At 54.9% G+C, this 230686-nt stretch carries 210 protein-coding genes, 1 tRNA gene, 1 other RNA gene, 1 pseudogene and 1 other annotated feature (2 of these 214 only partly in view); of the genes and pseudogenes, 85 read left to right on the forward strand and 128 right to left on the reverse strand.

Going from position 1 to position 230686, the window contains the following annotated elements:
• On the forward strand, positions 1-262 hold the end of the coding sequence (locus AB3N39_RS11035; RefSeq protein ID WP_136194929.1) for an NAD-dependent malic enzyme. 1424 nt of this gene lie to the left of the window's left edge; only the last 262 of its 1686 coding nucleotides appear in the window; its start codon lies off the left edge, out of view; its stop codon occupies positions 260-262.
• Between the two features lie 46 nt (positions 263-308).
• Here AB3N39_RS11035 and AB3N39_RS11040 read toward each other — a convergent pair whose 3' ends face one another.
• The 11 genes and pseudogenes from AB3N39_RS11040 to AB3N39_RS11090 all read right to left on the reverse strand — a co-directional run bounded on the left by AB3N39_RS11040 (position 309) and on the right by AB3N39_RS11090 (position 10580).
• Positions 309-1310 carry a Kdo(2)-lipid IV(A) acyltransferase gene (locus AB3N39_RS11040; protein WP_133294509.1) on the reverse strand — a complete coding sequence of 334 codons (1002 nt, stop codon included), beginning with the start codon at positions 1308-1310 and terminating at the stop codon, positions 309-311.
• Positions 1311-1494: 184 nt separating this feature from the next.
• On the reverse strand, positions 1495-1725 hold the full coding sequence (gene pptA / locus AB3N39_RS11045; RefSeq protein ID WP_008501760.1) for a tautomerase PptA: 231 nt from the start codon (positions 1723-1725) through the stop codon (positions 1495-1497).
• A gap of 37 nt (positions 1726-1762) precedes the next feature.
• Positions 1763-2380, reverse strand: coding sequence for a glutathione S-transferase family protein (locus AB3N39_RS11050; RefSeq protein WP_248174315.1), 618 nt, complete (start codon positions 2378-2380; stop codon positions 1763-1765).
• A 41-nt stretch (positions 2381-2421) separates the two neighbouring features.
• Positions 2422-3309 carry a transporter substrate-binding domain-containing protein gene (locus AB3N39_RS11055; protein ID WP_248174317.1) on the reverse strand — a complete coding sequence of 296 codons (888 nt, stop codon included), beginning with the start codon at positions 3307-3309 and terminating at the stop codon, positions 2422-2424.
• A gap of 9 nt (positions 3310-3318) precedes the next feature.
• Positions 3319-4092, reverse strand: coding sequence for an amino acid ABC transporter ATP-binding protein (locus AB3N39_RS11060; RefSeq protein WP_023311967.1), 774 nt, complete (start codon positions 4090-4092; stop codon positions 3319-3321).
• A complete protein-coding gene (locus AB3N39_RS11065; RefSeq protein WP_136194935.1) occupies positions 4076-5002 on the reverse strand; it encodes an amino acid ABC transporter permease in 927 nt (308 codons plus the stop codon). The genes AB3N39_RS11060 and AB3N39_RS11065 overlap by 17 nt, the downstream gene beginning before the upstream one ends.
• Before the next feature lie 9 nt (positions 5003-5011).
• Positions 5012-5521, reverse strand: a complete 510-nt coding sequence (locus AB3N39_RS11070) for a GNAT family N-acetyltransferase (protein ID WP_111963655.1) — start codon at positions 5519-5521, stop codon at positions 5012-5014.
• A 9-nt stretch (positions 5522-5530) separates the two neighbouring features.
• Positions 5531-7794: pseudogene (locus AB3N39_RS11075) on the reverse strand (NtaA/DmoA family FMN-dependent monooxygenase).
• A gap of 16 nt (positions 7795-7810) precedes the next feature.
• Complete coding sequence (locus AB3N39_RS11080; RefSeq protein ID WP_136194937.1) at positions 7811-8932, reverse strand: amidohydrolase; 1122 nt, start codon at positions 8930-8932, stop codon at positions 7811-7813.
• Positions 8929-9930, reverse strand: a complete 1002-nt coding sequence (locus tag AB3N39_RS11085; protein ID WP_248174319.1) for an LLM class flavin-dependent oxidoreductase — start codon at positions 9928-9930, stop codon at positions 8929-8931. The genes AB3N39_RS11080 and AB3N39_RS11085 overlap by 4 nt, the downstream gene beginning before the upstream one ends.
• A gap of 110 nt (positions 9931-10040) precedes the next feature.
• A complete protein-coding gene (locus tag AB3N39_RS11090; protein ID WP_367896720.1) occupies positions 10041-10580 on the reverse strand; it encodes an AAA family ATPase in 540 nt (179 codons plus the stop codon).
• A gap of 345 nt (positions 10581-10925) precedes the next feature.
• Here AB3N39_RS11090 and AB3N39_RS11095 point away from each other — a divergent pair, with 345 nt between their 5' ends.
• Together AB3N39_RS11095 and ansP are read left to right on the forward strand one after the other, a co-directional pair.
• Complete coding sequence (locus AB3N39_RS11095) at positions 10926-12461, forward strand: methyl-accepting chemotaxis protein (protein WP_143345178.1); 1536 nt, start codon at positions 10926-10928, stop codon at positions 12459-12461.
• 435 nt (positions 12462-12896) lie between these two features.
• Entirely contained in the window at positions 12897-14393 is a 1497-nt protein-coding gene (gene ansP, locus AB3N39_RS11100) for an L-asparagine permease (RefSeq protein ID WP_111963662.1), read from the forward strand.
• 51 nt (positions 14394-14444) lie between these two features.
• Here the strand turns inward: ansP and AB3N39_RS11105 are convergent, their stop codons facing one another.
• A complete protein-coding gene (locus AB3N39_RS11105) occupies positions 14445-15506 on the reverse strand; it encodes a YncE family protein (RefSeq protein ID WP_367896721.1) in 1062 nt (353 codons plus the stop codon).
• Positions 15507-15748: 242 nt separating this feature from the next.
• On the opposite strand from AB3N39_RS11105, the gene pqqU reads away from it, so the two are divergent.
• Positions 15749-17863, forward strand: a complete 2115-nt coding sequence (gene pqqU / locus AB3N39_RS11110) for a TonB-dependent receptor PqqU (RefSeq protein WP_367896722.1) — start codon at positions 15749-15751, stop codon at positions 17861-17863.
• Positions 17864-17982: 119 nt separating this feature from the next.
• Here the strand turns inward: pqqU and AB3N39_RS11115 are convergent, their stop codons facing one another.
• The 3 genes from AB3N39_RS11115 to AB3N39_RS11125 all read right to left on the reverse strand — a co-directional run bounded on the left by AB3N39_RS11115 (position 17983) and on the right by AB3N39_RS11125 (position 20587).
• Positions 17983-18651 (reverse strand): GntR family transcriptional regulator, encoded by a 669-nt coding sequence (locus tag AB3N39_RS11115; RefSeq protein WP_367896723.1) that lies wholly within the window; start codon positions 18649-18651, stop codon positions 17983-17985.
• A 254-nt stretch (positions 18652-18905) separates the two neighbouring features.
• Complete coding sequence (locus AB3N39_RS11120; protein WP_133294520.1) at positions 18906-19946, reverse strand: NADP-dependent oxidoreductase; 1041 nt, start codon at positions 19944-19946, stop codon at positions 18906-18908.
• A 65-nt stretch (positions 19947-20011) separates the two neighbouring features.
• On the reverse strand, positions 20012-20587 hold the full coding sequence (locus AB3N39_RS11125; RefSeq protein WP_008501301.1) for a helix-turn-helix domain-containing protein: 576 nt from the start codon (positions 20585-20587) through the stop codon (positions 20012-20014).
• Between the two features lie 148 nt (positions 20588-20735).
• Between AB3N39_RS11125 and AB3N39_RS11130 the strand changes: the two genes are divergently transcribed.
• Positions 20736-21254: a GNAT family N-acetyltransferase gene (locus AB3N39_RS11130; RefSeq protein ID WP_115875262.1), complete on the forward strand. Its 519-nt coding sequence runs from the start codon at positions 20736-20738 to the stop codon at positions 21252-21254.
• Positions 21251-21700, forward strand: coding sequence for a DMT family transporter (locus tag AB3N39_RS11135; RefSeq protein WP_367896724.1), 450 nt, complete (start codon positions 21251-21253; stop codon positions 21698-21700). Before AB3N39_RS11130 ends, AB3N39_RS11135 begins: the two co-directional genes overlap by 4 nt.
• A 3-nt stretch (positions 21701-21703) precedes the next feature.
• Here the strand turns inward: AB3N39_RS11135 and AB3N39_RS11140 are convergent, their stop codons facing one another.
• Together AB3N39_RS11140 and AB3N39_RS11145 are read right to left on the reverse strand one after the other, a co-directional pair.
• Positions 21704-21937 carry a YdcY family protein gene (locus AB3N39_RS11140; RefSeq protein ID WP_248174327.1) on the reverse strand — a complete coding sequence of 78 codons (234 nt, stop codon included), beginning with the start codon at positions 21935-21937 and terminating at the stop codon, positions 21704-21706.
• Between the two features lie 50 nt (positions 21938-21987).
• On the reverse strand, positions 21988-23586 hold the full coding sequence (locus tag AB3N39_RS11145; protein WP_115875270.1) for an ABC transporter substrate-binding protein: 1599 nt from the start codon (positions 23584-23586) through the stop codon (positions 21988-21990).
• A 283-nt stretch (positions 23587-23869) separates the two neighbouring features.
• On the opposite strand from AB3N39_RS11145, the gene AB3N39_RS11150 reads away from it, so the two are divergent.
• The 3 genes from AB3N39_RS11150 to AB3N39_RS11160 are packed head-to-tail and all read left to right on the forward strand — an operon-like array spanning position 23870 to position 30376.
• A complete protein-coding gene (locus AB3N39_RS11150) occupies positions 23870-25216 on the forward strand; it encodes an SrfA family protein (RefSeq protein WP_367896725.1) in 1347 nt (448 codons plus the stop codon).
• Positions 25217-25220: 4 nt separating this feature from the next.
• Positions 25221-28202 (forward strand): virulence factor SrfB, encoded by a 2982-nt coding sequence (locus AB3N39_RS11155; protein ID WP_367896726.1) that lies wholly within the window; start codon positions 25221-25223, stop codon positions 28200-28202.
• Complete coding sequence (locus AB3N39_RS11160; protein ID WP_367896727.1) at positions 28199-30376, forward strand: virulence factor SrfC family protein; 2178 nt, start codon at positions 28199-28201, stop codon at positions 30374-30376. Before AB3N39_RS11155 ends, AB3N39_RS11160 begins: the two co-directional genes overlap by 4 nt.
• 71 nt (positions 30377-30447) lie before the next feature.
• Here the strand turns inward: AB3N39_RS11160 and AB3N39_RS11165 are convergent, their stop codons facing one another.
• The 9 genes from AB3N39_RS11165 to AB3N39_RS11205 form a co-directional block, all read right to left on the reverse strand.
• The gene (locus tag AB3N39_RS11165) at positions 30448-31203 is read right to left on the reverse strand and encodes an alpha/beta fold hydrolase (protein ID WP_367896728.1); all 756 of its coding nucleotides are present in this window, start codon (positions 31201-31203) and stop codon (positions 30448-30450) included.
• A gap of 87 nt (positions 31204-31290) precedes the next feature.
• Entirely contained in the window at positions 31291-31464 is a 174-nt protein-coding gene (locus AB3N39_RS11170) for a GhoT/OrtT family toxin (protein ID WP_013096478.1), read from the reverse strand.
• Between the two features lie 182 nt (positions 31465-31646).
• Positions 31647-33071, reverse strand: a complete 1425-nt coding sequence (patD, locus tag AB3N39_RS11175) for an aminobutyraldehyde dehydrogenase (protein ID WP_367896729.1) — start codon at positions 33069-33071, stop codon at positions 31647-31649.
• 24 nt (positions 33072-33095) lie between these two features.
• Positions 33096-33902, reverse strand: coding sequence for an ABC transporter permease (locus tag AB3N39_RS11180; protein ID WP_133294527.1), 807 nt, complete (start codon positions 33900-33902; stop codon positions 33096-33098).
• A complete protein-coding gene (locus tag AB3N39_RS11185; protein ID WP_367896730.1) occupies positions 33892-34836 on the reverse strand; it encodes an ABC transporter permease in 945 nt (314 codons plus the stop codon). The genes AB3N39_RS11180 and AB3N39_RS11185 overlap by 11 nt, the downstream gene beginning before the upstream one ends.
• A gap of 1 nt (position 34837) precedes the next feature.
• On the reverse strand, positions 34838-35851 hold the full coding sequence (locus AB3N39_RS11190; protein ID WP_252093053.1) for an ABC transporter ATP-binding protein: 1014 nt from the start codon (positions 35849-35851) through the stop codon (positions 34838-34840).
• 17 nt (positions 35852-35868) lie between these two features.
• Positions 35869-37014 carry a putative ABC transporter substrate-binding protein YdcS gene (gene ydcS / locus AB3N39_RS11195; RefSeq protein WP_023344246.1) on the reverse strand — a complete coding sequence of 382 codons (1146 nt, stop codon included), beginning with the start codon at positions 37012-37014 and terminating at the stop codon, positions 35869-35871.
• A gap of 271 nt (positions 37015-37285) precedes the next feature.
• A complete protein-coding gene (locus AB3N39_RS11200; protein ID WP_127731091.1) occupies positions 37286-38695 on the reverse strand; it encodes a PLP-dependent aminotransferase family protein in 1410 nt (469 codons plus the stop codon).
• An 82-nt stretch (positions 38696-38777) separates the two neighbouring features.
• A complete protein-coding gene (locus tag AB3N39_RS11205) occupies positions 38778-38966 on the reverse strand; it encodes a hypothetical protein (protein WP_028013309.1) in 189 nt (62 codons plus the stop codon).
• A gap of 423 nt (positions 38967-39389) precedes the next feature.
• Between AB3N39_RS11205 and AB3N39_RS11210 the strand changes: the two genes are divergently transcribed.
• The 7 genes from AB3N39_RS11210 (at position 39390) to hslJ (ending at position 43937) form a co-directional block, all read left to right on the forward strand.
• Positions 39390-39881, forward strand: coding sequence for an Hcp family type VI secretion system effector (locus AB3N39_RS11210; protein WP_252093054.1), 492 nt, complete (start codon positions 39390-39392; stop codon positions 39879-39881).
• Positions 39878-40294 (forward strand): polymorphic toxin type 44 domain-containing protein, encoded by a 417-nt coding sequence (locus tag AB3N39_RS11215; RefSeq protein WP_115875293.1) that lies wholly within the window; start codon positions 39878-39880, stop codon positions 40292-40294. Before AB3N39_RS11210 ends, AB3N39_RS11215 begins: the two co-directional genes overlap by 4 nt.
• Positions 40272-40673, forward strand: coding sequence for a hypothetical protein (locus tag AB3N39_RS11220; protein WP_133294531.1), 402 nt, complete (start codon positions 40272-40274; stop codon positions 40671-40673). Before AB3N39_RS11215 ends, AB3N39_RS11220 begins: the two co-directional genes overlap by 23 nt.
• A 163-nt stretch (positions 40674-40836) precedes the next feature.
• Complete coding sequence (locus AB3N39_RS11225) at positions 40837-42237, forward strand: cytochrome ubiquinol oxidase subunit I (protein ID WP_367896731.1); 1401 nt, start codon at positions 40837-40839, stop codon at positions 42235-42237.
• Positions 42237-43247: a cytochrome d ubiquinol oxidase subunit II gene (gene cydB, locus AB3N39_RS11230; protein WP_133294533.1), complete on the forward strand. Its 1011-nt coding sequence runs from the start codon at positions 42237-42239 to the stop codon at positions 43245-43247. Before AB3N39_RS11225 ends, cydB begins: the two co-directional genes overlap by 1 nt.
• The gene (locus AB3N39_RS11235) at positions 43247-43375 is read left to right on the forward strand and encodes a DUF2474 domain-containing protein (RefSeq protein WP_008501283.1); all 129 of its coding nucleotides are present in this window, start codon (positions 43247-43249) and stop codon (positions 43373-43375) included. The genes cydB and AB3N39_RS11235 overlap by 1 nt, the downstream gene beginning before the upstream one ends.
• A gap of 124 nt (positions 43376-43499) precedes the next feature.
• Positions 43500-43937, forward strand: a complete 438-nt coding sequence (gene hslJ / locus AB3N39_RS11240) for a heat shock protein HslJ (protein WP_133294534.1) — start codon at positions 43500-43502, stop codon at positions 43935-43937.
• Here hslJ and AB3N39_RS11245 read toward each other — a convergent pair whose 3' ends face one another.
• The gene (locus AB3N39_RS11245; protein ID WP_143345189.1) at positions 43938-44204 is read right to left on the reverse strand and encodes a DUF333 domain-containing protein; all 267 of its coding nucleotides are present in this window, start codon (positions 44202-44204) and stop codon (positions 43938-43940) included.
• Positions 44205-44475: 271 nt separating this feature from the next.
• Between AB3N39_RS11245 and nifJ the strand changes: the two genes are divergently transcribed.
• Together nifJ and ompC are read left to right on the forward strand one after the other, a co-directional pair.
• Complete coding sequence (nifJ, locus tag AB3N39_RS11250; RefSeq protein ID WP_367896732.1) at positions 44476-48000, forward strand: pyruvate:ferredoxin (flavodoxin) oxidoreductase; 3525 nt, start codon at positions 44476-44478, stop codon at positions 47998-48000.
• A gap of 387 nt (positions 48001-48387) precedes the next feature.
• Positions 48388-49497, forward strand: coding sequence for a porin OmpC (gene ompC, locus AB3N39_RS11255; protein WP_133294536.1), 1110 nt, complete (start codon positions 48388-48390; stop codon positions 49495-49497).
• A gap of 335 nt (positions 49498-49832) precedes the next feature.
• On the opposite strand, the gene AB3N39_RS11260 is transcribed toward ompC, so the two are convergent.
• The 7 genes from AB3N39_RS11260 to AB3N39_RS11290 all read right to left on the reverse strand — a co-directional run bounded on the left by AB3N39_RS11260 (position 49833) and on the right by AB3N39_RS11290 (position 54879).
• Positions 49833-49910 (reverse strand): hypothetical protein, encoded by a 78-nt coding sequence (locus AB3N39_RS11260; RefSeq protein ID WP_223239581.1) that lies wholly within the window; start codon positions 49908-49910, stop codon positions 49833-49835.
• Positions 49911-49978: 68 nt separating this feature from the next.
• Positions 49979-50401 (reverse strand): GFA family protein, encoded by a 423-nt coding sequence (locus AB3N39_RS11265; protein ID WP_133294537.1) that lies wholly within the window; start codon positions 50399-50401, stop codon positions 49979-49981.
• A 3-nt stretch (positions 50402-50404) separates the two neighbouring features.
• The gene (locus AB3N39_RS11270) at positions 50405-50602 is read right to left on the reverse strand and encodes a hypothetical protein (RefSeq protein WP_023312007.1); all 198 of its coding nucleotides are present in this window, start codon (positions 50600-50602) and stop codon (positions 50405-50407) included.
• Positions 50603-50692: 90 nt separating this feature from the next.
• Positions 50693-51724 carry a methyltransferase gene (locus AB3N39_RS11275; protein WP_367896733.1) on the reverse strand — a complete coding sequence of 344 codons (1032 nt, stop codon included), beginning with the start codon at positions 51722-51724 and terminating at the stop codon, positions 50693-50695.
• Positions 51725-51982: 258 nt separating this feature from the next.
• Entirely contained in the window at positions 51983-52432 is a 450-nt protein-coding gene (locus AB3N39_RS11280; protein ID WP_115875309.1) for a hypothetical protein, read from the reverse strand.
• Between the two features lie 100 nt (positions 52433-52532).
• Complete coding sequence (locus AB3N39_RS11285) at positions 52533-52880, reverse strand: DUF1294 domain-containing protein (protein WP_127731102.1); 348 nt, start codon at positions 52878-52880, stop codon at positions 52533-52535.
• A 475-nt stretch (positions 52881-53355) separates the two neighbouring features.
• Positions 53356-54879 carry a cyclic diguanylate phosphodiesterase gene (locus AB3N39_RS11290; RefSeq protein ID WP_133294539.1) on the reverse strand — a complete coding sequence of 508 codons (1524 nt, stop codon included), beginning with the start codon at positions 54877-54879 and terminating at the stop codon, positions 53356-53358.
• 680 nt (positions 54880-55559) lie between these two features.
• Between AB3N39_RS11290 and AB3N39_RS11295 the strand changes: the two genes are divergently transcribed.
• Both AB3N39_RS11295 and ttcA read left to right on the forward strand, forming a co-directional pair.
• A complete protein-coding gene (locus tag AB3N39_RS11295) occupies positions 55560-55970 on the forward strand; it encodes an ASCH domain-containing protein (RefSeq protein ID WP_252093059.1) in 411 nt (136 codons plus the stop codon).
• A gap of 273 nt (positions 55971-56243) precedes the next feature.
• Positions 56244-57179, forward strand: coding sequence for a tRNA 2-thiocytidine(32) synthetase TtcA (gene ttcA, locus AB3N39_RS11300; RefSeq protein WP_127731200.1), 936 nt, complete (start codon positions 56244-56246; stop codon positions 57177-57179).
• Between the two features lie 42 nt (positions 57180-57221).
• On the opposite strand, the gene dbpA is transcribed toward ttcA, so the two are convergent.
• From dbpA to AB3N39_RS11320, 4 genes are all read right to left on the reverse strand, one after another.
• Positions 57222-58595: an ATP-dependent RNA helicase DbpA gene (dbpA, locus tag AB3N39_RS11305; protein WP_367896734.1), complete on the reverse strand. Its 1374-nt coding sequence runs from the start codon at positions 58593-58595 to the stop codon at positions 57222-57224.
• A gap of 27 nt (positions 58596-58622) precedes the next feature.
• The gene (locus tag AB3N39_RS11310) at positions 58623-58787 is read right to left on the reverse strand and encodes a hypothetical protein (RefSeq protein WP_320718313.1); all 165 of its coding nucleotides are present in this window, start codon (positions 58785-58787) and stop codon (positions 58623-58625) included.
• 291 nt (positions 58788-59078) lie between these two features.
• Positions 59079-60062 carry a zinc transporter ZntB gene (zntB, locus tag AB3N39_RS11315; RefSeq protein WP_111965070.1) on the reverse strand — a complete coding sequence of 328 codons (984 nt, stop codon included), beginning with the start codon at positions 60060-60062 and terminating at the stop codon, positions 59079-59081.
• Positions 60063-60216: 154 nt separating this feature from the next.
• The gene (locus AB3N39_RS11320; protein WP_115875321.1) at positions 60217-61359 is read right to left on the reverse strand and encodes a methyl-accepting chemotaxis protein; all 1143 of its coding nucleotides are present in this window, start codon (positions 61357-61359) and stop codon (positions 60217-60219) included.
• Between the two features lie 457 nt (positions 61360-61816).
• Here AB3N39_RS11320 and AB3N39_RS11325 point away from each other — a divergent pair, with 457 nt between their 5' ends.
• From AB3N39_RS11325 to AB3N39_RS11340, 4 genes are all read left to right on the forward strand, one after another.
• Positions 61817-63946 (forward strand): bifunctional diguanylate cyclase/phosphodiesterase, encoded by a 2130-nt coding sequence (locus tag AB3N39_RS11325; RefSeq protein ID WP_325813535.1) that lies wholly within the window; start codon positions 61817-61819, stop codon positions 63944-63946.
• Between the two features lie 92 nt (positions 63947-64038).
• Positions 64039-65271, forward strand: coding sequence for a sensor domain-containing diguanylate cyclase (locus AB3N39_RS11330; protein WP_136194955.1), 1233 nt, complete (start codon positions 64039-64041; stop codon positions 65269-65271).
• Between the two features lie 74 nt (positions 65272-65345).
• Positions 65346-65486 (forward strand): Ecr family regulatory small membrane protein, encoded by a 141-nt coding sequence (locus AB3N39_RS11335; protein ID WP_143345725.1) that lies wholly within the window; start codon positions 65346-65348, stop codon positions 65484-65486.
• Positions 65487-65703: 217 nt separating this feature from the next.
• Positions 65704-66267 (forward strand): DJ-1/PfpI family protein, encoded by a 564-nt coding sequence (locus AB3N39_RS11340; protein ID WP_127732791.1) that lies wholly within the window; start codon positions 65704-65706, stop codon positions 66265-66267.
• 98 nt (positions 66268-66365) lie between these two features.
• Here AB3N39_RS11340 and AB3N39_RS11345 read toward each other — a convergent pair whose 3' ends face one another.
• Together AB3N39_RS11345 and AB3N39_RS11350 are read right to left on the reverse strand one after the other, a co-directional pair.
• Positions 66366-67121, reverse strand: coding sequence for a hypothetical protein (locus tag AB3N39_RS11345; protein ID WP_133294543.1), 756 nt, complete (start codon positions 67119-67121; stop codon positions 66366-66368).
• A 120-nt stretch (positions 67122-67241) separates the two neighbouring features.
• Positions 67242-68858, reverse strand: coding sequence for an ABC transporter substrate-binding protein (locus AB3N39_RS11350; protein WP_133294544.1), 1617 nt, complete (start codon positions 68856-68858; stop codon positions 67242-67244).
• 185 nt (positions 68859-69043) lie between these two features.
• On the opposite strand from AB3N39_RS11350, the gene mpaA reads away from it, so the two are divergent.
• The gene (gene mpaA, locus AB3N39_RS11355; protein WP_111965078.1) at positions 69044-69757 is read left to right on the forward strand and encodes a murein tripeptide amidase MpaA; all 714 of its coding nucleotides are present in this window, start codon (positions 69044-69046) and stop codon (positions 69755-69757) included.
• On the opposite strand, the gene ycjG is transcribed toward mpaA, so the two are convergent.
• Complete coding sequence (gene ycjG, locus AB3N39_RS11360) at positions 69748-70713, reverse strand: L-Ala-D/L-Glu epimerase (RefSeq protein WP_143345192.1); 966 nt, start codon at positions 70711-70713, stop codon at positions 69748-69750. The two genes, mpaA and ycjG, sit on opposite strands and share 10 nt — an antisense overlap.
• Positions 70714-70820: 107 nt before the next feature.
• On the opposite strand from ycjG, the gene tpx reads away from it, so the two are divergent.
• Both tpx and AB3N39_RS11370 read left to right on the forward strand, forming a co-directional pair.
• Positions 70821-71327, forward strand: coding sequence for a thiol peroxidase (gene tpx, locus AB3N39_RS11365; protein WP_023335907.1), 507 nt, complete (start codon positions 70821-70823; stop codon positions 71325-71327).
• Between the two features lie 275 nt (positions 71328-71602).
• Complete coding sequence (locus AB3N39_RS11370; RefSeq protein ID WP_367896735.1) at positions 71603-72811, forward strand: aldose 1-epimerase family protein; 1209 nt, start codon at positions 71603-71605, stop codon at positions 72809-72811.
• Between the two features lie 37 nt (positions 72812-72848).
• Here the strand turns inward: AB3N39_RS11370 and tyrR are convergent, their stop codons facing one another.
• The 3 genes from tyrR to AB3N39_RS11385 all read right to left on the reverse strand — a co-directional run bounded on the left by tyrR (position 72849) and on the right by AB3N39_RS11385 (position 76949).
• Positions 72849-74390, reverse strand: a complete 1542-nt coding sequence (gene tyrR / locus AB3N39_RS11375) for a transcriptional regulator TyrR (protein WP_367896736.1) — start codon at positions 74388-74390, stop codon at positions 72849-72851.
• Between the two features lie 112 nt (positions 74391-74502).
• Entirely contained in the window at positions 74503-75555 is a 1053-nt protein-coding gene (locus tag AB3N39_RS11380) for a YcjF family protein (protein ID WP_136194958.1), read from the reverse strand.
• A complete protein-coding gene (locus AB3N39_RS11385; RefSeq protein ID WP_367896737.1) occupies positions 75552-76949 on the reverse strand; it encodes a YcjX family protein in 1398 nt (465 codons plus the stop codon). Before AB3N39_RS11385 ends, AB3N39_RS11380 begins: the two co-directional genes overlap by 4 nt.
• Positions 76950-77104: 155 nt before the next feature.
• Here AB3N39_RS11385 and AB3N39_RS11390 point away from each other — a divergent pair, with 155 nt between their 5' ends.
• Positions 77105-78115, forward strand: coding sequence for a LacI family DNA-binding transcriptional regulator (locus AB3N39_RS11390; protein WP_367896738.1), 1011 nt, complete (start codon positions 77105-77107; stop codon positions 78113-78115).
• Positions 78116-78149: 34 nt separating this feature from the next.
• Here AB3N39_RS11390 and AB3N39_RS11395 read toward each other — a convergent pair whose 3' ends face one another.
• The 15 genes from AB3N39_RS11395 to pspA all read right to left on the reverse strand — a co-directional run bounded on the left by AB3N39_RS11395 (position 78150) and on the right by pspA (position 92585).
• Positions 78150-79064 (reverse strand): OmpG family monomeric porin, encoded by a 915-nt coding sequence (locus AB3N39_RS11395; protein ID WP_143345197.1) that lies wholly within the window; start codon positions 79062-79064, stop codon positions 78150-78152.
• A 66-nt stretch (positions 79065-79130) separates the two neighbouring features.
• Positions 79131-80213, reverse strand: a complete 1083-nt coding sequence (locus tag AB3N39_RS11400; RefSeq protein WP_115875346.1) for an ABC transporter ATP-binding protein — start codon at positions 80211-80213, stop codon at positions 79131-79133.
• A gap of 13 nt (positions 80214-80226) precedes the next feature.
• Positions 80227-80892 carry a beta-phosphoglucomutase gene (gene pgmB / locus AB3N39_RS11405; RefSeq protein WP_127731228.1) on the reverse strand — a complete coding sequence of 222 codons (666 nt, stop codon included), beginning with the start codon at positions 80890-80892 and terminating at the stop codon, positions 80227-80229.
• Complete coding sequence (locus tag AB3N39_RS11410; protein ID WP_367896739.1) at positions 80882-83161, reverse strand: glycoside hydrolase family 65 protein; 2280 nt, start codon at positions 83159-83161, stop codon at positions 80882-80884. The genes pgmB and AB3N39_RS11410 overlap by 11 nt, the downstream gene beginning before the upstream one ends.
• Entirely contained in the window at positions 83155-84213 is a 1059-nt protein-coding gene (locus AB3N39_RS11415) for a Gfo/Idh/MocA family protein (protein ID WP_252093072.1), read from the reverse strand. Before AB3N39_RS11415 ends, AB3N39_RS11410 begins: the two co-directional genes overlap by 7 nt.
• 11 nt (positions 84214-84224) lie before the next feature.
• The gene (locus AB3N39_RS11420) at positions 84225-85013 is read right to left on the reverse strand and encodes a sugar phosphate isomerase/epimerase (protein WP_252093073.1); all 789 of its coding nucleotides are present in this window, start codon (positions 85011-85013) and stop codon (positions 84225-84227) included.
• A 17-nt stretch (positions 85014-85030) separates the two neighbouring features.
• Positions 85031-86083, reverse strand: coding sequence for a zinc-binding alcohol dehydrogenase (locus AB3N39_RS11425; RefSeq protein ID WP_115875353.1), 1053 nt, complete (start codon positions 86081-86083; stop codon positions 85031-85033).
• Between the two features lie 28 nt (positions 86084-86111).
• Positions 86112-86954 (reverse strand): carbohydrate ABC transporter permease, encoded by an 843-nt coding sequence (locus tag AB3N39_RS11430; protein WP_136194966.1) that lies wholly within the window; start codon positions 86952-86954, stop codon positions 86112-86114.
• The gene (locus tag AB3N39_RS11435) at positions 86941-87822 is read right to left on the reverse strand and encodes a carbohydrate ABC transporter permease (RefSeq protein ID WP_248174390.1); all 882 of its coding nucleotides are present in this window, start codon (positions 87820-87822) and stop codon (positions 86941-86943) included. The genes AB3N39_RS11430 and AB3N39_RS11435 overlap by 14 nt, the downstream gene beginning before the upstream one ends.
• A 22-nt stretch (positions 87823-87844) precedes the next feature.
• Positions 87845-89137 carry an ABC transporter substrate-binding protein gene (locus tag AB3N39_RS11440; RefSeq protein ID WP_367896740.1) on the reverse strand — a complete coding sequence of 431 codons (1293 nt, stop codon included), beginning with the start codon at positions 89135-89137 and terminating at the stop codon, positions 87845-87847.
• A 14-nt stretch (positions 89138-89151) separates the two neighbouring features.
• Complete coding sequence (locus AB3N39_RS11445) at positions 89152-90849, reverse strand: sugar phosphorylase (RefSeq protein ID WP_367896741.1); 1698 nt, start codon at positions 90847-90849, stop codon at positions 89152-89154.
• A gap of 197 nt (positions 90850-91046) precedes the next feature.
• Positions 91047-91271: a phage shock protein PspD gene (pspD, locus tag AB3N39_RS11450; RefSeq protein ID WP_023312043.1), complete on the reverse strand. Its 225-nt coding sequence runs from the start codon at positions 91269-91271 to the stop codon at positions 91047-91049.
• 12 nt (positions 91272-91283) lie between these two features.
• Complete coding sequence (pspC, locus tag AB3N39_RS11455) at positions 91284-91643, reverse strand: envelope stress response membrane protein PspC (protein WP_252093075.1); 360 nt, start codon at positions 91641-91643, stop codon at positions 91284-91286.
• On the reverse strand, positions 91643-91867 hold the full coding sequence (gene pspB, locus AB3N39_RS11460; RefSeq protein ID WP_023312045.1) for an envelope stress response membrane protein PspB: 225 nt from the start codon (positions 91865-91867) through the stop codon (positions 91643-91645). The genes pspC and pspB overlap by 1 nt, the downstream gene beginning before the upstream one ends.
• 49 nt (positions 91868-91916) lie before the next feature.
• Entirely contained in the window at positions 91917-92585 is a 669-nt protein-coding gene (gene pspA, locus AB3N39_RS11465) for a phage shock protein PspA (RefSeq protein WP_029740507.1), read from the reverse strand.
• Positions 92586-92736: 151 nt separating this feature from the next.
• On the opposite strand from pspA, the gene pspF reads away from it, so the two are divergent.
• From pspF to AB3N39_RS11500, 7 genes are all read left to right on the forward strand, one after another.
• A complete protein-coding gene (gene pspF / locus AB3N39_RS11470; RefSeq protein ID WP_187695479.1) occupies positions 92737-93729 on the forward strand; it encodes a phage shock protein operon transcriptional activator in 993 nt (330 codons plus the stop codon).
• 87 nt (positions 93730-93816) lie between these two features.
• Entirely contained in the window at positions 93817-95457 is a 1641-nt protein-coding gene (sapA, locus tag AB3N39_RS11475; RefSeq protein WP_133294562.1) for an ABC transporter substrate-binding protein SapA, read from the forward strand.
• A complete protein-coding gene (sapB, locus tag AB3N39_RS11480) occupies positions 95454-96419 on the forward strand; it encodes a putrescine export ABC transporter permease SapB (protein ID WP_069719064.1) in 966 nt (321 codons plus the stop codon). The genes sapA and sapB overlap by 4 nt, the downstream gene beginning before the upstream one ends.
• Positions 96406-97296: a putrescine export ABC transporter permease SapC gene (gene sapC, locus AB3N39_RS11485; RefSeq protein ID WP_045415694.1), complete on the forward strand. Its 891-nt coding sequence runs from the start codon at positions 96406-96408 to the stop codon at positions 97294-97296. The genes sapB and sapC overlap by 14 nt, the downstream gene beginning before the upstream one ends.
• Positions 97296-98288, forward strand: a complete 993-nt coding sequence (sapD, locus tag AB3N39_RS11490) for a putrescine export ABC transporter ATP-binding protein SapD (protein WP_008501228.1) — start codon at positions 97296-97298, stop codon at positions 98286-98288. Before sapC ends, sapD begins: the two co-directional genes overlap by 1 nt.
• A gap of 1 nt (position 98289) precedes the next feature.
• Positions 98290-99096: a putrescine export ABC transporter ATP-binding protein SapF gene (gene sapF / locus AB3N39_RS11495; protein ID WP_115875370.1), complete on the forward strand. Its 807-nt coding sequence runs from the start codon at positions 98290-98292 to the stop codon at positions 99094-99096.
• 161 nt (positions 99097-99257) lie between these two features.
• Positions 99258-100199, forward strand: coding sequence for an ATP-grasp fold amidoligase family protein (locus AB3N39_RS11500; RefSeq protein WP_143345204.1), 942 nt, complete (start codon positions 99258-99260; stop codon positions 100197-100199).
• On the opposite strand, the gene AB3N39_RS11505 is transcribed toward AB3N39_RS11500, so the two are convergent.
• Both AB3N39_RS11505 and AB3N39_RS11510 read right to left on the reverse strand, forming a co-directional pair.
• Positions 100180-101244, reverse strand: coding sequence for an ATP-binding protein (locus tag AB3N39_RS11505; protein ID WP_149367023.1), 1065 nt, complete (start codon positions 101242-101244; stop codon positions 100180-100182). The genes AB3N39_RS11500 and AB3N39_RS11505 overlap by 20 nt on opposite strands.
• Complete coding sequence (locus AB3N39_RS11510) at positions 101241-101945, reverse strand: response regulator (RefSeq protein ID WP_111965101.1); 705 nt, start codon at positions 101943-101945, stop codon at positions 101241-101243. The genes AB3N39_RS11505 and AB3N39_RS11510 overlap by 4 nt, the downstream gene beginning before the upstream one ends.
• A gap of 271 nt (positions 101946-102216) precedes the next feature.
• On the opposite strand from AB3N39_RS11510, the gene AB3N39_RS11515 reads away from it, so the two are divergent.
• The 7 genes from AB3N39_RS11515 (at position 102217) to pdeR (ending at position 113274) form a co-directional block, all read left to right on the forward strand.
• A complete protein-coding gene (locus tag AB3N39_RS11515) occupies positions 102217-102603 on the forward strand; it encodes a transporter (RefSeq protein WP_164850628.1) in 387 nt (128 codons plus the stop codon).
• 125 nt (positions 102604-102728) lie between these two features.
• Entirely contained in the window at positions 102729-103640 is a 912-nt protein-coding gene (locus AB3N39_RS11520) for an ABC transporter six-transmembrane domain-containing protein (protein ID WP_367896742.1), read from the forward strand.
• 4 nt (positions 103641-103644) lie between these two features.
• Positions 103645-106740, forward strand: a complete 3096-nt coding sequence (locus AB3N39_RS11525; protein WP_367896743.1) for a multidrug efflux RND transporter permease subunit — start codon at positions 103645-103647, stop codon at positions 106738-106740.
• Positions 106741-107010: 270 nt separating this feature from the next.
• Complete coding sequence (gene fabI / locus AB3N39_RS11530; protein WP_003856831.1) at positions 107011-107799, forward strand: enoyl-ACP reductase FabI; 789 nt, start codon at positions 107011-107013, stop codon at positions 107797-107799.
• Positions 107800-107950: 151 nt separating this feature from the next.
• Positions 107951-108937 carry a CMD domain-containing protein gene (locus AB3N39_RS11535; RefSeq protein ID WP_133294568.1) on the forward strand — a complete coding sequence of 329 codons (987 nt, stop codon included), beginning with the start codon at positions 107951-107953 and terminating at the stop codon, positions 108935-108937.
• An 88-nt stretch (positions 108938-109025) separates the two neighbouring features.
• Entirely contained in the window at positions 109026-110960 is a 1935-nt protein-coding gene (locus AB3N39_RS11540; protein ID WP_252093079.1) for an exoribonuclease II, read from the forward strand.
• A 322-nt stretch (positions 110961-111282) separates the two neighbouring features.
• Complete coding sequence (pdeR, locus tag AB3N39_RS11545) at positions 111283-113274, forward strand: cyclic di-GMP phosphodiesterase (RefSeq protein WP_115875422.1); 1992 nt, start codon at positions 111283-111285, stop codon at positions 113272-113274.
• On the opposite strand, the gene AB3N39_RS11550 is transcribed toward pdeR, so the two are convergent.
• A complete protein-coding gene (locus tag AB3N39_RS11550) occupies positions 113271-114140 on the reverse strand; it encodes a crotonase/enoyl-CoA hydratase family protein (protein ID WP_115875424.1) in 870 nt (289 codons plus the stop codon). The two genes, pdeR and AB3N39_RS11550, sit on opposite strands and share 4 nt — an antisense overlap.
• Before the next feature lie 193 nt (positions 114141-114333).
• On the opposite strand from AB3N39_RS11550, the gene AB3N39_RS11555 reads away from it, so the two are divergent.
• From AB3N39_RS11555 to osmB, 3 genes are all read left to right on the forward strand, one after another.
• Positions 114334-114516: a hypothetical protein gene (locus tag AB3N39_RS11555; protein ID WP_111965955.1), complete on the forward strand. Its 183-nt coding sequence runs from the start codon at positions 114334-114336 to the stop codon at positions 114514-114516.
• Between the two features lie 43 nt (positions 114517-114559).
• Complete coding sequence (locus tag AB3N39_RS11560) at positions 114560-115312, forward strand: DNA-binding transcriptional regulator YciT (protein ID WP_115875425.1); 753 nt, start codon at positions 114560-114562, stop codon at positions 115310-115312.
• Positions 115313-115575: 263 nt separating this feature from the next.
• Positions 115576-115794, forward strand: a complete 219-nt coding sequence (gene osmB / locus AB3N39_RS11565) for an osmotically-inducible lipoprotein OsmB (protein ID WP_008501216.1) — start codon at positions 115576-115578, stop codon at positions 115792-115794.
• Between the two features lie 105 nt (positions 115795-115899).
• On the opposite strand, the gene yciH is transcribed toward osmB, so the two are convergent.
• From yciH to pgpB, 5 genes are all read right to left on the reverse strand, one after another.
• Positions 115900-116226: a stress response translation initiation inhibitor YciH gene (gene yciH / locus AB3N39_RS11570; protein WP_115875427.1), complete on the reverse strand. Its 327-nt coding sequence runs from the start codon at positions 116224-116226 to the stop codon at positions 115900-115902.
• Positions 116226-116963, reverse strand: coding sequence for an orotidine-5'-phosphate decarboxylase (gene pyrF, locus AB3N39_RS11575; RefSeq protein ID WP_023335943.1), 738 nt, complete (start codon positions 116961-116963; stop codon positions 116226-116228). The genes yciH and pyrF overlap by 1 nt, the downstream gene beginning before the upstream one ends.
• A gap of 185 nt (positions 116964-117148) precedes the next feature.
• Positions 117149-118318 (reverse strand): lipopolysaccharide assembly protein LapB, encoded by a 1170-nt coding sequence (gene lapB / locus AB3N39_RS11580; RefSeq protein ID WP_115875429.1) that lies wholly within the window; start codon positions 118316-118318, stop codon positions 117149-117151.
• Positions 118319-118324: 6 nt separating this feature from the next.
• Positions 118325-118633 carry a LapA family protein gene (locus AB3N39_RS11585; RefSeq protein WP_023312067.1) on the reverse strand — a complete coding sequence of 103 codons (309 nt, stop codon included), beginning with the start codon at positions 118631-118633 and terminating at the stop codon, positions 118325-118327.
• Between the two features lie 148 nt (positions 118634-118781).
• Entirely contained in the window at positions 118782-119549 is a 768-nt protein-coding gene (gene pgpB / locus AB3N39_RS11590) for a phosphatidylglycerophosphatase B (protein ID WP_133294571.1), read from the reverse strand.
• A 197-nt stretch (positions 119550-119746) separates the two neighbouring features.
• On the opposite strand from pgpB, the gene ribA reads away from it, so the two are divergent.
• Positions 119747-120337 (forward strand): GTP cyclohydrolase II, encoded by a 591-nt coding sequence (ribA, locus tag AB3N39_RS11595; protein WP_008501210.1) that lies wholly within the window; start codon positions 119747-119749, stop codon positions 120335-120337.
• 37 nt (positions 120338-120374) lie between these two features.
• Here ribA and acnA read toward each other — a convergent pair whose 3' ends face one another.
• The 6 genes from acnA to topA form a co-directional block, all read right to left on the reverse strand.
• Positions 120375-123050 carry an aconitate hydratase AcnA gene (gene acnA / locus AB3N39_RS11600; protein WP_367896744.1) on the reverse strand — a complete coding sequence of 892 codons (2676 nt, stop codon included), beginning with the start codon at positions 123048-123050 and terminating at the stop codon, positions 120375-120377.
• A 161-nt stretch (positions 123051-123211) separates the two neighbouring features.
• Positions 123212-123310 (reverse strand): small membrane protein YmiC, encoded by a 99-nt coding sequence (ymiC, locus tag AB3N39_RS11605; RefSeq protein WP_032623144.1) that lies wholly within the window; start codon positions 123308-123310, stop codon positions 123212-123214.
• A gap of 138 nt (positions 123311-123448) precedes the next feature.
• Positions 123449-123619: a hypothetical protein gene (locus AB3N39_RS11610; RefSeq protein ID WP_032656727.1), complete on the reverse strand. Its 171-nt coding sequence runs from the start codon at positions 123617-123619 to the stop codon at positions 123449-123451.
• A gap of 2 nt (positions 123620-123621) precedes the next feature.
• Complete coding sequence (locus tag AB3N39_RS11615) at positions 123622-123762, reverse strand: YmiA family putative membrane protein (protein WP_213327741.1); 141 nt, start codon at positions 123760-123762, stop codon at positions 123622-123624.
• Between the two features lie 338 nt (positions 123763-124100).
• Positions 124101-125075 (reverse strand): HTH-type transcriptional regulator CysB, encoded by a 975-nt coding sequence (gene cysB / locus AB3N39_RS11620; RefSeq protein WP_008502814.1) that lies wholly within the window; start codon positions 125073-125075, stop codon positions 124101-124103.
• A 187-nt stretch (positions 125076-125262) separates the two neighbouring features.
• Positions 125263-127860 carry a type I DNA topoisomerase gene (gene topA / locus AB3N39_RS11625; RefSeq protein WP_133294573.1) on the reverse strand — a complete coding sequence of 866 codons (2598 nt, stop codon included), beginning with the start codon at positions 127858-127860 and terminating at the stop codon, positions 125263-125265.
• Positions 127861-128259: 399 nt separating this feature from the next.
• Between topA and AB3N39_RS11630 the strand changes: the two genes are divergently transcribed.
• Positions 128260-128511, forward strand: coding sequence for a YciN family protein (locus AB3N39_RS11630; protein WP_003856804.1), 252 nt, complete (start codon positions 128260-128262; stop codon positions 128509-128511).
• Between the two features lie 34 nt (positions 128512-128545).
• Here the strand turns inward: AB3N39_RS11630 and sohB are convergent, their stop codons facing one another.
• On the reverse strand, positions 128546-129592 hold the full coding sequence (gene sohB, locus AB3N39_RS11635; RefSeq protein WP_133294574.1) for a protease SohB: 1047 nt from the start codon (positions 129590-129592) through the stop codon (positions 128546-128548).
• Between the two features lie 251 nt (positions 129593-129843).
• On the opposite strand from sohB, the gene AB3N39_RS11640 reads away from it, so the two are divergent.
• Positions 129844-130605: a YciK family oxidoreductase gene (locus tag AB3N39_RS11640; protein ID WP_367896745.1), complete on the forward strand. Its 762-nt coding sequence runs from the start codon at positions 129844-129846 to the stop codon at positions 130603-130605.
• The gene (cobO, locus tag AB3N39_RS11645) at positions 130602-131192 is read left to right on the forward strand and encodes a cob(I)yrinic acid a,c-diamide adenosyltransferase (protein ID WP_045908891.1); all 591 of its coding nucleotides are present in this window, start codon (positions 130602-130604) and stop codon (positions 131190-131192) included. Before AB3N39_RS11640 ends, cobO begins: the two co-directional genes overlap by 4 nt.
• Positions 131193-131227: 35 nt before the next feature.
• Here the strand turns inward: cobO and rluB are convergent, their stop codons facing one another.
• On the reverse strand, positions 131228-132103 hold the full coding sequence (gene rluB / locus AB3N39_RS11650) for a 23S rRNA pseudouridine(2605) synthase RluB (RefSeq protein ID WP_023312076.1): 876 nt from the start codon (positions 132101-132103) through the stop codon (positions 131228-131230).
• A gap of 383 nt (positions 132104-132486) precedes the next feature.
• Here rluB and AB3N39_RS11655 point away from each other — a divergent pair, with 383 nt between their 5' ends.
• Positions 132487-133638 (forward strand): PAAR domain-containing protein, encoded by a 1152-nt coding sequence (locus tag AB3N39_RS11655; RefSeq protein ID WP_367896746.1) that lies wholly within the window; start codon positions 132487-132489, stop codon positions 133636-133638.
• 323 nt (positions 133639-133961) lie between these two features.
• Here AB3N39_RS11655 and AB3N39_RS11660 read toward each other — a convergent pair whose 3' ends face one another.
• Together AB3N39_RS11660 and rnm are read right to left on the reverse strand one after the other, a co-directional pair.
• Positions 133962-134582 carry an L-threonylcarbamoyladenylate synthase gene (locus AB3N39_RS11660; protein WP_143345211.1) on the reverse strand — a complete coding sequence of 207 codons (621 nt, stop codon included), beginning with the start codon at positions 134580-134582 and terminating at the stop codon, positions 133962-133964.
• Entirely contained in the window at positions 134579-135460 is an 882-nt protein-coding gene (gene rnm / locus AB3N39_RS11665) for an RNase AM (protein ID WP_133294581.1), read from the reverse strand. Before rnm ends, AB3N39_RS11660 begins: the two co-directional genes overlap by 4 nt.
• Before the next feature lie 139 nt (positions 135461-135599).
• Between rnm and trpL the strand changes: the two genes are divergently transcribed.
• The 8 genes from trpL to yedF all read left to right on the forward strand — a co-directional run bounded on the left by trpL (position 135600) and on the right by yedF (position 143894).
• Entirely contained in the window at positions 135600-135644 is a 45-nt protein-coding gene (trpL, locus tag AB3N39_RS11670; RefSeq protein WP_106993556.1) for a trp operon leader peptide, read from the forward strand.
• Positions 135621-135715, forward strand: a sequence feature (Trp leader region). Its footprint overlaps the gene before it by 24 nt.
• A 23-nt stretch (positions 135716-135738) precedes the next feature.
• Positions 135739-137301: an anthranilate synthase component 1 gene (locus AB3N39_RS11675; RefSeq protein ID WP_136194979.1), complete on the forward strand. Its 1563-nt coding sequence runs from the start codon at positions 135739-135741 to the stop codon at positions 137299-137301.
• Positions 137301-138896 (forward strand): bifunctional anthranilate synthase glutamate amidotransferase component TrpG/anthranilate phosphoribosyltransferase TrpD, encoded by a 1596-nt coding sequence (trpD, locus tag AB3N39_RS11680; protein ID WP_111965943.1) that lies wholly within the window; start codon positions 137301-137303, stop codon positions 138894-138896. Before AB3N39_RS11675 ends, trpD begins: the two co-directional genes overlap by 1 nt.
• A gap of 3 nt (positions 138897-138899) precedes the next feature.
• The gene (gene trpCF, locus AB3N39_RS11685) at positions 138900-140258 is read left to right on the forward strand and encodes a bifunctional indole-3-glycerol-phosphate synthase TrpC/phosphoribosylanthranilate isomerase TrpF (protein WP_136194980.1); all 1359 of its coding nucleotides are present in this window, start codon (positions 138900-138902) and stop codon (positions 140256-140258) included.
• Positions 140259-140268: 10 nt separating this feature from the next.
• Complete coding sequence (trpB, locus tag AB3N39_RS11690) at positions 140269-141462, forward strand: tryptophan synthase subunit beta (RefSeq protein WP_024907111.1); 1194 nt, start codon at positions 140269-140271, stop codon at positions 141460-141462.
• Complete coding sequence (trpA, locus tag AB3N39_RS11695; protein ID WP_045334893.1) at positions 141462-142271, forward strand: tryptophan synthase subunit alpha; 810 nt, start codon at positions 141462-141464, stop codon at positions 142269-142271. The genes trpB and trpA overlap by 1 nt, the downstream gene beginning before the upstream one ends.
• A gap of 181 nt (positions 142272-142452) precedes the next feature.
• The gene (yedE, locus tag AB3N39_RS11700; RefSeq protein WP_143345215.1) at positions 142453-143664 is read left to right on the forward strand and encodes a selenium metabolism membrane protein YedE/FdhT; all 1212 of its coding nucleotides are present in this window, start codon (positions 142453-142455) and stop codon (positions 143662-143664) included.
• Positions 143661-143894, forward strand: a complete 234-nt coding sequence (gene yedF / locus AB3N39_RS11705) for a sulfurtransferase-like selenium metabolism protein YedF (RefSeq protein ID WP_003856774.1) — start codon at positions 143661-143663, stop codon at positions 143892-143894. The genes yedE and yedF overlap by 4 nt, the downstream gene beginning before the upstream one ends.
• A 156-nt stretch (positions 143895-144050) precedes the next feature.
• Here the strand turns inward: yedF and AB3N39_RS11710 are convergent, their stop codons facing one another.
• The 3 genes from AB3N39_RS11710 to AB3N39_RS11720 all read right to left on the reverse strand — a co-directional run bounded on the left by AB3N39_RS11710 (position 144051) and on the right by AB3N39_RS11720 (position 145428).
• On the reverse strand, positions 144051-144260 hold the full coding sequence (locus AB3N39_RS11710; RefSeq protein WP_168708007.1) for a hypothetical protein: 210 nt from the start codon (positions 144258-144260) through the stop codon (positions 144051-144053).
• A gap of 145 nt (positions 144261-144405) precedes the next feature.
• A complete protein-coding gene (ompW, locus tag AB3N39_RS11715; RefSeq protein ID WP_136194982.1) occupies positions 144406-145038 on the reverse strand; it encodes an outer membrane protein OmpW in 633 nt (210 codons plus the stop codon).
• A 114-nt stretch (positions 145039-145152) separates the two neighbouring features.
• Positions 145153-145428 (reverse strand): hypothetical protein, encoded by a 276-nt coding sequence (locus AB3N39_RS11720; protein WP_168707998.1) that lies wholly within the window; start codon positions 145426-145428, stop codon positions 145153-145155.
• On the opposite strand from AB3N39_RS11720, the gene AB3N39_RS11725 reads away from it, so the two are divergent.
• From AB3N39_RS11725 to yciA, 4 genes are all read left to right on the forward strand, one after another.
• The gene (locus tag AB3N39_RS11725; protein ID WP_021240310.1) at positions 145321-145725 is read left to right on the forward strand and encodes a YkgJ family cysteine cluster protein; all 405 of its coding nucleotides are present in this window, start codon (positions 145321-145323) and stop codon (positions 145723-145725) included. The two genes, AB3N39_RS11720 and AB3N39_RS11725, sit on opposite strands and share 108 nt — an antisense overlap.
• A 25-nt stretch (positions 145726-145750) precedes the next feature.
• Positions 145751-146494 (forward strand): YciC family protein, encoded by a 744-nt coding sequence (locus tag AB3N39_RS11730; protein WP_136194983.1) that lies wholly within the window; start codon positions 145751-145753, stop codon positions 146492-146494.
• A 56-nt stretch (positions 146495-146550) separates the two neighbouring features.
• Positions 146551-147090: a septation protein A gene (locus AB3N39_RS11735; protein WP_025756566.1), complete on the forward strand. Its 540-nt coding sequence runs from the start codon at positions 146551-146553 to the stop codon at positions 147088-147090.
• 104 nt (positions 147091-147194) lie between these two features.
• Complete coding sequence (gene yciA, locus AB3N39_RS11740; RefSeq protein ID WP_133294585.1) at positions 147195-147590, forward strand: acyl-CoA thioester hydrolase YciA; 396 nt, start codon at positions 147195-147197, stop codon at positions 147588-147590.
• A gap of 38 nt (positions 147591-147628) precedes the next feature.
• Here yciA and tonB read toward each other — a convergent pair whose 3' ends face one another.
• Positions 147629-148351, reverse strand: coding sequence for a TonB system transport protein TonB (gene tonB / locus AB3N39_RS11745; RefSeq protein WP_143345727.1), 723 nt, complete (start codon positions 148349-148351; stop codon positions 147629-147631).
• Between the two features lie 220 nt (positions 148352-148571).
• On the opposite strand from tonB, the gene AB3N39_RS11750 reads away from it, so the two are divergent.
• Positions 148572-148868, forward strand: coding sequence for a YciI family protein (locus tag AB3N39_RS11750; protein ID WP_023327637.1), 297 nt, complete (start codon positions 148572-148574; stop codon positions 148866-148868).
• A gap of 108 nt (positions 148869-148976) precedes the next feature.
• Positions 148977-151193, forward strand: a complete 2217-nt coding sequence (locus tag AB3N39_RS11755; protein WP_367896747.1) for a phosphoglycerol transferase I — start codon at positions 148977-148979, stop codon at positions 151191-151193.
• Positions 151194-151238: 45 nt separating this feature from the next.
• Here the strand turns inward: AB3N39_RS11755 and leuE are convergent, their stop codons facing one another.
• Both leuE and AB3N39_RS11765 read right to left on the reverse strand, forming a co-directional pair.
• Positions 151239-151874 carry a leucine efflux protein LeuE gene (gene leuE / locus AB3N39_RS11760; protein ID WP_045404924.1) on the reverse strand — a complete coding sequence of 212 codons (636 nt, stop codon included), beginning with the start codon at positions 151872-151874 and terminating at the stop codon, positions 151239-151241.
• A gap of 110 nt (positions 151875-151984) precedes the next feature.
• Positions 151985-152158, reverse strand: a complete 174-nt coding sequence (locus AB3N39_RS11765) for a YciY family protein (protein ID WP_086379783.1) — start codon at positions 152156-152158, stop codon at positions 151985-151987.
• Positions 152159-152302: 144 nt separating this feature from the next.
• Between AB3N39_RS11765 and cls the strand changes: the two genes are divergently transcribed.
• Both cls and AB3N39_RS11775 read left to right on the forward strand, forming a co-directional pair.
• Entirely contained in the window at positions 152303-153763 is a 1461-nt protein-coding gene (gene cls / locus AB3N39_RS11770; protein ID WP_367896748.1) for a cardiolipin synthase, read from the forward strand.
• A gap of 33 nt (positions 153764-153796) precedes the next feature.
• Entirely contained in the window at positions 153797-154126 is a 330-nt protein-coding gene (locus AB3N39_RS11775; protein WP_006810881.1) for an HI1450 family dsDNA-mimic protein, read from the forward strand.
• Positions 154127-154157: 31 nt separating this feature from the next.
• Here AB3N39_RS11775 and AB3N39_RS11780 read toward each other — a convergent pair whose 3' ends face one another.
• The 7 genes from AB3N39_RS11780 to AB3N39_RS11810 all read right to left on the reverse strand — a co-directional run bounded on the left by AB3N39_RS11780 (position 154158) and on the right by AB3N39_RS11810 (position 162043).
• On the reverse strand, positions 154158-155027 hold the full coding sequence (locus AB3N39_RS11780) for an ion transporter (protein WP_181899754.1): 870 nt from the start codon (positions 155025-155027) through the stop codon (positions 154158-154160).
• A 14-nt stretch (positions 155028-155041) separates the two neighbouring features.
• Positions 155042-156046: a murein tripeptide/oligopeptide ABC transporter ATP-binding protein OppF gene (gene oppF, locus AB3N39_RS11785; protein ID WP_045404928.1), complete on the reverse strand. Its 1005-nt coding sequence runs from the start codon at positions 156044-156046 to the stop codon at positions 155042-155044.
• Positions 156043-157056: an ABC transporter ATP-binding protein gene (locus AB3N39_RS11790; RefSeq protein WP_045404931.1), complete on the reverse strand. Its 1014-nt coding sequence runs from the start codon at positions 157054-157056 to the stop codon at positions 156043-156045. Before AB3N39_RS11790 ends, oppF begins: the two co-directional genes overlap by 4 nt.
• Before the next feature lie 11 nt (positions 157057-157067).
• On the reverse strand, positions 157068-157976 hold the full coding sequence (oppC, locus tag AB3N39_RS11795; protein ID WP_367896749.1) for an oligopeptide ABC transporter permease OppC: 909 nt from the start codon (positions 157974-157976) through the stop codon (positions 157068-157070).
• Positions 157977-157988: 12 nt separating this feature from the next.
• Entirely contained in the window at positions 157989-158909 is a 921-nt protein-coding gene (gene oppB, locus AB3N39_RS11800; protein ID WP_008502786.1) for an oligopeptide ABC transporter permease OppB, read from the reverse strand.
• Positions 158910-158993: 84 nt separating this feature from the next.
• Positions 158994-160625, reverse strand: coding sequence for an oligopeptide ABC transporter substrate-binding protein OppA (gene oppA, locus AB3N39_RS11805; protein WP_095449162.1), 1632 nt, complete (start codon positions 160623-160625; stop codon positions 158994-158996).
• Positions 160626-161395: 770 nt separating this feature from the next.
• On the reverse strand, positions 161396-162043 hold the full coding sequence (locus tag AB3N39_RS11810; protein WP_008502784.1) for a YchE family NAAT transporter: 648 nt from the start codon (positions 162041-162043) through the stop codon (positions 161396-161398).
• A gap of 478 nt (positions 162044-162521) precedes the next feature.
• Between AB3N39_RS11810 and adhE the strand changes: the two genes are divergently transcribed.
• Complete coding sequence (gene adhE / locus AB3N39_RS11815) at positions 162522-165200, forward strand: bifunctional acetaldehyde-CoA/alcohol dehydrogenase (RefSeq protein ID WP_059446810.1); 2679 nt, start codon at positions 162522-162524, stop codon at positions 165198-165200.
• A 68-nt stretch (positions 165201-165268) separates the two neighbouring features.
• On the opposite strand, the gene tdk is transcribed toward adhE, so the two are convergent.
• Positions 165269-165883: a thymidine kinase gene (tdk, locus tag AB3N39_RS11820; protein ID WP_111965933.1), complete on the reverse strand. Its 615-nt coding sequence runs from the start codon at positions 165881-165883 to the stop codon at positions 165269-165271.
• A gap of 549 nt (positions 165884-166432) precedes the next feature.
• On the opposite strand from tdk, the gene hns reads away from it, so the two are divergent.
• Complete coding sequence (hns, locus tag AB3N39_RS11825) at positions 166433-166846, forward strand: histone-like nucleoid-structuring protein H-NS (RefSeq protein ID WP_008502781.1); 414 nt, start codon at positions 166433-166435, stop codon at positions 166844-166846.
• Positions 166847-167048: 202 nt separating this feature from the next.
• On the opposite strand, the gene galU is transcribed toward hns, so the two are convergent.
• From galU to rssA, 3 genes are all read right to left on the reverse strand, one after another.
• Complete coding sequence (gene galU / locus AB3N39_RS11830; protein ID WP_008502780.1) at positions 167049-167957, reverse strand: UTP--glucose-1-phosphate uridylyltransferase GalU; 909 nt, start codon at positions 167955-167957, stop codon at positions 167049-167051.
• A gap of 200 nt (positions 167958-168157) precedes the next feature.
• Positions 168158-169171, reverse strand: coding sequence for a two-component system response regulator RssB (gene rssB, locus AB3N39_RS11835; protein WP_127731313.1), 1014 nt, complete (start codon positions 169169-169171; stop codon positions 168158-168160).
• A 91-nt stretch (positions 169172-169262) separates the two neighbouring features.
• A complete protein-coding gene (gene rssA, locus AB3N39_RS11840) occupies positions 169263-170165 on the reverse strand; it encodes a patatin-like phospholipase RssA (RefSeq protein WP_133294612.1) in 903 nt (300 codons plus the stop codon).
• A 114-nt stretch (positions 170166-170279) separates the two neighbouring features.
• Here rssA and AB3N39_RS11845 point away from each other — a divergent pair, with 114 nt between their 5' ends.
• From AB3N39_RS11845 to AB3N39_RS11860, 4 genes are all read left to right on the forward strand, one after another.
• Positions 170280-170738 carry a YchJ family protein gene (locus AB3N39_RS11845; protein ID WP_111965930.1) on the forward strand — a complete coding sequence of 153 codons (459 nt, stop codon included), beginning with the start codon at positions 170280-170282 and terminating at the stop codon, positions 170736-170738.
• 46 nt (positions 170739-170784) lie between these two features.
• The gene (gene purU, locus AB3N39_RS11850; protein ID WP_023312104.1) at positions 170785-171627 is read left to right on the forward strand and encodes a formyltetrahydrofolate deformylase; all 843 of its coding nucleotides are present in this window, start codon (positions 170785-170787) and stop codon (positions 171625-171627) included.
• A gap of 158 nt (positions 171628-171785) precedes the next feature.
• Positions 171786-171870: transfer RNA gene (locus tag AB3N39_RS11855), tRNA-Tyr, on the forward strand.
• Between the two features lie 44 nt (positions 171871-171914).
• Positions 171915-172045, forward strand: a non-coding RNA gene (locus AB3N39_RS11860) — RtT sRNA.
• A 100-nt stretch (positions 172046-172145) separates the two neighbouring features.
• Here AB3N39_RS11860 and AB3N39_RS11865 read toward each other — a convergent pair.
• Complete coding sequence (locus tag AB3N39_RS11865; RefSeq protein WP_115876078.1) at positions 172146-172589, reverse strand: Lrp/AsnC family transcriptional regulator; 444 nt, start codon at positions 172587-172589, stop codon at positions 172146-172148.
• A gap of 107 nt (positions 172590-172696) precedes the next feature.
• Between AB3N39_RS11865 and AB3N39_RS11870 the strand changes: the two genes are divergently transcribed.
• On the forward strand, positions 172697-173593 hold the full coding sequence (locus AB3N39_RS11870; RefSeq protein ID WP_143345728.1) for a DMT family transporter: 897 nt from the start codon (positions 172697-172699) through the stop codon (positions 173591-173593).
• Here AB3N39_RS11870 and narI read toward each other — a convergent pair.
• From narI to AB3N39_RS11895, 5 genes are all read right to left on the reverse strand, one after another.
• Positions 173590-174267, reverse strand: a complete 678-nt coding sequence (gene narI, locus AB3N39_RS11875) for a respiratory nitrate reductase subunit gamma (RefSeq protein WP_367896750.1) — start codon at positions 174265-174267, stop codon at positions 173590-173592. The genes AB3N39_RS11870 and narI overlap by 4 nt on opposite strands.
• Positions 174267-174977, reverse strand: coding sequence for a nitrate reductase molybdenum cofactor assembly chaperone (gene narJ / locus AB3N39_RS11880; protein WP_047741766.1), 711 nt, complete (start codon positions 174975-174977; stop codon positions 174267-174269). Before narJ ends, narI begins: the two co-directional genes overlap by 1 nt.
• Positions 174974-176509 (reverse strand): nitrate reductase subunit beta, encoded by a 1536-nt coding sequence (gene narH / locus AB3N39_RS11885; protein ID WP_115875464.1) that lies wholly within the window; start codon positions 176507-176509, stop codon positions 174974-174976. The genes narJ and narH overlap by 4 nt, the downstream gene beginning before the upstream one ends.
• A complete protein-coding gene (locus tag AB3N39_RS11890) occupies positions 176506-180249 on the reverse strand; it encodes a nitrate reductase subunit alpha (RefSeq protein ID WP_367896751.1) in 3744 nt (1247 codons plus the stop codon). Before AB3N39_RS11890 ends, narH begins: the two co-directional genes overlap by 4 nt.
• 380 nt (positions 180250-180629) lie before the next feature.
• Positions 180630-182027, reverse strand: coding sequence for a NarK family nitrate/nitrite MFS transporter (locus AB3N39_RS11895; protein WP_367896752.1), 1398 nt, complete (start codon positions 182025-182027; stop codon positions 180630-180632).
• Between the two features lie 309 nt (positions 182028-182336).
• Here AB3N39_RS11895 and narX point away from each other — a divergent pair, with 309 nt between their 5' ends.
• Entirely contained in the window at positions 182337-184133 is a 1797-nt protein-coding gene (gene narX / locus AB3N39_RS11900) for a nitrate/nitrite two-component system sensor histidine kinase NarX (protein ID WP_143345221.1), read from the forward strand.
• Positions 184126-184776 carry a two-component system response regulator NarL gene (narL, locus tag AB3N39_RS11905; protein WP_008499531.1) on the forward strand — a complete coding sequence of 217 codons (651 nt, stop codon included), beginning with the start codon at positions 184126-184128 and terminating at the stop codon, positions 184774-184776. Before narX ends, narL begins: the two co-directional genes overlap by 8 nt.
• A 3-nt stretch (positions 184777-184779) precedes the next feature.
• On the opposite strand, the gene AB3N39_RS11910 is transcribed toward narL, so the two are convergent.
• From AB3N39_RS11910 to nasR, 7 genes are all read right to left on the reverse strand, one after another.
• On the reverse strand, positions 184780-186186 hold the full coding sequence (locus AB3N39_RS11910; RefSeq protein WP_143345222.1) for a YchO/YchP family invasin: 1407 nt from the start codon (positions 186184-186186) through the stop codon (positions 184780-184782).
• 47 nt (positions 186187-186233) lie between these two features.
• Positions 186234-188759, reverse strand: coding sequence for a molybdopterin-dependent oxidoreductase (locus AB3N39_RS11915; RefSeq protein WP_367896753.1), 2526 nt, complete (start codon positions 188757-188759; stop codon positions 186234-186236).
• Entirely contained in the window at positions 188756-192742 is a 3987-nt protein-coding gene (gene nirB, locus AB3N39_RS11920) for a nitrite reductase large subunit NirB (RefSeq protein ID WP_136194990.1), read from the reverse strand. The genes AB3N39_RS11915 and nirB overlap by 4 nt, the downstream gene beginning before the upstream one ends.
• A 13-nt stretch (positions 192743-192755) precedes the next feature.
• Positions 192756-193544 carry an ABC transporter ATP-binding protein gene (locus AB3N39_RS11925; RefSeq protein WP_033145769.1) on the reverse strand — a complete coding sequence of 263 codons (789 nt, stop codon included), beginning with the start codon at positions 193542-193544 and terminating at the stop codon, positions 192756-192758.
• 9 nt (positions 193545-193553) lie between these two features.
• On the reverse strand, positions 193554-194432 hold the full coding sequence (gene ntrB, locus AB3N39_RS11930) for a nitrate ABC transporter permease (protein WP_271368184.1): 879 nt from the start codon (positions 194430-194432) through the stop codon (positions 193554-193556).
• 2 nt (positions 194433-194434) lie between these two features.
• Positions 194435-195682 carry a CmpA/NrtA family ABC transporter substrate-binding protein gene (locus AB3N39_RS11935; RefSeq protein ID WP_133294619.1) on the reverse strand — a complete coding sequence of 416 codons (1248 nt, stop codon included), beginning with the start codon at positions 195680-195682 and terminating at the stop codon, positions 194435-194437.
• Between the two features lie 227 nt (positions 195683-195909).
• The gene (nasR, locus tag AB3N39_RS11940; protein ID WP_133294620.1) at positions 195910-197094 is read right to left on the reverse strand and encodes a nitrate regulatory protein NasR; all 1185 of its coding nucleotides are present in this window, start codon (positions 197092-197094) and stop codon (positions 195910-195912) included.
• Between the two features lie 72 nt (positions 197095-197166).
• On the opposite strand from nasR, the gene AB3N39_RS11945 reads away from it, so the two are divergent.
• From AB3N39_RS11945 to AB3N39_RS11955, 3 genes are all read left to right on the forward strand, one after another.
• On the forward strand, positions 197167-197520 hold the full coding sequence (locus AB3N39_RS11945; RefSeq protein WP_367896754.1) for a DsrE/DsrF/TusD sulfur relay family protein: 354 nt from the start codon (positions 197167-197169) through the stop codon (positions 197518-197520).
• 106 nt (positions 197521-197626) lie between these two features.
• On the forward strand, positions 197627-199411 hold the full coding sequence (locus AB3N39_RS11950) for a methyl-accepting chemotaxis protein (RefSeq protein WP_133294622.1): 1785 nt from the start codon (positions 197627-197629) through the stop codon (positions 199409-199411).
• Positions 199412-199622: 211 nt separating this feature from the next.
• On the forward strand, positions 199623-199862 hold the full coding sequence (locus AB3N39_RS11955; protein ID WP_111965917.1) for a DUF1883 domain-containing protein: 240 nt from the start codon (positions 199623-199625) through the stop codon (positions 199860-199862).
• A 30-nt stretch (positions 199863-199892) separates the two neighbouring features.
• On the opposite strand, the gene AB3N39_RS11960 is transcribed toward AB3N39_RS11955, so the two are convergent.
• Positions 199893-200588, reverse strand: coding sequence for a gamma-glutamylcyclotransferase (locus AB3N39_RS11960; protein WP_061097960.1), 696 nt, complete (start codon positions 200586-200588; stop codon positions 199893-199895).
• 177 nt (positions 200589-200765) lie between these two features.
• Positions 200766-200996 carry a putative cation transport regulator ChaB gene (chaB, locus tag AB3N39_RS11965; protein WP_045908986.1) on the reverse strand — a complete coding sequence of 77 codons (231 nt, stop codon included), beginning with the start codon at positions 200994-200996 and terminating at the stop codon, positions 200766-200768.
• A gap of 270 nt (positions 200997-201266) precedes the next feature.
• Between chaB and chaA the strand changes: the two genes are divergently transcribed.
• Positions 201267-202367, forward strand: a complete 1101-nt coding sequence (gene chaA / locus AB3N39_RS11970; RefSeq protein ID WP_039024239.1) for a sodium-potassium/proton antiporter ChaA — start codon at positions 201267-201269, stop codon at positions 202365-202367.
• A gap of 91 nt (positions 202368-202458) precedes the next feature.
• Here chaA and kdsA read toward each other — a convergent pair whose 3' ends face one another.
• The 6 genes from kdsA to hemA are packed head-to-tail and all read right to left on the reverse strand — an operon-like array spanning position 202459 to position 207762.
• Positions 202459-203313, reverse strand: a complete 855-nt coding sequence (kdsA, locus tag AB3N39_RS11975; RefSeq protein ID WP_104950756.1) for a 3-deoxy-8-phosphooctulonate synthase — start codon at positions 203311-203313, stop codon at positions 202459-202461.
• Positions 203314-203349: 36 nt separating this feature from the next.
• Positions 203350-204159 carry an invasion regulator SirB1 gene (sirB1, locus tag AB3N39_RS11980; protein WP_024907069.1) on the reverse strand — a complete coding sequence of 270 codons (810 nt, stop codon included), beginning with the start codon at positions 204157-204159 and terminating at the stop codon, positions 203350-203352.
• A 3-nt stretch (positions 204160-204162) separates the two neighbouring features.
• On the reverse strand, positions 204163-204555 hold the full coding sequence (gene sirB2, locus AB3N39_RS11985; protein WP_111965916.1) for an invasion regulator SirB2: 393 nt from the start codon (positions 204553-204555) through the stop codon (positions 204163-204165).
• Positions 204552-205382 (reverse strand): peptide chain release factor N(5)-glutamine methyltransferase, encoded by an 831-nt coding sequence (gene prmC, locus AB3N39_RS11990; protein WP_143345229.1) that lies wholly within the window; start codon positions 205380-205382, stop codon positions 204552-204554. Before prmC ends, sirB2 begins: the two co-directional genes overlap by 4 nt.
• Entirely contained in the window at positions 205382-206464 is a 1083-nt protein-coding gene (gene prfA / locus AB3N39_RS11995; protein ID WP_021240360.1) for a peptide chain release factor 1, read from the reverse strand. Before prfA ends, prmC begins: the two co-directional genes overlap by 1 nt.
• 41 nt (positions 206465-206505) lie before the next feature.
• Positions 206506-207762, reverse strand: a complete 1257-nt coding sequence (gene hemA / locus AB3N39_RS12000) for a glutamyl-tRNA reductase (RefSeq protein WP_024907067.1) — start codon at positions 207760-207762, stop codon at positions 206506-206508.
• Positions 207763-207963: 201 nt separating this feature from the next.
• On the opposite strand from hemA, the gene lolB reads away from it, so the two are divergent.
• The 4 genes from lolB (at position 207964) to dauA (ending at position 212318) form a co-directional block, all read left to right on the forward strand.
• The gene (gene lolB / locus AB3N39_RS12005) at positions 207964-208575 is read left to right on the forward strand and encodes a lipoprotein insertase outer membrane protein LolB (RefSeq protein ID WP_047651182.1); all 612 of its coding nucleotides are present in this window, start codon (positions 207964-207966) and stop codon (positions 208573-208575) included.
• Positions 208572-209441 (forward strand): 4-(cytidine 5'-diphospho)-2-C-methyl-D-erythritol kinase, encoded by an 870-nt coding sequence (gene ispE, locus AB3N39_RS12010; protein WP_133294624.1) that lies wholly within the window; start codon positions 208572-208574, stop codon positions 209439-209441. Before lolB ends, ispE begins: the two co-directional genes overlap by 4 nt.
• A 125-nt stretch (positions 209442-209566) precedes the next feature.
• A complete protein-coding gene (gene prs, locus AB3N39_RS12015; protein WP_003856663.1) occupies positions 209567-210514 on the forward strand; it encodes a ribose-phosphate diphosphokinase in 948 nt (315 codons plus the stop codon).
• Between the two features lie 124 nt (positions 210515-210638).
• On the forward strand, positions 210639-212318 hold the full coding sequence (dauA, locus tag AB3N39_RS12020) for a C4-dicarboxylic acid transporter DauA (protein ID WP_133294625.1): 1680 nt from the start codon (positions 210639-210641) through the stop codon (positions 212316-212318).
• Here dauA and AB3N39_RS12025 read toward each other — a convergent pair.
• Both AB3N39_RS12025 and ychH read right to left on the reverse strand, forming a co-directional pair.
• The gene (locus AB3N39_RS12025) at positions 212304-213362 is read right to left on the reverse strand and encodes a MerR family transcriptional regulator (protein WP_136194999.1); all 1059 of its coding nucleotides are present in this window, start codon (positions 213360-213362) and stop codon (positions 212304-212306) included. The genes dauA and AB3N39_RS12025 overlap by 15 nt on opposite strands.
• A 124-nt stretch (positions 213363-213486) precedes the next feature.
• A complete protein-coding gene (gene ychH / locus AB3N39_RS12030) occupies positions 213487-213762 on the reverse strand; it encodes a stress-induced protein YchH (RefSeq protein WP_111965910.1) in 276 nt (91 codons plus the stop codon).
• Positions 213763-214036: 274 nt separating this feature from the next.
• Here ychH and pth point away from each other — a divergent pair, with 274 nt between their 5' ends.
• Together pth and ychF are read left to right on the forward strand one after the other, a co-directional pair.
• Positions 214037-214621 carry an aminoacyl-tRNA hydrolase gene (gene pth / locus AB3N39_RS12035; RefSeq protein ID WP_133294627.1) on the forward strand — a complete coding sequence of 195 codons (585 nt, stop codon included), beginning with the start codon at positions 214037-214039 and terminating at the stop codon, positions 214619-214621.
• A 126-nt stretch (positions 214622-214747) separates the two neighbouring features.
• Positions 214748-215842 (forward strand): redox-regulated ATPase YchF, encoded by a 1095-nt coding sequence (ychF, locus tag AB3N39_RS12040; RefSeq protein WP_003856650.1) that lies wholly within the window; start codon positions 214748-214750, stop codon positions 215840-215842.
• 61 nt (positions 215843-215903) lie between these two features.
• Here ychF and AB3N39_RS12045 read toward each other — a convergent pair whose 3' ends face one another.
• The 11 genes from AB3N39_RS12045 to tssG all read right to left on the reverse strand — a co-directional run.
• Positions 215904-216329, reverse strand: a complete 426-nt coding sequence (locus AB3N39_RS12045) for a tetratricopeptide repeat protein (RefSeq protein WP_045405000.1) — start codon at positions 216327-216329, stop codon at positions 215904-215906.
• A gap of 113 nt (positions 216330-216442) precedes the next feature.
• A complete protein-coding gene (locus tag AB3N39_RS12050; protein ID WP_115875499.1) occupies positions 216443-217006 on the reverse strand; it encodes a hypothetical protein in 564 nt (187 codons plus the stop codon).
• Positions 217007-217014: 8 nt separating this feature from the next.
• Positions 217015-221439 (reverse strand): RHS repeat-associated core domain-containing protein, encoded by a 4425-nt coding sequence (locus AB3N39_RS12055; RefSeq protein WP_367896755.1) that lies wholly within the window; start codon positions 221437-221439, stop codon positions 217015-217017.
• 3 nt (positions 221440-221442) lie between these two features.
• Positions 221443-221883, reverse strand: coding sequence for a DcrB-related protein (locus tag AB3N39_RS12060; protein WP_111964743.1), 441 nt, complete (start codon positions 221881-221883; stop codon positions 221443-221445).
• 75 nt (positions 221884-221958) lie between these two features.
• On the reverse strand, positions 221959-222852 hold the full coding sequence (locus AB3N39_RS12065) for a hypothetical protein (RefSeq protein ID WP_136195742.1): 894 nt from the start codon (positions 222850-222852) through the stop codon (positions 221959-221961).
• A gap of 3 nt (positions 222853-222855) precedes the next feature.
• Positions 222856-223410 carry a hypothetical protein gene (locus tag AB3N39_RS12070; RefSeq protein ID WP_232057347.1) on the reverse strand — a complete coding sequence of 185 codons (555 nt, stop codon included), beginning with the start codon at positions 223408-223410 and terminating at the stop codon, positions 222856-222858.
• Between the two features lie 75 nt (positions 223411-223485).
• Entirely contained in the window at positions 223486-223983 is a 498-nt protein-coding gene (locus AB3N39_RS12075) for a hypothetical protein (protein WP_252093101.1), read from the reverse strand.
• Positions 223976-225898: a type VI secretion system Vgr family protein gene (locus AB3N39_RS12080; protein WP_367896756.1), complete on the reverse strand. Its 1923-nt coding sequence runs from the start codon at positions 225896-225898 to the stop codon at positions 223976-223978. The genes AB3N39_RS12075 and AB3N39_RS12080 overlap by 8 nt, the downstream gene beginning before the upstream one ends.
• A 65-nt stretch (positions 225899-225963) precedes the next feature.
• The gene (locus AB3N39_RS12085; protein ID WP_133294646.1) at positions 225964-227382 is read right to left on the reverse strand and encodes a serine/threonine-protein kinase; all 1419 of its coding nucleotides are present in this window, start codon (positions 227380-227382) and stop codon (positions 225964-225966) included.
• Positions 227383-227406: 24 nt separating this feature from the next.
• Positions 227407-230022 (reverse strand): type VI secretion system ATPase TssH, encoded by a 2616-nt coding sequence (gene tssH / locus AB3N39_RS12090; protein ID WP_133294647.1) that lies wholly within the window; start codon positions 230020-230022, stop codon positions 227407-227409.
• A 38-nt stretch (positions 230023-230060) separates the two neighbouring features.
• Positions 230061-230686, reverse strand: partial view of a type VI secretion system baseplate subunit TssG gene (gene tssG, locus AB3N39_RS12095; protein WP_133294648.1) — the 3' portion only. Its footprint extends 418 nt past the window's final position; the window shows 626 of its 1044 coding nt (coding positions 419-1044); its start codon lies beyond the right edge, outside the window; the stop codon is at positions 230061-230063.

Consider the following 230686-nt stretch of genomic DNA (forward strand, 5'->3'; position numbering starts at 1 on the left):
GCGCCGGGTGACGGAAGAGATGCTGATGGCAGCAAGCCGCAGCCTGGCCGCACAGTCTCCACTGGTGACCACGGAAAGAGGCGGACTGCTGCCGCCGGTAGATCAGATTGAAACGGTTTCACGCCAGATTGCCGTCGCCGTCGCCCGGGCCGCCATTGAACAAGGCGTGGCGCCGTCTTTAGATGATGAAACCCTGATGGCGCGCATTGAGAAGACCTGGTGGCAGGCAGACTATGCGCCGTACCGCCGTTCTGCGCTGTAGCGCTGGTCATGCCCTCACCGCACAGGGTGAGGGCATTGCTGAGGGTTTAGTGCTGTACGCCTGAGCGGTCAGAAAATTCGCTGGCGGAGAGAATATCACCCCGTGTAGCCGCCTGTTTCTGGCGAGCATAACGGTCAGGTACACCTTCAGGTCGCGTTTTGAAGCGACGGTGCAGCCACATATATTGTTCAGGCGCCATGCGTACGGCCTGCTCAATTGCCTTGTTCATCTGCGTCGCCACGGCTTCTTTATCGCCGCCCTGCAACGCCTCACTGATATCTTCCAGAATAATCAGCTCGTAGCCGGTGCCATTCGCCCTGCGCCGCGGCACAAAGGGTATGACGGCAGGGTTAGCGCTTTTGACCAGCATATAGCTGCCCGCCGTCGTCGCGGCATCCGGCACCGCGAAGAACGGCACAAACACGCTGTTGGTTTTGCCATAGTCGTGGTCCGGGGCGTACCACAAAATTTCATTCTGCTTCAGCGAACGGATCATTCCCTTTAAATCATGGCGATCGAGCATGGTTTTGTTGGAGCGCAGGCGCCCGCGCGTCTGAAGCCAGTCCAGCAGGGCATTATTATTAGGACGATAAACCCCGATACCGGGGTTAAGCATGCCAAATATCCGCGCGCCCAGCTCAAGCGTCAGAAAATGCATTCCCACCAGCACCACGCCCTTTCCTTGCGCTCTGGCTTTCTCCATGTGCTCATAACCCGTTACGGTAAAGCATTTCCGCACTCGCCATGCAGGCCAGAACCACGCCATCCCGGTTTCGATTACCCCCATTCCTACCGATTCAAAATTACGCTGCAGCAATGACTCTCTCTCCACCTTTTTCATCTCCGGGAAACAGAGCTCCAGGTTGCGGCGTGCAATCTCGACGCGGCGCGGAAGCAGGCGCATCGCCAGTCTACCCAGGCCATAACCGATTCTGAACAGAAGCGGATAAGGGAGCAGCATGATGAGCCACAGAGCCGCAATGCCGGCCCAGCTTAGCCAGTAACGGGGATGAAGAAAGGCGAATGAAAAACGGGGTAATTTTGTCATCAGAAAATTATCCTTTAACGTGTCTGTCCTTAATTGATTCTGTTGAAGATCTTTCCTAAGGATGAATAATATGCCAGTCAGAAACGTTAATTGTAGCGGATAAGACAAAACGCATTTTTATCGATTTTTGCGAAAAACGGGAAATCGAGCCGGGGAGGATTTATTCGCCCCCCGGCAGAAGATCTTACATCGAATACCCGGGCTTCTTAATAAGCTCCTCCAGCTTCGGTCCAATTTCGGTATCCCAGACCTGCGCCTTCCAGTCTTCAGGCGCGATCTGCTTCAACGCCACCGACACGGAACTGTCTTTGCTGTTGAAATGGCGAATAATCACGTCGGCAATATCTGCCGCCAGTGCAGCTTTTTGTTCGTCGTTCAAATCACGGGGAAAACATTTGATATCTACGTGTGGCATGTGCAGGCTTCCGGTTGTGAATGAGAGTTCCACGTTATCAGATAATTTTGTTTGCCTTTAACACCTTGTGCAGTTCCGGCAGCTGACATACGGCGTCCGCAATCGCCGTGAATTTAGGGGCATTTTCGGCAAACCAGGCGTGACGGGGCCCCCAGGTGCGCGCCACCGCAATATACACATCGAGCAGCGTCAGCCGTTCCCCCAGCGCAAACGGGGTAGCCTTAAACTGGCTTTCGAACCACAAATAGAGGGACTTCCGGTATTCGATGCAGTTTTTCTGCAGCTGTTCTGGCGCATCCGGCACCCAGCGTTCGGGATAGTCTGCATAGGTAAACGTGGGATAGACGTTGGCTACGAACCAGATGAGCAAACGCTGAAACTGCTGACGTTCAGCCTGCCCCACGGGCGGGGCGAGATCGGGACACCGGTCGAGCACCATCAGGGCAATCGCCGCCGTTTCGGTCATGATGGCACCATTTTCCAGCTCCAGCGTCGGCACCTGGCACAGCGGATTGAGCTTGTGCAGTAATTCACGCTGCGGACCGGGTTGGTCAAACCCGTCCACGTTGATAAATTGATAAGGGATATCAGCCAGGGTCAGCATCACTTCACCGATCGCCGAGCCCCAGCCGGGTACGCCATAGAGTTTAATCATGTTGCCCCCTCGGGAATGAAAACCCTAAGTGTAGAGCACCCTTAGTAGGTTATCCCAGGCGGGTTGACATCCGATTGCGCCACCGCTTCGCCCTGCTCGCCCCAGCGAGCCAGCACCTTCTGGTACTCTCCGCGCTTAATCGCGCCGTCCAGCGCGGCCTGCAGCGCGTAAACCAGCTCATTGCCCTTTTTAGTGGTCGTGGCAACAAACGCCTTCTTCGGCCCTAACCCCACGACGCGGGTTTTGCCGGTGAGCGCGGCTTTCCAGGATGAAACCGACTGAGGGCCAAAGAACACATCTGCCCTGCCGGACTGGATATAGAGATTGCCCGAGGCATCGTCGTGGAGATAGACCGGCAGCGCTGGCGCCCGCCCCGCCTTTTTGTTCTCTTCGTTCCAGCCCAGCAGGATGCGCTCCTGATTGGTGCCAGAGCCAACAATCACCCTTTTTCCGGCCAGATCTGCCGCGCTTTTGATTGACTGAATCTCGCTGGTCGATTTCACCGAAAACGCCAGCGAATCGACGCGGTAGGTCGCAAAATCAAACTTCTCTTTACGCTGTTCGGTCACCGCAATGTTCACCAGCGCCACGTCGTAGCGCCCGGAAGCGATCCCCAGCGGCCAGTCTTCCCACGCCGTCGGCACCAGCTTCAGCTTCAGCCCCAGGCTGCCCGCCAGCAGGCGGGCGATATCCGGGTCGCTGCCAATCCGCGTGCGGTTATCGCTGGCCAGCAGCGCCAGCGGCGGGGAGTTCAGCATCGAGACGGCGACCGTCAGCGTACCCGGCTCAACGAATTTATAACCGGCGGGGATCTTCGCCACGGCCTGCCGATCCACCGTCACCGGCAGCGGCTGCTCGTTGGCTTTCAGATCGATGCTGGCGTGGCTCGCCGTCGTAAAAAGCAGTCCTGCCAGAAGTCCATATTTCATCTGCGCTCCTTACAGCACTTTTGACAGGAACTGGCGCGTTCGCGCGTGTGACGGACGGTTTAACACCTCGTCACTGCTGCCCTGCTCGACAATTTTTCCGTCGACCATAAACACCACCTGATCCGCCACTTCCCGGGCAAAGCCGATCTCGTGAGTGACTACCACCAGCGTAGTGCCGGAGCGCGCCAGTTTTTTGATCACGTCCAGCACTTCCCCCACCAGCTCCGGATCCAGCGCCGAGGTGGGTTCATCAAACAGCATCACGCGTGGACGTAACGCCAGCGCGCGGGCAATGGCAATACGCTGCTGTTGCCCGCCGGAAAGATGCCGGGACCAGGCATCGGCTTTATCCCGCAGCCCGACCACGTCCAGCAGGCTGTACGCTCTTTCCACCGCCTCTTTTTTGCTGAGCTTTTTATGCGCGATGGGCGCCTCAATCAGGTTTTCCAACACCGTGAGGTGCGGAAAGAGGTTGAAGTTCTGAAAAACGTAGCCCACGTTGACGCGCTGTTTGAGGATCTCTTTCTCCTTCAGCTCGTAGAGCTTGTCGCCCTGACGACGGTAGCCAATGTAGTCCCCGTCAATCTGAATAAAGCCTTCGTCGACGCGCTCCAGGTGGTTAATGGTGCGCAGCAGCGTCGATTTGCCCGACCCGGACGGCCCGAGAATGACCGTCACGGAACCGGGCGGGATCTCAAGCGAAACGTTGTCGAGCGCCTTATGGCGACCGAAATACTTGCTGACGCCGGTAATCGAAATATGTCCTTCAGGAGAGGCTTGCATGGACGGGCTCCTGTGCTGGGGTAGTGGTGACAGAACGAGTGCGACGGACGGTACGGTTCTGGTTAACGGCAGAGCGGCGTTCGCTGCGGGCAAGCGCACGTTCAACACCGTACTGGATAGCGGACAGGACGGTGGTGATCGCCAGATACCACGCGGCACCGACCATCAGCAGCGGGATCACCTCCTGCGTGCGGTTGTAGATCATCTGAATGGTATAGAACAGTTCCGGCATCGCCAGGACGTACACCATCGCCGTGCCCTTGGCGAGGCTGATGATTTCATTGAACCCCGACGGCAGGATGGTGCGCAGCGCCTGAGGCAAAATGATGCGCACCGTGCGTCGCCAGGCCGGCAGGCCGAGCGCGGCGGCGGCCTCATACTGTCCGTGATCGACCCCGAGGAATCCGCCGCGAACGATCTCGGCGGTATAGGCGCTCTGCACCAGGGTGAGCCCCACCACGGCGGTAGAGAACTGCCCCAGCACGTTGATGGTTTCAAAACTGCCCCAGGTGATGCCGGTGAACGGCACGCCGAGCGAGAGCGTGTCGTAGAGATAGGAAAAGTTGTACAGGATGATCAGCACGACGATCAGCGGCAGCGAGCGAAACAGCCAGATGTAGGCCCACGCCAGGCTGCTCAGCAGCCAGGAAGAAGAGAGTCTCGCCAGGGCCAGCATGCCGCCAAACACCACGCTCAGCGCGGTACCGATCAGCGTCAGCAACAGGGTCTGCCCGACGCCTTCGAGGATCACCGGGTCGAAGAACCAGCGGGCGAACACCGCCCACGCCCAGCGCGGGTTAAAGGCGACTGACTGAATCACGACCGCCAGGACAAACAGCGCCACCGCGGCGCCGACGGCCCGCAGCGGATAACGCGCCGGGACCACCTTAATGGTTTCAACGTTGCTCATCGTCGTTCCTCATGCGGTTTTACTGAACGCTTCGCGTACCAGCGTTTTAGTGAATCGCAGCCGACCGTCAAACGGCGGCTGGCTGTACTCTTCCGGATCGCGGTTTAGATCGAACTGCGCCTGATAGCCCTGGCTGAGATAGAGCCTGACCGCTTCCGGCTGGCGAAAGCCGGTTGTCAGGTAGATCTGACTGTACCCTGCCAGCACCGCCCTGCGCTCAAGCTCCTGCACCACGCGCCCGGCAAGCCCCTGCTGACGCAGGGTTTTGTCCGTCCAGATGCGTTTGATTTCTGCGGTGCGTTCGTCGAACGGTTTGTACGCGCCGGTGGCAATAATCTTCCCGTCGCGCTCCAGCACGATAAACAGCCCCTGCGGCGCTAAATACCACTCGGTGAGCTCAATTTCCGCATCTTTGGAGAAGTAGTCCCCGTAGCGGGCCGCATATTCCCCGAACAGCCCCTCGATAATGGGCTGAAGCTCGGCATCTTCCGGTGAAACATCACGAAATCGTTCGCTCATCACGCCTCCTTAATCACCCAGGCCCGCCGGGTTCACTTCTGACTGAGGAATGCGCTCAACCCCTTCACCCCAGCGGTTCAGCACTTTGTCGTAATCGCCGTTTTTGATGACGCCGTTCAGCGCGGTTTGCACCGGCTCAACCAGCCCGCTGCCTTTCTTCAGCGTGACCGCGATGTGCGCAGCCTTCGGCCAGCCGCCGTCGACGCTGCCCACCAGTTTGGTTTTCCCGTTCAGCGCCGCTTTCCATGCGCCAATCACGTTCGGACCAAAGTAGGCATCCGCGCGCCCGGACTGCAGCGCCAGGGTTTGGGCCGCATCGTCTTTGGTGTAGATCGGGGTAAAGGGCTTCAATCCTTTCTTCAGATTTTCAGCATTCCATGCCAGCAGGATGGCCTCCTGATTGGTGCCGGAGCCGACGATAATCCGCAGCCCGGCTATGTCTTCCGCCTTCTGCAGCGACGTAATCGGGCTGGTGGATTTCACATAAAAGCCGAGGGAGTCCTTCCGGTAGGTGGCGAAATCAAACTTCTCTTTACGCTCTTTGGTAACGGTGATGTTGCTGATGGCCGCATCGTATTTCCCGGACGCCACGCCCAGGGGCCAGTCTTCCCAGGAGGTTGGCACTACGTTCAGCTCCAGCCCGAGGCTGTCGGCGACCAGACGGGCGACGTCAACCTCGCTTCCCAGCAGCGTTTTGTTGTCGTCGGAGAAAACCGTCAGCGGCGGTTGATTGAGGCCCGCCACCGCCACGGTAAATTTCCCCGGCACGGCAAAGCGATAGTCTTTCGGCAGCTGTGCCACCGCATCATTGTTTTTGGCGGTATTAATCGGCGTTTTATTGGCCTCAATGCTCACGCCGGTGCCGTTAATATTGACGTTCTCTGCCCAGACGGCAGGGGTAAAGGCCAGCGCGAGCGCCAGAATAAGCGATGATTTCTGCATAGCGGGGTTCTCTTTTATTGTTGTGTGTACTGGTTTTTCGGTTGGTCTAAGCCAAGGCTTTCGCGCAGCGTGGTGCCCGGGTAGTCGGAACGGAACAGGCCGCGGGCCTGCAGAACAGGTACCACCTGGTCAACAAAGCGCGGGAAGGTGTCCGGCGTGCCGCCCTGAATGATGAAGCCGTCTGCGGCATAGCCTTCGAACCAGGCCTGCAGACCATCGGCTACCTCTTCCGGCGTACCGGAAAAACGCGGACGCGGCGAAGCGGCTTCAAGGGCCACCTGACGCAGGGTTAAGTTGCGCTCTCGGGCATTACGCTTAATTTCATCGGTGGTGCTGCGGAAGCTGTTTTTGCCTAAGTCGCCGATATCCGGGAACGGCTCGTCGAGCGGATACTGGCTGAAATCGTGATGTTCAAAATAGCGTCCGAGGTAATTGAGGGCGTCGTTAATCGACACCAGCGCCGCCGTGGTCTGGTACTGATTTTCCACGTCATCGGCGTCTTTACCCACAATCACGCTGACGCCCTGGAAAATATGGAGATCCGAGGCGCGGCGGCCGTTTGTTTCCAGCTGCTGTTTTACGTCCTGATAAAAGGCTTTTGCCTCGTCGAAGGTCTCGTGGTGGGTGAAAATGGCGTCGGCATGTTTCGCCGCCAGTTTTTTCCCGTCGTCCGACGCCCCGGCCTGAAATACAATCGGGCGACCCTGCGGCGTGCGGCCAATATTCAGCGGACCGGCGACCTGGAAGAAGTCACCGTGGTGATCGAGCGTATGCAGTTTGGCCGGGTCAAAAAATTGACCGCTCTCTTTGTTGCGGATAAACGCGTCGCCTTCCCAGGAATCCCACAGCCCTTTCACCACGTCGAGATACTCATCGGCAATGCGATAGCGCAGCGCGTGTTCGGGGTGTTTTTCGCGGGAAAAGTTCTTCGCCGACCCTTCCAGCGGCGAGGTCACCACGTTCCAGCCCGCGCGGCCGTTACTGAGGTGATCGAGGCTGGCAAACTGGCGCGCCGTGGTGAAGGGCTCGCTGTAGGAGGTGGATAAGGTTCCCACCAGTCCCAGGCGCGAGGTGATGCTGGCCAGTGCGGAAAGCACGGTTAACGGTTCAAAACGATTCAGAAAATGAGGGATCGATTTCTCGTTAATATAGAGACCATCGGCCACAAAGAGAAAATCGAGCTTCCCTTCCTCGGCCTTTAACGCCGTCGCTTTCACGAAGTCGAAATTAATACTGGCGTCGGCGATCGCCGCAGGATGGCGCCACGCGGACATATTTCCGGATGCACCATGCAGAATGGTGCCCAGCCGCAGTTGTCGGGTTGCAGACATATTTACCTCTCCTGAATTAAACGTGTTGCAGGGCTTTTTCCGCAAGCTGTGCAAAATAGCGGGCAGCGGGCTCAATCAGTGCTTCATCAGGGTTGAAGGCCGGGTGATGTAAACCAAACGGGCTGTTGCTGCCAATGCTGACAAACGCGCCGGGAACTGACTGCAAATAGACCGCAAAATCTTCCCCGCCCATATGCAGTTCCGCGTGCCGGGTTTCATATCCGGCGTCACGCGCGACCGAGGTGGCAAAATCAGCCCAGCGCTCATCGTTCACCAGTGCGGTAGGCCCGGCATACCAGGTGATATCAATCTGCGCGCTGAAGGCGCTGGCAAACCCGGCGGCGATTTCACCCACGCGGGCTTTCACATTCTGCTGCACTTCCGTGCGATGGGTGCGCAGCGTGCCTTCCAGCTCGACGCTTTCCGGCAGCACGTTCCAGGTGTTGCCGCCCGCGATGCGGGTCACGCTCAGCACCACCGAATCCAGCGTGTTGACGTTGCGGCTGGCGACGCTTTGCAGCGCCGTCACCAGCTGGCTTGCCAGCACAATGGCGTCGTTGCCTTCGTGAGGACGCGCGGCGTGCGCGCCTTTACCGGTAATGCGGATCACAAAGCGGTCGACGTTGGCATAGAACGGCCCGCCGCGCGTGGCGAACTCACCGACCGGCAGGCCGGGCTCGTTGTGCATGCCGAAGATTGCGCTGACATCGCGCAGGGCACCGGCGCGCACCATGCTCTTCGCACCGCCAAAATTCTCTTCGGCAGGCTGAAACAGGATCCGCACCCGGCCGTTTAGCGAGGCTTCTCGCTCTTTCAGCTTTAACGCGGCGCCGAGGATCACGCTGGTGTGGATATCGTGTCCGCAGGCGTGCATTACGCCTGCACGCTGCGAGCTGAACGGCACGCCGCTGCGCTCTTCAATCGGCAGGGCATCAATATCCGCCCGTAGCGCAATCAGTTTGCTGCCCGAGCCGATTTCCGCCACCAGCCCGGTCGACAGGTCGTAAGGCTGCAGGGTAATCCCGGCATTCGTCAGCCACTGGCGCAGGCGCGTTGTGGTCTCCACTTCCTGGCCGGACAGCTCCGGGTTCTGGTGCAGTTCGCGACGCCAGGCAATCAGCTGTTCGCCAAAGCTCATACGGTGACCTCCTTGTTAAGATGCGCCTCGGCAAGCAGGCGCAGCGACGCGACGCGCGTTGCTCCCTCCGCTACCGGCGTGTCGATGATAAATTCGTCAATGCCCCACTGCTGATGCAGCGCGTTGAGCTGTTCCAGAACCGAATCAGCGGTGCCCGCCAGCAGCGACTGCGCGCGCCGTGCAATGCGCACCGGCTCGCTGCCCGCCTGGCGCGCAAACGCGTAGGCCTGCTCTTCGCTGGCCACGGTGACACGCTGTCCGTTTGCCAGCTCAACGCCCCACACTTCGACCTTCTGCGCCAGCGCGTCTGCTTCGGCCTGCGTCGGCGCGACGATCGCCTGTACCGCCACTATCACGTCCCGCGCGCTGTTCTTACGCCAGGTCGATACCACCTCGCGCAGCAGATCCGGATCGCCGTTCAGGTGCGCGGCAAACACAAAGTTCCAGTCGAGCCCGGCGGCCAGCAGCGCGCTATCGATACTCGCGCCCAGCAGGAAACCCTCAGCAGGCAACGGCGGCAGCGGCGTGGCGCGGACGGCCTCTTCATTTGACTGATGCTCAGGACGGATCCAGCGATCGAGCTGAGCCAGCTGTTCTGCAAAGCTGCCCTTTTCCTGTTGATTCAGGCCCTGCTGCAGCGCGCGGGTTGAGAGCGGTAATCCGCCGGGGGCTTTCCCGACGCCGAGATCGACGCGGCCAGGCGCCAGCGCGGCCAGCACGTTGAAATTCTCAGCGACTTTATAAGGGCTGTAGTGCTGGAGCATCACGCCGCCAGAGCCAACGCGAATGCGCGTGGTTTGCCCGAGGATCCAGGCAATCAGCAGCTCCGGCGAAGGGCTGGCAAGCTGTGGGGTGTTGTGGTGTTCGGCAATCCAGAAGCGGTGATAGCCCAGATTTTCTGCCTGCTGCGCCAGCGCCAGGGTACGCGCCAGCGCATCGGCAGCCGTTTCGTTTTCAGCGATGGGGCTTTTATCCAGAATGCTGATTCGCCATGACATGTTGCGTTCTCGTTTGACTTAACATGCCGACATTATTAAAGGCGCATTTCACCACTGAGAAACAATTAATTTACATTTAGTTTGCCGGAAATCAGATATATAAAACCATGCTAAGAATAAGACTTTAAGGAGGCGATCAGCGTTTCCACCTGCTCACGACGGGTAATGCGGACGAAGCGAATATGGCTGTACTGCGGGTTTTGCAGATCGGCTTCATAGCGCGTGCGGTTATTACGCCAGGTTTTGATCGTCCAGATGATAATGGATTCTCTGCTGAAGAACGCGCGCCGGAAACTCTCTTTGTTTCCCGTTCCCGGCCAAAGCTCGTGTTTACGCCAGGCCCGCTTTATTGCTCGGGTGACGGCCTGCCAGAGGGTGCGGGTAAACCCGTAATCCACCCACACCACCACATCGACATCGCGCCATTTCACAGGCCGCGTGCGGTTGTAGTTACCGTCCAGTACCCAGTCAGGCGAAGCCTGTAGCGCCTGCGCCAGCTTTGCCTGAAACTCGTCGTCCGGCGTGCCCTGCCAGTCAGAGCGCCAGTAGAGTCTGTCCATCTCGATACAGGGAATAGACAGCGCGGTCGCAATCTGCTTCGCCAGCGTGCTTTTTCCGCTCCCGCTGGTACCGATGACGTTAATTTTCACCTCAGCCTCCCTGTATTTACGAAAATGTGACCAAATGATAGCGTTTTCATCCTGTTAACGAAACGCTATTTCAGCATGACAATTTTTCCAGAGAGACGATCTCCCTCTTGCAGTTTGGCTTATGTCATTTATTTAAGCCGATTCAAAATAACACTCACTAAAATATTTTCAATTTTATTACATCCGACAAAATTAACAGATTAAAAATAATGAACGGTGGGTATTTCAGGCTGTCAGAATTTCAGAGAGAATAAGAACAAGACAGTTATAAAAAATAATCACCCTCATCTTGCCGGAGCATTTTCCGGATGTTTTTTATTCTTGCACATCACCATGGAGTTACTCATGAGGCGTAACACTCCCGTTACACAAAACGAGTATTTACTTAACGATGGTTCGACGTTAATGTCGACCACCGATACAAAAAGTCATATTACCTACGCTAATTCCGCTTTTATTGAAGCCAGCGGATATAAAGAAGAGCATCTTTTGGGCGAGCCGCATAACCTCATCCGCCATCCCGACATGCCTGCCGAAGCGTTTGGCGACATGTGGTTTACCCTGCAGCAAGGTGAGACCTGGACCGGGCTGGTGAAGAATCGTCGTCATAATGGCGATCACTACTGGGTGCGAGCAAACGTGACGCCGGTCTGGCAGGGCGGCTCCCTGACGGGCTATATTTCCGTGCGAAATAAACCCACACGCGAGGAGATTGCGGCCAGTGAAAAACTCTATACAAAAGTGCGTAATAACGAATTAAAACATTACCGTTTTTATAAAGGATTGCTGGTTCGACGCGGTTTATTTTCATTTATCTCGCTCTTTAAATGTCTCAGTACCCGTAAACGAATCCATCTTGGTATTGCGACGACGGCGTTACTCTCCTGTCTGGCCGTGTATTTATTTCCTGATAAATTTGTGCAATCGGCAAGTCTGGTGCTGCTGTTTACTTCCCTGGGTTATTATCTTCATGCGCAGATCGCCAGTCCGTTAAAATCCATTGTGCAACAGATGCAGCGCGTAGTTTCAGGACGTAAAACGGACTATTACCATTTTGACAGGATCGATGACATCGGGCTGATGATGCGCCTGGTGAATCAATCAGGTTTGAACCTGAATTCGCTGGTTGACGATGTCGGGGCGCAAATCAGCGGAATTAGCACCATCAGCCAGCAGGTTGCCAAAGAAGGTGCGGCGCTACAGACGCGCTCTGAAGAAACAGCAGACTTTCTGCAGCAAACCGCGTCGGCAGTAGAAGAGATTGCCAGCGCGGTGAAGCAGACGGCTGAAACCGCGAACGAGGCGATCCAGATGGCCGATCGCACCAGCGACAGCGCACACCGCGGTGAAGCGATGATGAAAGAGACCATCGGTATGATGCAGTCCGTGTCGCAGGATAACAGCCAGATCGTTGATATTATCAGCGTTATCGATCGCATTGCCTTCCAGACCAACATTCTTGCGCTGAACGCTGCCGTTGAAGCGGCGCGTGCGGGTGAAGCCGGGCGCGGTTTTGCCGTGGTGGCGGCTGAGGTGCGTAATCTTGCGCAGCACTCCGCGACGGCGGCGAAAGAGATCAAAGCGCTGATCGAGAAAAACGTCGCCAGCGTCAACGCTGGCGTGGAGAAAGTGGAACAGACCGAAACGCAGCTGACGGTTATGATCGACAACGTGCTGCGGGTCTCCTCCCTGATTAAGGAGATCGGCCACGCCACGCAGGAGCAAACCCAGGCGCTGACGCTCATCAACGCATCCATCTCCCGTATCGGCGCAATGACCCACAACAATACGGGGATGGTGGATAACGTCACTCACGCCGCGAATCACCTGACGGAGCGCACGACGCGCCTTAAGCAGGCGATTGCCGTTTTTGGCGGTTAGCCGTTCGGGGTCTGTGAAGCCTGAGATTATTTTTGTGCGTTATCGCAGATCCGTCACCCGCCTGTTACCGTTTCATGTTAACGGCGGGTGCTCTGAGGTAACCCCAATTTATACCATCTGGTAATAATTAAGATATTCTGATGATTAAATAATCAACCTCGCGATTGTTTTGACTAAAAACTCATCACGATTCAGCGTGTTGTGATCCCCGTCTGCTCTGACCACACGATTTCCTTCGACGTGCATCACTTTCGGCACGGTTATATTTTGCGTCGCTTATGAATTGCAGGTAGGATGCCTCGCCATGTTTCGCCTTATCCATACGCAGAATGACTGGGAAGGCGACATGTGTTTGCGCAGAAGCAATCGTTTGTATTGCTCTCTGCCAGGCAGGACTATCACGATAATGGTTCAGACAGGCAAACAGGTAACTCAATGAAAACAAGCAATAAAAGCGCAGCCGATCATCACGCTGCTAAACGTCGCTGGTTGAACTCCCACGAAGAGGGCTACCACAAAGCGATGGGCAACCGTCAGGTTCAAATGATCGCCATCGGCGGCGCTATCGGAACGGGTCTGTTTTTAGGTGCTGGTGCACGCCTGCAGATGGCTGGCCCGGCTCTCGCCCTGGTCTATCTGGTGTGCGGGATCTTCTCTTTCTTCATTCTACGCGCGCTGGGCGAACTGGTACTGCATCGCCCTTCCAGCGGCAGCTTCGTCTCTTATGCCCGTGAATTCCTCGGTGAAAAAGCCGCTTACGTTGCGGGCTGGATGTACTTCGTCAACTGGGCAATGACCGGTATCGTCGATATCACCGCCGTAGCGCTGTATATGCACTACTGGGGCGCGTTTGGCGATGTGCCGCAGTGGGTCTTTGCGCTTGGCGCGCTGGCGATTGTCGGCACCATGAACATGATCGGCGTGAAGTGGTTCGCGGAGATGGAGTTCTGGTTTGCGCTGGTAAAAGTACTGGCCATCGTGGTGTTCCTGGTCGTGGGTACCGTCTTCCTCGGCAGCGGCAAGCCGCTGGACGGCAATGCCACCGGCTTCCACCTGATAACCGATAACGGTGGATTCTTCCCGCACGGTCTGCTGCCTGCGCTGGTGCTGGTTCAGGGCGTCGTGTTCGCCTTCGCCTCCATCGAGCTGGTGGGCACCGCAGCAGGGGAATGTAAAGACCCGCAGACCATGGTGCCAAAAGCCATTAATAGCGTGATCTGGCGTATCGGTCTGTTCTACGTCGGCTCCGTGGTGCTGCTGGTTCTGCTGCTCCCGTGGACTGCCTATCAGGCGGGTCAGAGTCCGTTCGTGACCTTCTTCTCTAAGCTGGGCGTGCCTTACGTTGGCAGCATCATGAACATCGTGGTCCTGACCGCAGCGCTCTCCAGCCTGAACTCCGGTCTTTACTCTACCGGCCGTATCCTGCGCTCCATGTCCATGGGCGGTTCTGCGCCGAAATTCATGTCGAAGATGAGCAAGCAGCACGTGCCGTACGCCGGTATTCTGGCGACGCTGGTAGTGTACGTATTCGGCGTATTCCTGAACTATCTGGTACCGTCTCAGGTATTCGAAATCGTTCTGAACGTGGCGGCACTCGGGATTATCGCGTCCTGGGGCTTTATCGTGGTCTGCCAGATGCGTCTGCGTAAAGCGATTAAAGAAGGCAAAGCCGCTGACGTCAGCTTTAAGCTGCCTGGCGCGCCGGTGACCTCCTGGCTCACCCTGCTCTTCCTGTTCAGCGTGCTGGTGCTGATGGCGTTCGACTACCCGAACGGCACCTACACCATCGCGACCATTCCGCTGCTGGCCGTGCTGCTTATTGCGGGCTGGTTCGGCGTGCGTAAACGCGTTCATGAAATTCACAGCACCGCGCCGGTTCATCCTGATGATGAAAAACACGACGCGCCGCTGGTGGAAGAAACCTCCCGTTAAGCATCCGGTAAGCATTAAAAAGGGAAGGCAAATGCCTTCCCTTTTTTTATCTTACAGCGCGATACGAATGACATCGTCAGGCTGGGTGGCTTCCTGCTGGCGGGTGGATTTTTGCTTCACCGTCACGTACAGGGTTTTGCCATCCGCAGAGAGCGCCAGGCTGTTCGGGTAGACCGGCGTGTCGAACGTTTTAGTCACCTTATACGTTTTCGCATCTATCACGCTCACCTTGCCGGCTTCACGGTGCGTCACATAGGCTTCATTGCGGGCCGGGTTAAACAGGACCGCCAGGGATTCCGGCGCGGCGATTTTCGCGATCACGCTGCCGTCTTTCAGGCTCACCACCAGCACTTCCGGCTGTTTTGAATCGGTCAGGAACGCGCGCTGACCGGCGGCATCGAGGCTCAGATTCAGGTAGAAGTGCTCTTTCCCGTCATCCTGCACCTTTTTACGGCTGATAATTTTGTTGCTGGCCGTATCAATCGTCACCAGCTCGCCGTCCGCATTCGTGGTATAGAGACGTTTCGCCTGCACGTCCAGCGCCAGGCCAGTGCCGTACGTACCGGTGTTGGCAATGGTCTCTTTAAGCTTCAGCGTTGCGCCATCCACGACCCAAACCACACTCTCTTTCCCCACGCCCGTGATGTAAACGGTGTGGGTGCGGTCGTCTGCCACCAGCTGGCGCGGCTGCAGCGGTTTAACGGTGTCACTACGCTGACGTCCGTCCAGAACCACACGCCCTTTTACGTCGCCCGTTTTGGCGTCAATGGCCGTTACCGCGCCGTTGAGGGTGTTGCCGAACCACAGCGTCTGGCTCGCGCCGTCAAGGGTGGCGCCAAAGGGCTTGAGATCGCTATGAATGGCCTGCGTGACGTCCAGCGTGACCGGATCGAGACGATAGACAACGCCGCCCTTGTCGGTTTTACGGCTTTGCGCCGTTGCCACCCACAGCGCGTTCTCCTGCTGGCTCACCGCCATTTCATACGCCCCTTTGCCCACCGCTTTGCGCAGCACCTCTTCGGCGGCATGCGCCTGGAACGTTCCGGCAAACAGTAAAGCGGCAGACAGCAGCGACACGCTCAGACGCGGCGAGCACAGTTGACGTAAAGACATAACAATTCCTTTTCTGAAAAGAGGGTTTTCTGCTGACATCACTTCCGGCAGGCAACGTCGTGGCATTGCCTTTTGATAATGAGAATAGTAATCATTAATCAAACGAATGTGGAGTTTTTCTTTCCCGCTTCGCCTTCCATTAACGCAATGTGCGGTTATAGTTTTCAAAACTTTTACAAAACCTTTAACATATATGGACATGTTCCATTTGGTTCGTTTACATACCACAACCGGTTTTATTCATGAAAATCATTTCTGCCCGTAAGGCTTCTCTCCCGCTGCTGCTGGTTCCCGTTATTTTGGCGCCGCTTAGCGCAATGAGCGCGGAAGAACAAATCATGATCGTCAGCGCCACGCCGCAAACCGTATCGGAACTCGATACCCCGGCGGCGGTCAGCGTCGTTAATGGCGACGATATGCGCCAGGCCACGCCTCGTATCAACCTGTCTGAGTCCCTCGGCAGCGTCCCGGGGCTGCAAATTCAGAACCGCCAGAACTATGCCCAGGATCTCCAGCTTTCGATGCGCGGGTTTGGCGCCCGCTCAACCTTCGGCGTGCGCGGTATCCGTATGTACGTCGACGGTATTCCTGCCACCATGCCGGACGGACAGGGCCAGACCTCCAACATCGATCTCTCCAGCGTGGAGAGCGTTGAAGTGCTGCGCGGCCCCTTCTCTGCCCTGTACGGCAACGCCTCTGGCGGCGTGATTAACATCAATACCCAGACCGGGCAGCAGCCGCCGACCATTGAAGCCAGCAGCTATTACGGCAGCTACGGGACCTGGCGCTACGGCATGAAAGCCACCGGCGCGATGGGTGATGGCACCCACGCGGGCGATGTGGATTACACCGTTTCCACCACCCGCTTCACCACCAAAGGGTTTCGCGACCACAGCGGCGCGCGGAAGAACCTTGCCAACGCTAAGCTGGGCGTGCGGATTGATGACGTCAGCAAGCTGACGCTTATCTTCAACAGCGTGGACATGAAGGCCAACGATCCGGGCGGGCTGAACTACCAGGAGTGGCGGGACAATCCGCGCCAGTCCCCCCGCGGCGATCAGTACAACACGCGTAAGACCATTAAGCAGACGCAGGCCGGCCTGCGCTACGACCGCCAGCTCAGCGCGCAGGACGACCTCAGCGTGATGATGTACGCCGGCGAGCGTGAAATGACGCAGTATCAGTCGATTCCCTATCAGCCGCAGCTCAAACCTTCCCACTCCGGCGGGGTGATTGATATGCAGCGCCACTATCAGGGCATCGATACCCGCTGGACGCACCGTGGCGAGCTGCTGGTGCCGGTCACCTTTACCACCGGCCTGAACTACGAAAACCTGAGCGAAGATCGTCGCGGGTACGAGAACTTCGTGATGAACAACGGCGCGCCGGACTACGGCTTGAAGGGTGACAAGCGTCGTAACGAACGTAACCTGATGTGGAACGTCGATCCTTATCTGCAAACGAGCTGGCAGCTGACGCAGAAGCTGTCAGTGGATGCCGGGGTGCGCTACAGCTCGGTCTGGTTTGATTCCAACGATCATTACGTTACGCCGGGCAACGGTGATGACAGCGGTGACGCGAGCTATCACAAATGGCTTCCGGCCGGTTCCGTGAAGTATGCGGTGACGGACGCATGGAACCTCTACGCTGCCGCAGGGCGTGGATTCGAAACGCCAACTATCAACGAACTCTCCTATCGCGCCGATAACCAGGGAGGCCTCAACATTGGGCTGCAGCCGTCCACCAACAATACGTATGAAGTGGGCAGCAAAACCCGAATCGGCAACGGCCTGCTGACGGCGGCGCTGTTCCGCACCGATACGGATGACGAGATCGTGGTGGACTCCAGTTCAGGCGGCCGCACAACCTATAAAAATGCCGGGAAAACCCGTCGTCAGGGTGTGGAAGTTTCCCTCGATCAGCAGTTTGCTGAGAACTGGAAGCTGAAGATGGCGTGGACGTATCTGGATGCCACCTACCGGACTAACGTCTGCAGCGACGCAGACTGTAACGGTAACCGGATGCCGGGTATTGCCCGCAATATGGGTTTCGCTTCGTTTGGCTGGCAGCCGGAGGAAGGCTGGTACGCGGGCACGGACGTGCGTTACATGAGCGATATCATGGCCGACGACGAGAATACGGCGAAAGCGCCGTCGTATACGGTGGTCGGGCTGAACACAGGGTACAAATTCAACTACGGCAGCTGGGGCATGGACGTCTTTGGCCGCGTCGATAACCTGTTCGATAAAGAGTACGCGGGCTCGGTTATTGTCAACGAGTCTAACGGTCGTTATTACGAGCCTGCACCTGGCCGTAACTACGGGGTCGGGCTGTCGGTCTCTTATCGCTTCGAGTAAGCTAAAAGAAAAGTTTATTTGATTAATGAAATAACGCTCCTGATGGCAATAAACCATCAGGAGTTATTCACCGGATAAATAATTAGGTGCGAAATATAGTCGCCCTGCTAAATAATCTCTTAGTTAAAATATTGTCGCTGTAAAAGCAAATTCGCTTCATCAATCACCTTATCAATCGCCTTCTGGCAGGCAACAACATCTCTTCGCTCAAGGGCGGAAAGCAGTTCGTCATAGTGATATGTCGAGGCTTTGATGTCGTTAAGCTCCTGATGCAGATAGTTCATACAGGGCCCGATGCGCACCCAGAGCTGCTCAATTAAGGCATTAAGCGTTGGCATTTCTGCATACTGATAAAGCGTAAACCGGAAGACGCGATTCGCATGCAATGCCTGCTGGACGTTCCCGTTGCGCATGGCCTCATGAAAGGCATCCGACAATTTGCGCAACGCCTCCAGTTTGCTATCAGACATATTCCGACAGGCTGCGGCGACCGCCATTGGCTCAAGCTGTTTTCTTATGGCGTTAATCTCGTTATAGCGCTCCAGCGTAACCTCCGGAACCAGAAATGCCTGCGCGGGCGTAGCGTGTAATGCCCCTGATGACACCAGGCGCAAAAGCGCCTCGCGAACAGGGGTAATACTGGTTCCTAATTTATCGGCAATTTCTTTCGTAATCAGTCGTGCCCCAGGTTTGAGTGAGCCTGTAATTAACGCTCCTTTCAAACTGAGTTCAACTTGCATAGTAAGACTGACCCTTTGGGCTTTTTCTAAGTGATCCAAATCAAGCATGTGGAATTCCTGTAGCTAAAACTTAATGCTATTTTTAAACGCCAGTTTTAATAAAACGGCGCTGGTCCGATATATCCTGTATCGTCATGCCTGGTGGTGGGAAGTACGTAAAAACAGCAAAAAAAGCAAATTTTGTTTTTTATCGTTTTCGGGCTCATCCGGGATGATGGCGCGAAAAGCTATGTCCAGTAATTAAAGACAATATATCGTATCTTCACAAATAAATATGGCGGGAAACCCCGCCATATTGCTGTTTATTTATTGTCACTCGCGACGCGAATCACGACTTTGCCGAAGTTTCGTCCTTCCAGCAGGCCAATCAGCGCCTCGGGGGCGTTCTCCAGCCCGTCCGTTACCTGTTCGCGATAGTGGATTTTCCCCTCCTGCACCCAGCGCCCCATCTCTTCCTGGAACTCCTTAATGCGGTGCCCGTAATCCTGTCCGATGATAAAGCCCTGCATACGAATGCGTTTCTTCAGGATGGTCGCCATCAGGAGCGGCAGGCGATCCGGCCCCTCGGGCAATCCCGTCGCATTGTAGCCGCTTACCAGACCGCATACCGGCACGCGCGCGGAGGTATTGAGTAACGGCAGCACGGCGTCAAATACTTTTCCGCCAACGTTTTCATAATAGACATCAATTCCTTTCGGGCAGGCGTGCTTCAGTTGGTCGGCAAAATCGGCCGCGTGATGATCCAGACACAGGTCAAACCCGAGAACCTCAACGGCATGGCGGCATTTCTCTGCGCCACCGGCCACACCAACCACCCGACAACCCTTGATTTTGCCGATCTGCCCGACGGTCGCGCCAACCGGACCGGTTGCCGCAGCCACCACCAGCGTTTCACCGGCTTTCGGTTGCCCGATATCCAGCAGCCCCATATAGGCGGTAAAGCCCGGCATACCCAGTATCCCCAGCGACCAGGAAGGATGAGACGGATTTTCGCCCAGCTTCACAAGGCCGCTGCCGTCCGAGAGGTCATACTCCTGCCAGCCGCTGTAGCCCAGCACCCATTCACCCGGTTTGAAATCGGGATGATTTGACTGCTCAACCCGGCTGACCGTTCCCCCCACCATCACCGCACCCAGCTCAACCGGCGGTGAATAGGATGGCGCATCGCTCATGCGCCCCCGCATGTACGGGTCCAGCGACAGCCAGACGGTACGAAGCAAAAGCTGCCCCTCAACAGGGGCTGGAACAGGCTGCGTTTCCAGACGAAAATTTTCCGCCACCGGCGCGCCCTGAGGACGAGAGGCCAGCACCCAGCGGCGATTTTGCGAAACAGATTGATTCATCAGGATCTCCTTCTGGTACAAATGTTATTACAGCCTGGCTCACGATCGGCGTTATCGCATTAGCATTACGAGCCGGACTGGTTAAGCCGTACAACCAGATAGATGCAGGTTTCATTCGTTTCGTTGATGAACCGGCAGTCATTTGGCGGCCCCAGTTCGAGACAGTCGCCGGCGTGCATTTCGTGGCGAGTGTCGCCCTCCTGAAACACCAGCTCACCGGACTGCAGCCAGATAAGCTGACGCGCCAGCGCGTAAGAAGAGGCAGGCATCGGAACATCGCTGCCCGCAGGCAGTTCAACCTGAACAAGGTCGATGGGCAGATCGGTGCGGGGAGAAACATGACGGCGCAGGTAGTGCGTCTGCGGATCGCGCCAGACGGGCTGGTTTGCAAGGCGCAGCAGCTTGCCTTCCTGCATCTCGGCCCGGGCAATCAGCGTGGACATGCTGATGCCAAACGCGCCTGACAGGCGGGCAAGCAAGGTGGCCGTCGGGCTACTGTCCCCGCGTTCAATCTTGTGGATCATGGCGCGGGAGACGCCTGCCCGGTCGGCCAGCTCGCTCAGGGACCATCCGCGAGACTCACGCTCCAGGCGAATTCTTGCGCTAATCCGTTGATTCATCGTGTCTGTTATGGTGTTCATGACGTCATACTATAGTGAATGAAGAGCATTTCAATGGGCTTTTGATAACAAAAAAATATGGCTTATGCCGTAGCGTTCGAGCTATACGATTGTGTAATATCGTAGCCACAACGTAATACTATAGTGAACAACACACAGAGGTTTAATCATGATCGTTCGTCATGCCTGCAAAGAAGACTGCGCTGCGATAGGAGAGATTTACAACCACGCGGTGCTGCATACTGCCGCGATCTGGAACGATAAAACCGTCGATACTGATAACCGAATCGCCTGGTTTGAGGCACGCACTCTCGCGGGTTACCCGGTTCTGGTAAGCGAAGAAGACGGCGTGATTACCGGCTACGCCTCTTTCGGCGACTGGCGCGCCTTCGACGGTTTTCGTCATACGGTTGAGCACTCGGTCTACGTCCACCCGGAACATCAGGGAAAAGGCATTGGCCGCACGCTGATGATCGCGCTGATAAACGAGGCCCGCGCCATCGGTAAACACGTTATGGTGGCCGGGATTGAAGCGCAAAACCATGCCTCGATTCACCTCCACGAAACGCTCGGCTTTGTCATCACGGGGCAGATGCCGCAGGTGGGAACCAAGTTTGGCCGCTGGCTGGACTTAACCTTTATGCAGCTGCAGCTGGACGAGCGCAGCGAACCGGACGCAATCCCATGAATCAGACGCTGACGCTGGCGTTTCTGGTGGCGGCGGGAATTGGTCTGGTGGTGCAAAACACCTTGATGGTGCGTATCACCCAGTCCTCCTCCACCATTCTCATCGCGATGCTGCTGAACTCCCTGGTCGGCATTGTGCTGTTTGTCAGCATTCTGCTGCTGAAACAGGGCGTCGCCGGGTTCAGCGAGCTGGCCGCAACGGTTCGCTGGTGGACGCTTATCCCGGGGCTGCTGGGGTCGTTTTTCGTGTTTGCCAGCATCAGCGGATATCAGAACGTTGGCGCGGCGACGACCATCGCCGTGCTGGTAGCAAGCCAGCTGATTGGCGGGCTGGTAATGGACGTGCTGAGGAGCCATGGCATTCCGCTGCGCGCCCTGATTGGCCCGGTGTGCGGTGCGGTGATGCTGGTGGTCGGAGCCTGGCTGGTGGCGCGACGCCAGTTTTAAACGTTACAGTATGGTGCCGCCTTTCGTCAGCTGTTCCTCACGTGCGTCTATCTCCTCTTTATGCTGCTTACCGTGGTGCGAAATCGCGGTGCGCAGACGCTGCTGCTGGGTATAGCGATCTTCACGACTGAGCTCAGCATCATCGCTTAATTCAATCAGCAGCTCGTTCATGTGGGTAATCACACTCTCTTCGATGGCGGCATCGACGCGGGCGATAACTTCATTTAAATGTGACATTGTCACTCCTTGTTATGTGCCCGGTAAGCGCAGCGCCACCGGGCAAACGATCAGTTCAGCTTTGCCTTAGAGAAATCGCTGCCCATCAGGCTCACGCTGTATCCGGTCACGTTGCTGCGGGTCGCGTAGAACGTTTTCCCGTTGGCCAGCGCGATCCAAGGCGCCTGCTGGTAGAAAATCTCCTGCGCCTGGCCGTAAAGTTTCGCGCGCTCGGCCGGGCTGCTGGTCAGCTTCGCTTTTTGCACCAGATCATCATAACCCTTATCGCACCAGCGCGCGGCGTTGGATCCGGTTTTAATGCTGTTGCAGCCCAGCAGCACGTCGGCAAAGTTGTCCGGGTCGCCGTTATCGGACATCCAGCCAAACAGCGCGGAGTCATGTTCGCCTTTACGCATTCCGGAGAGATATTCGCCCCACTCGTAGGAGACAATTTTGGCTTTAACGCCGACTTTCGCCCAGTCGCTCTGGATCATCTCCGCGATACGACGCGAGTTCGGGTTATAAGGACGCTGAACCGGCATTGACCACAGCGTGACTTCCGCGCCCTTCTCCAGACCCGCCTGCTTCAGCAGTGCTTTCGCTTTTTCAGGATCGTAGCTGTAGTCCTTCAGGTCTTTATTGAAGCCCAGCATATTTGGCGGGATCGGCGATTTTGCCACCGTGCCCGATCCCATAAAGACCGCATTAACGATGGCCTTCTTGTCGGTCGCGTAGTTAAGCGCCTGACGCACCAGCACGTTATCGAACGGTTTTTTCTCTGTGTTGAACGCCAGATAGCCGACGTTCAGCGCATCGACCGAGTGCAGCGTCAGGTCTTTGTTGTTCTTAATGGCATCAAACTGAACCGGGGATGGCGCAGGAATAATCTGGCACTCGTTGGTCTGCAGCTTCGCCAGGCGGGTTTCCACGTTTGGCGTAATGGAGAAGATGAGATGCTTCGTCGGCACTTCGCCTTCCCAGTAGTTCGGGTTCGCGACGTAGCGGATCAGCGAATCTACCTTATACTGCTGCAGGACGTACGGCCCGGTACCAATCGGCCAGGTGTCTACGTTTTCAGGCGTGCCTTTTTTCAGCATCGCGTCGGCGTATTCGGCGGAGAGAATGGAGGCGAAATCCATCCCCCAGTCGGCCAGAAACGCGGCGTTGGGTTCGCTGAGGGTGAACTGAACGTGATAATCGTCGACCTTTTTAACGTCCTGGATCAGCTTATCGAGACCCACATCGTTAAAGTATTCGTAGTTGCCCTGCGACACGTTGTGATATGGGTGTTTAGGGTCTTTCTGACGCATGACCGAGAAAATAACGTCATCGGCGTTAAAGTCGCGCGTCGGTTTGAAATATTTATTGCTGTTGAACTTCACCCCTTTGCGCAGGGCAAAGGTATAAGTCTTTCCGTCCGGCGAGATTGTCCAGGACTCTGCCAGCGACGGCACAGGGGTGTTTTTCACCGGGTCGAAATTGATCAGGCGGTTGTACAGTACCTGAGAACTGGCCACAAAAGACGGGCCAGAGCTGGCGATTTGCGGGTTGAAGGACTCGGGGGACGCTTCAGAACAGTAAATAAGGGTGTCGTTGTTTGCCGCCCATGCGGCACCGGCTGGTAACAGCGCGCTCAGCGCAAGAGCGAGCAGTGTTTTCCCTGTAGACATGGTTATAACCCTGACAGTTTTATTATATAGGACAGTAATAACAGCACAGGCGTTTTGACCTGGCAAATAACGAAACACTATCAGGTTATTCTAAAGCCGCGTTTTTTGCTGTTTTAACCGCCAGCGCCCAAAAAGATGATTTGCCTTAAGTTCCATTATTCGTCAAGCACAACCGTCACTTTCTATGCCGCAAGAAATCGGCCCTTTTAGCGTCTCTTCCCCCGTTTGGTTGCTTCCTCATTTCGTTAAAGTAACGGTGTGAAGAAGTATATGGGATCAAATCGTGGCAAAAACTCTTTTACGCAGCGGTAACCTGGATGACTTTCAGGCCGTTGGCGGCGGCGGACAAGCCGTTTTTGAATCAGCGTTACAAATCCGGGAAGCGCTCCGGTTGCGCAAACAACAGGCCATCGTCGACTGTCTGGCGATCCCTCAGGTCAACGACAGCGGTGACCGCGTGGACTGGTATTCCCCCGTTGAAGGGAGCGTAACCAGCTGGAAAGCGGCAGATGAAGATGACCGCTATCGCGCCCTGCGCTATCTGGAAAACATGCTCGCCAGCGTTGAGTCGTTAAGCAAGAAATGCCTCCAGTCCCCCAAAACCGCGCAGCAGCTTTTTGGCTCTCTGCTGTCAAAGGCGTTTCAGTTCCCGGGTGAAAACTTCCTCTTCCTGGTGGACGGAAAGCCGGTCATCAGCTTCTGGGGCTTTGTAAACCTGAACGAAAATGCGCGCGACGATGTTCTCGACTGCCTGCGAGAATCGCTGGTCCCTGAGCCTGCCCCCGTTGTGATTGAAGATCCTGAGCCCGAGCCTGAGCCAGAACCGGTTGTAGCCTTTGAACACGCCGACGAGCCGCTGATCGCCCCTTCCACGGTGGTGCGCATCACGCCGGAAGAGCTGTATGAGCCAAAGCCAGCCCCGGCGGTTGCGCAACCCGCTCAGGAACCAGCTGTGCCGATCGTCGCGAAAAAACGTCGTGTTCCCCTGTGGACGCTGCCGGTTGCTGCCGTGATCGTTGCCGCCATTGCCGCACCGCTGCTGTGGCCAAAACAGTCGCCTTCCGCTGAGCCCGCACCGGCGCCCGCACCAGAACCCGTCGAGATTGCGCCAAAGCCGATCAAAGCGGTTGAGCCGCTGGCGATGAAACTGCCGCTGCATCAGGCAGAGGTGCTGGCGAACAAAGAAAAAGAGCCTGCTCCGGCGCCTGCGCCACAGCCTGCCCCGGTGGTGATTGTCGCCATCCCGAAAGATGCCATGGTGATGGAAGCGAATCAGGTGAAAGCGGGATCGACGCGTTTCCTGAACGGTACCTGGCGTGCGGTTCTCGACGTGAAAGATCCGGTCACCGGCAAACCGCCGTCAATGCGCTATCAGATCCAGAACAATAAAGGCTTCGCCCGGGTTGTCCATGGCGACAACGTCGTCTGCCGCGCGGAGGTCTTCTCCGGGCTGCACAGCAACGGCGAGCTGATGATTAAAAGTCGCGGTACTGCCCGCTGCACCGACGGTTCCCGCTACCCGATGCCGGAAGTTGCCTGTAAAGCAGGCGCCAGCGATATCGCAGAATGTCGCGCCCGTTATGATGCCAATACCGTCGTTCCACTGACGTTCAAGAAAGCAGGTGCCTGATTCTATGCTGGTAAATCTTTGCGACTATAAACAAAGCGTCACGCTTATTGCCAACAGCGGCGTGCAGTTCCTTGATTTCGGTCTGACGCCGCAGGACACCGCCAGCAACGGGCGCTTCGTACGTAAAACCGCGAACGGCCCGCTTTTGCGACTCGATTTCGACCTTGTTAACGGGCGCTATACCCTGCCGGGAACGAACGGCGGGCAGCCTGAAGTGGTTAAGCCGGAAACCACCATCCCGCTGCATCAGTCCCTGGCGGTGCTGGACGGCGTCTGGCTTCCGGTTCCGTTCCTGCGCTTCAACCCGCCGCGAACCTTCGTTGAGGGGCCGGATAACTGGGCGCGCGTTCAGGTGCGCAGGCTGGATACACCCGACACGGCAGGCAATACGCACCGCGTCACTCTCGCCCTTGACAGCCAGATTGCTGAACACGCCACCTCCGCCCTTTCCCCGGTTGAAAACGATATTCTGAACGGGACCCGTTTCGCGCTGGCCTGGCGAGATAAGGAGGTTGAAAGCTTCCTCGACCAGACGTGGATTGACGGCTGGCTGCGCGAGGCATTTACCCAGTATGCCGACGGCGTTGAAAACCGCTCAGAACGCGATCTCCAGCAGGCGATGCGCGGTTTTGAATATCAGGCCCACTGGCTCAACCTGATGACCATGCTCGGTGAACAGCTCATCGTGCCGGAAGTGAAATTTGTTACCCATACGCTCAGCACGCCTGCCATTCCGGTCGATCTGATCCTCGACGTGGGCAATACCCACACCTGTGGCGTCATTATTGAAGACCACGGCGATGCCAACGATGGCCTGCGCCAGACCGCCGAGCTGCAGGTTCGCTCGCTAAGCGAGCCGCAGTTCCTGAATGCGCCGCTGTTCACCAGCCGTCTCGAGTTTTCGGAAGCGCGTTTTGGCAAGCAGCACTTCTCGGTCGAAAGCGGTCGCGAAGATGCCTTTGTCTGGCCGTCCATTGTTCGCGTGGGTGATGAAGCCCGCAAGCTGGCGATGCAGCGTCTGGGGACCGAAGGCAACAGCGGCATCTCGAGCCCGCGTCGCTACCTGTGGGATGAAACGCCGGTCGTGCAGGACTGGCGCTTTAGCCAGATGAACAGCAAGACCCAGCGTGAACCGCTTGCCACCGCGTTTCCGCTGATGAACCTGATGAACGATGACGGCGAGCCGCTCTTCACGCTGCCGCAGGACGAACGGCTGCCGGTCTTCTCTCCGCAGTACAGCCGCAGCACCCTGATGACCCACATGCTGTGCGAGCTGCTGGCTCAGGCGCTGGGGCAGATCAACAGCGTCGCCACGCGCTTACGTCTGGGATTCCCGGCGTCGCCGCGCCAGCTGCGCACGCTGATCCTGACGCTGCCCTCCGCCATGCCAAAGCAGGAGCGCGAGATCTTCCGTCGCCGCATGTTTGAAGCCATCGCCATCGTCTGGAAAGCGATGGGATGGCACCCGCAGGATGAGGATTTTGTCACCCGCAAACAGCAGGAAAAAAGCGTGGTGCCGGTACCTGAAATCCAGATGGAGTGGGATGAAGCCAGCTGCGGTCAGCTGGTCTGGCTGTATAACGAAGCCATCTCCCGCTTTGGCGGCCAGACCGAAGCCTTCTTCGCCTCTCTTGCTCGTCCGGACCGCGAACCTGAGCCGGGTAGCCAGCCGGGCCGCACGCTGCGCGTAGCGTCCATCGACATCGGCGGCGGCACAACGGATATGGCGATCACCCATTATCAGCTGGACGACGGTTCCGGCAATAACGTCAAAATCACCCCTCAGCTGCTGTTCCGTGAAGGATTTAAGGTCGCGGGCGACGATACGCTTCTGGACGTGATTCAGCGCTACGTGTTGCCCGCGCTGCAAACGCAGCTGCAGAAATCCGGTATTGCTGATGCCTCGCTGCTGATGGCCTCGCTGTTCGGCGACTCCGGGCGTATTGATACCCAGGCCGTACTCCGCCAGCAGACGGCGCTGCAGCTCTTTATGCCGATTGGCCATGCCATTCTTGCCGCGTGGGAATCGAGCGACGTTGACGATCCGCTGGCCGGTCTGCATGCCACCTTTGGCGATCTCCTGCCGCAGAAGCCGACGCGCAACGTGATGAACTATCTGCAGCAGGCGATCGATCATGCCCTGCCTGCGGGCTCTGACGCTTTCGACCTGTTCGCCGTGCCGCTGCACGTCAGCTTCCGCGAAATGCAGGATGCGATGCTGGCCGGGCAGTTTACGCTGGCCTCCCCGCTGCACGCGGTGTGTGAGGCGATTTCACATTACAGCTGCGATATTCTGCTGATCACCGGACGCCCCGGCTGCCTGCCCGGCGTGCAGGCGCTCATTCGACATCTGCAGCCGGTGCCGGTCAACCGTATCGTCTGGCTGGATAAATACCAGGTACATGAGTGGTATCCGTTCAGCCAGCAGGGGCGCATTGGCAACCCGAAATCGACAGCCGCCGTCGGGGCCATGCTCTGCAGCCTGGCGCTTGACCTGCGCCTGCCGCGCTTCAACTTTAAAGCTGCGGACATTGGCGCGTATTCCACCGTGCGCTATCTGGGCGTGCTGGATAACACCGTCAATACCCTGCCCGAGGAAAACGTCTGGTACCAGGATATCGACCTGGATAAACCCGGCGCGAAGCTTGACGCGCGTCTGCACTTCCCGCTGCGCGGTAACGTGACTCTCGGCTTCCGCCAATTGGCGAACGCGCGCTGGCCCGCCACGCCGCTCTACACGCTCAGCATCAACTCGGCTGAACTGGCGAAAGCCATTGCCGGTGACGGCGTGCTGAACGTGCGGCTCAGGCTCTGCGGCGGCAGCAAGCAGCAGGGGCCGGAGGCCTTCGAGCTGAGCGATGCCTGGCTGCAGGACGGCACGCCTGTTGCGCCTGACGCATTAACCTTCAAACTGAACACTTTGGCCGATCGCCGACACAGCGGTAGCCACTACTGGATCGACAGCGGGAGCGTATACCTGAAATGACAGAGACGACGACCACCACTCAGGCCTTAATTGGGTGGATTAATGAGACGCGCCTGAACGCCCCTGTGCTGGATAACGATGCCGACGCCCTGCTTGCCCGCATCAACGCGGCGCAGGCGCGGGAGCAGGCCATTGAACGCGCCATGACCCGCCAGAGCAGCGTTGGGCTTTACGGCCATTCGCAGAGCGCGAAAGCGCACCTGCTGTTGTCTCTTTGCGGCAGCGGTAATGGACGCCTGAACGTGACGCCGGGCCAGCGCACCTTTGACTATTTTTCGCATATCAATCCGGGACATGCCCTGACCAACATGGCCGTCCGCTTTACCCGTGAAAACACGGAGGTGGCGGATGAGGCGTTCCCGCTGCGTCTGAGTCTTGTCACCGAGGCCGAGCTAGTACAGCTTTTTATTGCCCGTACGACCCTCCATCCACAGATGCGCGCGGTGGATAAAGCGGTCATTGAGACACGTCTGGAGAAGTGGCGCGGGCTGCGCCAGCCGCAGAGCGTGCCCGGCATCACGGCTCAGGAAGTGGGGACGATTGCCCGCTTCTGGCAAAGCACGGTTCCCGCCGCTAAGCAGCAAATTGATGATGCCCTGTGGCATGAGTTTGCCCAACTGGTACCTTCTCTCGATCTCAGCACGCGAGCCAGCGTCTGGTCGCTGCTCTGGGGCGAGCAGCAGGAGTTGACCCAGCAGTGGTTAAAACTGGCCCATGTGCTGCACCAGACCAGCCATGCCGGCGATCTTGCTGCCCCGCTTAGCCTGCTGGTGGACAGCTTTGGGCTGCCGGGTGAAGGGTTCCTGACGCACGACGGCGCGTTAGACCTTCAGGACGCGCAGGAGACGCTGCTTCATCCGCTGAATAGCGGTGAAATGCTTAACGCCATCAGCATCCCGGTCGACGTGCTGGCATTCCTGACCCGCGAGCTGGTGCTGCCGGTTGAGAACGGGGCTCTGGATAACGTCGATATTATTGATATTCCGGTTTTTGAAGATAACCGTGCCGATCCGCTACGCCAGGCAAAATCCCAGTGGCTTCTTGAACATTACCGTCAACAGCTTCAGCCGGATGTGCTGGTGATTTGCAACGCGACGGCACAGCACGAACAGACGGCCAAAAAAGCAAAAGTGTTAATGAACTGGGTGAAGGAGACGCAGCCTGCTGAAGAATCTGCCCTGCCGGGGCTGGTGTGGGCGATCACCCCGCATGACGCCCGCTTTACTACCCGGCAGAATCTCGATGAAGCCGTACAGCATCTGCTCGGAAAGCCGGGTTTACGCTGGGGCACGCTGCAGGCGCTGGACAGCCACAGCATGCAGCGCGTCATCGAATGGCTGTCTCAGGCCACGTTACCCGCGCAGCGACAGAAGCGTCTCGGCACGCTGAAAAACGCGCTGCGTCAGGAGCTGTCGGCGCTGATGCAAAGCTATCTGGCACCGCTGGTTGAAGAACCGGGGATAAGACGCGCTCAGGCGGAAAACATGGTGCGCATGCTGCAAAGCAGCGCCGCCCGCCACGGCGAACTGCTTGAAGGCATGCTGCCGCCTCTGAATGCCTTTGAAACGCTGCTCGCCGTTCAGCAGCCTCGCGAGGAGCAGGTTAACGGGCTATTTACGGATACCATTGACCTGTTTGCCGAGAACGCCCAGGAAAGCACTGGCCTGTTCCAGACAAAAGACAAAGCGCGTCTCGCGCACCGAGTCTGGATAAATCATCTGCGCCAGTGGAGCCGCAACGAGGCGACCGCCGCCCGTCTTGGGCTGGATCCTGAGGTGTTACAGCAAATCGCGGATGTGCTGGTCGTCACCAGCTACCGGCTGGATCTGCCTCAACAGCTTCAGCGCATTGTCGAAGCGGATAAAAGTAGCGCGGCACAGCTGCATGCCGTGATGGGCAATTTCGTTGGCTGGCTGGGTTACGACCAGACGCCCGTGGCGACGCGTCCGGCAAGCCGCATCCGCAAGGGCCAGGCCATCTTCGTCACGCCGGTGGTCAGCAGCGCCGAGCCTCGTTTGACGCGCCTGGGAGAACAGCCTGTACATGCGGCCACCGCGTACGTGTACGACTGGCTGGTCGCACTCTATAGCCGCGCGATAGAGAACATTGATTACCAGCACCCGCATGATGTTCAGCCTGACGCACGTCAGGCACTGCGGGCTTTAATAAAGTAGCCGCCCTTCTTGCCGGGTGGCGCTGCGCTTACCCGGCCTACATTTCGCAACGATGATAAATCGCACAATAATCACATCGTCATACATTCGGCTAAGGCCCGCGCCAGCGCAGAGCGGTTTTCCCACGACATCGAGTGCCCCGCCGCAGGGATAATTTTTACCTCAACGCCCTTTTGCTTCAGATTATCCGCATCGTCATCCGGCAGAGAGAGCTCGCCAAAAATCAACGTTACCGGGCAAGGGAGTGACAGGAACTGCGCTTCCCACTCGGGCTCAACGCCCGCCACCAGGCTCGATGCGCCCCGCCAGACGGCATACGGCGCATTACTCTGCAGGCACCCGGCCCACGCCGTTTTTTCTGCGCTAAGCATGGCGTCATAACCCTGCTCCAGAAACTGTTGCTCGGTTTGCGCTGCAATGGACCGGCTGAACATGCCCCCACCCGCGTGGAAATTGGGCTCTGACACCATCAGTCCCTTCACGCGCGACCCCAGCAGCCCCGCCGTTTCGATAGCGATACTGCCGCCCATGCTGTGGCCGTATAACCAGAAGGAATCCAGCTCAAGATGGTCAATCAGTTCCGCGACAACGTGCGCCTGGTCAGTGGTTTTATAGCTGTAGTGCTCAGGCTTATCGCTGTAGCCGCTGCCGGGCAAGTCGATGAGAATCGCTCTGCGCGCGCCAAACAGCGGGTCATGTACGACGCGGGGATATTCGTAGGAAGAGGCGCAGCCCAGCCCGTGAATAAACACCACGGGATCGCCGGTGCCGGGCAGGTCATGCCAGCGCACGGTGCAACCGGCCTGCTGCGAGTAAAAACTGTTCATAAGCACTCCTTTTTATGATGCACTGTGTATTTATACAGTTACCACATCAGGAATGCTATGTTCATCTTTTAAAACTGGAAGCGTGCTTCAGAAAAGCGAGACCAGCAGCGCAACGGGAAAGCTCATTGGCCAGGTTGACCCCACCAGAAAAGCGCTGAGCAGGCGGATACGTTTGCGGTCTTTAGAGAGGAACCAGGTGATTAATGCGCAGATGGAAGCCATGATTGCGTAAAAAACCAACATCTTTTGATACAACGTCATTCTGTATACCAGAGCCGAAAAAATAACCGCACGCAATATGCGTCATATGTTGACACAGATCAAGTTTTTTCGTTACAGAATAACCACTTAAAAATTACGGCTAATAACAATTGAGTATCTTTCGTAACACGTGTGGCGGGCAAGGAGAACGCCTGGCCGCGCATGCGGCCAGGCTGGGAGGATTAGTGTTTTATCATGACATGCCGCACGACCGTATAATCCTCAAGCCCGTAGACCGACATATCCTTCCCGTAGCCCGATAGTTTCATGCCGCCGTGCGGCATTTCGCTCACCAGCATAAAATGGGTATTCACCCAGGTGCAGCCATACTGCAGGCGCGCGCTCAGGCGATGGGCGCGGCCCACGTCTTTGGTCCAGACCGAAGACGCCAGGCCGTATTGCGAGTCGTTCGCCCAGGCCAACACCTGCGCCTCATCATCAAATTCGGTGACGCTCACCACCGGGCCAAACACCTCGCGCTGCACAATGGCATCTTCCTGTTTGGCCCCCGCCAGCAGGGTTGGCTGGAAGTAGTAGCCCGCCCCCTCTTTTTTGCTGCCCCCGGTCACGACGGTGATGTGGCTCAGGGCTTTGGCTTCATCCACCGCTTTGCACACGCGGGATAAATGCGCCGCCGAACTCAGCGGCCCCAGCTCGGTTGATTCGTCCTCGGGTGCGCCCATTTTCAGGCTCGCAACCGCGGCACCCAGTTTTTCCACCAGCGCGGCGTAAATGCCCTTTTGCGCGTAGATACGACAGGCGGCGGTACAGTCCTGCCCGGCGTTGTAGAAGCCAAACGTCCTCACCCCTTCGATGACCGCATCCAGGTCGGCATCATCAAACACGATCACCGGCGCTTTACCGCCCAGCTCCATGTGGGTGCGTTTAATGGAGGACGCCGTATGGCCGATGATATGTTCCCCGGTAGCAATTGAACCGGTCAGCGAGACCATACGGACTTTTTCATGTCCGGTAAGCGGATCGCCGACCGTTTTGCCCCGACCAAACAGCACGTTAAGAACGCCCGCCGGGAAGATATCTTTTGCCAGCTCTGCCAGCTTAAGCGCGGTCAGGGGCGTAATCTCAGAGGGCTTAATCACCACGCAGTTCCCTGCCGCCAGCGCGGGTGCCAGTTTCCAGGCTGCCATCATCAGCGGGTAGTTCCACGGTGCAATAGAGGCAACCACGCCCACCGGGTCGCGGCGGATCATCGACGTATGGCCGTCAAGGTACTCTCCGGCGGCCAGCCCGTTAAGGCAGCGGGCGGCCCCGGCAAAGAAACGGAAAACGTCAACCACCGCCGGAATTTCATCACCCAGCGCGCAGTGCAGCGGCTTACCGCAGTTGAGGGATTCGAGCCGGGCAAATTCCTCGCCGTGGGCTTCAATCGCATCCGCCAGCTTCAGCAGGCTCTCGGCGCGGGTTTTCGGCGTCGTTTGTCCCCACGCCACAAAAGCACGGTCGGCCGCCTGAACCGCCGCGTCGACCTGGGCCGCTGACGCCTCAGCAATCTCCAGCAGCACCTCTCCGGTGGCCGGGTTATAAACCGGCTGTTTCTCACCCTCTCCGGCAACCAGTTCACCGTTTATCAGCAGATGTTTTTGCATAGCATTTTCCTGTTGAATTCACTGTTATTTCCCGCTGCCGGCAATGTTTTCGCCGTCGCGGGTTAGCCACCAGGCTCCCAGAATGGGGATAGTTGTCACCAGCATCACCAGCAGAGCCACGACGTTGGTGACCGGCACGTCGCGCGGACGCCCGAGCTGGTTGAGCAACCACAGCGGTAACGTGCGCTCGTGTCCCGCCGTAAATGTTGTGACGATTATCTCGTCAAACGACAGGGCAAACGCCAGCATACCCCCGGCCAGCAGCGCTGAACCCAGATTGGGCAGCACCACATAGCGGAAGGTTTGCCATCCGTCGGCCCCGAGATCCATCGACGCTTCGACCAGACTCCAGGAGGTGCGCCTGAACCGGGCAATTACGTTGTTAAACACCACCACCACGCAAAAGGTGGCGTGTCCCACCACGATGGTGAAAAAGCCCGGCTCAAGGTCGATCGTTTTGAAGGCCGTCAGCAGCGCCAGGCCGGTGATGATCCCCGGTAACGCAATCGGCAACAGCAGCAACAGCGAGATCGCATTCTTTCCAAAAAACTCGCTTCGCCACAGCGCCGCTGCAGCAAGCGTGCCAAGCACAAGGGCAATCGCGGTGGAGATCGCGGCAATCTGAAGTGACAACGTCACGGATTCAATAATATCGCCGCGCCCCGCCGCCACGCTAAACCACTTCAGCGTCAGCCCCTGCGGCGGAAAGCTGAAGGCAGCGTCTTCGGTGTTAAAGGCATAGGTCGCGATAATCAGCAGCGGGAAGTGCAGGAAGATGACGCCTCCCCACGCTGCCACTTTGAGGAACAGCGGTGCGCGTTCAGAGTGCATCGAATGCTCCCAGACGTTTCACGAACGCCAGATAAAGAGAAATAAGCACGATGGGTACCAGCGTGAACGCGGCGGCCATGGGCATATTGCCAATGGCACCCTGCTGCGAGTAGACCATGTTACCGATGAAGTAGCCCGGCGGCCCCACCAGCTGCGGAACGATGAAATCCCCCAGCGTCAGGGAGAAGGTGAAAATGGACCCCGCCGCAATGCCCGGAATGGCCAGCGGCAGAACGACGTAGCGAAAGGTCTGGCGCGGGCGCGCGCCGAGGTCGGCCGAGGCCTGCAGCAGCGAGGCCGGCAGGCGTTCCAGCGCCACCTGGACAGGCAGGATCATAAACGGCAGCCAGATGTAAACGAAGACCAGAAACCGTCCCAGCCCGGAGGTGGATAAGGTGTTGCCGCCAATCGCCGGGAGCGTAAGGAGTGAAGTCAGGATCGGTTCCAGCCCCATATGGTTGAGAAACCATTGCGCCACGCCGTCCTTCGCCAGCAGCAGCGTCCAGGCGTAGGCTTTGACGATATAGCTCGCCCACATTGGCAGCATCACGGCGATATAGAAGAAAGCCTTCCACTTGCCGCGGGTGTATCGCGCCATGTACCAGGCCATCGGGAATGCGAGAATGGCGCTGGCAATCGTCACCGCAATCGCCATCGTTAAGGTTCGCAGGATGATGTCGTAGTTAGCCGGGTTGAAAAGCGCCTGAATGTTCGCCAGCGTCAGATCCGGCGTGACCGCCATGGTGAAATCGTCAAAGGTGTAGAAACCTTGCCACAGCAGCGTCAGCAACGATCCTAAATAGACGATGCCAAACCACATGAGCGGCGCGAGCAGAAGCAGGAACAGGCCGAGCGACGGTTTTCGCCAGAACAGCGCCGTCATGCGGCTGAAGCGGCCGTGCGAGGCGGGAGGATGCGCGACACTCATAGACATTTCACCTCTCCTCGTGCAGGCGAATCATCGCCTCGCGTGACCATGACGCCATCACCGCCTGCCCCGGCGCAATGCCGCTCAGCGGCGAGGTTTCACTGAGATTGGCCTGGCTCACCAACAGTTTGGCGCCATCTGCGAGCTTCAGCTCCAGCCGCGTGGCCGCCCCCTGATACTGAACGGCCTGCACGATGCCCTGAACCTGAACGTCTCCGCCCTCGTTAAGACGAATATGTTCCGGACGCAGGGAATAGCTGCCTTCCATACCGCAAATTTTCTGCGCTAGTCCGGCATCAAAGACGTTGGAAGTGCCCACAAAACTCGCGACAAACGGTGTGCGCGGACGCATGTAGAGATCGCGCGGGGTGTCCACCTGCTCGATGCGCCCGTTATTAAACACCGCCACCCGGTCTGACATTGAAAGGGCCTCGCCCTGATCGTGGGTGACAAAAATGAAGGTGATGCCGAGTTCCTGCTGAAGCTTCTTCAGCTCGAACTGCATCTGTTCACGCAGTTTGAGATCGAGCGCGCCCAGGGGCTCGTCCAGCAGCAGGACGCGCGGCTCATTGACCAGCGCGCGGGCGATGGCGACACGCTGCCGCTGGCCGCCGGAAAGTTGCGAAGGTTTGCGGGCAACGGCAAAGCTCAGGCCCACTTTTTCCAGGGCATCACGGGCCTGCGCATGGCGTTTTTTCTTGTCGATGCCTTTGACCATCAGCCCGTAGGCGACATTGTCGAGGATCGACATATGCGGGAACAGCGCGTAATCCTGAAAGACGGTGTTCACATCCCGCTCCCAGGGAGGCAGTTCGCTCGCCTCTTTGCCGAAGATAGAAATCGTGCCGCCTGACAGCTGTTCAAAACCGGCTATCAGGCGCAGGCAGGTGGTTTTGCCGGAGCCCGAAGGCCCCAGCATGGAGAAAAACTCTCCGTCACGAATCGCAATGGTGACCCCATCCACCGCCCGTACGTCGCCGTACAGACGGGAAACATTGTTAAACTCTACCGCGTACGTCATGTTCTGCTCCCGGGCAATTAACGACCGCCCATGATGGCGATGTAATCCTGCGTCCAGCGGCTGTAAGGCACAAATTTGCCGCCTTCGGCGATGGGGGTTTTCCAGAACATGATTTTGTCGAACTCGTTATAACCGTTTGTTTCACAGCCTTTATCGCCCAGCAGCGTGCTGGCTTTACACCCTTCCGGCACCACGGGCAGGGAGCCAAACCATGCTGCCAGATCGCCCTGCACTTTCGGCGTCAGCGACCAGTTCATCCACTTGTAGGCGCACATCGGGTGTTTTGCCTGCGCGTGCAGCATGGTGGTATCCGCCCAGCCGGTCACCCCCTCTTTCGGGAAGACGGTTGCAATAGGCTGGTTCTCGGCCTTCAGGGCATTCGCCTGATACGGCCAGGCACTGGAGGCCACGACGCCCTCGTTTTTGAAATCGCTCATCTGGACGGTGGTGTCGTGCCAGTAGCGGTGAATCAGAGCATGCTGGTCGCGAAGCACCTTAAGCACGGCAGCATACTGTGCTTCGGTAAGCTGGTACGGGTCTTTGATACCCAGCTGCGGCTGCGTGGCTTTGACGAACAGCGCGGCATCCGCGATGTAAATCGGGCCGTCATACGCCTGCACGCGTCCCTGATTGGTTTTCCCGTCCGGCAGATCCTGTTTGGTAAAGACCACGCTCCAGCTGTCCGGCGGCGTCGGGAAGGTTTTGGTGTTGTACATCAGCAGGTTTGGCCCCCACTGGTACGGCGTGCCGTAGACTTTCCCGCCGACGTTAAACCATTCCCCTTTCACAATCCGTTCGTCGAGGGTTTTCCAGTTGGGGATAAGATCGGGGTTAATCGGCTGGACGCGTTTGCCCATGATCAGGCGCAGGGAAGCGTCACCTGAGGCGGTGACCAGGTCATATCCCCCTTTCGCCATCAGGCTGACCATTTCATCCGACGTGGCCGCCGTTTTGACGTTGACCGCACACCCGGTCTCTTTTTCAAACTGGGTGACCCAGTCGTAGTTTTTATCCGTCTGTCCGCGTTCGATGTACCCCGGCCAGGCGATAATATCCAGTCGACCTTCCCCGTCGCCGATGGCCTTTGGAGGTTCTGCGGCTTGCGCTGTCATGATAGTCATGCCGAGCGCGCACAGGCTGCTGCGGGCAAATTTTTTGCTCATAAGGGTTACTCCTGTCGCAATGAAATTTAGCGGCAGCCGTGCCGTAAAAATATCTCCCTCATTAAACGTAGACCGCGCAAATGCGCCGCACCGTACGGCTTCAGGAAATTTCATCAAGGTGTGACCGAGGGCGCATTCCCCGTTAACTGGATTATAGACAAGGAGTTAGGCGCGAGAGACGGTATGCAGATTTCCTATGACAGGGCACCGCGAAATATTCACAGTGCCGTCATCAGGATAAGAAATGAATATTTAAAAAACGAAAAAAGGATTATTCAAGCATCGTGCTAATTAATTTGCCTAACTGAATGACCGCCTGCTCTTCTCGCTCTCCCCAGGCCCACGACGTATTAAAACGGAAGAACGGCGTCCATGCGTCAGAAGTGGAAAACATCTTTCCGGGGGCAATGCTGATGTGGTGCGTTAAGGCTTTTTCGCTCAGCAGCCCCGCGTCCAGATGCGCCGGAAGCTCCAGCCATAAAAAGTAACCGCTGTCATTATGATGGATTTTGACGCCGGCAGGCATATGGCGCAAAAGGGACTGCCAGGCCTGCTGCTTTCGCTCGGCGAGCGTACGCCGCAGGCGGCGCAGATGGGCGTCGTAGCGTTTCGTCGCCAGGTAATCAACCAGCGCCAGCTGCACAGGTGAGCTTGTGGAGAGCGTGCTCATCAGCTGCAGCTGCTGAATACGTCGCGCGTGTTTTCCTGCCGCAACCCAGCCGATGCGAAAACCGGCCACCAGACATTTTGAAAAGGACGAGCAGTGCAGCGTCATATCCTGACGATCCCATGCTTTCGCCGGAAGCGGTTTTTCGCGCCCAAAATAGAGCTCGCTGTAGACGTCGTCTTCAATCAGAGGAACGTTGTGCTGCGTTAACAGGGCGACAAGCTGCGCTTTTTTTTCCGCGCTCAGCGTGAAGCCAAGCGGGTTTTGACTGTTGGTCATTATCCAGCAGGCTTTAACCGGATACTCCTTCAGCGCCTGCTCAAGGGCATTCAGGTCAATCCCTTCACGGACGTCCGTCGCAATCGACAACGCTTTAAGCTTCAGGCGTTCGAGCGCCTGCAGTGCGCCGTAGAAACAGGGGTTTTCGACAATCACCCAGTCGCCCGGCTCGGTCACCGCCTGCAGGCTGAGATTGAGCGCTTCAAGGGCGCCTGCGGTGATCACAATCTCTTCCGGGGAGATGTTCATCCCCTGCTGCGCGTAGCGGCGGGCAATGGCGTGGCGGAGATCGACGTTACCCGGCGGCAGGTTCTCAATCACGCTCATCGCCGTCGCGGTTTTGCTGACGTTCGCCAGCGAGCGGTTGAGCTGCTGCAGCGGGAAAAGCCGTGGGTCGGGAAAGGCGGAGGCAAAAGGGACAACGGACGGGTCGCGGCTGGCCTGTAAGACGTCGAAGATGTAGGTGTTAATATCCACGACTTCGTCACGCATCACCTGGGCAGGTGGAGCAGGCTGATGTGCGGTCGGGCGCGAGGCAACGTAATAGCCCGACTGCGGTCTGGCGACAATGCGCCCCTGACTTTCCAGCATCTGATACGCGTGGCCAACGGTCATAAAACTCATGCCGCTGCTCGCCACCTGCTCTCGCAGAGAAGGCAGCTTATCGCCCGGCAGCCATACGCCGAGCTCTATCTGCGAGATAATTTGTTGCGCCAGACGCTGGTATTTTTTCATCAGATTCTCCTTGTGGCTGACAGTGTATATCAGCAGGAGAAAAAGAGAAGATTTAGCTAACTGTTATAGTTCGGGAAATGAATTACTTACGGTACTCGGTAACGTGGCTTTGCGCCTGACGCGCAGCGGCCAGGTGATCGAGCGTTATCATCGACGATTTGCAAAAGATGCATTTCGCGCCGAGTGGGTTTTTCTCAGACACATCAAAGACTGAGGTACGGTACTGCGAGCCATGACAGCATGGGCAGCGGAAATGAATATAAGAAGTCATAAGATTCTCCTGTAAACGTAAAAACGTAAATTACTAATGGGCCGATTGGGCATAATGGTTTTAAACAAAACGAATCGGAATGTAGATAAAGACCCAAGAGAGGCTGCGGAGAGGCACAACGTGATGAGAACTGCTTTATAAAACTACGTCAGATATTTATTTGGACTCAAAACCAGAAGACCATTAACGCACGGCGTTGACGACAAAGCAAGCTGTTTTATGTGTAAAATGCATAAAAATACAGTTTTGAACTGTGATGCTCACATTACAGTGGGATATTGATTAAGCCTATAGCTACAACCAAGTACATAACCCCATGAAATATAAATAATTTAAATGCCATTTTTTGCCTAATTGGCTTTCCCGTTCTGGAGTATTAAATTACTCACAAATACCATTGACCTAATGAGAAAGGAGCTTTACATGGCAATCCCAGCATATTTATGGATAAAAGACGATGGCGGAGCGGATATTAAGGGTGCGGTTGATATACAGAATCGGGAAGGAAGCATAGAAGTTAATGGTTTTTCCCACAATCTCAGTCTGCCTACAGATGGTCTTACGGGAAAAATCACCGGTACCCGCAAACATTCATCCATAATCATACAAAAAGACTTTGATTCATCGTCACCGTATCTTTATAAGGCAGTTGCAACCGGTCAAACTCTTAAATCGGCTGAGTTTAGATGGTACAAGATTAATGATGCGGGGCAAGAAGAAGAATACTTCAACATGTTTCTTGAAGGCGTGAAAATCGTCGGTGTCTCACCAATGATGCATGACACAAAAGATCCCACAAAGGAAAAACATAATCACCTCGAGTGCGTAGAATTTCGATATGAAAAAATCACCTGGAAACACTGTGACGGTAACATTATGTTTACCGACAACTGGAATGAGAGACCGCAAGCATGAGGTACCCAACTTTAGCGGTATCTCCTCATCCACCTTATGATATTTCATCTTTCTCTCCGCCAGGCGTTAATATTATAAATAATATGATGCTGGCAAGATTTCATCGAGGCCCATCAGCACTAACATATGAGTGGTTTTACCAACAGGTCAGGTTACATGGCCCATGGGATTATAAAACAAGAATAGGCCGCCAATACGAGAATTTTGGTAATTTTCACTATGGTGCAGTTGGTACTGCGGCTGGAATATCTGCCTCCATTCTTTTACGTGCTGCAGGCTGGGCGCAGTCAAAGTCAGGGAATGGCAACTCAAATGATGGACACTGGTATGGTTCCCCTCCTTTTGGGGATGACCCGAATGATCAACTCTGGATAAAATGCGGAATAGACTATGCAGCAAGAACGGGGTTTTAAAAAACGCTATATACTCGCACCTGTATTTTTCGCACTCGCCTACGCAGGATGGGTTTTATTTTTCACCAACTTCCCTGTCGAACAAGAATTACATTCAAAAGTGAACGTTAATAAGTGGGCTGTTTTGTACGTCACACAAGCTAATGGAGGAGCCATGACATCCTTTACCTATCATTACTATTTATTAGATGCAAAAAGAAGCGAAGAAGATTTTTTAACGCATATCGATCAGGCCACGCCATTCATGGTGACTAACGATCCTGCGGTGAAAATCGATGTTAAAGACGATGGTGTATATCTGCGTGTTCGAGGTGACGTATACTCTTTCCATAATACGTCTAAACTTGCCAATATCCTTCTGAATGCATCACCATATTGATGGCTATGGCAGCTCATTTATTATTCGTCACATCAGTAAAGGTGCTTACTGGATGTTCAAAAGCGCGAAAACTGTTATAGCAAAATAAGCTTGGTCTGTTTCTGCCCCCTCCCCCAGACGCGGCTTAGAATGGCATCGACATAATTACATCGCGGAGTTTTGCATGTTTGGTTTGGATGCGTTTCACCTTGCGCGGATACAGTTTGCCTTTACCGTATCCTTTCACATTATTTTCCCGGCCATTACCATTGGTCTCGCAAGCTACCTTGCCGTGCTCGAAGGGCTGTGGCTGAAAACAAATAATCCGGTCTGGCGCTCGCTGTACCATTTCTGGTCGAAGATTTTTGCCGTCAACTTTGGCATGGGCGTGGTCTCCGGGCTGGTGATGGCCTACCAGTTTGGCACCAACTGGAGCGGCTTTTCACAGTTTGCGGGCAGTATTACCGGCCCGCTTCTGACCTACGAAGTGCTTACCGCCTTCTTCCTCGAAGCCGGGTTCCTCGGCGTAATGCTGTTCGGCTGGAACAAGGTCGGACCGGGTCTGCACTTCTTCTCCACCTGCATGGTGGCGCTGGGGACCATTATCTCTACCTTCTGGATCCTCTCTTCAAACAGCTGGATGCAGACCCCGCAGGGCTATGAGATCGTCAACGGTCAGGTGGTGCCGGTGGACTGGTTCGCGGTGGTGTTTAACCCCTCCTTCCCTTACCGCCTGCTGCATATGTCGATAGCCGCGTTCCTGAGCAGCGCCCTGTTTGTGGGCGCATCCGCGGCATGGCATCTGCTGCGCGGGAATAATACCCCCGCCATCCGGGCGATGTTTTCGATGGCGCTGTGGATGACGCTGATTGTCGCCCCCATCCAGGCCATGGTTGGCGATATGCACGGGTTGAACACCTTAAAGCACCAGCCCGCCAAGATAGCCGCGATTGAAGGACACTGGGAAAATCCGCCGGGTGAGCCTACCCCGCTGCTGCTGTTTGGCTGGCCGGATATGGAGCAGGAGCGCACCCGCTTTGGGCTGGAGATCCCGGCGCTGGGGAGTCTCATCCTGACGCACAGCCTGGATAAACAGGTTCCGGCGCTGAAAGAGTTTCCAAAGGAAGACCGCCCGAATTCCACTATCGTCTTCTGGTCGTTCCGCATTATGGCGGGCCTGGGCATGCTGATGTTGCTGCTTGGGGTAACGGCTCTCTGGCTGCGATATAAAAAGCGCGTTTATTCATCGCGCCCTTTCCTGTGGTTTGCGCTGCTGATGGGGCCATCCGGGCTAATTGCCATTCTGGCCGGGTGGATCACCACCGAAGTGGGCCGCCAGCCTTGGGTGGTCTATGGGCTTCAGCGAACGAAGGATGCGGTTTCTGCCCATGGTGATTTGCATATGAGCGTGAGCCTGCTGGCCTTCTTCGTCGTCTATACCTCGGTATTCGGCGTGGGTTACAGCTATATGGTGCGCCTCATCCGAAAAGGCCCGCAGCCGCATGAATCTTTCGCCACCGAGTCCGACGGACGTCCGGTGCGCCCGCTTTCTGCCGTCACAACTGAACATAAGGAGCAGCCATAATGGGTATCGATCTTTCCATTATCTGGTTTGTGATCATCGTTTTCGCCACGCTGATGTATATCGTCATGGACGGTTTTGATCTGGGGATTGGCATTCTGTTCCCGGCAACGCAGAACGCCGACGATCGCGACGTAATGGTCAACAGCGTCGCGCCGGTCTGGGACGGAAATGAAACTTGGCTGGTGCTTGGCGGCGCTGCGCTGTTCGGCGCATTCCCACTTGCCTACGCGGTGATCGTGGATGCCCTCACCATTCCACTGACGTTAATGCTGATCGGACTTATTTTCCGCGGGGTGGCATTTGAATTTCGTTTTAAGGCCACCCCGGCGCACCGTCCTTTCTGGGATAAGGCGTTTATAGGTGGTTCCATTCTGGCGACGTTTACCCAGGGCGTGACGGTAGGCGCCGTCATTAACGGCTTTACCGTCACCGGCCGGGCCTATACCGGCGGCCCCTTTGACTGGTTTACCGCGTTCAACCTGTTTTGCGGCTCCGGGCTGGTGGTGGCCTATGCGCTGTTAGGCTCGACCTGGCTGGTGATGAAAAGCGAAAACGCGCTGCAGCAGCGGATGCGCGAGGTATCGAAAACGCTGTTAATCGTGCTGCTGGCGTTTATTGCCGCCATTAGCCTCTGGACGCCGCTAGCGCAACCGGCCATCGCCGCGCGCTGGTTTACGCTGCCGAATCTGTTTTATCTGCTGCCGGTTCCTGCTCTGGTGGTGATTTTCAGCCTGTACCAGTGGCGCTGCCTGAATAATCCCGCCAGCCATAGCCGTCCGTTTATTCTGACATTGGGGCTGGTATTCCTCGGCTTTAGCGGGCTTGGGATCAGCATCTGGCCGCATATTATTCCACCGTCGATCACCCTTTGGCAGGCCGCCGCACCGACGCAAAGCCAGGGCTTTATGCTGGTCGGCGCGCTGTTGATCATTCCCGTTATTCTGGTCTACACCTTCTGGAGTTACTACGTATTTCGCGGAAAAGTTCAGCATGGGGAGGGTTATCACTGATGCAACAACCGGTCTGGAAAAGATTACTGTGGCTGGCCATTATCTGGGGCGGCAGCGTACTGGCACTGGCTGCTGTCAGCATGCTCTTCCGTATGCTGATGACGGCTGCAGGGTTTAAATCGCATTAACATCATTCCGGGCAACCGCTGCGTTGCCCTGTTCCCCCGCACTTTCAGATAAACCCCATTAACGCATGGCAGCGTATCGTTACACTGGAAAAAGATTCACAGTGTTTATAGTTTGAGAAGAAAAATGAAAAAGCTCATCGCGTTAAGTGTTATCAGTCTTGTTCTTACCGGCTGCGTTAATCCGGGTAAAGCCTCCGTTCAGCCGGAGCAACTTCAGAATCACCGCTTCGTGCTGGAAAACGTGAACGGTAAGGCCGTGAAGACCGCGACAACGCAACCTGAGCTCAGTTTTAGCGCGCTGCCTGATATCAGCCTGGTGAATAACATCAGCGTTTCCGGCCAGATGTGTAACCGTTTCAACGGACAGGGGAAATTGTCCGAAGGCGAGCTTAAGGTTAAAACGCTGGCCATGACGCGCAAGCTTTGTACTGAACCGCAGCTGAATGAGCTGGATCAGGCCATCGGCGACATGCTGCGCAAAGGGGCGCAGGTCGACCTGACTGAGGACCAGTTAACGCTGGCGACAGCCGATAAAACGCTGATGTTTAAGCGTGTAGAATAATCAGTAGTTACCGCAGCTTCCAACGGCAAGCGACTGTTCGCTACAGCGTTTGCCGTTTGGCAAGGCGCACATCCCAATAGCAGAACCATCAAGCTGGCGAGCGACAGACAGCGAACCGCCAACCATTGCGCAGTTAGCCTGACCAGCGCTGGACATCGCCGCTTTCATTCCCGGCGCCACGTGGGCTGCCGTTGCCTGCTGAACGGGTTCACTGCTACATGCCGACAACAATAATGCGGCACACCCTACCAAAAACGCTGAGCGCATGCTTTCTCCCCCATAAATGATGCGAAACCTATGCATAATAGGCATCACAGCCCATGTCGTCGAGAGCGAAAGTGCGTATTTATGCGCTCCGGAAACAATTTCTCGCAATTTTTTCGCCAAAAGTTTGATCTACTCATTGATGGCGAGAATACCAAGGACACAAAAGCGAAAATCGTAAAATCCCCCGTTTGCTAGAATACACAGATAATATTCAGGGTTTGTTGCCGTAATACAGACCCCTATTTTTTGCGCAATGTAAGGGTGTTGTCCTATGCAAACTATTGACGGTAATGGTGCAGTTGCCTCAGTCGCGTTTCGCACCAGTGAAGTTATCGCCATCTACCCGATTACGCCAAGTTCTACCATGGCCGAGCAGGCGGATGCCTGGGCTGGTAACGGGTTAAAAAACGTCTGGGGCGATGTCCCGAGAGTGGTAGAAATGCAGTCTGAAGCCGGTGCGATTGCCACGGTGCACGGCGCGCTGCAAACCGGCGCGCTTTCCACGTCGTTTACCTCATCTCAGGGATTGCTGTTAATGATCCCTACTCTTTACAAACTCGCCGGTCAACTGACCCCCTTCGTTCTGCACGTTGCGGCGCGTACCGTTGCCACTCACGCGCTCTCTATCTTTGGCGATCACTCTGACGTGATGGCGGTACGTCAGACCGGCTGCGCGATGCTGTGCGCCAGCAGCGTTCAGGAAGCCCAGGACTTTGCCTTGATTTCGCATATCGCCACGCTCAAAAGCCGCGTGCCGTTTATTCACTTCTTTGATGGTTTCCGAACCTCTCACGAAATTAACAAAATCGTCCCGCTGGCTGACGAGACAATCCTGAATCTGCTCCAGCAGGCGGACATTGACGCGCACCGTGCCCGGGCCCTTAATCCGGAACACCCGGTTATTCGTGGCACATCGGCAAACCCGGATACCTATTTCCAGTCCCGTGAGGCCACGAACCCGTGGTACAACGCGGTTTACGACCATGTTGAACAGGCTATGAATGACTTTGCCGCCGCGACCGGTCGGGAATATAAACCTTTTGAGTACTACGGCCATCCGCAGGCGGAACGGGTCATTGTGCTGATGGGGTCGGCCATTGGCACCTGCGAGGAAGTTGTTGATGAACTGCTGACGCGCGGCGAAAAAGTTGGCGTGCTTAAGGTGCGGCTCTATCGCCCGTTCTCGGCCAAACATCTGCTTTCGGCTCTGCCTGAAAGCGCGCGCGCTGTGGCGGTGCTCGATCGCACTAAAGAGCCGGGCGCGCAGGCGGAACCGCTGTATCTGGATGTGATGACGGCCCTGGCAGAAGCCTTTAATCAGGGCGAACGTGAAACGCTGCCGCGCGTGATCGGAGGTCGCTATGGGTTATCGTCCAAGGAATTTGGGCCGGACTGCGTGCTGGCGGTATTCAACGAACTTAGCGAAGCGAAGCCCAAGCCGCGCTTTACCGTCGGTATTTATGATGATGTGACGAATCTGTCCCTGTCGCTGCCGGAAAACACCCTGCCCTCGACCGCCAAACTTGAGGCGCTGTTCTATGGTCTGGGCAGCGACGGCAGCGTCTCCGCGACCAAAAACAACATCAAAATCATCGGTAACTCCACGCCGTGGTATGCCCAGGGGTACTTCGTTTACGACTCCAAAAAGGCAGGCGGCCTGACCGTTTCCCACCTGCGCGTGAGCGAACAGCCCATCCGCTCTGCGTATCTTATTTCTCAGGCTGATTTTGTTGGCTGTCACCAGCTGCAGTTTATCGATAAATACCAGATGGCCGAGCGCCTGAAGCCTGGCGGTATTTTCCTCCTGAATACGCCATACAGCGTGGATGAAGTCTGGTCTCGCCTGCCGCGGGAAGTGCAGGCGGTGCTGAACCAGAAAAAAGCCCGTTTCTTTGTGGTGAACGCGGCGAAAATTGCCCGCGAATGTGGCCTGGCCGCGCGCATCAATACCGTTATGCAGATGGCCTTCTTCCATCTGACGAACATCCTGCCGGGCGACAGCGCGCTGGCGGAACTGCAGGGCGCGATTGCCAAAAGCTACAGCAGCAAAGGACAGGAATTAGTCGAGCGTAACTGGCAGGCGCTGGCGCTGGCGCGCGAGTCGCTGTATGAGGTAGCGCTGCAGCCGGTCAATGCCGCAAGCCCGAACCGCCCTCCGGTGGTGTCCGATGCGGCGCCTGATTTCGTTAAGACCGTGACGGCGGCGATGCTGGCCGGTCTGGGTGATGCCCTGCCCGTCTCTGCGCTGCCGCCGGATGGCACCTGGCCGATGGGCACCACGCGCTGGGAAAAACGTAACATCGCCGAAGCGATCCCTATCTGGAAAGAAGAGCTGTGTACCCAGTGCAACCACTGCGTTGCGGCCTGCCCGCACTCTGCCATTCGTGCCAAAGTGGTTTCACCGGAAGAGATGGAATCCGCGCCTGCGAGCCTGCATTCACTGGATGTGAAATCCCGCGATATGCGCGGACAGAAATACGTTCTGCAGGTCGCGCCGGAAGATTGCACCGGCTGTAACCTGTGCGTCGAGGTCTGTCCGGCGAAAGACAGGCAGGATCCGGAGATCAAAGCCATCAATATGATGTCGCGTCTGGAGCATGTTGAAGAGGAGAAGGTCAATTATGACTACTTCCTGAACCTGCCGGAAATCGATCGCAGCAAACTGGAACGCATTGATATTCGCACTTCGCAGCTGATCACGCCGCTGTTTGAATACTCCGGCGCCTGTTCAGGCTGCGGTGAAACGCCGTATATCAAGCTGCTTACCCAGCTGTACGGTGACAGGATGCTGATTGCCAACGCAACCGGCTGTTCGTCTATTTATGGCGGTAACCTGCCCTCCACGCCCTACACCACCGATGCCAACGGTCGCGGTCCGGCATGGGCAAACTCGCTGTTCGAGGACAACGCCGAATTTGGTCTGGGCTTCCGCCTGACCGTTGATCAGCACCGCGCACGCGTGATGCGCCTGCTGGAGCAGTTTGCCGGGCAGCTCCCTGCCGGGCTCAATGACGCGCTTCATGCGGATGCAACGCCAGAAGAACGTCGTGAGCAAGTCGCCGAGCTGCGTCAGGCGCTTCAGGGCGTGGCGGGAGCTGAGCAGCTGCTGACCGACGCGGACGCGCTGGTCGAAAAATCGATCTGGCTGATTGGCGGTGACGGCTGGGCTTACGACATCGGCTTTGGCGGGCTGGATCACGTGCTGAGCCTGACCGAAAACGTCAATATCCTGGTTCTGGATACGCAGTGTTATTCCAACACCGGCGGTCAGGCATCGAAAGCGACACCGTTAGGCGCTGTGACGAAATTCGGCGAACACGGTAAACGCAAGGCGCGCAAAGATCTCGGTGTAAGCATGATGATGTACGGTCACGTTTACGTCGCGCAAATTTCGCTGGGTGCCCAGCTTAACCAGACGGTAAAAGCGATTCAGGAAGCGGAAGCGTATCCTGGCCCATCGCTGATCGTTGCATACAGCCCTTGCGAAGAGCATGGCTACGATCTGGCGCTCAGCCACGACCAGATGCGTCAGCTGACCGCGACGGGCTTCTGGCCGCTGTACCGGTTCGACCCGCGTCGTGCTGATGAGGGTAAATTACCGCTGGCGCTGGATTCGCGTCCGCCGTCAGATGCCCTGGCCGAGACCTTAATGCAGGAACAGCGCTTCCGTCGCCTTAACGCGCAGCAGCCGGAAGTGGCCGAACAGCTCTGGAAAGATGCCGCGGCCGATCTGCAAAAACGTTATGACTTCCTGGCGCAAATGGCGGGTAAAGCCGAAAAACCGACCAGCGACTAGTACCTCTGCCCGGCTTGTCCGGGCATATTTTTGCCATAAAAAAGCCCGGCGCATTCACACCGGGCGAATCCAGATAATCAATGAATATCTATTTTGTTTACTTAATAGTATTCATGTTAATTATGGATGAATGATCTTAAAGGCATATAACGCATCAAGGTTACCTTAATTAACGCCCGATTAATAATTTCAATTTAATATGCTTAACTTTAAATCATTCATCAAGTCAATGACCGTTTCAGTTGATTTATTCGGTTTAGATTTTACTTAGTTCGTAACAATTATATTTTATTACTCTCGCAGCGGAGTGATTTAGCATGAGACAACTTTCTCATTCTGAAAGTTCAACAGTTAATTAAATAAAAACAACCACAATGGAATATCAAAATGCAAAGAAAAGTACTGGCCCTGATGATTCCGGCTCTGTTAATGGCTGGCGCAACTCATGCAGCAGAGATTTATAATAAAGACGGCAACAAATTAGATCTGTACGGAAAAGTAGATGGTCTGCACTATTTCTCCGACGATAAAGGCGCTGACGGGGATCAAACCTACATGCGTCTGGGCTTCAAAGGCGAAACCCAGATCAACGACATGATGACCGGCTACGCGCAGTGGGAATACAACATTCAGGCAAATAACACCGAAGGGTCTGATAATCAGTCCTGGACGCGTCTGGCCTTCGCGGGCGTCAAAGTGGGTGACTACGGCTCCTTCGATTACGGTCGTAACTACGGCGTGCTGTACGATGTGGAAGGCTGGACCGATATGCTGCCTGAGTTCGGCGGCGACTCCTACTCTATAGCCGACAACTTTATGACCAGCCGCGCCAACGGTGTGGCAACCTACCGTAACACCGACTTCTATGGTCTGGTGCAGGGCCTGAACTTTGCGCTGCAGTATCAGGGCAAGAATGAAGACGCCAGCAACAACCAGGAAGGCACCAACAACGGTCGCGACACGCGTCACGAGAACGGCGACGGCTTCGGTATCTCTACCACCTATGACTTCGGCATGGGCATTACTGCAGGTGCGGCGTACACCTCTTCAGACCGTACCAACGAACAGGTCATGAATACCACAGCGGGCGGTGACAAAGCGGATGCGTGGACTGCGGGTCTGAAATATGACGCCAATAACATCTATCTGGCGGCAATGTACTCTGAAACCCGCAATATGACCCCGTATGGTGATAAAACCGATTCCGTTGCGAATAAAACCCAGAACTTTGAAGTGACCGCCCAGTACCAGTTCGACTTTGGCCTGCGTCCGTCCCTTTCCTACCTGCAGTCGAAAGGTAAGGACCTGGGCAACGGTCAGGGCGATCGGGATCTGGTTAAATACGCTGACGTAGGCGCGACCTATTACTTCAATAAAAACATGTCCACCTACGTTGATTACAAAATTAACCTGTTGGATGAAGATGACAGCTTCTACAAAAACAACGGCATCGGCACGGATGACGTCGTAGCGTTAGGTCTGGTTTACCAGTTCTGATTGTCAGAGCCCGCATCATGGTGCGGGCTCGCTTGTTTTTGAAGTAAGTCACAAGAGATAGTGTCAGAAAGGGATTGGTTGAGGGAAAGTTGAAAGAAAGCTGGTTAGACTACGGAGATAGCCCTTTTTCCATTAAGGATAACAGCGTTGTTCGGTCGTGTATCTCTTGCCGTTCTTACCCTTTTAGCATTGGTGTGGATGGCGTTAATTTTTGATTTTGGTGATATTGTCGGGCATCTCGGCGCGCTGTTAAACCATCTGGATGGCAGTTGACCGTTTCCCTGGAAACAAAAAGCCACCAGCAGTGCCGGTGGCGGATATACGCATAGGTCGCGTTATTTTTTCACAGGTTGAGGCTTTTTATCGCCTGATTCAGGGGCCTCACGCGGATCGTCTTTTTCAACACAAAGCATAGTTTCTCCTGTATCAGATAACCATTCTCCACTATAGCCAGGCTGATTAAAGAGTGGCCAGGCGGCAATCATGCCTGCTGTTCACCTTTCTCGCGAAAAGTGAGATAGCCAAATACGCCACTTTCTCCATCCATGGGATGGTTAACCCCGTCCATCACCTTCACCTCTGGAAAATCAAATGGTGAAACGTCTTCAAAACAGGCGACATTCACACCATATTCGTTTGGGTTAGAACGCCGCTGATGGAACGTGTAAATCCCGCACACCGAGCAGAAGAAATGCCGTGCCGTTCCCGTGTTAAAGCGGTACTCGGTGAGCTTATCCTCACCTTTGGTCACCGTAATCCCAGACAGCGGCGCAGAAACGACGACAGCGCCTCGCATTCGACAAAAGGAACAGCTGCAGCGCCGCGCGGTGTTGAGGCCATCAGTAAGTTCAACGGTGAATGCCACCGCGCCGCAGTGGCACTTCGCATTTCGTCTTTCAGCCATGGGCTATACCCCTTTTCTCACGAGCTCGGCCGCTTTAACGAAAACCTCGTCTTCTACACCATCGCCTTTTTGCCTGCCGAGTCTGACCAGTTCATCCACTATACTGTTGCGATGGATCGGTTTTTGCGCTGAAACCAGCCCAATAACGGCGGCCCCAATCGCCAGCCCCACTAATCCGGTTTGTTCATCTTTGTTTTTCATATTCATGCTCCTGGTACAACAAACAAGGGTAGCAGGAATATGGTAAAACGGAATGCCAGACACATGATCTGTGAATAATATTTAAACAGTTCAAACAGGTACGACTTCTAAAATCGACAGATACGAACGGGTGTCTATTATTTTGTTTAGCTTCATACGAGTCTTTTCAAACAAGGTCTGATACTCAGACTCAGTTCTTGCACGTCCTCCATCAAAGCTTGTTAACAAAAGAAGGTCAATTTCAAATCGTCCCTGTTCATTATTTTCTTTTTTAATAAGTGGCTCAAAAATTAATAGCCTGGAGTTTTCTTTCATAGCATTTCTGCAGCATTGAAGTATCTGAATGGCCTTTTCATCAGGCCAGTCCATCAAAATATACTTAAGCAGGTAAATGTCCGCTACAGGACAGGCTTCAAAAAAGCTCCCATTAACGGTCTCCCATCGACGATTATCATTTAACAGCTGCAGTCGATTCCGCTCAAGCACGTCTGTTTGATCGAAAAGGATCCCCGTCAGGGTCGGGTTTCGACGTAAAACAGCCAGCAATAAGTTACCCAGCCCACCGGCGATATCGGCAACCACGGCGTTTTGCGGGAACGAATAGCTATCTGCGATGGCTTCATTTTCCACGGATGACATAGAGGCCATACCCGCATGAAAGATGTTGCTGTCAGCCCCACTATCGTCATGCTGCCAGTATTCGTAAAAAGGCTTGCCAAACAATTCATTAAAGACAGGTTTGCCTTGCAATATCTCATCCATTTTTGCCGCTGGCTGCCAGAATGTTGGGTCTGTTAGCATGAGCACCGCCGCACGCAAGGAAAATTTATGCTCAGAACAGAGGAATTGTGCTGATTGGCTAAGGCTGTATTCGGCGTCAGATAATTCGTTGAAAACCCCACGAGAGGACAATAAGCGCATGACTCGATGAAGATAGTCAACGTCGACATTCAACTCCTTCGCCAGTTGATTCACGGATTTTTTTCCATCAACCAGACGATCTGCGACCCCTAATACCGCGACAGCCCGAAGTGCTGCCTGCCAGACAAAACCCATGCTTTGCTCTAACAAACACATTCCTTCTTTACGGCTTAGTAAATCCAGACTATTACGTTGTAACATTTTCTGCTCCTTACCAATAAAGATGTGTTGAACAACTAAAAAGTTGCTAACAAGCGTAAGTCTGGCAGTGAGCTTTATCCATAATTTCAGCAAGGTTTACTTATGCTGTTTCGTATTGGTTTGCATACAGTACATTTAAACACGTAAAAAAACAGGGCCACTTACTCTTCATTTTGATTAGTAATGCGCAGAAACTATTACTTTATAAATGATTGTCTTACATCCAAAAAATCCTGTGACAACGCAGGCATTCTCTATTTAGAATCTCGGCGTCAGCCCATACTTTGGCGTTTTGATATTTGCAGCCCAAACCTTGATATTGTTTTGCAAAAGAATAGTGAAATCTGATTTTAAATGCGTCACCATTCCATTGACGCTGTCCGCATCAACCACAGAAAAATGTTCAATTCTATTTTGCCCTACCTCAACACAATAATATTTTGCGGGCAGCTCCTTACCATTAACATTTAGCGACTGGTTGTTTTCACCACAACGGCCTTCAGTAATAAATGACACCAGCAAGTTAGCGGATTTCCTCCCTGGCTGAGAAACACTCACCATGACCGGGAAACCTTCCGAGGTCTGTGTCATATCATAAAGGACGGCATTTTTCATATACCAGGTATTATATTCCCGCTCCTGAAAAGCAGACCAGGAAGGCGCAGAAAAGACCACCAGCACTGCCAGTATAAGAGATTCTATTTTCATGGGATGTTGTCGTCCGTGTTGTTGCACGTATTATTCAGATTGTGCAAAAAACAGCAACCCCTTAAGAAAAGCCCTACTACTATTGGCAGTAACGGAGGGATTAATACAAAGAAGAATAAGAAGATAAATGGTAAACCACCGCCATCATGGCGATGCTGACCACGACGCTGATGAAAAAGTACGTTTTGAAAGGCTGCTTTTGGGTTTTATGGCGAAAGAGCTGTTGCCCCACAATGGCGCCAGGCCAGCCACCTGTTACGCCAAATACCAGCAAAGTAGCTTCCGGCACCCTGCGCATCCCCTTCCGCGCCGCCATTTTATCGGCGCCATACATGACTATTGTCAGCAGATTGATCAGCAGAAACCAGATTACCAACGGATTCGGAGTCAACAGGCTAGCAATAGCAGCGAAAATCAGTAGTACATAGCAAAAGCGATTGAGAGTCATTGTTCTGGTCACAGGCTGTTAAACGGTTTTCGACGGCATATGATACCCAAAACAGGTAAAGTTTACTTCTTTAAAACAGGGTGAATGCCTGGCGCTTTACTGATTAACATTTAAACTGCATTAATCAGTAAAGCATCCTTTCATTATAATCGTGCAGTTTACATATTTTTCTTAAAAAAATATTCTGAAACGGCTCACTGCAAAAACACATTGTGCGTGCATCCCTTTAACAAAATAAAAACGAATGCAGTGGCTGTGTAAACAGACGGGTAAGAAATATTGATGGAGATCAATTTATAAAACAAGCAGATAATTTTTAGCCGCGTCGTGTCATGCCCAGCGTTTAGCATTACAGTTGAACACAATTAATTTGACCAGATGGTCAATGAATAACAAAATATCACCGTAGTTAAAAAATAATATCTGCATTCCTTTAGGGGGGTGATGTCCCCCCATTTTTCCGATGTGATAAACCTCATTCCACCATTATCTTCACTTTTGGTTTCGACAGAAGGACTTTTACCAGTTCCTTAAACGGCGTGGGTTTGTAGAAGAAGAAACCTTGTAAGAACTTGATGTGGTTATGGGTGAGATAATCAAGTTGCTCTTGTGTTTCAACACCTTCCGCCACAATACTGATTGATAATTTTTTTGCCAGTTCCAGTACCGAATCCAGTATAACGGTTGAGTCCTCACTGGCATTAACCCTGGCAACAAAGCTTTGGTCGATTTTAATGTAATCGATATGCAGATCCTGCAGGTAGGACAGACCAGAATACCCCGTACCAAAATCATCAAGAGCAATGGCAAATCCAATCTCATGTAGCGCATTGAGGGTCTTAACGAGATGGTCATCGATATCGAGAGGTTCACGCTCGGTCACCTCAATGACCAGGTTAAGATCCTGTCGAGTAAAGCTTTGCTTGTAATGGAGACACTCTTCAACGAAGGTGGACGCAACGATATGGGACGCGCTGAAGTTAATACCGACGTGGAACCCTTCTGGCAGCAACGTAGAGATCGAATTCATATGCGATGCAACCTGACGCATTAAGCTCTGAGTTAAGGGAATGATTAAGCCTGATTTCTCCGCGAGAGGAATAAATGAAGCCGGAGAAATAAACCCTGACTGTGGATGCTTCCATCTGGCCAGCACTTCCACACCTCGTAGCGCCCCCTCTTTGCCGCTGACTACGGGCTGGTAATACGGAATAATTTCATTTCTGTATATGGCGGTACGCAGTGACTCTTCCGGTGAAACATCCTTAGAAAGATATCGCTGAAGAATATAAGCAGAAAGAGACGATATTATCAGCAGGAATAACACTACGCCTCCGGCTCGATTGAGTAATCTCTTAATACTAAAAAGAGGTGGAGAATTAAATTGTACCGAGAAAGGAAAAGCTGAGGCCTTGACCGTTAATACCTCTTTCTTCGTATGGTCTACCGTAGTCACATCGCCTGTCAGGCCTAAAAGGGTATTGCCTACTCTTAGAGAATATTCAACGCCGTTTAATGGCATATCCAGCGCATCCCGGATATGGCTATCACTTATACTAACGATGATTCGGCTTCCGGCGTGGGTTGTCTGGTATAAGAGAACCGGAAGACCGTTGACGGTACTCCCCGAAGGAACCAGGAGCAATGATGACTCAGGCAGCACTGAGCTATTGACCAACAATACGCGGTTTCCCGGTAATGAGGAGCACCAGACCGCGTTATTTTTCAGAATAATGATCGTTCTCAGGTGAGGCTGTAATGCTGCCTCGGTACCCAGCCGATATTGCCCTTCTGCATCACACTCATTCTCGGCAAGTTGCATTGCCATCTGAGTCGCATGACGGGCTTCTTTAAGAATAACGTTCATGTTCCGTACGACGTAGCGCGCCTCTGCCAGGCTGTCAGCACGTGCAGAATACCAAACCTGTAAATTGATGATAAAAACGCCGAGCAAAAACATTGTCGTGGCTGCAGCTAAGGGAATAGATGCATGGCGCATTTAGGGTTCTCGATTTGAGTAAAGTTGCCGCTTCAGCGATCCTGAAGTGATTGAATTATCTTCGTCTTAAGCATGGTTGATAAAGAAATAAATACCATATCAGGCGTCAGAAATTTTCTCGCAAGCCAGATGGAGTGGAAACAAAGGGCCGCCGAACGGCAGCCCTGGTGGATAAGTGTTTATTAGTACCGCTTTATTGTATTGATCGGGGTTCTTTCTGACCAGTCAGGTCGCTCGCCAGCCATGATGGCACGCTGTTGCGTTGGCGTCACAGACTGCGTAATTTCTGGCATTGACTTGTATTCGGGTTGCGTAGGTGGATTGAGAACAAGATCGGAGCTACAGCCTGATAACAGCAAAACCGCCAATAGTGATGAATTAAATTTGAACACGTGCCCCCTTCCAATGGGATAAAGTTATAAGATAAAGCATGGTGATGATTGCATCCTGGTGACACGTTAATGATATACAAAGCCACGCGCCTGGCTGAAGACAGCAGATTCACCACACAGATAACCCCATAAGGTTATATTTAGTCGGGCAATACGCGCAACGCTTTGTTTTCGTACCCACCAGAGCAAAAAGGTGGAAGGGAAGCCGAATACGCTTCTAATATCGAGGGGGGTTATGCTAAAAACGCTACTTCGTTTCTTTTAGTCAAATGTTAAGAAGGATTTTGAATGGTTAAGGTTGAGGAATTAAAAACGAAGTACCCAGGCGCAGCGGCCTGGCAAATGGGTGACAGCCCGGAACTGGCGAGCAAGCTTGCGGACCTGATTAAAAAAGGAATCAAAACGGCCACCTGCGGATCTTTTGCCTCGTACTCGCAGGATGTGTCTGCACCGCGGGTGGGTAGCTACAACATAATCCTTGATGGACAAAACGTCCCGGTCTGTGTGATCAGGCTGGTTTCACAGCGGCTGGTGCGTTTTTGCGATGTTACTGAAGAATTCGCTCGCAAAGAGGGTGAAGGTGATTTAAGCCATGAATACTGGCAGAAAGAGCATCAGCGATTTTTCGTCTGCGAAGGTCATTTTTCTGAAGATATGGAACTGATCGCAGAAGAATTTGAATTGGTTGATGTGCTGTAAGCGGAGATTAAGTGGCCAGGATGGTACCTTCGCTGAATTCGTTCCGGTAAAAGACAACGTAAGTTCTCCTCGCGCTGGTCCTCATGGGAGCATCAAAACCTGCGATTTGTTTTTATGCCCAGAATGCGCAGGGGCACACAGAAAGCCTGCTACGCTTTTCGCGTATCGGCTCCGGATTTAATGAGCTGTAAAACGTGCTGGTATTCGTCGCCGGAATCCGTACCATACGCGGCATACAATGTTTGCCCCTGCTGGCTCCGAAGGTAGTACTCAATGCAAGAGAATCAAGAGATTAACAAAAAAGAGCAATACAACCTCAACAAACTGCAAAAGCGACTGCGCCGTAACGTGGGCGAAGCCATTGCAGACTTCAACATGATTGAAGAAGGCGACCGCATCATGGTTTGCCTGTCAGGGGGTAAAGACAGCTATACCATGCTGGAGATCCTGCGTAATCTTCAGCAAAGTGCGCCGGTGAATTTTTCCCTGGTGGCGGTCAACCTTGACCAGAAACAGCCGGGTTTCCCAGAGCACATTCTGCCGGAATACCTCGAAAAGCTGGGCGTTGAGTACAAAATCGTCGAAGAGAATACCTACGGCATTGTGAAAGAGAAAATCCCGGAGGGGAAAACCACCTGCTCACTCTGCTCTCGCCTGCGCCGCGGCATTCTGTATCGTACCGCGACGGAGCTGGGCGCGACCAAAATTGCGCTGGGCCATCACCGCGACGATATCCTGCAAACGCTGTTCCTCAATATGTTCTACGGCGGCAAGATGAAAGGCATGCCGCCTAAACTGATGAGCGATGACGGCAAGCACATTGTGATCCGCCCTCTCGCCTACTGCCGCGAAAAAGACATTGAGCGTTTTTCTCAGGCGAAAGCGTTCCCGATCATTCCATGTAACCTGTGCGGCTCTCAGCCGAACCTGCAGCGTCAGGTAATTGGTGACATGCTGCGCGACTGGGATAAGCGTTATCCGGGTCGTATCGAAACCATGTTCAGCGCGATGCAGAATGTCGTCCCTTCCCATCTCGCGGATGTGGAGCTGTTCGACTTTAAAGGCATCAACCACGAGTCAGAAGTTGTGAATGGCGGGGACCTGGCGTTCGATCGGGAAGATATTCCCATGCAGCCAGCGGGCTGGCAGCCGGAAGAAGATGACAGTCAGTTTGAAGAGCTGCGTCTGAACGTGCTTGAAGTGAAGTAAACGATTAGCGTCTCAGAAAAACCGTCTGAGACGCTTCATTCTTTATTTCAGCAGACGTACGCGACAGCTTTTACCCTTAATTTTCCCGTTTTGCAGCTGCTTCCATGCCTTATGGGCAACCTTCTGGCGAACCGCGACATAGACATGCGCCGGATGGACCGCAATCTTACCGATATCCGCCCCGTCCAGCCCCACATCTCCGGTCAGCGCGCCTAATACGTCACCTGGACGCATCTTAGCTTTTTTACCGCCATCAATGCACAGCGTCGCCATTTCAGCCTCCAGCGGCACAAGGCTAACGCCGGCCGGTGCATTCACCCAGTTCAGCTTAATCTGCAGCATCTCAGAAAGAATATTGGCGCGCTGCGCCTCTTCAGGTGCGCAGAAGCTGATGGCCAGTCCGCTGTTTCCCGCGCGCGCGGTACGGCCAATACGGTGCACGTGTACTTCAGGATCCCATGCCAGCTCAAAGTTCACCACCAGCTCAAGCGATTTGATATCCAGACCGCGTGCAGCGACGTCGGTTGCGACAAGAACTCGGGCGCTGCCGTTAGCGAAACGAACCAGCGTCTGATCGCGATCGCGCTGTTCCAGATCGCCATGCAGCGACAATGCGCTCTGACCGGCGGCATTCAGAGCATCACAGACCGCCTGACAGTCTTTTTTGGTATTACAGAACACCACGCAGGACCCAGGCTGATGCTGGCTCAGCAATTTCTGCAGGAGCGGGATTTTACCCTGCTGAGAGGTTTCAAAGAACTGCTGCTCGATGGCGGGCAGCGCATCAACGCTGTCGATTTCAATGGTGAGTGGATTTTTCTGCACGCGACCACTGATGGCGGCGATGGCTTCGGGCCAGGTCGCAGAGAACAGCAGCGTCTGACGATCGGACGGTGCGAAACGGATCACCTCGTCAATCGCATCGCTGAAGCCCATATCCAGCATCCGATCGGCCTCATCCATGACCAGCGTTTGTAACGCATCCAGCGAGACGGTGCCTTTTTGCAGGTGATCCAGCAGGCGTCCGGGCGTGGCGACAATAATGTGCGGCGCATGCTGGAGTGAATCACGCTGGGCGCCGAACGGCTGTCCGCCACAGAGGGTTAAAATCTTGGTGTTGGGCAGGAAACGCGCCAGGCGACGCAGTTCACCCGCGACCTGGTCTGCCAGTTCGCGGGTCGGGCACAGTACCAGAGACTGGGTCTGAAAAAGCGCCGCATCGATATGCTGCAACAGGCCAAGGCCAAATGCCGCCGTTTTCCCGCTGCCCGTTTTCGCCTGTACGCGTACGTCACGGCCCTCGAGGATGGCGGGCAACGCGGCCGCCTGAACAGGCGTCATCGTGAGATATCCCAACTCGTTGAGGTTAGCGAGTTGGGCGTCGGGCAGGACATTCAGGGTAGAAAAAGCGGTCACAATTGTCTCTCGTGGTGATCTTAGCGGTCAGATGGCGCGTATCCTCGCAGATCTCGCGGTCCGATGCGACAATTTAATCGGTTCTTCATCGGGCGGCGGGTCGGGCATTGGCTGCGGACGCGGTATGGGATCGGGCATGGGCACCGGATCGGTGGGGATGGGATCGGATTGACGTGAATGTTGCAGTAGCAGAGCGTAAAGGATGCTCATCATTCCCTCCAGAATTGGCTGTCATCCCTTTTAGGGTAGACGCTGAGAATCAGGAGGCAAAAAAAAGCCGACTATGAAGTCGGCGTCGTACGAATCAATTGTGCTATGCAGTAATTCAAAAAAGGAAGTAAGACAATATGGAGCGCAACGCCCATCGCTTGACGTTGCATTCACCTGCGGGAGTAATATTGCACCTTACGGGGTAGATGTTTATTGACTTCGCTCAATTAAAAGAGCGTTTTAATCCCGGAAAAAGAGGAAAAAAGCGTAAATTTACAGCCATTTACTACGATGCAACCACCATGCAACACCCCCAATCAAAACAACTAACATCACGCAAAAGGCCGTAAAGCCGTAGCGATAAGCGCCCCCCGGAATACCGCCCAGGTTGACGCCAAACAACCCGGTCAGAAACGTGCTCGGTAAAAACACCATCGCCATCAGGGACATCGTATAGGTTCTTCTCGCCAGAGATTCCTGCATTACCTGCGCGATTTCGTCCGCCATCACCGCCGTTCTGGCAATACAGGAATCTATTTCATCCAGCCCGCGGCCCAGCCTGTCGGCAATATCCTGCATTCTGCGTCGCTGATCGTCATTCATCCAGGCGAGCCTTTCGCTGGCAAGACGCGCATAAACGTCGCGCTGCGGCGTCATATAGCGGCGCATCACAATCAGCTGCTTACGAAGCAAGGCCAGAAAACCGCGCGGCGGGATCTGCTGATCGAGAAGGTTATCTTCCAGGTCGATGATTTTGTCGTGCAGCTCTTCGATGAACTCACTCGCGTGATCGGTAAGCGCGTCGCACACGTCCACCAGCCAGCTGCCGCAGTCGGTTGGCCCGGTGCCCTCTTTCAGATCGTTGACGATGTCATCCAGCGCCAGAACTTTTCGCTGCCGGGTAGACACAATCAGCCCATCGTCCATGTAGACACGCATCGCAACCAGCTGATCCGGGCGTTCATCCGTGCTGCCGTTAATGCAGCGTAGGGTGATCAGCGTCCCGTCACCCATTCGGCTCACGCGGGGCCGCAGGCTTTCCCCCGCCAGCGCATCGCGCACGTTATTAGGCAAGAGCGGAGTCGAGGCCAGCCAGTCAGCGCTGTCCGTGTGGGTGTAGTTCAAATGTAACCAGCAGGGATGCGCGCTATCGATCGCATCATTATCTTCCAGCGGTCGCGCACCGCCGCGACCATCCAGCACCCACGCAAAAACTGCGTCAGGAACGTTAAGTTCAGATCCTTTAATGCTTTCCACAGCGCCTCCGCCTTTTTAGCTCTTTCGGTGTCAGTCTAGCCTCCATCAGGGCTTAATCAACAACTATGTTTTCCATCGCGCTGAAATCGCTCAGGAAATGAACATGCTGGCAAGAGGCAAAAAAAAGCCTGGCACGCCAGGCTTTGAGGTTTAATCAGAGAGAGTGTTCTGGCCGGTGGAGGAAGGATGGCGAGCCGCCAGGTAATGAGGAAGAAGGGTTCTGGTCAAGTCTGAAATTGCGCGTTCTGGCCTGCAGCTCAATCACCTGATTACGCAGTACATCAGAGGAGCCGTTGAGTTCCTCTGCCATTGCCACATTACTTTGCGTGACCCGCTCCAGCTCAGATAGCGCCAGCGTGATCTGAGAAATACCTTTCTCCTGCTCAGACGTCGACGCGGAAATTTCGTCCATTAAGCGGCTGACATTCCCTGAACCCGTTACGATTTCATGCATATTTTTCTCTGCCTGTGACACAACGCTGGCTCCCTGCGTGACGTTACTGCTGGTGACTTCAATCAGCGTTTTGATATTCTTCGCGGCCTCTGCGCTGCGGTGTGCCAGGTTTCTTACCTCTTCCGCAACCACAGAAAAACCCTTGCCATGATCGCCCGCCCTTGCCGCCTCAACGGCCGCGTTGAGCGCAAGAATATTCGTCTGGAACGCAATACCGTCAATGAGCGAAATAATCTCCGTCATCTGCTGCGCACATTCGGTAATGGACTGCATATTGCTGGCGACCTGTCCCATCAGCTCACCGCCTTTGCGCGCCTGCAGCGTCGCCACATTTGCCTGCTCGCTCGCCAGACGCGTGTTATCGGCATTGTTTTTGGTGCTCGCGGCCATTTGCTCCATGCTGGCTGCGGTTTGCACTAATGATGCAGACTGCTGCTCGGTTTTCACCGAAAGCTGAGCGCTACGTTGCGAGAGTTGATCCGATAGGGTCATGGCGGTTTGCGATGACGCCCTGATCTCACGTACAAGCGTCGCAATATTACCGGAAAGGCTATTGATCCCGGGGATGAGTCGGCCCGCACAGTTATTGCCAAATTCAGGGATAGATACACCAAGGTTGCCTGCTGTCACCTCTTCAATACTTTTCTTCACCGTATTGATCGGCGTCACAAGATACTTCGTCATGTAGACCCAGAGCAAAAATAGTGCAACGAAATTGATGGCATTAAGCGAAATAAAGAGAGAGGGATTGCTGGAAAATAGAACAACGACACCTGCACTTACCAAAAAAAGAGATAAAAGGAACCCGATAATAAAGGTCCTGACACTAATATTTTTTAGCATGATAATACCCACGTTTTATATTTAAGTCGGCACTTAGACTTATAGCATTGGCCCAGAAGTTTTGCATCGCAAACAACGCTTGTTTTTTGTTTCGCCGTTAGCATCCCGAGATTTACCTTAAGTCAGATTAAAAGAGCGTATTAGTAAAAATGTTCTACTCAGCATGCTGCAATACTGGTTTCCAGCCATCTTAAGCGATAGTATCGCCCGCGGTGAGACGATACGATCGCACTCATATTTAAGGAGCTTTGCTACTGTTATTCGTTCTTGTTTAGCAATGCTTAATACATTAACAAAAAGAATATATTTTATATTCTTGATGAGTTTTAGAGTATTAATATGACTGGTCATTATTCACGATAAATAACTAATATGGTTTGAATGCGCATGTTCGTTGCCCGATAAAGATGTACCCGGCAGGCGAAATCGGTAACCCTCTCAGGCGTGGGATTGCATAATGCTCAATATATCGTGGGACCCTGTGTTAATCGCTATCTCTTATCTGGTGGCGTTTATTGCCTCATTTGTGGCGCTGGACAGCGCCGGAAAGATCCCTCTCTCCAGCCGAAAGGCTGCACTCTTCTGGCGGATTGCCGGTGGGGTCACGCTGGGTATTGGCATCTGGTCGATGCACTTTATCGGCATGCTGTCGATGCAAATGCCCATGATGATGAGCTACGACCTCTGGTTAACCCTTGCGTCACTGGGCGTCGCGGTGATTGCGTCGACAACGGCGCTTAATATTGCCGTCACGGGTAAAAAACTTTCCCCTTTTCGACTGATCTTTGCCACGACGCTCCTGAGCGCTGGCGTGGTGTCTATGCACTATATCGGTATGGCAGCCCTGATGCTGGATGGCAGCATCATCTGGGATCGACGCATTGTGGGGTTATCCGTGGTCATTGCCGTTGTTGCCTCAGGTACGGCGCTGTGGCTGGCTTTCCGACTGCGCGATAAACATAAAGGCGTCTTTATCGATCGAATTATCGCGGCCTTCGTTATGGCTGCCGCGATTTGTGCGATGCATTATACCGGCATGAGCGCCGCGCAATTTCAGGAAATGGCGCATGCCGTCCCCGGAGGGATCGGCGAGCTGGGTTTATCCATCTGGGTTTCAGTCACCACGCTCTGCCTGCTCGGCGTGATGTTAATCATTTCACTTATCGATTCTCACCGGCGCACCAGCCGGCTGACGGATAATCTGCAGCAGCTCAACCGTCAGCTAGAGCTGCAGGCGCGTTTTGACGCACTCACCGGGCTCGCAAACCGCCACCAGATGGATCTCCGCATGCAGGATTGTCTGCGCAGCGCGCTGCTGAGCAAGAAGCCATTTGCGGTTATTTTCCTGAACGTCGATCACTTCAAACGCGTTAACGATACGTGGGGTCACAGCGTCGGTGATGAGTTATTGATCGCTGTCGCCCAGCGCATCACGGCAAGGCTCACGCGTGAGATGACCCTGGCAAGACTGGGAGGAGACGCCTTTATCCTGCTGGTGCCTGAATGTGATGACGACAAGCTCAGCGCCCTGCTCACCGCGCTGCTCGAAGATGTACGACGCCCTCTGTCGATATGCGGGCATACGTTAAGCACGACGATCAGCGCGGGCGTCAGTCTCTATCCTCAGGATGGCGAAACGCTGCATGAGCTGAAACTCAAGGCGGATGCAGCTTTACACCGCGTCAAGGAAGATGGCCGTAACGGCTGGGCGATTTACCGGGCCGAGATGTCAACAGCGATCCCGGCGAAACCCGGCTTTCTGCAGGAACTCTCGCAGGCGCTTGAACGGGATCAGTTTGAACTCTGGTATCAGCCAACCTGGCATGCGGGAGAGAAAACGATTCATGGTTTTGAAGCCCTTCTGCGCTGGCGACATCCAGAGCAAGGCGTTGTATTGCCCAATCTGTTTATCCCCTCGCTGGAACAAACAGGCTTAATTATTCCGGTAGGTAACTGGGCCATTGAAGCGGCATGCCGACAGCTTCATTTCTGGACTGAACAAGGGTTCAGCCAGTGGACGTTGTCGCTCAACCTATCCCCCGTTCAGTTCGAACAGCCGGACATTTTCCTGATCATCTCGTCGATGCTGGAAAAATATAACCTGCCTCCGTCCCGACTGATCCTGGAGGTAACGGAAAGCACCGCGCTTAAAAATCTCGACCGCAGCATTGAGTTGCTTAACGCGTTTAATCATGCGGGGATCGTCGTCTCGATTGATGATTTTGGTACGGGCTATTCCAACCTGCTGATGCTTAGCGTGCTTCCCGCAAAAGAACTCAAGATCGACAGAAGCTTTGTCACATCGATGCTGGGGAATGAAAAAAGCTACAAGCTGGTCGAGACCATAATCAGTATCGCCCGGACCATGGAGATGAATGTGGTGGCAGAAGGGATCGAGACGGAAGAACAGGAGGCGGTTCTCACCCGTCTCGGCTGCGATTACCTGCAGGGGTATCTTTTCTCCCGGCCCTTACCTGCCGAACAGGTACCGTGGCTACTGCTGCAGATAAACTCAGACAAACAGATTATCCCCATTAATAAAATTCAAACGGACCCCGCATTTATTTCACAAAAAAATCATGCCTGACGGGGTTAAGTGGAGTATGTTTCAAAGGAGTACACGCGAGTCAATTCTGACATGATTGTCAGGCACATGTTGTCGATGAACAGGAAACGCCTATGTCGCAACCTTGTTTTGATGCGTTGAATGTAATTAAAACACCCGTGTGGCTCGTTTCACCCGTGTCGGAAAAGATCATTTTTGCGAATGTGGCAGCAAGGCAGCTCATGGGGGATAAAACCCTCGAGGACCTGCGCAAAGGGATCTATTCAGCCAGGGCGCAAACCCTCCTGACGATGTATGTACCTGAACTGAAAACAGAGCAGGAGATCGTCGAAATCTGGACGGCTAGCCGGGATGGACAGGACACGCCGTTAAGCTGTCGGCTCTCGCTCGCCCACTACGCTCCCTGGGGAGATGTGATTGTTTTCGAAGGCATCTCCCAACAAATGTTCTCAGGATTGAAGGCAAGCCGTTCCGCCACCTATCGACGGAAAAAACAGGGTTTCTATGCGCGCTTTTTTCTGACCAACAGCGCCCCGATGCTGTTAATCGATCCGGCCCGCGACGGGCAAATCGTCGATGCAAATCTGGCCGCACTCAATTTTTATGGTTACTCACATGATGACATGTGCAGTAAGCATACCTGGGAAATCAATACGCTGGGGCGAGATGTGATGCCCATTATGACTGCGATTGCAGCGCTGCCCGGTGGTCATAAGCCGCTCAATTTTATTCACCGCCTTGCCGATGGAACCACCCGCCACGTTCAGACGTATGCCGGGCCCATTGAGATTTACGGCGACAAGCTGATGCTGTGCATCATCCACGATATCACCGAGCAAAAAAGGCTGGAGCAGGAGCTGGAACATGCCGCGTTACGTGACTCCATGACGGGACTACTCAACCGGCGCCAGTTCTACGCAATTACCGATCAAAGCAACCGGAATAAACTTCCTGCGCAGCAGCAATTTAGCCTGCTGCTGGTGGATACCGACCATTTCAAAAACATTAATGACCTGTTCGGTCATCTGAAAGGCGATGAGGTTCTAATCGCCCTTTCCCGAACGCTGGAAGCCTGTAGTCGGGAGGGCGACATGGTGTTCCGCTGGGGTGGCGAAGAGTTCGTTATCCTGCTGCCGCGTACCTCTCTCGATACCGCCCTGCAGATTGCCGAGTTAATCCGTGCAGCCGTTGCACGCATCACGATTCCGGGCTTGCCGCGGTTTACCGTCAGCATTGGGGTGGCGCGGCACAATCAGGGAGAGAGTATTGACGAGCTGTTTAAGCGTGTGGACGATGCCCTGTATCGCGCTAAAAATGACGGACGCAATAAAGTCCTTGCTGCATGAAACTGGAGTATCCGGAAAAGCCCCGCTACAATGCCCACCTCGAATCAATTAGCTTCAGGTGGGTAAAAGCAGCAATGGGAAAAACTGAAATAATACTCACCTTTATTATTTTGCTCCTTATTATATTTGGCTTCTGGTTTATTTTTAGCGGTGAGATCTGGTATCTCGTAGAATTCCTTGAAAATAGCCTTTACCCGACCTTCGACGCACTGTAACGCACGTTTAATCGCTTGTTTCACCTACCGAATATGTCAGGTATCTGCTTGTCTTACTGCCGCGTAAAATATACGGCGTTATCATCCAACAACGTTGATAACGAATCATTTATTCATTTGCTTATGTTGCCCGTGCTCTGACGGGCTTTTTTATTTCCGGCAATTCAGCCATGCCAGGCTATATCTTAATCATCTTTATTGAAAAAGGTGAGGAATGATGAGCAAGAAGATCCTGATGCTGGTTGGCGATTACGCCGAAGATTACGAAACCATGGTGCCTTTTCAGGCTTTGCAGATGATTGGCCATCAGGTTGATGCGGTCTGCCCCGACAAACCGAAAGGCGACTACATCATGACGGCAATCCATGATTTTGACGGTGCCCAGACCTACAGCGAAAAACCCGGTCACCGCTTTACCCTCAACGCCGATTTTTCAACCGTAAAGGAGCAGGATTACGACGCGCTGCTCATCCCCGGCGGGAGAGCCCCCGAGTATCTGCGGCTAAATGAGGACGTGTTAAAGCTGGTACAAGCATTTGACGCCGCGCGTAAGCCGATTGCTGCGGTGTGCCACGGCCCGCAGCTGCTTGCTGCCGCGGGCATTCTGAAAGGACGAACCTGTAGCGCCTACCCGGCCTGCGCACCTGAGGTACGTCTCGCGGGTGGACACTACGCCACTATCGGCATCGATCAGGCCCATGTAGACGGTAACCTGGTGACGGCTCCCGCCTGGCCTGCGCATCCGCAGTGGCTGGCGAAGTTTAGTGAGTTGTTAGAATAGCCCACCTCTGCTCCCGCCAGCTCCGCATGGGCGGGAGCGATATCTCAGACGAAGCCAAAAAAAAAGTATGTATGGAGCACTGGTTAGCAGGGAATTATTTATTCATTCTGGCGACGCCATTGCGCTTCTCTCTCTCGCTCCTTTCTTCGAGCTTCTTCTTTTTTACGATACAGCGGTGGATAATAAATATTTCCCCAGTCCCATTTGCCGAACCAGACATTCATCAGGGCGCTAAATACAATGATAAGGACGATATAAAATATAACAAAACCCTCATCACCACCCAGATTAAAAAGATCGCTGGCTAAGGAATGCTGAGCGTGACTGAACCAGTGCGGATGGTAATCAAGTATCATGAAAAACAGGATACCAAAAAGTAAATCGCCAACTTTGAATCTTTCAGTGAATTTACTGCGCCAGGCTGAATCATGTTTTTCATAGTAATTAAGTAAAAACTGATTATTCTCTTCCAGTGCTAAATCAAGGACTTCTCTTGAGGGTACCTTACCCGGGTATCTCTCGTAATCGCTCTGCGGGCGAAGAATATCCGGAAAGATGCTGCTGTATATGATCTCATTCAGCACTTGCCTGAAGAGACTGGCGACAAAGGGCATGAGGGTTGTGGCTATCAGCCCCAGAGCCGCCAGCGCGACGCAGAAGAAACCAAGGTGTTCGGTCCAGCTAATGGCCTGTATGGGCCAGGTCAAAATCCCCTGTCCGCTGTAAGCCAGCAGCGCCAGATCGGCGAAAAGGACAATATAGATGAAGCGTATAATCCACTGCCATTCCCAGATTTTATCCATAATGCCTAAGCCTGCCGGAAAAGAGGGTTTATCTTTCTTTTCTTCCGTCATAATTTATCCCTGCGATTATATGTAAAACAGACATCTTTTCTGGAATAAAGAAACTGGCGCTAAATGCGCCAGTTCTTAATGTACTCTCATTAACGACAGTTACCACATAATCCGGGCTCGTCAGTGCTTCTCAATATACATGGTCCGGCTATACGCCACGTCTTCCGGGTTATTAATCGGATATCCTTTAACCCAGGGCTTAATCAGGCGACCGTTGGTGTACTGATAAATTGGCGCGATAGGTGCTTTCTCCATAAGGATTTTCTCCGCCATGTTGTAGTCCGTATTACGCGCTTTCGCCGTGGTTTCCAGCGTCGCCTGGTGAATAATTTTATCGTAGGCCGGATCGTTATAACGCGAGATATTGCCGCTGTGGGTTGAGGTCAGCAGGGACAGGAAGGTCGAAGGCTCGTTGTAATCACCCACCCATGACGCGCGGATCACATCAAAATTGCCGGTGTTGCGGCTGTCGATATAGGTTTTCCACTCCTGGTTTTGCAGTTTGACATCCACACCAAGATTTTTCTTCCACATGGACGCCACCGCAATGGCGATCTTCTGGTGGTTTTCCGACGTGTTGTACAGCAGGTTCAGCTTCAGCGGACGCTGAGGACCGTAGCCTGCGGCCTGGAGCAAGGTTTTCGCCTGAGCGTTCAGCTCCTGCTGCGACATCTGCTCGAACGGTGAAGGGTCAGGGGTGAAACCCGCCGTCACGTCAGGGGTGAAATGCCAGGCCGGCTTCTCGCCGGTACCTAACACCTTCTCTGCCATAATGCGGCGATCGATAGTCATACTCAGCGCAAGACGCACCCGGGCATCGGCCGTCGGGCCCTTTTGCGTGTTAAACGCATAGTAATAGGTCCCGAGCTGGGGCGGCGTATAAACCTGTCCCGGAATGTCCTTCAGGAGCTTCTGATACATGTTTTTCGGGAACGATTCGGTGATATCGATATCCCCTGCCAGATAGCGCTTAGTGGCGGACGATTCCTGATTAATCGGAATAAAGGTCACTTTTTGCAGGACGGTTTTCGCGTTGTCCCAGTAGTCCGTATTCGGAACGACAACCAGTTTTTCATTCACCACGCGGTCGTTCAGGACGTAGGCGCCGTTACCTACCAGAGCGCCCGGACGCGTCCACTCCTTACCGCTTTCAACGTTCGCTTTTTGCACCGGATAGAAGGCGAAGTTCGCCGTCAGGTTGCTAAACCACGGGAGCGGTTTGTCCAGCTGGACGCGTAAGGTTCTGGCATCCACCGCCGTCACTCCCAGGGTAGCTGGCGCCGCTTTGCCATCAATAATGGCCTGCGCGTTGTTGATGCCTGCCAGCGCCGCAAACCAGGCAAACGGAGACGTGGTTTTCGGGTCAACCAGACGCTGCCAGCTGTAGACAAAATCCTGCGCGGTGACGGGCGTACCGTCAGACCATTTCGCGTTATCGCGCAGGGTGAACGTCCAGATACGGTTATCGTTGCTCTGCCAGCGCGTCGCTACCCCTGGGGTCAGTTCCCCTTTCTCGTTCTGATTCACCAGCCCTTCGAAAAGATCGCGAATTACCTGAATCTCGGGTAATCCCACCGCTTTTGCCGGATCGAGCGAAGCGGGTTCGTCTTTAATATGCCTGACCAGCTCCTGTTTTTGCGCCAGTACCGTGCCCTGTGGCACATCAGCAGCGTACGAGAGTGTAGAGAGTCCGCACAGGTACAGTGCAGCACAGAGACGCGAAACAGGATGCTTCATAAGATCCCCTTTAATGAATTCAGGTAACAAGCAGATGCGTAATTATTTGTTTCGAAACAGAGAAATGCAAATACCTTCGTCCGGAATAGTGATTTGAGGCAATTCTCAGCCGTCACGGAAACTATTTGATTAACAGCGGGTTTTGCACAACACTGCCTGTAGAGACTTCTTTATCAGGATTTCGTATGGCAACCACCCGACCGCGAGCGGAGCGCGGCGCCTTTCCGCCGGGCGCCGAGCAATATGGCCGCTCATTTTTAGGCGCATCGCTGATCTGGTTCCCGGCGCCCGATGCCGATCGCAACAGCGGTTTGATCATTGCCGGCACGCACGGAGACGAGAACTCTTCCATCGTCACGCTTTCCTGCGCGCTGAGGACGCTGACGCCTTCGTTGCGACGTCACCATGTGATTCTTGCCGTCAATCCGGACGGCTGTCAGCTGGGATTGCGGGCGAATGCGAGAGGAATCGACCTGAACCGTAATTTCCCGGCGGCAAACTGGCGCGCAGGGGAAACGGTATATCGCTGGAACAGCTCCGCCGAGGAGCGGGACGTGGTGCTGCTAACGGGAGATAAGCCCGGATCGGAGCCGGAAACGCAGGCGCTGTGCCAGCTTATCCATAAAATCCACCCAGCATGGGTTGTCTCCTTCCACGATCCGCTGGCCTGTATTGAAGATCCGCGCCACTCTGAACTGGGCGAGTGGCTGGCGCAGGCTTTCGCCCTGCCGCTCGTCACCAGCGTGGGCTATGAAACCCCTGGTTCCTTTGGTAGCTGGTGCGCTGATTTGAGCCTGCCCTGCATCACCGCTGAATTCCCGCCGATTTCCTCCGACGAAGCCAGCGAAAAATACTTAAAAGCGATGGTGGAGCTTCTGCGCTGGCAGCCTCAGAGATGAAGCACGCCGCTGGTAAAATGAAGCGCCGGTGAAACGTCAACCGCCAGCCAAGTCGGACCATCCAGATCGGCGAAACGGACCTGATTGACCAGCGGCAGCGCCGCGCCGATCGCCCGGGAGGTGCAAAGCATGCACCCCAGCATAAGGGCAAACCCCTGCGCCCTGGCGTCCGCCGCCAGTGCCAGGGCTTCTGTCAGCCCGCCTGCCTTGTCGAGCTTGATATTTACCATGTCATAGCGGCCCTTAAGCTCGCTCAAATTTTCGCGGGTATGGCAGCTTTCATCCGCGCAGACGGGCAACGGATGGATAAAATTCTTCAGCGCCGCATCATCTTTTGCTGGCAGAGGCTGTTCCAGCATCGCCACGCCCAGATCGGCCAACAGCTGGCATCGCGCTGCCAGCCCTTCAGGATGCCACGACTCGTTGGCGTCAACAATCAGCGTGGCCGAGGGAACCGCCGAGCGAATGGCAACCATCCGCTCGCTGATCAGGCGATCGTCGAGCTTCACTTTTAACAGCGTGGCCCCGGCGTCATAGAGCGCTTTTGCGCTGGCGGCCATCTGCTCCGGCTCACCAATCACGACCGTTTGCGCCGTCACGATGGACTCCGGCAGCGATTCACCCAGCAAGGACGTCAGCGATTTTTGCTGCTGAGCGGCTTCAAGGCTCCAGAGCGCACAGTCGATAGCGTTACGCGCCGCCCCGGCGGGCAAACGCTGCTGTAACGACTCACGCGTGAGACCTTTTTGCAGGTCAGGCACAAGGGTCATGATCTGCGCCATCACCGACGCAAGGCTTTCTCCGTAGCGCGGGTAAGGCGTACATTCCCCGACGCCTTTAAACCCCTCTTCTTCGACTTCAACCACGACCACGCTGGCTTCACTTCGGCTGCCGCGGGAGATCACAAAGTGGGTATGCAATGGCCAGGCTTCTTCATAGACTTTAACGCTTCTCATCACTGACTCCTTGCGGCCCGGAAAGGCGAAAAATTTGGTTTGCCGTGTTATCCGCTGATGGCATACACTAGCCCCGACGTTAACTATATGTAAACAGGAAGATATCTATGTCACAACTCGTTCATTTCCAGGGCAACCCGGTTGCTGTTGCAGGTTCCATTCCGCAGGCTGGCAGCAAAGCGCAGGCTTTTACTCTGGTGGCTAAAGATCTGTCTGACGTCACACTGGCTCAGTTTGCGGGTAAACGCAAAGTACTGAACATTTTCCCAAGCATTGATACCGGTGTTTGTGCCGCATCCGTGCGTAAATTCAACCAGCTGGCGACTGAAATGGACAACACCGTTGTGCTGTGCATTTCCGCTGACCTGCCGTTTGCCCAGTCCCGTTTCTGCGGTGCCGAAGGCCTGAGCAACGTTATCACCCTCTCCACCCTGCGCAGCGCAGATTTCCTCGAGAAATACGGCGTCAGCATTGCGGAAGGCCCACTGAAAGGTCTGGCAGCACGTGCTGTACTGGTTCTGGACGAAAACGACACCGTTGTCTTCAGCGAACTGGTTAACGAAATCACCACCGAGCCGGATTACACTGCCGCGCTGGACGTGCTGAAAGCATAATAAGTACTTAGCATTCTATACAACTTATTCTCAACCTCGCCGCGGCGGGGTTTTTTATTGCGCTAAAGCTGAATCGTTAAAGCATAAATGCACAAAAATCACATTAATCATGCAATAACTTAGAGAACATGTAACATAAGCGTGATCAACAACGCATAATAATCGTTAAAATTCCCTATTTTTGGCTGCAGTGAAGCACATCACATTTCCCTTTTTGTCTAAACATTAGATTTGCTTACGAAAGAAAATAATCGTTTCAGCAAAAAGGATTAAATATGAAGATTAAATTCGCTTTTACGCTCCTGGCGGTACTGATTTCTGGCCATGCAGCGGCCAAAACCTGGGTGCTGACAAGCGCTGAAAGCAGCGTAGAAAAAGGAAACTGGAAGATTTCCAGTGATGAGCTGAAAGTTGAAGATCAGACGTTCAGCATTGAGCAAAAAATCTTACACGGCGGCAAGCAGGAAGGCAGTAAAGTCATCATTATTAGCAGTAAAGATGGCCTGACGATTACCCTGAGCCCTACCCGTGGCATGAACCTTCTGCACGTGGAAGGGTTTGGCACCCGACTGGGTTGGAATTCTCCTGTTAAAGAGGTCGTGAACCCGGCTTACATCAATCTTGAAAGCCGCAACGGTCTCGGCTGGCTGGATGGTTTCAACGAGATGATGGTGCGCTGTGGCTACGAGTGGACAGGTCATCCGGTCACCGCAGATGGGCAAATTTACACCCTTCACGGCAGGGCCGGAAATACACCGGTATCGCAGGTGGAAGTTGAGGTGGCGGATACCGCTCCGCATGAGATCCGCGTTCGGGGTTTGATCAAAGAGAGCACGTTTAAAAAATCGGATCTGCAAACCATGACCGAGCTGCGCTACGTTCCCGGAACCAACCGGTTCAGCCTGCACGATGTTCTGACAAACCATGCCGATTACCCTCATGATTATCAAATCATCTATCACAGCAACTTCGGCACGCCGATCCTAGAGGAAGGCGCCCGTTTCCTTGCGCCGGCGGCGAGCGTGAGCCCATTCAATGACTACGCCAAAGCGGGCGTAAACGACTGGCAAACCTACGCCGGGCCGACAAAAGGCTTTGATGAGATGGTCTTTAATATTAAACCGCTGGCAGACAATAACCACGAAACGCTCGCGGCGGTGGTCAATAAAGCCGGTGATAAAGGCGCGTCAATCCAGTTTGATACCCGCCAGCTGCCCGTGCTGACCTTGTGGAAAAACACCGACACGCTGAAGCAGGGCTACGTCACGGGCATCGAACCGGGCACTAGTTACGCCTACCCCGTCACGATTGAACGTGAGCAGAAGCGGGTTAAGCAGCTGCAGCCTGGCGCCAGCGCGCAGTTTGACCTGACCTATACCCTGCTCCACAGCCCGCAGCAGGTGAAAGAGGTCGAAAACAGGATTGCGTCGATTCAGGGCGAGACAAAAACAGAAATCGTTAACACGCCGATGGCGAAGGAATAAACGTAAAGTAAAAAGCCTCTTTGCAGAGGCTTTTTTGTTATTCGTCACCTTTCTTATGATTCAAACCATATTCACGTAGCTTATTTGCGATCGCGGTGTGCGACACGCCAAGGCGTTTTGCCAGCTTGCGGGTGCTGGGATAGCTGCGGTACAGCTGCGTCAGCACAGAGCGCTCGAAACGGCTGGTGATATCATCCAGCGACCCTTCCATCGCCTCTTCGCCTACGGATACCGTCCCGGCGTCGTAATCCGGCAACAGGATATCCTGCGGACGCAGCTCATACCCTTCGAGCTGGGTCAGCGCGCGATAAACGGCGTTTTTAAGCTGACGAATGTTGCCCGGCCAGCCGTAGCGCATCAGCACCGTGCCCAGATCGGCAGACAGCTTCGGACGCGGCACACCCTGCTCGTCGGCAAAGCGGGCGACGAACAGCTCCGTTAGCGGCATGATGTCCTGCGGACAATCGCGCAGCGGCGGAATGTTGAGCGTCAGGACGTTGAGGCGGTAATAGAGATCCTCGCGGAAGATCCCTTTTTGCACCAGTTCAACCAGGTTTTTCTGGGTGGCGCATATAACGCGCACGTCCACATGCACTTCGTGATCCTCACCGACGCGGCGGAATGTTCCGTCGTTCAGGAAACGCAGCAGCTTAGCCTGCATACGTGGCGACATTTCGCCGATCTCGTCCAGCAGCACGGAGCCACCGTTAGCCTGCTCGAAGAACCCTTTCTTACCTTCCGGCGCGTGACCAAACAGCTCGCTTTCAACGGCATCTTCCGGAATAGAGGCGCAGTTAAGTGCCAGATAAGGCTTAGCCGCACGCGGACTCGCCAGATGCACCGCATGAGCCAGAAGGTCTTTCCCTGTGCCGGTGTCCCCGGTTATCAGCAGCGGCGCGGTCAGGCTTGCGAGCTTACGCGCCTGATCAACCACATGGCGCATTTTCGGGCTGACGGCAATAATCTGGCTGAACGCGCCAACGTCCTGACTGGAGAGGTTTTGCAGCTGGCGACCCATGCGTAGCGTCGAGCGCAGCATGATCACCGCCCCGGTGAGCATGCGAGTGTTCCCTTCCCCTTTCAGATAGACCGGCGTGATCTCCATCAGGAAATTCTGCCCGTTAATCACCACATGCTCGCTAAGCGTGTCCTGCGGATTGCTGTCCAGCCAGCGCTGGAAGTTAAAGCCGGGGATCAGCTGCGCGGCGTTATGATTGCTGAGCTTCTCCTGGCTCTGCGCGAAAAGCTGGCAGCTCGCGTGGTTAACGCGCTCAACTTTGCTTTTCAAATCCAGGGAGAGGAACGGTTCAGGCATGGCCTCCAGCAGCGCGCTCAGCGCCAGGTGCTCACGTTCAGAAGGCATCCAGGGAATGGTGCGTACATCCGTAACGCCAGCGATACGGCGGATTTCCGCCATCAGGCTGCTGAATGTATTAAATTCAATTTCGGCAAAATTGAGGTAAATTCGCCCGACAGGATCGATCTCAATGCCACGTAAATCAATGCTACGTAAAACAAGAAGATCGAGTAATTCGCGGGTCAGACCGAGACGGTCTTCACAGAAGACTTCAAGACGCATGGGAAATTCACCGTTTTAAGCCAGTAACAGTAAAATGATATGTCAGAACACGGTGATCGGGAAGATGGCTGTCAACAAATATTGACAGCCAGCACGATTAGTGAACAAAACCTCATGGAGCCGGTTTTTTATTGAGCGTCTCTTTGAGCTGGCCGATCAGCTCGCGCCTGAAATCCCCCAGTCGCGGCTTATCGCCGTCAATCCAGGGTAGCGGACGGCAGACCTCCATCGCTTTAATCCCCAAACGCGCCGTCAATAATCCTGCGCCAATCCCCTGGGCGGCACGAGCAGAAAGACGCGCCGCCAGATCCTGCGACATCCAGTCCATTCCCACTTCGCGCACCAGCTCACTCGCCCCGGCAAACGCGATATTGAGCAGGACCAGCTTAAACAGCCTGAGCCGACTGTAGTAACCCAGCTCTATGCCGTAAAGGTTCGCGATACGGTTGATCAGGCGCAGATTACGCCAGGCGATGAAGGCCATATCAACCAGCGCCAGCGGGCTGACGGCAATCATCAGGGTGGATTCTGCCGCAGAACGGCTAATCTCGCGCCGCGCCTGGGCATCCAGCACCGGCTGAACCATGTGGGAGTAGAGCGTCACCACTTCCCGATCGTTCTGGGTCTCATGGATGGCGGCGTACCAGCGCTGAAGCGCCGGGTGCGACTGATCGATTCCGGCCTGGCTGGCCAGCTTTTCACAGAAGGCACGGCCTTTGCCGGTGCCGTGACTGTGGAGCAGATCCCGCGCTTCATCACGCTCGTGCGCGCGCTGGCGCAAACGCCAGAGCCGACGCCACTCGGTGGTAACCGACCCGATGCCCGCCCCCACAATCAGCGCGCCTGCGGCACATCCGCCGAGCGCGACCCAGTCCTGAGTTTGCCAGGCATTCATCGTCCACTGCACGCCCTGCCCAACCACGCTTACGCCAAACAGCGCCAGACCGGCGGTGACCATCCTGCGCCACAGGCTTCGTTTTGGACGCAGAGCGGCTTCCACAACCGCCTCTGCCGGACCTTCCTCAACGGCGGGCTCCTCTGTCAGGGCCGGGGAAAAGTTATCGGCCTGCGTGCCGCTGAACGTCTGCGCGGTTTTGAACGCCTCCTGAGGGTCGTGCTCAAGCGTTCCGGTAAAGTCTATGCGCGGTTTTAACGGTTCCGTCATCGCAATTTATCTCCAATCAAAAACTCCAGCGCCGCATCCAGACGGATGTGTGGTAAAGGCCTGTCGACACTCATTGCCTGCGGGCGGAAGGCTTCAAACTGGAAGCCCTGGTTCTGCCAGAAGGCCTGACCCGGCAGCCGCGCAGGCACTTCGCCCGGATAGACGGTAAGCGGTTCACCGTCGCTGAGCCGGTTCCCGCGTAATGCCGGTATTTTCTCGCCGTTAAGATCAATCAGCCCGCTTTGTGTCGCCTGCACGGACGCGAGCCCAAGGCAATCCATGCCGATCCCTTCGAAGGCGGCGTTTTGCCAGGCGTCCTGCACCAGCTGCTGCAGCAGCGATACCATATTGGCATGCTGGTCGACCGTGACGTGATCGGCCTTCGTGGCCGCAAAGAGCAGTTTGTCGATCACCGGTGAGAAAAGACGACGGAACAGCGTCCGCTGCCCGTAGTGAAAACTTTGCATCAGCTGCGTCAGCGCCAGGCGCATATCGTTGAAGGCCTGCGGCCCGCTGTTGAGAGGCTGCAGGCAATCCACCAGCACAATCTGACGATCAAATCGCAAGAAGTGGTTTTTATAGAATCCCTTGACCACTTTTTCACAGTAGTAATTGTAACGCTCGCGGAGCATCCCGGCGTTCGTGTGCTTATCAGCCTGCGCCAGCTTCGACTCACCCACCCCATCCACATCCGGCCAGGGGAAGAACTGAAGCGCAGGTGCGCCCGCTAAATCACCCGGCAGAACAAAGCGACCCGGCTGAATGAAGTGCAATCCTTCCTGTTTACACTGGTGCAAATACGCCGTCCAGGCGTCGGCAATGGCCGCAAGACGGTTTTCATCTGCTGGCGCAAGCGGGTCCAGTCCTTCGCAAAGCTGTCGCCATTTGGCCGACCACCCTGCGCGTTGCCCCTGCAACAAGCCCGTCATCTGGCGGGACCAGCTGATGTAATCCTGCGCCAGCATCGGCAGGTCGAGCAGCCATTCGCCGGGATAATCGACGATTTCAAGGTACAACGTGGAGGTATCCTTGAAGTGGCGCATCAGGGATTCATTCGAGCGAAAACGCAGCGCAAGACGAATTTCACTGACCCCTCGCGTCGGGGTCGGCCACGCGGGCGGATCGCCATACAGCTGCGCCAGCCCTTCGTCATAAGTAAAACGAGGAATACCAAAATCGCGCTGAGGGACGCGCTTCACGCCCAGCAGACGTTCTTCCCGCACCGCGCTGAGCAGCGGCAGACGCGCGCCGGCGTGCAGGTTCAGGAGCTGGTTTACCATCGCGGTGATAAACGCCGTCTTACCGCTGCGGCTAAGCCCCGTCACGGCCAGACGCACATGGCGGTCAACGCCACGGTTCACCAGTGAATTGATTTCGTTTTTAAGTCGCTTCATCGCCGTCCTTCGTTGCCTGGAAGCCTTGAATGCATGGCTTCAGAATACAATAAATGGGGGCAGATCGTTGATTATCAATTCTTATTTATTGCTATTGCCGTTTTCTCTCCAGTAAGATGAACGGCATTGCTGTCAGTCCGGAGTGAGTAAGGTGTATGTCACCCACCATCTATGATATCGCACGGGTTGCGGGCGTATCGAAATCAACCGTTTCCCGCGTTCTGAATAAACAAACGAATATTTCTCCCGAAGCGCGTGAAAAAGTGCTGAAGGCGATTGACGAATTAAATTATCAGCCCAACAAACTGGCCCGCGCCCTGACCTCTTCAGGCTTCGATGCCATTATGGTTATTTCGACCCGTTCAACCAAAACCACTGCCGGAAATCCTTTTTTCTCAGATGTCCTGCATGCCATTACGGCAAAAGCGGAAGAAGAAGGATTTGACGTTATTTTACAAACGTCAAAAAGCAGCGAAGACGATCTGCTGAAATGCGTGAATAAAATAAAACAGAAGATGATCAAAGGGATCATTATGCTGAGCTCACCGGCAAATGAATCCTTTTTCACCACGCTGGATGCGTATGGCGTACCGGTAGTAGTTATCGGCAAAGTCGAAGGTGAGTTTCAGAATATTTATTCCGTCGACACGGATAATTTCCATGACAGCGCCACGCTGACCGAAACCTTTATTAAAAACGGACGCCGTAAAATTGCCTGTCTGCATGCCCCGCTTGATTATCATGTTTCGATCGATCGTCTTGCGGGCTATAAAGCCAGTCTGGAAAAGCACCATATTGCCCTCAACCCGGACTGGATCAGGGATGGCGGTTATACCCATGAGAGTGCGCTTACTGCGGCTCTGGAGCTGTTGTCTTCATCCACGCCGCCCGATGCGGTATTCGCTACCGACAGCATGAAGTTACTCAGCCTCTATCGTGCGGCGGATGAGTTGAATCTGATGATTCCAGAGCAGGTGGTGATAGCCGGATACAGTGACCCGATGCTGTCTCTCATTTTAACGCCCGCACCTGGCGGGTTTGATATCCCCACCCGAAAGCTGGGGGAAGAGAGCTGCGATCTTCTTTTCAGACGTATAGCAGGTCATCCCGCCCCGCAAAAAGTGCTGGTTGATACCCATTTTATACTGGCGGCCTCGCTGCGCTAAAACCAGGGGCAGTTAGCCCCTGGAATACACACGATCAGAAAGCGTAATTTACGCCAACGCCCGCATAGTGGAAGCGGTCGTTTTTACCCTCGTCATGATTTTCCCATTCATAGGCGTATTCAAGCGTCATGGATAAACCGTTATTGAAGTCATAGGCGTACTGCATACCCAGGCGGTTGAAATTATGTCCTTCACGCTCGGGATCGTCCCGCCAGTCCCAGTTCGACCAGCGATCGAGCCCCAGTCGTGTGTAAGGCGTTAAGGTGGTCTGGCCTAACGAAATAGGCAGATAGGCACGAATTTCCTGGGTGGAGAATTCTCCGTTATTACGGGAACCGTCCATGTTGAACCCGCGTTCTAAATAGTAATTCACTTTAGCAGCAAAGGTGTCGTTAATGGTCCAGGTAAAGCCCGTTTCGGTTTCGACGCGGCTGTCTGAATAGCCGGTTTTTTCCAGATCGTTAGCAAACTGATACATGGCAAACCAGCCGCCAAAACGCCAGTCGTCGGTTAATTTTATATCCCAGTCAGGCTGAATTTTGTAGCGCTGCATATTAGCGCTGCCGTCTCTGGCGCCGTGTTCATCCTTAAAGTGATAGCCGTAATTACGGAAGCCTCCGGTCAGACCGAACGTAAAATCATCTGTTCCGATAAAGCGATAGCGTAATTCAAATTCAGGACGATCGAAATAGGTGCCACGGGTCATGCTGCTATAATCAACCGGCCCTTCCTGATACATCGCCAGCGAAATAGTCCAGGCATCCCAGGTCGCATTAAACCACACGGAAGGTTCATATAACCCGTCTTTATCCTCCCCCTGGCCTTCGACGTTTTCTATTTCATACATCGCGCCAATATTAAATTCCCACTTTTTAGCGCTTTCTGTTGCGTGTGCGCAGCTAACCCCTGCGCACAGCACGAGCGCAGCACTTTTTAGTAGAGTACTCATCAAATATTCCCTTTATAAGTAACAAACAAAAAAACCGGAAATGGGTATTTCCGGCGAACACCTTTCTTATCTAATAGCCGCTTCGGTTTCAGCGTCGAAGAAATGGCACTTATTCATATCGAACTGGATGCCGATATTATCCCCAGCGGCATAATCATTCGCAGCGCCAGCACGAACAACCAGCTCATGACCGCCAACGGTGGCGTAGAGCATGAACTCCGCGCCGGTCAGTTCGGCTACGCTGACTTTCGCCTCGATATTTTTACCGCTGCTCTGCAGAGTGAGAATATCTTCCGGGCGGATCCCAAAGACCACGGCTTTGCGCTGATACCCTGCGGCATTCAGTGAAGCGAGCTTGTCTTCCGGGATCGCCAGACGCAGCGTTTCCGTAACGAAATAGCGGTCGTCGATAGCACCGCGAATGAAGTTCATGGCTGGCGATCCAATAAACCCTGCGACAAACATGTTTGCCGGTTCGTTGTAAACCTGCTTAGGTGCACCGACCTGCTGAATAATGCCGTCTTTTAAGATCACGATGCGGGTCGCCATCGTCATGGCTTCCGTCTGATCGTGGGTCACGTAAATCATGGTGGTGTTAAGCTTCTGATGCAGCTTGCTAATTTCAGCCCGCATCTGCACGCGAAGCTTGGCATCGAGGTTTGAGAGCGGTTCATCCATCAGGAACACGCCCGCCTCACGTACGATCGCCCTGCCTAACGCCACGCGCTGGCGCTGGCCGCCGGACAGCGCGCCGGGTTTACGCTTTAGGTATTCACGTAATCCGAGGATCTGTGCCGCCCAGTTAACGCGCTCTTCGATAACCGCAGGCGCAATTTTTTGCATCTTCAGGCCGAACGCCATGTTGTCGTAGACCGTCATATGCGGATAAAGCGCATAGTTCTGGAATACCATGGCGATATCGCGTGACTTGGCGGGCACATCGTTCATACAAACGCCGTCAATCACCAGTTCGCCAGCGGAGATCTCCTCCAGACCGGCGATCATGCGCAGCGTCGTGGATTTACCGCAGCCTGAAGGCCCGACGAAGACGATGAACTCCTTGTCTTCGATTTCGAGATTGAAATCCTTAACCACGTGGACCTGGTTATCATAGATTTTCTGAATGTTTTTCAGAGACAGTTGAGCCATTGTTAATTCCTTATCAATACGTCCGGGATGCCCAAAACTCGGTAAGGCATTTCCAGGTCAGTTCCCGCGTTGAATGAAGCTGTAGTCCCGCATGGTTCAGGCCAGAACCCACCCCAACCGACAGCATGCCCGCCGCGTTGATCGCCGCTACGCCTGCAGGTGCATCTTCGATGCCCATGGCCTCTTCAGGACGCACATTCAGGCCAGCACAGGCTGCAAGGAAGATCTCCGGATCTGGCTTTGAGCGGCGAATACGGGAAGCATCGGCGCAATAATCGAAGGCCTGATAAATGCCCAGCGCGTGCAGGATCCCTGGGGCATTCAGGGAAACGGAGGCGAGTCCAGTTTTGACGTTCGCTTTACGTATATCCGTCAGCACGTCACGAATACCCGGAAGCAGTGAATCTTCCGTCAGCGACGCCAGAGACTGGACATAAAGCGCGTTTTTTTTCGTCGCCAGCGCGAGGCACTGCTCATCGCTAAACATCCCCTCTTTCCCGCCATGCTTCAGGATGCGCTGAAGGGAATCCATGCGGCTAATTCCCTTCAGCTGTTCATTAAACACTTCGTCGAAGGTGATGCCGATTTCGTCAGCCACTGCACGCCAGGCCAGAAAATGGAGGTGTGCGGTATCGGTGATAACACCGTCCAGATCGAATACAACAGCCTTAAGCGTCATGGCGCCCCTCCGTGGTAGCGGTCCCATTTACAGGTGCAAGAAAATCCTTATAAGCGCATACCTTGCGCACCGATACGCGTAGCGTCTTGCCCCACAGCGTCAGAGTGACAGGTGTCGTCGTTTCAATGGTTAACACCTCATTTTCATAGGTGAAGTGCAGCGTTGCGTTCCGCCAGCGCAGGGGGAAAGCAAGCCTTCGCCAGTGGGCAGGCAGGCTGGGCGCAAGGTGTAGCTCCCCTTCCACAATCTGCATACCTGCAAATCCCTGAATGACGCCGGACCAGATAGCGCCGGTCGCTGCGGCATGAATACCGTCATCGCAGCTGTGTGGATCGTCCCCAAGGTCAATAGCGACGCCATCACGCCAGAAGGCGTAGGCACCTTCGGTGTCACCACAGCGGGCGGTCACAATGCCGTGTATGGCCTTACTCAGCGAAGAGTCATGGATCGTGCGGGGCTCGTAGAAAGCCAGATTGGCGGCACATTGCTGTGGGGTAAACCGCTCCGGCAAGAGGTAGGTAAGCATTACCACATCAGCCTGCTTCAGGATCTGCATGTCGTTTACTTCCGCGCGGGAGTAATCGAGCAGAATGGTCTGCTTCCCTGCTTTTGCTTTATAGCGGCTGAGATCAATGGCTGGTTTCGCCATGAAGGTATCATCCTGCGGGATCACACCGTCTGAATTGGCCTCCGGCAGCCATAAGCGCGTCAGGAACCGCGTGGCATTCTCCGTAAAACGCGCATCTTCACGCCCAAACATCGCCATAAACCGGCGAGCGCAGGCGACGTTGTGCCAGGCCAGATAGTTGGTATACGCGTTGTTATTCACATGCTCGGTATATTCGTCAGGTCCGATGACGTCATGGATTTCGAGGCGACCATTGATTTCCGTGGCGCGGCCCATCCAGAACGCAGCAGTTTCCATCAGCAGCGTCAGGCCTTCATTTCGCATAAAGGCATCATCGTGTGTCGCCTGCCAGTAAGCGACGACGGCCCAGGCAATATCCGCCACGATGTGGTGTTCAGCCAGCGCGGAGGCCACCTTCTGGCGCATGCCGGTTCGGATGTTGATAGCCGCGAACTCCGGCGTTTCCTCTTTGCCGCTCGAGGCGCTCTCCCACGGGAAAAGTGCGCCCGGCCAGCCGTTGCGGCGGGCTTTTTCCCGGGCCCCGGCCAGGTTAAGCCAGCGATAGCGCAGAAGATTGCGGGCCACCTGAGGACGGGTGAAAAGATGGAAAGGCAGCAGGAATATTTCGGTATCCCAGAAGACGTGTCCTTTATACCCCCCGCCGGTCAATCCCTTAGCGGCAATGCTGCTTCGCTCATCATGGGCGGGCGTCATGGCCGTCAAATGCCAGACGGCGTAATCCAGCGCCATCTGATCCTGATGTTCCGTAGAGTCAACCTCCACCCGAGCGTTACGCCAGACCTCTTGCCAGGCACACGCCGAACTCTCAAGCAAGGCGTCGTAGCCTCTTGCCGCACAGACTTTGAGATCGGCCAGCGCGTTGCGGGCGAAAGAGGCCTGCGACAGTGCCTTATCACTGCGATGTGCCACCCAGACGATTTTTTCAAGCGTGACAGTGTCACCCTTCGCAATCGTCAGCGAATGATGAGCGCTGAGACGACGATTTTTTGCGGTGAAACAGCTGTCGCTCTTGGCTGAGAGCTGACAATACGCTGAAACAGCAATCTCAGACGCGCGGTCCTGCGTTTCATACACGCCCTGCATGTATTCCTGATCGAACACTCTGACCGACGCTTCATCCAGTTGCTGTCTGCCGCTGTTCGTTTGCGTTGCGTCAATGCCGGTTTGCAGCACGGCGTGCGTGACGGCATCGAGCGGCGTTATGGAAAGCTGCATGGCCACTAAGGGCAACTGGTCCAGCGACACAAAACGACGGCTCTCCAGACGATAGCGTTTCCCGTCGGGCGAGCGCCAGATGACGCTGCGACGAAGTTCGCCATTAGCAAACGCCAGCTCGCGCTGCCACTCGAGAATGTCCCCCGACAGAAGGGTAAAATTTACCCCGTCCAGCTCAACCTCAATACCGGTGATATCGGGCAAATTGACCAGCTCAGTGGTCTCGTTGCGACCAGCACGATGATACAGACCCGCAAGATACATGCCTCGGGTTTGCTGGGTGTAATCCTCTTCATGCGCAGCGCGGATCCCCATGTAGCCATTACCGCAGGCCATGATGGAGGCGTATTTATTCAGACTGTGCGGACAAAAGCCCGGGTCGGTTAATACAGACACGTTTAGCATAACGTCACGCTTCCCCCTGTTTCTGCTGATTCATACAGCGCGGCGACAAGCTGCTGGATAATCAGCCCCTGCTCCGCATCAGCGATCATGACGGGCTCTCCCTGCACATGGCGCACGAAGGCATCCATACTGCGCAGGTGGCGTTGGTCGTCAGCCTCTTCGCGCTGGGTAAGAGTGTGTAAAACACCAGCTTCGTCGTTGTAGATGTGCGCCGGGAACAGCGTGGCACCCGCCTTTTCTCCACAGAATGCGACGTTCATGATCGATTGCTCGCGGATATTGAGCGCAAACGACGTGTCCAGACGCAGAATGCCGCCGTTGCAAAATTCAATCGTGCCAAACAGAGCATCTTCCACGGTAAACTGCGTGGGATCCCATGCGCCAAACTGACCGCTGCTTTTACGGTTGCCCAGCCTCTGATAGCTATGCGCGGTCACCCGTTTTACCGCCGGGAACCCCAGAACATACATTGCGGCATCAAGCATATGGATGCCGATATCAATCAGCGGACCACCGCCCTGTAGCGATTTATTGGTAAAAACGCCCCACCCTGGCACACCGCAGCGACGCAGCGCCTGCGCTGACGTGAAGTAAATTTCTCCGAGCGTTCCGTTCATTACCGCATCGCGCAGCAGCTGAGTATCCAGGGCAAAACGATGGTGAAAATCATACGCCAGCACTTTTCCTGCCTTGCGCGCAGCCAGGCGCATCCGATCGGCCTCCTGCGGCGTCATAGCAGGCGGTTTTTCACACATCACATGGCAGCCTGCTTCCAGCGCTGCCATGACGTGCTCGAAATGAAACCGGTTAGGCGAACAGACGCTCACCGCATCCGGCTTAACCGCCTCGAGCATTTCTCGCGCATCCTTCCATGCCGAGGGAATACCATGACGTTCCGCAAACGCCCGAGCCTGTTCAGGGTGGCTGTCCATGACAGCCACCATCTGAACATCACTGCGCGTGGCGTAATACGAGGCGTGCACTTTATCCGCGACCTGCCCGGCGCCAATGATGGCGACGCGCAGAGGCGAAGGTGTAGAAGCACTCATCACGCTCGTCATCCTTAGCATTTACGCAGATAAGTGAGCGAATCCCGGTATGCCTGAGCCGGATCATCGGCGCGAACACGGCACTCATATACCACGTAACCCTGATAGTTATCCGCACGCAGCTGATCGAACAGGCTGGCAAAATCGAGGCTGCCGCTGCCCGGCTGGTAGCGGTGATTATCGGCGATGTGCACATGGCCAAGCAGATCGCGGTTCCGATGCAGCGCATCCGTCAGCGAGTCTTCTTCGATGTTCATATGATAGAAATCGCCGATGATCTGCACATGCTTCAGGCCGTTCTCTTCGATGTATCGACGCGCGTCTGCCAGGGTATTAATCATATGATCCTGATAGCGGTTCAGCGGCTCCAGATAGACGGTGGTTCCGGTGCGCGCTGCCACCTCATCCAGCCAGCGCAGCGAAGCACTCACCGCTTTGCGGTCGCCTTCAAGGCTGCGTGGAGAGGTCATTGGCGGCAAACGGAAGGTAAACATTCCCCAGGCTGCAGGCACAATAATGCCCTTGCCGCCCACTTCGGCCAGGGCTTCCAGAATGCGTTCAATCTGGGCTAAACCGTTCAGACGACGCTCTTCGATAAAGTCACCAATCCAGCCATCGTATCCGCCGCAGGCGGTCGTGACCGGCAGGCCGGTGGCCTTAATCGCCGCTTTCACCTCGGCGAGGTTTTCCACCAGCAGCTTGCCGTCAATTTCGTAGCCATCAAAACCCATCGCTTTGATGTACTCGAATTTCTCCATGATATTGACCGGGAAAAAGCCCTGGTTCTGTGTTGCGATTTTCATGATTTGCTCTCCTTAGCTTAAAAAGTGACGCCCATTTTGATGCTCAGTTCCGGATGCTGGTCCACATATTTCATGTAGCTTTCAGCGCTGGTGGTGAAGGTCACGACCGGGTCGATCAGATCTTCACAATTGAGATAACCGTTCATCAGCAGTTCCCAGCAGGTCTCTTCGATACGCTTGCGGCTCCAGCGCGGATAGTCCGGGTTTGGTTCGCTGCAGGCGCGGGAGAAGACAATCTTCGCATTATTGAAATGCGCTTCACGGCCGAGGTTAAAGCCTTCAGCGAACGGTTTCGCGAAGGCTACGTAGGAGATGGTGCCGCCGTAGGCGAGCCCGCGCAGCGCGGACTGCAGCGCATCGGCAAAACCACTGGTTTCGATGATCACGTCCGCGCCCTGCTTGCCGGTCAGCTTTTTGATTTCCAGGCCGACATCGGTGCCGATTGGGTTCAGGCAGTGGTCCGCGCCGTGACGACGGGCGATCTCGCAGCGGTGTTCGATTGGATCAACGCCGATAACCACTGACGCACCGGCTTTTTTAGCCAGCTGAATCGCAATCTGCCCGATTGCTCCCAGACCGACCACGACGACAAAGTCGCCCACGCGGACGTTGGCATCACGCACGCCGCTCATGGCGAACTGCGCCGGATCGTAGCAGACGGCGTTCTTCCAGGACGCGCCCTGCGGCATTTTACGCAGCTTATAGTTGTTCACCGCGTTGACGATGACCGTTTCCTGCAACGGGCCGTAGCAGCAGACAAGATCGCCGATCTGGTAATCCGTCACGTCCGCACCGCATTCAATAATGTCGCCAACAACCATGTTACCCAGCTGGAACTTACCGAACTCAATACCGCGCGCTGCGCCCTCTTCACGCGGCGTGAACATCTGCCACTCTGCGTTGAATTCTTCATCAATAAACGGGCTGGCGGCGCGGAAATCCACCACTTCTGTACCGTGTTTCGGCGCGCCAAAACGGGCGCGAATTTTTACTTCATGGACTGCAACCGGACGATCTTCATATTCCACCAGCGCCGCCACGCGTGGCGCTGTCGCAACTAATTTTTTCATGACTGACTCCTTGTTAATATTGGCCGCCTCAGCCCTTCACGCCACCGGCGGTCAAACCACTTTTAATAAACCGTTCAGACAGGGCGTACATGATGACCACCGGAAGCGCCGTCACCAGCGATGCCGCCATCATGCGACCCCAGATATAATCTGGCGTGCTAAAGAGCGTATTCAGCCCGACCGGCAAGGTGAAATTGCCAGAGCTGGACAGGAAAATTGACGCAAACAGGTAGTCGTTCCACGCCACCATAAAGCAGTAGACAAACACCGATACGAGCCCTGAGATCGCAAGCGGGACGGTGATGCGAAAGATGATTTGCAGGCGGTTGAGGCCGTCCATCATCGCGGCTTCTTCGATTTCGTCCGGGATGGTGTCGAAATAGCTGCGCAGCATGAACACCGCTGTCGGCAATGTCTGGGTCACCATGGTGACGATCAGCGCCAGCTCGGTGTCGTAGATCCCGAGGGCAGTGATGATTTTGAACAGCGGCACCACCAGCAAGATCCCGGAGAACATATAGACGGTGTAGAAGCTTGCATTGATCGTCGTGCGTCCTTTAAAACGCAGTTTGGACAAGGCATAAGCGCCCAGCGTGCCGAGAAATACGGCAATCACCGAGGAGGTCAGCGATACCACCATGCTGTTTTTGAAGTAATCCACAAACGGGAAGATCAGCGGGTTAAAGATGTCGATGTAATGCTGCAGCGTCCACTCCTGGGGCAGAATGGTCGGATGGAGCGAGATTGCCTCTTTCGCACTCTTAAACGACGTCATTAGCATCACGAAGAACGGGAACAGCGTGATAACCAGAAACACCGCCAGCCCCAGATAAAAACCAATACGGCTCAGTACGCGTTTATTTGTTGCCATTGAGGTTTACCCTTTTTCTGGTCAGCAGAATCACCGCGAAGATGATCACGAACAGCACGACGGAGATCGCCGCAGCTTTACCCAGGTCATTGAAAGCGAATGCGGTTTTGTAGAGGTAGACGCCCAAAATATCGACCTTAGTAGTCAACAGGTAGACATCCGCAAACATGTAGAACATCCAGATAGTGCGGAGCGTCACCACCGTTGCCAGCACCGGCATAATCGCGGGCAGCGTAACGATTCGAAAACGCTGCCAGGCATTCGCGCCGTCCATTTCCGCCGCTTCATACAGGGATTTATCAATGGTCTGTAAAATCGCCAGGAATGAGATAAACGCGTACGGGAAGTAACGCCAGATGGCGAACAGCACCACCAGTACAAAACTGCTGCCAGGATTGTCGAACCACAGGGGCGTCTGGTCATAAAGATGCAGCAGGTCAACGCCCAGATAGTTCACGATGCCGTAGCCGTTGTTGAACATGTATTTCCATGCAAACACCAGCGAAATGGACGGGGTGACGTAGGATAAAATCACCAGTGAACGTGCCGTTTTCCGCAGACGAAACTCCCGGTTAAAGAAGATGGCGACGGCAAGCCCCAGCCCGGTACTGCCGAGCACGACTAGCGCGGTGTACCAGAACGTCATCCACAGCGAGTGCCAGAAGGCGGCATCGCTGAGGATGCGAATGTAATTATCCAGCCCGACAAACACAGCGCTAATGCGCGGGTTAAGCGGCAGTCGTAAGAAACTGATTTCAATATTGGAAATCATTGGCCAGGCCACCAGGCCCACCAGCAAAATCAGGCTGGGGGCCAACAGCAGCATGGCGAAAGGCATATCTGAACGACCAGAAAACAACGTCTTCATAATTTCCTTCCGCAGAGCGCTCCTATCGTTGTGAAATCAGATCGGTCAGACGCTTCTGGCTGTTACTAAGCGTGTTGCTGAGATCTTTTTTCCCCACCGTGACGTTATGCACCATGGAACTGATAATGCCGGAGCCCGTTACATCGCCCATGCGGGTGAAGTTATTATCCCCAACCGCGCCAAATACCTGCACGTTCGGGAACTGCGCAATCAGTTCATAAGGCAGTTGCCCAAACGCTTTAATCACGTCGTTGTTTTTCCAGGCATCGGTGCCCACCACTAGCTTGTTCACCGGCAGTGCCGCGCCAGGCGACATCATGACCCAGTCCGTCGCGTTTTGAGCCTGTTCCATCCAGGTCACAAACTTCTCGGCCGCTTCGGTCTCCTCTTCAGTTTGTCCGGTGGTGATCGTCAGGGAGGTGATCATGCCGTACACCGCCGATGACTTTTCAGTCGGGACAACGAAGCCCAGGTTAGAGGGGTTTCCGTCCTTGTAGACGGCAGGCAGGATGTAGGTGGAGTAAACCGCCATAGGCGCTGAACCGTTCATGAAGGCGTCTTTGATCTCCATGACATCGTTTGAACCCGGCATGGTGGTCGCGGCCAGCGCTTTATAAAACGCCAGGGCTTTTGCCATTTCCGGGGTATCGATATCGACGTTCCCTTTGGCATCAAACACGTTTGCGCCGCCGGAAAGCGCAAACTGAGAGAACGACTGCTCGGTCATCACGCTTTCAGCTGTCGGCAGCGCGATGCCGTAATGCTTTTTAGCCGGGTCGTTAAGGCGCTGGCTGGCTTGCAGTAGCTGTTCCCAGTTATGTGGCTCCTGAATGCCCGCCGCGGCCAGCACATCTTTGTGATACCAGACGCCGGAAAGCCAGGCGCTGACCGGCACGCCCGTCCAGGCTGAACCGTCTTCCGTACGAACAACACGCAAGATGCCGTCATAGAAAGTGTTTTCGCCCACCGCTTTAATGGCTTCGCCGATAGCTTTGCGATCCAGCAGCTGTTCCTTGTCCATTACTTTTGCGTAGTCATGGCTGACCTCAATCACTTCAGGCAGCGCGCCGGTTCTCGCCAGCGTAATCACCTTGGTATTGTAGGCATCCTCTTCCACCGGTACCTGTTTTACCGTGATGCCAGGATTCTCTTTCTCGAACTTTTCGATCAGCTTCGTGATAACCGCCTGACGCTCCTGCTCGACTGACGAGTGCATAAACTCAATAGTGACAGCAGACTTTTTGTCGTCCTTGCACCCTGATAACAAGGCGCACGAAACCAGTGCTGAAATCAGCACAATTCTGGGCATTTTCATTTTTAAGGTCCTTTTTAGTTTTCTTTAATCCACAACACCTGCCATGGATGTAGGGTCAGCGTTTTATCTGTAATAACTTCTCCTGAAATCAAATCCGTTCCGGATTGAATATCGGAACCCACCGTTTGAATGCCATCACTGAAATTAAACAGCGCCGTTATTTTCTCGCCACAATCCGCCACGCGAACGATTTTTAAAACATGTTCACCTGACGCACTAAAATAAGCCTGACTGTCAGGGTGGAATGCTTTTTCCGCACGTCGCATCGCGATTAACTGGCTTAACGCACAATAGACCTGATAACGCAGACTGCTTTTATCTTCAAGCGCACTATCAATTTGTCCTGCGGTATATTTCTCGCGATTTATCGCACGGTTATATCCCAGGCGTTTAACACCTGTATAATCATTACGGGAGCCGAGAATACTCTGGATATAAACAGCAGGCACGCCGGGGAAGCTTAAGAGGACGGCATGCGCCAGAATAAACCGGGCAATGCGTTCGCTATCATGACTTTCTCGCGTACTCAAAGCATCCAGATAGGTCACATTAATTTCATACGGGCTTCGTGTGCCATCCGGGTTATTTTTCCAGTTAACCAACGCACCTTCAGCCTGAAGTTTTTCCACAAGCGAGAGGATTTCCGACTCGGGTAAAATTCCGCGTAACGGATTCAGACCAATCCCGTCATGCGAGGCCAGGAAGTTAAACCAGGTCGTTTTCGTAGAAGGCAACGTCAGCGACGTCGCCCACTGGCTCAGCGTACGGACGTCCTGAGAATGCACCGCGTGCAGCACCAGCGGCGGCAAAGAGAATTGATAAACCATCTGCGCTTCATTTTCACCGTCACCGAAGTAAGCAACGTTATCTTTATGCGGAACATTCGTCTCGGTGATAAGCACCGTGCCCGGGGCGACAGCCTCGGTAATGGCGCGGAAAAGCTGGATGAGCTGATGGGTTTGCTTAAGATGGATGCAGGTTGTTCCGGGTATTTTCCACATGAAGCCCACAGCATCCAGACGAATGTATCGCGCCCCTTCAATTAGGTAATGCAGCAGCACGTCCACCATCGCAATCAGTACCTGCGGGGAGGCGAAGTTGAGATCAACCTGGTCCTCGCTGAAGGTGGTCCACAGGTGTCGCACGCTGCCGTCATGCAGCGTGAAAGGCGTAAGAAGCGGTAAAGCACGCGGACGCGTCACCGCGGATAAATCTGTTTCAGGATCGACAGAAATAAAGAAATCGCTATACCCAGGAATTTGCTTCAGGTAATTAGCGAACCATTTACTTTTGGCTGACATATGGTTACAGACGAAATCAAACATTAAACTGGCTGACTTTTTTAATTCGGCAACGTCTCGCCACGTTCCGGTTTCCGGTGCAACCTCATGATAATCAATAACAGAAAACCCGTCGTCCGAAGACCATGGATAAAAAGGCAAGAGATGGACATGAGAAAAAGAATGAGAAAGCCACCTGTTATAAAAACGTGTAAAAACAGGCAGCGCCTTCTCCCCTTTCGCTGAAAACTGATCGGCATAGGTGATCAGGACAACGTCTTTTTCATCCCAACCCGTTTTACGTTTTTCCGTAATAACAGAAGCGGCCTTTTCAATATTTTCCAGAAGCACATTAAGATGGGCTTCAGAAAACGTTTCTCCGTAAACAAAATTAATGATCTCTTTAATTTTTGTATCCATTTCATTTTCCATGGTAGCGGTCCCACGGAGTGGCAATCTACTCCCATGAAAAATATCTGTCAACGGACCAGAAAGGAGAAAAAGGTGATTGCAAAGCAGCTCAGCGCAATATTGTGAGCTGCCGCAAAGAAAGAACGGGGAAAAGAGGAAATGCGGTTAACCGTCGCCAGTCCCTCCCCCGTCAGGGAAAGGGCTAACGCCAACGGGAATTATTGGGATAAGTAGCGGCGAGAAAGCCGTTTTGCCACCTTTTGCAACAGCGGTTCGAGCGCCACGGCCAGCACCATTCTGACCGGCTTGCGGGCAACGGATTTAATTGCCCAACCTGCCACACCTGCCGGGCCGAACCGTAACGCGGTCAGCAGGACCAGTTTACCTGCGATTTTCAGGCCGGGTTTTACCTTCTGACCGGCCTGTTGCCAGTGTTGTTTCATCTCATCTCTCTCTTAAAGCTGACGAAAGCGACTTCTCAGCGTAAACGTATCCGAGGTGACATAGCGTTCCATTTCCCGTAGCCGCTTCTCACTGGCGGCGAGTTGCTCATCAACGGCATTGAGAAGATCGCTGCTGGTCGGGGCTCCCTCCGCAGCCAGCTCTCCTTCCGGCATCGGGTCAAGAACAAACGACAGCACGATATAAGCTACCAGGGTGATAAATGCCAGACCAAAGAAGATCGACAGCACCGTCACCACGCGTACCAGCTTAACCGGGACGTCAAGATAATGAGCCAGCCCGGCACAGACGCCGCGCACCATGCCCTGCTGTGGAATTCGCCACAGCTTTTTGTTCAGATTCAGTCCAGACATTAACGGTCCCTCCAGTTTGGATGTTCAGCATCCAGGATGGCTTCCAGCGCCTGAATGCGTTCGCGCATTTTGTTCGCCTCATCGGAGAGCTGTACCAGACGCTGTTGTTCACTCTGGGAGAGTTCGCCCCGAGAAGAACGGTTGCTGTAGTGCAGCCATAGCCAAATCGGCAAAACGAACAGCACGAAAATTGTCAGGGGAATGGCCAGAAAAAGCGCGCTCATGTGTACTCCTTGTCTTATGATGCGGCACGCTCAGGTGCCGCAGGAATTATTATTGGTTGTCTTGCTTCATTTTGGCTTTCAGTGCCGCCAGCTGCTCGCTGATTTCATCATCAGCCTTCAGGTCGGCGAACTGTTGATCCAGCGACTTCTGCTTGCCGATGCCATGGCTTTCGGCTTCCGCTTCCATGTGGTCGATACGACGTTCAAACGATTCAAAACGCGCCATCGCTTCATCGAGCTTACCGCTGTCCAGCTGACGACGCACGTCGCGGGAGGAGCTTGCCGCCTGGTGACGCAGGGTCAGCGCCTGCTGACGCGCGCGGGTTTCGCTCAGTTTGTTTTCAAGCTCACCAATCTCTTTCTTCATACGGGTGAGCGTGTCGTCCACCAGCGTCACTTCATGCTCGAGCGTCGCGACCATATCGGCCAGCTTCTGTTTTTCGATCAGCGCCGCACGGGCCAGATCTTCTTTATCTTTGCGCAGCGCAAGTTCCGCTTTTTCCTGCCATTCGTTCAGCTGAGCGGTAGCTTGTTCAATGCGACGCGTAAGCTGTTTTTTCTCCGCCAGCGCGCGGGCGGAGGTTGAACGCACTTCAACCAGCGTGTCTTCCATCTCCTGAATCATCAGACGTACCAGCTTCTGCGGATCTTCCGCTTTCTCAAGCAGTGAGTTGATGTTGGCGTTCACGATGTCGGCAAAACGAGAAAAAATACCCATAATCTAATCCTCATAGTTCTGTTATCGGGCGATGCCCTGCTGTACTGATAATGCAAACATCATGCCAAGTTTTTATCTTATTGATTTTACTAAGCATGATTGCTTTTTGCGCAGTGAAGAACTATTCTTCCCTGGTGAATATCGCTAAGGAGTGGTTAATTTCATCATGCCCGGATACAAAGACAATTTACTCGGCGAAGCAAACAGCTTTCTCGAAGTGCTGGAACAGGTCTCTCGCCTGGCGCCGCTTAACAAACCGGTGCTGATCATCGGTGAACGTGGAACGGGGAAAGAGCTGATAGCCAACCGTCTGCATTACCTGTCCGGGCGCTGGGATGGCCCATTTATTTCCCTTAACTGCGCGGCGCTGAATGAAAACCTGCTCGACACCGAGCTCTTCGGCCATGAGGCGGGCGCGTTTACCGGTGCCCAGAAACGCCATCCCGGACGCTTTGAGCGCGCCGACGGCGGTACGCTTTTTCTGGATGAGCTGGCCACCGCCCCCATGCTGGTGCAGGAAAAACTGCTGCGCGTGATTGAGTACGGCGAACTGGAGCGCGTCGGCGGTAGCCAGCCGCTGCAGGTTAACGTGCGCCTGGTGTGCGCCACTAACGCCAACCTGCCGGAGATGGTGGCGGAGGAGAAATTCCGTGCCGACCTCCTTGACCGCCTGGCCTTTGACGTCGTTCAACTTCCTCCGCTGCGCGAGCGCAAAAGCGACATCATGCTGCTGGCAGACCAGTTTGCGATTCAGATGTGCCGCGAGCTCGGACTGCCGCTCTTCCCCGGCTTCAGCGATTATGCTCGGGAGACGCTGCTCGCTTACCACTGGCCGGGAAATATCCGCGAGCTAAAAAACGTCGTGGAGCGCTCCGTCTATCGTCACGGCAGCAGCGAGACGGAGCTGGACAACATCATTATCGATCCTTTTCAGCGCAGCGCGCCGTCGCTACCCACACCAGCGTCTTCAGGCGATGCCCCTACTCTTCCCCTTGATTTACGCCAGTTCCAGAACGACCAGGAGAAACAGCTGCTGGAGCAAAGCCTGAAGACGGCGAAATATAACCAGAAACGGGCGGCTGAACTGCTGGGTCTGACCTACCATCAGTTAAGGGCATTGCTTAAAAAGCATCAAATGCGCTGACAATATCAGCACTTACCATAGACATTTTTACGAAGCAGGCGTAAGTGCGATACACTTTGCAGATCGAACCTAAAAACCTTAAAAATTATGCGTCTGGTTTTATCGTCCTTTTTTGCTCTCGGTCTGTTTAGCAGCCTGGCCTTTGCCGCGCCCGGGCTAACTCCGCAGCCTGATATTCGTGACAGCGGCTTCGTCTATTGCGTAAGCGGCCAGGTGGACACCTTCAACCCGCAAAAAGCGGGCAGCGGCCTGATCGTGGATACCCTGGCCGCGCAGCTTTACGATCGTCTGCTTGACGTCGACCCGTACACCTACCGTCTGGTGCCCGAGCTTGCAGAAAGCTGGGAAGTGCTGGATAACGGCGCAACCTACCGTTTTCACCTGCGCGATGATGTCGCGTTCCAGCGCACGCCGTGGTTTACCCCCTCGCGCAAGCTGAATGCGGATGACGTGGTCTTTACCTTCCAGCGTATCTTCAACCGCAACCACCCGTGGCATAACGTTAACGGCAGCAACTTCCCCTATTTTGACAGCCTGCAGTTTGCCGACACCGTGAAAAGCGTGCGTAAGCTGGACAACCGCACGGTTGAATTCACGCTGACGCGCCCGGATGCCTCCTTCCTCTGGCACCTGGCGACCCACTATGCATCCGTCATGTCGGCCGAATACGCGGCTCAGCTGACGAAAAAAGATCGTCAGGAACTGCTCGATCGCCAGCCGGTCGGCACCGGTCCGTTCCAGCTGACCGAATACCGCGCCGGTCAATATATTCGTCTGCAACGCCATGAACACTTCTGGCGCGGTACGCCGCTGATGCCGCAGGTGGTGGTCGATTTGGGTTCTGGCGGGACGGGGCGTCTGTCGAAACTGCTCACCGGGGAATGCGACGTGCTTGCCTGGCCCGCGGCCAGCCAGCTCACGATTTTGCGCGACGATCCGCGCCTGCGCCTGACGTTACGCCCGGGGATGAACATCGCGTATCTGGCCTTTAACACGGATAAGCCGCCGTTGAATAACCCTGCCGTTCGACACGCTCTGGCGCTGGCGATTAACAACCAGCGCCTGATGCAGTCGATCTACTACGGCACGGCGGAAACCGCCGCCTCAATTTTACCGCGCGCCTCGTGGGCCTACGACGGTGAGGCTAAAATTACGGAATACAATCCGGCAAAAGCGCGTGAACAGCTGAAAGCGCTGGGGGCGGAAAACCTGACGCTGCAGCTTTGGGTGCCAACCAGTTCCCAGGCGTGGAACCCGAGCCCGCTCAAGACCGCCGAACTGCTGCAGGCGGATATGGCGCAGGTGGGCGTCAAAGTGATCATCGTACCGGTTGAGGGCCGTTTCCAGGAGGCGCGCCTGATGGACATGAATCATGATTTAACCCTGACCGGCTGGGCTACCGACAGTAATGACCCGGACAGCTTCTTCCGGCCGCTGCTGAGCTGTGCGGCGATAAACTCGCAGACCAACTACGCCCACTGGTGTAACCGGGAGTTTGACGCCGTGCTGCAAAAAGCGCTGTCTTCCCAACAGCTGGCCTCGCGCATCGACGCCTATGATGAAGCGCAGAAGATCCTGGCCCAGGAACTGCCGGTGCTGCCGCTGGCTTCTTCCCTGCGTCTTCAGGCCTATCGTTATGATATTAAGGGCCTGGTGCTGAGCCCGTTCGGCAACGCCTCGTTCGCCGGCGTATCGCGTGAAAAAGACCAAGAGGTGAAAAAACCATGATTATTTTTACCTTGCGTCGTCTCCTTTTGCTGCTGGTGACGCTCTTTTTCCTGAACTTTGTCGGCTTCAGCCTGAGCTATTTCACGCCCCACGCCCCGCTCCAGGGGTCGTCGCTGTGGGATGCCTGGCTGTTCTGGTTTAACGGGCTGCTGCACTGGGATTTCGGCGTATCCAGCATTAACGGGCAGCTTATTTCCGATCAGCTGAAAGAGGTTTTCCCGGCCACGATGGAGCTGTGCATTCTGGCCTTCGGTTTTGCCCTGATGGTCGGGATCCCCGTAGGCATGCTGGCCGGGATTTATCGCAACAAATGGCAGGATAAGTTTATCAGCGCCCTCGCCCTGCTCGGCTTCTCCATCCCGGTCTTTTGGCTGGCGCTGCTGCTGACGCTTTTCTTCTCGCTGACGATGGGCTGGCTTCCGGTTTCTGGCCGTTTTGATCTGCTCTATACGGTTAAAACGGTGACGGGCTTTGCCATCATCGATGCGTGGCTGTCCGATTCCGTATGGCGCCACGAGATGATCGTCAGCGCCCTGCGCCATATGGTATTGCCGGTGCTGACGCTGGCGGTTGCGCCAACCACCGAAGTGATCCGCCTGATGCGCCTGAGCACCATCGAGGTGTTTGACCAGAACTATGTCAAAGCCGCCGCCACGCGCGGACTGTCGCGCCTGACCATACTGCGCCGCAACGTCCTGCACAACGCGCTGCCGCCGGTTATTCCGCGCCTGGGATTACAGTTTTCCACCATGCTGACGCTGGCCATGATCACCGAGATGGTCTTTAGCTGGCCAGGCCTGGGGCGATGGCTGATTAACGCCATTCGCCAGCAGGATTATGCCGCTATTTCTGCGGGTGTGATGGTGATTGGTTCGCTGGTCATTATTGTTAACGTGTTGTCCGATATTCTGGGTGCCATGGCTAACCCATTGAAGCATAAGGAATGGTATGCCTTACGATAACGTATACAGTGAAAAGCGCACGCCCGGCGTGCTGCGTACCGTGTGGCGTAAATTCTATGGTGACACCACGGCAATGATCGGCCTTTATGGCTGCGCCGGTCTGGTATTGCTGTGCGTCTTTGGCTCGTGGTTTGCGCCGTATGGCATTGACCAGCAGTTCCTCGGCTATCAGCTGCTGCCGCCGTCCTGGTCGCGCTACGGCGAAGTCTCCTTCTTCCTGGGAACGGACGATCTCGGACGTGACGTGTTGAGCCGCCTGCTGAGCGGTGCGGCCCCGACGGTGGGCGGCGCGTTTGTGGTGACGCTCGCGGCAACGATCTGCGGGCTGGCGCTCGGTATTTTTGCGGGCTCCACGCATGGCCTGCGCTCGGCGGTGCTTAACCATATTCTGGATACGCTGCTGTCAATTCCGTCCCTGCTGCTGGCGATCGTTGTGGTTGCCTTTGCCGGTCCGCACCTGTCGCATGCCATGTTCGCCGTCTGGCTGGCTATCCTGCCCCGCATCGTGCGCTCGGTTTACAGCATGGTGCATGACGAGCTGGAAAAAGAGTATGTCGTCGCCGCGCGTCTGGACGGCGCGACAACCTTCAACATTCTGTGGTTTGCCGTACTGCCCAACATCGCCGCCGGGCTGGTCACTGAGATCACCCGCGCCCTGTCGATGGCGATCCTGGACATCGCGGCGCTCGGCTTCCTTGACCTCGGCGCGCAGCTGCCGTCGCCCGAATGGGGGGCGATGCTTGGCGACGCGCTGGAGTTAATCTACGTGGCGCCGTGGACGGTTATGCTGCCGGGTGCGGCCATCATGGTGAGCGTGCTGCTGATCAACCTGCTGGGCGACGGTATTCGCCGTGCAATTAACGCGGGGGTGCAATAATGCCGCTTCTTGATATCCGCAACCTCACCATTGAATTCAAAACCGGTGAAGGCTGGGTTAAAGCCGTCGATCGCATCAGTATCACCCTCGCGGAGGGTGAAATTCGCGGGCTGGTGGGGGAATCCGGCTCAGGAAAAAGCCTGATTGCCAAAGCTATCTGCGGCGTGGCGAAAGACAACTGGCGCGTGACCGCAGACCGTATGCGGTTTGATGATATCGACCTGCTGCGCCTCTCCCCCCGCGAGCGGCGTAAGTTGGTCGGGCACAACGTCTCGATGATTTTCCAGGAGCCGCAGTCCTGTCTCGACCCTTCCGAACGCGTGGGTAAACAGCTGATGCAGAACATTCCCGGCTGGACCTACAAAGGCCGCTGGTGGCAACGCGTTGGCTGGCGCAAGCGTCGCGCCATCGAGCTTTTACACCGCGTCGGGATCAAAGACCACAAAGATGCGATGCGCAGCTTCCCTTATGAGCTGACCGACGGCGAATGTCAGAAAGTGATGATTGCCATCGCGCTGGCCAATCAGCCGCGCCTGCTGATTGCGGATGAACCAACGAACGCGATGGAACCCACCACGCAGGCGCAAATTTTCCGCCTGCTGTCGCGTCTCAACCAGAACAACAACACCACTATTTTGCTGATCAGCCATGACCTGCAAATGCTCAGCAAATGGGCGGATAAAATTGACGTGATGTACTGCGGGCAAACGGTCGAAACCGCGCCGAGTGAAGATCTGATCACCGCGCCGCACCACCCGTATACGCAGGCGCTTATCCGCGCTATTCCGGATTTTGGCAGCGCCATGCCGCATAAAAGCCGCCTGAATACCCTGCCGGGGGCGATTCCACTGCTGGAATCTTTGCCGATAGGCTGTCGTCTGGGGCCGCGTTGCCCTTATGCTCAGCGTAAATGTATCGAGACGCCACGCCTGACCGGGGCAAAAAATCATCTTTACGCCTGTCATTTCCCGCTGAACATGGAGAGAGAGTGAAATGGTCGAAACCTTACTGGAAGTGCGTAACCTGAGTAAGACCTTTCGCTATCGCACGGGGCTGTTTCATCGTCAAACCGTCGACGCGGTGAAGCCGCTGAGCTTTACGCTGCGTGAAAAACAGACCCTGGCGATCATCGGCGAGAACGGTTCCGGGAAATCCACCCTGGCGAAAATGCTCGCCGGCATGGTTGAACCGACTGCAGGCGAAGTGTTGATTGACGATCATCCTCTGACCTTCGGCGATTACTCTTTCCGCAGCCAGCGCATCCGCATGATCTTTCAGGATCCGTCTACCTCGCTTAACCCACGCCAGCGCATTTCGCAGATCCTCGATTTTCCGCTGCGTCTGAACACTGACCTGGAGCCGGAGGCACGCCGTAAGCGCGTATTCGAAACCCTGCGTATGGTTGGGCTGTTACCGGACCACGAAAGCTACTACCCGCACATGCTGGCACCCGGTCAGAAACAGCGCCTGGGTCTGGCGCGTGCGTTGATTTTGCGGCCAAAAGTGATCGTTGCGGATGAAGCGCTTGCCTCGCTGGATATGTCGATGCGCTCGCAGCTGATTAACCTGATGCTGGAATTGCAGGAAAAACAGGGGATCTCGTATATCTACGTCACCCAGCATCTGGGAATGATGAAACATATCAGCGATCAGGTGATGGTCATGCACCAGGGTGAAGTGGTTGAGCGCGGCAGCACCGCGGATGTGATGGCCTCCCCGCTTCATGAGCTGACGAAACGACTGATTGCGGGTCACTTTGGTGAAGCATTGACCGCCGATGCATGGAGAAAGGACCGCTAAGCGCGACGGCAAACAAAAATCGCCCCACTAAATTAGGGATTAAATAGACTTCATTCGCTATTTAATCCTTTACTCTTTCGTCTCCATCCCTGCTCCATATTTTATGCAATATCAATCAACAGTTCTTCTCCAGAATACCGGGACATTACGGAGGAGAAGAAATGAACACCACTACCTATGTTCTAAAATATACCGAGTATCTCATCAGAAAATGCCGTTCTTTTTTAATGTCGGACCTGCACTTTCATACTATCAGGCTAAAGAAAATATCCGGGAAAAGCCCCGACATTAAATCCCCCACTACGCTGAGTGAAAAAATATGCCATCGTCTGGTCTATGACCATAATAACTTCTACACCATGCTTGCCGATAAACTCGCCGTTCGGGCATACGTTTCCTCCAGAACAACGCGCGTGAAAACGGTGCCATTAATTGGCGTGTATACCCGGGCGTCGCAGATTGATTTTTCAGTACTCCCTGACAAATTCGTCCTTAAGTGCAACCATGACAGCGGCAGCACTATAATATGTACAAACAAAGCGCAATTTAACGTCAGGGAAGCGTGTAAAAAACTGAGTCTCGCGTTAAAGAAAAATCTGTACTACACCACGCGCGAATGGCAGTACAAAAATATTACGCCCAGTATACTCTGCGAGCCGTTTGTCGATCTCTTCGATAATGCTGACAGAAACACAACGCCGGAAATGCTGAGGATCCATTGCTTTCATGGCGTTGCGCACTATGTTGAAGCGGATTTTACGGATGATAACGGCCAGGGTTTTATCAACGTTTACGACAGGCACTGGAACTTACAACCCTTCCAGATGGAATATCCGAATACACCGTTAGCGCCGGGCGAACCGGTCTTGTTCCGAGAGGCGTTGCTGGCATCTCAGGAACTGGCGGATGGCATTGACTACTGCCGCGTTGACCTTATGCTAAAAAAAGATGAAATCTATTTCAGTGAAATAACCTTAAGCCCGAGACGCGGTAAACTGTCGATTACCCCGCAGGAATGGGATGCTAAGCTAGGAAAAATATGGCATTTATCGCCGGCAGGCACATTTGACCTGCCGCTCACACTCACGAGTCGGGCCAGGTGAGCTTAAATATCGAGTGGTTTTGCTTCGATAAGGTATAGGTAACATCGCCACCATGCGCCAGCATGATGGCTTTTACCACCGACAAGCCCAAACCACAGCCTTCCGGGTTCAAATCTCTGGCACCATTATCGCGCTGAAAGGGCTGAAATAAGAAATCATGAAACTCCCTTGGGATGCCAGGTCCCCCGTCCTGAATAAGGATATAATTGCCTTTATCAGAAACGCCATTTTTCACGATGAGTGTGCGCGAGGTTGAATAGTGTAAGGCATTATCAAATAAAACGGTCAGACACTGATTGATGCGTAATGGGTCGAATACGCATTGCTGATCCCTCAGTTCTGTTTTGATGGTAAATGCCTTACGGTTGAACTCGGGCATGAAGGTATCGAGCGCATTCTGTATTGCCCCTTTAAGATCCGTTCTGGACAGGCATAACGAGTATCCCGCCCCGCCATCCGAACTGATAACCCGGAGATCTTCAATCAGACGGGTTAACCCTTCCGTCTGTTTGAGAAGATTATTAAACAGAACCGGGTCCGGGGTAAAAACACCGTCAACCAGCCCCTGAAGCCGTCCACGTAAGATCGTGACCGGGGTTCTCAGCTCGTGCGCAATCGCAGCATTCCAGGATTTCCTCTGTATATCCAGCGTCTGTAATTTTTCCGCCATTTCATTGAAATCCGTCACCAGGTGATTGATCTCACCCAGCCGGGAGCTGGCGCAGAATGCCCGTGCGTCAAGATCGCCCTGTGAAATCTTTTTCAGGCTGGATGCTACCGCGTTTAGCGGGGTGAGTATTCGCGATGAAAGTTTGACCGTGAAAAAGAGTGCGATAATCAGACTGATCGTCGTCGCGGTCCCAATCCACACCCAGTCCCACATCGTCATCTGCTCGTCATCGCCCGCAGCAGGACCGCCCGGGAGGTGATCCAGAATAAAGGAGTAAAAAAACCATGAACCCAGTATGGCGATGGCAATTATCGTAAACGTCAGCAACAGCATATACGTTAAGATCTGACGACTCAGGACAGACTCTTTGTTCATTTCTTTTCCCCAAGCCGGTAACCCAAGCCTCTTATGCTCTCGGGAACGCCATAAAGGCCAGCAAGTTCCAGTTTTTTACGCAACTTGCTCATATGGCTGTCGACCGTTCTGTCGAGCGTATCACCTTCTGGCAGGCACGCATTGAGTAACTCTTCGCGGGAACAGACCTTTCGCGGATATCGTACCAGCCAGGTGAGCAATTTAAATTCGGTCGTCGTTAATACCGGGGAGATAACCTCTTCGCCCACGGTGACTTCCACGTAGAAGTCATCCGGATAGACCGTAATAAAGGGCGTTCTGAGCGGCAGGGAACCCGCCTGCTGAAGCGCGGGTTTTGTCCTGCGCAGCACCGCCTCAACCCGTGCGACAACTTCAGAGGGGTTGAAGGGTTTGATCACGTAATCATCCGCGCCCAGTCTCAGTCCCATGAGCTTATCGACATCCTGATCGAGAGCGGAAACCATAATGACGGGCACAGAACTTTCCTGACGGAGCGTGGTAAGTACGCTCCAGCCGTCACATACGGGCAGATGAATATCCAGCAAGATGAGATCCGGTTTATGCAGGCGATTGAGCGTTATCGCCTGCTCGCCCTGCCTGGCCCTGAGCGTTTTCATTCCCGAACGCTCTAAGTAACTCATCAGTATCTCGGCGATTTCGTCTTCATCTTCAACAACAAGGATCAGCGTATTTTTGTGCATGTTATCTCCGCGGGTGAAATCCCTTTAAGCACGCTATCAGATATCTTTAGCACAATAAGACACAGCCTCCGCGAAAAAGTGCCATGGTCACGAGAATTTCCCGGTTGATTTAAATGCCCGGTTATTTCTCCACACAACCTACACATTCAGTCAATAAAGACTCGACAATGTCCGTTCAAAATCGCTATTGAGGCATAAGCCTTTGTGCATTGAGCGTTGCAAATTACCACTGTTTCTTAAAGACTTTATGAAGTTGGCTGAAATAATGAACATGGAACTTTCAAAATATTTCTCCCCGAAAAAACTGGGCATATATTCCCTGTTTCTGCTGCTGTCGTGGGGATTACTTTATACCTGGCTGGTGCTGGTACACAGAATGGATGAGAAAGTCGCCTCGACGCTACCCTCGTCACCCATCATCTATGGCTGTATCGCATTGTCGGTTGTCTCTCTGATAATCCAAAATAAAGCCGGTGCGTTGACTGAGCTGCTTGTCATCGCCTTCTGGCTAATAGTAATTTTTCTTTATCTCATTATTACGTTCACCGTGTTGTTAAACACAATGCCCGACATCGAGGATCTGGTCTTTTACTACGAGTGTTATTTAATCATTTTTTTTGGTGGAGCCCCGCTGTACCTCATTATGAGAATGATTTGAGCCACCGCTCCACACATCCTCCACAAACCGCCCATTTCCGCTAAACAGGCGCGCGGTAGGCTCTCCATCACACTATTTTGCACAAAAATAATTCACTAAAAAAAGTCTGACGCGATTTGCCTATAATGATGAACCGTAATAATAATCTTAGTCCTTCTGAGCCTGCCGGAGTGATGCACTCGCTTAAAAAACTTGCGATCCGGCACCGGAAAAAACTGGTTGTCACCTTCTTCCTGGTGGTGGCCGAAAACGTAACGTTTCTACTTTACCCCGTTCTGGCAGGCATCGCGATAAATGCCATCCTCGCAGGGAAGACGCTTAACGCCGCGCTATATGGCCTGATGGTGCTTTGTATGTGGTTCATCGGCGCGGCCAGACGAAGCGTCGATACCCGCACGTTTGCACGCATTTATGCCGGCCTCGCGGTATCCGTCGTTATGGCACAGCGCAAGTATCAGCTAAACCATTCGGCAATCGCCGCCAGGGTAACGCTCTCGCGTGAGTACGTGGATTTCTTTGAAATGCACCTTCCCCTGCTGATTACGTCGCTGAGTTCACTGTTTGGCGCCGCAATCATGTTGCTGTTTATTGAATTTTGGGCCGGCGTCATGTGCTTTGCGATTGTATTTGTCCTGCTCGGATTTGTCTCCGGATATGCCCGTAAAAATGAATGGCTATTCATGCGCCTGAATAATCGTCTGGAAAAAGAAGTGGATTATGTTCATAAGGCGGGAACGGCCACTCTTCACCGACATTACTCCACGCTTGCGCGTTTACGTATCGCGTTATCTGACCGCGAGGCGTGGGGATATTTGTGGGTTGGCGTACTTGTTGCCGCGCTTTTTACGCTGACCATCGTCTTGATGACGCGCTCAACCGGCATCACCGCCGGACATATTTATTCCGTGATGACCTACATGTGGATGTTCGCGACGAGCCTCGATGACGCACCGCAGCTTCTAGAGAAGTTTTCGCAGCTCAGGGATATCGGTAAACGCGTATCCACTGATGAAGAAATTCACGTAACTGGACGTTAATTTAATGCCTCATTTTTTTATTGAACGCCCCGTTTTCGCCTGGGTAGTGGCGCTGTTTATCGTGCTGGCAGGACTCCTGTCTATTCCCCGTTTGCCGGTTGCGCAATATCCGGCGGTGGCACCGCCGGGGATCATTATTTCCGTCAGTTACCCGGGGGCGAGCCCCGATATCATGAATACGTCGGTGGTATCGTTAATCGAGCGCGAAATCTCTGGAGTCGATAATTTGCTCTATTTCGAATCATCCAGCGACACAACCGGTTCGGCATCGATTACCGTCACGTTTAAACCGGGCACGGACATCAAGCTGGCGCAGATGGATCTGCAAAATCAGATTAAGATCGTCGAGCCTCGTCTACCTCAGGCGGTAAGGCAAAACGGGATTAACGTCGAGGCCGCTAACTCTGGCTTTTTAATGATGGTGGGGCTTAAGTCCGCGACGGGTCAATTTGAGGAAGCCGATTTAAGCGACTATTTTGCCAGAAACGTCAGTGACGAGCTTCGTCGCGTGCCCGGCGTAGGGAAAGTTCAGCTGTTTGGCGGCGAAAAAGCGCTGCGCATCTGGTTGGATCCCATGAAGCTCCACGGCTACGGGCTTTCGGTCAGCGATGTGCTTACCGCTGTTGGCCAGCAAAATGCCCTGGTTTCGCCCGGCAAAACGGGAGATGAGCCCGCCTCTGCAGGACAAGGGGTGACGTATCCCATCACCGTGAAGGGACAGCTCTCCTCGGTAGAGGCGTTCAGGAATATTACTCTGAAGTCTGACGCATCCGGCGCCCGCCTGAAACTGTCCGACATTGCGCGGATTGAATCTGGTCTGCAAAGCTACGCTTTTGGTATCCGCGAAAATGGCGTGCCCGCAACGGCGGCGGCAATCCAGCTCTCGCCTGGCGCCAACGCAATGAGTACGGCTTCCGGCGTACGGGCTCGCATCGACGAACTTTCCCGGGTGTTACCCGAAGGAATGGCGTTTACGATCCCCTTCGATACCGCGCCGTTTGTGAAACTTTCTATCATGAAGGTTGTTCAGACATTTGTGGAAGCGATGGTCCTGGTCTTCCTGGTTATGCTGCTGTTTCTGCACAAGATACGCTGCACGCTTATCCCGGCGATTGTTGCTCCCGTCGCCCTTCTTGGCACCTTCACCGTGATGCTGTTGAGCGGATACTCCATCAATATTCTGACGATGTTCGGCATGGTGCTGGCGATAGGGATTATTGTTGATGATGCCATTGTGGTTGTAGAAAACGTTGAACGACTGATGGAGGAAAAAAGCCTTTCCCCGCGTGACGCTACGCGGCAAGCCATGCAGGAAATCACCCCGGCGATTATCGGGATCACGCTGGTGCTCACTGCCGTCTTTATCCCCATGGGGTTTGCTGAAGGATCCGTCGGGATTATCTACCGACAATTTTGTATTTCCATGGCGGTCTCTATACTGCTTTCCGCGTTTCTTGCCCTGACGCTGACGCCTGCCCTGTGCGCAACGTTACTCAAGCCGCATAAGGCAGGAAAGAGCGGAGGCGGACGGTTCGCGGTCGGGTTTAACGCGCGCTTCCGCTCGCTTACCGCCTGTTACGAAGCCGGGCTGGGTGCCGTTCTGAAGCGAACCGGACGTATGCTGCTCCTGTACGTTGCGCTATGTGCTGCGCTGTTTTTGGGGATGTCTTCCTTACCGTCGTCCTTTCTGCCGGACGAAGATCAGGGCTATTTTATGTCTTCAATCCAGCTGCCTTCTGATGCCACCATGCAGCGTACCCTGAACGTGGTTAAAAAATTTGAAGGGGAAATTGCGGCCCGGCCGGATATTGAAAGCAACATTATGATCCTGGGGTTTGGATTTTCAGGTTCAGGACCGAATTCGGCTATGGCCTTCACCACGCTGAAGGACTGGAAATATCGGCAGGGTTCGACGGCCCAGGATGAAGCCGACCATATACAGGCCAGCATGGCGAACGTCTCTGATGCCGTCACGATGAGCCTGCTCCCGCCGGCCATTTCGGATATGGGCACCTCGTCGGGCTTTACCTGGTACGTGCAGGACAGAGCGGGACTCGGCTACGAGGCTTTAAAGCGAGCTGCCGATGCGCTGGTCCTGCAGGCCAATCAGCGTCCTGAACTGAGTGACGTGTATATAGACGGTCTTCCGGAAGGAACAAGCCTTGCGCTACAGGTGGACAGAGAAAAGGCAGAAGCGATGGGCGTTTCATTTGATGAAATCAACCAGACGCTCTCCGTCACCCTGGGCTCAAATTACGTCAATGACTATACGAACAGCGGCCGCGTTCAACAGGTGATTATTCAGGCCGATGCGCCCTACCGAATGCAGCCTGAGCAGATACTGAAATTATCAGTAAAAAACCGGATGGGTCAGATGGTGCCGGTATCTACATTTGCCACGCTTTCCTGGAACGTTGCGCCGCAGCAGTTGACGCGTTATCAGGGATATTCTGCTATTCGCATTACCGGCAATGCGGCGTCGGGAGAGTCCAGCGGCACCGCAATGAAGGTCATGGAAGGCTTATCCAGGAGCCTGCCTCAGGGTATGGCTGGCGAGTGGGCCGGGAGTTCGCTACAGGAGATAAAATCGGAATCTCAGCTTCCGGGCCTTATCGTCCTGTCGATACTGGTCGTATTTATGGTGCTCGCCGCGCTGTATGAGAGCTGGTCTATCCCATTCGCGGTCATGCTGGTCGTTCCACTGGGTCTTATCGGCGCGGTAGTAGCGGTGTCTGTCGCCGGCATGACGAATGACGTTTTCTTCAAGGTGGGCCTGATTACGCTCATCGGCCTGTCGGCCAAGAACGCCATTCTGATTGTCGAATTTGCCAGGCAGCTCCATAGTCAGGGGCAGCCCCTGCTGGCGGCAACCGTTCATGCCGCCAGCCAGCGCCTGCGCCCCATTCTGATGACATCGTTAGCCTTCACTCTGGGGGTTGTTCCGTTGATGCTGGCCAGCGGTGCGAGCGACAGTACGCAGCATGCCATCGGTACCGGAGTCTTTGGCGGCATGATTAGCGGCACGCTTCTCGCAATCTTCTTCGTACCGGTTTTCTTTATCGTTATTGTGCGTTTCATCGACAACATCAGAAAAGCGTGAATACCCTTGCGGGATCGCGCTTCCTCGCTGGTTGGATGAGGCGAAGCTGTTGCCGGGTGGTATACTGGACGAATGCTGAAATTTTGAGCCCCCGCGAGTCCGCGGCGCATTCTTCGGAGCAGGCGTCTTCGGAGAACAGCGAGAAATATCGTGACACAAGGGGCTGTGAGTGGGCTATAATTTCGAGCTAATTTCGAATGATTTTGAAATACTGCCTGTAACACTATGAATTACAAGGCAAAATTAGCAATGAATATAAGGATTAAAGCTATGGGTTTTCTTTCCGGTAAGCGCATTCTGGTGACTGGCGTTGCCAGCAAACTGTCCATCGCATACGGCATCGCACAGGCAATGCATCGCGAAGGCGCTGAACTGGCGTTCACCTATCAGAACGACAAGCTGAAAGGCCGTGTTGAAGAGTTTGCCGCGCAGCTGGGTTCCAGCATCGTGCTGGAATGCGACGTTGCACAAGACGAAAGCATCGACGGGATGTTTGCTGAACTGGCAAAAGCATGGCCGAAATTCGACGGTTTCGTTCACTCCATCGGCTTCGCTCCTGGCGACCAGCTGGACGGCGACTACGTAAACGCGGTTACCCGTGATGGCTTTAAAATCGCTCACGACATCAGCTCCTACAGCTTCGTTGCGATGGCGAAATCCTGCCGCGCGATGCTGAACCCGGGCGCAGCCCTGCTGACTCTGTCCTACCTGGGCGCTGAGCGTGCTATCCCTAACTACAACGTTATGGGCCTGGCGAAAGCCTCTCTGGAAGCCAACGTACGCTACATGGCGAACGCAATGGGTCCTGAAGGCGTGCGCGTTAACGCCATCTCTGCAGGTCCTATCCGCACCCTGGCGGCTTCCGGTATTAAAGATTTCCGTAAAATGCTGGCTCACTGCGAAGCGGTTACCCCGATTCGTCGTACCGTTACCATTGAAGATGTGGGTAACTCTGCAGCATTCCTGTGCTCTGACCTTTCCGCGGGTATCTCCGGCGAAGTGGTTCACGTTGACGGCGGCTTCAACATCGCTGCAATGAACGAGCTGGAAATTAAATAAGCTGTGACTCTCTTCCCGCACGGGAAGAGAGTTTCCCCCCTCCCCTCCCTTCGTTATTCCGTTCTGCTATTTGTTATCACCTAACAATATTTTTCCCTTTATCTGCCTTACGCCAGGATATTGATCGCCATTTTGAGATCAAGGAACGCACATGGAACAACGCCGTTTTTCCGGCAAAGGCCACTGGTATCACGAGACCCAGTCAAACCACGCGCAGACTGATGTTCTGCCCCTGGTGCCCGAAGCCGCTAACGTCGACGATCGTTTTTTGCTCGATTTAGCCTTGCCTGATGAGATTGTCGCCGCCTGTTCTGGCTGGCTTGCTCCTGCCAGAGCCTTATGCCACCAGCTGTTTCCGCTCTCGATTCCCGTGAACCGCCTGCATACGCTCAGCGCCTACGATCGGCTCAGTACCGCGCTAACGGTCGCACAGGCCTGCGGCGTTCAGCGGCTCTGTAACCACTATGCCGCCCTCCTCGCCCCGCTTCCCGGCCCGGACTCCTCGCGCGAAAGCAACCGACGTCTGGCGCAAATTACGCAGTATGCCCGCCAGCTTTCCAGCTCTCCTGATGTGATCGATGATAAAGCCCGCAACCAGCTTGACGAGGTGGGCCTGTCCACGTACGACATCGTGGTAATTAACCAGATTATCGGCTTTATCGGTTTTCAGGCGCGCGTGGTCGCAATTTTTCAGGCCCTGCTGGGACATCCTGTTCGCTGGTTGCCGGGACATCATATTCAGCCGCACACGCTCCCCGCTAGCCACGATGCGTGGACGCCGCTTTTACCTGTCGTTGAGCTGCGCTATGCGAATGCGCATCAGCTTGAGTCCTTGTCCCGCTGGCAGGCTGAACCCGCGCTTGAGGCGTTGACGCCGGTTCTTTGTCATGAGCCGACGCTGCTCGATCTGACCGGCGAAATCCTGTTAAACACTCGCGAAGAGATCCCACTGACTTCCACCGAACTTTCAGCGGCGCTCGAACTGCTGACACGCTCTCCGGACCGCTTCAGCGCCGCGCAGTTTACCCCGATCACGGATCAAGGGCTCACGGGCGAACAAGCCATCACGCTGCTTACCCGGAGTGCGTTTGATGGCTGGCTTAATCGTCTGAAAGTCGCGTTTGGTAAAGAGGAATAACCACACTCATTACCCAAAGACCGCTTGCTGAGACAGTGAGAATCGCGTAAAACTGTCAGCCGCTCAATGGCTACGAAAATAGAACATTATGTTTCAGGACAACCCGCTGCTAGCGCAGCTTAAACAGCAACTGCATTCCCAGACGCCGCGTGCAGAAGGGGTCGTAAAAGCCACGGAAAAGGGCTTTGGCTTCCTTGAGGTTGACGCGCAGAAAAGCTACTTCATTCCGCCTCCGCAGATGAAGAAAGTGATGCATGGCGATCGCGTCATGGCCGTCATTCATACCGAGAAGGACCGCGAGTCTGCCGAGCCGGAAGAACTGATCGAACCGTTCCTGACCCGTTTTGTGGGTAAGGTACAGAGAAAAGACGATCGTCTTTCTATCGTGCCGGATCATCCCCTGCTGAAAGATGCTATTCCCTGCCGCGCCGCCCGTGGCGTTGAGCATGATTTTAAAGAAGGTGACTGGGCCGTAGCAGAAATGCGCCGTCATCCTCTGAAAGGCGATCGCGGTTTTTATGCTGAACTGACCCAGTTCATCACCTTTGGCGCCGACCATTTCGTGCCATGGTGGGTCACGCTGGCACGCCATAAACTTGAAAAAGAAGCGCCGAACGGCGTAGCGACCGAGATGCAGGATGAGGGTCTGACCCGTCGCGATCTCACCGCGCTGGAGTTTGTCACCATCGACAGCGCGAGCACAGAAGATATGGATGACGCGCTGTACGCTGAAGAGAGCGCCGACGGCAAAATGCATCTGACCGTTGCCATTGCCGATCCCACCGCATGGATTGCCGAGGGCAGCAAGCTGGATGACGCGGCGAAAATCCGTGCGTTCACCAACTACCTGCCGGGCTTCAATATTCCGATGCTGCCGCGCGAATTGTCAGACGATCTCTGCTCGCTGCGTCCAAATGAAGTGCGCCCGGTCCTTGCCTGCCGCATGACTATCGCCGCAGATGGCGCGATTGAAGACGATATCGAGTTCTTCGCCGCCACTATCGAGTCGAAAGCCAAGCTGGCCTACGATAACGTCTCCGACTGGCTGGAAAATACCGGTAGCTGGAAACCTGATTCCGACGCCATTGCCGCGCAGATCCGTCTCCTGCATCGCATCTGCCTGAACCGCGGCGAGTGGCGTAAAACTCACGCGCTGGTGTTCAAGGACCGCCCGGATTATCGCTTTGTTCTGGGCGAGAAAGGCGAAGTGCTGGACATCGTGGCCGAACCGCGACGCATTGCAAACCGCATCGTTGAAGAGGCGATGATTTCCGCCAACATCTGTGCCGCACGCGTGCTGCGCGACAAACTGGGCTTTGGCATTTACAACGTTCACACCGGGTTTGACCCGGCAAATACCGAAGCGCTGGCGGCCCTGCTGAAGAATCACGATGTGCACGTTGATCCGGAAGAAGTGCTGACGCTGCCGGGCTTCTGCAAGCTTCGCCGCGAACTGGACGCGCAACCGTCAGGCTTCCTGGACAGCCGCATTCGTCGCTTCCAGTCCTTCGCTGAAATCAGCACCGAGCCTGGGCCGCACTTTGGTCTTGGCCTCGAAGCCTACGCCACCTGGACATCGCCGATCCGTAAGTATGGCGATATGGTTAACCACCGTCTGCTGAAAGCAATTATCAAAGGTGAAACCATTGCCCGTCCTCAGGAGGACACCACGCAGCAGATGGCCGATCGTCGCCGTCTGAACCGCATGGCGGAACGTGACGTTGGGGACTGGCTGTACGCACGCTTCCTGCAGGATAAAGCCGGTACGGATACCCGTTTTGCCGCAGAGATCATCGATATCAGCCGCGGGGGGATGCGCGTCCGTCTGGTCGATAACGGCGCTGTCGCGTTTATTCCTGCGCCATTCCTGCATGCGGTTCGCGACGAAATGGTCTGTAGTCAGGAAAACGGTACCGTGCAAATCAAAGGTGAAACAGTTTACAAAGTCACCGACGTGATTGACGTTAATATCGCCGAAGTCCGCATGGAAACCCGCAGTATTATCGCGCGTCCTGTCGCCTGATAACCGCTTCAATTGTCGGTCTTTTCGTTTCGGAAGGGCCGACAATTTTTATTTTTATCCCCGCCACAAAATCATTATTTTTCCTTACTATTTTCAGTATCCCTTCGCCCAAAACCGCCAGAATTATCTACAGTAAAAGAGTGTTGTTATATTCGGTTGCGTGAATTTTTATACGCTCAGTATCCTTTTTAACCTGACTCGTTTTATTATAAGAAAGCAGGGAAAAACAACAGGTTCACTTCGGTTTTGCCGCTGTTTCTCAACGGAAAAGTCGACAACAAATGAATAATTTGTGCGCTAATGAACAGCTGCGGGAGAAAACATGATGGACGATCTGGAGCAGAATTTGCTGTTTCGCTACATGGGGACCCACAGCCCGTGGTGGCGCTTGTCAGCTGACAGCAACGCTCTGCACCTTTCCACCAGCGAAAATGCAGATGTCACTCAGGTCGTGGCGCTGGACGATGAACAGGCCGATCTCATCCGTCATTTAACCGTTATTACCTCCAGCATTTCCATGTCGCTCTCCCTGTACGGAGAAGATGTCCCGGTGCATCTTGTGGGCCGCAAAATTACCCGTAACGAGTGGGCCGGAACCGCTTCCGCCTGGAACGATACGCCCTCCGTGGCGCGCGATCTGGCTCAAGGGCTCTCTTTTGCGGAACAGGTTGTCTCTGAGGCCAACTCCGTCATTGTTATTCTCGATCGGCACGGCAATATCCAGCGTTTTAACCGGCTTAGCGAAGAGTATACCGGCCTGAAAGAGCAGGAAGTGATTGGCCAGAACGTGTTTAAGCTGTTTATGAGCCGCAGCGAAGCGGCCGCTTCAAAGCGCAATATTACCGGTTTTTTTCGCAACGGCAGCTCCTACGAAGTCGAACGCTGGATCAAAACGCGTAAAGGGCAGCGGCTGTTTCTGTTCAGAAACAAATTCGTTCACAGCGGCAGCGGTAAAAATGAAATTTTCCTTATCTGTTCCGGGACAGATATTACCGAGGAACGCCGCGCTCAGGAGCGGCTGCGCGTGCTGGCCAATACCGATACCATCACCGGCTTGCCCAACCGCAATGCGATCCACGATCTGATTTCTGACGCCATCGCCAACCGCGGCGACACGCAGGTAGGCGTGGTGTATCTCGATCTGGATAACTTTAAAAAGGTCAACGACGCTTACGGGCATATGTTTGGCGATCAGCTGTTACAGGCTGTCGCCCTCGCCATTTTGAGCTGTCTGGATGAGGAACAGGTGCTGGCACGACTGGGCGGTGATGAGTTTATCGTCATGGCCACCAATACCTCACAGGGCTCTCTGGAGGCGATGGCGTCGCGCATTTTAACCCGTCTGCGCCAGCCGTTCCGAATCGGTCTGATTGAGATTTATACCGGCTGCTCTCTGGGTATCGCCCTCGCCCCGCAGCATGGTAGCGACCGGGAAAGCGTCATTCGTAACGCCGATACCGCCATGTACACCGCCAAAGAGAACGGCCGGGGCAAGTTCTGCGTCTTCTCACCCGAGATGAACCAGCGCGTATTTGAGTATCTCTGGCTGGATACCAACCTGCGTAAAGCACTGGATAACGATCAGCTTCTAATCCACTATCAGCCCAAAATAACCTGGCGTGGGGAAGTCAGAAGTCTTGAAGCACTGGTCCGCTGGCAATCACCAGAACGCGGTCTGATCCCGCCGCTGGAATTTATCTCTTATGCCGAGGAGTCGGGGCTGATTGTGCCGCTTGGGCGCTGGGTGATGCTCGATGTGGTTCGCCAGGTGGCAAAATGGCGCGATAAGGGAATTAACCTGCGCGTGGCGGTGAACGTCTCTGCACGACAGCTGGCCGACCAGACTATCTTCAGCGACTTAAAGCAGGCGCTGAAGGATCTGAATTTTGAATACTGCCCGGTCGACGTCGAGTTGACCGAAAGCTGTCTTATCGAGAACGAAGAGCTGGCGCTCTCCGTGATCCAGCAGTTCAGCAGACTCGGGGCGCAAATTCATCTGGATGATTTTGGCACCGGCTACTCTTCTCTTTCGCAGCTCGCCCGCTTCCCTATCGACGCCATTAAACTCGATCAATCCTTTGTCAGGGACATTCATAAGCAGTCTATTTCCCAGTCACTGGTGCGCGCTATTGTCGCCGTGGCGCAGGCGTTAAATCTGCAGGTAATTGCCGAAGGTGTGGAAAATGCAAAAGAAGACGCCTTTCTGACCAAGAACGGCGTCAACGAGCGGCAGGGTTTTCTGTTTGCTAAGCCGATGCCCGCTGCCGCATTCGAGCGGTGGCTAAAACGATATCAAGCGCGAAATCAACGTTAACTGGCTTTACGCAGACCCGCCGCGTGATGGCGGTTTTGCAGCGTGACCAGGCGCTCCATGTAGGCGATATCTTTCGGCTCCAGGCAGAAAGCAGCATCCACCCAGTCTTCCGTGATGTCCATCAGTTCACTGCGGGGCAATTGCAGAACGCGGGTACGGGCGCGCAGCATCGCCCTTACGCCGTTCAGTTTTGGCCGGAGCGTATCGATGAAGGTTCGGGTGGAGACATAGCTTTGTCCGGGTTCAAACAGGACTTCCACCAGCCCGTGCTGCTCGTACCATTCAGCCGTATGGGATTCCCCTTTGTAGATGAGTTCCTCCGCCAGCTTCATGCCTGAACGGCGTGCAACCAGGGAATATCCTCCCATACCCGGAAACAGGTTGAAGGCTATCTCCGGGAAACCTAAACGGGCATCGCGCTGAGCCAGGACGAAATGGTGCGCCAGAGCGGCCTCAAAACCACCTCCTAACGCACTGCCCTCGACCATTGCCAGAGTGATGGCTCCCGTATCAAACCCTCGTGAGGCCGCATGGACGCAATCAACGCAGGCGCGCGCGTACGCCCGCAACGCTTCCCGACGTCCGTTCTGAATGCACTCGACGAAGAACTGTAAGTCACCGCCCACATTGTACATCTCCGGAACCAGCGATCCGGTTACCCAAAAATCAACCGCAAAGCCAGACTGGCGAACCAGCCATGAAAAGTTCATGATCTCCTCAATTAACGCATGGTTAAAGCAAGGTCGCGGCTGAGCCCGCAGCATCATCCAGACGGTGTGACGCTCCGCCTCGTAATAACCCGACAGCTGCGTGAACCGTTCAGTGTCGGTAAACAGTGTACAGGTAGGCTGATTGATAACTGTCATAGTCTAATTCCTCTTATAAAAAAGCGCGTTGCGCGCAGTTTTAGACTAATCCACTCATTAAGCCTGCTACATGAGGGGGAATAAATTTATCACTTACGTTTATGTAATTTAGTTATTGCATTTTTTCCCTTCTCTTTTGACCCTAATTTCTGCATCATTGAAAATATTAACTTTTCGCGCCTGGAGTGAGATTATGTCGACTATTGACGCACAAGCTGTAGCACAACGAATTGATACCGTGCTGGATATCCTGGTGGCAGGCGATTATCACTCTGCTATCCGTAATCTCGAGATCCTGAAGTCTGAACTTCTCGCTCAGAATGGCGCTGACAATACGCCTGAAAACGGACAGCCAAAAGCGCCGTGGGAAGTTTAACCCCACCGTCTCCGACCTCGTTTCGCTTTATTAAATGGATGCTATGAATTCCCGACAACAACTCATTTTGCAGATGGTCATCGATCAGGGACGCGTAAGCGTAGTCGATCTCGCTAAAACCACTGGCGTTTCTGAAGTCACCATCCGTCAGGATCTTAATCTGCTGGAAAAACAGAGCTACCTGCGTCGCGCGCACGGATATGCTGTCCCTCTGGACAGTGATGACGTTGAGACGCGCATGATGAACAACTACGCGCTCAAACGTGAACTGGCTGAATTTGCCGCGTCCCTGGTGAACAACGGCGAGACCGTCTTTATTGAAAACGGCAGCAGTAATGCCCTTCTGGCGCGCACGCTTGCCGATCAAAAAGACGTGACCATCATCACCGTCAGCAGCTATATCGCGCATTTGCTCAAAGAGACGCGCTGCGAGGTGATACTGCTCGGCGGAATTTACCAGAAAAAAAGCGAAAGCATGGTAGGCCCGCTGACCCGTCAGTACGTCCAGCAGGTTCATTTCAGCAAGGCCTTTATTGGGATTGACGGCTGGCAGCCGGAGACAGGTTTTACCGGCCGGGATATGATGCGCTCCGACGTGGTGAATGCCGTGCTGGAAAAAGAGTGTGAAGCCATTGTGCTCACAGACAGCTCTAAATTTGGCGCCGTTCACCCTTACACGATGGGCCCCGTTTCACGCTTTAGCCGTGTGATTACCGACGAGCGGTTGAGCGACGCGCACCGTAATAAACTGGAAGACAGTGGTCTGATCGTCAATATTATTAAAACCAGCGCCTGACTCCCCTCCGCGCCCGAACTTCGGGCGCATACGCCTTTCTTTCTCTGAGATGATTCTTAACCCTGCTTTAAGAGTTTTTACCTGTTTAACCTGCATTAAAGTCGTAAAATTACTGTTAGCGATATAACAGGAAGTGACTATCACCTGCGTGATGAAGTAACGCCTGCGCGACCAGCTTTCACGGGAAAAAGAATTAAGTATTCGATTCGTCTATACTTAATGCGTACATCTTTCCGTGAATCGATAATTCAGGAGAAAGTATTATGACCTTAACCAGCAAAAAATTAGCCGCCGCTGTTCTGGCAATCACTGTAGCAATGTCCCTGAGCGCGTGCTCTAACTGGTCTAAACGCGACCGTAACACCGCTATTGGTGCCGGTGCCGGTGCTCTCGGTGGTGCAGTATTAACGGATGGTAGTACGCTGGGTACATTAGGTGGCGCTGCTGTCGGTGGTATTATCGGTCACCAGGTTGGCAAATAATAATTATCCAAGCCTTCCCCGGTAATGCGATATTTAAACGCATTTCAGGTCTGACATACGCACGTATATAACACGAGCCACGGCATTTGCCGTGGCTCATTTATTTTAGCCGCCTGCCAGTTTGACTTTCATACCTTTGGCTTCCAGCAGAGATTTAATTAAATCACGTTTATCACCCTGGATTTCAATAATGCCGTCTTTCACGGCACCGCCGCAGCCACATTTCTTTTTCAGTTCGGCTGCCAGCGCTGTCAGTTCAGCATCATCAAGGTCAATGCCGGAGATAAGACAAACCCCTTTTCCTTTTCGTCCACTGGTCTGGCGCTGGATCCGAACAATGCCGTCCCCCTTTGGACGTTCCACTTTCGCTTTCGGTTCGTCAATACGCCCGCTATCGGTTGAATAGACCAGGCGGCTGTTGGAATCGGTCATTACGCCCCCTTCTTCAGCGATGCGTTAATAGCCTTAAGCGTCTCAGCCGGGTTTGCAGACTGCGTCACCGGACGCCCAATGACCATGTAGTCAACGCCTGCAGCCAGCGCCTGCTCAGGCGTCATAATGCGGCGCTGATCGCCCACGTCGCTGCCTGCAGGACGGATACCCGGCGTGACGAGTTTAAAATCCTTGCCCAGCGCTGATTTGAAACGTACCGCTTCCTGCGCGGAGCAGACGACGCCATCCAGGCCGCAATGCTGGGTCAGACGCGCGAGGCGCTCAGCGTGCTCTGCTGGTGACAACGTCACACCCAGGTCGCGTAAATCGTTTTCGTCCATACTGGTCAGCACGGTGACCGCAATCAGCAACGGTGCATCTTTACCGAACGGCAGGAGCGCCTCACGGGCAGCGGTCATCATTCTTGCCCCACCCGACGCGTGGACATTAACCATCCATACGCCCAGTTCTGCGGCTGCGGCAACGGCGTGCGCCGTGGTATTCGGGATATCATGGAATTTCAGATCGAGGAAAACGTCAAAGCCGCGCTGCTGCAGATCGCGAACGATTTGCGGTCCAAACAGCGTGAACATCTCTTTGCCAACTTTCAGACGGCAGTCGCGAGGGTCAATGCCGTCGACAAACGCCAGTGCAGCGTCACGCTTATTGTAATCAAGCGCAACAACAACAGGAGAATCCGTAATTACTCGGGAAGTGGAGGATGTAACAGACGTCATGACCAGCCCTTTTCGTCTATGGGCGCGCAGCGGCGCGGAACAGATAAACGGCCAGCATTCTACCTGCCGTCGTCGCAAATTGACAGAATCCATTTATTTCCCTGACAGGCCAGCAAACCGCACGGTGTTGAGAAAGCGTTAAAAGCCACCAGTATGTTGTAACTAAAATAAAGGCTTTTAAAAAATTACTGCCCGTCCAGGCCACGGATTGGCTTGATAGTGGACCAGGCGCGGCAGGAAGGACAGTGCCAGTAGAGCGTATACGCGGTAAAACCACACTTCTGACAACGATAGCGTGGCTTGCTGCGCACCTGCTCGCCAACCATGTCGCGCAGCACCATCAGGCTCTCTTTGGCGCGCCCTTCTTCCGCGTCGTTAAGGTGGTAATCCATCAGCTTATGGAAGACCCGCATGGTCGGATGACGCTGCAGCTGACGCGTAATGTAAACCTGCGCGGTGTCGCTTCCCTCATACTTCTCAACGACGTCTGAGAGCATCAGTTCAGCGGTGGCGCCGGTGTTCTCTTCCACGCAGCGACGCAGGAATGCTACCCACTCTTCCTGCTTATCCAGCTGCTGATAGCAGGTTTGCAGCATTTCCAGCGTTTCACTGACCAGCTCTTTGTCCTGGTCGATCACCCGCAGCAGGCTTTCAACGGCTTTGGCGTAGTCGCCATTCGCCATAAAAACGCGCCCCATCATGATGGAGATTCGCGCGCTGTTGCGGTCCGCGGCAGCACCTTTCTTCAGTAACGCCATGGCTTTATCCATGTCGTCATTGCCCATCTGCTGAAGCGCAAGCTCACAGTAGAAATGGGCTATCTCAACGCGCTGCTTATCTTTCCCCAGCTTCACCAGACGTTCAGCCGTATCAATGGCTTTCTGCCAGTCGCTGGTGGCCTGATAAATCTGCAGGAGCTGCTGCAGCGCGCCGATGCGGAACTCTGTTTCATCCACCAGCTGGGAGAACATATCTTCAGCACGATCGTACAACCCCGCGGCCATGTAATCCCGCCCCAGCTGTTGCACTGCAAGTAGACGTTGATCGTAGGTCAGAGAGGCGCTTTCCATCAGCGTCTGGTGAATACGAATGGCGCGGTCAACCTCGCCGCGAGAGCGGAAGAGGTTTCCCAAGGTGAGATGCGCTTCAACCGTCCCGGTATCCTCTTTCAGCATATCGAGGAACAGGTCTACCGCTTTGTCCTGCTGATTGCTCAGGAGGAAGTTTACCCCCGCAACGTAGTCGCGGGAGAGCCGATTGGCCTCATCCTGTTTTGTTTGTTGCGCACTTCTGCGGCCCATATACCAGCCATAGGCTGCGGCTACAGGCAAAAGCAGAAACAACAACTCCAGCATAGTCGATTATTCCTTCACGACCGGCACGCCAGAGCTTTCCGGGATGTCAGACGCAGGGGCAATGTTATTTTCAAGTCGCTTAATTTTACGTTCAGCGCGCGCAAGCGAAACACGGACTTTCAGCCAGAACAGACCGCAAACCAGCCAGCCAATGGCAAAGCCGGCAGCAAATAAGACCGCCAGCAGGCTCGAGACGCGATACTCACCCTGAGCCAGCAGATAGTTAAACGTCACCTGCTGATCGTTTTGTGCACCCAACGTGACTGAAATGACAAAAATCGCCAATACCAGTAAGAAAATGAGTAAATATTTCACATTACTTCCCGTTATGTGGTTCAAGCGAATAAAGTGTGTTCAATTCACCGCAATCAGCCTTATAAACTACCATTTTAGCGACGAGCGCGAAACGGAAAAAGTGACGCGCAGGTCATGGATCTATGGGCAAAATACGGAATATCAACCGTCAGGCGTCGGTTTGGTCCCTTTCGGCTATTTCTGCTTTCTCTTCTGGCGGTGGAGTTAGCGGGCCGCAGAATCGTTCAGTGAGCCAGGTCGCCAGCACGATCAGCAACCATGAGATGAGCGTGGCGACGACCAGGTCGCGCGGCCAGTGCATCCCCAGCAGCAAGCGGCTTCCCATAACCCCCGTCGCCCAGACCAGTAAAATCGCGATCGTAATCGTTCGACGCCTAGGCCAAAGCAGCCCAACCCCCAGCAACGCCCAGCTGGCCGCAAACATGGTGTGACCCGAAGGAAACGCGAACCCCGTCTCTTTCTGCCAGTGTTTACGCAAGAATTTCGGGATATCCTGCTGTTCCGCAAGCTGTTCTTTTACCAGCGCGCCACGATCTTTACGCTTTAAATTGTAGAACTCATCCACCGGAACATGATGGGTTTTTTCCAGCCAGACGACAAAAGGACGCGGCTCCTGAACGCGATCTTTCACCCAGGACTTCACCCCCTGACCGACAATGATAGCGCCACCGAGGATAGCAAAGAGCATCAGTGCCGCACGCAGGCGAAAGCGCAGGCACCACAGAAACCAGGCGCACAGGAGTACGTGGGTAATTATTCCCCATGGCTGGGTGACCGTTTCCGTTATCCAGTATAAGGTTTTCAGCCACATGGCATTATGCCCGGGCTGCCACATCCAGCCTGAAAGCCATACGGTCAGAGGCATAATCAGTAAAATGGCCGCACCTGCTGCCGTACGTCTGGCGATTGAAAGCATGTCTTCTCCTTTTTCGCTAAGCGTCACAATCATAACTGAAATTAATCCTTTGGGTGGATATGTCGGATCGTGCGTTTAACGTTCATATAGCATGGTGCCCATTAGGCGAACCTGCTGAGCTTGTGGCAAAATGAACTGATACAGAAAGCAAAACAGGGCAAAGGCACGAAACGTGTCAGCCTACTCTGGAGAATCACATGCAGCTTAAACGTGTGGCAGAAGCCAAACTGCCAACCCCCTGGGGCGATTTCCTGATGGTGGGTTTTGAAGAACTGGCAACCGGACAGGATCATGTCGCGCTGGTGTATGGCGACATTTCAGGGCAGACGCCGGTGCTGTCCCGCGTCCATTCAGAGTGTCTCACCGGCGACGCGCTGTTCAGCCTGCGCTGTGATTGTGGTTTCCAGCTGGAAGCCGCCCTGTCTCATATTGCAGAAGAAGGCCGCGGCGTGCTGCTTTATCACCGTCAGGAAGGTCGTAATATAGGCCTGCTAAATAAAATTCGCGCCTACGCGCTTCAGGATCAGGGCTACGATACGGTTGAAGCAAACCATCAGCTCGGCTTTGCCGCTGACGAACGCGACTTCACCTTGTGCGCCGATATGTTCAAGCTGCTGGGCGTGGACGAAGTTCGCCTGCTGACCAATAACCCGAAAAAAGTGGAGATCCTGACCGAAGCGGGGATCAACATCGTCGAGCGTGTACCGCTGATTGTCGGCCGTAACCCGAAAAACGCCCACTACCTTGATACCAAAGCCGCCAAAATGGGCCATCTGCTGAAAGAGTGATGCTAAAAAGCCCGGCACGGGTGCCGGGCTCGTATCATCAATCCAGCATATTACGAATCACATAATGTAAAATGCCGTCGTTCTGGTAATAGGTCAGCTCGGTTGCCGTATCTATACGGCACCGGCAATCCAGCACCTCGGTTTTCCCGTCTGCACGGGTTAACTTCACCGGCACCGTTTTACCCGGCTGCAGGCTTTGCAGACCGCTAATCTCAATCAGCTCTTCCCCGGTCAGGCCCAGCGTTTTACGCGTCACGCCCTGCGGGAACTCAAGCGGCAGGATCCCCATACCGATCAGATTCGAACGGTGAATACGTTCGAACGATTCGGCGATGACCACGCGAACGCCAAGCAGACGCGGACCTTTCGCCGCCCAGTCGCGGCTGGAGCCGGAACCGTACTCTTTCCCGGCGATCACCGCCAGCGGCGTACCTTCCTGCTGATATTTGACCGCCGCATCATAAATCGACACGACTTCCGTCCCCGGCAGATGACGGGTCATGCCCCCTTCCACGCCTGGTACCATTTCGTTACGAATGCGGATGTTGGCAAAGGTCCCGCGCATCATCACCTCATGGTTGCCGCGACGCGATCCGTAGGAGTTAAAATCGCGACGCTCGACGCCCCGGCTCTGCAGGTAACGGCCCGCCGGGCTATCGGCTTTGATACTCCCCGCAGGAGAGATATGGTCCGTCGTGACGGAATCTCCCAGCATCGCCAGGATGCGCGCGCCGTGGATATCCTTAAGCGGTGCCGGCTCGGCCAGCATCTCATCAAAGAATGGCGACAGACGAATATAGGTCGAGTCATCCTGCCAGCCATAGGTATCCGAACCTGCAATGTTGATGGCTTTCCATTCCGGCGTGCCTTCAAAGACTTCCGCGTATTCTTTACGGAACATCTCGGTAGAAACCTTCTCAACGGCCAGCGCGATTTCACGCGATGATGGCCAAATATCTTTCAGGTAGACAGGGTCATTCTTGCGATCGTGACCAATCGGATCGGTCGCCAGGTTGATATTCATGTTCCCTGCCAGGGCATATGCCACAACCAGCGGCGGCGAGGCGAGCCAGTTGGTTTTCACCAGCGGGTGAATACGCCCTTCAAAGTTTCGGTTACCGGACAGGACCGCGCCTACCGTCAGGTCACCCTGCTTGATCGCCGTTTCAATGGGTTCAGGCAGCGGGCCGGAGTTACCAATACAGGTCGTACAGCCGTAGCCCACGAGGTTAAAGCCCAGTTCGTCAAGGTACGGCGTCAGTTTGGCCTGCGCCAGGTAATCCGATACCACTTTGGAACCCGGTGCCAGCGAGGCCTTGACCCATGGCTGAGGTTTTAGCCCAAGCTCTACCGCCTTTTTAGCCAACAAACCAGCCGCCATTAACACGCTTGGGTTCGAAGTGTTGGTGCAGGAGGTAATGGCTGCAATAACTACCGCGCCATCCGGGAGCTGATACTGATGTCCGTTCAGAACATAGTCTACGGGGCGATGGTCTTTCTGCGCCACGTTCACCTCCAGCGCATTGCTGGCGGCAAAGGCTTTTGGCACGTCACTCAGCGCAACCCGATCCTGCGGACGTTTCGGCCCGGCGAGGCTCGCCTCGACGCTTCCCATATCGAGTTCTAGCGTACTGGTGAAGACCGGTTCATCACCCGGGTTTCGCCACATGCCCTGCGCTTTGGTATAGGCCTCCACCAGCGCGACCTGCTCTTCGCTGCGCCCGCTAAGGCGCATGTATTCCAGCGTGACATCATCAATGGGGAAAAAGCCACAGGTTGCACCGTATTCCGGCGCCATATTGGCAATGGTGGCACGGTCTGCCAGCGGCAGCGAATCCAGACCATCACCGTAGAATTCTACAAACTTGCCCACCACACCATGCTTACGCAGCATCTGAGTGACGGTGAGCACCAGATCGGTGGCAGTAATGCCTTCAGACAGCTTACCGGTAAGCTTGAAGCCCACCACATCAGGAATAAGCATGGACACCGGCTGGCCGAGCATGGCCGCTTCTGCTTCGATACCGCCGACGCCCCAGCCCAACACGCCCAGACCGTTAATCATAGTGGTATGGGAGTCCGTGCCCACCAGCGTGTCCGGATAGGCGACCCACTCTTTATCCTGCAACTCACTCCAGACGGCTTTCCCCAGATATTCAAGGTTAACCTGGTGACAAATACCGGTACCCGGCGGGACCACGCTGAACCGGCTGAACGCCTGCTGTCCCCACTTCAGGAATACATACCGCTCGTGGTTACGTTCCATCTCGAGACGCACGTTCTCGCCAAAGGCGTCATCATCGCCAAAGCGGTCAACGGTTACGGAGTGGTCAATGACAAGGTCAACAGGTGAAAGCGGATTCACTTTTGCCGTATCTCCGCCGAGACGCTTAACGGCCTCGCGCATCGCGGCTAAATCAACGACGGCAGGGACACCGGTAAAGTCCTGCATCAGCACCCTGGCCGGGCGATAGGCGATTTCTCTGTCGGCATGGGCATTTTCAAGCCACCCTGCCAGCGCCTTGATATCATCGAGGGTGACAGAGTCACCGTCCTGCCAGCGCAAAAGATTTTCCAGTAAAACTTTCAATGACTTGGGTAAACGCGAAATGTCCCCAAGCGTTCTGGCAGCCAGCGGCAGGCTGTAGTAATGCCAGGTTTTATTTTCTGCCTGTAATGTGTCCTTACTGGCTTCGCGTAGGGTTAACGACATAAGCTCCTCCTTAATCACAGAGATGCCCCGACAATCATCAGGGCCGTAATTAAAGATAACACAAAGATGTCGTAACGTTTTGATAACAACCCAAATTGATAAATTTAGGATTGGTCCCGAACGGGAAAACAAAAAACCCCGCCGTAGCGAGGTTTTACAATTTAGTGGAGGGCCAACCAGATGAGCTGACTCCAGAACAGAATCGACACGGTAAAAACGCCGATCCATGACCAGTATTTGTGAGACGTCATGTTATTCATCATAGGGACACCAGGCATTATTTATAAAAAGTTCCGAGGTTTGTCCTCAGTGCTATATTGCTGATGTGTATTTATTAAAGAGTACAAAAGTGCAGAGTCGATATTCAGACTATTTGCATCATTACGCAATAAACTAAATTATTGTTTTTTGGGTTCGTCTTCTGCGAACACATCAATAAACGCTTGCTGCTGCGGCGTCAGTTTCCAGGACGCGGGTACAACAGTCGCAGGTGCTTTACGCCCTCTGTGGCCGTTGTCACGATGCTGACACATCTGTTTTACCGTTTCTGTACGTACCGTCACTGCCATATTCAACCCCAATATTTCCAGGCCAGGAGAGCAACCACCACCCAAAACAGGGTAGAGACGAGAAAGACCGCCAGCCAGGCTTTACGCTTGAGCGCAGGATCCCTTTGCGGTTCTTCACTTCCTGAAGGCATTGCTAACCTCATACAATCGACATCGCTTATCATTTAGGACCAAACAATTGGTACAATTAATCATCTGTTGAGATAAATCCTAAAGAAACTTTAGCCGAAAAGCCAGTGAATTTACGCACCGGAAGGTATGAAATATTCATTCTTTTGACCAGAAATAAATAATTGAAAAGAAAAATTTGCGAAGGCGTAAATTAGTTTCTACTTTTGTCGCCAATTCACGACATTATAACCTTACTGACTAAATGGATAATGACATTATATGACAGGGGATACGTAGATGATGATAATTCTAATTTAGCTTTGAGGCGTTATTTCGGTATCTTTCCCTTAGGGAAAGATACCGGGTGTGATTATTTTTCGGGGAGTTTGATGTCTTTAAACATCTCTTCAATATCTTCATTTGAGCGTAATGCAACGGCGGTATCAACAACGTCACGCGTTAAATGAGGGGCAAAGCGCTGAATAAAATCATACATATAGCTGCGCAGGAAGGTGCTACGACGGAAGCCAATCTTAGTGGTGCTATGACTGAAAACATCGTGCGCATCAAGACGCACCAGGTCAGGGTCTGACACCGGGTCCACCGCCATGCTGGCAATAACACCCACCCCCAGACCAAGCCGCACATAGGTCTTAATCACGTCGGCATCCGTCGCGGTAAAGACAATTCGCGGCGTTAACCCTGCCCGGTTAAAGGCCGTATCAAGCTCGGAGCGTCCGGTAAAGCCAAACGTATACGTTACCAGGGGATATTGGGCCAGCTCTTCGATAGTGACCGACCCTTTACCTGCCAGTGGGTGATCGGGGGTCACCACGATAGAACGGTTCCAGTGGTAGCACGGGAGCATCACCAGATCGTCATAGAGGTGAAGCGCTTCGGTGGCGATGGCAAAGTCTGCATTCCCCTTGGAAACGGCTTCAGCGATTTGCGTTGGCGACCCCTGGTGCATATGCAAAGAGACGCGAGGATAACGCTCTATAAAGCCTTTGATGACGCCGGGTAACGCATAGCGCGCCTGAGTATGCGTCGTGGCAATATACAGCGAGCCTTTATCAGGCCAGGTATGCTCCCCCGCCACAGACTTAATCGCATCGACTTTAGAGAGGACTTCCCGCGCAATGCGGATGATTTCCTGCCCCGCAGGCGTCACCTGGGTAAGATGCTTACCGCTGCGGGCAAATATCTGGATACCTAGTTCATCCTCCAGCATACGAACTTGTTTGCTGATGCCCGGTTGCGAGGTATACAACCCCTCGGCGGTAGAAGAGACGTTAAGGTTATGATTCACCACCTCAACGATATAACGAAGCTGCTGTAATTTCATGCCAGACCATCCGATTTAGCGCATGCGGTCAATCGCTTAAGACGATTTAATAATAAGAAACAGGTTAACTATAACCACTATATCATTTATAGCCTGACTGTATAGTACGGAACAAAAAATAATAACAAGGCAATAAAAAAGGGCCGGAAATCCGGCCCTTTTACAGGTAAGTTACGGTAAGGGAAGATTATTTCTTGCCTTCAACCCATTTGCCATCGACAAAGAAAGCTGACCATCCCGTCGCTTTACCCTCTTTCTCGGCCGCAACATACTGCTGCTTGGTTTTACGGCTAAACCGCACCACGGTTTTGTTGCCTTCCGGATCCTGCTGTGGCGCATCGGCCAGATAACGCAGTTTCTCAGGCAGACGATCGCGGAAGCGATGCAGCTCTTCCACCAGCGGCGCGCGCGTTTCACGCGATTTCGGGAAGGTGTTGGCGGCGAGGAAGACACCCGCAGCGCCGTCGCGCAGCACGAAGTACGCGTCGGATTTCTCGCACGGCAGCTCTGGCAGCGGAACCGGATCTTCCTTCGGCGGAGCCACTTCACCGTTACGCAGAATTTTGCGCGTGTTTTTACACTCGTCGTTAGTACACGCCATGTACTTACCGAAACGCCCCATTTTCAGGTGCATTTCAGAACCGCACTTCTCACACTCCACAATCGGGCCGTCATAGCCCTTAATGCGGAACTCACCCTCTTCGATCTCATACCCGTCACACGTTGGGTTATTACCGCAGACGTGCAGCTTACGTTTTGGATCGATCAGGTAGCTGTCCATTGCCGTGCCGCATTTCTTGCAGCGGCGTTTGGCACGCAGAGCATTCGTTTCCGCATCGTCACCTTCCAGCACGTTGAGAACTTCGTTCTCTGGCACCAGGTTGATGGTGGTTTTGCAGCGCTCTTTTGGCGACAGCGCATAGCCGGAGCAGCCAAGGAATACGCCCGTCGTGGCAGTACGGATCCCCATCTTGCGACCACAGGTTGGACAGTCGATGCTGGTCAGAACCATCTGGTTAGGCAGCATGCCGCCCTCTTCAGGATCTTTCTCCGCTTTTTCAAGCTGGTCGGTGAAGTCGCTGAAGAAGCTGTCGAGTACCTTTTTCCATTCCGCCTGATGGCTGGCAACCTGGTCGAGGCTGTCTTCCATTTGCGCGGTGAAATCGTAGTTCATCAATTCGCGGAAGTTTGCTTCCAGACGGTCAGTGACGATCTCACCCATTTTTTCCGCATAGAAACGGCGGTTTTCAACGCGCACGTAGCCACGGTCCTGAATCGTCGAGATGATGGACGCGTAGGTCGAAGGACGACCAATACCGCGTTTTTCCAGCTCTTTCACCAGGGACGCTTCACTGAAGCGCGCAGGCGGCTTGGTGAAGTGCTGGGCTGGCACGAGGTCAACCAGCGAGAGTTCATCCCCTTTGTTCACCGCCGGCAGCGTTCGGTCTTCATCGCCTTTACGCAGCGCAGGCATCACTTTCGTCCAGCCGTCAAAACGCAGGATACGACCGCGAGCTTTAAGACGGAACTCACCCGCGCCTACGGTCAGCGTGGTGGAATCGTACTGCGCTGGCGTCATCTGGCACGCCACGAACTGGCGCCAGATCAGCTGATACAGCTTCTGCGCGTCGGCTTCCATATCCTTCAGCGATTCAGCCAGGACAGAGACATCAGAAGGACGAATCGCTTCGTGCGCTTCCTGAGAGTTCTCTTTGCTGGCAAACTGGTTAGCGCTCTCCGGCAGGTATTTCTTACCGAAGTTGTCGCTGATGTAGCCACGCACCATATTGACCGCGTCCTGGCTCAGGTTGGTCGAGTCGGTACGCATGTAGGTGATGTAGCCCGCTTCATACAGACGCTGGGCCATCATCATGGTCTTCTTCACGCCATAACCCAGACGCGTGCTTGCAGCCTGTTGCAGGGTGGAGGTGATAAACGGCGCACCAGGCTTACTGCTGGTCGGTTTGTCTTCACGTTCCAGCACCTGATAGCGTGCCTTTTCAAGCAGCGCCACGGCGGCCATAGTCTGGTCGCGGTTTTCTGGACGGAAAGGCTTATCGTTCTGATGGCTGACCTGCAGCGGCAGAGCGTCACCGCCCGGCGTGGTCACATTGGCGTCAACTTCCCAGAACTCTTCCGGGACGAAGGCTTTAATCTCGCGCTCACGCTCAACGACCAGACGCACGGCGACGGATTGCACACGCCCTGCGGACAGGCCACGGGCAATCTTCTTCCACAGCAGTGGAGAAACCATGTAGCCCACAACGCGGTCCATAAAGCGACGTGCCTGCTGGGCGTTTACACGGTCAATATTCAGTTCGCCCGGCTTCTCAAACGCCTGACGAATCGCATTCTTCGTAATTTCGTTAAACACTACACGGCTGTAGCGTTTGTCATCACCACCAATCACTTCCCGCAGGTGCCACGCAATGGCTTCCCCTTCGCGGTCAAGGTCGGTTGCGAGATAGATGTGGTCTGCTTTTTCAGCAAGCTGCTTCAGCTCGTTAACGACTTTTTCTTTCCCTGGAAGCACTTCATATTGTGCATCCCAGTTATGCCATGGGTTAACACCCATGCGGTTGACAAGCGCGCTACGTTCATCCTTTTTAGGCTTTTTAGCCCCTTTGGTGGAGGTAGAGTCTGCGCTCTTTTTGCTGGCTGAGCCACTGGTCGGCAAATCGCGGATATGACCAACGCTGGACTTAACCACGTAGTCATTACCCAGATACTTATTGATCGTTTTGGCTTTTGCCGGGGACTCAACGATGACGAGAGCTTTACCCATATTCACCTTTACCTAATTTAATTCTTCCAGGAATACGCCGCACGTTGATTTCCCTTCCGCTGACGACGAGCCAATGATATTGCGACTGCGTCAGGAGATATCAACCCCTTTGTCTTACCGGGCGTTAAAGAAAAGACGCCCAGGTGATTGAGTTCTCGGGTATTTTTCTCACATCTCGTGTAATTCGTGACGAATTCCCGGTTGAATGTCAAGCAATTCTGTTGCCAGAATGACGAAAGCGCACACTCTACCTGATAAAATTCGTTACGCAACTTTATTAGCATGCAAAAGCAAATCCCGCCAGCCAGGCCCCTGCAGCTTATCCCCTCACATTACAGGGAAAATTTGCCCCCAAAGCGCCCCCGGCGTAGACTATTGTCACTGTTTAAGGAGTGGATTATGCAGAATACGACCCAACCTATTGACCGAGCCTCTCTGCTTATCGAAGCAAACAAGCTTATCCGTGACCATGAAGATACGCTGGCGGGTATTGAAGCCACCGGCGTAGAACAGCGTAATGGGGTGCTGGTTTTCAGCGGCGAATACTTCCTTGACGAACAGGGGTTGCCGACCCCGAAAAGCACCGCCGTGTTTAACATGTTTAAATATCTGGCGCATACGCTTTCAGAGAAATATCACCTGGTCGATTAATGCAAAACGCGAGGCACATGCCTCGCGTTTTTGTTTACAACAGGGGTTTTTGTCCGCGCTGTAGCCAGCGCAGCAGCAGGCGGTCCGCGCTTTCTGCCGCACTGTTGGTAAAGCGGTCAAGGAGTCGCTTGCGCTGGGTAAAGCGTACCCCCACCAGTTCCCGGCCTTCCATCAGGTTGAGCAGCAGATCGTCGCTGGTTCCGACTTCATCTACCAGCCCTTTCTCCTGCGCCTGGACGCCATACCAGTGCTCGCCCGTCGCAACCTGCTCAATGTCCAGCGTCGGGCGCATACGGTGTACAAAATCTTTAAAGAGATGATGCGTTTCGTTGAGATCCTCACGGAATTTTTGGCGCCCTTCCTCCGTATTTTCCCCCAGCAGCGTCAGGGTGCGTTTGTACTGACCCGCGGTGTGAAGTTCGATATCAATCTCTTTGTTTTTCAGGAAGCGGTTAAAGTTCGGGATCTGCGCAACCACGCCGATCGAGCCAATAATTGAGAACGGCGCGGCAACAATTTTGTCCGCCACGCAGGCCATCATGTAGCCACCGCTCGCTGCCACTTTATCCACGGCCACGGTCAGCGGGATCTGTTTTTCACGCAGGCGCTGCAGCTGTGAGGCAGCCAGCCCGTAACCGTGAACCACCCCGCCCGGGCTTTCAAGGCGCACGACAACCTGATCCTGCGGTGTCGCCACGGCCAGAACGGCAGTTACCTCCTCCCGCAGAGAAGAAACCTCATGCGCATCCATACTGCCTTTAAAATCGAGCACATAGACCCGTGGCGTGGCCTTATCCTGCGGCGCATTGAGTTTTGCTTTTGCTTTTGCCGCTTTAGCTTCCTGTTTATGCTTTTTCTTCTGCGCTTTCAGCCAGAGTTTCTGTTGATGACTATCAAGCAGCGCCAGAGACATATCATCCTGCATCTCTTTATACTGCTCGCTCAGGCGGGTGATGCGTAACTCCCCACGCTGACGCTTGCGCTGCGTCAGGTTGACAATCAGAACGGCAACTACCGCAATGGCAACCACCACCGTCGCGATTTTGGCCAAAAACAACCCATATTGAGAAAGTAATTCCACGCGTTCCACCTTGATTTAACCACGAATCTTTCACGGCAGTGTACAACAGCCCTGCCCATGCGTCTCGCTCGTGACATTACCTCTGCGAGCCGCCTTCAGGAATCCCCGGGCTGGTCTTTAAATATTTGCAAATTGTTAATTTTACTGTAATGCGTCCTGTAGACTGATTGAATTATCAGGCGAATTCGGGCATAAAGCCGAAAAGTCATCATAAAGGCGCCATTGCGTTACCGGTCGCCTGAGGAGTCACCATGCATTATCAACCGCAAAAAAATCTGCTGCAAAACCGGATTATTCTTGTCACCGGTGCCAGCGACGGGATTGGTCGCGAGGCGGCCCTGACATACGCCGAATATGGCGCGAACGTCATTCTGATTGGGCGCAACGAAGAAAAACTGAAAAGCGTCGCTCAGGAGATTGAGTCGGTATCTGGTACGCCAGCCCCGTGGTATACCCTCGATTTACTGACCTGCACGCCCGCAGTGTGCCAGGAATTAGCCCAGCGCATTAGCGCTCACTATCCGAGACTCGACGGCGTACTTCATAACGCCGGCTTGTTAGGTGAAGTGCGTCCGATGGATGAACAGGATCCTGATATCTGGCAGCAGGTGATGCAGGTCAACGTCAACGGCACGTTTTTCCTTACGCAGGCATTGCTTCCTTTATTACTCAAATCCGAGTCAGGGTCTCTGGTCTTTACCTCTTCCAGCGTTGGTCGTGAAGGACGCGCAAACTGGGGAGCCTATGCCGTCTCAAAATTCGCGACCGAAGGCATGATGCAGGTACTGGCGGAGGAGTATCAAAGCCGCCATCTGCGCGTAAACTGCATTAACCCGGGCGGTACGCGCACCAAAATGCGCGCCAGCGCGTTCCCGAGCGAAGATCCGCAGAAGCTGAAAACCCCGGCAGACATTATGCCGCTCTATCTCTGGCTGATGGGCGAGGACAGCCGCCGCAAAACCGGGATGACCTTCGACGCCCAGCCGGGCCGTAAACCAGGAATTTCGCAATGAGTGAAGAACGTCATCAGCAGCGCCAGCAGCGTCTGAAAGAACAGGTCGATGCGCGCGTCGCGGCAGCACAGGACGAGCGAGGGATCGTCATCGTCTTTACCGGCAACGGCAAAGGCAAAACCACCGCCGCGTTTGGCACTGCTACCCGCGCCGTCGGCCACGGGCAGAAGGTCGGCGTTATCCAGTTTATTAAAGGTGAGTGGCCTAACGGCGAGCGTAATCTGCTTGAGCCCCACGGGGTTGAGTTTCAGGTGATGGCGACCGGATTTACGTGGGACACCCAGAATCGTGAAACCGACACCGCCGCCTGTCTGGCCGTCTGGGAGCACGCTAAAAGAATGCTGGCCGATCCTTCACTCAATATGGTTCTGCTGGATGAGATCACCTATATGGTCGCCTACGACTATTTGCCGCTGGAAGACGTGCTTAATGCACTGAAAGACCGTCCCGCCCATCAGACGGTCATCATCACGGGCCGCGGGTGTCATCGGGATATTCTGGAGCTGGCAGATACCGTCAGCGAGCTGCGTCCGGTTAAACATGCGTTTGATGCGGGCATCAAAGCGCAAATTGGGATTGATTACTAAAGAAAAAAGCCCGGTGACTTCACCGGGCTTTTACGTTAACCGTTGTTATTACGGCTGCCGGAGCGGCGGCTGCTGCTCACCTGGCTGTGACGCTTCACCGCACGGCGAATCTGGTTCGCCTTCATGCGGCGACGATCTTTTTCCACCGCCACTTTAGAGGTGGTTTCCGGCGTCAGGCCGACCAGCTCGCGCAGGTAGTTGGTTTGGGTCAGATCCAGTTCGGTATAACCCCCACGCGGCAAACCTTTCGGCAGCAGGATGTCGCCGTAGCGGACGCGGATCAGGCGGCTAACCTGCACGCCTACCGCTTCCCAAAGACGACGCACTTCGCGGTTGCGGCCTTCGGTCAGGGTCACGTTGTACCACTGGTTAATGCCTTCCCCACCGGTAAACTTGATGGTTTTGAACGCCGCAGGACCGTCTTCCAGCTGAACGCCACGCGAGAGATCGCGCAGTTTATTCTCATCAACCTGGCCGAACACGCGCACCGCGTATTCACGTTCCACTTCACGGCTTGGGTGCATCAGACGGTTTGCCAGTTCACCATCGGTGGTAAACAGCAGCAGACCGCAGGTATTCACGTCCAGACGACCAACGGCAATCCAGCGAGCGCCACGCAGTTTAGGCAGACGGTCAAACACCGTCGGGCGACCTTCCGGGTCATTGCGGGTACACAGCTCGCCTTCCGGCTTGTAGTAAGCCAGCACGCGGCAGATTTGTTCAGCGGACTCTTTCACGGAGATAAGATGACCGTCGATACGGATCTTCAGCCCCGGTACGATTTCTACGCGGTCACCCAGCGTGGCGATTTTACCGTCCACACTCACGCGGCCCGCTTCAATAATGGCTTCGATTTCACGGCGTGAGCCGTGGCCGGCGCGCGCCAGCACTTTCTGTAACTTCTCGCTCATTGAGCTTCCTCAGGTGTCGCCTTCACAGGCGTCTGGTGTACTTTATGAAATAATGAGCTAATTTAAAAAGCATCTCATTGTCATGTAAGTACTTATTACATTAATGGGTGTCTCATTTAGTACACCCGCATAAAAGTGACCTGGCATATTACATTAACTTCGAAAGGAATGCTTCTTCACGTTTCATTTGTTTAAGTCTGGCTGCTGATAGTCTGGACCAGGACTCGTTGGTTATGAACCCGGTTTCCCGAAACATCCCTCTTTTCCGAAAAGAGTGAACGAGACTTTGATATTATTTTACTTTAGTTCGACCATTATTGCTCATGAAGTAATTGTATGTAAAATAGTCACTTGGCTAATATCCATTAAGAATAGAGGGATTTATGGCAATGGGTTTTTACCTTCGGGTGGGTGACCCAACTACCTGTAGAGGGAAGATACTGACCGGGGATGAAACGCTAAGTTGGTATGGTGTAGCCGGAGCGCGGGAAGGTGACCTGGTTTCATGCGGCAATCATCCGGGGACATATAAAATATTAGGAGGCACATCTGACACGTGGGACAATGGTAGAAGACTGGCGGGAACACTGGACAGCGTCAGTTCCTGTCCGTGTAAGGCCAGGTTCATCCCTACTATTCCTGACTGTTATGAACAAGATACTCTCTCTTCGTTGAAACATTCAGGTATCACAGAAGAAATCCTTGCATCAACATTTCTCCCACAGTTAGATCCTGAAGAACATGCACAGGCAGCGAAGAAACAAAACAGCTTTGCTGACACCTGCAAGCCAGAAGATAACTCGCTATTGAACGGCGTTTATATCTGGACTGAAATCACCGACGCAGGACACACTTTTGCTTCGGTGCATGAGAATAACTCGATCTACGTTTACACCTACGGGCGCTTTGGTAGGAAAGGCCCCGCTACATTGACGGGCGATGGGATTCTTAACTTCCTAACTGGCGATGATGCGCGTCTTTACTACCGTGAAGAACTCTACAAATACCATGCGAGAGTATTCCAAATCGATGACGTTACACCTGACGAAACCCGCAGGATTTTTGAATCTCTATGGAACTCCGGTAAAACACCAGTTTTCACGGATGCGATGGGAGATCGTACCAAACGACGCGGAAAAGTGATTGACGTTTACGATCTGACTGGCAGTAACTGCACAACCCACACAGTGCAAGTGATTAGAGAGGCTGGTACTAAAATCTTCGATACCAGTTACACATCAACAACAACGCAACTTCGTATCGATAGTGAAGAAGAGTTCACTATTCCTGTATCTTTACAGCGTTACCTTACGGAGAAGAGCGGCGATCTGTCTTCAATGAACGTTATGGAAGTTACCAGCACATTCAGAGAACAGTATCTGAACATCGAACACTTCAAGCCGAACTCTGAAAGTCTCACAGGACGAGTGGAGGAAGGGCTTGCTAACAGTGCGTCAACAGCTGGATCATCTACGGGTTATTCTGGTGGCACGATTGGCGGCGTTTTAGGTGGATCGTATGACATTGACGAGTAGAGCAAAGGCGATTCTTCGGTGGGGAGGCATTGCTTTAGTTTTCGCCATCTACGCTATCGTCCTGATGATCCCTGTGCTTGATTTTGGGTTAACCCGGAAATACAACGGCCCCCCTTCAACAGGTGAGATGGAAGCCCGTCTATGTGAAGCGATCATAGATGACTTATCGCGTTCAGTGGATAACCTCTTAATTACAGCATTTTTCGGGAGTGCTATCTGCCTTGTTTTGGTCTTATTCATCTTTAAGAAAGTAAGATGACCGCCAAAGGCTGGAGAGATCCAGCCTCCGCTCGTCCCTTAATTTCAGGCATTAAAAACCTTCATTACAAGAAAGGCTTTACGTCACCCACGCCTTCTCGAATCACTTCCGGCGCATCTTCGGTTAAGTCGATCACGGTGGTCGGCTGCTGGCCGAGATAGCCGCCGTGAATAATTAGCTCGACCACCTTTTCCAGACGATCTTTGATCTCTTCCGGATCGGACTCGGTAAACTCGCTGCCGGGCAGCATCAGCGAGGTAGACAGCATCGGTTCGCCGAGGGTTTCCAGCAGCGCCTGCGCTATCGGGTTCGACGGCACGCGCATACCGATAGTCTTACGCTTTTCCTGCAGCAGGCGGCGCGGCACCTCTTTCGTCCCTTTCAGGATGAAGGTGTAGTTGCCCGGCGTATTGTTCTTGATCAGGCGAAACGCCACGTTATCGACGTAAGCATAGGTCGACAGCTCAGAAAGATCGCGGCACATCAGGGTAAAGTTATGGCCGTCCGGCAGCTGGCGAATGCGGCAAATGCGCTCCATCGCCCCTTTATCTTCAATTTTGCAGCCCAGCGCGTAGCCGGAATCGGTCGGGTAGACAATTACGCCGCCTTTGCGGACGATCTCCACCGCCTGGTTAATCAAACGTGGCTGCGGGTTATCCGGATGGATATAGAAAAACTGACTCATACTTCCCTCTCTTCAATTTGCTGCGGCTGTTCCCAGAGCTGCCAGACCGGCTCAACGCCAGCGGGCAGCCAGAGCTTGCGCCCCAGTTCGATCCAGGCGCAGGGCTGGTGGAAATCAGAACCCTGTGAGCCAAGCAGGCCGAACTGGCGGGCATAGGTCGCGAGCTGCGCGCGCTCGTTGGGGGCCTGCTGGCACTGGGCGACTTCCATCGCCTCGCCACCGCTTTCGGCAAAGTGCGCCAGCAGCCTTTTCAGCCATTTAGCAGAAAGATTATACCGGCCCGGATGGGCCAGCACGGCCTTACCGCCAGAATGATGAATCACATCAATAGCTTGTTTTATTGTACACCACTGTGGCGGAACGTATCCGGTTTTCCCGCGCGCCAGATATTTTTTAAAGACATCCGCCATCGTCGTGGCTTTACCCGCCTCTACCAGAAAACGGGCGAAATGACCGCGCGTGACCGCCCCGCCGTTCGCCAGCTTTTGGGCACCTTCCAGCGCGCCCGGAATATGCGCCTTTTCCAGACGCTCGCCGATCATCTCTGCGCGCTGGTTGCGGCGCGTTTTTTGTTCTTGCAAAAAGGCAGTAAGTGCCGGATGGTCTATATCGATGTTCAGGCCAACGATATGAATCTCATGGTTTTCCCAGACGGTCGAAATTTCGACACCAGACACCAGATTAAGCGCCAGCCCGCTGCGGGCGATCTCGGCGCGCGCCGCCGGTATTGCATCCGTCGTATCGTGATCGGTTATCGCCAGCGTACCGACGCGCATTTCAACGGCACGATGAACCAGGGCTTCGGGTGTCAGCAGGCCATCAGAGGCCTGAGTATGGCTGTGTAAATCATAAATAATAGCGTAGGTGGTATCGCTCAAAGCACTTCCCATAACAGGTTGGAGACATCCGAAACCATCATGATACCGACTTATATCGAAATTCTGAAATCAAGGGTTGACAACACGCTATCGAACTAGTTAACTAGTACGCAAGTTCACACGAGAAAGGTATCTGAAAATGACAGCACATTTCACTCTGCACGGTTGGTGGCGTACTTCCTGATCATCGGGCAGTGTCACGCGTCTGCGAAATGCAAACAGATACCCAGCCCGCTTCCAAGCGGGCTTTTTTTTGAACAGAAAATGAGAACAATATAATGCAAACAGCCAAACCTCATCTCGAACTGCTGACCTGCGAGGCGGCCTACCGCCACAACCCGACCGCGCTGTTTCATCAGGTGTGCGGGGCACGCCCGGCAACGCTGCTGCTGGAATCTGCGGACATCGACAGCAAGGACGATCTCAAGAGCCTGCTGCTGGTCGACAGCGCGTTGCGCATTACCGCTCTAGGTGACACTGTCACAATTAAGGCTTTGTCAGACAATGGCGCATCGCTGCTGCCGCTGCTGGATGCCGCCCTGCCGTCAGGCATTGAAAACGAACGTCATCCAGAAATGCGCATTCTGCATTTCCCGCCGGTTAGCCAGCTGCTGGATGAAGACGCGCGCCTGTGCTCCCTTTCCGTCTTTGATGCCTTCCGCCTGCTGCAGAACCTGGTCACCGTTCCACACGATGAGCGTGAAGCGATGTTCTTTGGCGGGCTGTTTGCCTACGATCTGGTCGCTGGCTTTGAAGATTTACCGGAAACCGAGCAGGGCAATCGCTGCCCGGACTATTGTTTCTATCTGGCCGAAACCCTGCTGGTGATCGACCATCAGAAACAATACACCCGCATTCAGGCCAGCCTGTTCACGCCTTCGACCGCTGAGAAAAACCGTCTTGAGCATCGCATCGCGCAGCTTCAGCAGCAGATGACGGAAGCGCCGCCTGCGCTTCCGGTGCAGCGAGTGGAAAAAATGACCTGCGATGTGAACCAGACCGACGATCAGTACGGCGCCGTGGTTCGCCAGATGCAAAAAGCGATTCGCGCCGGGGAAATTTTCCAGGTTGTACCGTCCCGCCGCTTCTCGCTGCCCTGCCCGTCTCCGCTGGCAGCCTACGACGTGCTGAAAAAGAGCAACCCGAGCCCGTACATGTTCTTTATGCAGGACAACGAATTCACGCTGTTCGGCGCCTCGCCGGAAAGCTCGCTGAAGTACGACGCCACCAGCCGCCAGATTGAAATTTACCCGATCGCCGGAACCCGTCCGCGCGGACGACGCGCCGATGGCTCGCTGGATCGCGATCTCGACAGCCGCATCGAGCTGGAAATGCGTACCGACCACAAAGAGCTCTCCGAGCATCTTATGCTGGTTGACCTGGCGCGTAACGACCTGGCACGCATTTGCACCCCGGGCAGCCGCTACGTGGCGGACCTGACCAAAGTTGACCGCTATTCGTTCGTGATGCACCTGGTTTCCCGCGTGGTCGGTGAGCTGCGCCACGACCTCGACGTCCTGCACGCCTACCGCGCCTGCATGAATATGGGCACCCTGAGCGGCGCGCCGAAAGTGCGCGCCATGCAGCTGATTGCCGCCGCCGAAGGGCGTCGTCGCGGCAGCTACGGCGGCGCGGTGGGTTACTTCACCGCCCACGGCGACCTCGATACCTGCATCGTGATCCGCTCCGCCTATGTAGAAGACGGCATTGCCACCGTCCAGGCGGGAGCCGGGATTGTTCTTGATTCCGTTCCGCAGTCTGAAGCTGACGAAACGCGCAGTAAAGCCCGAGCGGTCCTTCGCGCCATTGCTACCGCACACCATGCACAGGAGATTTTCTGATGGCTGACATTCTGCTGCTCGATAATATCGATTCCTTTACCTACAACCTGGCAGATCAGCTGCGTGCGAATGGCCATAACGTCGTTATCTATCGCAACCACGTGCCGGCCCAGACCTTGATTGACCGTCTGGCAACCATGCAAAACCCGGTGCTGATGCTCTCTCCTGGGCCTGGCGCACCGAGCGAAGCGGGCTGTATGCCGGAGCTGCTGACCCGTATGCGCGGCAAGCTGCCGATTATCGGCATCTGCCTCGGCCATCAGGCGATTGTTGAAGCCTACGGCGGCTACGTTGGCCAGGCGGGAGAGATCCTGCACGGTAAAGCGTCCAGCATTGAACATGACGGCCAGGCAATGTTTGCCGGGCTGCCGAATCCGCTCCCGGTCGCGCGCTACCACTCGCTGGTCGGCAGCAACATTCCCGCCGGGCTGACGATCAACGCCTCGTTTGAAGGGATGGTGATGGCGGTGCGTCACGACGCGGATCGCGTCTGCGGGATGCAGTTCCATCCGGAATCCATCCTGACCTCTCACGGTGCTCGCCTGCTGGAACAGACGCTCGACTGGGCGTTACAGAAGCTGGAGCAGACCAACACCCTGCAGCCGATTCTGGAAAAACTGTACCAGGCGCAGACCCTGAGCCAGCAGGAGAGCCACCAGCTCTTCTCCGCCGTGGTTCGCGGTGAGCTGAAGCCGGAACAGCTGGCGGCCGCGCTGGTGAGCATGAAGGTCCGCGGCGAAAGCCCGCAGGAGATCGCCGGTGCCGCTACGGCCCTGCTGGAAAATGCCGCCCCGTTCCCGCGCCCGGACTATCAGTTTGCCGATATCGTCGGTACCGGCGGTGATGGCAGCAACAGTATCAATATTTCAACCGCCAGCGCCTTCGTAGCGGCAGCGTGTGGTTTAAAGGTCGCGAAGCACGGTAACCGCAGCGTGTCCAGCCGGTCAGGTTCTTCCGATCTGCTCGCCGCATTCGGCATTAATCTCGATATGAACGCCGAACGTTCCCGTGAAGCGCTGGATGACCTGGGCGTCTGCTTCCTGTTTGCGCCGAAGTATCACACCGGTTTCCGCCACGCGATGCCGGTTCGTCAGCAGCTTAAAACCCGCACGCTGTTTAACGTGCTCGGCCCGCTGATCAACCCGGCGCACCCGCCGCTGGCGCTGATCGGTGTCTACAGCCCGGAGCTGGTCCTGCCGATTGCCGAGACGCTGCGCGTGCTGGGTTACCAGCGTGCCGCCGTGGTGCACAGCGGCGGAATGGACGAAGTGTCACTGCATGCGCCGACGCTGGTGGCCGAACTGCGCGACGGTGAAATCCTGAGCTACCAGCTCGAAGCCGATGACTTTGGTTTAACTCCGTATCACCAGGAAGCGCTGGCAGGCGGTACCCCGGAAGAAAACCGTGACATTCTGACGCGCTTATTACAAGGTAAGGGAGAGGTCGCTCATGAGGCCGCCGTTGCCGCCAACGTCGCCATGCTGATGCGTTTGCACGGTGAGGAAGACCTGAAGGCCAACGTTCAAAAAGTTCTGGATGTACTGCGCTCCGGTGCAGCTTACGATCGCGTTACCGCACTTGCGGCAAGAGGGTAAAGAATGCAGACCGTTTTAGCGAAAATCGTTGCCGATAAGGCCATCTGGGTGGAAGCCCGCAAGCAACAGCAGCCGCTTGCCAGTTTTCAGAACGATGTCGTCCCTAGCAGCCGTCGTTTCTATGACGCCCTGCAGGGTGCGCGCACCGCGTTTATTCTTGAGTGCAAAAAAGCGTCCCCGTCCAAAGGCGTTATCCGTGACGATTTCGACCCGGCGCGCATTGCCGGTATTTATAAGCATCATGCCTCAGCCATCTCCGTGCTGACGGATGAGAAATATTTTCAGGGCAGCTTCGATTTTCTGCCGATCGTCAGCGGCATCGCGCCGCAGCCGATCCTGTGCAAAGACTTTATTATCGACCCTTATCAGATTTGGCTGGCGCGCTTTTACCAGGCTGACGCCTGCCTGCTGATGCTCTCGGTGCTTGACGACGAGCAGTACCGCCAGCTCTCTGCCGTCGCGCACAGCCTGAAAATGGGCGTGCTGACCGAAGTGAGCAACGAAGAGGAGCTGGAGCGCGCGATTGCGCTGGAAGCCAAAGTGGTCGGCATTAACAACCGCGATCTGCGTGACCTGTCTATTGACCTGAACCGCACGCGCCAGCTGGCGCCGCGTCTGGGCGCTGGCGTCACGGTGATCAGCGAATCCGGCATTAACAGCTACGCCCAGGTGCGCGAGCTGAGCCACTTCGCCAACGGTTTCCTGATTGGCTCCGCCATGATGGAACATGACGATCTCAATGCGGCAGTGCGTCGCGTGCTGCTGGGTGAAAACAAAGTCTGCGGCTTAACTCGCGAACAGGACGCCCAGGCCGCGTATGAAGCCGGAGCGATTTATGGCGGGCTGATTTTTGTGGATTCCTCTCCTCGCGCGGTTAGCGAAGAGCAGGCGCGTAAGATCATCGCCGCGGCACCGCTCAGCTATGTTGGCGTGTTCCGCAATGCGGATATCGCCGAGGTGGTTGAAAAAGCCGACGCGTTATCCCTGAACGCGGTGCAGCTGCACGGCGATGAAGATCAGGCCTATGTCGATGCCCTGCGCGACACGCTGGCGCCGCAGGTGCAAATCTGGAAAGCGCAAAGCGTTAGCGATACGTTGCCCCCGCGTAACCTGAACCACGTGGATAAATACGTTCTCGATAACGGCCAGGGCGGAAGCGGCCAGCGTTTTGACTGGTCTCTGTTGAACGGCGAAAAGCTGGACAACGTCCTGCTGGCGGGCGGATTAAGCCCGGACAACTGTGTAGAAGCCGCGAAAACCGGCTGCGCAGGCCTCGATTTCAATTCAGGCGTAGAGTCCCAACCGGGTATCAAAGATGCCAGCAAGCTGGCCTCGGTTTTTAAAACTCTGCGTGCATATTAAGGAAGAGAAGATGACGACATTACTTAACCCGTATTTTGGTGAGTTCGGCGGGATGTACGTCCCGCAAATCCTGATGCCCGCGCTGCGCCAGCTGGAAGAAGCGTTTGTGAGCGCACAGAAGGATCCGGCATTTCAGGCTGAATTTACCGACCTGCTGAAAAACTATGCCGGCCGCCCAACGGCCCTGACCAAATGCCGCAACCTGACGGAAGGCACGAAAACCACGCTGTATCTTAAGCGTGAAGACCTGCTTCACGGCGGCGCGCACAAGACTAATCAGGTGCTGGGCCAGGCGCTGCTTGCGAAGCGTATGGGCAAAACCGAAATCATCGCCGAAACCGGCGCAGGCCAGCACGGCGTGGCCTCGGCGCTCGCCAGCGCCCTGCTCGGCCTGAAATGCCGCATCTATATGGGGGCGAAAGACGTTGAGCGTCAGTCTCCGAACGTCTTCCGTATGCGCCTGATGGGTGCGGAAGTGATCCCGGTGCACAGCGGCTCCGCGACGCTGAAGGATGCCTGTAACGAAGCTCTGCGCGACTGGTCCGGCAGCTATGAAACCGCGCACTATATGCTCGGAACCGCCGCGGGCCCGCACCCGTTCCCGACCATCGTGCGCGAATTCCAGCGCATGATCGGGGAAGAGACCAAAGCGCAGATCCTCGAAAAAGAGGGTCGCCTGCCGGATGCGGTGATCGCCTGCGTCGGCGGCGGGTCAAACGCCATCGGCATGTTCGCAGACTTTATCGACGACACCAGCGTGGGTCTGATTGGCGTTGAGCCTGCCGGTCACGGCATTGAATCAGGTGAACACGGCGCGCCGCTGAAGCATGGCCGCGTGGGGATCTACTTCGGCATGAAATCCCCGATGATGCAGACCGATGAGGGCCAGATTGAAGAGTCTTACTCTATCTCTGCCGGCCTCGACTTCCCTTCCGTCGGGCCGCAGCACGCCTATCTGAACAGTACGGGTCGCGCGGACTATGTCTCCATTACCGATGACGAAGCGCTGGAAGCGTTCAAAACGCTGTGCCGCAGCGAAGGGATCATCCCGGCGCTGGAGTCTTCACACGCTCTGGCCCATGCGCTGAAAATGATGAAAGACAATCCGGAAAAAGAACAGCTGCTGGTGGTAAACCTTTCCGGACGCGGTGACAAAGATATCTTCACCGTTCACGATATTCTGAAAGCACGAGGGGAAATCTGATGGAACGCTACGATAACGTATTTGCAGAACTGAAATCCCGCCAGGAAGGCGCGTTCGTTCCCTTCGTCACCCTGGGCGACCCGGGCCCGGAACAGTCGCTGAAGATTATCGACACCCTGATTGAGGCCGGTGCCGACGCGCTGGAGCTGGGGATCCCGTTCTCTGACCCGCTGGCGGATGGCCCAACCATTCAGAATGCGACGCTGCGCGCGTTTGCCTCTGGTGTGACGCCAACCCAGTGCTTTGAGATGCTGGCGGCAATTCGCCAGAAGCATCCGACCATTCCCATTGGCCTGCTTATGTACGCCAACCTGGTGTTCAACCGCGGTATCGATGAGTTTTACGCCGAGTGCGCACGCGTAGGCGTCGACTCCGTTCTGGTCGCCGACGTGCCGGTCGAGGAGTCCGCGCCGTTCCGCCAGGCTGCGATGCGTCACAACGTCGCCCCGATTTTCATCTGCCCGCCGAACGCGGATGACACACTGCTGCGCCAGATAGCCTCTTACGGGCGCGGATACACCTACCTGCTCTCCCGCGCAGGCGTGACCGGTGCCGAGAATAAAGCCGCCCTGCCGCTGCATCATCTTGTGGAAAAGCTGGCCGAGTACCATGCCGCGCCGCCGCTGCAGGGCTTCGGGATCTCTTCTCCGGATCAGGTCACAGCGGCGATTGACGCGAAGGCTGCGGGTGCCATCTCCGGCTCTGCAATTGTGAAGATCATCGAGAAGAACGTGGATAAACCCGAGCAGATGCTGGCCGAGCTGAAAGCGTTTGTGACTGCCATGAAGGCGGCGACGCGTAAAGCCTGACCCCTCCACCGTCTGGCACCCCTGCCAGACGGTTACCCTTTCTTCCCCGCCATCAACAAAGGATTACGTCAAAATTGATCCTTTCGATATTTTCGGTGTGAATGGCTTTTCAAACTGTTATGTAAGCGTATGATCTGGACTCTTTTTTATCTTTAATCCTTCTGAGTTCAGAGGCTTATTCATGTCATGGCAATCCTTCAAACAGACTTACCTGGTTAAGTTCTGGTCACCCGTTCCGGCTGTTATCGCGGCTGGCATTCTCTCTACCTACTATTTCGGCATTACCGGCACCTTCTGGGCCGTGACCGGCGAGTTCACCCGCTGGGGTGGTCAATTGCTGCAGCTCGCTGGCGTGCATACCGAAGAGTGGGGTTACTTTAAACTCATCCATCTGGACGGCACGCCGCTTACCCGCATCGACGGGATGATGATCATCGGCATGTTCGGCGGCTGCTTCGCGGCGGCGCTGTGGGCAAACAACGTTAAGTTGCGTATGCCCAAAAGCCGGATCCGCATTCTTCAGGCAGTTGTCGGCGGTATCATTGCCGGGTTTGGCGCCCGTCTGGCGATGGGCTGTAACCTGGCCGCTTTCTTTACGGGGATTCCTCAGTTTTCGCTTCACGCCTGGTTCTTTGCCGTCGCCACGGCCATCGGCTCTTACTTTGGCGCAAAATTTACCCTGCTGCCGCTGTTTCGCATTCCAGTGAAAATGACCAAAGTCAGCGCAGCGTCTCCGTTAACCCAGAAGCCCTCTCAGGCACGCCGCCGTTTCCGTCTCGGAATGCTGGTCTTTTTCGCTATGGTGGCATGGGCGCTGTGTACGGCTCTGAACCAGCCCAAACTCGGTCTGGCGATGCTGTTCGGCGTGGGTTTTGGTCTGCTCATTGAACGCGCGCAGATCTGCTTCACCTCCGCGTTTCGCGATATGTGGATCACCGGCCGCACGATGATGGCGAAGGCGATTATCGCCGGGATGGCGGTCAGCGCCATCGGCATCTTCAGCTATGTTCAACTGGGCGTCGAACCGAAAATCATGTGGGCCGGTCCTAACGCGGTCATTGGCGGCCTGCTGTTCGGCTTCGGGATCGTGCTGGCCGGCGGGTGTGAAACCGGCTGGATGTACCGTGCCGTCGAAGGTCAGGTGCACTACTGGTGGGTGGGTCTTGGAAATGTGATTGGCTCGACGATCCTGGCGTACTTCTGGGACGATTTGTCCCCGGCGCTTGCCACAAGTTGGGACAAGGTCAACCTGCTGAGCACCTTCGGGCCTCTCGGCGGCCTGCTGGTCACCTACGCCCTGCTGTTGGTGGCTTTTTTACTGGTCGTCGCACAGGAGAAACGTTTCTTCCGCCGTGCGGGCGTTAAAACAGAAACGCAGGAGAATGCAGCATGAAAGAAATCGTGCCTGATTATCGTCTGGATATGGTTGGCGAGCCCTGTCCATATCCGGCGGTGGCTACGCTTGAAGCGCTACCGCAGCTAAAGAAAGGGGAAATTCTGGAGGTGGTGAGCGACTGCCCGCAGTCCATCAACAACATACCGCTGGATGCAAAAAACCACGGTTATACGGTGCTGGATATCCAGCAGGATGGCCCAACCATTCGCTATCTGATTCAAAAATGATCGCTAAGGGCCTCACCAGGGGCCTTTATCGTATTGAATTATAAGACATCTTGATCCACGGCAAAAACGCGATTTTTGACTTAAGTAAAATCTCATTTCCCTTTTGAAGGAGGTTTTCGCGATTTGATGTATTTACGAGCTTTACTGGTTTTCGCCTTATTGATTCCCTTCCATGCGCTGTCCCTGAATTTCTCTTCCACCTTCCTGCGCCTTGATTGTCCGCAAAGAGGACTTGTCGAGGTTATTCTGCACGTCTATGACCATACCCAGGAACGGTGGCGTGGCCATTTTGAAACCGGCGCGGGACATAAACGTGCGGGTGATACCGAAATTATCCCGTTTGCCAATGGCGATATTCTCTTCCATTCCCTGTCCAGCGACGCTTTCAGCTATTTATATGATGGGGAAACGATCCTGAGGCACTGCGTAAAGCTTGATGAGCGGCCGGTTTATCCGTCGTTTTGAAGTGAGCAAAGCAAACTGGCCACCCTGTGGCCAGTTTGACGGGGGATCAGAAACGATAACCCGCAGAGAACATAAACACCCACGGATCCAGTCGCGTGTTGATGCTTTGCTGCTGACCGCCCGCCTTGAAGCGTACGTCCGTATCAATATCCATATACCAGACGGAGGCGTTAATTAACCAGTCGCGGTTAATCAGGTAATCCAGACCGACCTGCCCCGCCATGCCCCACGAATCTTTCAGGCTAAGGTCAGTCAGACCGGCCTCTTTACCGGTATCGTTAAACTTCTCGTCAAAGAAGGTGGTGTAGTTCACACCAGCGCCAATATAAGGGCGCACCTTGCTGCTTGAGTCGCCAAAGTACCATTGCGCCATCAGCGTTGGCGGTAAATGGTGAACCGTTGCAATATCACCGGTTGCGCCCAGACCCACGCGATGACGGAACGGCGTTGCAGCAAGAAGCTCAACACCAACGTTTTCCGTCGCCATATAGGTGAACGTTAACCCTAACTGGGTGTTATTACTGACGTTAAAACCGCCCATACCCAGCACGTTATCCGATCCTTCAGTTGGGCGAACCGTAGCCGAACCGGCACGAATAAAGAATTCGCCTGCTTCATGCGCGTACGCGCCGCCAGAGAGACTGCTTAATACAAGGGCTGCCACCGCTAATTTTTTCATATCCGCTCCATCGTTGTGGTTTTAATCGCGGATGAGAATATACTCACAAAAGGGTAATAAGTGATCTGCCACAGATCACATTAAAACCAGTAACTTAACATTCATTGATCTGGGTTAATTTTTTGTGGCGCGTTCAAAAGCGATAAGTTGTTTCCATGTCAATTTTTGGCATTTCACGGTTACAAAATTTTCCCTTTCCCCCCTCTTGCTCTTCCTCTGGCGGCTGGATAATTTATCGCTCTCACAAATTGATTTGATGCGTTCTTCTTTTGCAGGTGTGCCATGAGTGATATCAACCCGTGCATGACGTGCGGAGCCTGTTGTGCGTATTTTCGAGTCTCTTTCTACTGGGCCGAAGCCAGCGATGGCGGCGGTACCGTTCCGGTTCATCTCACCGAGCCGTTAACCCCCTTTCTGCGCTGCATGAGCGGCACGAACCAAAAGCAGGCTCGCTGTGTGGCGCTACAGGGTGAGCCTGGGGTCTCTACCCGATGTTCCATCTATGAGGATCGCCCCAGCCCGTGCCGGGAATTTGCCATGTCGGGGGAAGATGGCCAGGTCAACGAAGCCTGCAATCGCGCACGCGCACGCGTGGGATTACCGCCGCTTTACAAAGATATGCTTTTCCATACAAGCCTTGATGCTGCCACAGCAGGTGCATCCGGTGTACAATTGCCGGCTAATTAACACCGGCAATACTCAAGGAGAGTGCATGTCTATCACGGCGAAGTCTGTCTACCGTGACACGGGAAACTTTTTCCGCAATCAGTTCATAACCTTTTTACTGATCGCGTTGCTTTGCGCCTTTATCACGGTGGTGCTGGGTCATGCGTTTTCACCGAGTGAAGAACAGATTGCCAGCCTGAGCCAGGGCGACCATCTTGCGGGTAGCGTGGGGTTGTTTGAGCTGGTGCAAAACATGACGCCGGAACAGCAGCAAATCCTGCTGCGCGCCTCTGCCGCGTCCACCTTCTCGGGCCTGATTGGTAATGCAGTTCTGGCGGGCGGCGTTTTGCTGATGATTCAGCTGGTATCGGCGGGTCACCGGGTCAGCGCCTTACGGGCGATTGGTGCCAGCGCGCCGGTCTTACCTAAGCTGTTTATCCTGATCTTTTTCACCACCCTGCTGGTGCAGATGGGGATAATGCTGGTCGTGGTGCCGGGCGTACTGCTGGCTATCGTGCTCTCGTTTGCGCCTGTGATGGTCGTGCAGGATAAGATGGGTATTTTTACCGCGATGCGCAGCAGCATCCGACTGGCATGGGCTAATATGCGTCTGGTGGCTCCCGCCGTGATCGGCTGGCTGCTCGCTAAAACGCTCCTGCTGTTGTTTGCGCCGAATTTTGCGGTATTAACGCCGAACGTTGGCGCGGTAGTGGCGAATACGCTGAGCAACCTGATTTCAGCGGTACTGCTGGTCTATCTGTTCCGCCTGTATATGTTAATTCGTCAGTAATCCAGAGGCGGGAGGCATCACTGCCTCCCGCCCCGCTCAGAAGATGGAATCACAGAATGAAGCAGTTTCTTGATTTTTTACCGCTCGTGGTCTTTTTTGCTTTTTATAAGCTGTACGATATTTATGCCGCGACCACTGCGCTGATCGTTGCAACGGCAGTTGTTCTGATCTACAGCTGGGTTCGCTATCGTAAAGTCGAAAAAATGGCGCTGGTCACCTTCGTGCTGGTCGCCGTATTCGGCGGACTGACTCTGTTCTTCCATAACGATGAATTTATCAAGTGGAAAGTGACCGTGATTTACGCCCTGTTTGCGGGCGCATTATTAATCAGCCAGTGGGTGATGAAAAAACCGCTGATCCAACGCATGCTGGGCAAAGAGCTGACGCTGCCTCAGGAAGTCTGGTCCCGTCTGAATATCGCGTGGGCGGTCTTCTTTATTCTCTGCGGTCTCGCTAACATCTATATTGCTTTTTGGCTGCCGCAGAATATCTGGGTCAACTTTAAGGTCTTCGGCCTGACCGCGCTGACCCTTATCTTCACGCTGTTAAGCGGCGTATACATTTATCGCCACATGCCGCAGGACGACAAGCACTGATTAATGACTGACCAGAACGTCAGCGACAGGCGTTCTGGTCTATTCTCTCTGCTGTAAAATCATAGTAGCATCCCGCCTGAAGTCTTCCGTTACGAGTTAAAACAATGACAACAACTAACGCCCCGCAGGGCGAACTGGTTTTACGCACACTGGCAATGCCCGCTGACACCAATGCCAATGGCGATATTTTTGGCGGCTGGCTGATGTCGCAGATGGATATGGGCGGCGCAATTCTGGCAAAAGAGATCGCCCACGGGCGCGTGGTGACTGTGCGAGTGGACGGCATGACCTTCCTGCGCCCGGTTGCGGTAGGTGATGTGGTTTGCTGCTATGCGCGCTGCATCAAACGCGGCAATACCTCTATTTCAATTAACATCGAAGTGTGGGTTAAGAAAGTCTCTTCTGAGCCGATTGGGCAGCGTTATAAGGCCACTGAGGCCCTGTTTATTTATGTCGCAGTGGACAGCGAGGGTAAACCTCGTCAACTTCCCCAGGCCTGATCGACAGGCAAAAAAAAGCCTCCTTTCGGAGGCTTTTTTTATTCCATCTGCGCCCCGCCGTTCAGGCGGAAAACGATATTCACAATCAATCCGCTGCCCGGCTTGCCTGGCTCATAACGCCATCTGCGCATTGCAGATTTCACTTCGCGCTCAAACATATTAGAAGGCTGAGCGGACAAGATTTCCACGTTATCCACTCGGCCATCCGCAGTCACGTCAAATTTCACCCTCACGCGGCCTTCAATACGCAAAGCCTGAGCTCGCGCCGGATACTGAGGCTGGTTGCGGCTTACGGCACGCGGGCCCGCTGGCGCACTCACCGTTGGCTTTGATGTCGTTGCCGTATTGTTCATCACCGGACGTGAAGGCGCTGTATTTTCAACCGGCTGGGTCGCACGCGGTTCAACCGGACGTTCCTCACGTTTCGGACGCTCCTCCACCTTCTTCACCGGCTTTGGCTTCGGCTTAGGTTTTGGCTTCGGTTCAGGCTTGTGGATCACCACCGGAGCTTCCTTCGGTGGCTCCGGAACGGGCTCGGGTTCTGGCTCAGGTTCAGCCACCGGCTGTGGTGGTGGAGGGGCAACCTGCGGCGGTTCGAGGTCCGCTGGCGAGACCATCGTCACCGAAATCGGCTGCGCGGGCGCGGGCATTTCAATAACCTGATGAACCGAGGTATACAGCAAACCCGCCACAACAGCACCGTGAATCACGACAGAAAGCAGCGTCGGCCAGGGAAAGCGGCGAGGTAAATCAAGGGTCATCGAAGTCATATTCATCAACGTTAAAAAACCGAACCATGATTTTAAATGCAAATAGCAATCATATTCAATAAGACACTTTGTTCTGGGGCAACTTTAGCGCCTGAGAGGCCAAAAAAGACACAGTCAGATCAGGGTATTAACATTGTTTTTATTTTACATTGCAGTCGTTTGCCCTTTCACATAACGTAACTGACACTTTTACCGGTTAAGGAGCTTCGCCGTGTTTTACGTAATTTACTCTGAAGATGTTGCTGATTCGCTCGAAAAACGCCAGTCTGTGCGCCCTGCGCATCTGGCACGTTTGCAGCTGCTCCAGGATGAAGGCCGATTACTGACCGCTGGCCCCATGCCCGCAGTCGACAGCAACGATCCGGGTGCTGCCGGTTTTGCCGGCTCCACGGTTATTGCTGAATTTGAATCCCAGGAAGCCGCTCAGGCCTGGGCTGACGCAGACCCGTACGTTGCAGCGGGTGTGTATGCAAAAGTGACGGTGAGACCGTATAAGAAAGTGTTTTAAATCAATCGTGTAAATGTAGGGCAGCAAACTAACGTTGCATTGCCCTACTACCTTTTTGAATGAAAAAAGATATAATCCATTCATCTCTTTTACTTAGAAAAGTTTGTTATGGATTATATCTTATTAGTATTATTATTGGCCGTTTGTTTTGCTAATGCTACATTTATCAGAATCAAATCGATTGCGGTGGTTATTGCATTACTGATATTTGCTTTCTGGTTTATATCAAATATGTTTACCGGAAATGGTGTAAATGATGCAGTTTATTATCATCTGAGAAGTAATGTTCACGGGACGTCTATTGATGATATATTGCCTAAAGTTTTTGCAGCCAGCATATTTATTTTGATTTCTATAGCGATAATATTTGCGTCATTCAAATTTCGAAAAAAATTGCCACGGCGCAATGCCACATTCTATAATGTTTTATTTATTTCATCCCTTTTATTTTTCGTTTTTCAATCTAATGCAACCCAAAATATATACAACTCGCTTCAGAACTTATCCTATGGGAATGGTGTAAAAGTGGCCAGGCAGTATAACAGCGTTGATTACGAAATGAATAAAAAGTACAACTATGTTTTTATTTATGCTGAGAGCCTTGAACGTTCACTGAGAAACATTGATGGCATCAATTATATACCACAAATAAGTAAACTTGCAGATCAATATCTTGAATTCACTGACATACGTCAAATTCCGGGTATGGGGTGGACAATGGCAGGTATGGTCAATACCCAATGTGCTATTCCATTAGTCCTCCCTCAAGGTAATTCAGCGAATAATATGTCACATTTCTTGGGTGGGGCTGATTGCATTGCAACACATTTGAAAAAAAGTGGATACACTACGGAATTTATACGTGGGAGTGATAAAGAATTTGCTGGAGGGGATAAGTTCTTTTCTCAGCATGGCTGGATTTATCAACATGATAAACAATATTTGCTTAATCATCACGTAGTAAATCAAAATGACATTAGCGGATGGGGTGTTCATGATGATTCGCTCATTGACCATATATATAATGAATTTGAAAAGTTATCGACCTCAAAAGATAATTTTCTCCTCTCATTCTTAACCGTCAATACTCATCCGCCAGCAGGTACCTATTTATCTGCTTGTGATGGACATATTAATGCTGCCATCACTAACCCTATGTTTAAATCAGCAAGTTGTTCTGATTATCTTATTGGTACATTTATTAAAAAAATCATCGACTCAGACCATTTTGACAATACAATCATTGTTCTTGTTTCAGATCATTTGATGATGGCTAACGCTGCTAGTAAAGAGCTTGACAGCATTCAGGACAAGCGTAGGAACAATTTTATTATTATAAAAAAAGGAATTAAACCCACTAAAATCGCCAAACCAGGAACATTGCTGGATGTCTGGCCGACTATACTTGATATCTCTTCGGCTGATAAACCTGATTTTGGATTTGGTCACAGTTTACTTCGGAATGAAAAAAGCCAGATTTTACAATCATGGGAAAAATCTAAAAACATTAGTGATTATCTAGGGTTTTCGTCTTCACTATGGAATTACCCTTCCCTAAATGATAAATTCTCATTTAAAGATGGCAAATTGACAATTGGCCAACAAGAATACAAATGGCCTCTCTTCGGAACCGCTGATAAGAATAAAAACATCAAGAGCATTTATTTTGAAGCCTTTGCCTTAAACGCGCAAAGAATTACTGCCGAAGATAATATTCTTTTTTATATAAATAATTGTTCAGTAACATCGAAAAGTAAACAAGGCTTATGTGGTTATGAACTAACACATAATAGTACGACACAGTACCAAATAAATGAAAAAGGTATTTTCAATAGAAGAGAGCTTAACGCTGTATCTCCTTTATTTTCTCAGGAACTTATCGGCATTTCGTCTGGGCCACTTAATGTCCAGACAGGCATTAATGATAATATTCAAGAGCAAACCATGCCATATGGGATTAATTTTTACAAACTTGAAGGAGAAAATAAAAAAATAAAACTCTTGGCCAATTTTAACACATGCAATAACGTTCCAGTTGATGTGAATGCAGTAAAAAACTTGATTGGTAAAGATAGTTCGACTCTCATCATTGCTTCAAATGAGTCTGTTTTTTGTATCCCTTATGAAACCAGACCATCAGTTAATGAATTATTGCGCGCGAATGCGGCTACTGACCTGGCCCCCAGACAGCAAATAATAGGAACTTATACTAAAAGCGATACTAAGTTCATTTTAGGGAGCCCTGATATCCCATTAGATGTGTTTATAAACAAAACAAATTATAAACTCAACGAGTTATGTACCATTTTCAAAGACTGTAGCTAATTTTTATAATCTGTTGAAAGGCTCCTTCAGGAGCCTTTCAAACCATCAATGCAGCGACGCTAACCTCGCCGCAAATCCGACAAATAGCAGCCCTATCAGCCCGTTCCCCAGCTTTGCCAGTTTCTTTTTTGTTTTCAGATAACGTGTGACAAACGCGCCGGAGAAGATCAGGAAGCTCATGTACATAAAGCTTATCAACTCCAGCGTCGTCGCAAGGATCAGGAAAGAAGTGCCGGTACTCTTCGCATTCACGTCAATGAACTGAACGAAGAACGATACGTAGAACAGAATCGCTTTGGGGTTGGTCAGGCTTAACACCAGGGAACGTTTCATGATCATACTGGCAGGTTCGGGGCCGCTCTCATGCGCGTTTTTTTGACGGTTTACCACCGACCAGAGCATTTTGCCCCCCAGCCAGAGCAGATAGAAAGCCCCGAGGTAGCGCACGATATTAAACAGTACCGGCGTGGTCTGGATTAATGCCGCGACGCCCGCCCAGGCGAGAAACATCAGCACCGCATCGCCAATAAATACGCCCGTAGCGGCGAGATACCCTTTTTTAACACCGTGACCGATCCCGGTTTTTAGCACGAACAGGGTATTCGGTCCCGGCACCAGAACGATAAAAAATGCGCCAACAACATAGGTCCAGAAATTCAGTACGCCAAACTCCGCAAACACTTCTCCCTCCTTTTGCTAAACACAACAGGAACAACGCTGCAAATACGCTATCCCCAAAAAATCAGACGCTATAAAATCAGCGGGCACCAGTTACGGTGCCCTCATGTTTCTCAGATATCCTGGACTGCGAACAGCAACGCATTGCGGTGCCGCGTCAATCCACATTTTCTGATGGCGTGAATACGCATATTGCGGCGGGATTGTGCTTCCAGCCAACGAGCCTTGCGACGACTCACCTGTCGCAACATGCGCCAGCGCCCTACTTCTGTTCTACTGCGCTTCATGTCTACAACTCTTAAACTAACTGAGCCGCCATTATAAACCCAACCCGGCAGCAAACCAGCGCTTTTACCTGGCGTTTTTATTTGCCAGATGAATCCTGATGCGTACACTCATAACAATACGCTTTCAAAAGGATTTTTTTACCTATGACAACCTTCTACACCGTGGTGAGTTGGCTGGTCATTCTGGGATACTGGCTGTTAATCGCGGGTGTGACGTTACGCATCCTGATGAAGCGCAGAGCCGTACCCTCTGCCATGGCCTGGCTTCTGATCATTTACATCCTCCCGCTGGTGGGAATTATTGCCTATCTCTCTTTTGGTGAGCTTCATCTGGGTAAACGCCGTGCCGAGCGCGCCCGTGCCATGTGGCCCTCCACCGCGAAGTGGCTGAACGATCTTAAGGCCTGCAAACATATCTTTGCCGAGGAGAACAGCAGCGTCGCCTCCTCACTGTTTAAGCTGTGCGAGCGCCGCCAGGGGATTGGCGGCGTTAAGGGCAATCAACTGCAGCTGCTGACCTCGTCTGACGACGTCATGCAGGCGTTAATCCGCGATATTCAGCTGGCTCGTCATAATATCGAGATGGTTTTTTATATCTGGCAGCCCGGCGGGATGGCTGACCAGGTCGCTGAGTCGCTGATGGCCGCCGCGCGGCGCGGCATTCATTGCCGCCTGATGCTTGACTCCGCGGGTAGCGTGGCATTTTTCCGCAGCCCCTGGGCAGGCATGATGCGTAATGCCGGGATCGAAGTGGTTGAAGCGCTGAAGGTCAATCTCCTTCGCGTGTTTCTGCGCCGGATGGATCTCCGCCAGCATCGCAAAATGATCATGATCGATAACTATATTGCCTACACCGGCAGCATGAACATGGTCGACCCGCGCTTCTTCAAACAGGACTCAGGAGTAGGTCAATGGGTTGATTTGATGGCGCGAATGGAGGGGCCGATTGCCACCTCGATGGGCATCGTTTATTCCTGCGACTGGGAGATTGAAACTGGCAAGCGTATCCTGCCGCCGCCGCCGGACGGCAATATTATGCCGTTTGAAGAGGCCAGCGGTCACACTATTCATACCATTGCTTCCGGGCCGGGCTTCCCGGAGGATTTGATTCATCAGGCGCTGCTGACGGCGACCTACTCGGCGCGTGAATATCTGATCATGACGACGCCCTACTTTGTCCCCAGCGACGACCTCCTGCACGCGATCTGTACAGCCGCGCAGCGCGGTGTCGATGTGAGCATCATTTTGCCGCGCAAAAATGACTCTCTCCTGGTTGGCTGGGCCAGCCGGGCATTCTTTAGCGAACTGCTGGCCGCCGGGGTGAAAATTTACCAGTTTGAAGGCGGATTGCTCCACACCAAAAGCGTGCTCGTCGACGGTGAGCTGAGCCTGGTGGGCACGGTCAACCTGGATATGCGCAGCCTGTGGCTCAACTTTGAAATCACGCTGGTCATTGATGATGTCGGCTTTGGCGGCGATCTCGCGGCGGTGCAGGATGATTATATCTCCCGCTCGCGTCTGCTGGATGCCAGACTGTGGGTAAAACGTCCGCTGTGGCAGAGAATTGCCGAACGACTGTTTTACTTCTTTAGTCCGTTGCTGTAAAACGTGCCCAACGATGTTAAACAGGTAGTCATCATGGAAATGGATCTGAACAATCGCCTGACCGAAGACGAAACGCTCGAGCAGGCCTATGACATTTTTCTCGAACTGGCGGTTGATAACCTCGATCCCGCAGACGTGATCCTTTTTAATCTGCAGTTCGAAGAGCGCGGCGGTGCCGAGCTGTTTGACCCTTCAGAAGACTGGGCTGAGCATGTGGATTTCGACCTGAACCCTGACTTTTTTGCCGAAGTGGTAATTGGGCTGGCAGATGAAGACGGTGGTGAAATTAACGATATTTTCGCTCGCGTCCTGCTGTGTCGAGAGAAAGACCATAAGCTGTGCCATATACTCTGGCGCGAATAATAAAAAAGGCTGCGATTGCAGCCTTTTTTATTTACTCCGGCAATTTATTGCCACAGCGATGACAAAACCGCGCGTCGTGTTCATGTTCACCCTGCTGGCAATGAGGACACTTGCGCTGCTGCTTGCGGCTCTGAAACGCGCTGCTCATGTGCGTGGTAATAAGTCCAGTCGGAATGGCAATCACCGAATAGCCAATCAAAATCAGCACTGACGCCACAATGCGGCCCAGCGGCGTGTGGGGAGTAATATCACCATAACCCACGGTCGTGACGGTCACAATCGCCCAGTAGACGGAGGCATTGAGCGTCGTAAAGCCATATTTGGGTCCTTCTATTAAATACATCAGCGCGCCGAAAACAATCATGACGATGGCGATAAACGAGTAGAACAGAATGAGCTGATGCCGTGCGCTGACGATTGCACTCCAGAACACGCGTAATGAGGGCATAAAACGCAGTAATTTCAGAATACGTAATACGCGAATAACGCGCATCGCTCGCCAGGCAAAGACATAGCTCAGGCTGATTTCCGGCCACAGCCACATGACGTAGAGCGGCAGAATGGTGGCTAAATCAATAAATCCCCAGAAGCTGAAAACATATCGGGCCGGGTTGGGCCAGGCTATTACCCGGAGGAGATATTCAGCGGTAAAAACCAGGGTAATCGCCAGCTCAAGCCAGACAAAGATGTGCCATTCGTCAAACGTCAGGTGATATTGCGTCCCGGCACCCGATTCAATAAAGATGACGACCACGCTGAGAAGCGCAAATAAACCGCAAAGACCTTCGAAGCGACGTCCGGATACCGTTTCAGGATCGAATAAAAAATGATAAAGCCGCCGACGGGCTGACGTTAATAAACGCGACACAGTAACCTCGCAAAAAATAAGGGCTGACATCATGTCAGCCCTTGCGATTATAACGGGTCTACTTTCAGGCAGGAAACCGCATGTCGGAAACTGCCTTCCAGAACTGGACGCGTTTTCGCGCATTCCGGCCCGGCCATTGGGCAGCGCGTGCGGAAGACGCAGCCCGACGGCGGGTTAATCGGTGAGGGCAATTCACCTTCCAGCAGCTGGATGGTCTTATTCTTTTCCAGATCCGGATCGGGGATTGGCACAGCGGACATCAGCGCTTTGGTGTAAGGGTGCAGCGGATTGTGGTACACCTCGTCATAGGTACCCAGCTCCACGGCGTGACCCAGATACATCACCAGCACGCGGTCTGAAATGTGTTTCACTACGGCCAGGTCATGCGCGATGAAGATCAGCGACAGCCCCATTTCACGCTGCAGCTTCTGCAGCAGGTTAACCACCTGCGCCTGAATGGACACGTCCAGCGCGGAAACCGGCTCGTCGCAGATAATCAGCTTCGGCTCGAGGATCAGCGCACGGGCGATACCAATACGCTGGCACTGGCCGCCGGAGAATTCGTGCGGGTAGCGGTTGATGAGGTTAGGCAACAGGCCGACTTTCATCATCATCGCCTTAACGCGATCGCGCACTTCCTGACGAGACATCTTCGGATGATAGGTCCGCAGCGGCTCGGCAATAATCTCGCCGATGGTCATACGCGGGTTTAACGACGCCAGCGGATCCTGGAAAATCATCTGGATATCGCTGCGCACCTCGCGCCACTCGTCGGGCTTCATGCCCAGCAGATCTTTACCCAGCCAGGCCACTTTGCCGTCGGTCGCTTTTACCAGACCGATAATGGCGCGCGCAAAGGTCGATTTACCGCAGCCGGACTCTCCGACCACGCCCAGGGTTTCCCCTTCGTACAGGCGCAGCGTAACGCCATCCACCGCTTTCAGGGTCTTCGACGGCTGCCAGAACCACTGTTTTCCGTCTTTAATGTCGAAATGCACCTTAAGGTCAGCAATTTCGAGCAGCACGTTGCGTTTTTCATCTAATGCGTTCATACCAGTTCCTCCTGCGGCTTAAAGCAGGCGCGCAGACGGCCTGGTGCAAACTCTTCCAGCGGCGGAGCGCTGTTGCAGATTTCCATCGCGTGCGGGCAGCGCGGCTGGAACGGACAGCCTTTCGGCAGGCGCAGCAGGTTTGGCGGGTTGCCAGGAATGGTGAGCAGGGATTCCCCTTCCGCATCAAGACGCGGCACCGCGTTCAGCAGGCCAATGGAGTACGGGTGAGCTGGCTGATAGAAGACATCGCGCGCTTTGCCATATTCCATCGTTCGCCCGGCGTACATTACCAGCACTTTGTCACAGATGCCCGCCACCACGCCCAGGTCGTGGGTAATCATGATAATCGCCGTGTTGAACTCACGCTTCAGCTCGTTCAACAGGGTCATGATTTGCGCCTGAACGGTAACGTCCAGCGCGGTAGTAGGTTCGTCGGCAATCAGCAGCTTAGGCCGGCAGAGCAGCGCCATCGCAATCATCACGCGCTGACGCATACCGCCAGAGAACTCGTGCGGGAACATGCGCATGCGCTTGCGTGCCTCCGGCATTTTCACCGCATCGAGCATTTTGACCGACTCTTCAAAGGCTTCGGCTTTGCCCAGACCTTTGTGCAGCATCAGGACTTCCATCAGCTGCTCACCAACGCGCATGTACGGGTTCAGCGAAGTCATCGGATCCTGGAAAATCATCGAGATCTGTTCGGCGCGCAGCTTGTTCAGCTCGTGCTCCGGCAGGTTAAGGATTTCACGCCCGTTGAATTTCGCGGAACCCCCAATCACGCCGTTAGCAGCCAGCAGGCCCATTAACGCAAAGGCGGTCTGAGATTTCCCGGAACCGGATTCACCGACGATGCCGAGCGTTTCACCCGCGCGCAGGTTGAAGTTGAGATCGTTCACGGCGGTGACATCCCCGTCCGGAGTCTTAAAGGTGACGCGAAGATCTTTTACGTCCAGCAGAAGGTCGCTCCGCTGCTGCGCCTGTGGCGCGGTTGCCGTTTCAATAATTGTCATGACGGAGCTCCTTAACGGTCTTTCGGGTCGAGGGCATCACGCAGGCCATCGCCGATAAAGTTAAAACAAAACAGGGTAACGACCAGGAAACCCGCCGGATAAAGCAGCAGCCACGGAGACACTTCCATTGAGTTTGCGCCATCGCTCAGCAGCGCGCCCCAGCTGCTCAGCGGCTCTTGTGTACCGAGACCCAGGAAGCTCAGGAAAGATTCAAACAGGATCATGCTTGGCACCAGCAGTGAGGCATAGACCACCACCACACCCAGCACGTTAGGAACGATATGGCGAACCACGATATTACCGGTAGAGACACCGCCTACCTGCGCCGCTTCGATAAACTCTTTGCGTTTGAGGCTCAGCGTCTGGCCGCGGACGATACGCGCCATATCCAGCCAGGAAACCATCCCGATGGCCACGAAGATCAACAGGATATTCTGACCGAAGAAGGTCACCAGCAGGATGACGAAGAACATAAACGGGAAGGAGTTCAGGATTTCCAGCAGACGCATCATCACCGAGTCCACTTTACCGCCAAGGTAGCCGGACAGTGAGCCGTAGAGCGTCCCCACGATCACCGCCACCAGAGCGGCAGCAATACCGACCATCAGAGAGATACGGCCACCGATAGCGACACGCACCAGCAGATCGCGTCCGGATGAATCCGTGCCAAAATAGTGGCCTGATTCCATATCCGGCGCGCTGGACATCATGCCCCAGTCGGTGTCGAAATAGGTAAATTGCGACAGCATCGGCGCCAGGGTCACAAACAGCGTGATGATCACCAGAACCACCAGACTCGCAACCGCCGCGCGGTTGTGCATAAAGCGACGGCGCGCGTCCTGCCAGAGGCTACGACCTTCCACTTCCAGTTTTTCACTGAAGTTTTCCAGCGCCTCGCTGTTTTTCTTACTCAACATCATGGCGTGCTCCAGTTAGTAACGGATTTTCGGGTCGATGACGGCATACAGCACATCAACGATAGCGTTAAAGAGAATGGTCAGCGCACCGACGAGAATAGTCAGGCTCAGTACCAGCGAATAGTCGCGGTTAAGCGCGCCGTTAACAAACAGCTGGCCGATGCCCGGCAGGCCGTAAATTGTTTCGATAACCATCGAGCCGGTAATGATCCCGACGAATGCCGGTCCCATGTAGGAGAGCACGGGCAACAGTGCCGGCTTAAGCGCGTGGCGGAAGATAATCCGACGCATCGGCAGCCCTTTAGCACGCGCGGTACGAATGAAGTTCGAGTGCAGCACTTCGATCATTGAACCACGGGTGATACGCGCGATACTGGCGATGTACGCCAGAGATAATGCCACCATCGGCAAAATCATGAACTTCAATGCCCCGCCGTTCCAGCCGCCGCCAGGCAGCCACTTCAGCGTAATGGCAAATATCATCACCAGTAATGGCGCGACAACGAAGCTAGGTATCACTACCCCGGTCATCGCCACCCCCATTACTGCATAATCCCATTTGGTATTTTGTCTGAGCGCGGCGATAACGCCTGCGGTGACTCCAAAAACGATCGCCAGAATGAATGCCGCAGCACCCAATTTCGCCGAAACCGGGAAGCTGGAGGCCACCAGGTCGTTAACGGAATAGTCTTTATATTTAAATGACGGTCCAAAATCACCGTGGGCCAGCTGCTTCAGGTAATTGAAGTACTGGGTAGAGATAGGATCGTTTAAGTGGTATTTCGCTTCGATATTCGCCATGACTTCAGGCGGCAGCGTACGCTCACCGGTAAATGGACTGCCCGGCGCAAGACGCATCATGAAGAAGGAAATCGTGATGAGAATAAATAGCGTTGGAATCGCTTCAAGACAGCGACGTAGGATAAATTTCAACATTGCCCGTACCTTCTGGCGTGTGCCTATATTATGTGACGTTGGTTAGACACCGTGGGGCGAGCATGCCCGCCCCACTCATTGCCATTAATGCTTGATAATATACAAGTTTTTAACGTAGATATTATCCATCGGGTCTTTACCGGTATATCCACCTACCCAGGGTTTCACCAGACGGGCGTTAACGTAGTAGTAAACCGGAACGATCGCGGAATCTTTATCAAGCTGCTGCTCGGCTTTAGAGTACAGTTCAGTACGCTGTGCTTCGTCAGTGGTTTTCAGCGTGTCGGCGATCAGCTTGTCAAACGCCGGGCTCTTATAGTGCGCGGTGTTGTTTGAGCTGTCACTCAGCATGGTGTTCAGGAAGGAGGTCGGTTCGTTATAGTCCGCACACCAGCCAGCACGCGCCACGTCAAAGGTGCCCTGATGACGGCTGTCGAGGAAGGTCTTCCACTCCTGGTTCTCCAGCTTCACGTTCGCGCCCAGGTTCTTTTTCCAGATCGAGGCGACGGCGATAGCCAGTTTTTTGTGCAGATCGGAGGTGTTGTACAAGAGGCTGAAGGTTAGCGGCTTATCTGCGGTGTAGCCCGCTTCGGCCAGCAGTTTCTTCGCTTCCGCGTTACGCTGTTCCTGAGTCTGTTTGAACCACTCTGGCTCGGTCAGTTTTGCGCCATCGGTGTATGGAGGGGTATAGCTGTACGCCGGCAGATCGCCCTGGTTTTTCACTTTGTTCACGATGATATCGCGATCCAGTGCCAGCTTCAGCGCGGTACGAACGCGTACGTCGGTGAACGGTGCTTTCTGGTTGTTGATTTCATAGTAATAGGTGCACAGGTACGGATCGACGTGAACTTCTTTAGGGATCTCTTTTTTCAGTTTCTGGAACAGTTCAATCGGCATGTTGTTATAGGTCATGTCGATTTCACCGCTGCGGTAGCGGTTAACGTCAGTCACTTCGGACGAAATTGGCAGATAGGTAACCTGATTAATAACGGTTTTAGCGTTGTCCCAATACTGCGGGTTACGCTCAAGCACCATACGCTCGTTGACCACCCAGTCTTTCAGCTTGTAGGCACCGTTAGTCACGATATTGGCAGGCTGGGTCCATTTTTCACCAAATTTTTCCACGGCGGATTTTGGTACCGGAGAGACGGACGGGTGAACCAGCAGCTTATAGAAGTACGGAACAGGTTCGCTCAACGTCACTTCAAAGGTATTGGCATCGATCGCTTTTACGCCCAGGTCGGTAACAGGTTTTTTGCCCGCGATGATGTCATCAATATTGGCAATGTGGCCATATTGCAGGTAGCTCGCATACGGAGAGGCGGTGGTTGGATTCGCCAGACGCTGCCAGCTATAAACGAAATCTTCGGCTGTGACCGGTGTACCGTCGGACCATTTCGCATCTTTACGCAGATGGAAGGTCCAGACTTTGAAATCTTTGTTTTCCCATTTTTCTGCTACACCCGGCGCCGGGTGGCCGTCTACGTCTGTTACCAGCAGGCCTTCGAACAGGTCGCGGTTAACGTTAGACTCAGGAACACCTTCAATTTTGTGCGGGTCGAGAGACTGAACTTCCGCACCGTTGTTACGCACCAGCGTCTGTTTCTCCGCCAGTTGAACACCTGCAGGAACGTCCGCAGCCATTGCAGCGTTGCCCGCGATTAGCGCAGTTAAAATCCCCGCCGCTACCAGATTTTTTTTTGTGATGATGGACATTGTGTTGGTACTCCACTCATTATAATGACTGGCCTTCGCCAGCTGTGTAATCCCCTGTTGGGGCCTGTACAGCGCAGGAGTTTTTTTTGCTGCTGTCAGGTTCTTCTTTTACTGCTTGCTATCACCGACTTTTTTATTACTGACCGCTCGTATGGCCGTCTTGCGTCGATTCTTAACAGGCCTCCCCTGTTTGAGACCTGCGATGGATATCTGAGAAGAGAACCATATGAAAATAATTCTCATCTGCTTGTTTTATGCTGCAAAATATTAGGCCGGAAAGTATCAAATGGCGTAAACGCGCGCCAATACATTTTGCAAATTTGTTAAGCAATTCTCTTTTACGGTGAGTACCGTATCGTTGAGGGCAGCCTTGCCGGATATCGAACATCACTAAAAAAACATGATATTCAATAGGATAGAGAAAACTATCTCTACAAGCGCGTCGCTGCGCTATCATCGAGTGATTTTGTACAAAAATTTAACAACTGGTTATTATTTAGCACATTCATCTAGGGGAATGTTGAAATTACTAATATCATTTCGGTTATCTCTCAGCAAGCCCCAGAGTATCATGTGAGTGAAATAACAGAGCGATCGAAGATTTTCTGTGCAGGCGGGTTTTAAGGGGATTAATAACTTATTGAAATACAAGTAATGAACATTATTAGTAGAATTTATTATGATATGTGAGCATTTCAACTTTAGTTATAGGATTTACTGATAATGACGTAAAAAAACGGAGCCGTTGCTCCGTTCTTTCATACGAAATATCAGTGCAGCAAACCGGGGAAAATGCTTTTAATTCCCGTCACGATAAATTCAATCCCTAACGCCATCAACAGCAGGCCCATGATACGCGTTATGACGTTAATTCCCGTCTGCCCCAACAGGCGTACAAGCCAGGGTGCCATGCGGAACACTCCCCAACAGCAGAGCGCAAAAATAGCAATGGCGACGGAAAAACCAATCAGGTGCATCAGGCTATGGTAACGCGTGCCCCAGACAATGGTTGAACTGATGGCGCCAGGGCCAGCCATGAGCGGTAAGGCCAGCGGCACCACGCCAATACTTTCGCGGATGGCGGTTTCTGACTTCTCCTGCTTGTTCTGTTTATCCTCGCCCAGCTTACCGCTGATCATGGACATAGCGATGGTCACGACCAGGATCCCACCCGCAATGCGGAAAGAATCAATTGAAATCCCGAACAGCTGAAGAATCGTGTCTCCGAGAAAAAGGGAGGTCAACAATATGATAGCGACCGACAGGTTAGCGGTAAGGTTGGTCTTGTTCCTGGCCGCCGCCGTCTGGTAACTCGTCATACTAATGAAGACTGGAATGATCCCCACCGGGTTGACCAGGGCAAACAAACCAATAAAAAATTTAAAATACGTTGGAAAATCAAAGAGCGTTTGGATCACGTTTTGCTCCGCTTATACACATGCCCGGGACTGACAATTTGTCGTGAGAAATCGCGCTGAAGATACCCTTTTTATCAGCATACTTCACTTGAAATCTGTACCAAAACGTTATCATTTCAGGATGTTAAACAGATGTATAATCAATGATAGTGCTGCTTCCAATACTTACTTAATTATTTAACACTGGAAAAATCTCAAAGAAATAACCCTGCTGAAAGGTATCAGCTTGGGGAAAAATTGACACAGATCATGATTTCAGTACTCAGAAGTGAGTAATCTTGGTTACACCCCCAGGGAGGTCACCTGACAAAAAGGGATGATGCTAAGGTAAGGCTCTTTTAGTAAATTAGTGTGCTGACGCAGAAAGTAACTCTTTGTTTTACTTTGTGTTACGCAAGTCGTATCGGCTCTGTCTATACTGTGTGACGTATCGAGCGCTGGTTTACTAAAAGAGTTTAAACATTATCAGGAGAGCATTATGGCTGTTACTAATATCGCTGAACTGAACGCCCTCGTCGAGCGCGTTAAAAAAGCCCAGCGTGAATATGCCAATTTCACCCAAGAACAGGTTGATAAAATCTTCCGCGCGGCCGCACTGGCTGCTGCAGATGCTCGAATCCCTCTCGCTAAAATGGCCGTTGCCGAATCCGGCATGGGTATCGTGGAAGATAAAGTGATTAAAAACCACTTCGCTTCCGAGTATATCTACAACGCCTATAAAGATGAGAAAACCTGTGGCGTGCTGTCCGAAGACGACACCTTCGGTACCATCACCATCGCTGAACCTATCGGCATCATCTGCGGTATCGTTCCGACCACTAACCCAACGTCTACTGCTATCTTCAAATCACTGATTAGCCTGAAGACCCGTAACGCAATCATCTTCTCTCCACATCCACGTGCGAAAGATGCGACTAACAAAGCTGCGGATATCGTCCTTCAGGCGGCGATCGCTGCTGGTGCACCAAAAGATCTGATTGGCTGGATCGACCAACCTTCCGTTGAGCTCTCCAATGCGCTGATGCATCACCCGGACATTAACCTGATCCTGGCGACCGGTGGTCCTGGCATGGTTAAAGCCGCATACAGCTCCGGTAAACCAGCGATCGGTGTTGGCGCCGGTAACACACCTGTTGTTATCGACGAAACCGCTGACATCAAACGTGCCGTTGCGTCTGTACTGATGTCTAAAACCTTCGATAACGGCGTTATCTGTGCATCTGAACAGTCTGTTGTTGTTGTCGATTCCGTGTACGACGCTGTTCGTGAACGTTTCGCCAGCCACGGCGGCTACCTGCTGCAGGGCAAAGAGCTGAAAGCGGTTCAGGACATTATCCTGAAAAATGGCGCATTGAACGCCGCTATCGTAGGTCAGCCGGCTTACAAAATTGCTGAGCTGGCAGGCTTTACCGTTCCGGCAACCACCAAAATCCTGATCGGTGAAGTGAAAGTTGTCGACGAAAGCGAGCCGTTTGCACATGAAAAACTGTCCCCAACGCTTGCCATGTACCGTGCGAAAGATTTCGAAGACGCGGTAGAGAAAGCCGAGAAACTGGTTGCCATGGGCGGTATCGGTCACACGTCTTGTCTGTACACCGACCAGGACAACCAGCCAGAACGCGTTGCTCACTTCGGTCAGATGATGAAAACTGCACGTATCCTGATTAACACCCCTGCTTCTCAGGGTGGTATCGGTGACCTGTACAACTTCAAACTCGCACCTTCCCTGACTCTGGGTTGTGGTTCCTGGGGTGGTAACTCCATCTCTGAAAACGTTGGTCCAAAACACCTGATCAACAAGAAAACCGTTGCTAAGCGAGCTGAAAACATGTTGTGGCACAAACTTCCGAAATCTATCTACTTCCGCCGTGGCTCACTGCCAATCGCGCTGGATGAAGTGATTACTGATGGCCACAAACGTGCGCTCATCGTGACTGACCGTTTCCTGTTCAACAACGGCTACGCTGACCAGATCACCTCTGTGCTGAAAGCGGCCGGCGTTGAAACTGAAGTGTTCTTTGAAGTTGAAGCTGACCCTACCCTGAGCGTTGTGCGTAAAGGTGCTGAGCTGGCTAACTCCTTCAAACCAGATGTGATTATTGCACTGGGTGGTGGTTCCCCAATGGACGCCGCGAAAATCATGTGGGTCATGTACGAGCATCCTGAAACCCACTTCGAAGAACTGGCGCTGCGCTTTATGGATATCCGTAAACGTATCTACAAGTTCCCGAAAATGGGCGTAAAAGCCAAAATGATCGCGGTAACCACTACTTCCGGTACCGGTTCAGAAGTTACACCATTTGCGGTAGTAACAGACGATGCGACAGGTCAGAAATACCCGCTGGCTGACTACGCGCTGACCCCAGACATGGCTATCGTTGATGCAAACCTGGTCATGGAAATGCCTAAGTCACTGTGTGCGTTCGGTGGTCTGGATGCGGTAACTCACGCCCTGGAAGCCTACGTTTCTGTACTGGCATCTGAGTTCTCTGACGGTCAGGCTCTGCAGGCTCTGAAACTGCTGAAAGAAAACCTGCCAGCGTCCTACAATGAAGGGTCTAAAAACCCGGTAGCACGTGAACGCGTTCACAGTGCAGCAACCATCGCAGGTATCGCGTTTGCCAACGCCTTCCTGGGTGTTTGCCACTCAATGGCGCACAAACTGGGCTCACAGTTCCACATTCCTCACGGTCTGGCGAACGCCCTGTTGATCAGCAACGTTATCCGTTATAACGCTAACGACAACCCAACTAAACAGACTGCTTTCAGCCAGTACGACCGTCCACAAGCACGTCGTCGCTATGCTGAAATCGCTGACCACCTTGGTCTGAGCGCACCGGGCGACCGTACTGCTGCGAAGATTGAGAAACTGCTGGCATGGCTGGAAAGCCTGAAAGCTGAGCTGGGTATTCCTAAATCTATCCGTGAAGCAGGCGTTCAGGAAGCTGACTTCCTCGCTCATGTAGATAAGCTGTCTGAAGATGCCTTCGATGACCAGTGTACTGGTGCTAACCCGCGCTACCCACTGATCTCCGAGCTGAAACAGATTCTGCTGGATACCTACTATGGTCGTGAGTTCAAAGAAGGTGATGTTGCCGCTGTGAAAACAGAAGTTCCTGTCATCAAAGCTGACAAGAAAGCGAAGAAAAGCGCTTAATTGACAGCAGCAGATGAAAAACCCGCCTTATTGGCGGGTTTTTTTATGTCTGAATAACAAGACTGACATTATTTTCTGTTGTCGTGCTGAATCGCCGTCAGCGAGCCTACAGACAACGCTTCTTTATAATGCTTACGGCAGACCGAAACATAGCGTTCATTACCGCCTATCACCACCTGCTCACCATCTGCATAAGGTTTACCAGCCTGGTCAAGACGAAGCACCATACTGGCTTTACGACCGCAGAAGCAGATTGTTTTCAATTCAACAAGTTTATCCGACCAGGCGAGTAAGTACTGGCTCCCGGCAAAGAGCTCACCGCGAAAATCCGTGCGCAGACCGTAACAAAGAACGGGGATATCAAGCTCATCGACCACTTCTGACAGGGCATATACCTGTTCACGCGTCAGAAACTGGCTCTCATCGACCAGGACACAGTGAATCGGCTGTGCAGCATGTTCTGCATGAATGTCTTCAAACAGATCGGTTTTCGGGTTAAAAAGCCTCGCAGGCGACGAGAGTCCTATTCTTGAGCTCACCTTCCCTGCACCAAAGCGATCGTCAATTTCAGCCGTATAAACAACGGTACGCATCCCGCGCTCCTGGTAATTGTACGAGGATTGCAGCAACGCGGTGGATTTCCCGGCATTCATTGCCGAATAGTAGAAATAAAGTTGTGCCATTGGCCGTAAAACCCTAATCAATGTGTAATATTCCCGATGAGTCATTGTACCATATTTTGTCTGGTCATCAGCGATGTAGCACACAGGGGAAGCGTTTCAGCGCGGAGTTTACAACCTTCTTTTTATGAAAATAGCCCGTTAAAACATGTAGTAAACACCCTCTCCTCGGCCAATATGTTATATGTTCAGCAAAACATAACACTGCTTTTTATAGTGGAATCCCCGTTCATTAAAATTCACTATTTATTAACTATTTCAGTCTTAACATCACGGAGGGGAACTAATACAAAAGGCTGATATTTCTCCGCCGCAACTATAATTCCTGCGGGAAATGTCACAAAAAAAAGACACAATCGACCGGGTTAAGCAGCTTCCGGTGATAACAACCGAGACTGCCGGGCGGTGAAATTTAAGTTAGCGTAATTAATAATAGCGCCATTATTTAGTATTTTTTGAATTCCTTACATTCCTGGCTATTGCACAACTGAATTTATGGCTCTATTATTAGGTCAACAAACCACCCCCCATTATAAGTTTGAGATTACTACAATGAGCGAAGCACTTAAAATTCTGAACAACATCCGTACTCTTCGTGCGCAGGCAAGAGAATGCACCCTCGAAACGCTTGAAGAAATGCTGGAAAAATTAGAAGTTGTAGTTAATGAACGTCGTGAAGAAGAAAGCGCTGCTGCGGCTGAAATCGAAGAGCGTACTCGTAAACTGCAGCAATATCGTGAAATGCTGATTGCTGATGGTATCGATCCAAATGAATTGCTGAACAGCATGGCTGCCGCTAAAACCGGTACTAAAGCCAAGCGTGCGGCACGTCCTGCTAAATATAGCTACGTTGACGAGAACGGCGAAACTAAAACCTGGACTGGCCAGGGTCGTACTCCTGCTGTAATCAAGAAAGCGATGGATGAGCAGGGTAAACAGCTGGACGACTTCCTGATCAAGGATTAATCGAGCCATATTCAGAAAAATCCCGCATATTGCGGGATTTTTTTTAACCTAAATTTGTCGCATACATCCTCTTACACTCTGTCATAAAGCATTATTTAGCAATTTCATCGACTGTACTTTCAGACAGGTTTTTGGGAGTGTTATGGGCATAAAAAAACCGGTGGGCAATGCCTCACCGGTTTCGAACATTTACAACCGTGGCTTATTTCTTAATACCTACGCTCTCTTTGAGCCAGGTTTTAAATTCTTCACCAAGGGTATTGTGGCGGATACCATATTCAACAAATGCCTGCATATAACCGAGCTTATTACCGCAGTCATGGCTCTTACCTTTCATATGGTAGGCCTCAACGGTCTCTTTCTCGATCAGCATATCGATGGCATCCGTCAGCTGGATCTCATCACCCGCGCCTGGAGGCGTTTTAGCCAGCAGAGGCCAGATTTCAGCACTCAGGACATAGCGACCTACAACGGCAAGGTTTGAAGGCGCTACGTCGGCTTTAGGCTTCTCTACGACACCAACCATTGGCACACTTTCGCCCGGCTCAAGGTTAACGCCTTTGCAGTCAACCACACCGTATGCCGTTACGTCTTCAACAGGCTCAACCATAATCTGGCTACTGCCGGTTTCGTCGAAACGTTTGATCATTTCGGCCAGGTTATCCTGAGAAAGATCGGATTCGTATTCGTCCAGAATTACGTCAGGCAGAATTACCGCTACAGGCTCATCACCTACAACAGGATGCGCGCACATAACAGCGTGGCCCAGACCTTTAGCCAGGCCCTGACGAACCTGCATAATGGTGACGTGTGGAGGGCAAATAGATTGAACTTCTTCTAAGAGCTGACGCTTAACACGCTTTTCCAGCATGGCTTCAAGTTCAAAGCTTGTATCGAAATGGTTTTCGATAGAGTTTTTAGATGAATGCGTAACCAGCACAATTTCAGTGATGCCGGCTGCGATACATTCATTAACGACATACTGGATTAATGGCTTATCAACCAGAGGCAGCATCTCTTTAGGAATCGCCTTAGTTGCTGGTAACATCCTAGTCCCCAATCCCGCTACCGGGATAACGGCCTTTCTGACTTTCGAATTTAGGGCAGCCATTCAAATTCTCCTGAGCTGTTCAAGTTTTGAACTTTTATGCAATAAATAACGCGTTGAGTATATCAGCCTCGCCCCGCAGTCCGGGTCTGAAAAGAACGCGTTGCCGATCAATTAGGACAAATACGCATGAATCTGGGCAGCGATAGTAGCACTCCCCGTAAAACACAGGTAAAGCAATCTTAAAATTAAGATCCAATTGCTTATTCCGTGGACAACATTAAGCGTAGCCGTCCCCCGGCGCCCCAAATTTGGCACTGCCAGGAGGAACAGCGGTGGCTAATTTGATTAAGATAAGCCGTTCCCAATGTCCCAAGCGGCACGCCGTTACTCACCTGAATATGATGTTCACCGGTATTCAGTGAAGCGTTGAGACCTGCTGAGACGAGGATCAGATTTTTTAAACCGCTGTGGTAATAGCCGACCAGCAGCGGGAACTGTCCGGGTAAATTGGCCTGACGAAAAAGCTGGTTTACTTGTTTGAGTAAACTGCCTAACTCCGGTAGCCGTTGTCCCTGATGCGATAACTGTTCCTGCAACAAACCATTAAATAGCGCGCGAAGAAGTAACGCGGCTAATACACCGTTATCCCCTGCCCGGGTGACATCCAGAGAATAAAACGCAAGGTCGGTATCAGATAAAGGTGCGATATCCAGCACCAGTCCGGGCTGGTCAGCCGCCACCAGCTGGCGATAATTTACGCGACAGTGTGAAATAGTTTGCTGTACAGGCGGCTGGAGCTCTTGCAATAGTTTCGCCGCAGCAGGCGGATTACTCACCAGGGCATCCCAGTCCTGGAAAAGACGTTCCTCTTCCTCTACCCGGGAATTAAACATATTGGGATAAAGGCACGCCAGGACCGTTTCACGCAGCCGGTTCAGATCCTTGACCGGTTTAAGCAGAATATCCTGGACGCCAAGACGTAATGCTTTGGCAATATCCGCCATATTCTCTGTGGCCGAGATCACCAGAATCGGCGTCTGGTTACCTTCGTTACGCAGATGTTCAACCAGCTTCAGTCCATTCATGCGCGGCATCGCTATGTCGCAAATCATCAAATCGGGCGTAATGCCGATCATTTTTTCCAGGGCGTCGATGCCATCTTCTGCCAGTGACGTCATTGCGCCCAGCGAGGATAACCACGAATCCAGTAGCGATCGGAAAACGGGCTCGTCTTCAACAATCAAAATGTGTTTTCCGGCCAATGGCTGCGTCATGGTTCCTCCCCTGGCTGACAGTAACTAAATAGTGGCATGCGATCGGCACTATCGCCTGTCAGATTTTGCTGAAGTAGTCAAAAAAAGGTGCTTAACGTGCGGTCTGCACAAAAGGCAACAATTCGTCTATTTTCTTTTCGACGGCTAACGAGCCCGCTGCGATGGCGGCCTCAGCCCGATGGAAATCAAGAGTAGAGATTTGCGGACAGTACGGCTGAATAAGGATATCCGGAGGGTCGCCTGCCATACGGTTACGTTTAAGGCGATTCTCGAGTACCTGTATTGACGTGGTCATGATTTCTATCGCCGTCGGCGCGGTAACCGAGCGTCGCGCGGCCATACGCCCGATTCTGCCGCGCAGGCGCTCGTGCCAGGCAAGTTTCTCGCCCTCAGCATCTTCTCTCTGCAGATTGACCGGCATGAGATCCTGTTGCATCAGGTGGGCATCGTGCTGCAGATCGACGGCAATTACGATATCCGCCCCCATTGCACGGGTCAGAGAGATGGGAACCGGGTTAACGACGCCGCCATCGACAAGCCAGTAACCGTTGTGTGGGACAGGCGCCATGAGCCCCGGCATACTGCAGGAGGCGCGCACGGCAAGATGGATATCCCCTTCGGTTAGCCAAAGTTCGCGTCCTGTACTGAGGTTCGTCGCGACGGCGCCGAAAGGCATCTGACAATCAGTGAAGTCTTCAAGAGGCATAACCTGGCGGAACTGGTTAAAAACGCGTTCGCCGCGCAACAGTCCACCACGCTGCCAGGAGAGGTCCATCAGACGCAGCACGTCCCAGTAGCTGAAGGAACGCACCCAAGTCTCGAGTTCCGTAAGCTTTCCGCACGCGTAAGCGGATCCGACAAGCGATCCGATTGAACATCCTGCGACAATATCTACGTCAATGCCCATCTTGTTTAAGGCATTAATCACGCCGATGTGTGACCATCCCCGGGCTGCACCTGAGCCCAGCGCCAGTCCAATTTTAACCTTTCTCATTAGCCCTGTTTTACTTCCCCTGGATTCCTGACATAGCGTCAACGCAACAGCTCAGTTAACATAGTGCTACCCGAAGCGTTTTACGCCTTTATTTTTTGTTCCAGGAAGAGAATCGTGTCTCAACTCTGCCCTTGTGGTAGCGCTCTGGAGTATAGCCTATGTTGCCAGCGATATCTGTCTGGCGATCAGGTTGCACCAGACCCGTCACACCTCATGCGTTCACGTTACACCGCTTTTGTGATCAAAGACGCAGACTACCTGATTAAAACCTGGCATCCCTCCTGCCACGCTGCCGAATTCAGAAAGGACATCGAAGCCGGCTTCGCGAACACGCAGTGGCTCGGCCTCACCGTCTATGAATCCTCAACTGGCAGTCATGTTGATGAAGGTTACGTCAGCTTTGTAGCCCGTTTTAACGAGAATAATAAACCGGGGGCCATTATCGAACGTTCCCGGTTCTTAAAGGAAAGCGGGCAGTGGTATTATATTGACGGAACGCGCCCACAGTTTGGTCGTAACGATCCTTGCCCGTGTGGTTCAGGTAAAAAATTTAAAAAGTGTTGCGGGCAGTAATGCCTGACAACCCAGACTTCGCAAATACAAACAGGATTTCCCGGCGATGCAATCATTACAACGTAAAGTTCTGCGCACCATCTGTCCCGATCAAAAAGGGCTGATCGCACGAATTACCAACATTTGCTATAAACATGAACTGAATATCGTGCAGAACAACGAGTTCGTTGACCACCGTACCGGCCGCTTCTTTATGCGTACCGAACTGGAAGGTATTTTCAACGACACCACTCTGCTGGCCGATCTGGACAGCGCGCTTCCGGAGGGTTCCGTGCGCGAACTGACCCCAGCCGGTCGACGCCGCATCGTGATCCTGGTGACCAAAGAAGCACACTGTCTTGGCGACCTGCTGATGAAAGCAAACTACGGCGGTCTGGACGTCGAAATTGCTGCCGTTATTGGCAACCACGAGACGCTGCGCACGCTGGTCGAACGCTTTGATATTCCGTTCGAGCTGGTCAGCCACGAAGGCCATACGCGTGAAGAACACGACGATTTGATGGCCCAGGCCATTGAAGCGCATAACCCGGACTACGTGGTGCTGGCGAAATACATGCGCGTGTTAACGCCATCTTTCGTGGCGCGTTTCCCGAACAAGATCATCAACATTCACCACTCGTTCCTGCCGGCCTTTATTGGTGCGCGTCCATACCACCAGGCGTACGAGCGTGGCGTTAAGATTATTGGCGCGACAGCCCACTACGTGAATGACAACCTGGACGAAGGTCCCATCATCATGCAGGACGTGATTCATGTGGATCACACTTACACCGCTGAGGACATGATGCGTGCAGGGCGTGACGTTGAGAAGAATGTGTTAAGCCGCGCGCTGTATCAGGTGCTGGCCCAGCGTGTCTTCGTTTACGGCAACAGAACCATCATTCTTTAATCTTTCGGAAAATGAATTGATTAGCTTTGCGCCTTTACGGATAAAAAGCAGGCAAACAGCTTCATTTCCCTAAAGGAATGCTTTACAGGGGCGTCTCATTTGATATGATGCGCCCCGCTTCCAGCAGGAAGCAGGCCAGTAAAAAAGCATTACCCCGTGGTGGGGTTCCCGAGCGGCCAAAGGGAGCAGACTGTAAATCTGCCGTCATCGACTTCGAAGGTTCGAATCCTTCCCCCACCACCATCACTTTCAAACGACACTTAACATTCTGCTCGCACCGTGCATCATGTATTTCCGCAAGGGGAAGGATGAGAAGCTTCGACTAAGGTTCGATTCGAGCGCAGCTAGAAAGCGTTGCCGCAGGCAACGACCCGAAGGGCGAGGCGCAACGCGCCGAGTAATCCTTCCCCCACCACCATCACTTCCAGCAACATCCCAAGTCATATTAAAACCAAACACTCAACCGAATCCGCCTCTGTAGGCCGGGTAAGGCGCAGCCGCCACCCGGCGAAAAAGGGCTACATCGGCGGCAAACGACGCCTGACCGGTGAACTTTTCACAATCGACGTATTACACTGGGCATGTTCCGCCAGCCCATCCAGCAGCGCATCAAGCTGTTCGATTGACCTCACCACCAGCCTAATCACAAAACAATCTTCCCCGGTCACCTTGTCGCTCTCAATACACTCCGGCATCGCCTGAATGTACTTATCCACCTTATGCAACAGACCCGGTAAGGGGCGAACCCGTACCAGCGCCTGCAGCGTATACCCCAGCGCCGCCAGGTTCACCCGTGCACCATAACCCTCAATCACACCGCGCTCTTCCAGCCTTTTAAGACGTTCTGCCGTGCTGGGAGACGTCAGACCGATACGGCCGCTGAGCACCTTCAACGACATGCGCGCATCCTCAACCAGGCAGGCTAAAATTTGTCGGTCGATATCATCAAGAAGGTAATCCATCGCTTTCACCTAATTTTAAAAAGCCATTACTGCATTTCACCTTATCTCATCCCTGTAAAACCCGACAGCGATTTTCGACAATAACGTCATTACTCAGGAGGTGGATGATGCGTGATTTACATAAAGGCGTCTGGCAAATGAGCCTGGCGATGTTAATTTCCGGCTCTATCGGTGCGTTTGTTTTGCTCAGCGGCCTGCCGGTGACGGAAGTGGTGTTCTGGCGCTGTCTTATCGGGGCAATGGCACTTTTTATTTTTATCCGGGTGAGTCAAAAGCCCTTTAGCCCCCTCACCCGCACCACGCTGATGCTGGCTATTCTCGGCGGCGTAGCGCTCGTGGTGAACTGGCTGCTGCTCTTCGCGGCCTATGAACGGATCTCGATTGGTCTTTCGACCGTGGTCTATAACACCCAGCCGTTTATGCTGGTCCTGATGGGGATGTTTTTAGGCGAGCGCGTCAGCCTGGTGAAATGGGGCTGGCTGTTCCTCGCCTTTGGCGGCGTGGTGATCCTGCTCTCCAGCGAGCTGACCGGCGCGCATGGCAGTGAATGGCTCGCCGGAATCGGCCTGGCAATGGCCGCGGCCTTCTTCTACGCGCTGACGGCAATCATTGCACGCAAGCTGAAAACAATCGCGCCGCAGCATATTGCCTTTATCCAGGTGCTGACGGGCGTCGTGATGCTTTTGCCGTTTGCCAGCATGCCGTCATTTACCGGTGATTTTCCCTGGCCTACCCTGCTGACGCTGGGCATCGTCCATACCGGCATTATGTACCAGCTGCTCTACAGCGCAATTCAGAAGCTGCCGACGCCCATAACCGGCTCCCTGTCGTTTATCTATCCGGTGGTGGCGATCGTTGTCGATAATCTGGTGTTCGGACACTCGCTGAACCTGACGCAGCTCGCGGGCGGCGCGCTGATCCTTTTTGCTGCAGCGGGCAACAACCTGGGCTGGGGCGAAAAAAAACCCCGCGAGTGCGGGGTTGGCATCAAAACGGCGAATTAGCGACGGGCGCGCACAATCTGGTATTTGCGCGTCAGGTACTCTACCGGCGCGCTCCAGATGTGGACCAGGCGGGAGAACGGGAACAGCACAAACAGCGTCATTCCCAGCACCAGGTGAACGCGGAAGATAAACGCCACGCCGACCAGGTGCTCAGACGCTCCGCCGTGGAAGGTCACCACGGACTGCGCCCAGCCGACCAGCTTCATCATTTCGCTGCCGTCCATATGCTGTGCCGAGAACGGAATGGTCAGCAGGCCCAGCGCACACTGCACCATCAGCAGGGAGAGGATCAGAATATCCGCGGCGGTCGTGGTCGCACGCACGCGCGGGCTGAACAGGCGACGTTTCAGCAGCAGCAGGCCACCGACTAAGGTCATCACCCCGCAGGCACCGCCGGCGATCATCGCCATCTTCTGCTTCACCTCAATCGGTAGCCATGCTTCATACATCCAGTGCGGCGTCAGCATCCCCAGGAAGTGACCGGCAAAAATCCCCAAAATACCGATGTGGAACAGGTTAGACGCGACGTGCATCCCTTTGCGATCCAGCATCTGGCTGGAGGCAGCACGCCAGGTGTACTGGCCGTAGTCATAGCGCAGCCAGCTTCCCACCAGGAACACGGTGCCCGCGATATACGGGTAAATGTCAAAGAAGAACATATTCAGGAAGTGCATTAGTGCCGTCCTCCGTTAGAGATATTCAAATATTGCGGGGCAACCGCGCCGGCAAAACGACGCTGGTGAGCGGAGATTTCAGACTCGCCGCAGTTCTGGTCAGCAAAGAATTTCACCTGCTCTTCTTCCCAGACCGCATCCAGCGCTTGTGGAGTATCGTCCCGTGCTTCATCCGCGATTTTCTCCGCCACTTTTTCACTGTCGACCGAGGCGTTGGCCAGCTTCACCAGCAGATCGAACAGCACCGCATAGCGGCTCTCGCGCTGCTGAAGGCGCGCGCCGAGCAGCGCCAGGATCGGCGCGATGTCCTGCAGACCACCCAGCGCCTCCTCTTTCGGCAGCTGCGCCAGATACTCCAGATAGAGCGGCAGATGGTCCGGCAGCTCGCGGCTGTCGAGCTGCAGGCCGTGCTGTTCGTACTGGGCCATCAGGTCCACCATCGCCTGACCGCGGTCGCGGGATTCACCGTGAACGTGTTCAAACAGCAGCAACGAGGTTGCGCGCCCCCGATCAAACAGCTGGCTGTAGTCCGCCTGGGCATCCAGAAGGTCGCGCGCCAGCAGATCGCGGAGGAAAACGCCAAGCCGCTGGGCATCGTCTTTATCCAGGTTTTCAGATGACGCGAGCGCGTCAAAGAGCTCCTGCTGATGCTGCGCAAGCGCAGCATCCGGGTACTCGAGCAGACGCGAAACAATGACAAGTTCAATCATGAGTGCGGCTCCGTTTTACTGGTCACATCCATGGCGTCGATGCGGCGGCTGTTGAACAGGTTGAATTTACTGTCTGACCCGTGGCAACCGTCGCCAAATGTAAAGCCACAGCCATTTTTTTCCGGGAAGGCTTCGCGGGCCAGCTCTCGGTGGCTGCTCGGCACCACGAAACGGTCTTCGTAGTTGGCAATCGCCAGATAGCGGTACATCTCCTGCGCCTGCGCTTCGGTCAGGCCGACCTCTTCCAGCGCGCGGGTATCGGTTACGCCATCCACGGTTTCGGCACGCTTGAAGTGGCGCATTGCCAGCATACGCTTCAGCGCCAGCAGTACCGGCTGGGTATCACCGGCGGTCAGCAGGTTGGCCAGGTACTGAACCGGGATACGCAGGCTTTCCACGTCCGGCAGAATGCCGTTACTGCCCAGTTCGCCCGCGTCAGCCGCAGACTGAATCGGCGACAGCGGCGGCACGTACCAGACCATCGGCAAGGTGCGGTATTCCGGATGCAGCGGCAGGGCCAGCTTCCAGTCCATCGCCATTTTGTACACCGGAGACTGCTGCGCCGCGTCAATCACGCTCTGCGGAATGCCGTCCTTCAGGGCCTGCTCAATGACCTTCGGATCGTTCGGATCGAGGAACACGTCCAGCTGACGCTGATACAGATCTTTCTCGTTCTCGGTGCTCGCGGCGTTTTCAATCGCGTCCGCGTCGTACAGCAGCACGCCGAGGTAGCGAATACGGCCTACGCAGCTTTCGGAACAGACGGTTGGCATCCCGGCTTCAATACGCGGGTAGCAGAAGATGCACTTCTCTGACTTGCCGCTCTTCCAGTTGAAGTAGATCTTTTTGTACGGGCAGCCGGTGATGCACATACGCCAGCCGCGACACTTGTCCTGGTCGATCAGCACGATACCGTCTTCTTCACGCTTGTAGATCGCGCCGCTCGGGCAGGTCGCCACGCACGCCGGGTTGAGGCAGTGCTCGCACAGGCGCGGCAGATACATCATGAAGGTGTTTTCGAACTGGCCGTACATCGCCTTCTGCATATTCTCGAAGTTCTGGTCTTTGGCGCGTTTCTCGAACTCGCCGCCCAGAATCTCTTCCCAGTTTGGACCGCTGGTGATCTTGTCCATGCGCTGACCGGTGATCAGCGAGCGAGGACGGGCAATCGGCTGGTGTTTGCTTTCCGGCGCGTTGTGCAGGTTCTGGTAGTCGTAATCAAACGGCTCGTAGTAATCGTCGATGCCCGGCAGGTGCGGGTTGGCGAAGATTTTTCCCAGAAGCCAAGCGCGGTTGCCCATGCGCGGCTGCAGCTTGCCGTTGATTTTACGGATCCAGCCGCCCTTCCACTTCTCCTGGTTTTCCCAGTCGGTCGGGAAGCCGGTGCCCGGTTTACTTTCCACGTTGTTGAACCAGGCGTATTCCATACCTTCGCGGCTGGTCCAGACGTTTTTACAGGTGACCGAGCAGGTATGGCAGCCGATGCATTTATCCAGATTCAGCACCATGCCGACTTGTGAACGAATTTTCATTTTACGCTCTCCTGTACCTGGTCATTACCTTCGCCGTCTAACCAGTTAATGTTCTTCATCTTACGTACCACCACGAACTCATCGCGGTTCGATCCTACGGTGCCGTAGTAGTTAAAGCCGTAGGCCAGCTGTGCATAACCACCGATCATGTGGGTCGGCTTAGGCGTAATGCGGGTCACGGAGTTGTGGATCCCGCCGCGCTGCTCGGTAATTTCTGACCCCGGCAGGTTAACGATACGTTCCTGCGCGTGGTACATCATGGTCATCCCGGCCGGTACGCGCTGGCTCACCACCGCACGCGCCGTCAGGGCACCGTTGCTGTTGAACACTTCGATCCAGTCGTTATCTTCAATACCCAGGTCTTTGGCGTCCGTTTCGCTCATCCAGACAATCGGACCGCCGCGCGACAGGGTCAGCATCAGCAGGTTGTCGCTGTAGGTGGAGTGGATACCCCACTTCTGATGCGGCGTCAGGAAGTTCAGCGCCTTCTCAGGGTTACCGTTCGATTTCGCGCCCATCACCGCTTTCACGGAGCGGGTGTCGATTGGCGGGCGGTAAACCAGCAGGCTTTCACCGAAGTCGCGCATCCACTGGTGATCCTGATACAGCGACTGACGGCCTGACAGGGTGCGCCATGGGATCAGCTCGTGAACGTTGGTATAACCCGCGTTATAGGACACGTGCTCATCTTCCAGGCCTGACCAGGTCGGGCTGGAGATAATCTTGCGCGGCTGGGCCTGAATATCGCGGAAGCGGATTTTCTCTTCCTCTTTATTCGTCGCCAGGTGCGTATGGTCGCGACCGGTGAACTCGCTCAGTGCCGCCCAGGCCTTCACGGCAACGTGGCCGTTGGTTTCCGGTGCCAGGGTCAGGATCATCTCCGCCGCATCAATTGCCGTATTGAGCATTGGCTGGCCTTTCGCCGGGCCGTCCGCTTTGGTGTAGTTGAGCTTGCGCAGCAGGTCCATTTCGCTCTGGGTGTTCCAGGCGATCCCTTTCCCGCCGTTACCGATTTTCTCCATCAGTGGGCCGATAGAGGTAAAGCGCTCGTACGTTGCCGGGTAGTCACGTTCAACCGGAATAATGTGCGGCGCGGTCACGCCCGGGATCAGGTCGCATTCGCCTTTTTTCCAGTCCTTCACGTCCAGCGGCTGCGCCAGTTCGGCGGCAGAGTCGTGCTGGATTGGCAGCGTCACCACGTCGGTCTCTTTGCCCAGGTGACCTACGCAGACTTCGGAGAATTTCTTCGCGATGTCTTTGTAGATCTCCCAGTCGCTTTTCGATTCCCACGCCGGGTCAACGGCGGCAGACAGCGGATGAATAAACGGATGCATATCCGAGGTATTCATGTCGTCTTTTTCGTACCAGGTCGCGGTTGGCAGCACGATGTCGGAGTACAGGCAGGTGCTGGACAGACGGAAGTCGAGGGTCACCACCAGATCCAGCTTGCCGTCGAGACCGTTGTCTTTCCACTCCACCTCTTCCGGCTTCACGCCGCCCTGCTTGCCGAGATCTTTCCCCTGGATACCGTTTTCAGTACCGAGCAGGTACTTCAGCATGTACTCGTGGCCTTTACCGGACGAGCCCAGCAGGTTGGAGCGCCAGATGAACAGGTTGCGCGGGTGGTTTTTACCGTTCTCCGGCTGTTCCGCCGCGAAGCGGATTGAGCCATCCTTCAGCGATTGCACGGTGTAATCCACCGGTGACATACCCGCCTGCTTCGCCGCTTCCGCAATGCGCAGCGGGTTAGTGCCCAGCTGCGGTGCCGACGGCAGCCAGCCCATGCGTTCAGCACGCACGTTGAAGTCAATAAGGTGGCCGCTGTAGCGGGATTTATCCGCCATCGGCGAGAGCAGTTCCTGCGCGGTGACCGTCTCGTAGCGCCACTGGCTGGAGTGGTTATAGAAGTAAGAGGTGCTGTTCATGTGGCGTGCAGGACGCTGCCAGTCAAGTGCAAACGCCAGAGGCTGCCAGCCGGTCTGCGGACGCAGTTTCTCCTGGCCAACGTAGTGCGCCCAGCCGCCGCCGCTCTGACCGACGCAGCCGCAGAAGATCAGCATGTTGATCAGTCCACGGTAGTTCATATCGAGGTGATACCAGTGGTTCAGACCGGCACCGACGATGATCATCGAACGGCCGTGCGTTTTGTCCGCGTTTTCTGCGAACTCGCGTGCGATACGGGTAATGTGCGCGCGAGGAACTCCGGTGATCTGTTCCGCCCAGGCCGGGGTGTAGGCCTTCACGTCGTCATAGCCGGTTGCGCAGTTTTCATCGCCCAGGCCGCGCTCCAGACCGTAGTTCGCCATGGTCAGGTCATAGACGGTGGTGACCAGCGCGGTAGAGCCGTCGGCAAGCTGCAGGCGTTTCACCGGCAGCTTGTGCATCAGTACGTTTTTCAGTTCAACCTTGTTGAAGTGCTCGGAACCTTCGCCGCCGAAGTACGGGAACCCGACCTCGGCGATCTCGTCCTGGCTACCCAGCATGCTGAGGCGCAGCTCAGTCTCTTCGCCGGTGGTGCCGTTACGTTGCTCAAGGTTCCACTTGCCCTTCTCGCCCCAGCGGAAGCCGATAGAGCCGTTTGGCGCCACCAGCTCGCCGTTGCTGTTATAGGCAACGGTTTTCCACTCTGGGTTATTTTCCTGACCCAGCGCGTCCACCAGATCGGCAGCACGCAGCGTACGCCCTGCGGCATAGTAGCCGTCACGCTCTTCCAGCATGACCAGCATTGGCATGTCGGTGTAGCGGCGGACGTAGTCGGTGAAGTACTGGCTTGGCTTATCAAGATGGAATTCGCGCAGCATGACGTGGCCCATCGCCATCGCCATCGCGGCATCGGTACCCTGTTTCGGTGCCAGCCACAGATCGCAGAGCTTGGCGATTTCCGCGTAGTCAGGGGTTACCGCCACGGTTTTGGTGCCTTTGTAACGGACTTCGGTAAAGAAGTGCGCATCCGGCGTACGCGTCTGCGGCACGTTAGAGCCCCAGGCGATGATGTAGCTGGAGTTGTACCAGTCGGCGGATTCCGGCACGTCGGTCTGCTCGCCCCAGGTCTGCGGAGACGCTGGCGGCAGGTCGCAGTACCAGTCGTAGAAGCTCAGGCAGGTACCGCCGATAAGTGACAGATAGCGCGCGCCGGAAGCGTAAGAGACCATCGACATCGCCGGGATCGGCGAAAAGCCCGCCACGCGGTCAGGACCGTAGGTTTTCACGGTGTAGACGTTGGAGGCGGCAATCAGCTCGTTCACTTCTTTCCATGAGGAACGCACAAAGCCGCCGCGGCCTCGGGCCTGCTTGAAGCTTTTCGCTTTATCCGCGTCTTCAATGATGGAGGCCCAGGCATCAACCGGATCGCTGTGCTGCGCTTTCGCTTCACGCCACATTTTCATCAGACGCTTGCGCATCAGCGGATATTTCAGACGGTTAGCGCTGTAGAGATACCAGGAGTAGCTGGCGCCACGCGGGCAGCCACGCGGTTCATGGTTTGGCATATCCGGGCGGGTGCGCGGGTAGTCGGTCTGCTGCATTTCCCAGGTCACCAGACCATTTTTAACGAAAATCTTCCAGCTGCATGAGCCAGTACAGTTCACGCCGTGGGTCGAACGGACGACTTTGTCATGCTGCCAGCGCTGACGGTAACCGTCTTCCCAGTCCCGGTTGGTATCCAGAACCTGGCCGTGCCCATCGGCAAAAGTTTCACCCTTCTGTTTGAAGTAGCGAAACCGGTCCAAAAATTTGCTCATCGGGTATCTCCTGTATGGAGCCTGTGGCTCTCTAAATCGACATTGCTGATTTGCAGCGAAGGTAACGCCCTGAAAGAGGGGGAGAATTGATAACGATCAAGACGAGGAGGGACTCTCAGGCGAGGGGTTACACCGAATACCACTAAAGCGGTATCTTCAAAAAATCCATATCAATATGAAATACAAGGTTAATTTTATTTCATCGTACAAAAAGCCAGTCGAAATTTAACATCTCAGGTATTAAGGGGTAGACCCACCTGCAAAGCGATGGCGATCGCAGTGCCCCCGCAGGCGTCTGTCGAAAAAGTCGTGAGTATGTTGTAACTATTACTCAGGATAAAAAAACGCGGCCCGAAGGCCGCGTAAACGGATAATCACACTTACTTATTTTTTTTGGTATTACGGCCATATACCAGCCACGTAATCACGACGCAGGCGATATAGAAGACAAGGAAAACTTTCATGGCGCCAGCCGGAGAGCCGGTCAGATCCAGAGAGATACCGAACGCTTTCGGGATAAAGAAGCCGCCAATCGCGCCGATGGCTGAGATAAAGCCCAGCGCCGCAGCCGTATCCGTCGCCGCTTCGCGCATTGCCTGCTCTTCGCTCCCGCCCTGCGCTTTCACGCGATCCATCGTCAGCTTACGGAAGATCACGGAGATCATCTGGAAGGTGGACGCACTCCCCAGCCCCGCCGTCAGGAACAGCACCATAAACACGCCGAAGAAGGCGATGAAGTTACCGCCCCGCCCGTCGGCCGGCATCGTGAGGAACAGCAGCGCGCAGAAGACCGCCATCACGATGAAGTTAACCAGCGTCACGCGGGTACCGCCCAGACGGTCAGACACCATGCCGCCCAGCGAGCGAGCAAGGGCGCCAATAAATGGGCCGAAGAAGGCGAATTGCAGGATCTGCACGTCCGGGAACTGCGTTTTCGACAGCATCGCGAAGCCCGCCGAGAAGCCGATAAACGAACCGAAGGTCGCCAGATACAGCAGCGCCATCACCCAGAGGTGTCCACGCTTCAGCACCGGCAGCTGTTCGCTCAGCGACGCCTTCGACGCGGACAGGTCGTTCATAAAGAACCAGGCTGCGAGGGTGAAGACCACCAGGAAAGGTACCCAGATCCAGGCGGCGTTCTGCAGATAGAGGGAAGAACCATCCGCCTGCTCAACGCCACCGCCGCCAAAGGCCGCAAAAATAGAAACAGAGATCGCCAGCGGGGCAATCAGCTGCATCACGCTCACCCCCATATTGCCCAGACCGCCGTTAATACCCAGCGCGCCGCCCTGCTTCGCTTTCGGGAAGAAGAAGCTGATGTTTGCCATGCTGGAGGCGAAGTTCGCACCCGCAAAACCGCACAGCAGGGAGATAATCACGAACACGCTGAACGGCGTAGAGGTATCCTGCACCGCGAAGCCGAGCCAGACGCAGGGGACGATCATGATGCCCGTACTGAATGCCGTCCAGCGACGGCCGCCAAAGACCGGCACCATAAACGCGTAAGGCACACGCAGCAGCGCGCCTGACAGCGACGGCAGCGCGGTCAGCATAAACAGCTGATCGGTCGTAAACGTAAACCCAACTTTCGGCAGATTGACCGCCACCGCGCTAAACAACATCCATACGCAAAACGCCAATAACAAACACGGCACGGAAATCCAAAGATTCCGGCTTGCTACACGATGGCCGCGCTGTTGCCAGAACGCCGGATCCTCTGGACGCCAGTCTGTAATAACGGCACCATTTTCCCTTTCGGGAGCGGATGAGTGACTCATAGACACCTCTGATTCTCGAATGATGCTGCAAACATTAGGGTTTTAGGGCGGCGGTAAGTTGATATAAATCAAAGGAAAAGTGGGAGGATTTGCGGCGCAAAATAAGGTCTCACCCTTAGTGAGTAGGCTAATTCGGTAAAAAAGACGTGGTTTTTCACGGCACTGACGGTTCCTGGCTACTCCCACCTCCTTGCCCCTACTCCGTTGGCAATTTAGGGGTAATCCTTTATTGGTATGGGTATACTCCAGGGTATGCACCAGAATAGCGCCATTCCTGCAAGCAGGCCACGTCAGGAGCACGCCACCTCTATGTTAAAAAGATGTTTATCTCCGCTGACGCTCGTGAATCAGCTAGCCCTGATTGTTTTGCTGTCCACCGCCATCGGCGTGACCGGCATGGCGATCTCCGGCTGGCTGGTACAGGGAGTACAGGGTAATGCGCATGCCATCAACGAGGCAGGCTCGCTACGCATGCAGAGTTATCGCCTGCTGGCGTCGGTCCCCCTGACGCAGGACGATCGGCCTCTGATTGATGAAATGGAGCGCACGGTCTTCAGCCCCGAGCTGGAAAACGCCGCCATCCGCGCCGGTCAGCAGTCCCAGCTTAACGCCCTTCAGGGTTACTGGCACACCCAGCTGCAGCCCGGGCTGAAACAGGCTCGCAGCACGGAAACCGTTGCGCAGGACGTTGCGGGGTTCGTCTCACGTATTGATGCGCTGGTCTCCGCTTTTGACCAGACGACCGAATTACGCATCGACCGGGTGGTGATGGTGCACCGCGCAATGGCGCTGTTTATGGGGCTGCTGCTGATCTTCACCATCGTCTGGCTCCGCGCGCGGCTGCTGAACCCGTGGAAACAGCTGCTGGCGATGGCCCGCGCGGTGACCGCACGCGATTTTACCCAGCGCACGCACATCAGCGGGCGCAACGAGATGGCCATGCTTGGCCAGGCGCTCAACACCATGTCGGCAGAGCTCTCCGAGAGCTACGCGGTACTGGAACAGCGCGTTCAGGAAAAAACGGCGGGACTGGAGCAGAAAAACGAGATCCTCTCCTTCCTGTGGCAAGCCAACCGCCGTCTGCACATGCAGGTGCCGCTATGCGAGCGCCTCTCTCCGGTGCTGAACGGCCTGCAAAATCTGACCCTGCTGCACGACCTTGAGCTGCGCGTCTACGACGTGGAAGACGAAGATAACCATCAGGAATTTACCTGCCAGTCGGATATTTCGTGCGATGACAAAGGCTGCCATCTTTGCCCTCGCGGCCTGCCGCCGCTGACGTCCGGCGGCACCACCCTGAAGTGGCGCCTGACCGACAGCCACACTCAGTACGGTATTCTGCTGGCAACGCTGCCAGCCGGGCGTCACCTGAGCCACGACCAGCAGCAGCTGGTTGATACGCTGGTCGAACAGCTAACGGCCACGCTGGCGCTCGACAGGCATCAGGAAAAGCAGCAGCAGCTGATCGTCATGGAAGAGCGCGCGACCATCGCCCGCGAGCTTCACGACTCGATCGCCCAGTCGCTCTCCTGTATGAAAATGCAGGTGAGCTGCCTGCAGATGCAGGATGCAGAGATGCCGGAAAGCAATAAGCAGCTGCTTAGCCAGATCCGCAACGAGCTGAACACCTCCTGGGTGCAGCTTCGCGAGCTGCTGACCACCTTCCGCCTGCAGCTGACCGAGCCGGGCCTGCGCCCGGCGCTGGAGGCCAGCTGTCACGAATTTAGCGCCCGGCTGGGGTTCCCGGTGAAGCTTGACTACCAGCTGCCGCCGCGGTTTGTCCCCTCCCATCAGGCCATACATTTACTGCAGATCGCCCGTGAAGCGCTGAGCAACGTGCTCAAGCACTCCGGCGCGACGGCGGTAACGGTCACCGTCAGCCAGCACAACAACCAGGTGAAGCTTACGGTTCACGACAACGGCCGCGGCGTGCCGGAAAATGCCGAACGCACTAACCACTATGGTTTAATTATTATGCGAGACCGCGCCCAAAGCCTGCGCGGTGATTGCCAGGTTCGCCGGAGAGAGACGGGCGGCACGGAAGTTGTCGTCACCTTTATTCCCGAGAAACCGCTTACAACTGCTCAAGGAGAAACCCATGACTAATCAGGAACCGGCATCCATCCTGTTGATCGACGACCATCCGATGCTGCGTACTGGCGTAAAACAGCTGGTCAGCATGGCACCCGATATCACCGTGGTTGGCGAAGCCAGCAACGGCGAACAGGGCATTGAGCTTGCCGAATCCCTCGATCCCGATCTGATCCTGCTCGATCTGAATATGCCCGGCATGAACGGTCTGGAGACCCTCGACAAGCTGCGGGAAAAATCGCTTTCCGGGCGCATCGTCGTCTTTAGCGTCTCGAACCATGAAGAGGATGTGGTCACGGCGCTGAAGCGCGGGGCGGATGGTTATCTGCTCAAAGACATGGAGCCGGAAGACTTGCTTAAGGCGCTGCAGCAGGCTGCGGCGGGCGAGATGGTTCTCAGCGAAGCCTTAACGCCGGTGCTGGCCGCCAGCCTGCGCGCCAACCGCGCCACCTCTGACCGCGACGTCAGCCAGCTAACGCCGCGCGAGCGCGACATTCTCAAGCTCATTGCCCAGGGGTTGCCGAATAAAATGATCGCCCGTCGTCTGGACATCACGGAAAGTACGGTCAAAGTGCACGTGAAGCATATGCTGAAGAAAATGAAGCTCAAATCCCGCGTCGAAGCCGCGGTGTGGGTGCATCAGGAACGCATTTTTTAAGGGCTACTCATCCGGCAGCAGCTTCCAGCGCGGATCGTCGTCAGGCAATGCGACCAGCGGCTGCACCACCGCAAGCGCGATCTCATTGGACGAGACGCGCTGGCCTTTCTCATCTTCCACCACCGCCGACAGGTGCCAGCGGTTTGTCGCCCCTTCGCTGTCATCCCAGGCAGGCATAATCACGCTCCAGCCGTTTGTGCTGTTGCTTTTCGCCGGTGACGTCAGGCTCAATGCCTGCGTATCCCCCTGCCAGTGGATCTGACGAATGCCGTGCGTGCTGCGGACCTGGAGCTTCAGCATGACGGTCTCGCCCCCTTTCAGATCCCACGGAGGCGTTGCCAGCCACACGGACAGCGTTTTGCGCTGACGGAACTCCATCACCGGCAGGCTATTGCGCTCCGGCGAGTCGTAGCGGCTTCCGCGCAGGGATCGCGTGGCGGCGACTTCACCGGCGGAAAGCTGTTTCACCAGCGGCACGCCAAAGCGATAGTTGAGCTTCAGCCCGAGGTTATTCTGGCTCTCGCCGCTTTCGCCCTGCTTGTGCCCGGCAGTCAACGTGACCAGCGGGACGGGGGTGTAGTTAAGCCCCAGATTCACCGCTACCGGATTGTGGTAGCCGGTTCCGCTGTTGAAGAGATCGACGTTATCGCCAAAATATTGCTCGAAGCTGACGCTGGTGTTCAGGTGATGGAACCACGGCAGCCAGGCTTTAGCGGTGACGTCATAGCCGCGCGCCATGCGCTGCTCCTGGACGTCAGAGCGCTCGCGCCAGCCGGCTAAGGGCTGATAATAGTTGGCTGACAGGCGCAGATTTTCCCCCCACACTTCCGCGCCCAGCCCGGCACGCTGCAGGTTTTCATCCAGCAGGTTATCGTAAAAAGTGTTGTAACCCAGCAGCCATTTCCCGGCGACCCAGCGCTGGCCGATTCCAGCGTTACTCACCAGGCCATCCGTCTGCTGGGTCAGGCCAAGCTGGCTCCAGCTCAGATAACGGTTGTTATCGTTCCACGGGATAAACCAGCTCCCGCTGCTGCCGTTAAATTTGCCGTCGTTATCCACCAGTAAGTTCACGCTGGCGTTCCCCCAGGGCGAAAGCCAGGACTCAATCTGCTGGTTCACTTCGCCGCTTACCGCGTCGCGCACCTGGCCAAACGCGAACTGACGCGCCTGCTCGCCGGTCGTCAGTCCATTGTCGGTCATGCTGGCTTCACCAAAGGCTTTCGCCATTTCGGCCAGATGCTTCTCCCCCTCGCCGGTTGGCGCCGCCATGCCGAGGTCGGGCAGATTATCCCCGTCATTATCAAAGGGATTTTGTGCCTGCTGGATAAAGGAATTCGGCGCACCGTGAACGGCTCCGACCGTAAGAAGGGGGAGTAAAAACAGCAAACGAATGCGGGACGATACAGCCATCAACGTCGTCAATAAGAACCTGTGTTTATGAATAAACTCTTATTATGTTAACGCGATAAGCCCTGAAATGCAGTCCTGACGGACATTTCAGGATTATCCTGAAACAGCCCTTTCAGCTCCGGCACGCAGGAACCACAGTTCGTACCACAGCGCAGCTTCGCCCCCAGCGCGTTGACGGAATCACACCCTCCGACGATCGCCTCCCGTATCGTATTCTCCCCGACGCTGAAACAGCTGCAGATGATGCGTCCCGGATCCGCTTCCTTCCCGACGCTCTGTCCGTTCAGCAAGGCGTGGCGTTCTGCGAGAAGCACGGGTGGGGATTGAAAAGCGGCTTCAATTACCGTATGCGCCAGCGCCGGTAACGCGGTGCCCTCCCAGAAGCCCAGCATCAGCTGGCCTTCATGCCAGGCCAGCACGCTGCTGCGTTCGCCGGTTTGGGCAACCTGCAGCTGCCAGCCCCGGACGCCGGCGTATTCCATTACCCACGACAGCAAACTTTTATCGCACGCCACCGTCAGACGTGAGGCTTTGCGCCACCAGTAAACCGAAGAAGGCATTTCCGGCCATTCCCGGGCATAGAGTTCCCCCTGCCAGGCAGGCTGCCACGGCAGAATTCTGACCGCAGTTTGTTTACTCTCCGGCTGGCCCGAAACCGGATCGCAGCGCCCTTCCACCAGCGCATTCACCTTTCCCTGGCGGGCAAACTCAGCGTTCCAGTGCATCGGGGCAAACGCCTCGCCTTCCCGTATCCCGTCATTGATTCGTACTCTGACGACCATCACGCCGCGCGGCGAGCTAATTCGCGCCAGCTGGCCGTCGCACAGGGAAAGCCGAACGGCGTCTGCGGGGCAAACCTCAACAAACGGTTCGGCGATATGCTGCATCAGTCTGGCTACGTATCCCGTTCGGGTCATGGTATGCCACTGATCGCGGATGCGCCCCGAGTTAAGAATCAGCGGGTACAACGCGCTGACCGTCGCACCGTGCGACAGAGGGTTAACGGGAACAATGTTTCGGCGCGGGAAATCCCCTGTCGGCCACTGATAAGGCTCAAGCTGCTCCCACTCCTCACGGGTTAGCGAAGCAAGGTCATGAAGGTTTAACGCACGCGCGCCGTCATTTTCAAAGGCCGTCAGCGCCGCATGTTCGCAAAAAATCTCGTGCGGATGTTGCCAGGCAAAGGCCTCGCCGTAGCCCAGCCGCTTCGCCATCTGCGCGACGATCCACCAGTCCGGCTTCGCCTCGCCCGGCGCAGGCAGAAACGCGCGCTGGCGTGAAATGCGCCGCTCGGAATTGGTCACCGTCCCGTCCTTTTCTCCCCAGCCCAAAGCCGGAAAACGGATATGGGCGAGCCGGCTGGTGTCGGTATCGTTCATCACTTCAGAGACCATCACCAGCGGGCAGCTCGCCAGCGCCTGACACACCGCGTGGCTGTCCGGCAGCGACACGGCAGGGTTGGTGCCCATGATCCACACCGCCTTCACATCGCCGCGGGCAATAGCGTCAAACAACTCCACCGCCATCAGGCCCGGCGTCTGCGCCAGCCGTTCCGTTCCCCAGAAACGCGCCACCCGCGAAAGATCGTCCGGCTCAAAGTTCATGTGTGCCGCCAGCTGGTTCGCCAGTCCGCCCACCTCCCTTCCGCCCATCGCGTTTGGCTGTCCGGTCAGCGAAAACGGGCCGCAGCCCGGACGGTTGAACTTCCCGCTGGCAAGATGAACGTTAATAATAGCGTTACACTTGTCGCTGCCGCTGGCGGACTGGTTGATACCCATGGTGTAGAGCGTAATTGCGCGAGGCGCGGTGATAAACCAGTCGTAAAAGGTACCAATGTCTTCTGACGGAAGATCGCAAAACGCCGCCACGCGCTCAACGGGCCACTCATCCGTTCCCTGAATCACATTAAGCAGACCGACAAACAGCCCGGCGTCGCTGCCGGGGGCGAGCGCCAGATGCAGGTCAGCAATATCACAGGTGGCGGTTCTGCGGGGATCGATTACCACCACCTTCATCTGCGGATTGCTGTACTTTGCTTGCACCAGCCGCTGATACAGCACCGGATGCGTCCAGGCCGCGTTTGAACCCACCAGCACCACCAGATCGCTGTTTTCCACATCCTCATAGCTGCACGGCACCACGTCTTCGCCAAAGGCGCGCTTGTAGCCCACCACCGCCGAGGACATACAGAGCCGGGAGTTAGTATCGATGTTTGCCGCACCGATAAATCCTTTCATCAGCTTGTTGGCGGCGTAGTAGTCCTCGGTAAGCAATTGTCCGGAGGCGTAAAACGCCACCGCCTGCGGTCCCCATGTGTCGATAATCTCCCGCAGACGCTCCCCCGCCGCGTTCAGCGCCTGCGCCCAGTCCACCTCAAGTCCGTCAACAGCGGGGCGCAGCAATCGCCCCTGTAACCCCGTCGTTTCCCCCAGGGCCGATCCTTTCACGCACAGACGTCCCAGGTTCGCAGGATGGGTTTCATCTCCCCGAACGCTGACCGCTTCACCTTCCACGCTGGCAACTACGCCACAGCCGACCCCGCAGTAGGGGCACGTTGTCCGGGTTTCCGTCATGAAGCCTCCGCACGCATTACCAGGGCGTCGCTGCCAACCCATACCTTGCCGTTTTCAATTTTCACCGGCCAGGCGCGCACCGCGGGTTCGCCGTTCTCTACCTGACAGCCGTCGCGCAGGCGAATGCGCTGCTTATACAGCGGTGAAATCACCACCGGCTCGCCCGCTGCATCGCCAAGAATGCCGCGTGAAAGCACGTTAGCATTACCGCCCGGTTCCCGATCGTCGAGGGCGTAAACGGTTTTGCCAAAACGGAAGAGCGCAATCGGCTTACGTCCAAGCCGCGCGCCGATGCCCGCCTGCTCGGGGATATCGTCGATGCCGCAAATTTCCTGCCAGCGCTTGCTTTCATCCGGCGCGGTGTCGTTCACCGTCGTGCGGAACAGCGCCAGCCGGTTGGGATCGTTAAGCGTTGTTTGCCATTCGCACTGATAGGTTTCCACCACCCGGGCCATCTCCTGCTCCAGCTCGTGGGCGATACCCAGGCTGTCGTTGAGGATCACCTCCCGCAGGTAGTCGAGACCGCCTTCCAGGTTATCCATCCAGGTGCTGGTGCGCTGCAGGCGTTCCGCCGTGCGGATGTAGAACATCAGGAAGCGGTCGACGGTGCGGATTAACGTTTCGTCATCCAGATCGCTGGCGAAGAGATCCGCATGGCGCGGCTTCATCCCGCCGTTGCCGCAGAGATAGAGGTTCCAGCCTTTATCGGTGGCAATCACCCCAACGTCTTTGCTCTGCGCCTCCGCGCACTCGCGGGTGCAGCCGGAGACCGCCATTTTGATTTTGTGCGGCGCGCGCAGCCCCTTGTAGCGGTGCTCAAGCCTGACCGCGAGGCCGGTGGAGTCCTGCACCCCGTAGCGGCACCAGGTTGAACCGACGCAGGATTTCACCGTGCGCAGGGATTTCCCGTAAGCGTGCCCGGTTTCAAACCCGGCCTCGACCAGCGCCTGCCAGATCATAGGCAGCTGTTCAAGAGTGGCGCCGAAAAGGTCGATACGCTGCCCGCCGGTAATTTTGCTGTACAGGCTGTAGCGTTTCGCAATCTGCCCGATGGCGATCAGCCCGTCCGCGGTCACTTCCCCCGCCGGCATGCGCGGCACGATAGAGTAGGTACCGTCTTTCTGGATATTGGCGAAGTAGCGGTCATTGGTGTCCTGCAGCGGCAGGTGTGCCGGTTTCAGCAGATACTCGTTCCAGCACGAGGCAAGCACTGACCCCACCAGCGGCTTACAAATTTCGCACCCGTGTCCCTGTCCGTAGCGGCTGATAAGCTGGTCAAAGGTGCGAATATGGTTGACGCGCACGAGGTGGTAAATCTCCTGGCGCGAGTACGGGAAGTGCTCGCAGATGTCCTTTTTCACCTCCACGCCCTGCTCAGCCAGCTGGAACTCCATCACCTGCTTCACCAGCGCGCTACATCCCCCGCAGCCGGTCGCCGCTTTGGTGCACTGCTTAACGGCGCCGATATCCGTCGCGCCCGCGCTCACCGCCCGGCAGATATCGCCCTTGCTGACGTTATGACATGAACAGATTTGCGCGCTTTCCGGCAGCGCCGCCACGCCGAGCGCTTTCGGCGCGCTGCCTGACGACGCGGGTAAAATCAGCGTTTCCGGCTCTTTTGGCAGGGCTATCCCGTTAAGCATCATCTGCACCAGCGTGGCGTATTCGCTGGCGTCACCCACCAGCACGCCACCGAGCAGCGTTTTGCCGTCGTGGCTGACCACGATTTTCTTGTAGATTTGCTGCGGACCGTGCGTCCACTGATAGCTCAGCGCCCCCGGCGTGCGCCCGTGAGCGTCGCCGAACGAGGCGACGTCCACGCCGAGCAGCTTGAGCTTAGTGCTCATATCCGCGCCGGCGAAGGTTTTATCCTCACCCGCCAGCGCGGCGGCGGCCACCCGCGCCATCTGATAGCCGGGCGCGACCAGACCGAAGATTTTCCCTTCCCACAGCGCGCATTCGCCGATGGCCAGCACGTCCGGATCGGAGGTCTGGCAACCGTCGTCAATGCAAATCCCGCCGCGTTCGCCGATAGCCAGCCCGCTGCTGCGCGCCAGCGCGTCCTGGGGACGAATGCCGGCAGAAAAGACCACCATGTCCGTTTCAAGCTGTTCGCCATCGGCAAAGCGCAGCACCAGCCCGCCGTCCGCCGTGGCGATCTCCGTTGTCGCTTTACTGGTGTGAACGCCGACGCCCAGCGCCTCAATTTTCTTGCGCAGCATCATCGCGCCGTCGTTGTCGAGCTGGACCGCCATCAGGTTAGGCGCAAATTCCACCACGTGGGTTTCCAGCCCGAGCTGCTTCAGGGCATTCGCCGCCTCCAGCCCGAGCAGGCCGCCGCCAATCACCACGCCGCGGCGCGAGCCCGCCGCGTGCGCCGCAATGTTGTCCAGGTCGTCAAGGGTGCGGTAGACAAAACAGCCCGGCAAATCGTTGCCCGGCACGGGCGGCACGAACGGGTATGATCCGGTCGCCAGTACCAGCTTGTCCCAGTGGGTTTCGTGCCCGCTGGCGGTACGCACCACGCGCGCGTCGCGATCGATAGCGACGACCTGCTGCGACAGGCGAAGCTCAATGCCGTTGTCGGCAAAGAAATCCCCCTCCACCAGCGAAAGCGACGCCGCGCTGCGGCCGCCAAAATATTCCGACAGATGCACGCGGTCATAGGCGGCATAGCGCTCCTCGCCAAAGACAACGATCTGATACTGCTGATGCAGATTGCGGTTAACGCAGTCTTCGAGGAAATGATGGCCGACCATACCGTGCCCAACCACCACCAGAGTAGGTTTTGTCATAGCATTGTGTCCTGCAACCTGCGGTTGCGTAGTGAAACGATCGAACAGCCAGTCCGCGTGCGCGGGCGCAGCCGTTGCCAGTAAATCGGTAAATGTTGCCGCGCTGCGGCAGTCGCCCATCAGCAGTACGCCAGCCAGCGCCCTCTGATTGATCAGTAAACGGCGATAGTGACGGGTCAGCGGATCCCATGCGCTCCAGACCACGTCGCCCTCCCGCTCTGCCGCGCGACCGAGGCTGAACAGCTCCACGCCGGTCACCTTGAGGCGTACGCCGTTGTCAGTCAGGACAAACGGCGCGGTGACGTCCCCCGCCAGCCGCGCGGCAAGGATATCCGCCTGCGCCAGACAGGGGGCGACCAGGCCAAACGTCTGGCCGTCAATTTCGCAGCACTCGCCAATGGCGTAGACGTCCGGCTCGGAGGTTTGCATCTGGTGATCCACCACGATGCCGCGCGCGCAGCGAATGCCGCTGGCCTGCGCCAGCGCGACGCTGGGCTGCACGCCGGTCGCTAGCACCACGCGCGCGGCGGCGATACTGCGTCCGTTAAGCAGCGTCACGCTATCTCCGTTCACCGCTGCGATGCCAGAGACGAGCTCACAGCGCACGCCCCGCGCCGCCAGCGCCTCTTCCAGCAGCATTCCCGCCTGCCGATCCAGCTGCTGCTCCATCAGCCACGGACCGCGATGAACAAGCGTGACCTCGTCACCTGAACGCGCCAGCGCTGCTGCCGCCTCAACCCCGAGCACGCCGCCGCCCAGCACCACCGCAGGACCGACGATCGCCTGAATGGCCCGGGTATCTGCCAGGGTACGGAACGTGAACACATGCGGCGCATCGCAGCCGGGGATTGGCGGAATAAAGGGCGTTGATCCGGTGGCAAACACCAGCGCATCCCAGTCCAGCGTGCGGGCGGCGGTTTGCACTTCCCGCGTGTCCACGTTTACGGCGATCGCCTTTTCGCCCCGCAGCAACGTCACGCCGCGCGCCTGGTACCAGTCGTCATCCTGAAGACAGATGTCTGCAGCCTGCTTTTCACCGCCCAGCACCGGCGAAAGCTGGATGCGGTTATAGGCATGTTCCGGCTCGTCACCGATGACGGTGATAGCGAAACGACCTGCAGCACGCCCGGTGAGCGAGGCAATCAGCCGCGTAGCCGCCATGCCATTTCCGATAATGACCAGTCGCATCAAAGCCCCCTCGCTACGCCGCTTTTGGCTGCTTTTCATAGAGGAAATGAAGGATCTGCTGGCGCATGTGGTGATAGCGGCTGTCGTCCGCCAGCTGCACCCGGTTGCGCGGGCGCGGCAGATCGACGCGCAGGATCTCCCCGACGGTCGCCGCCGGGCCGTTGGTCATCATCAGCACGCGATCGGAGAGCAGCACCGCCTCGTCCACGTCGTGGGTAATGAGCACGATGGTGGTGTTCAGCGCCTGCTGGATCTGCATTACCGAGTCCTGCAGATGAGCGCGCGTCAGCGCATCGAGCGCGCCGAAGGGTTCATCCATCAGCAGCACTTTCGGCTTCATCGCCAGCGCGCGGGCAATACCGACGCGCTGCTTCATGCCGCCGGAGATCTCCCCCGGACGCTTGTGCAGAGCGTGCCCCATCTGCACGCGGTCGAGATTGTGTTCAATCCACTCCCGGCGCTCAGCCTTGCTCATGCTGTGGCGAAACACGTGATCTACCGCCAGGGCCACGTTGTCGAAGCAGGTGAGCCACGGCAGCAGCGAGTGGTTCTGGAACACCACCGCGCGCTCCGGCCCCGGCCCGGCGATTTCGCGGTTGTCACAAATCAGCCCACCTTCGGTCGGCAGGGTAATACCGGCGATGAGGTTCAGCAGCGTCGATTTGCCGCAGCCAGAGTGCCCAATCAGGCTCACGGTTTCGCCCTCGTGGATATCAAAAGAGACGTTCTGCAGCGCCAGAAACTCGCCGCTGGCGGTGGAAAAACGCTGGCTCACGGCCTGGACCTGAATTAATGGTTTCATGTTCGCTCCTTATTTTTCCTGCCAGCTAAAGCGCCGGGCGATCAGCATCAGCCCCTGCTCCAGCAGCAGCCCGACCACGCCAATGATGACGATGGCGATGAGAATGTTTTCGACGTTGAGGTTGTTCCACTCGTTCCAGATCCAGAAGCCGATCCCCAGCCCTCCGGTCAGCATCTCGGCGGCGACAATCACCAGCCAGGCGATGCCGATGGAGAGGCGCACCCCGGTCAGCACCGCGGGCAGCACCGCCGGGAAGAGAATGCGGCGCAGGATGGTCCACTCGGAAAGCTGCAGCACCCGGGCAACGTTGAGGTAGTCCTGCGGAATGCGGCGCACGCCTTCGGCGGTGTTGATCACCATCGGCCAGATAGAGCAGATAAAAATGGTCCAGCTCGACGCGGGCTCCGCTTTCTGGAACAGCAGCAGGCCGATGGGCAGCCAGGCCAGCGGGCTAACCGGGCGTAACAGCGCGATCAGCGGGCCGAACATGCGCGAAAAAAAGGTGAAGCGGCCAATCAGGAAGCCGAGCGGGATCCCGGCGAACGCGGCCAGGCCAAAGCCAACCGCCACGCGCTGTAATGAGGCGAGTACGTTCCAGCCAATGCCCATATCGTTAGGCCCGTCGCGATAAAACGGATCGGCAAAAAGAGTAATGGCGGAATCGAGCGTGCTGAGCGGCGTCGGGAAACCTTTGCTGTTAATCGCCGCCAGCTGCCACAGCACGACCAGCAGTCCCAGACCGAGTAACGCCGGAATGATGCGTTGAATGATCGCGTTAATCCGACGCGCAAACGTCGGCGTACGGCGGCGAACCTGCACCGGAGGGAGGACAATCACCTCCCCACTCTCTGGCGTATCTGGTGATTTCGTCTTTTGCAGATGCTGCATAATCAGGCCCCTTTACGATGAATGGCGAAACGGCTGGCGTATCCTTCCGGGTCGGTACCGTTCCAGACGGTGCCGTCCATCAATGTGCTGCTGCGTAATGGTGAAGTCGGTGTGGTGATGCCCCCCACCGCCGTGGCGGCATCCTGCCAGACAGCGGTCTGGTTAATGCGCTGTGCAATAGCCGCGTAGTCCGGCGCGGATTTGAGCAAGCCCCAGCGGCGGAACTGGGTTAAGAACCACATACCGTCGGAGAGATATGGGTAGCTGACGGCCCCCTCGTTGAAGAAACGGATCGGGTGCGCGTCCTGCCAGCGCTGGCCCAGGCCGTTGTCGTACTCGCCGAGCATTCGCCCGGTGAGAAACTGTTCCTTGCAGTTGAGCCACGCCCGGCGGGAGAGGATCCGCGCGGTCTCGCGCTTGTTTTCCGGGGAGGCTTCGATCCAGCGTGCGGCCTCCAGCACCGCGCTGACCAGCGCCCGCGCGGTGTGCGGGTTTTTCTCCACCCAGTCGCGACGCGTGCCGAGGATTTTTTCCGGATGGTCGGCCCAGACAGACTGTGACGTCGCGGCGGTAAAGCCGATGCGGTCGTTAATCGCCCGCGCGTTCCACGGCTCGCCGACGCAAAAGCCGACCATGTTGCCAATGCGCATGTTCATCACCATCTGCGGCGGCGGCACCACCACCGTGCGCACGTCGTCAAAGGGGTTAATGCCCGCGCTGGCCAGCCAGTAGTAGAGCCACATGGCGTGCGTCCCGGTCGGGAAGGTGTGCGCGAAGGTGTAGGTGCCGGGCGCCTGCTGACCAATTAGCTTTTTCAGCCCGTCAAGGTCTCGAACGCCCTTCTCCGCCAGATCGCTGGAAAGCGTAATCGCCTGGCCGTTCTGATTAAGCGTCATCAGGTTTGCCATCTGCTGCGGCTTGCCGGCAATGCCCAGCTCCAGGCCGTACAGCAGGCCGTAGAGAATGTGCGCGGCATCAAGCTCGCCCGCCACCAGCTTGTCGCGCACCGCCGCCCAGCTCGCCTCTTTGGTGGGCACGATGGTAATGCCGTATTTTTTATCAAAGCCTTTCAGCGCCGCGATAACCACGGGCGCGCAGTCTGTCAGCGGGATAAACCCGATGCGCACTGTTTCCTGCTCCGGTTTATCCGAGCCTGCCGCCCATGCGGCCTGCATGATACCCGGTAACAGCATTGCGCCACTCGCCAGCATGCTGGCCTGCAAAAAACGCCGTCTCGACAAATCCGCCATGACCACTCCTGAATAAAAACCAAAAAAAAGCGCCCACGATGCCGAAGCACCAGTGGACGCCTTTATCCCGAAGACGAATGCACCGCCGTTGGCGCATCGTCAAAAATGGTTAATCTGATAATGCAAAGCGAATGCCAGGTTTTAACACGCGGTTTTCGCGGTGTATCCCGCTTTACCCTCAGGTTTACGCACCTCAATCAGGCACAAAATGCCCGCTAACCGTGCAGCTACTCCTTTGGTATTACCTGCCACAAATTCTTCACCATGAGCAGCGCGCGGGCGATATCCACCATCCTTTGGTTCTTATCCATCGCCATTTTGCGCAGCGCCGTCCAGGCCTGTTCCTCACTCATATTCTGGTGGGTCATCAAAACGCTTTTCGCTTTATCTATGACTTTGCGCTCTTCAAGCGTATCGCGCAGCGACGCAAGCTGGCGCGAGAGCTGTTCTATCTCACGCGCCTGCTGGCGTACCAGGGTGAGCAACGGTTTTTCCGGGTACTGTATCAGCGGATCGTCCTGCTCATCGGCGGGAGGCACGTACTCATCGTTACGGTAAATACGCTCGTCCACCGCCGTCATCAGATCGGCGATGAGCGTCTCCTCCAGCGCGCGCAGATGCTCAAGGCGCGCGGTTTGCAGCGCAAACCAGGCCAGTGCGGTATGGCCGTTATCGGCGGCGGGCTGGCGGGTGCAGGCCACCCTTCGTAGCTGTTCCGTTTCACGATCGGGCTGGCAGTTTAAGGCAAAGGTGGCCTGTACCTCAGCGTGGCTGTGCGAGAGAAAGATTTCAAAGCAGGCCTGCTGCCCGTCGATGCGGTCAACCAGCCTCTGGCGAGTCACATCATCGAAAAAACCCTGCGTGAAGCCAATCGCCCCCAGCGCCCGCTCCTGTCCCGCCAGCTCTTTCCCCTGCATCAGGCTATACAGGGCGACAAAACGCCCGGCTATTTGCGGATCGTCAATGCTGTCATTAAGCTGCGGTACGATACTGAGCAGATGGCGAAGCATGCGGGAGTAGTGTTCCATCGCCTGCGGTGCCGTTACCGTTTGCTGAATAACTCCTTCGCGCAGCGCGGGAAGCATATCCAGGCTCAGGAGCGCGCCGCCGATGCGTTCACAGACCGTACTTCCCGGGATCGGCGACTGTTTTTCAAGAATCACATAAAGTGCAGCGAGGTTTTCATCCACCAGCGCCCGGCTGGCTTTGCATTCGGGGGCGTAAAGCTTACCCTGTGAGCAGAGCCAGACGTTGGACGCCCCACGCTCGCACTGTAACATGTGCACCAGTTGGCTAATGCCGTGCACAAGCTCGCCAAGCTGTGCCAGCTTGCTGAGCTGCTCCCGGCGCATCATCTTTGCGCGCTCGAGCCATTCGGCAGCGCCTGGCGAAATGCCAGCCATTAATGTCATGCTTTCTCTCCGGAACAGCGAAACTCGGGAAAGCTAAGCAATATTCGTGCCTTTATAAGAACAGGAGTCAACATGCAAAAGATTGTGATCGTCGCCAACGGTGCGGCCTACGGCAGCGAATCCCTTTTTAATAGCCTGCGCCTGGCGATTGCGCTGCGTGAAAAAGAGAGTGACCTCGCGTTACGACTCTTTTTAATGTCGGACGCGGTCACCGCGGGGCTGAAGGGACAAAAACCGGCAGAAGGCTATAACATTCAGCAGATGCTGGAGATCCTGACCGCGCAAAACGTGCCGGTGAAGCTGTGCAAGACCTGTACCGATGGCCGCGGTATTACCGGTCTGCCGCTGGTTGATGGCGTAGAGATTGGTACGCTGGTTGAGCTGGCCGAGTGGACGCTGTCCGCGGATAAAGTATTAACTTTTTAATAATAAACCCGTAAAAATATTATTTTCTTATGGACGCGGTTTCAGCATCAAGTTTACCTGCGGGGATGCCGATAGGCATGGAAACAACACAGCAGGTATTTCACTTATGTTCAGATCGATTCGTGCACGCATCATCGCGACGACGGCAGGCTGTCTGGTCGTCGCACTTCTCCTTAATACCGTTATTAACTTCCAGGTCACGCGCCAGGATAACCAGCAGTCCCAGCGCGATATTCTGACCAGCACCAGCGCCAGCCATAACATGGCGATTGCCGACTGGGTAAAAAGCAAGATGGCGGTGATCGCCTCAGCGCAGACCGTTGCGCTGAGTGACGATCCGGTTCCGGTGTTTAAACAGCTTGCGCAGGCGGGTGGCTTCACCAACGTTTATGTTGGCTACGCCAGCAAAACGGCGAAATTCTCTGAACCGGCGGGTGTCCCGGCGGACTATGACCCGACTATCCGCCCGTGGTATCAGCAGGTGGTCAGCACGGACGGTCCGGTCGTCACCGCGCCCTACGTTGACGCGGGGACCGGCAAACTGGTGGTAACCTTCGCCGTGCCGGTAAAAGAGAATGGTACGCTGAAAGCGGTGGTGGCGGGCGATGTGGCGATGGACAGCGTGGTGGCTAACGTGCGCGGGATCCATCCAACACCGGCCAGCAGCGGGTTGCTTCTGAACAGTGACGGCAGCGTGATTGCCGCTAACGATCCGGCGCTCACGCTTAAACCATTCGCTGAGACGATCAAAGGCATTGATTTTGCTGCACTGAAAAGCGGTAATCTCGTCGACGGAACGCTGAACGATGCTGAAAAAACCTTCGTGGCGACAGCCGTGCCGGGTACAAACTGGCTGTTAGTCGTCGCGCTCGACAACGGTGATGCCACCTCCGGCATGCGTTCCCTGCTTAAAGCCTCGGCGATTTCGCTGGTGATCCTGGCACTGCTGAGCGCGGCCATTGTGCATTTCCTGATTGCCCGCCTGCTCAAGCGTTTGTCAGACATTCGCGACGCGATGCACAACATTGCTAACGGGACTAACGATCTGTCCCAGCGCCTGCCGGACAACGGCGAGGACGAGGTTGCGCAGATTGCGCAGGCCTTTAACGCCTTCAGCGATAAGCTGTCGGTGGTGATGGTGCAGCTCCGTGATGCCAGCGAGTCGGTGAAAAACGCCGCTCAGGAGATTGCGGCGGGTAACCAGGATCTTTCCGGACGTACCGAGCAGGCCGCATCCAGCCTGCGCGAGACGGCCAGCGCCGTGGAGCAGATCACCGCCTCCGTGACCCAGTCGAACGAATCGGCGGCAGAAGCGAATGACCAGGCGAGCAAAGCCTCAGCGGCCGCTGCGCGCGGCGGCGAGGTGGTATCCCAGGCGATCAGCACCATGCAGTCCATCGAAGTCGCGTCGGCTAAAATTGGCGATATCACCAGCGTGATTGACGGCATTGCTTTCCAGACCAACATTCTGGCGCTGAACGCCTCCGTCGAGGCGGCGCGTGCGGGTGAGCAGGGACGCGGGTTTGCCGTGGTGGCGGGCGAAGTGCGTAACCTGGCGAGCCGCAGCGCCCAGGCGGCGAAAGAGATCAAATCGCTGATCGATTCCACCACCGACAGCGTGGCCACCGGCTCCCGCTACGTGCACCTGGCCGGGGAAAGCATGGACGAGATCCGCTCCAGCATCGGCAGCGTCTCCGGCATTATGCGCGAAATTTCCATCGCCACCAGCGAGCAGATGAAAGGGATTCATGAGATCAACCACGCGGTGACCCATCTCGACAGAATGGTTCAGCAGAACGCCGAGCTGGTCGTGGAATCCGCCGCCGCTGCGGGTGCCCTGCAGAGCCAGGCGGGCGACCTTGCTGAAACAGCCGGTCATTTCCGCATTTAATTTTCTGGCGGCGCGCGTTTAGCGGGTAAAACGCGCGCCAGCTGAAATTTTGAGGAATTTTGTCATTTTTGTTTAATCGTTATGCCATTTTTTGATCAAAATCAGCATCCCACCCCCTCCCCTTTGGTGTTATGCCATGAGTGAATTGTGAACAACATCACGCTCGGATATGGCTGCAGGGAGAGCGTTGTTTAAGACTACGGGGTAAAAAATGGCACTGGTAAAAACAAGTTTGAAGCTGTTTGGCGGGGATACGGTGGTGGTGCGTTGCTCAGAACGCTGTCGTATTCATCTGATGAGTTCGAAAGCACAAAAACAGTCCCAGGCGGATATTCTCACCGTACAGGATGATAAGGCCTGGCTTACAGTGCCCTACACCGGCACATGGGATGTGCTGATTGACAGCCACAGTCAGTCTCTGGAGCATTCCATCAGCTACGTGGCAGCATAATATTAAACGCCCGGCAAGCCGGGCGTAATATCAGGCAAAACCCGGTCGCAGCGTGCCGTTGAGCGGGTTCCCTTCCAGCAACGCCTTCACCTTCACCACCAGCTCATTCAGACAATCGTCCTGCATGCCGAGGCGGGTCAACTCCTGATCGAGGGAGAAGAGATACTGCGCGTTGGTACCCAGCGGTCCGCTGGCAGCGGCTATTAACGGAGCAATCACCTGCGTGCGGGTATCCGCTTCATACAGCGGATGGCGCGGGTCCATGATAAACACCAGCGCATTGACGGTGCGTCCGTCGTCCAGTTCCAGCTTGCACCAGCTTGGCATGTAGCAGCCGGTGATCATCTCGCGCTTCCAGAGCAGCGTAAGCTCCTCTTCCAGCGTGGCATCCGGCAGGCGATACGCCACGCCAGTGGTGCGCCCGCCCTCTTTCAGTGCAAGCATGCGCCCGGGCTGGCACGCGCTGCCGCGTCCGGCCGTCAGACGCAGGCAAAATGCGCGGTGCCAGCCAGGCAGCGTTCCCGTTGCCGATTCGACAAATTCGAGCGCCGGGTTCCACATCAGGGAACCGTAGCCAAAAATCCATACCGGGCCATCATCCGGGCGGCAGGCAAGCGTGGCAGCGAGCGACGCCGCACGTTGTTCAGCTGACCAGAGAAGCGATTCCTCAATAGCACCAAATGCCGTCTTACAATCTGCCTTCATTAAGAAATCACGCGTTAACACTTTCCACCTCCGCCACTGCATGCTTCCTTGCGACATCTGTAATTCGCCTTCCCGGCCTTAGGTGCTGGTCATTTTGCCAGCAGTTGAATAACGATAAGCAATTAGCGGACCAGTTGCAATACAACGGCAGTTCAACCGCCTGAAAAGTCAAAATGAAGGTAGCGAATTATTTCACGGCTATTTCTTTTTATGCCATTTATCGTCGTCTCCTTTTTCATATTCATGTTTTACGGCGGCCCAGGCGACTTTGTGGGCCGTCTCTTCACGGCTGGCATCATCCCGGCGATCTTCCTTGTCTTTGTATTGATCCCAGGCGCTGTTAAACGCCTCTTTATAGATATCCTGCGCGTGAGCGGGCAGCACGTTTTGCACGTTATCGGGTAATTCGCGTTTCGTTTTATATGGCATCACTCACCTCTCTTTTACTTAAAGAGATAAGTGTGGACGACGATATGCCAGCGTGCCACCCGGCCTTAATTTATGGATTAACATTACATGTAATTAGTTGTTATTTAATAAATATTATGTGAAAGCTGTCAATTACAGGAGTCAGGCGTTAAATTTATGAAAAAGGGTAAAATTAAGTAAAAAATTAAGGGTATTTAACAGAGATCTGTTAATTTAATGCCCTCAAAAATCTATCTATAATTACAAGCACCTGCATTGATGGAGAAGCACATGACAGCAACACACGAGGCGGTAAAGACCCGCCACAAGGAGACGTCACTCATTTTCCCGGTTCTGGCACTGGCTGTGCTGCTCTTCTGGGGAAGCAGTCAGTCACTGCCAGTGGTGGTTGGTATCAATATTCTTGCCCTGGTCGGCATCTTAACCAGCGCATTTAGCGTCGTTCGCCATGCGGACGTCCTGGCCCACCGTCTGGGCGAGCCGTATGGTTCTTTAATTCTCAGCCTTTCCGTTGTTATTCTCGAAGTTAGCCTGATTTCCGCGCTCATGGCGACCGGCGATGCCGCGCCGACGCTGATGCGCGATACGCTTTACTCGATCATTATGATTGTGACGGGTGGTCTGGTGGGCTTCTCTCTGCTGTTGGGTGGGCGTAAATTCGCGACCCAGTATATGAACCTGTTTGGCATCAAACAGTATCTGATTGCCCTCTTCCCGCTTGCCATTATCGTGCTGGTCTTCCCGATGGCGCTGCCGGGTGCAAACTTCTCCACCGGTCAGGCGCTGCTGGTCGCGCTGATTTCCGCCGCCATGTACGGCGTGTTCCTGTTGATTCAGACCAAAACGCACCAGAGCCTGTTTGTGTATGAGCATGAAGACGACGGCGACGACGATGATCCGCACCACGGTAAGCCGTCGGCCCACAGCAGCGCGTGGCATACGGTTTGGCTGATCGTACATCTGATTGCGGTGATTGCCGTTACCAAGATGAACGCTAACCCGCTGGAGACGCTGTTAACCGAGCTGAACGCGCCGGTGGCGTTTACCGGCTTCCTGGTGGCGCTGCTGATCCTTTCCCCTGAAGGGCTGGGCGCGCTGAAAGCGGTGTTGAATAATCAGGTGCAGCGCGCAATGAACCTGTTCTTCGGCTCCGTGCTGGCGACGATTTCACTCACCGTACCGGTGGTGACGCTGATTGCCTTTATGACCGGTAACGAGCTGCAGTTTGCGCTGGGTGCGCCGGAGATGATCGTGATGGTAGCATCATTGCTGCTGTGCCAGATTTCGTTCTCCACCGGGCGCACCAACGTGCTGAACGGAGCGGCGCATATGGCGTTGTTTGTTGCGTATCTGATGACGATATTTGCGTAAGAGTGGGCCGGTGCGGGCTGATGCCCCCACCCCAACCCTCTCCGCCAGGGAGAGGGAGGCATAAAAAAACCCGCCGAAGCGGGTTTTTTTATTATTTGCTGGTATCCAGCTCGTCGAAGCTCTTCACCAGATCGTCAATCGCTTTGATCTGTTTCAGGAACGGCTCAAGCTTATCCAGCGGCAGCGCGGATGGACCGTCGCATTTTGCGTTATCCGGATCCGGGTGCGCTTCAATGAACAGGCCAGCCAGACCGGTTGCCATACCGGCGCGCGCCAGTTCGGTCACCTGAGCACGGCGGCCGCCGGACGCGGCGCCAAACGGGTCGCGGCACTGCAGGGCATGGGTCACGTCGAAAATCACCGGAGACTGGTTAGAGACGTTCTTCATTACGCTGAAGCCCAGCATATCCACGACCAGGTTGTCGTAACCGAAGTTTGCACCACGGTCGCACAGGATGACCTGATCGTTACCACCTTCGATAAACTTATCGACGATGTTACCCATCTGGCCCGGGCTGACGAACTGTGGTTTTTTCACGTTGATCACGGCACCGGTTTTCGCCATCGCGGCCACCAGGTCGGTCTGGCGAGCCAGGAATGCCGGGAGCTGAATCACGTCCACCACGTCTGCCACCGGCTGCGCCTGGGAGGCTTCATGCACGTCGGTGATCACTTTCACGCCAAAGGTCTGCTTCAGCTCCTGGAAAATTTTCATACCCTCTTCCAGGCCCGGGCCACGGTAAGAGTTGATGGAGGAGCGGTTGGCTTTGTCAAAAGAGGCTTTAAACACGTACGGGATGCCCAGCTTCTGGGTCACGGTCACGTAGTGTTCGCAGATACGCATGGCGAGATCGCGGGATTCCAGCACGTTCATGCCGCCAAACAGTACGAACGGCAGGTCGTTTGCTACCTTGATATCACCAATGCTAACCACTTTTTGTTTCATAGGATCGCCTTATTCAGGTGTGAATCGGAATTAAGATTAATGCAGTGTAATTTGTTTGTGCGAGATCGCGTTGATCTGCGCACGAATCATTTCGCTAATGGGGTCTTCCGGGCACTGCTCGACGAAATAGCTCAGATCGTTCAGCGCCACGTGCTCGCAGTCGAGCTGGGCATAAATCAGCCCTCTGTCGCGGATTTCGTACGGATCTTCCGGGTTGAACTGCAGCAGTACTTCACTGGCGCGCAACGCCAGCTCCATCTGACGCTCTTCCATTAACGCGGACTTTAGCGTGTCCAGCAGCTTACGAATGACCTCTGCGTTATCCGCCTCGTCGAGATCTTCGTTGAAGAGTTCAGCCACCGGGCTAATATTGCCTTTCAGCCATACGTCCAGCGTATGTTCATCCAGCGTGTCGCCGTTGAAAGGATTAATGAGCCACATTTCGCCGTCCAGCCACTCAGCACGCAGGATCATCTGCGTCGGGAAAATGACCGGGACCAGCGGAATATCCAGACGGTGCGCGACCCATAGCAAAATAGAGCCCAGCGCCACGGCGCTGCCCTGACGATTTTTTAAGACCTGGTCCAGCCATAATGCGTCAGACAGGCGATACACGCCCCGCGTGTCGCAGAAACCCCATTCGCCGTAGAAAAGCTCCAGCAGCTTCTCTAATTGCCAGTCTTGCGGGCGAGCCTGATTAATCTCTTCACGCGCCAGGCTGACCAGATTCTCCAGCTCATCGTAGACAAACTGCGACGTAAAATCGTCGCGAATCATCTCTGAAATCAGGATCATGCCATCGCAAAGCGGCACTTTATTAAATTCGAAATCGGCTAAGGACCTCATGACTTACCCCAGTAACGGTATTCTTGTGGTGGCGAGTTTAATGATGATGTACAGCACCACCAGACCCAGCAGAAAGGCGATAAACCCGACCTGCTGGCTGCGCGGACGACGACGCCCAAGCGCGATAAAACCCAAAACGATGTAGATGATAACGCCAAACAGCTTTTCAGTCAGCCATGCGCCTTTATCAGTAAATGGCAGATAGCCGGTCTTCCACATAAGCCCGGCACCGGAAAGGAGCAACACCGTGTCGATACAGTGTGGCGCGATACGCACCCAGCGGGCATCCATCAGCGGATTGTTGCTGTAGCGCCACCAGTAACGGACGATGAAAAAGGTGATGGTCAGCGCAACGGAAATCAAGTGGACGGTAATAAGTACGGTAAACAGGCTCATAACCACTGCCCCAGCGTCAGGCGCTCGTTGCCGCCGTAGTCGCGGCAGGTTTCAACAGCGGCGTAGCCTGCTTGCATAAACAGCGCTCGCACGGCTTCCCCCTGCGTCCAGCCATGCTCCACGAGCAGCCAGCCACCGGGAAGTAAATGTTTTCGTGACGTTGTCACAATGTGATCAAGATCGGCTAATCCCGCGTTGGCAGCAACCAGTGCCGTGAGCGGTTCAAAGCGAACATCTCCCTGCGCAAGGTGCGGATCATGTTCGTCGATGTAAGGAGGATTGCTGACAATCATCGCAAATGAACGATTCTCAAGCGCGGCAAACCAGCTGCTTTGCAGCACCGTCACGTTGCTGAGCCCGAGACGTTCCACGTTACGCTGCGCCAGCGCGACCGCATCAGGCATCACGTCCACCGCCGTAACGGTGCAGTCCGGCCGCTCGCTGGCGAGCGCCAGCGCGATGGCCCCGGTACCGGTACCGAGATCGAGAATGCTGCAGGCCTCCGCAGATAAACGCGCCAGCGCCTGCTCAACCAGACACTCGGTGTCCGGACGCGGGATCAGCGTTGCCGCCGAAACGTACAGCGGTAACGACCAGAACTCGCGCTCGCCGACAAGGTGCGCCACCGGCTCGCCGGTTTTACGGCGGGCAAGCAGCGCGGCGAGCTGTGCTTCCTGTTCCGCGGTCAGTTCAGTTTCGCCGAAGGCCAGCAGGTACGTGCGGGCTTTACCCGTCACATGCTCAAGCAAAATTTCGGCATCGCGTTTAGGGCTTTCACTTTCGGAAAGCTCACCGGCAGCCTCACGTAACCAGCGCTGAAAATCCATTATTCCTGCTCGGACAGTGCCGCCAGCTGGTCGGCCTGGTATTCCTGCACGATAGGCTCAATCAGCATGTCCAGCTTGCCTTCCATCACCTCGTCCAGACGGTACAGCGTCAGGTTGATGCGGTGGTCGGTTACGCGCCCCTGCGGGAAGTTGTAGGTGCGGTTTCGGTCGCTGCGATCGCCGCTGCCCAGCAGGTTACGACGCGTGGATGCTTCCGCCTGCTGGCGTTTCGCCATTTCGGCCGCGTGGATACGCGCGCCCAGCACCGACAACGCTTTGGCTTTGTTTTTATGCTGGGAACGCTCGTCCTGACATTCGACAACTATACCGGTTGGCAGGTGGGTAATACGAATGGCGGAATCGGTGGTGTTAACGTGCTGACCGCCCGCGCCAGAGGAGCGGAAAGTATCAATACGCAGGTCCGCCGGATTAATGTCCGGCAGTTCCGCTTCCGGCAGCTCCGGCATCACCGCCACCGTACAGGCAGAGGTGTGAATGCGGCCCTGAGATTCGGTGGCCGGTACGCGCTGCACGCGGTGACCGCCGGATTCAAACTTGAGACGTCCATACACGCCGTCGCCGCTGATCTTGGCGATAACCTCTTTATAGCCACCGTGTTCGCCTTCGTTGGCGCTCATGATCTCCACGCGCCAGCGACGCGACTCGGCGTAGCGGCTGTACATGCGGAACAGATCCCCGGCAAACAGCGCCGCTTCGTCACCGCCGGTACCGGCGCGAACTTCCACAAAGGCGTTACGCTCATCGTCCGGATCTTTCGGCAGCAGAAGCACCTGAAGCTGCTGCTCCATCTCTTCAGAACGCGCTTTCGCATCCTGCAGCTCTTCCTGCGCCATCTCGCGCATTTCAGGATCGTCGAGCATCATCTGCGCGGTTTCGATATCTTCCTGAACCTGTCGCCAGTCGGTAAAGCATTTAGAAACATCACTTAACTGCGCGTATTCACGTGAAAGGGCGCGAAAACGTTCCTGGTCCGCAATGGTCCCGGCATCCCCGAGCAGCGCCTGTACTTCTTCATGGCGCTCGTGCAGAGCTTCCAGTTTAGCGACGATAGAAGGCTTCATAGGCGTAAGTGCACCTTGTCTTAGAAAATGGGTATAGGGCGCTATTCCAGCCCGAGGCTGTTGCGCAGAATAGTCAGGCGTTCATCATCCCCGTCACGGGCGGCCTGCTGAAGAGATTTGGTTGGCGCATGGATAAGGCGGTTGGTCAGTTTCCACGCCAGATCCTGCATAATTGCGTGCGCGTCACCGCCCTGTTCAAGGGCCGCTAACGCTTTGGCAGTCAGGTCATCACGCACCTGCTCCGCCTGTCCGCGATACTCGCGGATGGTCTCGCTGACGCTTTGCGCGCGCAGCCAGGCCATAAACTCACTGGTTTCCTGCTCAACGATGGTTTCCGCCTGAACCGCCGCCGCTTTACGCTGGGCAAGGTTGTGCGAAATGATGCTTTGCAGGTCATCCACGCTGTAGAGGTAGGCGTTAGGCAGCTTGCCCACTTCCGGTTCAACATCGCGCGGGACGGCGATATCCACCAGCAGCATTGGCTGATTGCGACGGGACTTCAGCGCACGCTCCACCATCCCTTTTCCGATAATCGGCAGCGGGCTGGCGGTAGAGCTGATGATAATGTCCGCCTCTTTCAGGCGTTCATCGATGTCGCTCAGGGCAACCACCTCTGCCCCCACTTCATCCGCCAGCACCTGCGCGCGTTCGCGGGTGCGGTTAGCGATGATCATCTTTTTCACTTTATGCTCGCGCAGATGGCGCGCCACAAGTTCGATGGTTTCGCCCGCGCCCACCAGCATCACGGTGACGGTAGAAAGGGATTCAAAGATTTGGCGCGCAAGGGTGCAGGCCGCGAAAGCAACGGAAACCGCACTGGCACCAATGTCGGTTTCGGTTCGCACACGCTTCGCCACGGAGAACGACTTCTGGAACATGCGCTCCAGCTCGCTGGCCTTCAGATGCCCTTTTTGTGAATCGGCAAACGCTTTTTTTACCTGACCGAGAATTTGCGGCTCGCCCAGCACCAGCGAATCCAGACCGCTGGCCACGCGCATCAGATGGCTGACAGCATCGTTGTCCTGATGCCAGTACAGGCTGTTACGCAGCTCGTCTTCGTTGAGATTGTGGTAGTCGCATAGCCAGCGGATCAGTGCTTCGTGCAGGTTGTCCTGCTCTTCCACGCTTAAATAGAGCTCGGTACGGTTGCACGTCGAGAGCACCACGCCACCCTGCACCATCGGCTGTGCAAGCAGGCTGTCCAGCGCCAGGTCAAGCGTATCCGGCGAAAACGTTACGCGTTCTCGCAGCGAAACCGGGGCTGTTTTGTGGTTGATACCGAGTGCTAATAGGGTCATGTTGAGCGGGAGTAGTACCAGCGTTAATAAGGTTAGCAGAACGCATCATACAGGATGCGCGAGATCAATAAAAGAGACAGCCCCCTTTCGGAGTAATAGGTTACACAGCGCTTTGAGATAATTTGAACGTAGACGGTAGCCCCCTTCGACGCTAGCATTAACAGTCATAACTGCAACGTATCTCAAGGATTTGTCCTCATTATGACCCGACTGATTCGCCTGCTGCCGCTGGCAGCACTGGTTCTGACCGCCTGTACCGTCACCCAACCAAAAGGCCCGGGCAAAAGCCCTGATTCACCGCAGTGGCGTCAGCACCAGCAGGACGTCCGTAATTTGAACCAGTACCAGACCCGCGGCGCTTTCGCTTATCTCTCTGACGAACAAAAGGTTTATGCCCGCTTCTTCTGGCAGCAGACGGGGCAGGACAACTACCGCCTGCTGCTGCTGAACCCGCTGGGCAGCACCGAGCTGGAGCTTATCGCCAAACCTGGCGAAGCGCAGATCACCGATAACAAAGGCCAGCACTATACCGCGACCGATGCCGAAGAGATGATTGGCAAGCTGACCGGGATGCCTATCCCGCTCAACAGCCTGCGCCAGTGGATCCTGGGCCTGCCGGGTGACGCCACCGACTACACCCTGGACGACCAGTACCGTCTGAGCCAGGTGAACTACACCCAGAACGGCAAAACCTGGAAAGTGGTGTACAGCGCCTATGACAGTAAGAGTAAACCGTCGCTGCCATCGAATATGGAACTGACTCAGGGAAGCCAGCGCATTAAGCTGAAAATGGACAACTGGATCGTTAAATGATGACCCAATGGCCCTCTCCGGCAAAGCTAAACCTGTTTTTATACATTACCGGCCAGCGCGCTGATGGCTATCACACGCTGCAGACGCTGTTTCAGTTTATTGACTATGGCGACACGATCTCCATTGAACAGCGCCAGGACGGGCAGATTTGCCTCCTGACCCCGGTCGAGGGCGTAGCGCATGAGGACAACCTGATTGTGCGCGCAGCGCGTCTGCTGATGAAAGCCGCAGCGGAATCAGGCCGTCTACCCGCGGGAAGCGGCGCGGAAATCCGTATCGAGAAGCGGCTGCCGATGGGCGGCGGTCTGGGCGGTGGCTCATCCAACGCTGCAACCGTGCTGGTTGCGCTGAACCATCTCTGGGGCTGCGGGCTGTCGAAGGATGAACTGGCAGTACTGGGCTTGACGCTAGGGGCTGATGTCCCGGTGTTTGTGCGCGGTCATGCGGCCTTTGCCGAGGGCGTGGGGGAAATTCTCTCCCCTGTAGAACCGCCGGAAAAATGGTACCTGGTTGCCCATCCTGGCGTAAGCATTCCGACCCCGGTCATCTTTAAAGATCCTGACCTGAAAAGGAATACCCCGGTTCGGTCAATAGAAACGTTATTAAATTGTGAATTCAGCAACGATTGCGAGGATATCGCAAGAAAACGTTTTCGCGAGGTTGATGCGGTGCTTTCCTGGCTGTTAGAATACGCGCCGTCGCGCCTGACTGGTACAGGAGCCTGTGTCTTTGCTGAATTTGACACCGAATCCGCCGCTCGTCAGGTGCTTGAGCAAGCGCCGGTTTGGCTGCATGGTTTTGTAGCACGTGGGATGAACACCTCCCCCCTACAGCAGGCCATTCTGGCGCAGACTGAGTTTCGGTGACAACGTCACCCTGTTCCAGACGTTGCATCGCGCTCTTTAATACACCGCCTGGATAGCCTTTGCCTGGCCCGCACAGTTTACGGCGAACGCTATCCACCACTGGACGCATGCCTGAGGTTCTTCTCGTGCCTGATATGAAGCTTTTTGCTGGTAACGCCACCCCGGAACTAGCACAACGTATTGCCAACCGCCTGTACACTTCCCTCGGCGACGCCGCCGTAGGTCGCTTTAGCGACGGCGAAGTCAGCGTACAAATTAACGAAAATGTACGCGGTGGTGATATTTTCATCATCCAGTCCACCTGTGCTCCAACGAACGACAACCTGATGGAACTGGTTGTTATGGTCGACGCTCTGCGTCGCGCTTCCGCAGGCCGTATCACTGCTGTAATCCCTTACTTCGGCTATGCACGTCAGGACCGTCGCGTCCGTTCCGCGCGTGTGCCAATTACCGCTAAAGTTGTCGCTGACTTCCTGTCAAGCGTCGGCGTTGACCGCGTACTGACCGTTGACCTGCACGCTGAGCAGATCCAGGGCTTCTTCGACGTCCCGGTTGATAACGTATTCGGCAGCCCAATCCTGCTGGAAGACATGCTGCAACTGAACCTGGATAACCCAATCGTGGTTTCTCCGGACATCGGCGGCGTGGTACGTGCCCGTGCTATCGCTAAGCTGCTGAATGATACCGACATGGCGATCATCGACAAACGTCGTCCGCGCGCTAACGTTTCTCAGGTGATGCACATCATCGGTGACGTGGCTGGCCGCGACTGCGTGCTGGTCGACGACATGATCGATACCGGCGGTACGCTGTGTAAAGCAGCTGAAGCGCTGAAAGAGCGTGGTGCCAAGCGCGTGTTCGCGTACGCGACTCACCCGATCTTCTCCGGTAATGCGGTAAACAACCTGCGCAACTCCGTCATTGACGAAGTTGTAGTATGCGATACCATCCCACTGAGCGACGAGATCAAGGCACTGCCAAACGTGCGTACCCTGACCCTGTCCGGGATGCTGGCCGAAGCGATTCGTCGTATCAGCAACGAAGAATCCATCTCTGCAATGTTCGAACACTAATCGAACACGGCCTAAAAACCCGCTGCGGCGGGTTTTTTTGTCTCCGGGTTTTATTTGTATGATTAATGCCTCCTTCACCTGCCATTCATATGACAGATGATGCGCATACGGATGATAGATAATTGTGAAAAACGTAGCCTCCTCACATGTTCTGCCCTTTCGCGCCCTCATCGACGCCTGCTGGAAAGAGAAGTACACCTCGTCACGCTTTGTCCGTGACCTGATTGCCGGGATCACCGTCGGCATTATCGCCATCCCGCTGGCGATGGCGCTGGCAATTGGCAGCGGCGTTGCGCCGCAGTACGGTCTGTACACCTCGGCCGTTGCCGGGATCGTCATTGCCCTGACGGGCGGCTCGCGCTTCAGCGTATCCGGCCCGACTGCCGCCTTTGTGGTGATCCTCTACCCGGTTTCGCAGCAGTTTGGTCTGGCAGGCCTGCTGGTCGCCACCCTGATGTCCGGCGTCTTTTTGATTCTGTTTGGCCTGGCTCGCTTTGGTCGCCTGATAGAGTACATTCCCCTTTCCGTGACGCTGGGGTTTACCTCGGGGATTGGTATCACCATCGGAACCATGCAGATTAAGGATTTCCTCGGCCTGCAGATGCCCCACGTACCGGAGCACTACCTGCAAAAAGTGGGGGCGCTGTTTATGGCGCTGCCGACTGCTAACCTGGGCGACGCCGCCATCGGGATTGTGACGCTGGGCACGCTGATCGTCTGGCCTCGTCTGGGGATCCGTCTGCCGGGTCACCTGCCCGCGCTGCTGCTGGGCTGCGCGGTGATGGCCATCGTCAATATGTCCGGTGGTCACGTCGCGACTATCGGCTCGCAGTTCCACTATGTTCTGGCGGACGGTTCACAGGGTAGCGGCATTCCGCAACTGCTACCGCAGCTGGTGCTGCCGTGGGACATGCCCGGTTCCAGCTTTACCCTAAGCTGGGATTCCCTGCGCGCCCTGCTTCCCGCCGCGTTCTCGATGGCGATGCTGGGAGCGATTGAATCCCTGCTCTGCGCCGTCGTTCTGGACGGCATGACCGGCACCAAGCACAAAGCTAACAGCGAACTGGTCGGTCAGGGTTTGGGGAACCTCGTCGCGCCGTTCTTTGGCGGTATTACCGCAACGGCAGCCATCGCCCGCTCTGCGGCCAACGTGCGCGCGGGTGCAACGTCACCTGTTTCGGCGGTTATCCACTCCGTGCTGGTGATCCTTGCCCTGCTGATCCTCGCCCCGCTGCTCTCCTGGCTACCGCTTTCCGCCATGGCCGCCCTGCTGCTGATGGTGGCCTGGAACATGAGTGAGGCGCATAAGGTGGTGAACCTTCTGCGTCGCGCGCCGAAAGACGACATAATCGTGATGCTGATCTGCATGTCGCTGACCGTGCTGTTCGATATGGTTATCGCCATCAGCGTCGGGATCGTGCTGGCTTCTCTGCTGTTTATGCGCCGTATCGCGCAGATGACGCGCCTTTCCACGGTTAACGTCGAGGTGCCTGACGATGTGCTGGTGCTGCGCGTGATTGGCCCGCTGTTCTTCGCCGCGGCGGAAGGTCTGTTCAGCGATCTTGAGTCCCGCATCGCGGGCAAACGGGTTGTGGTGCTGAAATGGGATGCCGTACCGGTGCTGGATGCCGGCGGTCTGGATGCCTTCCAGCGCTTTGTGACACGTCTGCCGGAAGGCTGCGAGCTGCGGGTGAGTAATCTGGAGTTCCAGCCCCTGCGCACCATGGCGCGTGCGGGTGTCCAGCCTATCCCTGGCCGACTCTCCTTCTATCCTAACCGTGAAGCCGCGCTAGCGGATATGTGAGTTATCTGATGCAGAGAAACGTCTCTGCATCATCACTCCGATCGCCTGCTGGAGCCATGCAAGCACGGTAGGCGTCATCCAGGTTCCTTTCATCAGGTGCGGCTCCTGCTGCATGGCGGCGCGAAACTTTTGCTGAGTTTCCGGGCTGGTGCCCGCGTAGGACTGGAACAATGCCAGCCAGTTTTCAGCCAGCTTTTGCGCCTCCTCCGAGGCAGGATCGATATTTTCCCGCTGCGCCTGATGCAGTTTCGCCACCAGCGGCGGCCACTCCATCATACGGTCAAAATAGTGCTTCCGGGTAAAGGCCATCTCCTCGGCAGAAAGATATTTCTCCCAGATAATCAGCTTCGACTCGGCAAACGCCCGCGTAATGTAATCGGTCATCTCCGGCGTGATGCCGGTCTGCGCCTGCATCTGCGGTTCAACGCTGTGCATCTCGTTCAGCCGGGTGAGAAACTCCGGCTTGCCCGCCGTGTCCTGCTCCAGGCGTTCCATCCAGCGCGTCGCCAGATCCATCGCCCGCGCGTCCGTAGCGGGTATACCGTGTTCCAGCAGCGTGTTGGCCTCTGCAACCAGCCCTGACCAGATAGCCGCCAGCGCATCCTTCTGCACCGCAAACGGCAGCTGCTGTAACTCTTCTTTGCTAAACCAGCGATCGTACATATTCATTAACTCCAGAGTCTGTAGCCAGGATTCCAGATCAGGCGTCGCATCGTCGAGAAGCCCGGCTCGCAGCTCCACCAGCCGGTCGCGCAGCGTATGTATGCTGCGCAGCTGTTTATCCAGCAGCGTGATTTGCGCATCGAGTAACTCGGTTAACGACAGCGACTCCTGCTCCAGGAAATCCCTGATTTCAGCAAGTTCCAGCCCCGCTTTTGCCAGCGCCTGGATCATGTGCAGACGCTGGACATCCGCCAGGTTGTAAAGCCGGTAACCTGCCGCGCTTCTGGCAGAAGGCAGCAACAACCCTGTTTGCTCATAGTGGTGCAATGTCCGCACGGTGATCCCGGCACGTTTCGCCAGCTCACCCACCTGAATCAACATAACTGCTCCTTTTTCTTTGCCAGTGGCGCCACTCTGGAGCCTTACGTTACGTGAGGGTCAACCCCTGATGCAAAAAAAAAAAACGACTCCCTCGGGAGCCGTTTCGGTGTTCTTTATCGCAGCACTAGCTGTGCTTATGCTGGTCGCGACGACAGCGTTTGTCGTAGTGGCGCACCCACCAGTATTTATCGCACACTTCCTCATGTCCGCTCATGCGTGCCCCGGCGAGCCACAATACCGCACCGAGGAAGATGCTCAGTATCGCGCCATGGGCGAAGTATTGCGGGAGATCAAGCTGCGGCAACTGGTTCAAAATGGAATAACCCACGCCGCCTACCATCACGAACAGCCCCAACCCCATCAGCACGTTACCGAGTAACGAAGCGTTTTTGCGTTTCATGTGTCACCTCCGGAACTTTGGGTTGTCATGGGAAAAGCCCCTAATCCTTGTGTGTAAAGTATAGACAACGCCCCTTTTATGAGTTGCGTGAATGATCACAATTACAGATAACTCCCAAACAAAAGTTTACAAATAAGACTTTGAACAGCTTGAAATTCTAATTGTTCAAATCAGAAATTATTCGTATTTCGCCGAGAAGATCGCAGAATTTTGTCAAGCGGCGCGCCAGACAGTAAACTACGCGCCAGATCTGGAACCCATTAGGAATTGAATCGTGACGATTAAACTGATTGTCGGCCTCGCCAACCCGGGCGCAGAATATGCGGCTACCCGCCATAATGCCGGTGCATGGTACGTCGATTTGCTGGCCGAGCGGTCACGTGCGCCCCTGCGTGAAGAACCTAAATTCTTCGGGTATACCTCACGTATCAACCTTGCAGGCGCGGACGTTCGCCTGCTGGTACCCACCACGTTTATGAACCTGAGCGGTAAAGCCGTGGCGGCGATGGCAACGTTTTATCGCATCAATCCGGATGAAATTCTGGTCGCCCACGATGAGCTGGATCTCCCCCCTGGCGTGGCGAAATTCAAGCTTGGCGGCGGCCACGGCGGCCACAACGGTCTTAAAGACATCATCAGCAAGCTGGGCAATAACCCGAATTTCCACCGTTTGCGCGTGGGAATCGGCCATCCGGGCGATAAAAACAAAGTTGTCGGTTTCGTGCTCGGTAAGCCCCCGGTTTCCGAACAGAAACTGATTGACGAGGCGGTAGACGAAGCGGCGCGCTGCACTGAAATCTGGCTGCAAGATGGCTTAACCAAAGCGACAAACCGCCTGCACGCTTTTAAAGCGCAATAATCCGCCCGATACGGCTTTTTTACCGCGCGTCATGCGGGTTACGTGTATAATAGGCGTAGTTATTTACTTTTCATCAATCGGTTATCGTTAACGGATTGATTATCAAGATATTAAGGTGATTTAGAAATGGGATTCAAATGCGGTATCGTCGGTCTGCCAAACGTGGGCAAATCCACCCTGTTTAACGCGCTTACCAAAGCGGGTATCGAAGCGGCGAACTTCCCGTTCTGTACCATCGAACCTAACACCGGCGTTGTGCCAATGCCGGACCCGCGTCTGGACCAGCTCGCGGAAATCGTGAAGCCGCAGCGCATTCTGCCAACCACCATGGAATTCGTGGACATCGCGGGCCTGGTAAAAGGCGCATCCAAAGGTGAAGGCCTGGGCAACCAGTTCCTGACCAATATTCGTGAAACCGAAGCGATCGGCCACGTTGTGCGCTGCTTCGAGAACGACAACATCATCCACGTAAACAACAAAGTGGATCCGGCTGACGACATCGACGTTATCAACACCGAGCTGGCGCTCTCTGACCTCGACACCTGCGAACGCGCGATTCACCGCGTGCAGAAGAAAGCCAAAGGCGGCGACAAGGACGCGAAAGCGGAACTGGCTGCGCTGGAAAAATGTCTGCCACAGCTGGAAAACGCCGGCATGCTGCGCGCGCTGAAAAACCTGACTGACGAAGACAAAGCGGCGATCAAATACCTGAGCTTCCTGACCCTGAAGCCAACCATGTACATCGCCAACGTTAACGAAGACGGTTTCGAGAACAACCCTTACCTCGACAAAGTGCGTGAAATCGCCGCGGCGGAAGGTTCTGTGGTTGTTGCCGTGTGCGCTGCCGTTGAATCCGACATCGCCGAGCTGGACGATGCCGACCGTGAAGAGTTCATGGCCGAGCTGGGTCTGGAAGAGCCGGGCCTGAACCGCGTAATTCGCGCAGGCTATGAGCTGCTGAATCTGCAGACCTACTTCACCGCTGGCGTGAAGGAAGTGCGTGCGTGGACGATCCCTGTAGGTGCGACCGCGCCTCAGGCGGCCGGTAAGATCCACACCGACTTCGAGAAAGGCTTTATTCGTGCGCAGACTATCGCGTTTGAAGACTTTATTACCTACAAGGGTGAGCAAGGCGCGAAAGAAGCAGGCAAGATGCGTGCGGAAGGGAAAGATTACATCGTTAAAGATGGCGATGTGATGAACTTCCTGTTTAACGTTTGATTGGTTTTGAATGAAAAAAATCCACGCTTTGGCGTGGATTTTTTTTCATAAATTACCGATTTTACGCCTTCTTGCGCAGATAGAACTCAAGGTATTTTTTAGGTCTATCCTGAAACGCACGCTCTTTGCCGTAGTTATAAGCATCGTTGAAATATTTATACGCTTCATCGAATTGATTCAACTCGTAACAGACCATGCCGAGGTCGATTGATGGTGCGGTGTCTATATCCGATCCACGTGTGCGCAAAGTCGTCTCTCCCCATTTCTTCGCCTCATCGTAATCCTCAAGATCAAAGTAAGCGCTGTACATGCACGCAGCGATCCAGTTAGCAAATTCCGATTCAAACTTTGGCTCAGGAAGAGCTTGCCAGGCTTTTTGGTATTGCTCTAAAGCTTCGGCGTATTTTTGGTTGTCGTGAAACTCGTTTCCTTTTTCTACAAGAGATGTAACTCTTTTTTCATCGAATTTATAGCATACGTTTTTCATATATTTATTCATTATCATTCGAAAAGAGACCTCCTTGCCTATATAAAAGGGATATAAGCAATAAATGCCTTCAGAAGCATGGAGGTCTCTAAAAGAGTAAGTTTTTATTGTTATTAACCAAAAAAGAAATATTTAAAAGCTTCTGCCTCAACATCCTTAAGCTTGCTTTTTAGCATTAAATCGATATCTTCCAGAAAGTCCTCTCTGAAATTAAAATCATCATCTGTAGCATCACCATCATATTTACTTTGTTCTATCTCAATGGCAGAACAAAAAGCATCCAAAAAGTCGGCTAACGAATTGGAAATAATGAAATTTCTTTTTTGAATACTACCATAAACAGGAGATGTAATATTTTGGGTATCACAAAAAAGAACATCTCCATTTCTTTCAGCAAAGATTATATATTCATCGCGCCAGGTCGTGTCATTTTGAACTCGCCAGCCTGATAACATTTCATTAAGCTCTTGGGGCTCAACAATCTGTATAAAGAAAGTACCATCAAATGTTGGGTGGTCATTTAAAATCAAATGGCTATAAAAAAAACGAATTTCGCCATTTAAATTCACTGGAAAAGAAGTTTCATTTTCATCGTCTGTATAGTCTATCTCTCCCATATTTAAATCATTCATTTTGAATTTGCTAACAAAGTCTTGGACTGCATTTTTTATGTTCATCTTTCCCCCTATAATTGCTTACATCGTTGTCTGGATTTTAGTGTTCTTTCTCTATCAATTAAGCGTCCGCGCGTCGAGTTTTTAGTATTCCCTCTATGTCCTTGATCACCATGGACATGCTCATTGAACTTGTCGGGATGGTTATGATTTTTCAAGAAAACAATATTCCTCGGATCACCTTGCCATTTAGAACCAAGTGTACCATTGCCTTCTACCGAGTTGATATGATGCCCAGTATAGCCTGCCCGTGACATCACGGAGGTAAGACTCTTGTTCGGAGTCTTCAATATTAAATCTCTCTCTTGCGCTGTCCAATTCCTGGTGCCAGCCCCACCATCCTGCAATAAGGCTTTTTCTTGTACCCATGCCCTAGAGATAGCAGAGCTTCTAGCTCCGTTTTGAGCAGAAAGAGAATCGTGTGGGCGGTAGCGAATCAGATCTTCAGGAGTTAACCCCCACGGATCCACCCACCCCAGCGCATTCGGCGCATACTGGTAAAGGTTTATCCCCCCCGCCAGCCCTATCGGGTCCTGCTGCGTAAACCGCCCGCAGTCCGGGTCGTAATACCGGAACAGATTGTAGTGCAGCCCTGTCTCACGGTCCAGGTATTGCCCCTGCATGCGCAGGTTCTGAGAATATCCTGATACCTGCGACTCGCTTTCCCGCAGCAGCTTGCCCCAGGCGCTGTTGACCCCTTCCCAGCGCACCTGCCCTTCGACATCCGTCATCCGCTCCGGCGTGCCGTTCGGCTGGCAGTGGAACCAGAAGATCTCCGGAGCATTAACGCCATCAATACGCGCCAGCGGATCGTAGCTGTCCTGATCGCTGTAGACGTAGGTCAGCGGCACATCCCCGTGCACCTCCTGCAGCAGACGGAACCCTTCCCAGACAAACCGGGTGGTGACCGGCTTGCCGGTTGGCTGTCCGCCCAGCATCTGGCGGCGCGTTTTGCTGATGCGTCGCCCGAGCGGATCGTAGCGGAAGCTGACCTGCGTCTGCGGCTTGTTGCGATCCCGCGGCTGGCTGATGACTTCCGTCAGGCGATGTTCACCGTCGTAGCGGTAGTACCAGCGGGTCTGGCCGTTATCTTTTTCCACGGTGCGGCCGTGGATATCATAACGCCAGCGAATGCCGTTCAGCTGCGTCAGGCGGTTGTGCGTGACCTTCTCAACAGATCCTTCGAGCGGGTTACCGGCAGCATCCCAGCGCCACTGCTCCTGTCCGGGCAGCGTGCCGTCCTGAACGAGCAGGCGCCCGGCGCTGTCGTACTGCCAGCGGTACCAGCTGAACGGGTTATCGTCCCGCTCTTCACGCACCAGGTTATTGCGGTAGTCGTAATCCCAGCGGCGGGACCAGCGGCGCGGCGACGGGCGCTGCGCATTGCCGGTAAAGACGTCCCGGCGATGCAGTCGGCCAAGACGATCGTATTCGCTGCGGGTGGTCAGCAGCCCCTGGGTGCGGCTGGTCTCCCGGTGGAGTTCGTCGCGGGTAAAATCAGAGACCGACAGCTTATTGAGCGCAATGCTGAGCAGATGCCCGCTGCCGTAGTAGAACTGCTTCAGCTCGCGGCCATCGGGCAGCGTGACGGAGGTGCGGTTGCCCAGCGTGTCATACTCCCACGCCAGCTCGCCGTGCTCGCCCGCTTCGCGCGTCACGCGACCGAGCGCGTCATACTCAAAGGCAAGCTCCTGCTCTGCCTCGGTGGTCCACGCGTCGGCTGCAAGTGCAGGATGCAGCCCAATCCGGCTTAATAGCCCGGACGGCGTGTAATGGTAGCGGGTCTGCCCCTCCGGCGTGGTGCGGGCGACCAGCTGGCCGCTCGCGCTCCAGGCGAAGACGTGGGTGATGGCCTCCGGATGACCGGCGGCAAAGGTGCGCGCAATCGTGCGCCCGCAGGCATCATAGCGATACTGCGAGGCCACGCCATCGAGCCCCACCTCTTCCAGCAGCAGCGAGTCTGGCCCCCAGCGGAACTGATACGCTTCGCCGTTCTCGTTTTCCAGGGCAATCAGACGCCCGCGGCTGTCCCAGCGGCGTCGCACTTCTTCACCCTGCGTATTACGGGTGGCGGTTAAGCGCCCCGCCTCGTCGTATCTGAACTCACTTTCTTTCCCGTCAGCACCCGCATGCTTCACCGGCAGGCCACGTTCGTTCCATTTGAGCGATTCCATCCAGCCTTCCGGGCGATCGAGCTGCACCGGACGCCCTGCGGCGTCGTAGCGGTAGCGCGTCTCTTCACCGTCGGCGCCAGTCTCAGCCACCAGCCAGCCCAGCGGATGATAGCGATAGCGGGTAATACGCCCGGAACAGTCCGTCGAACGGACAATCTGCCCGGCCTCGTTGTACTCCTGGTAACGGCTGTTGCCAGCGGCATCGACCTCTTCCACGACCTGGCCAAACTCGTCCCGGCGCAGCTGCGTCGTCTGCCCCATCGGGTCTACTACGCGCTTGAGCCCGTGATGTTCGTCGTACCAGAACCGGGTGGCGCTGCCGTCGGCTTCAATAATGGCCGCAGGAAGCGCGCGGTGCTCCAGCCAGGTGGTGGTGCGGGTGTTGCCGTCGGCATCGGTCTCCTGCACCCGGTTGCCCATCTCGTCGTAGACAAAGGTGACGGCGTTGCCGAGCGGATCGATGCGACGCGTGAGAAGCTCGTTTTCGTCCCACTCGTAGCGCCAGTTTTCACCGCGCTCGTCAACGTAGCGGACAATAAGATTCTGCGCGTTCCAGTAGTGACGGCGCGTCTGACCATCGTAGTGCTCGACGGTCGTCAGCCCGGCGGCTAAATCGTAGCTAAAGCGGCACCCGTCGCCGGTGCTGGTACGGTTTTCCACCACGCGCCAGTGGTCGAATTTTTGCCACCGGTATTCGCTCTCCAGACCGCCCGGCATCCGGTGCCAGACCATCAGGCCGTGGTCGTTGTAGCGGTATTCACGCGTCACCACGCCTGAGGCATCCGTCGCGCTCGCCAGCTGGCCGCGCGCGTCGTAGCCCCACTGCATCAGCGGCCAGGTCTGGTTGCCGTCGAAATGGCTGGCTGCGGTCACGCGCTGCGGGAAACGTTCATCTTCATAGCGCAGGGTGACGTCGATTGCCCGCGGCTCGTCATGAATACCAGTCAGCCTGCCGTGCTCGTCCCACTCCGTCAGCAGCGCGTTGCCGTATTCGTCGCTGAGGGAGGCCAGACGCAGGATGGAGGGGTTCGCCCGGGTTGGTTTATACAGACGCCACACCGCGCCGTCATCGTCGGCAATCGCCACGTCGCCGCTCTCGTTGCGGCGGATAATAATGCCTTCGCTGATGCTGTAAAATGCCCGGTCGACCGGCGGCAGCTCGAAGCTCAGCTCGCGCCCGGTTTCGTCGAACCAGGTCGCGTTGTCTTCTTCCAGCGCCAGGTAGCTGTCAAAAGTGGTTGCCCAGCCCAGACCAAACAGCCCTTCGCGGGTGGTCAGGCTGTTGTAGCTGCGCTGCCAGCGAAGCGGAAAGCGCCCCGGCAGCGAGAAGTCGAGCTCATCGTCGTCGTTCAGCACCTTCACGCCGGTGGCGGCGTGGACCGGGTGCGAGGAGCCAAACACGGCGTTGACCGCCATATCCGCCAGCATCCCGCCGCCGGCCGCCGCCAGCGCGCAGGGCATGTTTTTCAGGATCTTGCCCGGACGCCCGCGCAGCAGGGAGAGCGCAATCATCCCCAGCGCCAGACCCGGCGTTTTACCGCTTTTGATATCGCGAACCGTGAGCGTGTCCCCGCCGATGATTACGTTCGGGGAAACATCGTCGGACACGGTACCTTCGCAGGTGGTGCGATCTTTCGCACGCACCGCGGGCTGCCCGTTGATGAAGACGCTTTTAGAACCTTCCGCCAGATACTGCGGCCCGGAGTGCTTTTCGCACGCCACCTTGTCTTCTTCCAGCGGGGAGGTTCCGGCAGCGGCAGAGGCCACGCTCGGCTGCCACATTTCGCTGCCAAACTGTCCGGCGGCGGAAAGCAGCATGCCCGCGTAATCGGCAAAGCTGCCCGGCGACTGCGGCTCAGGTGAAGGAGTATCTGCGGGCGTCAGCGTGCCTGCCGCGCGTGCGGCGGGGATTGCGTTGGTGAGAACGTTACTGGAACCGGTCGTGATTTTACCCGCAGGCGACGGCGGGAAAAGCGCATTACCTAACCCCTCAGCGGCGTTGCTGATATCGTCGGTGATCCCCGCGACGTTCGCCAGCACGCCACCGATAATGCCGCTTAACAGACAGCTGGAGCCAATCGCCGCCACGCCTGCAGCTGCTGCCCCGGCCCCCAGCAATGGCGCCGCTACGGTTGCTGCTGCGCCTACCGCCGCGCCGATCACCGCATAGGCGGCACCTTCCGCCACAATGCTGGTGATGTCAGCAAAAATGCTGGAGTGAATAATCTCGTCGCCCTTACGGGCCGCGTTGTTATCGCTCATGCCTTACACATTCCGGTTGTCGTTTAGCGTCAGACTCTGCTTAAGCGCGCTCCAGCGCACCTCGTCCTCTTCGGTAAAGGCTCTGAGTGCCGAGAGGGTAAAAATCATCAATACCGGTTTGCCCGGCGTCTGCACGGCCAGCTGTTTTTGCCACAGGCGCTGCCCGTTACGGTCAAACGTGGTCTCAACTTCCAGCCCGTTAATGTTGCCGTCAGGCCCGGCCTTTACGTTCCTAAATTCGCTCTGGGCGATCTCACCCATCTGAGGACGCAGTACATCCCACTGGCGGTGGAACTCTTGTTCATAGTCGCTGCCATCGGGGATCACGCCGCGGCTGACCACCACGGACAGCCCGCTTTCGTCATCGCGAATAATGTTCATGCTGTTATCCTGCCAGGCAGCAGGAAAAAGGGAAAACGAACCTTCCTGGAGGGTGTATTTCATAAGTGAACTCGGGATGATTGATATTGAGAGAAACAAGAAGGCCAATCCATGCTGGCCTTTTGGCTGGCTGTATAGTTATTTAAGCCACTGGCCTGACTGCTCGACTAAAATATGGTTGCCTTTGCTGACAACCAGATTCACGGGGGCGTACGTCACGGTATAAGCGACCTCGCCATTCTTGTACGTTGAGCCGATTATTTTACCTGCGGAGTCGTGCAACGTTTTTCCCTTTAAGGAGATCGTACTGTTATCGCTTTTTCGCACGCCGAGATAGAGCATCTCGTCACATTCGCTCTCAAAATGACCGCACCTGTTTTTCAGAGAAATAGCGAACTTTTCGGTATCCAGTTTTCTGGTTTCAGCGTGATGAACCGAAGCGGCTTTACGTAACGTATAGCGCTGTGGAGCATAATCATTTCCTTTTTGAGGAGGCGTTACCAGACGCCATTCCATTTCACTCCCCTTTATTTCCAGAACAGCCCGTCCGCCTGCGCCGCCTGCCCAAACCCCGTCAAACGCAGGTCTCGACTGGCTGTTCGTTGCAAACTGCATCGTATTGAACCTGGCGGCCCATTGCTGGATATCAACATTAATACCCGGGCTATTATCAGAGGATTGGTAATGGATTACGTCCGACTCCGGAACCACCCAGGCCGCAAAGATTTTGCCGTCAGGATTGATAACCAGCGCTGACGCGTTCTCCAGATAAAGATCTTTTAGCCAGCCTTCAACAAACAATCCTCCACCTGTGGTGGTATGCGGTTCGCCGAAGACGTCAAAGTTATCAATAAAGGTTTGGTAGTGATTTCCCAGCAGCGTCCTGAGATTGTCTGTCACTTCACTGTCGTTAAGGATGCGACCTACCGTATCGAGCTTATTATATTGCGATAATTCAAGTGCCGATGACGTTTCAACGACGCCTGTCAATAAAGCCGTGAACAATACGACTGCCAGATATTTTTTGGTCATAAATTATTCTTGAGAATCATTTTTGTAATTCATCGTTATTTTTATAACGTTGCCGCCTTTTATCTCAAAAGAGAGCAATTCTTTATCCAATTCGTAGGTAATCCACTGCTCCCCCGCATCATTGTCGACCTGACCGGTACCGTATGCGCTGTTCAGTTCCTTTCTCGTTGAACCCACATGGACACCACGCGGCGTTGCGAATTCTTCGGCAGTCAGCGTAATCTGCGACACGATATAATCATCAACGCTTCGTTCAGCTTTATCCCACCAGAGATTGGAAGTGAATATCTCTACTCCAGCGTTTTGATGCTGAAAGAATTTATATTGGACTCCATCAAAAGGAACCTCACCGGTAAAACTGCCTTCCACCGGCACGCCAATTTTACGGGCAATATCAGGCGTCCATCTGTCGCCCAAGGCGACAGGCAGGTCTTTGATCTGTACTGAAAAATCCTGTTTAGTCAGAATGGATGGCTTACCTTGAGCGAAAACCACATTGCTGCCAGGACAGCTAAACATCAGGACCGAACAAAGAAATATTGGCGTATGTTTTTTCACGTTAATCGTCATTTATTAAATGTGTATGGCCATTATCACCCTGAAGAAACCGTCAGGACATGAGTGCAGTATTTCTTAGTCGGCGCTAATGACGACTGAACCCAGACAGTGAGGATTTTTCACGGTGAAGCTGAAGCTCACTTTTTGTCCATTCATATCTTTTCGGGCTGTATAGCTGGTCACTTCGTTCTCCGAACGGCCGCGCGGATAATCAGTTAACCTCAGCTGCGGATAGCGCTTTTTAACGGTATCAAGCGTTATGCATTGACCTGAGGAAGGTGAAAAATTCAGTAAAGGCGCCATGCCGTCGTTTTGTTTGCTTAAACGTAACCCAATTGCGGTTATGTTCGTTCCATCAACGAGTTTGATATCGTCGGCATTGTAGAAATTGATATATTCATTTTGCCTGGTCATCTTAAACGATAACGGCGCGTTACTAAGGGTTGTAACGGATAACGTCTTAAGCGATGCACTCATCCCGGAAATAAACATCCAAAGATCCTTTTTCTGTGCATCACCTCCAGCCATTCCCGTCGTTAGTAACGCGATAAGCACCGCACCTGCTTTACTCATCTTTGGCCGTAAATTTCGCCTGCACCGCCGCATCAATATCCCCTTTATGCCCCGATCCCGGTGCCGTGGTGCCCGGTTTTGTACCAGAGGTATTCAGATGCAGCTTACCGCCAGTGGTGATATACCCATCCCCTTCCACGAAGAAGTTAAATTCTTTACCGATCAGGTTAATCTTGCCGTTAGCATTCAGCTCAATGGCACTCTCACCGGAGACCAGCCGCAGCTTCGTCCCGGAAGCAATGACGTACTGCTCCACCGCCGCATCCAGCTTGCCTTTCCCCGTCAGGATCTCGGTGCCACCTTTCACGGCCTGAGTCTGATTCGCTTCCACGCGATGCAGTTCATTTTTCTTCACGTAATGGCTGCGCTCGCCGCCGACGCTGTGCGTTTCATCATTTTTAATGCTGGTGTCCATGTTACGCTCGGCCTGGATCCACACCTGCTCTGCACCCGCTTTATCCTCAAAGCGCAGGGCGTTGGCGTTGTCCACGGAACCGTCTTTCGTGCGGCTCATAAAACCCATCTGCGTCGCCGCGGCAGGCAGCGCCCACGGCGGCATGCTCGCGTCGTTGTACACGCGACCGGTAATAATCGGCCGGTCCGGGTCGCCGTTGATAAAGTCCACCACCACCTCATCGCCGACGCGCGGGATCTGCACCCCGCCGTAGCCCTGGCCCGCCCACGCGCTCGACACGCGCACCCAGCAGGAGCTGGTGTCATCGCCCTTCGCCAGGCGGTCCCAGTGGAACTTCACCTTTACGCGGCCGTATTTGTCCGTCCAGATGCTCTCGCCGTTCGGCCCCACCACTTTTGCGGTCTGCGGGCCGTAGGTGCGCGGCCACGCCGTGGTCTGCGCCGGACGGTACACCACCGCCGACGGGATCACCGTGAAATCGGTGCGGTGAATGGTCTCCCCCTCGCCGCTGGCGTAACGGTTCTCTTCAAAGTGATAGCCCGCCGCCGTGACCAGATACTCACCGTTGTCGCTGAAGAACGGCGCGTTGGTTAACGTGAAGGTGTGCCCTGGCGCAATCCCCGCCGCCGTGGCGGTGGCCTGAATCTGCTGATGCTCCACCTGCCAGCGCTCCTGACGAATGCGGGCATAGAACTCCCCGTGCCCTTTGTCCACAAAGCGCCCCGGCCAGTCGTACACGTCGATGCTGCCCGGCTTCGGCGATGCCGGGTTCTGCTGGGCCTGGAACAGCCACGCGTTCGGCTTGCGGAAGTCATAGTCGTCGAGGCTGTAAATCCCCGGCGTCACGCTGTCCTCCAGCGCCCACTGGCTGATGCCCTCTTCATCCGTACTGCCGCCTGACGGCGTCTGGTGGTAAGGAATAACCTCATAGCCGCTGAACGGCTGATGCTGCGTGGCGGCATCGGTCAGCACCAGGGTGTGTTTGTCCGCCTCATGGCGGAAGTGATAGGCAATCCCCTCCAGCTCCATCAGGCGGCTGATGAAGTCCAGGCTCGACTCCTGATACTGCACGCAGTAGTCCCACACCCGGTAGCTGCCGGTGAGTTTATCCTCAACGTTAACCTGATGCTCACCCAGCAGGGTTTTCACAATCTGCGGCACCGTCTGGCCCTGGAAAATACGCAGGTTACGGTCGCGCTTCATCGGCCACAGGTCCGGCTCCACCGTCAGCTGGTACACCGCATAGCGGGTGCCCGTCAGCTCAACGGCGCTGACCGCCACGCGGGTAATTTTGCCGTTAACATAGCGGGACGTCAGCAGGTTCTGCGTCGGGATAGCCACCGTGACCGGCTGGCCCAGCAGCTTGCTGCGGTCGATGCGCGCGTCCGTGCCGAGCACGGTCAGCGTCAGCGCGAACGACTCGGACATCGCCTCGCGGCCCGTCAGTTTCCAGAACAGAAGCCCCTCCACCGGGAGCTGAACGGTAATTCGGTTGAGCATAATCTTTATTCCATCTAGCTTATGCGATTCAGAAAAGAGGTTCGCATCTGTGACTGAGCGTAATTCTACGGATTCACCAGCCAGGTGCCCGGCCTGGTGATATCCAGCGTCTGGCCACGCGTTCTTCCGTTGCCCTGCAGTTCAATCTTCACCTCACCGGCCGGCAGCTTGAGCGACGCATAACCGTTGGTCGCTGGACGGAGCGCTTTTTGCTCGCCGTTCACTTTCAGCGTTTCGCCATCAAGGATGCGGATATAGACCAACGCAATCGGGCTCTCGACAGGCGGTGGCGTCTGCTGTGCCGTCGCCTGCTCGCTCACCTTCGCCGTTTCCGGCTTCACGTCTGGCGCGTTTGCGACGGTTTCGGTTGGACGCGTCTCGCCCGGTGTCTGTGCAGCCTGCTCAGGGGCATCGTTACCGCCGCTGAACAGCATCGCCCCGGCGATAACCCCTACCAGCACGCCTGCGGCAACCATGCCCGGGATCTTGTAGCGGCGCCAGTCGAGCAGCGAAGCCGGTTTCTCGTCTTCAACCGGAACCAGCATCGTGCCGGGCTTTTTCGCCGTCAGCACGTCGTTGATCCCGGCGACCGGCATCTCTATCAGCGCGGCGAACTCGTCGATTGACTGCGGACGATCCTCCATGTGCAGCGCCAGCGCACGGTCAATGGCCTGCAGCAGCGGAATGGAATAGCCCTGCGGCATGATTTCCACCAGCGGTTTGCAGGTATCCTGAATAGAGCGCACCACGCTGACCGGCGGCGGAGAACCCACAATCAGGGTTCGCAGCACGGCGCCGAGGGCGTAAATATCCGTCCACGGGCCCTGCTCGCTTTCGTTGTCGTCGGTGTACTGTTCAATCGGCGCAAAGCCCGGGCGCAGCATGGTTTCCGTTTCGTCGGAGAGATTACCGATGGTGCGGCGCGCGGAGCCGAAATCAAGCAGCACCGGCAGGCCGTTATCCTGGATCTGAATGTTATCCAGAGAGATGTCGCGGTGCAGGTAGCCTTCGTTGTGGATAGTCTTGATCGCGCCAAACAGCATCGGCAGCGTGCGGCGGATCCAGGCTTCGTTAATCAGCTCCGGCTTTTGTTCGCGCAGGCGCGAAAGCGTGGTGCCGCTGTAAAACAGCGTCCCCATGTAGGCCGTGTCGTTTTGCACCCAGAAGCGCAGGACGTGCAGCAGGTTCGGGTGGTTAAAGCGCGCCAGCAGACGGGCTTCCTGAATGAAGCTGTTCAGGCCTGCGGAAAACGCTTTGCCAAAACGCTCGCTGCGCAGCACCAGGGTCATGTCGTCGCCGCGCACGGCGAGCGAGGAAGGCATAAATTCTTTGATAGCGATAGTGCGTTCGAGCTGGTGATCCCACGCGCGATAGACGATGCCAAAACCCCCGCCGCCGATCACCTCTTTGATTTCAAACTCGTTGAAGCGGTACCCGACCGGGAGCGCGTTTGGGACAGTCCGATTGTTATCATTATCCGTCATCTTTTACAGTTCTCTTGATGATTATTACGCGGCAAACTGACAGTGAAACTCGCCCTGCTCGCAGGTGACGTGCAGACGTCGGTACTGCTCGTCGCTGCGGCTGGCGGTAAGTAAGATCTGGCTCATCTGAGGCAGCAGAGTGTTGGTCAGAATAGCGTCCACCATGCGTCCCCCGGACTCCACCTCGGTACAGCGCTGAACGATCTGTTCCACCACGCTGTCGTCAAACTCAGAAATTATGCTGTGATTCTCTTCCAGACGACGCTGAATGCGCTTGAGCTGCAGGCGAACAATCTGCCCCAGCATCTCGTCGCTGAGCGGGTAGTAAGGCACTACCAGCAGGCGGCCCAGCAGCGCCGGAGGGAAGACCTCCAGCAGCGGCTGGCGCAGCGCGCCGCTTAACGCCTCAGGCTCCGGCATCAGGTCCGGATCGGCGCACATGGCGCTAATCAGCTCGGTGCCGACGTTGGACGTCAGAATAATAATGGTATTGCGGAAATCGATGTGGCGTCCCTCGCCGTCTTCCATCCAGCCTTTATCAAACACCTGGAAAAAGATCTCGTGGACGTCCGGGTGCGCTTTTTCAATTTCGTCCAGCAGCACCACGCTGTAAGGACGGCGGCGCACGGCCTCGGTTAACACGCCGCCTTCACCATACCCTACGTACCCCGGAGGCGCACCTTTTAAGGTGGAAACGGTGTGCGCTTCCTGAAACTCACTCATGTTGATGGTGATGACGTTCTGCTCGCCGCCGTAAAGGGATTCGGCGAGCGCAAGCGCGGTTTCAGTTTTACCGACCCCGGACGGTCCGCAGAGCATAAAAACGCCCACCGGCTTGTTGGGATCGTCCAGCTTCGCCCGCGAGGTTTTCACGCGGCGGGCAATGAGATCCAGACCGTGACGCTGGCCGATAACGCGCTGGTTGAGCGTGTCTGCCAGGTTAAGCACCGCGTCGATCTCGTTTTTCACCATCCGGCCCAGCGGGATCCCGGTCCAGTCGGAGACCACCGCGGCGACCACGTTTTCATCTACAGCCGCAAACAGCAGCGGTTCATCGCCCTGAAGGGCGTTCAGCGCCTGCTGCTGCTCCGCCAGCTGGCTGCGCAGATCGGCGCTATCTTCATCACCCGCCGCGAACAGCGCCGCGCGCAGGCGAATAATTTCCTGCACCAGGCTGCGTTCTTCTTCCCAGCGCAGGGCCAGGGCTTCGCGTTTTGTTTCATACGCGTCGCGTTCTGCGCGTAACGTCGTCACGCGCTCGGCGTCGCCGGCCCCCACGCGCGCTTCGCGTTCAGCAATCTCAATTTCCACGTCCAGCGCGGCAAGGTGGCGCAGGCAGTCTTCGAGCTGCCCAGGTGGCGCGCTCTGGCTGACCGCGACGCGGGCGCAGGCGGTGTCGAGCAGGGCCACGGCTTTGTCCGGCAGCTGACGCGCCGGAATGTAGCGATGCGACAGCTTCACCGCCGCACTGACCGCCTCGTCGAGCAGCAGGACCTGATGGTGCGTCTCCAGCGGCGACACGGTGCTGCGCAGCATCAGAATAGCTTTCGCTTCATCCGGCTCGTGCACCTGCACCGTCTGGAAACGACGGGTCAGCGCCGGATCTTTCTCAATGTACTTTTTATATTCTGCCCAGGTAGTTGCGCCGATGGTGCGCAGCTGGCCGCGAGCCAGGGCTGGCTTCAGCAGGTTCGCCGCATCGCCGGTCCCCTGCTGGCCGCCTGCGCCAATCAGGGTGTGTATCTCATCGATAAACAGAATAATCGGCGTGGCGCTGGACTGGACTTCGTTAATGAGCGCCTGCAGACGGGCTTCAAACTCGCCTTTCATGCCTGCGCCCGCCTGCAGCATGCCGATATCCAGCAGCCACAGCTGAATATTTTGCAGCGGCTCCGGGACGTCGCCGTCGGCGATGCGCAGCGCCAGCCCTTCAACAACGGCGGTTTTGCCGACCCCTGCTTCCCCGGTCAGCAGCGGGTTGTTCTGACGGCGACGCATCAGGATATCCACCATCTGGCGGATCTCCTCGTCGCGCCCGACAACCGGGTCAATCTTCCCTTCCCGGGCGCGGGCGGTCAGGTCCTGGCCATACTGGGCCAGCGTCCCCTGTGCAGCCGGTACCGCACCCGCCGGTGCGTCGACGGCGGCAGCGGCCTGCTGCGTCTCTTTGCTGTTGGCGCAGATGGTATCGAACTGCTCAATCAGCACCTCGACGTTAAGGCGGGTAAATTGCGCCGAAATGCTTTTCAGCACGTTGGCCAGGTTCCAGGTTTTCAGCATGCCGATCAGCAAATGGCCGCCGCGAATGCGGCTGACGCCAAACTTCAGCGAGCCGAAGACCCAGGCGCGCTCCACGGCGCTGTCGATATGCTCGGAGAGATCGGAAACTGAACTGGCGCCACGCGGAAGGACATCCAGCGCGGCCACGATATCGCGCGTCAGCTGCTGTTCGTCGAGGGCAAAGTGGCGGATGACCTGCTGCAGATCGCCATCCTGCTGCTGCATCAGCTGATGCAGCCAGTGCACCAGCTCAACGTACGGGTTACCGCGCAGCTTGCAGAACGCAGTGGCGCTTTCCAGAGAGGTAAATAACAGCGTATCCAGTTTGCCGAAAAGCACGGCACGGCTAATTTCTGACATGTTAGTTTCCATTAACAATGGTTCGGTATACGGAAGGATTACCGCTCTGCGCGATACACCAGATCGCCGCGCGGGACAGGCTGCGGCTGAAGGCCCAGCCAGGTGTTATAGCCTAATCGCCCATTGCTGCCGAGCGTGGTGCCCTGCACCGCGTCTTCGCGCAGGATCACCCGCGTTTCCCATTCAAACTCCACCCCGGCGTACTGACGCACCCAGTCGCGCAGCTCGGTCACCCACGCTTCACCCGGCAGAAAGCGGTTGTACTCCTCCGCGCTCAGCGGGCCAATTTCGATGCGAAACTTGTGCTGCACGTCGCGGACGGCGACGCCGAGAAAGGCCGATTCACCCATGCGCGGCATGCGGCGTCCTGCTCCCAGCTGCGCCTGCTCGCGCGTGGAGAGGGGCATCCACTGCGGCACGTTGCTAACCAGTTTGACCGGCGCCTTAAAATAGCTGCGCAGGATCTTCTCCAGCCCCTCGGGATCCCGCCCGTGGCGGGTCAGGTGCCCGGCGTGGGTAAAGCGCGCGTGCGAGCTCAGGCTGCCTTTGTTCATCTGCCCCGGCTGGCCCATGCCAATCAGCGACGCCAGATAGCCCTCAAAGCGCTTGTTATCAGCACGATCCAGGGAGACGGTAGGCTGCGCATCCGCCCAGGCGCGGTAAA

It is taken from the genome of Enterobacter vonholyi, assembly GCF_040834095.1.
Lineage (GTDB): Bacteria > Pseudomonadota > Gammaproteobacteria > Enterobacterales > Enterobacteriaceae > Enterobacter > Enterobacter vonholyi.

Excerpts from the sequence above, each read along its gene's own strand:
- AB3N39_RS11040 (WP_133294509.1), bottom strand. The coding sequence starts at position 1,310 with ATGACAAAATTACCCCGTTTTTCATTCGCCTTTCTTCATCCCCGTTAC.
- pptA (WP_008501760.1), bottom strand. The coding sequence starts at position 1,725 with ATGCCACACGTAGATATCAAATGTTTTCCCCGTGATTTGAACGACGAA.
- AB3N39_RS11050 (WP_248174315.1), bottom strand. The coding sequence starts at position 2,380 with ATGATTAAACTCTATGGCGTACCCGGCTGGGGCTCGGCGATCGGTGAA.
- AB3N39_RS11055 (WP_248174317.1), bottom strand. The coding sequence starts at position 3,309 with ATGAAATATGGACTTCTGGCAGGACTGCTTTTTACGACGGCGAGCCAC.
- AB3N39_RS11060 (WP_023311967.1), bottom strand. The coding sequence starts at position 4,092 with ATGCAAGCCTCTCCTGAAGGACATATTTCGATTACCGGCGTCAGCAAG.
- AB3N39_RS11065 (WP_136194935.1), bottom strand. The coding sequence starts at position 5,002 with ATGAGCAACGTTGAAACCATTAAGGTGGTCCCGGCGCGTTATCCGCTG.
- AB3N39_RS11070 (WP_111963655.1), bottom strand. The coding sequence starts at position 5,521 with ATGAGCGAACGATTTCGTGATGTTTCACCGGAAGATGCCGAGCTTCAG.
- AB3N39_RS11080 (WP_136194937.1), bottom strand. The coding sequence starts at position 8,932 with ATGAGCTTTGGCGAACAGCTGATTGCCTGGCGTCGCGAACTGCACCAG.
- AB3N39_RS11085 (WP_248174319.1), bottom strand. The coding sequence starts at position 9,930 with ATGTCATGGCGAATCAGCATTCTGGATAAAAGCCCCATCGCTGAAAAC.
- AB3N39_RS11095 (WP_143345178.1), top strand. The coding sequence starts at position 10,926 with ATGAGGCGTAACACTCCCGTTACACAAAACGAGTATTTACTTAACGAT.
- ansP (WP_111963662.1), top strand. The coding sequence starts at position 12,897 with ATGAAAACAAGCAATAAAAGCGCAGCCGATCATCACGCTGCTAAACGT.
- AB3N39_RS11105 (WP_367896721.1), bottom strand. The coding sequence starts at position 15,506 with ATGTCTTTACGTCAACTGTGCTCGCCGCGTCTGAGCGTGTCGCTGCTG.
- pqqU (WP_367896722.1), top strand. The coding sequence starts at position 15,749 with ATGAAAATCATTTCTGCCCGTAAGGCTTCTCTCCCGCTGCTGCTGGTT.
- AB3N39_RS11115 (WP_367896723.1), bottom strand. The coding sequence starts at position 18,651 with ATGCTTGATTTGGATCACTTAGAAAAAGCCCAAAGGGTCAGTCTTACT.
- AB3N39_RS11120 (WP_133294520.1), bottom strand. The coding sequence starts at position 19,946 with ATGAATCAATCTGTTTCGCAAAATCGCCGCTGGGTGCTGGCCTCTCGT.
- AB3N39_RS11125 (WP_008501301.1), bottom strand. The coding sequence starts at position 20,587 with ATGAACACCATAACAGACACGATGAATCAACGGATTAGCGCAAGAATT.
- AB3N39_RS11130 (WP_115875262.1), top strand. The coding sequence starts at position 20,736 with ATGATCGTTCGTCATGCCTGCAAAGAAGACTGCGCTGCGATAGGAGAG.
- AB3N39_RS11135 (WP_367896724.1), top strand. The coding sequence starts at position 21,251 with ATGAATCAGACGCTGACGCTGGCGTTTCTGGTGGCGGCGGGAATTGGT.
- AB3N39_RS11140 (WP_248174327.1), bottom strand. The coding sequence starts at position 21,937 with ATGTCACATTTAAATGAAGTTATCGCCCGCGTCGATGCCGCCATCGAA.
- AB3N39_RS11145 (WP_115875270.1), bottom strand. The coding sequence starts at position 23,586 with ATGTCTACAGGGAAAACACTGCTCGCTCTTGCGCTGAGCGCGCTGTTA.
- AB3N39_RS11155 (WP_367896726.1), top strand. The coding sequence starts at position 25,221 with ATGCTGGTAAATCTTTGCGACTATAAACAAAGCGTCACGCTTATTGCC.
- AB3N39_RS11160 (WP_367896727.1), top strand. The coding sequence starts at position 28,199 with ATGACAGAGACGACGACCACCACTCAGGCCTTAATTGGGTGGATTAAT.
- AB3N39_RS11165 (WP_367896728.1), bottom strand. The coding sequence starts at position 31,203 with ATGAACAGTTTTTACTCGCAGCAGGCCGGTTGCACCGTGCGCTGGCAT.
- AB3N39_RS11170 (WP_013096478.1), bottom strand. The coding sequence starts at position 31,464 with ATGACGTTGTATCAAAAGATGTTGGTTTTTTACGCAATCATGGCTTCC.
- patD (WP_367896729.1), bottom strand. The coding sequence starts at position 33,071 with ATGCAAAAACATCTGCTGATAAACGGTGAACTGGTTGCCGGAGAGGGT.
- AB3N39_RS11180 (WP_133294527.1), bottom strand. The coding sequence starts at position 33,902 with ATGCACTCTGAACGCGCACCGCTGTTCCTCAAAGTGGCAGCGTGGGGA.
- AB3N39_RS11185 (WP_367896730.1), bottom strand. The coding sequence starts at position 34,836 with ATGTCTATGAGTGTCGCGCATCCTCCCGCCTCGCACGGCCGCTTCAGC.
- AB3N39_RS11190 (WP_252093053.1), bottom strand. The coding sequence starts at position 35,851 with ATGACGTACGCGGTAGAGTTTAACAATGTTTCCCGTCTGTACGGCGAC.
- ydcS (WP_023344246.1), bottom strand. The coding sequence starts at position 37,014 with ATGAGCAAAAAATTTGCCCGCAGCAGCCTGTGCGCGCTCGGCATGACT.
- AB3N39_RS11200 (WP_127731091.1), bottom strand. The coding sequence starts at position 38,695 with ATGAAAAAATACCAGCGTCTGGCGCAACAAATTATCTCGCAGATAGAG.
- AB3N39_RS11205 (WP_028013309.1), bottom strand. The coding sequence starts at position 38,966 with ATGACTTCTTATATTCATTTCCGCTGCCCATGCTGTCATGGCTCGCAG.
- AB3N39_RS11210 (WP_252093054.1), top strand. The coding sequence starts at position 39,390 with ATGGCAATCCCAGCATATTTATGGATAAAAGACGATGGCGGAGCGGAT.
- AB3N39_RS11215 (WP_115875293.1), top strand. The coding sequence starts at position 39,878 with ATGAGGTACCCAACTTTAGCGGTATCTCCTCATCCACCTTATGATATT.
- AB3N39_RS11220 (WP_133294531.1), top strand. The coding sequence starts at position 40,272 with ATGCAGCAAGAACGGGGTTTTAAAAAACGCTATATACTCGCACCTGTA.
- AB3N39_RS11225 (WP_367896731.1), top strand. The coding sequence starts at position 40,837 with ATGTTTGGTTTGGATGCGTTTCACCTTGCGCGGATACAGTTTGCCTTT.
- cydB (WP_133294533.1), top strand. The coding sequence starts at position 42,237 with ATGGGTATCGATCTTTCCATTATCTGGTTTGTGATCATCGTTTTCGCC.
- AB3N39_RS11235 (WP_008501283.1), top strand. The coding sequence starts at position 43,247 with ATGCAACAACCGGTCTGGAAAAGATTACTGTGGCTGGCCATTATCTGG.
- hslJ (WP_133294534.1), top strand. The coding sequence starts at position 43,500 with ATGAAAAAGCTCATCGCGTTAAGTGTTATCAGTCTTGTTCTTACCGGC.
- AB3N39_RS11245 (WP_143345189.1), bottom strand. The coding sequence starts at position 44,204 with ATGCGCTCAGCGTTTTTGGTAGGGTGTGCCGCATTATTGTTGTCGGCA.
- nifJ (WP_367896732.1), top strand. The coding sequence starts at position 44,476 with ATGCAAACTATTGACGGTAATGGTGCAGTTGCCTCAGTCGCGTTTCGC.
- ompC (WP_133294536.1), top strand. The coding sequence starts at position 48,388 with ATGCAAAGAAAAGTACTGGCCCTGATGATTCCGGCTCTGTTAATGGCT.
- AB3N39_RS11260 (WP_223239581.1), bottom strand. The coding sequence starts at position 49,910 with ATGCTTTGTGTTGAAAAAGACGATCCGCGTGAGGCCCCTGAATCAGGC.
- AB3N39_RS11265 (WP_133294537.1), bottom strand. The coding sequence starts at position 50,401 with ATGGCTGAAAGACGAAATGCGAAGTGCCACTGCGGCGCGGTGGCATTC.
- AB3N39_RS11270 (WP_023312007.1), bottom strand. The coding sequence starts at position 50,602 with ATGAAAAACAAAGATGAACAAACCGGATTAGTGGGGCTGGCGATTGGG.
- AB3N39_RS11275 (WP_367896733.1), bottom strand. The coding sequence starts at position 51,724 with ATGTTACAACGTAATAGTCTGGATTTACTAAGCCGTAAAGAAGGAATG.
- AB3N39_RS11280 (WP_115875309.1), bottom strand. The coding sequence starts at position 52,432 with ATGAAAATAGAATCTCTTATACTGGCAGTGCTGGTGGTCTTTTCTGCG.
- AB3N39_RS11285 (WP_127731102.1), bottom strand. The coding sequence starts at position 52,880 with ATGACTCTCAATCGCTTTTGCTATGTACTACTGATTTTCGCTGCTATT.
- AB3N39_RS11290 (WP_133294539.1), bottom strand. The coding sequence starts at position 54,879 with ATGCGCCATGCATCTATTCCCTTAGCTGCAGCCACGACAATGTTTTTG.
- AB3N39_RS11295 (WP_252093059.1), top strand. The coding sequence starts at position 55,560 with ATGGTTAAGGTTGAGGAATTAAAAACGAAGTACCCAGGCGCAGCGGCC.
- ttcA (WP_127731200.1), top strand. The coding sequence starts at position 56,244 with ATGCAAGAGAATCAAGAGATTAACAAAAAAGAGCAATACAACCTCAAC.
- AB3N39_RS11320 (WP_115875321.1), bottom strand. The coding sequence starts at position 61,359 with ATGCTAAAAAATATTAGTGTCAGGACCTTTATTATCGGGTTCCTTTTA.
- AB3N39_RS11325 (WP_325813535.1), top strand. The coding sequence starts at position 61,817 with ATGCTCAATATATCGTGGGACCCTGTGTTAATCGCTATCTCTTATCTG.
- AB3N39_RS11330 (WP_136194955.1), top strand. The coding sequence starts at position 64,039 with ATGTCGCAACCTTGTTTTGATGCGTTGAATGTAATTAAAACACCCGTG.
- AB3N39_RS11335 (WP_143345725.1), top strand. The coding sequence starts at position 65,346 with ATGGGAAAAACTGAAATAATACTCACCTTTATTATTTTGCTCCTTATT.
- AB3N39_RS11340 (WP_127732791.1), top strand. The coding sequence starts at position 65,704 with ATGAGCAAGAAGATCCTGATGCTGGTTGGCGATTACGCCGAAGATTAC.
- AB3N39_RS11345 (WP_133294543.1), bottom strand. The coding sequence starts at position 67,121 with ATGACGGAAGAAAAGAAAGATAAACCCTCTTTTCCGGCAGGCTTAGGC.
- AB3N39_RS11350 (WP_133294544.1), bottom strand. The coding sequence starts at position 68,858 with ATGAAGCATCCTGTTTCGCGTCTCTGTGCTGCACTGTACCTGTGCGGA.
- mpaA (WP_111965078.1), top strand. The coding sequence starts at position 69,044 with ATGGCAACCACCCGACCGCGAGCGGAGCGCGGCGCCTTTCCGCCGGGC.
- ycjG (WP_143345192.1), bottom strand. The coding sequence starts at position 70,713 with ATGAGAAGCGTTAAAGTCTATGAAGAAGCCTGGCCATTGCATACCCAC.
- tpx (WP_023335907.1), top strand. The coding sequence starts at position 70,821 with ATGTCACAACTCGTTCATTTCCAGGGCAACCCGGTTGCTGTTGCAGGT.
- AB3N39_RS11370 (WP_367896735.1), top strand. The coding sequence starts at position 71,603 with ATGAAGATTAAATTCGCTTTTACGCTCCTGGCGGTACTGATTTCTGGC.
- tyrR (WP_367896736.1), bottom strand. The coding sequence starts at position 74,390 with ATGCGTCTTGAAGTCTTCTGTGAAGACCGTCTCGGTCTGACCCGCGAA.
- AB3N39_RS11380 (WP_136194958.1), bottom strand. The coding sequence starts at position 75,555 with ATGACGGAACCGTTAAAACCGCGCATAGACTTTACCGGAACGCTTGAG.
- AB3N39_RS11385 (WP_367896737.1), bottom strand. The coding sequence starts at position 76,949 with ATGAAGCGACTTAAAAACGAAATCAATTCACTGGTGAACCGTGGCGTT.
- AB3N39_RS11390 (WP_367896738.1), top strand. The coding sequence starts at position 77,105 with ATGTCACCCACCATCTATGATATCGCACGGGTTGCGGGCGTATCGAAA.
- AB3N39_RS11395 (WP_143345197.1), bottom strand. The coding sequence starts at position 79,064 with ATGAGTACTCTACTAAAAAGTGCTGCGCTCGTGCTGTGCGCAGGGGTT.
- AB3N39_RS11400 (WP_115875346.1), bottom strand. The coding sequence starts at position 80,213 with ATGGCTCAACTGTCTCTGAAAAACATTCAGAAAATCTATGATAACCAG.
- pgmB (WP_127731228.1), bottom strand. The coding sequence starts at position 80,892 with ATGACGCTTAAGGCTGTTGTATTCGATCTGGACGGTGTTATCACCGAT.
- AB3N39_RS11410 (WP_367896739.1), bottom strand. The coding sequence starts at position 83,161 with ATGCTAAACGTGTCTGTATTAACCGACCCGGGCTTTTGTCCGCACAGT.
- AB3N39_RS11420 (WP_252093073.1), bottom strand. The coding sequence starts at position 85,013 with ATGAAAATCGCAACACAGAACCAGGGCTTTTTCCCGGTCAATATCATG.
- AB3N39_RS11425 (WP_115875353.1), bottom strand. The coding sequence starts at position 86,083 with ATGAAAAAATTAGTTGCGACAGCGCCACGCGTGGCGGCGCTGGTGGAA.
- AB3N39_RS11430 (WP_136194966.1), bottom strand. The coding sequence starts at position 86,954 with ATGGCAACAAATAAACGCGTACTGAGCCGTATTGGTTTTTATCTGGGG.
- AB3N39_RS11435 (WP_248174390.1), bottom strand. The coding sequence starts at position 87,822 with ATGAAGACGTTGTTTTCTGGTCGTTCAGATATGCCTTTCGCCATGCTG.
- AB3N39_RS11440 (WP_367896740.1), bottom strand. The coding sequence starts at position 89,137 with ATGAAAATGCCCAGAATTGTGCTGATTTCAGCACTGGTTTCGTGCGCC.
- AB3N39_RS11445 (WP_367896741.1), bottom strand. The coding sequence starts at position 90,849 with ATGGAAAATGAAATGGATACAAAAATTAAAGAGATCATTAATTTTGTT.
- pspD (WP_023312043.1), bottom strand. The coding sequence starts at position 91,271 with ATGAAACAACACTGGCAACAGGCCGGTCAGAAGGTAAAACCCGGCCTG.
- pspC (WP_252093075.1), bottom strand. The coding sequence starts at position 91,643 with ATGTCTGGACTGAATCTGAACAAAAAGCTGTGGCGAATTCCACAGCAG.
- pspB (WP_023312045.1), bottom strand. The coding sequence starts at position 91,867 with ATGAGCGCGCTTTTTCTGGCCATTCCCCTGACAATTTTCGTGCTGTTC.
- pspA (WP_029740507.1), bottom strand. The coding sequence starts at position 92,585 with ATGGGTATTTTTTCTCGTTTTGCCGACATCGTGAACGCCAACATCAAC.
- sapA (WP_133294562.1), top strand. The coding sequence starts at position 93,817 with ATGCGTCTGGTTTTATCGTCCTTTTTTGCTCTCGGTCTGTTTAGCAGC.
- sapB (WP_069719064.1), top strand. The coding sequence starts at position 95,454 with ATGATTATTTTTACCTTGCGTCGTCTCCTTTTGCTGCTGGTGACGCTC.
- sapC (WP_045415694.1), top strand. The coding sequence starts at position 96,406 with ATGCCTTACGATAACGTATACAGTGAAAAGCGCACGCCCGGCGTGCTG.
- sapD (WP_008501228.1), top strand. The coding sequence starts at position 97,296 with ATGCCGCTTCTTGATATCCGCAACCTCACCATTGAATTCAAAACCGGT.
- sapF (WP_115875370.1), top strand. The coding sequence starts at position 98,290 with ATGGTCGAAACCTTACTGGAAGTGCGTAACCTGAGTAAGACCTTTCGC.
- AB3N39_RS11500 (WP_143345204.1), top strand. The coding sequence starts at position 99,258 with ATGAACACCACTACCTATGTTCTAAAATATACCGAGTATCTCATCAGA.
- AB3N39_RS11505 (WP_149367023.1), bottom strand. The coding sequence starts at position 101,244 with ATGAACAAAGAGTCTGTCCTGAGTCGTCAGATCTTAACGTATATGCTG.
- AB3N39_RS11510 (WP_111965101.1), bottom strand. The coding sequence starts at position 101,945 with ATGCACAAAAATACGCTGATCCTTGTTGTTGAAGATGAAGACGAAATC.
- AB3N39_RS11515 (WP_164850628.1), top strand. The coding sequence starts at position 102,217 with ATGGAACTTTCAAAATATTTCTCCCCGAAAAAACTGGGCATATATTCC.
- AB3N39_RS11520 (WP_367896742.1), top strand. The coding sequence starts at position 102,729 with ATGATGAACCGTAATAATAATCTTAGTCCTTCTGAGCCTGCCGGAGTG.
- AB3N39_RS11525 (WP_367896743.1), top strand. The coding sequence starts at position 103,645 with ATGCCTCATTTTTTTATTGAACGCCCCGTTTTCGCCTGGGTAGTGGCG.
- fabI (WP_003856831.1), top strand. The coding sequence starts at position 107,011 with ATGGGTTTTCTTTCCGGTAAGCGCATTCTGGTGACTGGCGTTGCCAGC.
- AB3N39_RS11535 (WP_133294568.1), top strand. The coding sequence starts at position 107,951 with ATGGAACAACGCCGTTTTTCCGGCAAAGGCCACTGGTATCACGAGACC.
- AB3N39_RS11540 (WP_252093079.1), top strand. The coding sequence starts at position 109,026 with ATGTTTCAGGACAACCCGCTGCTAGCGCAGCTTAAACAGCAACTGCAT.
- pdeR (WP_115875422.1), top strand. The coding sequence starts at position 111,283 with ATGATGGACGATCTGGAGCAGAATTTGCTGTTTCGCTACATGGGGACC.
- AB3N39_RS11550 (WP_115875424.1), bottom strand. The coding sequence starts at position 114,140 with ATGACAGTTATCAATCAGCCTACCTGTACACTGTTTACCGACACTGAA.
- AB3N39_RS11555 (WP_111965955.1), top strand. The coding sequence starts at position 114,334 with ATGTCGACTATTGACGCACAAGCTGTAGCACAACGAATTGATACCGTG.
- AB3N39_RS11560 (WP_115875425.1), top strand. The coding sequence starts at position 114,560 with ATGAATTCCCGACAACAACTCATTTTGCAGATGGTCATCGATCAGGGA.
- osmB (WP_008501216.1), top strand. The coding sequence starts at position 115,576 with ATGACCTTAACCAGCAAAAAATTAGCCGCCGCTGTTCTGGCAATCACT.
- yciH (WP_115875427.1), bottom strand. The coding sequence starts at position 116,226 with ATGACCGATTCCAACAGCCGCCTGGTCTATTCAACCGATAGCGGGCGT.
- pyrF (WP_023335943.1), bottom strand. The coding sequence starts at position 116,963 with ATGACGTCTGTTACATCCTCCACTTCCCGAGTAATTACGGATTCTCCT.
- lapB (WP_115875429.1), bottom strand. The coding sequence starts at position 118,318 with ATGCTGGAGTTGTTGTTTCTGCTTTTGCCTGTAGCCGCAGCCTATGGC.
- pgpB (WP_133294571.1), bottom strand. The coding sequence starts at position 119,549 with ATGCTTTCAATCGCCAGACGTACGGCAGCAGGTGCGGCCATTTTACTG.
- ribA (WP_008501210.1), top strand. The coding sequence starts at position 119,747 with ATGCAGCTTAAACGTGTGGCAGAAGCCAAACTGCCAACCCCCTGGGGC.
- acnA (WP_367896744.1), bottom strand. The coding sequence starts at position 123,050 with ATGTCGTTAACCCTACGCGAAGCCAGTAAGGACACATTACAGGCAGAA.
- ymiC (WP_032623144.1), bottom strand. The coding sequence starts at position 123,310 with ATGAATAACATGACGTCTCACAAATACTGGTCATGGATCGGCGTTTTT.
- AB3N39_RS11610 (WP_032656727.1), bottom strand. The coding sequence starts at position 123,619 with ATGGCAGTGACGGTACGTACAGAAACGGTAAAACAGATGTGTCAGCAT.
- AB3N39_RS11615 (WP_213327741.1), bottom strand. The coding sequence starts at position 123,762 with ATGAGGTTAGCAATGCCTTCAGGAAGTGAAGAACCGCAAAGGGATCCT.
- cysB (WP_008502814.1), bottom strand. The coding sequence starts at position 125,075 with ATGAAATTACAGCAGCTTCGTTATATCGTTGAGGTGGTGAATCATAAC.
- topA (WP_133294573.1), bottom strand. The coding sequence starts at position 127,860 with ATGGGTAAAGCTCTCGTCATCGTTGAGTCCCCGGCAAAAGCCAAAACG.
- AB3N39_RS11630 (WP_003856804.1), top strand. The coding sequence starts at position 128,260 with ATGCAGAATACGACCCAACCTATTGACCGAGCCTCTCTGCTTATCGAA.
- AB3N39_RS11640 (WP_367896745.1), top strand. The coding sequence starts at position 129,844 with ATGCATTATCAACCGCAAAAAAATCTGCTGCAAAACCGGATTATTCTT.
- cobO (WP_045908891.1), top strand. The coding sequence starts at position 130,602 with ATGAGTGAAGAACGTCATCAGCAGCGCCAGCAGCGTCTGAAAGAACAG.
- rluB (WP_023312076.1), bottom strand. The coding sequence starts at position 132,103 with ATGAGCGAGAAGTTACAGAAAGTGCTGGCGCGCGCCGGCCACGGCTCA.
- AB3N39_RS11655 (WP_367896746.1), top strand. The coding sequence starts at position 132,487 with ATGGCAATGGGTTTTTACCTTCGGGTGGGTGACCCAACTACCTGTAGA.
- AB3N39_RS11660 (WP_143345211.1), bottom strand. The coding sequence starts at position 134,582 with ATGAGTCAGTTTTTCTATATCCATCCGGATAACCCGCAGCCACGTTTG.
- AB3N39_RS11675 (WP_136194979.1), top strand. The coding sequence starts at position 135,739 with ATGCAAACAGCCAAACCTCATCTCGAACTGCTGACCTGCGAGGCGGCC.
- trpD (WP_111965943.1), top strand. The coding sequence starts at position 137,301 with ATGGCTGACATTCTGCTGCTCGATAATATCGATTCCTTTACCTACAAC.
- trpCF (WP_136194980.1), top strand. The coding sequence starts at position 138,900 with ATGCAGACCGTTTTAGCGAAAATCGTTGCCGATAAGGCCATCTGGGTG.
- trpB (WP_024907111.1), top strand. The coding sequence starts at position 140,269 with ATGACGACATTACTTAACCCGTATTTTGGTGAGTTCGGCGGGATGTAC.
- trpA (WP_045334893.1), top strand. The coding sequence starts at position 141,462 with ATGGAACGCTACGATAACGTATTTGCAGAACTGAAATCCCGCCAGGAA.
- yedE (WP_143345215.1), top strand. The coding sequence starts at position 142,453 with ATGTCATGGCAATCCTTCAAACAGACTTACCTGGTTAAGTTCTGGTCA.
- yedF (WP_003856774.1), top strand. The coding sequence starts at position 143,661 with ATGAAAGAAATCGTGCCTGATTATCGTCTGGATATGGTTGGCGAGCCC.
- AB3N39_RS11710 (WP_168708007.1), bottom strand. The coding sequence starts at position 144,260 with ATGGAAGAGAATATCGCCATTGGCAAACGGGATAATTTCGGTATCACC.
- ompW (WP_136194982.1), bottom strand. The coding sequence starts at position 145,038 with ATGAAAAAATTAGCGGTGGCAGCCCTTGTATTAAGCAGTCTCTCTGGC.
- AB3N39_RS11725 (WP_021240310.1), top strand. The coding sequence starts at position 145,321 with ATGAGTGATATCAACCCGTGCATGACGTGCGGAGCCTGTTGTGCGTAT.
- AB3N39_RS11720 (WP_168707998.1), bottom strand. The coding sequence starts at position 145,428 with ATGAACCGGAACGGTACCGCCGCCATCGCTGGCTTCGGCCCAGTAGAA.
- AB3N39_RS11730 (WP_136194983.1), top strand. The coding sequence starts at position 145,751 with ATGTCTATCACGGCGAAGTCTGTCTACCGTGACACGGGAAACTTTTTC.
- AB3N39_RS11735 (WP_025756566.1), top strand. The coding sequence starts at position 146,551 with ATGAAGCAGTTTCTTGATTTTTTACCGCTCGTGGTCTTTTTTGCTTTT.
- yciA (WP_133294585.1), top strand. The coding sequence starts at position 147,195 with ATGACAACAACTAACGCCCCGCAGGGCGAACTGGTTTTACGCACACTG.
- tonB (WP_143345727.1), bottom strand. The coding sequence starts at position 148,351 with ATGACCCTTGATTTACCTCGCCGCTTTCCCTGGCCGACGCTGCTTTCT.
- AB3N39_RS11755 (WP_367896747.1), top strand. The coding sequence starts at position 148,977 with ATGGATTATATCTTATTAGTATTATTATTGGCCGTTTGTTTTGCTAAT.
- AB3N39_RS11765 (WP_086379783.1), bottom strand. The coding sequence starts at position 152,158 with ATGAAGCGCAGTAGAACAGAAGTAGGGCGCTGGCGCATGTTGCGACAG.
- cls (WP_367896748.1), top strand. The coding sequence starts at position 152,303 with ATGACAACCTTCTACACCGTGGTGAGTTGGCTGGTCATTCTGGGATAC.
- AB3N39_RS11775 (WP_006810881.1), top strand. The coding sequence starts at position 153,797 with ATGGAAATGGATCTGAACAATCGCCTGACCGAAGACGAAACGCTCGAG.
- AB3N39_RS11780 (WP_181899754.1), bottom strand. The coding sequence starts at position 155,027 with ATGATGTCAGCCCTTATTTTTTGCGAGGTTACTGTGTCGCGTTTATTA.
- oppF (WP_045404928.1), bottom strand. The coding sequence starts at position 156,046 with ATGAACGCATTAGATGAAAAACGCAACGTGCTGCTCGAAATTGCTGAC.
- AB3N39_RS11790 (WP_045404931.1), bottom strand. The coding sequence starts at position 157,056 with ATGACAATTATTGAAACGGCAACCGCGCCACAGGCGCAGCAGCGGAGC.
- oppC (WP_367896749.1), bottom strand. The coding sequence starts at position 157,976 with ATGATGTTGAGTAAGAAAAACAGCGAGGCGCTGGAAAACTTCAGTGAA.
- oppB (WP_008502786.1), bottom strand. The coding sequence starts at position 158,909 with ATGTTGAAATTTATCCTACGTCGCTGTCTTGAAGCGATTCCAACGCTA.
- oppA (WP_095449162.1), bottom strand. The coding sequence starts at position 160,625 with ATGTCCATCATCACAAAAAAAAATCTGGTAGCGGCGGGGATTTTAACT.
- adhE (WP_059446810.1), top strand. The coding sequence starts at position 162,522 with ATGGCTGTTACTAATATCGCTGAACTGAACGCCCTCGTCGAGCGCGTT.
- tdk (WP_111965933.1), bottom strand. The coding sequence starts at position 165,883 with ATGGCACAACTTTATTTCTACTATTCGGCAATGAATGCCGGGAAATCC.
- hns (WP_008502781.1), top strand. The coding sequence starts at position 166,433 with ATGAGCGAAGCACTTAAAATTCTGAACAACATCCGTACTCTTCGTGCG.
- galU (WP_008502780.1), bottom strand. The coding sequence starts at position 167,957 with ATGGCTGCCCTAAATTCGAAAGTCAGAAAGGCCGTTATCCCGGTAGCG.
- rssB (WP_127731313.1), bottom strand. The coding sequence starts at position 169,171 with ATGACGCAGCCATTGGCCGGAAAACACATTTTGATTGTTGAAGACGAG.
- rssA (WP_133294612.1), bottom strand. The coding sequence starts at position 170,165 with ATGAGAAAGGTTAAAATTGGACTGGCGCTGGGCTCAGGTGCAGCCCGG.
- purU (WP_023312104.1), top strand. The coding sequence starts at position 170,785 with ATGCAATCATTACAACGTAAAGTTCTGCGCACCATCTGTCCCGATCAA.
- AB3N39_RS11865 (WP_115876078.1), bottom strand. The coding sequence starts at position 172,589 with ATGGATTACCTTCTTGATGATATCGACCGACAAATTTTAGCCTGCCTG.
- AB3N39_RS11870 (WP_143345728.1), top strand. The coding sequence starts at position 172,697 with ATGCGTGATTTACATAAAGGCGTCTGGCAAATGAGCCTGGCGATGTTA.
- narI (WP_367896750.1), bottom strand. The coding sequence starts at position 174,267 with ATGCACTTCCTGAATATGTTCTTCTTTGACATTTACCCGTATATCGCG.
- narJ (WP_047741766.1), bottom strand. The coding sequence starts at position 174,977 with ATGATTGAACTTGTCATTGTTTCGCGTCTGCTCGAGTACCCGGATGCT.
- narH (WP_115875464.1), bottom strand. The coding sequence starts at position 176,509 with ATGAAAATTCGTTCACAAGTCGGCATGGTGCTGAATCTGGATAAATGC.
- AB3N39_RS11890 (WP_367896751.1), bottom strand. The coding sequence starts at position 180,249 with ATGAGCAAATTTTTGGACCGGTTTCGCTACTTCAAACAGAAGGGTGAA.
- AB3N39_RS11895 (WP_367896752.1), bottom strand. The coding sequence starts at position 182,027 with ATGAGTCACTCATCCGCTCCCGAAAGGGAAAATGGTGCCGTTATTACA.
- narX (WP_143345221.1), top strand. The coding sequence starts at position 182,337 with ATGTTAAAAAGATGTTTATCTCCGCTGACGCTCGTGAATCAGCTAGCC.
- narL (WP_008499531.1), top strand. The coding sequence starts at position 184,126 with ATGACTAATCAGGAACCGGCATCCATCCTGTTGATCGACGACCATCCG.
- AB3N39_RS11910 (WP_143345222.1), bottom strand. The coding sequence starts at position 186,186 with ATGGCTGTATCGTCCCGCATTCGTTTGCTGTTTTTACTCCCCCTTCTT.
- AB3N39_RS11915 (WP_367896753.1), bottom strand. The coding sequence starts at position 188,759 with ATGACGGAAACCCGGACAACGTGCCCCTACTGCGGGGTCGGCTGTGGC.
- nirB (WP_136194990.1), bottom strand. The coding sequence starts at position 192,742 with ATGCGACTGGTCATTATCGGAAATGGCATGGCGGCTACGCGGCTGATT.
- AB3N39_RS11925 (WP_033145769.1), bottom strand. The coding sequence starts at position 193,544 with ATGAAACCATTAATTCAGGTCCAGGCCGTGAGCCAGCGTTTTTCCACC.
- ntrB (WP_271368184.1), bottom strand. The coding sequence starts at position 194,432 with ATGCAGCATCTGCAAAAGACGAAATCACCAGATACGCCAGAGAGTGGG.
- AB3N39_RS11935 (WP_133294619.1), bottom strand. The coding sequence starts at position 195,682 with ATGGCGGATTTGTCGAGACGGCGTTTTTTGCAGGCCAGCATGCTGGCG.
- nasR (WP_133294620.1), bottom strand. The coding sequence starts at position 197,094 with ATGACATTAATGGCTGGCATTTCGCCAGGCGCTGCCGAATGGCTCGAG.
- AB3N39_RS11945 (WP_367896754.1), top strand. The coding sequence starts at position 197,167 with ATGCAAAAGATTGTGATCGTCGCCAACGGTGCGGCCTACGGCAGCGAA.
- AB3N39_RS11950 (WP_133294622.1), top strand. The coding sequence starts at position 197,627 with ATGTTCAGATCGATTCGTGCACGCATCATCGCGACGACGGCAGGCTGT.
- AB3N39_RS11955 (WP_111965917.1), top strand. The coding sequence starts at position 199,623 with ATGGCACTGGTAAAAACAAGTTTGAAGCTGTTTGGCGGGGATACGGTG.
- chaB (WP_045908986.1), bottom strand. The coding sequence starts at position 200,996 with ATGCCATATAAAACGAAACGCGAATTACCCGATAACGTGCAAAACGTG.
- chaA (WP_039024239.1), top strand. The coding sequence starts at position 201,267 with ATGACAGCAACACACGAGGCGGTAAAGACCCGCCACAAGGAGACGTCA.
- kdsA (WP_104950756.1), bottom strand. The coding sequence starts at position 203,313 with ATGAAACAAAAAGTGGTTAGCATTGGTGATATCAAGGTAGCAAACGAC.
- sirB1 (WP_024907069.1), bottom strand. The coding sequence starts at position 204,159 with ATGAGGTCCTTAGCCGATTTCGAATTTAATAAAGTGCCGCTTTGCGAT.
- sirB2 (WP_111965916.1), bottom strand. The coding sequence starts at position 204,555 with ATGAGCCTGTTTACCGTACTTATTACCGTCCACTTGATTTCCGTTGCG.
- prmC (WP_143345229.1), bottom strand. The coding sequence starts at position 205,382 with ATGGATTTTCAGCGCTGGTTACGTGAGGCTGCCGGTGAGCTTTCCGAA.
- prfA (WP_021240360.1), bottom strand. The coding sequence starts at position 206,464 with ATGAAGCCTTCTATCGTCGCTAAACTGGAAGCTCTGCACGAGCGCCAT.
- hemA (WP_024907067.1), bottom strand. The coding sequence starts at position 207,762 with ATGACCCTATTAGCACTCGGTATCAACCACAAAACAGCCCCGGTTTCG.
- lolB (WP_047651182.1), top strand. The coding sequence starts at position 207,964 with ATGACCCGACTGATTCGCCTGCTGCCGCTGGCAGCACTGGTTCTGACC.
- ispE (WP_133294624.1), top strand. The coding sequence starts at position 208,572 with ATGATGACCCAATGGCCCTCTCCGGCAAAGCTAAACCTGTTTTTATAC.
- AB3N39_RS12025 (WP_136194999.1), bottom strand. The coding sequence starts at position 213,362 with ATGTTGATTCAGGTGGGTGAGCTGGCGAAACGTGCCGGGATCACCGTG.
- ychH (WP_111965910.1), bottom strand. The coding sequence starts at position 213,762 with ATGAAACGCAAAAACGCTTCGTTACTCGGTAACGTGCTGATGGGGTTG.
- ychF (WP_003856650.1), top strand. The coding sequence starts at position 214,748 with ATGGGATTCAAATGCGGTATCGTCGGTCTGCCAAACGTGGGCAAATCC.
- AB3N39_RS12045 (WP_045405000.1), bottom strand. The coding sequence starts at position 216,329 with ATGAAAAACGTATGCTATAAATTCGATGAAAAAAGAGTTACATCTCTT.
- AB3N39_RS12050 (WP_115875499.1), bottom strand. The coding sequence starts at position 217,006 with ATGAACATAAAAAATGCAGTCCAAGACTTTGTTAGCAAATTCAAAATG.
- AB3N39_RS12055 (WP_367896755.1), bottom strand. The coding sequence starts at position 221,439 with ATGAGCGATAACAACGCGGCCCGTAAGGGCGACGAGATTATTCACTCC.
- AB3N39_RS12060 (WP_111964743.1), bottom strand. The coding sequence starts at position 221,883 with ATGAAATACACCCTCCAGGAAGGTTCGTTTTCCCTTTTTCCTGCTGCC.
- AB3N39_RS12065 (WP_136195742.1), bottom strand. The coding sequence starts at position 222,852 with ATGACCAAAAAATATCTGGCAGTCGTATTGTTCACGGCTTTATTGACA.
- AB3N39_RS12075 (WP_252093101.1), bottom strand. The coding sequence starts at position 223,983 with ATGAGTAAAGCAGGTGCGGTGCTTATCGCGTTACTAACGACGGGAATG.
- AB3N39_RS12080 (WP_367896756.1), bottom strand. The coding sequence starts at position 225,898 with ATGCTCAACCGAATTACCGTTCAGCTCCCGGTGGAGGGGCTTCTGTTC.
- AB3N39_RS12085 (WP_133294646.1), bottom strand. The coding sequence starts at position 227,382 with ATGACGGATAATGATAACAATCGGACTGTCCCAAACGCGCTCCCGGTC.
- tssH (WP_133294647.1), bottom strand. The coding sequence starts at position 230,022 with ATGTCAGAAATTAGCCGTGCCGTGCTTTTCGGCAAACTGGATACGCTG.